This is a genomic window from Paenibacillus sp. PSB04, assembly GCF_025809195.1.
GTDB classification, from domain to species: domain Bacteria; phylum Bacillota; class Bacilli; order Paenibacillales; family Paenibacillaceae; genus Paenibacillus_AQ; species Paenibacillus_AQ favisporus.
This window is the reverse complement of the sequence record NZ_CP081301.1, coordinates 4514882-4745567: the sequence shown is the minus strand read 5'-3', so window position 1 is coordinate 4745567 and position 230686 is coordinate 4514882. Positions and strand designations below refer to the sequence as shown.

The 230686-nt window shown below is 48.9% G+C and carries 226 protein-coding genes and 3 pseudogenes (2 of these 229 cut by a window edge); 59 read left to right on the top strand and 170 right to left on the bottom strand.

All coding sequences use genetic code 11. The annotated features are described in order from the left end of the window. Both K2F33_RS22030 and K2F33_RS22025 read left to right on the top strand, forming a co-directional pair. Positions 1-140, top strand: partial view of a DUF2268 domain-containing putative Zn-dependent protease gene (locus K2F33_RS22030; RefSeq protein ID WP_263878599.1) — the 3' end only. It extends 787 nt beyond the left edge of the window; only the last 140 of its 927 coding nucleotides appear in the window; the start codon falls outside the window, past its left edge; the stop codon is at positions 138-140. Continuing rightward, positions 115-885, top strand: coding sequence for a MerR family transcriptional regulator (locus tag K2F33_RS22025; RefSeq protein WP_263878598.1), 771 nt, complete (start codon positions 115-117; stop codon positions 883-885). The genes K2F33_RS22030 and K2F33_RS22025 overlap by 26 nt, the downstream gene beginning before the upstream one ends. A gap of 120 nt (positions 886-1005) precedes the next feature. Here K2F33_RS22025 and K2F33_RS22020 read toward each other — a convergent pair whose 3' ends face one another. After that, the gene (locus tag K2F33_RS22020; RefSeq protein WP_263878597.1) at positions 1006-1857 is read right to left on the bottom strand and encodes an AraC family transcriptional regulator; all 852 of its coding nucleotides are present in this window, start codon (positions 1855-1857) and stop codon (positions 1006-1008) included. A gap of 223 nt (positions 1858-2080) precedes the next feature. Between K2F33_RS22020 and K2F33_RS22015 the strand changes: the two genes are divergently transcribed. After that, entirely contained in the window at positions 2081-4366 is a 2286-nt protein-coding gene (locus K2F33_RS22015; protein WP_263878596.1) for a glycoside hydrolase family 127 protein, read from the top strand. Positions 4367-4509: 143 nt separating this feature from the next. After that, positions 4510-6069, top strand: coding sequence for a multicopper oxidase family protein (locus K2F33_RS22010; RefSeq protein WP_263878595.1), 1560 nt, complete (start codon positions 4510-4512; stop codon positions 6067-6069). A gap of 80 nt (positions 6070-6149) precedes the next feature. On the opposite strand, the gene K2F33_RS22005 is transcribed toward K2F33_RS22010, so the two are convergent. From K2F33_RS22005 to K2F33_RS21990, 5 genes are all read right to left on the bottom strand, one after another. After that, on the bottom strand, positions 6150-6539 hold the full coding sequence (locus K2F33_RS22005) for a P1 family peptidase (RefSeq protein ID WP_263878594.1): 390 nt from the start codon (positions 6537-6539) through the stop codon (positions 6150-6152). After that, entirely contained in the window at positions 6508-6921 is a 414-nt protein-coding gene (locus tag K2F33_RS33725) for a P1 family peptidase (RefSeq protein WP_412974009.1), read from the bottom strand. Before K2F33_RS33725 ends, K2F33_RS22005 begins: the two co-directional genes overlap by 32 nt. 69 nt (positions 6922-6990) lie before the next feature. Further along, positions 6991-7380 (bottom strand): hypothetical protein, encoded by a 390-nt coding sequence (locus K2F33_RS22000; protein ID WP_263878593.1) that lies wholly within the window; start codon positions 7378-7380, stop codon positions 6991-6993. Positions 7381-7616: 236 nt separating this feature from the next. Then, positions 7617-8708 (bottom strand): copper amine oxidase N-terminal domain-containing protein, encoded by a 1092-nt coding sequence (locus K2F33_RS21995; RefSeq protein ID WP_263878592.1) that lies wholly within the window; start codon positions 8706-8708, stop codon positions 7617-7619. Positions 8709-8885: 177 nt separating this feature from the next. After that, positions 8886-9437, bottom strand: coding sequence for a dihydrofolate reductase family protein (locus K2F33_RS21990; RefSeq protein ID WP_263878591.1), 552 nt, complete (start codon positions 9435-9437; stop codon positions 8886-8888). Positions 9438-9634: 197 nt separating this feature from the next. Here K2F33_RS21990 and K2F33_RS21985 point away from each other — a divergent pair, with 197 nt between their 5' ends. Then, entirely contained in the window at positions 9635-9994 is a 360-nt protein-coding gene (locus K2F33_RS21985; RefSeq protein WP_143811866.1) for a DUF6220 domain-containing protein, read from the top strand. A 35-nt stretch (positions 9995-10029) separates the two neighbouring features. On the opposite strand, the gene K2F33_RS21980 is transcribed toward K2F33_RS21985, so the two are convergent. Genes K2F33_RS21980 through K2F33_RS21970 form a run of 3 tightly spaced genes read right to left on the bottom strand, consistent with a single transcriptional unit; the run spans position 10030 to position 12631 of the window. Then, a complete protein-coding gene (locus K2F33_RS21980; RefSeq protein ID WP_263878590.1) occupies positions 10030-10653 on the bottom strand; it encodes a hypothetical protein in 624 nt (207 codons plus the stop codon). A 53-nt stretch (positions 10654-10706) separates the two neighbouring features. Continuing rightward, on the bottom strand, positions 10707-11876 hold the full coding sequence (locus tag K2F33_RS21975) for a hypothetical protein (protein WP_263878589.1): 1170 nt from the start codon (positions 11874-11876) through the stop codon (positions 10707-10709). After that, positions 11873-12631 (bottom strand): cyclase family protein, encoded by a 759-nt coding sequence (locus K2F33_RS21970; RefSeq protein ID WP_263878588.1) that lies wholly within the window; start codon positions 12629-12631, stop codon positions 11873-11875. The genes K2F33_RS21975 and K2F33_RS21970 overlap by 4 nt, the downstream gene beginning before the upstream one ends. Positions 12632-12899: 268 nt before the next feature. Between K2F33_RS21970 and K2F33_RS21965 the strand changes: the two genes are divergently transcribed. Continuing rightward, positions 12900-13388, top strand: a complete 489-nt coding sequence (locus tag K2F33_RS21965; RefSeq protein WP_212983984.1) for a DinB family protein — start codon at positions 12900-12902, stop codon at positions 13386-13388. An 87-nt stretch (positions 13389-13475) separates the two neighbouring features. Here K2F33_RS21965 and K2F33_RS21960 read toward each other — a convergent pair whose 3' ends face one another. From K2F33_RS21960 to K2F33_RS21945, 4 genes are read right to left on the bottom strand one after another with little or no spacing between them, the layout of a single operon-like run. Beyond that, positions 13476-13883: a cupin domain-containing protein gene (locus tag K2F33_RS21960; RefSeq protein ID WP_263878587.1), complete on the bottom strand. Its 408-nt coding sequence runs from the start codon at positions 13881-13883 to the stop codon at positions 13476-13478. Between the two features lie 47 nt (positions 13884-13930). Then, complete coding sequence (locus K2F33_RS21955) at positions 13931-14257, bottom strand: aldo/keto reductase (RefSeq protein ID WP_263878586.1); 327 nt, start codon at positions 14255-14257, stop codon at positions 13931-13933. Further along, positions 14244-14882, bottom strand: a complete 639-nt coding sequence (locus K2F33_RS21950) for a carboxymuconolactone decarboxylase family protein (protein ID WP_263878585.1) — start codon at positions 14880-14882, stop codon at positions 14244-14246. The genes K2F33_RS21955 and K2F33_RS21950 overlap by 14 nt, the downstream gene beginning before the upstream one ends. 43 nt (positions 14883-14925) lie before the next feature. Next, entirely contained in the window at positions 14926-15306 is a 381-nt protein-coding gene (locus K2F33_RS21945) for a DUF2255 family protein (RefSeq protein ID WP_200633521.1), read from the bottom strand. A 208-nt stretch (positions 15307-15514) separates the two neighbouring features. Between K2F33_RS21945 and K2F33_RS21940 the strand changes: the two genes are divergently transcribed. Continuing rightward, positions 15515-16060 (top strand): TetR/AcrR family transcriptional regulator, encoded by a 546-nt coding sequence (locus K2F33_RS21940; RefSeq protein WP_263878584.1) that lies wholly within the window; start codon positions 15515-15517, stop codon positions 16058-16060. Positions 16061-16123: 63 nt separating this feature from the next. Here the strand turns inward: K2F33_RS21940 and K2F33_RS21935 are convergent, their stop codons facing one another. Further along, positions 16124-16546 carry a MerR family transcriptional regulator gene (locus tag K2F33_RS21935; RefSeq protein ID WP_145018560.1) on the bottom strand — a complete coding sequence of 141 codons (423 nt, stop codon included), beginning with the start codon at positions 16544-16546 and terminating at the stop codon, positions 16124-16126. Positions 16547-16693: 147 nt separating this feature from the next. Between K2F33_RS21935 and K2F33_RS21930 the strand changes: the two genes are divergently transcribed. After that, positions 16694-17734 (top strand): NAD(P)-dependent alcohol dehydrogenase, encoded by a 1041-nt coding sequence (locus K2F33_RS21930; protein WP_089547567.1) that lies wholly within the window; start codon positions 16694-16696, stop codon positions 17732-17734. A 103-nt stretch (positions 17735-17837) separates the two neighbouring features. On the opposite strand, the gene K2F33_RS21925 is transcribed toward K2F33_RS21930, so the two are convergent. The 14 genes from K2F33_RS21925 to K2F33_RS21860 all read right to left on the bottom strand — a co-directional run bounded on the left by K2F33_RS21925 (position 17838) and on the right by K2F33_RS21860 (position 34180). Further along, entirely contained in the window at positions 17838-18920 is a 1083-nt protein-coding gene (locus K2F33_RS21925) for a Gfo/Idh/MocA family protein (RefSeq protein ID WP_263878583.1), read from the bottom strand. A 19-nt stretch (positions 18921-18939) separates the two neighbouring features. Continuing rightward, entirely contained in the window at positions 18940-19923 is a 984-nt protein-coding gene (locus tag K2F33_RS21920) for a Gfo/Idh/MocA family protein (RefSeq protein ID WP_263878582.1), read from the bottom strand. A 117-nt stretch (positions 19924-20040) separates the two neighbouring features. Then, positions 20041-21699, bottom strand: coding sequence for an extracellular solute-binding protein (locus K2F33_RS21915; RefSeq protein ID WP_076164830.1), 1659 nt, complete (start codon positions 21697-21699; stop codon positions 20041-20043). 90 nt (positions 21700-21789) lie between these two features. Then, positions 21790-22707 carry a carbohydrate ABC transporter permease gene (locus K2F33_RS21910; RefSeq protein ID WP_076164828.1) on the bottom strand — a complete coding sequence of 306 codons (918 nt, stop codon included), beginning with the start codon at positions 22705-22707 and terminating at the stop codon, positions 21790-21792. A 33-nt stretch (positions 22708-22740) separates the two neighbouring features. Next, a complete protein-coding gene (locus tag K2F33_RS21905) occupies positions 22741-23550 on the bottom strand; it encodes an ABC transporter permease (protein WP_256992854.1) in 810 nt (269 codons plus the stop codon). Positions 23551-23895: 345 nt separating this feature from the next. Further along, the gene (locus tag K2F33_RS21900; protein ID WP_263878581.1) at positions 23896-25050 is read right to left on the bottom strand and encodes a GntR family transcriptional regulator; all 1155 of its coding nucleotides are present in this window, start codon (positions 25048-25050) and stop codon (positions 23896-23898) included. 173 nt (positions 25051-25223) lie between these two features. Beyond that, positions 25224-25949: a copper amine oxidase N-terminal domain-containing protein gene (locus K2F33_RS21895; protein ID WP_263878580.1), complete on the bottom strand. Its 726-nt coding sequence runs from the start codon at positions 25947-25949 to the stop codon at positions 25224-25226. Between the two features lie 264 nt (positions 25950-26213). Beyond that, on the bottom strand, positions 26214-26918 hold the full coding sequence (locus K2F33_RS21890; RefSeq protein WP_263882417.1) for an enolase C-terminal domain-like protein: 705 nt from the start codon (positions 26916-26918) through the stop codon (positions 26214-26216). After that, the gene (locus tag K2F33_RS21885) at positions 26918-27364 is read right to left on the bottom strand and encodes a hypothetical protein (protein WP_263878579.1); all 447 of its coding nucleotides are present in this window, start codon (positions 27362-27364) and stop codon (positions 26918-26920) included. Before K2F33_RS21885 ends, K2F33_RS21890 begins: the two co-directional genes overlap by 1 nt. A gap of 89 nt (positions 27365-27453) precedes the next feature. Next, positions 27454-29820, bottom strand: coding sequence for an AraC family transcriptional regulator (locus K2F33_RS21880; protein WP_263878578.1), 2367 nt, complete (start codon positions 29818-29820; stop codon positions 27454-27456). Between the two features lie 94 nt (positions 29821-29914). After that, a complete protein-coding gene (locus K2F33_RS21875) occupies positions 29915-30796 on the bottom strand; it encodes a carbohydrate ABC transporter permease (protein ID WP_089547575.1) in 882 nt (293 codons plus the stop codon). A 13-nt stretch (positions 30797-30809) separates the two neighbouring features. Continuing rightward, on the bottom strand, positions 30810-31772 hold the full coding sequence (locus tag K2F33_RS21870; protein ID WP_263878577.1) for an ABC transporter permease: 963 nt from the start codon (positions 31770-31772) through the stop codon (positions 30810-30812). A 70-nt stretch (positions 31773-31842) separates the two neighbouring features. Next, positions 31843-33435: an extracellular solute-binding protein gene (locus K2F33_RS21865; RefSeq protein WP_412973938.1), complete on the bottom strand. Its 1593-nt coding sequence runs from the start codon at positions 33433-33435 to the stop codon at positions 31843-31845. A gap of 283 nt (positions 33436-33718) precedes the next feature. Beyond that, positions 33719-34180, bottom strand: a complete 462-nt coding sequence (locus K2F33_RS21860) for a DUF6843 domain-containing protein (RefSeq protein WP_263878575.1) — start codon at positions 34178-34180, stop codon at positions 33719-33721. A gap of 246 nt (positions 34181-34426) precedes the next feature. Here K2F33_RS21860 and K2F33_RS21855 point away from each other — a divergent pair, with 246 nt between their 5' ends. Beyond that, on the top strand, positions 34427-35359 hold the full coding sequence (locus K2F33_RS21855; protein WP_263878574.1) for a DMT family transporter: 933 nt from the start codon (positions 34427-34429) through the stop codon (positions 35357-35359). On the opposite strand, the gene K2F33_RS21850 is transcribed toward K2F33_RS21855, so the two are convergent. Then, entirely contained in the window at positions 35356-36237 is an 882-nt protein-coding gene (locus K2F33_RS21850; protein ID WP_263878573.1) for a helix-turn-helix transcriptional regulator, read from the bottom strand. The two genes, K2F33_RS21855 and K2F33_RS21850, sit on opposite strands and share 4 nt — an antisense overlap. A 197-nt stretch (positions 36238-36434) precedes the next feature. On the opposite strand from K2F33_RS21850, the gene K2F33_RS21845 reads away from it, so the two are divergent. Together K2F33_RS21845 and K2F33_RS21840 are read left to right on the top strand one after the other, a co-directional pair. Then, positions 36435-37004: an NADPH-dependent FMN reductase gene (locus tag K2F33_RS21845; RefSeq protein WP_163876780.1), complete on the top strand. Its 570-nt coding sequence runs from the start codon at positions 36435-36437 to the stop codon at positions 37002-37004. 21 nt (positions 37005-37025) lie between these two features. Further along, positions 37026-37337: a Dabb family protein gene (locus K2F33_RS21840; RefSeq protein ID WP_263878572.1), complete on the top strand. Its 312-nt coding sequence runs from the start codon at positions 37026-37028 to the stop codon at positions 37335-37337. 48 nt (positions 37338-37385) lie between these two features. Here the strand turns inward: K2F33_RS21840 and K2F33_RS21835 are convergent, their stop codons facing one another. The 3 genes from K2F33_RS21835 to K2F33_RS21825 form a co-directional block, all read right to left on the bottom strand. Then, positions 37386-37844: a DUF2269 family protein gene (locus tag K2F33_RS21835; protein WP_145132910.1), complete on the bottom strand. Its 459-nt coding sequence runs from the start codon at positions 37842-37844 to the stop codon at positions 37386-37388. Between the two features lie 13 nt (positions 37845-37857). Next, positions 37858-38586 (bottom strand): NAD(P)-dependent oxidoreductase, encoded by a 729-nt coding sequence (locus K2F33_RS21830; protein WP_145132908.1) that lies wholly within the window; start codon positions 38584-38586, stop codon positions 37858-37860. Positions 38587-38825: 239 nt separating this feature from the next. After that, positions 38826-39158, bottom strand: a complete 333-nt coding sequence (locus tag K2F33_RS21825) for a winged helix-turn-helix transcriptional regulator (protein ID WP_089547588.1) — start codon at positions 39156-39158, stop codon at positions 38826-38828. Positions 39159-39363: 205 nt separating this feature from the next. On the opposite strand from K2F33_RS21825, the gene K2F33_RS21820 reads away from it, so the two are divergent. Then, positions 39364-39573, top strand: a complete 210-nt coding sequence (locus K2F33_RS21820; RefSeq protein WP_076164794.1) for a hypothetical protein — start codon at positions 39364-39366, stop codon at positions 39571-39573. Between the two features lie 299 nt (positions 39574-39872). Here the strand turns inward: K2F33_RS21820 and K2F33_RS21815 are convergent, their stop codons facing one another. The 5 genes from K2F33_RS21815 to K2F33_RS21795 are packed head-to-tail and all read right to left on the bottom strand — an operon-like array spanning position 39873 to position 42430. After that, a complete protein-coding gene (locus K2F33_RS21815) occupies positions 39873-40640 on the bottom strand; it encodes an ABC transporter permease (RefSeq protein ID WP_263878571.1) in 768 nt (255 codons plus the stop codon). Beyond that, entirely contained in the window at positions 40641-41399 is a 759-nt protein-coding gene (locus K2F33_RS21810) for an ABC transporter ATP-binding protein (RefSeq protein WP_076164790.1), read from the bottom strand. Between the two features lie 15 nt (positions 41400-41414). After that, positions 41415-41765 carry a DUF1048 domain-containing protein gene (locus K2F33_RS21805; RefSeq protein ID WP_263878570.1) on the bottom strand — a complete coding sequence of 117 codons (351 nt, stop codon included), beginning with the start codon at positions 41763-41765 and terminating at the stop codon, positions 41415-41417. 12 nt (positions 41766-41777) lie between these two features. After that, the gene (locus K2F33_RS21800) at positions 41778-42125 is read right to left on the bottom strand and encodes a DUF1048 domain-containing protein (protein WP_263878569.1); all 348 of its coding nucleotides are present in this window, start codon (positions 42123-42125) and stop codon (positions 41778-41780) included. Next, the gene (locus K2F33_RS21795) at positions 42122-42430 is read right to left on the bottom strand and encodes a PadR family transcriptional regulator (RefSeq protein WP_313958198.1); all 309 of its coding nucleotides are present in this window, start codon (positions 42428-42430) and stop codon (positions 42122-42124) included. The genes K2F33_RS21800 and K2F33_RS21795 overlap by 4 nt, the downstream gene beginning before the upstream one ends. 473 nt (positions 42431-42903) lie before the next feature. On the opposite strand from K2F33_RS21795, the gene K2F33_RS21790 reads away from it, so the two are divergent. After that, the gene (locus K2F33_RS21790; protein WP_263878568.1) at positions 42904-43506 is read left to right on the top strand and encodes a TetR/AcrR family transcriptional regulator; all 603 of its coding nucleotides are present in this window, start codon (positions 42904-42906) and stop codon (positions 43504-43506) included. A 5-nt stretch (positions 43507-43511) separates the two neighbouring features. Beyond that, complete coding sequence (gene map / locus K2F33_RS21785) at positions 43512-44264, top strand: type I methionyl aminopeptidase (RefSeq protein WP_263878567.1); 753 nt, start codon at positions 43512-43514, stop codon at positions 44262-44264. Positions 44265-44373: 109 nt separating this feature from the next. Here the strand turns inward: map and K2F33_RS21780 are convergent, their stop codons facing one another. Next, on the bottom strand, positions 44374-45249 hold the full coding sequence (locus K2F33_RS21780) for an SDR family NAD(P)-dependent oxidoreductase (protein ID WP_412974008.1): 876 nt from the start codon (positions 45247-45249) through the stop codon (positions 44374-44376). A gap of 134 nt (positions 45250-45383) precedes the next feature. On the opposite strand from K2F33_RS21780, the gene K2F33_RS21775 reads away from it, so the two are divergent. Further along, a complete protein-coding gene (locus K2F33_RS21775) occupies positions 45384-45833 on the top strand; it encodes a MarR family winged helix-turn-helix transcriptional regulator (protein WP_263878565.1) in 450 nt (149 codons plus the stop codon). A gap of 78 nt (positions 45834-45911) precedes the next feature. On the opposite strand, the gene K2F33_RS21770 is transcribed toward K2F33_RS21775, so the two are convergent. The 4 genes from K2F33_RS21770 to K2F33_RS21755 all read right to left on the bottom strand — a co-directional run bounded on the left by K2F33_RS21770 (position 45912) and on the right by K2F33_RS21755 (position 50039). After that, the gene (locus K2F33_RS21770) at positions 45912-47135 is read right to left on the bottom strand and encodes an RNA polymerase sigma factor (RefSeq protein WP_263878564.1); all 1224 of its coding nucleotides are present in this window, start codon (positions 47133-47135) and stop codon (positions 45912-45914) included. Between the two features lie 236 nt (positions 47136-47371). Continuing rightward, the gene (locus tag K2F33_RS21765) at positions 47372-49111 is read right to left on the bottom strand and encodes a Rieske (2Fe-2S) protein (RefSeq protein WP_263878563.1); all 1740 of its coding nucleotides are present in this window, start codon (positions 49109-49111) and stop codon (positions 47372-47374) included. 307 nt (positions 49112-49418) lie between these two features. After that, the gene (locus tag K2F33_RS21760) at positions 49419-49565 is read right to left on the bottom strand and encodes a hypothetical protein (protein WP_263878562.1); all 147 of its coding nucleotides are present in this window, start codon (positions 49563-49565) and stop codon (positions 49419-49421) included. A gap of 33 nt (positions 49566-49598) precedes the next feature. Further along, complete coding sequence (locus K2F33_RS21755) at positions 49599-50039, bottom strand: DUF5946 family protein (RefSeq protein ID WP_163875431.1); 441 nt, start codon at positions 50037-50039, stop codon at positions 49599-49601. Positions 50040-50407: 368 nt separating this feature from the next. On the opposite strand from K2F33_RS21755, the gene K2F33_RS21750 reads away from it, so the two are divergent. Beyond that, positions 50408-51880, top strand: a complete 1473-nt coding sequence (locus K2F33_RS21750) for an MFS transporter (protein WP_263878559.1) — start codon at positions 50408-50410, stop codon at positions 51878-51880. A 115-nt stretch (positions 51881-51995) separates the two neighbouring features. Here the strand turns inward: K2F33_RS21750 and K2F33_RS21745 are convergent. Beyond that, positions 51996-52154: pseudogene (locus K2F33_RS21745) on the bottom strand (SAM-dependent methyltransferase); the annotation flags it as partial. Between the two features lie 100 nt (positions 52155-52254). Here K2F33_RS21745 and K2F33_RS21740 point away from each other — a divergent pair. Then, entirely contained in the window at positions 52255-52650 is a 396-nt protein-coding gene (locus K2F33_RS21740; protein WP_263878557.1) for a hypothetical protein, read from the top strand. A 94-nt stretch (positions 52651-52744) separates the two neighbouring features. Here K2F33_RS21740 and K2F33_RS21735 read toward each other — a convergent pair whose 3' ends face one another. Continuing rightward, complete coding sequence (locus K2F33_RS21735; RefSeq protein ID WP_263878555.1) at positions 52745-53338, bottom strand: TetR/AcrR family transcriptional regulator; 594 nt, start codon at positions 53336-53338, stop codon at positions 52745-52747. Positions 53339-53536: 198 nt separating this feature from the next. Here K2F33_RS21735 and K2F33_RS21730 point away from each other — a divergent pair, with 198 nt between their 5' ends. After that, positions 53537-54391 (top strand): SDR family oxidoreductase, encoded by an 855-nt coding sequence (locus K2F33_RS21730; protein WP_263878554.1) that lies wholly within the window; start codon positions 53537-53539, stop codon positions 54389-54391. Positions 54392-54607: 216 nt separating this feature from the next. Further along, on the top strand, positions 54608-55519 hold the full coding sequence (locus tag K2F33_RS21725; RefSeq protein ID WP_263882416.1) for a helix-turn-helix transcriptional regulator: 912 nt from the start codon (positions 54608-54610) through the stop codon (positions 55517-55519). Positions 55520-55554: 35 nt separating this feature from the next. Here K2F33_RS21725 and K2F33_RS21720 read toward each other — a convergent pair whose 3' ends face one another. Then, positions 55555-55968 (bottom strand): MerR family transcriptional regulator, encoded by a 414-nt coding sequence (locus tag K2F33_RS21720; protein ID WP_263878553.1) that lies wholly within the window; start codon positions 55966-55968, stop codon positions 55555-55557. Positions 55969-56062: 94 nt separating this feature from the next. On the opposite strand from K2F33_RS21720, the gene K2F33_RS21715 reads away from it, so the two are divergent. Both K2F33_RS21715 and K2F33_RS21710 read left to right on the top strand, forming a co-directional pair. After that, positions 56063-56908 carry an SDR family oxidoreductase gene (locus K2F33_RS21715; RefSeq protein WP_263878552.1) on the top strand — a complete coding sequence of 282 codons (846 nt, stop codon included), beginning with the start codon at positions 56063-56065 and terminating at the stop codon, positions 56906-56908. Between the two features lie 243 nt (positions 56909-57151). After that, positions 57152-58366 (top strand): MFS transporter, encoded by a 1215-nt coding sequence (locus K2F33_RS21710; protein ID WP_263878551.1) that lies wholly within the window; start codon positions 57152-57154, stop codon positions 58364-58366. A gap of 8 nt (positions 58367-58374) precedes the next feature. On the opposite strand, the gene K2F33_RS21705 is transcribed toward K2F33_RS21710, so the two are convergent. The 18 genes and pseudogenes from K2F33_RS21705 to K2F33_RS21620 all read right to left on the bottom strand — a co-directional run bounded on the left by K2F33_RS21705 (position 58375) and on the right by K2F33_RS21620 (position 78289). After that, positions 58375-60363: a Na+/H+ antiporter gene (locus tag K2F33_RS21705; RefSeq protein WP_263878550.1), complete on the bottom strand. Its 1989-nt coding sequence runs from the start codon at positions 60361-60363 to the stop codon at positions 58375-58377. A 315-nt stretch (positions 60364-60678) separates the two neighbouring features. Further along, positions 60679-61215: a DinB family protein gene (locus K2F33_RS21700; protein ID WP_263878548.1), complete on the bottom strand. Its 537-nt coding sequence runs from the start codon at positions 61213-61215 to the stop codon at positions 60679-60681. Positions 61216-61293: 78 nt separating this feature from the next. Continuing rightward, the gene (locus tag K2F33_RS21695) at positions 61294-61836 is read right to left on the bottom strand and encodes a hypothetical protein (RefSeq protein ID WP_263878546.1); all 543 of its coding nucleotides are present in this window, start codon (positions 61834-61836) and stop codon (positions 61294-61296) included. A 171-nt stretch (positions 61837-62007) separates the two neighbouring features. Then, a complete protein-coding gene (locus tag K2F33_RS21690) occupies positions 62008-62646 on the bottom strand; it encodes an HD domain-containing protein (protein WP_076164746.1) in 639 nt (212 codons plus the stop codon). A gap of 169 nt (positions 62647-62815) precedes the next feature. Next, positions 62816-63670, bottom strand: a complete 855-nt coding sequence (locus K2F33_RS21685) for a GNAT family N-acetyltransferase (protein WP_263878545.1) — start codon at positions 63668-63670, stop codon at positions 62816-62818. Positions 63671-63802: 132 nt separating this feature from the next. Beyond that, positions 63803-64069, bottom strand: coding sequence for a CD3324 family protein (locus K2F33_RS21680; RefSeq protein WP_076164741.1), 267 nt, complete (start codon positions 64067-64069; stop codon positions 63803-63805). 305 nt (positions 64070-64374) lie between these two features. Continuing rightward, a complete protein-coding gene (locus tag K2F33_RS21675; protein ID WP_263878544.1) occupies positions 64375-64953 on the bottom strand; it encodes an MBL fold metallo-hydrolase in 579 nt (192 codons plus the stop codon). Positions 64954-64970: 17 nt separating this feature from the next. Beyond that, positions 64971-65495, bottom strand: coding sequence for a DUF5946 family protein (locus K2F33_RS21670; RefSeq protein ID WP_263878543.1), 525 nt, complete (start codon positions 65493-65495; stop codon positions 64971-64973). A gap of 134 nt (positions 65496-65629) precedes the next feature. Then, the gene (locus K2F33_RS21665) at positions 65630-66814 is read right to left on the bottom strand and encodes an NAD(P)/FAD-dependent oxidoreductase (RefSeq protein WP_263878542.1); all 1185 of its coding nucleotides are present in this window, start codon (positions 66812-66814) and stop codon (positions 65630-65632) included. 67 nt (positions 66815-66881) lie between these two features. Next, a pseudogene (locus K2F33_RS21660) lies at positions 66882-67463 on the bottom strand (phage infection protein); the annotation flags it as partial. 55 nt (positions 67464-67518) lie between these two features. Beyond that, positions 67519-68709 carry an NAD(P)/FAD-dependent oxidoreductase gene (locus K2F33_RS21655; protein ID WP_076164730.1) on the bottom strand — a complete coding sequence of 397 codons (1191 nt, stop codon included), beginning with the start codon at positions 68707-68709 and terminating at the stop codon, positions 67519-67521. Between the two features lie 402 nt (positions 68710-69111). Then, the gene (locus tag K2F33_RS21650; RefSeq protein WP_263878541.1) at positions 69112-69966 is read right to left on the bottom strand and encodes an alpha/beta fold hydrolase; all 855 of its coding nucleotides are present in this window, start codon (positions 69964-69966) and stop codon (positions 69112-69114) included. 126 nt (positions 69967-70092) lie between these two features. After that, a complete protein-coding gene (locus K2F33_RS21645) occupies positions 70093-71313 on the bottom strand; it encodes an MFS transporter (protein WP_263878540.1) in 1221 nt (406 codons plus the stop codon). A 497-nt stretch (positions 71314-71810) separates the two neighbouring features. Continuing rightward, a complete protein-coding gene (locus K2F33_RS21640) occupies positions 71811-72248 on the bottom strand; it encodes an Rrf2 family transcriptional regulator (RefSeq protein ID WP_076164724.1) in 438 nt (145 codons plus the stop codon). A 112-nt stretch (positions 72249-72360) separates the two neighbouring features. Then, complete coding sequence (locus tag K2F33_RS21635; protein WP_263882415.1) at positions 72361-73587, bottom strand: copper amine oxidase N-terminal domain-containing protein; 1227 nt, start codon at positions 73585-73587, stop codon at positions 72361-72363. A gap of 345 nt (positions 73588-73932) precedes the next feature. Further along, complete coding sequence (locus K2F33_RS21630) at positions 73933-75909, bottom strand: YjhG/YagF family D-xylonate dehydratase (protein ID WP_263878539.1); 1977 nt, start codon at positions 75907-75909, stop codon at positions 73933-73935. 16 nt (positions 75910-75925) lie between these two features. Continuing rightward, the gene (gene gucD, locus K2F33_RS21625; RefSeq protein WP_263878538.1) at positions 75926-77392 is read right to left on the bottom strand and encodes an alpha-ketoglutaric semialdehyde dehydrogenase GucD; all 1467 of its coding nucleotides are present in this window, start codon (positions 77390-77392) and stop codon (positions 75926-75928) included. Positions 77393-77413: 21 nt separating this feature from the next. Further along, positions 77414-78289 carry a fumarylacetoacetate hydrolase family protein gene (locus K2F33_RS21620; protein WP_263878536.1) on the bottom strand — a complete coding sequence of 292 codons (876 nt, stop codon included), beginning with the start codon at positions 78287-78289 and terminating at the stop codon, positions 77414-77416. A 230-nt stretch (positions 78290-78519) separates the two neighbouring features. Between K2F33_RS21620 and K2F33_RS21615 the strand changes: the two genes are divergently transcribed. Beyond that, entirely contained in the window at positions 78520-79383 is an 864-nt protein-coding gene (locus K2F33_RS21615; protein ID WP_145137456.1) for an AraC family transcriptional regulator, read from the top strand. A gap of 71 nt (positions 79384-79454) precedes the next feature. On the opposite strand, the gene K2F33_RS21610 is transcribed toward K2F33_RS21615, so the two are convergent. The 8 genes from K2F33_RS21610 to K2F33_RS21575 form a co-directional block, all read right to left on the bottom strand. Beyond that, a complete protein-coding gene (locus tag K2F33_RS21610; protein WP_263878535.1) occupies positions 79455-81740 on the bottom strand; it encodes a glycoside hydrolase family 95 protein in 2286 nt (761 codons plus the stop codon). Between the two features lie 90 nt (positions 81741-81830). Next, a complete protein-coding gene (locus tag K2F33_RS21605) occupies positions 81831-82577 on the bottom strand; it encodes a response regulator transcription factor (protein ID WP_212984029.1) in 747 nt (248 codons plus the stop codon). Further along, on the bottom strand, positions 82555-84318 hold the full coding sequence (locus K2F33_RS21600) for a sensor histidine kinase (RefSeq protein WP_263878534.1): 1764 nt from the start codon (positions 84316-84318) through the stop codon (positions 82555-82557). Before K2F33_RS21600 ends, K2F33_RS21605 begins: the two co-directional genes overlap by 23 nt. A 102-nt stretch (positions 84319-84420) precedes the next feature. Next, positions 84421-85986, bottom strand: coding sequence for an extracellular solute-binding protein (locus tag K2F33_RS21595; RefSeq protein WP_263878533.1), 1566 nt, complete (start codon positions 85984-85986; stop codon positions 84421-84423). A gap of 63 nt (positions 85987-86049) precedes the next feature. Continuing rightward, positions 86050-86937: a carbohydrate ABC transporter permease gene (locus tag K2F33_RS21590; protein WP_263878532.1), complete on the bottom strand. Its 888-nt coding sequence runs from the start codon at positions 86935-86937 to the stop codon at positions 86050-86052. Positions 86938-86952: 15 nt separating this feature from the next. Then, a complete protein-coding gene (locus K2F33_RS21585; RefSeq protein ID WP_076164706.1) occupies positions 86953-87936 on the bottom strand; it encodes an ABC transporter permease in 984 nt (327 codons plus the stop codon). Positions 87937-88133: 197 nt separating this feature from the next. Continuing rightward, positions 88134-89555, bottom strand: a complete 1422-nt coding sequence (locus K2F33_RS21580; RefSeq protein WP_263882414.1) for a family 43 glycosylhydrolase — start codon at positions 89553-89555, stop codon at positions 88134-88136. 29 nt (positions 89556-89584) lie between these two features. Continuing rightward, positions 89585-91408, bottom strand: a complete 1824-nt coding sequence (locus K2F33_RS21575; RefSeq protein WP_263882413.1) for a glycoside hydrolase family 127 protein — start codon at positions 91406-91408, stop codon at positions 89585-89587. Between the two features lie 179 nt (positions 91409-91587). Between K2F33_RS21575 and K2F33_RS21570 the strand changes: the two genes are divergently transcribed. Continuing rightward, a complete protein-coding gene (locus K2F33_RS21570; protein WP_076164702.1) occupies positions 91588-92478 on the top strand; it encodes an AraC family transcriptional regulator in 891 nt (296 codons plus the stop codon). A gap of 128 nt (positions 92479-92606) precedes the next feature. On the opposite strand, the gene K2F33_RS21565 is transcribed toward K2F33_RS21570, so the two are convergent. From K2F33_RS21565 to K2F33_RS21520, 10 genes and pseudogenes are all read right to left on the bottom strand, one after another. Further along, positions 92607-93146 carry an NUDIX hydrolase gene (locus tag K2F33_RS21565; protein WP_412973937.1) on the bottom strand — a complete coding sequence of 180 codons (540 nt, stop codon included), beginning with the start codon at positions 93144-93146 and terminating at the stop codon, positions 92607-92609. A 174-nt stretch (positions 93147-93320) separates the two neighbouring features. After that, a pseudogene (locus K2F33_RS21560) lies at positions 93321-93437 on the bottom strand (SRPBCC family protein); the annotation flags it as partial. A 12-nt stretch (positions 93438-93449) separates the two neighbouring features. Continuing rightward, positions 93450-94472 (bottom strand): aldo/keto reductase, encoded by a 1023-nt coding sequence (locus K2F33_RS21555; RefSeq protein WP_263878531.1) that lies wholly within the window; start codon positions 94470-94472, stop codon positions 93450-93452. A 444-nt stretch (positions 94473-94916) separates the two neighbouring features. Further along, positions 94917-96161, bottom strand: a complete 1245-nt coding sequence (locus K2F33_RS21550) for a serine hydrolase domain-containing protein (protein ID WP_412973936.1) — start codon at positions 96159-96161, stop codon at positions 94917-94919. A 165-nt stretch (positions 96162-96326) separates the two neighbouring features. Continuing rightward, positions 96327-97190: a pentapeptide repeat-containing protein gene (locus K2F33_RS21545; RefSeq protein WP_263878530.1), complete on the bottom strand. Its 864-nt coding sequence runs from the start codon at positions 97188-97190 to the stop codon at positions 96327-96329. 14 nt (positions 97191-97204) lie between these two features. Beyond that, positions 97205-97534 (bottom strand): PadR family transcriptional regulator, encoded by a 330-nt coding sequence (locus K2F33_RS21540; RefSeq protein ID WP_076164694.1) that lies wholly within the window; start codon positions 97532-97534, stop codon positions 97205-97207. A gap of 330 nt (positions 97535-97864) precedes the next feature. Continuing rightward, positions 97865-98209 (bottom strand): hypothetical protein, encoded by a 345-nt coding sequence (locus K2F33_RS21535; protein WP_089547630.1) that lies wholly within the window; start codon positions 98207-98209, stop codon positions 97865-97867. Positions 98210-98215: 6 nt separating this feature from the next. Next, a complete protein-coding gene (locus tag K2F33_RS21530; protein ID WP_089547631.1) occupies positions 98216-98647 on the bottom strand; it encodes an SHOCT-like domain-containing protein in 432 nt (143 codons plus the stop codon). A gap of 13 nt (positions 98648-98660) precedes the next feature. Next, positions 98661-99026 carry a DUF2089 domain-containing protein gene (locus K2F33_RS21525; RefSeq protein WP_089547632.1) on the bottom strand — a complete coding sequence of 122 codons (366 nt, stop codon included), beginning with the start codon at positions 99024-99026 and terminating at the stop codon, positions 98661-98663. 175 nt (positions 99027-99201) lie between these two features. Further along, positions 99202-100032, bottom strand: a complete 831-nt coding sequence (locus tag K2F33_RS21520; RefSeq protein ID WP_263878529.1) for a helix-turn-helix transcriptional regulator — start codon at positions 100030-100032, stop codon at positions 99202-99204. 151 nt (positions 100033-100183) lie between these two features. On the opposite strand from K2F33_RS21520, the gene K2F33_RS21515 reads away from it, so the two are divergent. Then, positions 100184-101695 carry an MFS transporter gene (locus tag K2F33_RS21515; RefSeq protein WP_263878528.1) on the top strand — a complete coding sequence of 504 codons (1512 nt, stop codon included), beginning with the start codon at positions 100184-100186 and terminating at the stop codon, positions 101693-101695. Further along, positions 101661-102038, top strand: coding sequence for a VOC family protein (locus K2F33_RS21510; protein ID WP_263878527.1), 378 nt, complete (start codon positions 101661-101663; stop codon positions 102036-102038). The genes K2F33_RS21515 and K2F33_RS21510 overlap by 35 nt, the downstream gene beginning before the upstream one ends. Before the next feature lie 23 nt (positions 102039-102061). On the opposite strand, the gene K2F33_RS21505 is transcribed toward K2F33_RS21510, so the two are convergent. Then, positions 102062-102394, bottom strand: coding sequence for a winged helix-turn-helix transcriptional regulator (locus K2F33_RS21505; protein WP_263878526.1), 333 nt, complete (start codon positions 102392-102394; stop codon positions 102062-102064). 126 nt (positions 102395-102520) lie between these two features. Here K2F33_RS21505 and K2F33_RS21500 point away from each other — a divergent pair, with 126 nt between their 5' ends. After that, on the top strand, positions 102521-103417 hold the full coding sequence (locus K2F33_RS21500; protein ID WP_212984041.1) for an NmrA/HSCARG family protein: 897 nt from the start codon (positions 102521-102523) through the stop codon (positions 103415-103417). 31 nt (positions 103418-103448) lie between these two features. Here the strand turns inward: K2F33_RS21500 and K2F33_RS21495 are convergent, their stop codons facing one another. Then, entirely contained in the window at positions 103449-104342 is an 894-nt protein-coding gene (locus K2F33_RS21495; protein ID WP_263878525.1) for a phosphotransferase enzyme family protein, read from the bottom strand. Positions 104343-104467: 125 nt separating this feature from the next. Here K2F33_RS21495 and K2F33_RS21490 point away from each other — a divergent pair, with 125 nt between their 5' ends. Both K2F33_RS21490 and K2F33_RS21485 read left to right on the top strand, forming a co-directional pair. Further along, positions 104468-105931 carry an alkaline phosphatase family protein gene (locus K2F33_RS21490; protein ID WP_263878524.1) on the top strand — a complete coding sequence of 488 codons (1464 nt, stop codon included), beginning with the start codon at positions 104468-104470 and terminating at the stop codon, positions 105929-105931. 190 nt (positions 105932-106121) lie between these two features. Further along, positions 106122-106997 (top strand): aminoglycoside phosphotransferase family protein, encoded by an 876-nt coding sequence (locus K2F33_RS21485; RefSeq protein ID WP_263878523.1) that lies wholly within the window; start codon positions 106122-106124, stop codon positions 106995-106997. Positions 106998-107135: 138 nt separating this feature from the next. Here the strand turns inward: K2F33_RS21485 and K2F33_RS21480 are convergent, their stop codons facing one another. Next, positions 107136-108041, bottom strand: coding sequence for a LysR family transcriptional regulator (locus tag K2F33_RS21480; protein ID WP_263878522.1), 906 nt, complete (start codon positions 108039-108041; stop codon positions 107136-107138). Between the two features lie 138 nt (positions 108042-108179). Here K2F33_RS21480 and K2F33_RS21475 point away from each other — a divergent pair, with 138 nt between their 5' ends. Beyond that, positions 108180-109199, top strand: a complete 1020-nt coding sequence (locus tag K2F33_RS21475) for an alpha/beta fold hydrolase (RefSeq protein WP_263882411.1) — start codon at positions 108180-108182, stop codon at positions 109197-109199. Between the two features lie 95 nt (positions 109200-109294). Here K2F33_RS21475 and K2F33_RS21470 read toward each other — a convergent pair whose 3' ends face one another. Beyond that, positions 109295-110110 carry a nucleotidyltransferase family protein gene (locus K2F33_RS21470; RefSeq protein ID WP_263878521.1) on the bottom strand — a complete coding sequence of 272 codons (816 nt, stop codon included), beginning with the start codon at positions 110108-110110 and terminating at the stop codon, positions 109295-109297. 402 nt (positions 110111-110512) lie between these two features. Here K2F33_RS21470 and K2F33_RS21465 point away from each other — a divergent pair, with 402 nt between their 5' ends. Further along, positions 110513-111733: an MFS transporter gene (locus K2F33_RS21465; RefSeq protein ID WP_089550256.1), complete on the top strand. Its 1221-nt coding sequence runs from the start codon at positions 110513-110515 to the stop codon at positions 111731-111733. A 102-nt stretch (positions 111734-111835) separates the two neighbouring features. On the opposite strand, the gene K2F33_RS21460 is transcribed toward K2F33_RS21465, so the two are convergent. Continuing rightward, on the bottom strand, positions 111836-112243 hold the full coding sequence (locus K2F33_RS21460; RefSeq protein WP_263878520.1) for a hypothetical protein: 408 nt from the start codon (positions 112241-112243) through the stop codon (positions 111836-111838). A gap of 209 nt (positions 112244-112452) precedes the next feature. Between K2F33_RS21460 and K2F33_RS33720 the strand changes: the two genes are divergently transcribed. The 3 genes from K2F33_RS33720 to K2F33_RS21450 are packed head-to-tail and all read left to right on the top strand — an operon-like array spanning position 112453 to position 114240. After that, a complete protein-coding gene (locus tag K2F33_RS33720; protein WP_412973935.1) occupies positions 112453-112959 on the top strand; it encodes a CBO0543 family protein in 507 nt (168 codons plus the stop codon). A 22-nt stretch (positions 112960-112981) separates the two neighbouring features. Next, positions 112982-113773: a hypothetical protein gene (locus tag K2F33_RS21455; RefSeq protein WP_263878519.1), complete on the top strand. Its 792-nt coding sequence runs from the start codon at positions 112982-112984 to the stop codon at positions 113771-113773. A gap of 5 nt (positions 113774-113778) precedes the next feature. Then, complete coding sequence (locus K2F33_RS21450; RefSeq protein ID WP_263878518.1) at positions 113779-114240, top strand: hypothetical protein; 462 nt, start codon at positions 113779-113781, stop codon at positions 114238-114240. 50 nt (positions 114241-114290) lie between these two features. Here the strand turns inward: K2F33_RS21450 and K2F33_RS21445 are convergent, their stop codons facing one another. Continuing rightward, positions 114291-115478: a serine hydrolase domain-containing protein gene (locus tag K2F33_RS21445; RefSeq protein ID WP_263878517.1), complete on the bottom strand. Its 1188-nt coding sequence runs from the start codon at positions 115476-115478 to the stop codon at positions 114291-114293. Between the two features lie 330 nt (positions 115479-115808). Further along, positions 115809-117179: a family 4 glycosyl hydrolase gene (locus K2F33_RS21440; protein ID WP_412974007.1), complete on the bottom strand. Its 1371-nt coding sequence runs from the start codon at positions 117177-117179 to the stop codon at positions 115809-115811. 188 nt (positions 117180-117367) lie between these two features. Between K2F33_RS21440 and K2F33_RS21435 the strand changes: the two genes are divergently transcribed. Next, entirely contained in the window at positions 117368-118210 is an 843-nt protein-coding gene (locus tag K2F33_RS21435; protein ID WP_263878515.1) for an AraC family transcriptional regulator, read from the top strand. 47 nt (positions 118211-118257) lie between these two features. On the opposite strand, the gene K2F33_RS21430 is transcribed toward K2F33_RS21435, so the two are convergent. The 4 genes from K2F33_RS21430 to K2F33_RS21415 form a co-directional block, all read right to left on the bottom strand. Further along, positions 118258-118695 carry a VOC family protein gene (locus K2F33_RS21430; protein WP_163875551.1) on the bottom strand — a complete coding sequence of 146 codons (438 nt, stop codon included), beginning with the start codon at positions 118693-118695 and terminating at the stop codon, positions 118258-118260. 146 nt (positions 118696-118841) lie between these two features. Next, the gene (locus tag K2F33_RS21425) at positions 118842-119447 is read right to left on the bottom strand and encodes a TetR/AcrR family transcriptional regulator (RefSeq protein WP_263878514.1); all 606 of its coding nucleotides are present in this window, start codon (positions 119445-119447) and stop codon (positions 118842-118844) included. Positions 119448-119844: 397 nt separating this feature from the next. Then, the gene (locus K2F33_RS21420) at positions 119845-120285 is read right to left on the bottom strand and encodes an AAA family ATPase (protein WP_263878513.1); all 441 of its coding nucleotides are present in this window, start codon (positions 120283-120285) and stop codon (positions 119845-119847) included. Between the two features lie 93 nt (positions 120286-120378). Next, positions 120379-121038, bottom strand: coding sequence for an FMN-dependent NADH-azoreductase (locus K2F33_RS21415; protein WP_263878512.1), 660 nt, complete (start codon positions 121036-121038; stop codon positions 120379-120381). A 171-nt stretch (positions 121039-121209) separates the two neighbouring features. Here K2F33_RS21415 and K2F33_RS21410 point away from each other — a divergent pair, with 171 nt between their 5' ends. Next, entirely contained in the window at positions 121210-121725 is a 516-nt protein-coding gene (locus tag K2F33_RS21410) for an RrF2 family transcriptional regulator (RefSeq protein ID WP_263878511.1), read from the top strand. Positions 121726-121832: 107 nt separating this feature from the next. Here K2F33_RS21410 and K2F33_RS21405 read toward each other — a convergent pair whose 3' ends face one another. The 3 genes from K2F33_RS21405 to K2F33_RS21395 all read right to left on the bottom strand — a co-directional run bounded on the left by K2F33_RS21405 (position 121833) and on the right by K2F33_RS21395 (position 123487). After that, complete coding sequence (locus K2F33_RS21405; protein WP_263878510.1) at positions 121833-122204, bottom strand: iron chaperone; 372 nt, start codon at positions 122202-122204, stop codon at positions 121833-121835. Between the two features lie 20 nt (positions 122205-122224). Next, complete coding sequence (locus tag K2F33_RS21400; protein WP_145132786.1) at positions 122225-122533, bottom strand: hypothetical protein; 309 nt, start codon at positions 122531-122533, stop codon at positions 122225-122227. A gap of 99 nt (positions 122534-122632) precedes the next feature. Further along, positions 122633-123487, bottom strand: a complete 855-nt coding sequence (locus tag K2F33_RS21395; RefSeq protein ID WP_263878508.1) for a helix-turn-helix domain-containing protein — start codon at positions 123485-123487, stop codon at positions 122633-122635. A gap of 107 nt (positions 123488-123594) precedes the next feature. Between K2F33_RS21395 and K2F33_RS21390 the strand changes: the two genes are divergently transcribed. Beyond that, the gene (locus K2F33_RS21390) at positions 123595-124755 is read left to right on the top strand and encodes an epoxide hydrolase family protein (RefSeq protein WP_263878507.1); all 1161 of its coding nucleotides are present in this window, start codon (positions 123595-123597) and stop codon (positions 124753-124755) included. 154 nt (positions 124756-124909) lie between these two features. Here the strand turns inward: K2F33_RS21390 and K2F33_RS21385 are convergent, their stop codons facing one another. Beyond that, positions 124910-125881, bottom strand: a complete 972-nt coding sequence (locus K2F33_RS21385; RefSeq protein ID WP_263878505.1) for an alpha/beta hydrolase — start codon at positions 125879-125881, stop codon at positions 124910-124912. Positions 125882-126432: 551 nt separating this feature from the next. Continuing rightward, the gene (locus K2F33_RS21380) at positions 126433-126714 is read right to left on the bottom strand and encodes a CD3324 family protein (protein WP_163875579.1); all 282 of its coding nucleotides are present in this window, start codon (positions 126712-126714) and stop codon (positions 126433-126435) included. Positions 126715-127182: 468 nt separating this feature from the next. On the opposite strand from K2F33_RS21380, the gene K2F33_RS21375 reads away from it, so the two are divergent. Further along, the gene (locus K2F33_RS21375; protein ID WP_263878504.1) at positions 127183-127656 is read left to right on the top strand and encodes a DinB family protein; all 474 of its coding nucleotides are present in this window, start codon (positions 127183-127185) and stop codon (positions 127654-127656) included. A 39-nt stretch (positions 127657-127695) separates the two neighbouring features. Continuing rightward, positions 127696-127914: a hypothetical protein gene (locus K2F33_RS21370; RefSeq protein WP_145132770.1), complete on the top strand. Its 219-nt coding sequence runs from the start codon at positions 127696-127698 to the stop codon at positions 127912-127914. 156 nt (positions 127915-128070) lie between these two features. Here the strand turns inward: K2F33_RS21370 and K2F33_RS21365 are convergent, their stop codons facing one another. Next, positions 128071-128532: a phage tail protein gene (locus tag K2F33_RS21365; RefSeq protein WP_263878503.1), complete on the bottom strand. Its 462-nt coding sequence runs from the start codon at positions 128530-128532 to the stop codon at positions 128071-128073. Positions 128533-128619: 87 nt separating this feature from the next. After that, positions 128620-129099, bottom strand: a complete 480-nt coding sequence (locus tag K2F33_RS21360; RefSeq protein ID WP_076164616.1) for a GyrI-like domain-containing protein — start codon at positions 129097-129099, stop codon at positions 128620-128622. A 112-nt stretch (positions 129100-129211) separates the two neighbouring features. Here K2F33_RS21360 and K2F33_RS21355 point away from each other — a divergent pair, with 112 nt between their 5' ends. Next, complete coding sequence (locus K2F33_RS21355) at positions 129212-130174, top strand: helix-turn-helix transcriptional regulator (RefSeq protein ID WP_076164614.1); 963 nt, start codon at positions 129212-129214, stop codon at positions 130172-130174. A 47-nt stretch (positions 130175-130221) separates the two neighbouring features. Here K2F33_RS21355 and K2F33_RS21350 read toward each other — a convergent pair whose 3' ends face one another. Further along, positions 130222-130671 carry a MarR family winged helix-turn-helix transcriptional regulator gene (locus tag K2F33_RS21350; protein WP_263878502.1) on the bottom strand — a complete coding sequence of 150 codons (450 nt, stop codon included), beginning with the start codon at positions 130669-130671 and terminating at the stop codon, positions 130222-130224. A 108-nt stretch (positions 130672-130779) separates the two neighbouring features. Between K2F33_RS21350 and K2F33_RS21345 the strand changes: the two genes are divergently transcribed. Next, on the top strand, positions 130780-132048 hold the full coding sequence (locus tag K2F33_RS21345; RefSeq protein WP_263878501.1) for an FAD-dependent oxidoreductase: 1269 nt from the start codon (positions 130780-130782) through the stop codon (positions 132046-132048). Positions 132049-132062: 14 nt separating this feature from the next. Here K2F33_RS21345 and ppsA read toward each other — a convergent pair whose 3' ends face one another. Both ppsA and K2F33_RS21335 read right to left on the bottom strand, forming a co-directional pair. Further along, complete coding sequence (gene ppsA / locus K2F33_RS21340; protein ID WP_263878500.1) at positions 132063-134660, bottom strand: phosphoenolpyruvate synthase; 2598 nt, start codon at positions 134658-134660, stop codon at positions 132063-132065. A 286-nt stretch (positions 134661-134946) separates the two neighbouring features. Next, the gene (locus K2F33_RS21335) at positions 134947-135429 is read right to left on the bottom strand and encodes a DinB family protein (protein ID WP_263878499.1); all 483 of its coding nucleotides are present in this window, start codon (positions 135427-135429) and stop codon (positions 134947-134949) included. 234 nt (positions 135430-135663) lie between these two features. Here K2F33_RS21335 and K2F33_RS21330 point away from each other — a divergent pair, with 234 nt between their 5' ends. After that, positions 135664-136410, top strand: coding sequence for an EcsC family protein (locus K2F33_RS21330; RefSeq protein ID WP_212984065.1), 747 nt, complete (start codon positions 135664-135666; stop codon positions 136408-136410). Positions 136411-136441: 31 nt separating this feature from the next. Here K2F33_RS21330 and K2F33_RS21325 read toward each other — a convergent pair whose 3' ends face one another. The 6 genes from K2F33_RS21325 to K2F33_RS21300 form a co-directional block, all read right to left on the bottom strand. Then, positions 136442-137962 carry an ABC transporter substrate-binding protein gene (locus tag K2F33_RS21325; RefSeq protein WP_263878498.1) on the bottom strand — a complete coding sequence of 507 codons (1521 nt, stop codon included), beginning with the start codon at positions 137960-137962 and terminating at the stop codon, positions 136442-136444. Between the two features lie 112 nt (positions 137963-138074). Further along, positions 138075-139292 carry an MFS transporter gene (locus K2F33_RS21320; protein WP_263878497.1) on the bottom strand — a complete coding sequence of 406 codons (1218 nt, stop codon included), beginning with the start codon at positions 139290-139292 and terminating at the stop codon, positions 138075-138077. Further along, positions 139292-140422 (bottom strand): Gfo/Idh/MocA family protein, encoded by a 1131-nt coding sequence (locus K2F33_RS21315; protein WP_263878496.1) that lies wholly within the window; start codon positions 140420-140422, stop codon positions 139292-139294. Before K2F33_RS21315 ends, K2F33_RS21320 begins: the two co-directional genes overlap by 1 nt. 26 nt (positions 140423-140448) lie before the next feature. Further along, positions 140449-141234, bottom strand: coding sequence for a sugar phosphate isomerase/epimerase family protein (locus K2F33_RS21310; RefSeq protein ID WP_263878495.1), 786 nt, complete (start codon positions 141232-141234; stop codon positions 140449-140451). Between the two features lie 94 nt (positions 141235-141328). Continuing rightward, positions 141329-142210: a carbohydrate ABC transporter permease gene (locus K2F33_RS21305; protein WP_089547672.1), complete on the bottom strand. Its 882-nt coding sequence runs from the start codon at positions 142208-142210 to the stop codon at positions 141329-141331. Between the two features lie 16 nt (positions 142211-142226). Further along, positions 142227-143159 carry an ABC transporter permease gene (locus K2F33_RS21300; protein ID WP_256992865.1) on the bottom strand — a complete coding sequence of 311 codons (933 nt, stop codon included), beginning with the start codon at positions 143157-143159 and terminating at the stop codon, positions 142227-142229. 393 nt (positions 143160-143552) lie between these two features. On the opposite strand from K2F33_RS21300, the gene K2F33_RS21295 reads away from it, so the two are divergent. Then, positions 143553-144680 carry an ROK family transcriptional regulator gene (locus K2F33_RS21295; RefSeq protein ID WP_212984070.1) on the top strand — a complete coding sequence of 376 codons (1128 nt, stop codon included), beginning with the start codon at positions 143553-143555 and terminating at the stop codon, positions 144678-144680. A gap of 149 nt (positions 144681-144829) precedes the next feature. On the opposite strand, the gene K2F33_RS21290 is transcribed toward K2F33_RS21295, so the two are convergent. From K2F33_RS21290 to K2F33_RS21275, 4 genes are all read right to left on the bottom strand, one after another. Further along, positions 144830-146011, bottom strand: coding sequence for a Gfo/Idh/MocA family protein (locus K2F33_RS21290; RefSeq protein WP_263878494.1), 1182 nt, complete (start codon positions 146009-146011; stop codon positions 144830-144832). Positions 146012-146046: 35 nt separating this feature from the next. Further along, positions 146047-146868, bottom strand: coding sequence for a sugar phosphate isomerase/epimerase family protein (locus K2F33_RS21285; RefSeq protein WP_263878493.1), 822 nt, complete (start codon positions 146866-146868; stop codon positions 146047-146049). Between the two features lie 121 nt (positions 146869-146989). Then, positions 146990-147829 carry a helix-turn-helix transcriptional regulator gene (locus K2F33_RS21280; protein WP_263878492.1) on the bottom strand — a complete coding sequence of 280 codons (840 nt, stop codon included), beginning with the start codon at positions 147827-147829 and terminating at the stop codon, positions 146990-146992. 27 nt (positions 147830-147856) lie between these two features. Further along, a complete protein-coding gene (locus K2F33_RS21275) occupies positions 147857-148078 on the bottom strand; it encodes a DNA-directed RNA polymerase subunit alpha C-terminal domain-containing protein (protein WP_412973934.1) in 222 nt (73 codons plus the stop codon). Positions 148079-148742: 664 nt separating this feature from the next. On the opposite strand from K2F33_RS21275, the gene K2F33_RS21270 reads away from it, so the two are divergent. After that, the gene (locus K2F33_RS21270; RefSeq protein ID WP_076164580.1) at positions 148743-149981 is read left to right on the top strand and encodes a saccharopine dehydrogenase family protein; all 1239 of its coding nucleotides are present in this window, start codon (positions 148743-148745) and stop codon (positions 149979-149981) included. Position 149982: 1 nt separating this feature from the next. Beyond that, positions 149983-151110: a carboxynorspermidine decarboxylase gene (gene nspC / locus K2F33_RS21265; protein ID WP_263882410.1), complete on the top strand. Its 1128-nt coding sequence runs from the start codon at positions 149983-149985 to the stop codon at positions 151108-151110. Between the two features lie 196 nt (positions 151111-151306). On the opposite strand, the gene K2F33_RS21260 is transcribed toward nspC, so the two are convergent. Then, positions 151307-153904 carry a glycoside hydrolase family 38 N-terminal domain-containing protein gene (locus K2F33_RS21260; protein ID WP_263878491.1) on the bottom strand — a complete coding sequence of 866 codons (2598 nt, stop codon included), beginning with the start codon at positions 153902-153904 and terminating at the stop codon, positions 151307-151309. 167 nt (positions 153905-154071) lie between these two features. Here K2F33_RS21260 and K2F33_RS21255 point away from each other — a divergent pair, with 167 nt between their 5' ends. Then, a complete protein-coding gene (locus tag K2F33_RS21255) occupies positions 154072-154971 on the top strand; it encodes a helix-turn-helix transcriptional regulator (RefSeq protein WP_263878490.1) in 900 nt (299 codons plus the stop codon). 231 nt (positions 154972-155202) lie between these two features. Then, positions 155203-156351, top strand: coding sequence for a galactonate dehydratase (gene dgoD / locus K2F33_RS21250; RefSeq protein WP_076164573.1), 1149 nt, complete (start codon positions 155203-155205; stop codon positions 156349-156351). Positions 156352-156439: 88 nt separating this feature from the next. Here dgoD and K2F33_RS21245 read toward each other — a convergent pair whose 3' ends face one another. Continuing rightward, the gene (locus K2F33_RS21245; RefSeq protein WP_263878489.1) at positions 156440-157837 is read right to left on the bottom strand and encodes an FAD-binding oxidoreductase; all 1398 of its coding nucleotides are present in this window, start codon (positions 157835-157837) and stop codon (positions 156440-156442) included. A gap of 228 nt (positions 157838-158065) precedes the next feature. Next, positions 158066-158206 carry a hypothetical protein gene (locus K2F33_RS21240; RefSeq protein WP_163875666.1) on the bottom strand — a complete coding sequence of 47 codons (141 nt, stop codon included), beginning with the start codon at positions 158204-158206 and terminating at the stop codon, positions 158066-158068. 208 nt (positions 158207-158414) lie between these two features. Between K2F33_RS21240 and K2F33_RS21235 the strand changes: the two genes are divergently transcribed. After that, positions 158415-159590, top strand: coding sequence for a serine hydrolase domain-containing protein (locus K2F33_RS21235; RefSeq protein ID WP_263878488.1), 1176 nt, complete (start codon positions 158415-158417; stop codon positions 159588-159590). A gap of 88 nt (positions 159591-159678) precedes the next feature. Here K2F33_RS21235 and K2F33_RS21230 read toward each other — a convergent pair whose 3' ends face one another. Continuing rightward, a complete protein-coding gene (locus K2F33_RS21230; RefSeq protein ID WP_263878487.1) occupies positions 159679-160641 on the bottom strand; it encodes a hypothetical protein in 963 nt (320 codons plus the stop codon). 467 nt (positions 160642-161108) lie between these two features. On the opposite strand from K2F33_RS21230, the gene K2F33_RS21225 reads away from it, so the two are divergent. Further along, positions 161109-162689 carry an MFS transporter gene (locus K2F33_RS21225; protein WP_263878486.1) on the top strand — a complete coding sequence of 527 codons (1581 nt, stop codon included), beginning with the start codon at positions 161109-161111 and terminating at the stop codon, positions 162687-162689. Positions 162690-162717: 28 nt separating this feature from the next. Here K2F33_RS21225 and K2F33_RS21220 read toward each other — a convergent pair whose 3' ends face one another. The 3 genes from K2F33_RS21220 to K2F33_RS21210 form a co-directional block, all read right to left on the bottom strand. Continuing rightward, positions 162718-163236 carry a spermidine/spermine N(1)-acetyltransferase gene (locus K2F33_RS21220; protein WP_263878485.1) on the bottom strand — a complete coding sequence of 173 codons (519 nt, stop codon included), beginning with the start codon at positions 163234-163236 and terminating at the stop codon, positions 162718-162720. Between the two features lie 27 nt (positions 163237-163263). Continuing rightward, entirely contained in the window at positions 163264-163716 is a 453-nt protein-coding gene (locus K2F33_RS21215) for a MarR family winged helix-turn-helix transcriptional regulator (protein WP_263878484.1), read from the bottom strand. A gap of 144 nt (positions 163717-163860) precedes the next feature. Then, positions 163861-164439, bottom strand: coding sequence for a TetR/AcrR family transcriptional regulator (locus K2F33_RS21210; RefSeq protein WP_263878483.1), 579 nt, complete (start codon positions 164437-164439; stop codon positions 163861-163863). Between the two features lie 160 nt (positions 164440-164599). Between K2F33_RS21210 and K2F33_RS21205 the strand changes: the two genes are divergently transcribed. Then, a complete protein-coding gene (locus K2F33_RS21205) occupies positions 164600-165493 on the top strand; it encodes a ketopantoate reductase family protein (RefSeq protein WP_263878482.1) in 894 nt (297 codons plus the stop codon). A 148-nt stretch (positions 165494-165641) separates the two neighbouring features. Here the strand turns inward: K2F33_RS21205 and K2F33_RS21200 are convergent, their stop codons facing one another. The 13 genes from K2F33_RS21200 to K2F33_RS21140 all read right to left on the bottom strand — a co-directional run bounded on the left by K2F33_RS21200 (position 165642) and on the right by K2F33_RS21140 (position 180830). Continuing rightward, on the bottom strand, positions 165642-166367 hold the full coding sequence (locus K2F33_RS21200; RefSeq protein ID WP_263878481.1) for a YwiC-like family protein: 726 nt from the start codon (positions 166365-166367) through the stop codon (positions 165642-165644). Positions 166368-166422: 55 nt separating this feature from the next. Further along, positions 166423-167439: a GTP 3',8-cyclase MoaA gene (moaA, locus tag K2F33_RS21195; protein WP_263878480.1), complete on the bottom strand. Its 1017-nt coding sequence runs from the start codon at positions 167437-167439 to the stop codon at positions 166423-166425. A gap of 43 nt (positions 167440-167482) precedes the next feature. Then, the gene (locus K2F33_RS21190; protein WP_263878479.1) at positions 167483-169036 is read right to left on the bottom strand and encodes a nitrate/nitrite transporter; all 1554 of its coding nucleotides are present in this window, start codon (positions 169034-169036) and stop codon (positions 167483-167485) included. Between the two features lie 160 nt (positions 169037-169196). Further along, on the bottom strand, positions 169197-169844 hold the full coding sequence (locus tag K2F33_RS21185) for a response regulator transcription factor (protein WP_076164548.1): 648 nt from the start codon (positions 169842-169844) through the stop codon (positions 169197-169199). Next, positions 169841-170926, bottom strand: coding sequence for a sensor histidine kinase (locus K2F33_RS21180; protein WP_263878478.1), 1086 nt, complete (start codon positions 170924-170926; stop codon positions 169841-169843). Before K2F33_RS21180 ends, K2F33_RS21185 begins: the two co-directional genes overlap by 4 nt. Further along, positions 170923-171387: a GAF domain-containing protein gene (locus K2F33_RS21175; RefSeq protein WP_076164546.1), complete on the bottom strand. Its 465-nt coding sequence runs from the start codon at positions 171385-171387 to the stop codon at positions 170923-170925. Before K2F33_RS21175 ends, K2F33_RS21180 begins: the two co-directional genes overlap by 4 nt. A 50-nt stretch (positions 171388-171437) precedes the next feature. Then, complete coding sequence (narI, locus tag K2F33_RS21170) at positions 171438-172130, bottom strand: respiratory nitrate reductase subunit gamma (protein WP_263878477.1); 693 nt, start codon at positions 172128-172130, stop codon at positions 171438-171440. Further along, on the bottom strand, positions 172117-172695 hold the full coding sequence (gene narJ, locus K2F33_RS21165; protein ID WP_263878476.1) for a nitrate reductase molybdenum cofactor assembly chaperone: 579 nt from the start codon (positions 172693-172695) through the stop codon (positions 172117-172119). Before narJ ends, narI begins: the two co-directional genes overlap by 14 nt. Beyond that, entirely contained in the window at positions 172688-174223 is a 1536-nt protein-coding gene (gene narH / locus K2F33_RS21160; protein ID WP_263878475.1) for a nitrate reductase subunit beta, read from the bottom strand. Before narH ends, narJ begins: the two co-directional genes overlap by 8 nt. Further along, entirely contained in the window at positions 174213-177887 is a 3675-nt protein-coding gene (locus tag K2F33_RS21155) for a nitrate reductase subunit alpha (RefSeq protein ID WP_263878474.1), read from the bottom strand. Before K2F33_RS21155 ends, narH begins: the two co-directional genes overlap by 11 nt. A 457-nt stretch (positions 177888-178344) precedes the next feature. Then, positions 178345-179046: an iron-sulfur cluster repair di-iron protein gene (ric, locus tag K2F33_RS21150; RefSeq protein ID WP_263878473.1), complete on the bottom strand. Its 702-nt coding sequence runs from the start codon at positions 179044-179046 to the stop codon at positions 178345-178347. 217 nt (positions 179047-179263) lie between these two features. After that, positions 179264-179917 (bottom strand): glycosyltransferase, encoded by a 654-nt coding sequence (locus K2F33_RS21145; RefSeq protein ID WP_212984090.1) that lies wholly within the window; start codon positions 179915-179917, stop codon positions 179264-179266. Positions 179918-180035: 118 nt separating this feature from the next. Further along, positions 180036-180830, bottom strand: a complete 795-nt coding sequence (locus tag K2F33_RS21140; RefSeq protein ID WP_263878471.1) for an SDR family oxidoreductase — start codon at positions 180828-180830, stop codon at positions 180036-180038. Positions 180831-180999: 169 nt separating this feature from the next. Here K2F33_RS21140 and K2F33_RS21135 point away from each other — a divergent pair, with 169 nt between their 5' ends. Next, entirely contained in the window at positions 181000-181875 is an 876-nt protein-coding gene (locus K2F33_RS21135) for a LysR family transcriptional regulator (protein WP_263878470.1), read from the top strand. Between the two features lie 64 nt (positions 181876-181939). Here the strand turns inward: K2F33_RS21135 and K2F33_RS21130 are convergent, their stop codons facing one another. From K2F33_RS21130 to K2F33_RS20990, 29 genes are all read right to left on the bottom strand, one after another. After that, entirely contained in the window at positions 181940-182269 is a 330-nt protein-coding gene (locus K2F33_RS21130; RefSeq protein WP_076164529.1) for a putative quinol monooxygenase, read from the bottom strand. Positions 182270-182308: 39 nt separating this feature from the next. Continuing rightward, the gene (locus tag K2F33_RS21125; RefSeq protein ID WP_263878469.1) at positions 182309-183190 is read right to left on the bottom strand and encodes an oxidoreductase; all 882 of its coding nucleotides are present in this window, start codon (positions 183188-183190) and stop codon (positions 182309-182311) included. 505 nt (positions 183191-183695) lie between these two features. Then, positions 183696-184259 carry a TetR/AcrR family transcriptional regulator gene (locus K2F33_RS21120; protein ID WP_076169224.1) on the bottom strand — a complete coding sequence of 188 codons (564 nt, stop codon included), beginning with the start codon at positions 184257-184259 and terminating at the stop codon, positions 183696-183698. Positions 184260-184472: 213 nt separating this feature from the next. Further along, positions 184473-185384, bottom strand: coding sequence for an SDR family oxidoreductase (locus tag K2F33_RS21115; protein WP_212984095.1), 912 nt, complete (start codon positions 185382-185384; stop codon positions 184473-184475). 210 nt (positions 185385-185594) lie between these two features. Then, complete coding sequence (locus K2F33_RS21110) at positions 185595-186092, bottom strand: DinB family protein (protein ID WP_263878467.1); 498 nt, start codon at positions 186090-186092, stop codon at positions 185595-185597. Between the two features lie 109 nt (positions 186093-186201). Continuing rightward, positions 186202-187182: a DUF6528 family protein gene (locus K2F33_RS21105; RefSeq protein WP_263878466.1), complete on the bottom strand. Its 981-nt coding sequence runs from the start codon at positions 187180-187182 to the stop codon at positions 186202-186204. A gap of 13 nt (positions 187183-187195) precedes the next feature. Continuing rightward, the gene (locus K2F33_RS21100) at positions 187196-187996 is read right to left on the bottom strand and encodes a sugar phosphate isomerase/epimerase family protein (RefSeq protein ID WP_263878465.1); all 801 of its coding nucleotides are present in this window, start codon (positions 187994-187996) and stop codon (positions 187196-187198) included. Beyond that, on the bottom strand, positions 187993-190422 hold the full coding sequence (locus K2F33_RS21095; RefSeq protein ID WP_263878464.1) for a glycoside hydrolase family 78 protein: 2430 nt from the start codon (positions 190420-190422) through the stop codon (positions 187993-187995). Before K2F33_RS21095 ends, K2F33_RS21100 begins: the two co-directional genes overlap by 4 nt. Before the next feature lie 5 nt (positions 190423-190427). Further along, complete coding sequence (locus tag K2F33_RS21090; RefSeq protein WP_263878463.1) at positions 190428-193091, bottom strand: glycosyl hydrolase; 2664 nt, start codon at positions 193089-193091, stop codon at positions 190428-190430. 7 nt (positions 193092-193098) lie between these two features. Next, positions 193099-193983 (bottom strand): carbohydrate ABC transporter permease, encoded by an 885-nt coding sequence (locus tag K2F33_RS21085; protein ID WP_263878462.1) that lies wholly within the window; start codon positions 193981-193983, stop codon positions 193099-193101. 16 nt (positions 193984-193999) lie between these two features. Continuing rightward, positions 194000-194896 (bottom strand): ABC transporter permease, encoded by an 897-nt coding sequence (locus K2F33_RS21080; RefSeq protein ID WP_076164511.1) that lies wholly within the window; start codon positions 194894-194896, stop codon positions 194000-194002. Between the two features lie 23 nt (positions 194897-194919). After that, entirely contained in the window at positions 194920-196584 is a 1665-nt protein-coding gene (locus K2F33_RS21075) for an extracellular solute-binding protein (protein WP_263878461.1), read from the bottom strand. Positions 196585-196796: 212 nt separating this feature from the next. Beyond that, on the bottom strand, positions 196797-198482 hold the full coding sequence (locus K2F33_RS21070) for a response regulator (RefSeq protein WP_263878460.1): 1686 nt from the start codon (positions 198480-198482) through the stop codon (positions 196797-196799). After that, entirely contained in the window at positions 198479-200233 is a 1755-nt protein-coding gene (locus K2F33_RS21065; RefSeq protein WP_263878459.1) for a sensor histidine kinase, read from the bottom strand. Before K2F33_RS21065 ends, K2F33_RS21070 begins: the two co-directional genes overlap by 4 nt. A 334-nt stretch (positions 200234-200567) precedes the next feature. Continuing rightward, positions 200568-200894 (bottom strand): AzlD domain-containing protein, encoded by a 327-nt coding sequence (locus K2F33_RS21060; protein ID WP_076164501.1) that lies wholly within the window; start codon positions 200892-200894, stop codon positions 200568-200570. Then, entirely contained in the window at positions 200885-201616 is a 732-nt protein-coding gene (locus K2F33_RS21055; protein ID WP_089547708.1) for an AzlC family ABC transporter permease, read from the bottom strand. The genes K2F33_RS21060 and K2F33_RS21055 overlap by 10 nt, the downstream gene beginning before the upstream one ends. A gap of 304 nt (positions 201617-201920) precedes the next feature. Continuing rightward, the gene (locus K2F33_RS21050; RefSeq protein ID WP_089547709.1) at positions 201921-202337 is read right to left on the bottom strand and encodes a RidA family protein; all 417 of its coding nucleotides are present in this window, start codon (positions 202335-202337) and stop codon (positions 201921-201923) included. Positions 202338-202411: 74 nt separating this feature from the next. Continuing rightward, positions 202412-203383 carry a helix-turn-helix transcriptional regulator gene (locus tag K2F33_RS21045; RefSeq protein WP_089547710.1) on the bottom strand — a complete coding sequence of 324 codons (972 nt, stop codon included), beginning with the start codon at positions 203381-203383 and terminating at the stop codon, positions 202412-202414. A gap of 166 nt (positions 203384-203549) precedes the next feature. Then, entirely contained in the window at positions 203550-203846 is a 297-nt protein-coding gene (locus tag K2F33_RS21040) for a putative quinol monooxygenase (protein WP_089547711.1), read from the bottom strand. 204 nt (positions 203847-204050) lie between these two features. Further along, the gene (locus K2F33_RS21035) at positions 204051-204935 is read right to left on the bottom strand and encodes a YwqG family protein (RefSeq protein WP_256992866.1); all 885 of its coding nucleotides are present in this window, start codon (positions 204933-204935) and stop codon (positions 204051-204053) included. Positions 204936-205009: 74 nt separating this feature from the next. Beyond that, a complete protein-coding gene (locus K2F33_RS21030) occupies positions 205010-207265 on the bottom strand; it encodes an ATP-binding cassette domain-containing protein (protein ID WP_163875707.1) in 2256 nt (751 codons plus the stop codon). Positions 207266-207388: 123 nt separating this feature from the next. After that, the gene (locus tag K2F33_RS21025; RefSeq protein ID WP_263878457.1) at positions 207389-208573 is read right to left on the bottom strand and encodes a copper amine oxidase N-terminal domain-containing protein; all 1185 of its coding nucleotides are present in this window, start codon (positions 208571-208573) and stop codon (positions 207389-207391) included. A 137-nt stretch (positions 208574-208710) separates the two neighbouring features. Then, positions 208711-209691: an aldo/keto reductase gene (locus K2F33_RS21020; RefSeq protein WP_263878456.1), complete on the bottom strand. Its 981-nt coding sequence runs from the start codon at positions 209689-209691 to the stop codon at positions 208711-208713. Between the two features lie 210 nt (positions 209692-209901). Further along, on the bottom strand, positions 209902-210768 hold the full coding sequence (locus K2F33_RS21015; RefSeq protein WP_263878455.1) for a phosphosulfolactate synthase: 867 nt from the start codon (positions 210766-210768) through the stop codon (positions 209902-209904). Positions 210769-210935: 167 nt separating this feature from the next. Continuing rightward, complete coding sequence (locus tag K2F33_RS21010) at positions 210936-211778, bottom strand: formylglycine-generating enzyme family protein (RefSeq protein ID WP_263878454.1); 843 nt, start codon at positions 211776-211778, stop codon at positions 210936-210938. 158 nt (positions 211779-211936) lie between these two features. After that, complete coding sequence (locus K2F33_RS21005; protein ID WP_076164478.1) at positions 211937-212575, bottom strand: glycoside hydrolase family 11 protein; 639 nt, start codon at positions 212573-212575, stop codon at positions 211937-211939. Positions 212576-212920: 345 nt separating this feature from the next. Next, complete coding sequence (locus K2F33_RS21000; RefSeq protein WP_263878453.1) at positions 212921-213469, bottom strand: cysteine hydrolase family protein; 549 nt, start codon at positions 213467-213469, stop codon at positions 212921-212923. Between the two features lie 72 nt (positions 213470-213541). Beyond that, the gene (locus K2F33_RS20995; RefSeq protein WP_263878452.1) at positions 213542-213916 is read right to left on the bottom strand and encodes a winged helix-turn-helix transcriptional regulator; all 375 of its coding nucleotides are present in this window, start codon (positions 213914-213916) and stop codon (positions 213542-213544) included. A gap of 122 nt (positions 213917-214038) precedes the next feature. Next, positions 214039-214677 carry a nitroreductase family protein gene (locus K2F33_RS20990; protein WP_263878451.1) on the bottom strand — a complete coding sequence of 213 codons (639 nt, stop codon included), beginning with the start codon at positions 214675-214677 and terminating at the stop codon, positions 214039-214041. Positions 214678-214811: 134 nt separating this feature from the next. Here K2F33_RS20990 and K2F33_RS20985 point away from each other — a divergent pair, with 134 nt between their 5' ends. From K2F33_RS20985 to K2F33_RS20945, 9 genes are all read left to right on the top strand, one after another. Further along, positions 214812-215162 carry a helix-turn-helix domain-containing protein gene (locus tag K2F33_RS20985; RefSeq protein ID WP_263878450.1) on the top strand — a complete coding sequence of 117 codons (351 nt, stop codon included), beginning with the start codon at positions 214812-214814 and terminating at the stop codon, positions 215160-215162. A gap of 635 nt (positions 215163-215797) precedes the next feature. After that, positions 215798-216802 (top strand): LacI family DNA-binding transcriptional regulator, encoded by a 1005-nt coding sequence (locus K2F33_RS20980; RefSeq protein ID WP_145132628.1) that lies wholly within the window; start codon positions 215798-215800, stop codon positions 216800-216802. 34 nt (positions 216803-216836) lie between these two features. Next, on the top strand, positions 216837-217661 hold the full coding sequence (locus tag K2F33_RS20975) for an ABC transporter permease (RefSeq protein ID WP_076164462.1): 825 nt from the start codon (positions 216837-216839) through the stop codon (positions 217659-217661). 33 nt (positions 217662-217694) lie between these two features. Further along, the gene (locus K2F33_RS20970; protein WP_263878449.1) at positions 217695-218720 is read left to right on the top strand and encodes an ABC transporter ATP-binding protein; all 1026 of its coding nucleotides are present in this window, start codon (positions 217695-217697) and stop codon (positions 218718-218720) included. Positions 218721-218771: 51 nt separating this feature from the next. Next, entirely contained in the window at positions 218772-219935 is a 1164-nt protein-coding gene (locus K2F33_RS20965) for an extracellular solute-binding protein (protein ID WP_089547722.1), read from the top strand. After that, complete coding sequence (locus K2F33_RS20960; protein WP_076164456.1) at positions 219932-220777, top strand: ABC transporter permease; 846 nt, start codon at positions 219932-219934, stop codon at positions 220775-220777. The genes K2F33_RS20965 and K2F33_RS20960 overlap by 4 nt, the downstream gene beginning before the upstream one ends. Further along, positions 220774-221244, top strand: a complete 471-nt coding sequence (locus tag K2F33_RS20955; protein ID WP_263878448.1) for a hypothetical protein — start codon at positions 220774-220776, stop codon at positions 221242-221244. Before K2F33_RS20960 ends, K2F33_RS20955 begins: the two co-directional genes overlap by 4 nt. After that, entirely contained in the window at positions 221241-222314 is a 1074-nt protein-coding gene (locus K2F33_RS20950) for a CehA/McbA family metallohydrolase (protein ID WP_263878447.1), read from the top strand. The genes K2F33_RS20955 and K2F33_RS20950 overlap by 4 nt, the downstream gene beginning before the upstream one ends. Next, positions 222256-223032, top strand: a complete 777-nt coding sequence (locus K2F33_RS20945; protein WP_263878446.1) for a glycerophosphodiester phosphodiesterase — start codon at positions 222256-222258, stop codon at positions 223030-223032. Before K2F33_RS20950 ends, K2F33_RS20945 begins: the two co-directional genes overlap by 59 nt. 71 nt (positions 223033-223103) lie before the next feature. Here K2F33_RS20945 and K2F33_RS20940 read toward each other — a convergent pair whose 3' ends face one another. The 9 genes from K2F33_RS20940 to K2F33_RS20900 all read right to left on the bottom strand — a co-directional run. After that, positions 223104-224306, bottom strand: a complete 1203-nt coding sequence (locus K2F33_RS20940) for a macrolide family glycosyltransferase (protein ID WP_263878445.1) — start codon at positions 224304-224306, stop codon at positions 223104-223106. A 102-nt stretch (positions 224307-224408) separates the two neighbouring features. After that, positions 224409-225599 (bottom strand): cation:proton antiporter, encoded by a 1191-nt coding sequence (locus tag K2F33_RS20935; protein ID WP_263882409.1) that lies wholly within the window; start codon positions 225597-225599, stop codon positions 224409-224411. Positions 225600-225867: 268 nt separating this feature from the next. Beyond that, entirely contained in the window at positions 225868-226350 is a 483-nt protein-coding gene (locus K2F33_RS20930; protein WP_263878444.1) for an anthrone oxygenase family protein, read from the bottom strand. Positions 226351-226398: 48 nt separating this feature from the next. Next, positions 226399-227217 carry an SDR family oxidoreductase gene (locus tag K2F33_RS20925; protein ID WP_263878443.1) on the bottom strand — a complete coding sequence of 273 codons (819 nt, stop codon included), beginning with the start codon at positions 227215-227217 and terminating at the stop codon, positions 226399-226401. Positions 227218-227287: 70 nt separating this feature from the next. Beyond that, positions 227288-227644 (bottom strand): MarR family winged helix-turn-helix transcriptional regulator, encoded by a 357-nt coding sequence (locus tag K2F33_RS20920; RefSeq protein WP_263878442.1) that lies wholly within the window; start codon positions 227642-227644, stop codon positions 227288-227290. Between the two features lie 256 nt (positions 227645-227900). Further along, the gene (locus K2F33_RS20915) at positions 227901-228029 is read right to left on the bottom strand and encodes a DUF6254 family protein (RefSeq protein WP_219845392.1); all 129 of its coding nucleotides are present in this window, start codon (positions 228027-228029) and stop codon (positions 227901-227903) included. Between the two features lie 132 nt (positions 228030-228161). After that, positions 228162-228512 carry an MmcQ/YjbR family DNA-binding protein gene (locus K2F33_RS20910; RefSeq protein ID WP_089547734.1) on the bottom strand — a complete coding sequence of 117 codons (351 nt, stop codon included), beginning with the start codon at positions 228510-228512 and terminating at the stop codon, positions 228162-228164. A 579-nt stretch (positions 228513-229091) separates the two neighbouring features. After that, positions 229092-229274, bottom strand: coding sequence for a DUF2524 domain-containing protein (locus K2F33_RS20905; RefSeq protein ID WP_076164415.1), 183 nt, complete (start codon positions 229272-229274; stop codon positions 229092-229094). A 114-nt stretch (positions 229275-229388) separates the two neighbouring features. Then, on the bottom strand, positions 229389-230686 hold the 3' portion of the coding sequence (locus tag K2F33_RS20900; RefSeq protein WP_263878440.1) for a beta-galactosidase. Its footprint extends 721 nt past the window's final position; the window shows 1298 of its 2019 coding nt (coding positions 722-2019); its start codon lies off the right edge, out of view; it ends in the stop codon at positions 229389-229391.

The following is a 230686-nucleotide window of genomic DNA, read 5'->3' as shown; positions in this document are numbered from 1 at the left end:
ACGCTTGCGGATATTATTTAATCCAATATTATTTAAGCAAAACAGGAAAAACGATCTTTGAGGCAACGATAACGCCCGCTGCTCAAATACTAGATGAAGTCGAAGGATTTTGGGATGAAGAAACCATTATTAACGGTTAATGATATTGTTCAGATTACAGGCATTACAGCACGGACCCTGCATTATTACGATAGAATTCATTTATTTAAACCGACACATCTGACAGAAAAAGGGTATCGACTATACGATCGAAGCAGTTTGGAAAAACTACAAACGATTTTGTTCTTAAAGGAATTGGATTTTTCCTTGAAAGAAATTGCCGACATTTTAAAGCTGACTAAGCAAGAACAGAAACAAATATTAAAGAAGCAAGGACAAACCCTATTATCGAAAAAGCAAAGACTGGAAAACATCATGGCGGCTCTCGAAGAATATGTGTCGGGGAATGATATTAGCCATTTGGAAATCTTCAACAGTACTTCCGCTCTGCCATTGAGAGAACAATATGCAAATGAGGCAAGATTCATTTATGGTGAAACAGAGGCGTATCAAGTGTACAATGAAACGTTGGAAGCATGTTCACCCGAAGAAAAAGAGGAACGTTTTTCAGCCATGGAGGAAATATTCAAACAAATGGCGGCTTGTATCCATCAGGATCCTTCCTCCGATGAAGTGCAGCAATTAATCGAGGAGTGGAAAACAATTTTAATGCAATTCATGCCTTGTGATGCGGAGTTACTGGCTTGCATTGCCAATACTTATAAATTCGATACACGATTCGCAAGCTACTTTAATCAATATAGTACTGAGGATTTAGCAGATTTTCTTTACCGTGCAATCATGTACCATGTCAATCGGTTGAGCGATGCTGAAACAGACAAGTAATAAGTCCACTACGGAAACCGCAGGATGCATGACATCAATGTCATATCTTGCGGTTTCATTTATAAAATTCGCCTCTACTGCTGATATAGTAAGCCATCAGGGCTCTGGAGCGGATTTTTTTTACTTATAATAAAGCAAGCGGGTAGCGTAAGCATTGCGGTATTCCGATGGGGTCAGACTTGTTTTTTTCTTGAATGCTTTCATGAACGAATGGCTGTTTGAAAATCCCAATTGGTTGGCGATTTCGGTAATCTTCCGATTCGTATCCGTTAGCAGAAACTTGGCCGCCTCCATCTTTTCCTGCATGATGTACTGCTTCAAGGAAATGCCTGCTATGGAAGAAAACAAGCCCGTCAAGTATTTGGCGTTATACCCGAAATGCTTGGCCAAATGTTCAACCTTCAAATTTTCTTCCTTATACCACTTGATGTAATCCACAATGTCATTGTACAGCTGCTGCTTCTCCGGTTTGGCGGGTTGATTCTGAACGAAAAACATCTGATTGTAAATCTCACACAAGACACCTGTTGTCAAATAATTGTTCAAGTTTGGTTCTCGGTAGCTCCTGACGGAATCCTGCAATTGCTTGAGCATGACGGTCAGTTTGTTGGGGCTGCGCAGGGTGCCGTACTCTGGAATCGCGATGACCTCAGGATCACAGGCTTGCTCAAGTTCATCGGCAGTGATGCTTTCCGTTTCCCCGCGCGCCGAGAAATGCAGCCAGTAAAAACTGCAGTCCGACGCCTGATAGCCGTATTGATGCGATCGAGGCGGCATCAGCAGGAATTCCCCTTCTCTCAAGGCAAATTTCTTCGCATTGCATGAAATGTACAACGTTCCGCGAGTCTGGATAAACAACTCATACTCCATTAAGATCCGGTTCATATGCTGCCACTCCGGAGACGGAGACATAAATTTCCCGGTCATCACCATTTTCACCGGGCCATCCACCCGGAAGCGAAAACAATTCATCGTTGGTCTCTCCCTTGCGATCAAACCTTTATACACTAAGCGTATGAATAAGATACCAAACTTGGATAGGTTTATCCATGATATTTTCAAGTAAATTTAAAAATCATGCTGAAGCAGATGTAAGTATAAACTGCTGACATTTTGACACAAAAACCGACCTTCGATTATTTAACGAAAAGTGAGGAAAAGGTACACTTGATGTACTCTCCACTGAAGGAGAAACTTGGTACAGAAAGGACCGATCGGGGAAATGAGATTACACGATTTTGGTTTGAATCAGGTCGTGCTGACTGGAGATTATTTTGTGAATGCCTTTACAAAAGAGGTCGCTTATTTATTAAGCTACGATCCAAATCGCCTGCTGGCCGGATTCCGGGAAGTTGCGGGACTCCCGTCCACAGCCGAGACTTACCCTGGTTGGGAAAAAACGGAGATTCGCGGCCATACCATGGGCCACTATCTGTCGGCATGCGCGCAGGCCTATGCCCAGAGCCGGAACGACAGGATCCTCGCTAATTTAGAGTATCTTGTATCCGAATTGGCCGGTTGCCAGTTGGATAACGGGTATTTGTCAGCATTTCCCGAAACGCTGTTCGATAACGTGGAAAATCGGATACCCGCTTGGGTGCCGTGGTACACGATGCACAAAATCATCGCCGGACTCATCGACGTTTATCAATCGACCCAAATACAAGCCGCTTATGACCTCGTCAATAAACTGGGCGATTGGGCAGCGGATCGGACTTCCCGTTGGTCCAAAGAATTGCAATCAACCGTGCTCGCAGTGGAATACGGCGGGATGAACGATTGCCTGTACAACTTGTATCAATTGACCGGAAATCCCCGCCATGCGGAAGCCGCCCATCAATTTGACGAAATCAGCCTGTTTCATGCCATTTGGGAAGGCAAAGATATATTGAAAGGCAAGCACGCCAATACAATGATCCCCAAATTTGTAGGAGCCCTGAACCGATATTTAGCATTGGGAGAAAGCGAAGTTTTTTATCGGGAGGCTGCAGAAAGATTCTGGGACATGGTCGTATACCACCACAGCTACATAACAGGAGGCAACAGCGAATCTGAGCATTTCGGAGAGCCTGATCTGCTCGATGCCAGACGGTCCGATATCACATGCGAAACCTGCAATAGCTACAATATGTTGAAGCTGACGCGGGAGCTATTCAAGCTTACCCAGGATGTGAAATACGCTGATTTTTACGAGACAACATATATCAACGCTATCCTTTCCTCCCAAAACCCGGACACAGGAATGACGATGTATTTTCAGCCGATGGCGACTGGTTATTTCAAGGTGTACAGCTCTCCGTTTGAGCATTTCTGGTGCTGCACCGGGACCGGCATGGAGAGCTTCACCAAATTGAACGACAGCCTTTATTTTCACTCGGGTGACCGGTTGTATGTCAATCAATTTATAAGCAGTACACTGGATTGGGCGGAGCAGCAGGTGAAGATCACACAAAACCCTGACGTTCCATTCAGCGATACGGTTCAACTGTCTTTTGAGCTGACCGATACCTGCAAGAAGGAACGACATTTGTCCGTTCGTATTCGCATCCCTTATTGGACCGCAGGCGAACCAACCATATCCCTGAACGGAGCGAACATTCAACCGGAAGTCAGGGATGGTTATGCAATCATTGATCGGTTATGGAAAGATGGCGACTCGTTACATATCCGCATCCCGATGAAAGCCGATTACTCCAGTTTGCCTGATGCACCAAATGTGGTGGGATTTCGTTATGGTCCGGTCGTTCTAAGTGCCGGATTGGGCAATGATGATTGGGTTGAATCGAAAACAGGGGTTAACGTCAGTATCCCTACCCGGCGAATGCTCATGAAAGATTTCGTCATCCCGCAAGGCATGAGTGTTCAGGAATGGTTTGCAGGCTTCGACCGGCATTTCATCCAAAAAGACGGCGAGCTTTCCTTTGTGCTCCGAAATACGGATGAAGACAATCGATTGATCTTTACCCCACACTTCAAGCAGCATAGCGAGAGATACGGCATCTATTGGAGGTTCGTTGAAGCCGATTCGAACAGCCTGCACGAACACCTGGAGAAATCTCAGCAAGAACAGCTGATCAGAGAAGCCACGATCGACGGTATCCAGATCGGAAACGACCAATATGAGCTGCAGCATCAAGTTAAGGGTGAACGGACTCATGCCGGAACTTGGGAAGGCCTGAATGGGAGAAGAGCGGAACCAGACGGTTGGTTCAGCTATGAATTAAAGATAGACCCTGAAGTAAAAAACGGTCTCTCTGTTACTTTCAGCCACGGGTCCAGAGCCGGGGGCGTCGAGATTTGGGTGGACGGAAAACTGCTTGCTACCGAATCGGTTCCGTTGGAAAGAAAACGGGCTTTTTATGACAAAATGTTTGAAATCCCTGCTGAAATGACCGCAGGCAAAGCAGCGGTTGAAGTAAAGTTTTCCCCGATCCAGAATTTAAACGGCATCTATGGCATGTTACGGTCTGTGAAGCTGTGACATAGGCCGAGATAAACGGAAAGAATACTAAAAATTGTTGGGCTCTTGTACGGTTCACGACCTCCTCGACCGGCATTAAATTATATCAGCGACAAGGCTGATGCCTTGGAACAAATGCCAAGTCTTAGTCAGGAGGATCATACGTGCCGTTGAAAAAGTTTGTTACTCCACTCGCCATTCCGCAGATTTTAAAACCTAAAATCCGAGAGGGAAAAAGCACTTATTACGAAGTACGAATGAAGCAGGTTAAGCAAAAGCTGCATAGGGATCTTCCGCCTACGACCGTATGGGGATATAACGGAAGTTATCCGGGACCGACCATCATCGCCCACAAAAACAACAAGGTCCGCGTCAAATGGATCAATGAGCTGCCGCTCAAGCATCTATTGCCTGTAGACAAAACGATTCCAGGGGCCGGACCTAACGAACCTGAAGTTCGCACTGTCGTTCATCTTCACGGTACTGTAGCCCGTCAAGGAAGCGACGGAAATCCGTTAGCCTGGTTTAGCCGCAATTTTCGGCAGGTCGGACCGTTGTTCAAACAGAAGGTATATGAGTATCCGAACCAGCAATCTGCAACCACCTTGTTTTATCATGACCATGCGCTCGGGATTACCCGTTTGAATCTGTATGCCGGTTTGGCCGGCGCTTATCTGCTGCGCGATGCTCTCGAAGAGTCTCTCCATTTGCCCGCAGGAAAGTTCGAAATTCCTTTGCTCATTCAGGACAGATCTTTCAAGAAAAATGGGCAGCTCTTTTATCCGAGCAACACGACCCCGCCGGTTAAGGGGGTAAACCCTTCGATCGTGCCGCTATTCTTCGGAAATACGAATCTGGTTAACGGGACCGTATGGCCATATCTTAACGTGGAGCCGAGAAAATACAGATTCCGTATAATAAACGGTGCTAATGGGCGTTTTTATCAAATGCGGTTGAGCTCCGGTCAATCGTTTATTCAAATCGGAAACGATCAAGGCTTCCTGAGAAAACCGGTGCAGGTTAAAGAACTGACACTTGGGCCTGCCGAGCGCGCGGATGTGATCATAGACTTTTCACAACACAAAGGCCAAAAAATTGTACTTACTAACAGTGCCAGGGCACCGTTTCCGGGAGGAGCAAAGCCTGATCCGAATACAACGGGAAAAATCATGCAATTCCGGGTAGCGCATCGTCTTACTTCTCCGGACAACAGCAAGATCCCCGACAAATTGAGACTCATCCCTCAGCTATCACCTGGCAAGGCACGCCGGGTACGGTATATTGAGCTAAACTCGTCTCCTGATCAATACGGAAGGCAGGTTCAGCTGTTAAACGGCAAAGGTTTCGAGGCGCCGGCCACGCAGCGACCGAAGCTAGGATCGATCGAGGTGTGGAACTTCGTTAACCCGGGTACTAACACGCATCCCATGCATACGCATTTGGTTCATTTCCAGATTCTCAGCCGACGACCTTTCGATGTGAATTACTATAACAAGACGAAAAAGATACGCTACACAGGTCCGGCCGTTCCTCCAGATCCAAACGAACGCGGGAATAAGGACGTTGTTCGGGTTCCCCCGGGATTTGTAACCAAAATTATTGCCAAATTCGTACCGTATACGGGAAATTACGTTTGGCACTGCCATATTCTAGAGCACGAAGACTACGATATGATGCGTCCGCTTAAGGTTGTTCGCGGGAAGAGAACCCGCCGCAACAATTGATTATACTGAAAAGTCCAGGCCCAGACAGGACGATCCCTGTCTGGGCCATCTGGTTTAACGACAAACCGCCATAAGTGAAATTATTGAGCGGCTTTGACTTCCCGGATAATAGCCTGTTCCAGAACGACCGCGGCAACGGTGCCCACGGCTGTCACCGCATCATTCCCTGTCAGGCCGCTGGTATCGGTGCCTGTGGCCAGACAGAAAATGGTATCTCCGTCACCCTGTGTGTGGACTGGGGAAATCGCCCTAGCCATACCGTCATGGGCAAGCGTTGCGACCCGGCTTGCCTCGGCTTTCGTCAACTTCGCTGTAGTGGCCACCACGGCAATCGTGGTATTTCGGCTTTGGGCCGACAGCAGTGGTTCTCCCTCGAGAATAGCCCGGGTTTGGTTTACAAAAGTGCCATCTGGCGTAAGTGCCCCGGCGATGATGCGGTCATGGTCCCATATGTCGCCTAAGGCATTCACGACGACAATGGCTGCTACCCATGGGGCCGCCGGGAATTTGCCATGAAGCCGTTCCTACGCCGCCCTTCATCGGTCTGCCGTAGATTTTTCCTACCGTTGCTCCGGCACCCGCTCCCACACTTCCTTCGGCTACAGGGCCTGAATTCACCGCTTGACTGGCGGCGTAGCCCAATGCCGCATCGGGTCTGAGGGAACCTTTTGCAAAAATGAGGTCAAAAATAACTGCTGAAGACACCGTAGGTAGCGGTCCGGCATCCGTAGGAGCTCCTATTCCATGATCGGCGAGCCAGTTCATCACCCCCGCTGTTGCCGCAAGTCCGAAATTGCTTCCGCCTGTGAGCAGAATACCCTGTATGACATCAGTCGCAGTTTCAGGATGCAGGGCATCGGTTTGTTCCGTTCCTAGGAAGCCGCCTCTGACATCGACACTGGGTACTGCGCCACCAGGACACTAGATCACGGTGCAGCCCGTGCGGTGGCTTTCGTCCTCTGCATGACCTACAAGAATGCCTGGAATATCGGTAATTCCTCCACTAATTTCAGCCGTTCCACCAATCAGACGATCAAAACTAGGACCGATCGGGTTAGTATGAATGCGGCTGTCATGCTTAAGCAGAATTTTGTCACGGTTCCTTCTGATGAAATTGCGCTTGGTTCGATTCTTACCATAGCGCTGCCTGCTAACGATAAGGGACTGTTTTCTGCCGGTGTGAAGCTGCGATTTTCTAATTTTTCGAACAGCACGCCTGTTCTTTCGATATCGCACAGTAAGCCTGGCACTGCTAAGATTTCGAATAGCCGAATTTATATCAATTACATCCCCTTTCCTACGATTGCTCATAAGCATAGCCTACTAAATAAAAGGTCTATTTAATGGTATGTTAGCCTTTATCCGAAGGAATAGGCATAAGGAAGCGGTCATTCACACGTTTATCAAGTTCATCAGCCCTTTTTCGTGCTCAATCGTCCGGGAGAGTTCCAGTGTGCCCCCTTATTCTCATTTAACAACTTCATCCGGTAAATAAAAAAACCATGAAATTCAAGGCGATTGAATTTCATGGCAGCTTAGAAATGATTTTATCTTCTAGCATTGAATCCGATAAAAGCTTTTGTGTTGAAATCGAACACGGCGGTCAGCGGCCCAAGCAGCTCGTCTTGGTCGGTGTTGTAAGTCACCGTCACAACGCTTCCGTTCGTAGCCTGGACGTCATCAAGCAATTTCTTCTGCTCGGCCGTAGCAGCTAGTACACCAACCTCTTTAGAGGAGACAATTTGAACAGGTGCATCGTTTTGCTTAGTCGTAATATGGGAAACTTGCGCACTCACTTGCGCCCATGCCAAGTTGCGGTATTCCTGCGCTGTCTCCGGCGACATTTTCAGTCCGCCTGCAACAGGTGCTTGAGCCTGTACCACTAGGAGGAAAAGCGGACTTTGTGGAGGAAGGCTTTGCATCATGAGTGGGCCGTAGTACGCTGTTACTTTCGTACCTGTCTTCAGGTCCTCCCAATTCAAGGACTCCCCTTGAGATGTCATGACACGCGTTTCCTTACCTGCGTTTAATACCAAATTGTCGCCTAATTGAACCTGCCAGCCGTCATCCGTGTGTTTCACGGCTTTGATGGTATCTTCTTTGACCGTGCGATCTGCGTGAATTTGAACACTCACAGCTTGCGCTTGGCCCGGGAAGCTCGTCGCCATCGCAGGTCCGAACGCTGCATCGATTTGTGTGCCGGCTTTCAAATCGGCTGGGGTTAGCATTTTGCCGTCCAGGCTTTTAATAGCCGTCGATTTGTCTACCGTCAATATAACCCATGTGCTGCCGAGCAGCTCGATCCGGTACTTCCCGTCTACATTGGCCTGTACGCTTACAATTACACCAGACGCACGCATCAGGTCAACCGCTTCGCCGAGCTCAATTTCTTTGCTCGCTTCGTCGTAATTTAATGAATACCCAAGCTTGGCCGCAGCATCACGGACTGGAATATACAGTTTACCATCAATAGAAACAGGCGTAAGCATGCTGTCTTGTCCATTAATAAGAACCTTTGTATCTTTTTGAAGGTAACCTGTAACCTTTTCAACTAAAGCGCCAGCTTCGACTGCGGCCGTTGTGCCGAGTACCCCCGCCAAAGTGAATAATACCGTTAGTTTAGTTCGTTTCTTGTTCATAAAAAAGCTCCTTCCGATCCTGAGATGGATGACGTCTACCTGCTAACAATCCATCAGACGGAAGCGGCTTCAAATAGGTTGCAGCCATTTGTAAGCTTCACTTTTTCCTCTGTATATATTGAGAAATGAAAAACAGCCGGCTAAACTAGCTTAACAAAGAGGTTCTCCAGAATCATCCTATGTATAAATAATGTTGTACGTCGGTTTGGTAACTCCATTAGAGTACTGTTTCATGTTCACTAATTTCAAGTTAAGACGTGGCTTTACGCTTCCAAAGAGAGGAACACCTTCACCCACAATAATTGGATTAACCTTCAGCACTAATTGATCAATGAGTTTATGTTTAATCAACGACCCCGCTAATTCCCCGCCTCCACATAGCCAAATTTTACCGTTCCCTTGTTGTTTGAGATTCTTAATAAATTCTATTGCATCATCATGGATAAGTTCGACCTCTTCGTTTGACTCAAATTGCATGGATTTTGAAAATATGTAATGTTTAATGCCCTTATAACCCGGTTCACCTGGTTTAGCACCGAATTGAAATCCAAACTCATATGTTTTTCCACCCATCAATACGGCATCGTATTGTTGAATATCTGTTAAAAAGTCTGGAACATGATCCCCTTCAAATAAAAAGCTTGACTCATGAATATCTCCATCCATCATACCTTGATCCGCAATAAAGTTATCTAATGAAACGGCAACATGATAAATCAGTTCAGCCATTCAGTCATCCCTCCCCAAAAATATATGTTCCATATTTATTCTACTTGCCGGTTTCATTTCCTTGTTCGTTTCCGCTGTCACAATCCAGAGCCCTTCAGCGTCTTATGTGTAGTTCAAAAATTGACGTATGACCATTACATCTGATGAAAGGAGCTGGAACATTGAACGTTGAAGCGATTAAAAAGGAGTCTTCCCGAGTGAAATATTACCGCTCGGCGTATGCCATCCTTGCGTTCGTATTTTTGATCTGTATCGTTGTGCAAGTATATCTGGCCGGAATGGCTTTGTTCGGGGATTCGGAACTTTGGAAATATCATCGGTCGTTCGTTCCCCTGTTTGGATCGATCTCGCTCATCCTGTTCATCCTCGGCATCGTCGGGAAACTCAACCGGAGCATGATCTGGGGAAGTCTTGGGCTGTTCGTCCTGATCAGTCTTCAATATATTACGGCTCTCCATATTGCAGGCGCGCTGCATCCCGTTCTGGCGCTCGCCTTGTTTTGGGGCTCTCTTGCCTTGGTTCGAAGTTCTTATCCGTTTTTAATGAAGAAAAAATAAAATTAAGCCACTTCACGACACCGCGGATAAGCTGATTAGCGACCGTTCTGTGCCGCAAAAAAACGTTCAATCATCTGTTTCGTTTCGTGGGGACTCCTCAACTGGACTGCCTTTCCATTTTCATCAATAGTAAAATGCCCCTTAAATGCTTCCGGCATAGCATCATATTGTTTCTCGACTTGTTGAAGTGCTTTCTCAAAACAGCGATACCCGTATTTTTTAATGAGGAGAGGCAGCCCGAAGGCGGATCTTAAAAACTCATATTCCTGGTAGTTGTAGGGTGTAGTCTCCGGCCGCTTCATCAAAATCTTAAGGAAATGATCGATGACCTTGTCGATCTCTTCTTCTGTGGCATAATGCGCTAATCCATGGATGGTAAGCAGTCTCATGTCCAAATATCGTTCCTTCTTATAGGCTTTCTGAAAAAAATCCTTCAGCTCCAATTCCTTGCACCGAATTAAACCATGCAGAATTTTATTGCGCAGGGCGATATTTTTCAACTTAAAATACAGCTGCTCTATGAAATCTGCCTCATTTGCTGTTAACAACTCATAGTCTACTTCATTTATTGCGCCGATAAACTTCGGATCATTTTCGCGAAAGGGGGCAGTCGCTAAGTACCTCATCGATTCCTGACAATGCTGTTGATTTAAAGTCATGGCGCCATCACTCCTTTTATAAACTTGGCACAGCAAAATACGGAGTTGATGCTTCAGTAATTTCGCGCAGCATCGAACCAGCGTTGAGCCATTTCTTCCGTGATAGGCTGGCCGATCAGGTGATCGGACTGGCTGAGCTGCCATACTGCTTCGCCGAGGTCCTCTCTCTCAGTCGTTTCTATACCTTTGAGGGTATTGAAGCGTACGGTGAAGGCGGTAATGGCTGCCTCGGCATCGGCGAAGCTGCGGGCCTGCGATAAGCTTGCCTGTGCAACGTTGTAAGCCTCGTTAGCCACCTTGGCCAGACGTTTAGGCCAGGATGAGAATGGGCGCCCGAACTCGGTCGACCACCACTCGGGCTTGCGCAATTGGCTCACTGAAGCATGACCGTTCCACGGCCGGATTTTCGCGCGGGCTTTCATTTGCTGCTTCAGACGTTTTCCCGTCATCTCTTCCACGTTGTATGCGATAAACCTATCAAGCATCGGCCACGTGTCTAACCGGGGCAAATCTTCCAGATCCGGCATGAAACGCAGCTCCAGATTCGTTAACCGGGCCTGACGGGCCAACACGTCCATATCGCAGAAATTCCCCCATAAACTCAGTGAATGTAGGTTCGGAAAGCGGTTCAGACACTCCAGCGAGACCGGCTGTCCCATCGGCGTATTCTGTAACGCCAGGCTCGTCACCTGGTGCAGCTCACCTAGGTCAGGCATCAAGAAGGGGGGATCATTCTTGCGTCTACTTGTGTGAGGCGCTAGTGTCAGAGAAGACGGCATGTTACCAGTGGCCAAGAGGCGTGATAGATTTCCGGACACATTCAAGCGGCAAGGCGTTATCGGAAGTTTTAGGTTCAGACACCCTCCGGACGGTCCCAACTCGATGTGCAAGCCATGCAAAATGGATTGGCTGGCATCCGCCACCGTGTCTGCCGACAGGATGGGGGCCCACGTCATTTCTTCAATGGGACGCTTCTGTGCCCAATCCAAGAAGCCTGCGTCACTGCCTGTATAGCGAAGATAACGCGGCCAAGGTGAGCCGGCTGGCGTAGCAAAGGCATCAAATACGGTCCAATCGATACGCGCGTCGGGCTCGACGTGAAGATCCGCCTTTTTCCCTAAGTACGACGGGCCAATGGATAAGCTCCCCACCCCGGGTCGAATCACAAGCGTGTGGCTGCGAAGACCTGTCAGGTCGATGGGATAGCGGCCAGCTTGTTTCATTCTTCCACGATGGCGACCGGTCGGGACCAGCCGCCACTGGCCTTTTCCACTTTAATCGGAAAACAGCATACTTTGAAGCCAAACGGCTTCGGTATTTTGTCCAAATTAGCCAGCTTCTCAATCTGGCAATATTCCTTGTCCTTACCGACGTAATGCGCCGCCCACAGTACGCCTTCCCGCGGCTGCTTTTTATACGCTTCAGCCTGCAGGTTGAGCGGAATATCCCAGCCCCAGCCGTCAGTGCCGACTACCTTGATGCCTTGGTCCAGAAGCCACAGCGTAGCTTCAGCCGATACCCCGGCATGAAGAAATGCATAATGCTCGTGATACAGCCGTTTGTCCGCATCGCTCCGAATGAGAACGATATCAAAAGGTTTCAGCGTATACTCGATCCGTTTCAGCTCAGCGATCAAGTCATCCGTTGTAATCTCATAACCCGGCGGCTTCGCGCTGAAATCGAGCACCACACCGTCAGAATAAAACCATTCGAGCGGCAGTTCGTCGATCGTCCTTGCTTGCTTCCCTTCCGAGACCGGCCAGTAATGCCATGGCGCGTCGATATGGGTACCCGAATGCGTATTCAGGGTCACCATTTCCGTTGCCCACGCCTTGCTCTCTGGAAAATCCTCCTGCTTCAGTCCCAGTATCTCGGCTGCTTGCCGCGCACCATCTTCATGGGTCGCATATTCGATTTTCGCCGGCAACGGCTCGCGGATACGCGGGCTGATCGGCACGCTCAAGTCAATAAGCTTCATGATGATTATTTCTCCCCTCTCACTTCGAATCATCCACATTATACTAAATTGTACATATAACTGATAGGCCAACGTGGCCGGTGTGTGACACCCCTATACGACTCTAGATAGTTGCTATTTCTTGGTAAACACAACTTGTGATAATCTATTGGTAACAGAGTTTTTCAAAATAATGTGTCGTTCATTGTTCCGTAATAAGGCTCATTTCATAACCATCAGCAACACTTCGCAATTGAATTGTGACCATAAAATGTAATGGAGGGTAAAAATGGATGTAAAAACGCTTTTGCTGCAGCAATGGGCAAGCTGCTTAGATCAAGAAGACTGGTTTCCACCACTTGAAAAAGTGCTAGAGGATGTTACGTTTGAACAGGCAATTTGGAAACCCGTTGATTCAATGAATTCCATTTGGGAATTAGTTTGTCATTTACTGTTCTATGAAAAGAGACTTCTGATGCGATTTCTTGGTGAGACAGGCAATGAACCACAGGCCGAAGATAATAAATCTACATTTAGATTACCAGCTGAAACGCTTCAAAATTGGAAGGAAACAAAACAAGAATACGTATACGTTCATCGCGAACTTGAAAAAATACTAGCAAAATCAGAAGAAGAAGATTTGTATAGACCGATCCCTGGAGAAAGATCATTGGTGCTCGAACTAAAGAGTTTAGCAATGCACGACGCATATCATATTGGGCAAATTGTATTCTTAACTAAAATGCAGGGAGCTTTGGCAGGTAAACGCAGCTTTTAAAAAACTTCATGAATAAAAACGGGAGCGTCCAAATTCGGACGATCCCGTTTTTTATACCTGAACAAGTGGTCCTAGCCTTCACCTGTATTACAATTTGTCGTAATGCTCATCCGTGACGGGTTCCAGCCATTCCGGCTTACCAGCGGTGATAGCAATATGTTCAAACCAGCTGTCTTTTGCTGCACCATGCCAGTGTTTTACACCATCATGCGTAACAACAACATCACCAGCTCTCAGGAACTGGGCGGCCTTTCCTTCTTCCTGGTACCAGCCTTCGCCGCCGGTTACCAATAGAATCTGATACCCATCACGATGGATATGCCAGTTATTCCGGCATCCCGGTTCAAAGGTTACGTTGCCAACGCCAACAGGAACGCTGGGATCGGCAACCAACGTCTGCAGGCAACTTTGTCCGACAAAATATTTGGCAAATCCTTCGTTCTTCTCTCCCACAGGGAAAATTATGCCGTTTTTTACTTCTTCATGTTTGGCCATTTGGGTTCCTCCATTAAACATTATTTATTCGTATCCTCTGGCTCTGTTTACTTCAATTTCCCGCCAAATACCGGAAAGAAGCTATGCTCACCATAATCTTGGATCTGCTCTGCGTTCTTCAATGTCTCCATATCTGCATCGCCGATAACAAAATCAAGCTCTGCATTGTTTCTCATGTGATCTGGATTTGCCGTCTTCGGAAGTACGACAAGACCAAGCTGGATATCATAACGCAGGCAAAGCTGGGCAACGGATACCCCATACTTATCTGCTATTGACTTAACCTCAGTATTACCAAGGATTGCACCGTGTGCAATGGGTGAATATGCCTCCACCAAGATGTCATTCTTTTGGCAGAATTCAATGAGCTCCAAGGGCTGCCTTGACCTGATGATCCGCACCCCCGAGTGCGCTGATGATGCTGAGCGTCAACAGCTCCCGCGTTTTCAAATCCAGGCCTCCTCTGGTATAAAAGTCGCCAAAACAAAAGGCAGAAAGATAATCCTGAATATGCTTTTGATTGATCGGGGCATTTTCCCGGTTTTTGGATATGACATCCCCGAAAATGTCCATCTGCACGGCAAGTCCCTTGTCAAACCGAGTCTCTTCTTCAACCTGTTGTTGGCTCTCCAGCGGCAATGCGATATTTCTTGCTTTGAAAACGTCGTTGACCTCCGTCATGGCATTCAGCGTTTTTGGAAAACCGACGTAAGGCGCGCATTGGTACACGGCTTCCTTGATTTCGATCGGCGTAAGTCCGACGTTCAGGGCGGCATGGACATGTGCCCTGAGCTGAGGCAAGGTTTGGTTTGTGGTTAGCACCACCAAGGTGATGAGCTCCCTCATTCTGTCATCCAGGCTGCCTTGATGAAAGACCTCCCCGAAAATAAACCGCCTCAAAATATCCTGAAAATCAGGATCCGTGGCATATGCAGCAGGCACTCCATCGCGGAATAGCTGCTTGTACGTTTCTTGGCTCTTCTCAATTCGATTCATCATGCAGCCTCCTGTTCATGGGACAAATTCAAACAAGCCGTTATGATTAATGTACGGTAAGCGGCACAACCTTCACTGTGGCTGAACGGGCCCGCGTACTGATCATCGAGTTCAGATAAGGACTTCCCTTGTATTTCGCACGATATGCATGGTCGATGAGGTCGCCGATCTCCCCTTCAACTAGTTCAAAAGCGACCTCCTTTGTCATACCCGCCACCGTGATCCGCCCCGCCTTCTGCTGTACTGCTGCCTGATACCAACGGGAGTTCTGCCCATAATAGGCGCGTACATAGAGTGAGCCGTCAACCACAACAGACCAAATCCAGGTCGGGGTACCATAGGTAACACCGTCTTCCCGGAAAGGTGAGATGTGAAGATCATCGGACTCAGCGATCCTGTTCAATTCTTCTTTCGACCACGTACTCATGAATGGGATCCTCCTTAAAACTTGATATTAAGCATACACATAGAATGAACTACAGCAGTAAAAATGAACATTGATTGTTTAATCAACTCGTGTTTATAATTTTATACAGAAACCCCATGCCTACAATGGTCATTTCCTCACAATGTGTGCGTTACTCAACAAATGATCCAAAATTGCCGATTATCTTAAGATGGAGGACGTAATAAAAATGACTAAAGTGGATCGAAGGGTAGTCAAATCCCAAGAAGCAATCAAGAAGGCCATTCTTGAACTGATGGCAGAAAAAAACTTTGATGATATTACCATCCGTGATATTTCCGACCGGGCCAATGTGAATCGAGGTACGGTATATCTGCACTATTTGGATAAATACGACCTGCTGGACAAAATTATCGAAGAACACATCAGTAATCTCAGCGAACTTTGCCGATCTGCATCGGAAATGAGCTTCCAAGAAGGAAATTATGTCTGGTTCGAATATTTTGCAGAGCATCATTTGTTTTTTTCAATCATGTTAAACACCAAAAGCGCGGCTCATTTCCGCAGCCGTTTCCTTGATTTAGTCGTTCAAGAGTATAAAGTTGAAGTCGATGTAAGCGAAGGGAAAAATCAAGGCTTAAATCAAGAAGTTATCCTGCAATTTTTCGGGGCAGCCGTTGTGGGGGCTGTGGAATGGTGGTTCAGGAATGGAATGACTGTTCCTCCTCGTGTCATGGCAGAACAGACAGGGATCTTGCTGGATCGAAATTTATAACCTCTGAATAACAAAACCACCTGTAATTCATATAGAAATATATGGATTACAGGTGGTTTTCTATTAATAAGTCGAGGCGAAGTTACTCCCAATTTTGTTGTGCTTATGAACATCTTCCGTTCCGGCATCGAGCGCAGTCTTGTAATAAAAGCATTTATGTTCGATGACTTCCATCGTTCTTTTAAGTTCTTCCATCTGCGCCTCTACAGCAGCTTTCCGTTCCAGAAACATATCATATCTTTGTTTCAGAGTCGTATCCCCTTCTGAACACCAACTAATAAAATTTTTAATTTCCTTAATCGGCATCCCCGTGGTTTTCAAACATTCGATTACTTTCAATGACTCGATATCGGATTCTTTAAACAAGCGTGTTCCGCTGGCTGTCCGTTCTACAAAAGGCAAAAGTCCCTCTTTGTCGTAGTAACGCAACGTATATATAGTAAGGTTCAATTGCTTGGCAGCTTCGCTGATTGAAAATGTCTTCAACAGGGATCTTCCTTTCTTTGCGATATAGCTCTGTCGTTTATACCTATTTTGATATTATCATAAAATCAGTGCTTGACCTAGAGTTAACTCTAGGGAATAAAATTGATTTTGCAACATTTGAACAATCATTGATAGGAGGATTTCGAGATGATTACTGCTAAAGCAAGAGCTGTCGACGGTCCTGACAAACCGTTTCGAGCAGCTGAAATTAAACGGCGCGATTTGGATTCGCAGGATATTTTAATTGAAATTAAATTTGCGGGAATATGCCATTCCGATATCCATACGGCTCACGGCGAATGGGGACCTGTCAACTATCCGCTTGTGCCTGGACATGAGATTGCAGGAATTGTTACGGCTGTTGGCCCTCATGTCACAAAATACAAAGTCGGTGACCGTGTAGGGGTTGGCTGTATGGTTGATTCCTGTGGCGAATGCGAGAACTGCCTTAAAGGGGAAGAACAATACTGCCTCAAAGGAAACGTACCGACCTACGCGGGTGTTGACAAATACGGCGAGCCAACTCAAGGCGGCTATTCCACCCACATTGTCGTCACTGAGGATTTCGTAGTCAGAATTCCTGACAGCATCGAGCTTGATGCCGCGGCGCCATTGCTTTGCGCGGGTATTACAACCTATTCCCCGCTTAATCATTGGGGGGCCGGCCCAGGCAAAAAAGTAGCTGTAGTCGGTATGGGCGGCCTCGGCCATATGGCTGTTCAAATTGCGCATGCGATGGGTGCCGAGGTCACGGTTTTGTCCCAAACCTTAAGTAAAAAAGAAGATGGCCTGCAATTGGGTGCAGACCACTACTACGCCACTAGCGATCCGGAAACCTTCGAAAAACTCGCCGGCCGCTTTGATCTGATTATTAATACGGTGAGTGCCAGCATCAATATGGATGCTTATTTCTCACTGCTTACGCTTGACGGAACTTTGGTAAACGTCGGTGCCCCTGGGGAGCCGTTGTCGCTAAATGTCATGTCCCTCATCGGACATCGGCGTTCATTTGCTGGCTCCATGATTGGAGGCATCCGCGAGACACAGGAAATGTTGGACTTCTGTGCACAGCACAGCATCGTTCCTAAGATCGAAGTGATCTCGGCCGACCAGATTGACGAAGCCTACAAACGTGTATTAGCCTCGGATGTGAAATACAGATTCGTCATTGATATTAGCACGATGTAAGCTGCGTACAACATTTGTTCCATAAGTGATTACATGTTGAAGGTGCCTCAAAAGCAAGCTTTTGGGCACCTTCGCTTTATTTTATAATCTTCATTCCACGTCCTTATTCCTCATCAAAATAAACGGTTTTTCCCGTTTCTGCGGATATATACACCGCCTCTAATATTTGCGATACAACCATCGCTTCCCTCGGTTTAACCAAAGGTTCGGTATCGTGTACGATAGTGTCAATCCATTGCTTGGCTTCATACTCGAAATCGGTCATTGCTTCTCCGCTGAATCGTTCTCTTGCATTCGGATTCACATCGATTTTATTCAGGAACAGGCTCCCATCCCTCTCGCCATTAATCCGCAGCTCATTTTTAGCAAAATCCGCTCCTCCCTTCGTTCCGCACAGCAGGTTGCCGCCACCTTCCGCAATGTTAAGGGCCCAGCTGGTTTCAATGATGACCGTCGCTCCATTTTTAAATTTCACATACCCGAACGCCGAATCTTCTACCTCGAATTCGTTTGGATCCCAGGATCCCCATTCGTTTGCGGCATTTTCGGTATACTTCAGTTTATGGAAGACGCTGCCGACGACACTAACCGGTTCATAGTTATCCATCAACCACAGGATCAGATCAAGGGAATGGGTTCCAATATCAATCATAGGACCGCCTCCCTGTTTCTCTTTATCCAGGAACACGCCCCATGTAGGTACGCCTCTTCTCCGTGTCGCAACCGCTTTGGCAAAATAGATATCTCCAAGCTCCCCATTGGTAATCATCTTTTTTAACAGCTGGCTTCTGGCGTTGGAGCGATTCTGGTACCCGACGGTTAGCTTCTTGCCTGTTCGCAAGTGGGCTTCGTACATCGCTTTGGCCTCTGCGCCTGTGACTGCCATCGGTTTTTCACACATGACATGTTTGCCGCTTTCGAGAGCATCAATGGATATCGAAGCGTGAGCGCTGTTTGGTGTCAATACATGTACGACCTCAATATCCTCTATCGCAAGCAGATCTTTGTAATTGGTAAACACCTTTGCATCTGGCGTGCCGTATTTTTGCGCTGCTTCCTCGGCCCTTTCCGGCTTCAAGTCGCAGAAGGCCACCATCTGCACATGATCTAACCTGGACAGACACGGCATATGCTTACCGCCCGCGATCATGCCGCAGCCGATGATCCCTACTTTTACAGTTCTCATCTGAATTCCCTCCCCCACACTATTTGAACTCTACCGTTCGGTTTTCCTTATGAGCGGTATATGCCGCCTCCAATAGCTCCGTCAATTTTGTCCCCTGTTCCAGTCCGAAGGGCATCGGCTTGTCATGAAGCAATGCATCTGCCCATTGGATGATCGGAAGCGGCTGCTCTTTAGGGAGTTGGTTCGGTGAAATCCATCCGGAGAAAGGCAAATCGAGCTTCTTCGAGATGACTCTAACGGAATCATCTGAGATCATCAAGGTGCCCTCCGTGCCGTAAATCTCAAGGGCGGAAGGAGTTTTGTACGTCACAAGGCTTGTTTCGACAAGGGCGACCGCGTTGTTTACGAACTCAATCGAGCACTGCGCATTATCTTCCACTGCTCGATGGGTAAAGTAATGAAACATGGAGGTGATTCTTTTAGGCTTACCGAGCAGCATACTTGCGATGTACATCGGATGACAGCCCAAATCCATCATGGCTCCGCCTCCTGTTTGTTTCTCATCATACCAGTATTCCGGCAGCCAATTGTTTAAAGCACCATCGTGGCCGTTACGAATGCGTAAAAGCGTAATTCCCCCTAATATATGGTCGTCGATCAATTGTTTAGCGAACAATTGGTGTGGTCTTGTAAGAGCAGGAAATGAAATGCAAAACTTGACGTCTGCTTTGCGTACCGCTGCAGAGATCCGATCGCATTCCTGGGTGGTAAGAGCCATGGCTTTTTCGGTAAAAATGTGTTTGCCGGCCTGAGCGGCTGCTACCATGACGTCTGCGTGCATGCTTGTAGGGGCGTCCACGACGACGCCATCGACGTCTTCCCGTTTCAGCAAAGTATCCAAATCCGCTTCAAAATCCGCTCCCAATTGGGCAGCCCATTCGCTTCCACGTTCAGGCTGTTCGTCCCAGACGGCTGTAATCTTTACATTTCCATGATTTTGCAGCCTTCTGGCGTAATCAGCTGCATGCACATGCCACTTGCTTAACATCGCAACGTTCAACATCTTTTTCCCCTCCGTAATCGGTTAATCTTCGTCGTATGCGCTTGAGCATTCGTTAGAAAGTGAATTGGGATGGCAGTAACGCCACCCCAAAATGGTTCACGATATAGATTGAACGATCTAGAACCCTACATCATCTCTTTCCGCAGCTTTTTGTGCTACGAACTCCGCCATTTCATCCACGCCTGCGGCTTTATATTTTTCTTGAACACTATGAAGAAGATTTAGAGCTTCTTCATCTGACGAAGCAAACAGCGCTTTCTTAAATTCGTCATCGAAATTCAAGCTGCTGGTTTTACTGATAAAATCCTGGTATTTGGGCCATTCTCTTGCAAGGTAGCTGGCGCTTACTTTATCTATGATTTTGATAGGCATTTTTGCCGAGAAGCTCTCCTCCAACTTTTGCCACTGCGTTTTTTGATCTTCGGGCGTTGGCCAAGTGACTTCATTGGAGAATGCCCCGATGAATCTTCCTGGAAGAAAATTGAGCCCTGCGTCTCTCTTCAGATCCGGGTTTTCATCGAATTGTTTTTTCACATCCGGAATCCATTGAGGTATCCCGTTTTCCATAGTATAGTGCGTTCCTTCAATCCCGAAATACGCAAGCAATCGCCCTTCTTCGCTGTTGACATAATCAATGTACCGCAATGCCGCATCGGGATCTTTGATGTTCGCGCTCAAGAAAAGGACAGGGAAACCGGAACGGCCGGGTTTTTCAACTTGCGTTCGAATGTCTCCGTTCTTATTCTTCATCGGGCCGAGTAGTTCATATTGCATTTCCGGATTCGTCTTATACAGCGTTTTTTGTAAATCAGCTAACATCGGTTGGGCACCGAATACAGCCATCTTGCCCGTCGTGAGCTTTTCATTCGCTGTTGTACTCGTATTGCTGAAGGCTTCAAGATCAAACAATCCTTCTTTTAGCAGCTTTCTCATGTATAACAACTTGGCTTCATAATCCTTGGATTGCGTCCAGTGAATCAGTTTTCCGTCCACTTCACGGAAGTCCGAAATCGAATAATCCGACCATCCGGCAAGGAACTGCCCGTAATCCCATCCATTCCACATCGTTCCGGCCGGGATGACCGGCTTCCCGCCAATATCTTTGAAACCGCCATCTCTGATTTTGACCAATAGATCATACAGTTCATCCTGCGTATCAATATCCTCCGCTTTTACATTTAGAGCTTTCAGGATATCTCCCCTGGCAAAAAGGCCGTAATTCCAATTATGAATGCTCTCTGGGGTTCCGTCCGGGGTCTCCGTTGGAATGAGATACGTCTTGCCTTCAAAATCGGGACTATTGAGATCGAACTCGGCAAAATCCTTCGCAATCCCGGTCGTCACCAGTCTTTTAATATTCGGGTATTTATCGAGATAAGGGGTTAAATCCAGAAGCTGTCCTTCCATGGCTGCCTTCTTGATGACTTGCCCTTCTCCTCCTGTAGTAGACCAGAACGGTGCGTTAACAATATCCGGGACCGTACCGGAAGCGAAGATCGTATTCAGTTTCTCTACTTCGCTTGTCGTGATGGATTCCAGGTTTAACGTCACCCCGGTTTTTTCCCTGATTTTTTGGGCCACCGGATTATTTTTCTGGTCCTGCGGGAAACCGGCTCCGCCGCCGTTCCAAGCACTGAGGAAAGTCAAGGTTACCGGCTTTATTTCTTCAGTACCTGACTTATTCGGACCCGGGTCAACCGTGCCTGCGTCCTCTTCTTTGCCTGTTCCCGTACATGCCGTCATGGTCACTAACAGCAGTAAAGCGATTAGTGTCATCGCAAGAACACTCCTACGCCTGTTCTTCCTCATCCTACAATCCCCTTCCATTGGAAGTTTATATATAAAAGGCTTAGCCTTTTATACCAACTACTCCTTAAGCGAACCTACCAATACGCCTTTGACGAAATATTTCTGAAGGAATGGATACACACAGATGATCGGGGTGGTGATAATAATGACGAAGGTCATCCTCAAGGCTTCCGGCGTTACACCCCGCAGCTCCATCTGAGACTGGGTCATGTTTTGGATCGCTGATCCGCTATTTCCCGACGACGTCATCGACTGGAAAGACGCTTCGCTGATCATCTTGTTCAGGAACGTAGCCGCAGGCTGCAGTTTTTCGTTCTGTATGAAAAACTGACCGGTAAACCAGTCATTCCACACGCCAACCCCGACAAACAAGGCAATAGTAGCAAGCACCGGCATCGAAAGAGGCAGGATGATTCTTGCGAATACCGCCAACTCACTTGCTCCGTCGATTCGGGCCGATTCCGACAGACCTTCCGGGATTCCGTCGAAGAAGGTTTTCATAATAATCGCATTGAAAAAGTTATACAGGGACGGCAGTACCAACACCCAAAACGTATTCAGGATGTGCAATTCCCGGTACAGGATAAAGGTCGGAATGAGGCCTCCGCTGAACAACGTGGTGAAGAAAAAGAAGAATACGATATATTTTCTTCCGGGCAGCCCTTTCCGCGACAGGGCGTAGGCTAATAACGCCGTCAAAAATACGGAGCCAACCGTTACGATCAGGGTTCGGGAAATGGAAATATAAAACGAATTTAAGATTAAGGGATTGCTAAAAGCTTTCGCATAGTTTTCTAATGTAAACACTCTAGGAAAAAGATAGATTCCGCCCTTCATCGCGTCGTAGCCGTCATTGAAAGAAAGGGCCAGAAAATAGATAAATGGATAGAGTGCCGTAGCGCAGAATAAAAGCAGCACCGAATAGTTCAGCGTCGCATACATTTTATCTGCCGGCGTCAGCCTTCTCTCCCCCATACACACACCTCCTCAATCTTCAGCGCCAGCTGTTTACCACAACGATACATCGCTCACGCGTTTGGATACTTTGTTGACAACCACGATGAGAAGCAGCGAGATCGCAGATTTGAATAAACCAATGGCCGTGGAATAGGCTAATTGCCCTTGCTGCAGGCCAGTTTTTAAGACATACGTATCCAAGATCTCCGAGACGCTTAATGTTGCGGGAGACTGCATCAGCCAGATTTGGTCAAAGCCCGCATTCAGTATTCCGCTGAGGGAGAAAATGAGCAATATGCCGATCGTTGGCGTAAGGGATGGAAGCGTGATCTTAAACAGTTTGCTCCACCGGCCTGCCCCGTCGATTTCGGCTGCCTCATACAGGTGCGGATCGATATTCGTTAACGCGGCTAAATAAATGATCGAACCCCAGCCTACACCTTTCCAGATATCGGAAATGATGACCAATGGATAGAACAATTCCGGCTTCCCCATAAAAAAGATCGGATCCAAACCCATCTGGTACCGAATATCATTGATGAGACCTACGTTCGGAGACAGGATTTTTTGAAGTAAAGTAACGACGACGACCCACGACACGAAGTGCGGCAGATAGGAAATCGTTTGAAAAACCCTTTTGATTTTTTTGTGCATGATTCCATTAAGCATCAAGGCCAGGACCAATGGAGCTGGAAATCCGAAAATAAGCTTAAGGGCACTAATGGACAACGTATTTCGGAGAACATCGTAAAAGCTGGAATCGTTTAAAAACTGCTCGAAATATTTAAAGCCTGCCCACGGACTCCCTAAGATCCCCAGATTGAATTTGTAATCTTTGAACGCGATCAGAATGCCGTACATCGGATAGTAGGCAAAAATCAGAAACCATAGGATCGCAGGAAGAATAAATAAGTATATATATCTAAATTGCCATATTTTAACTAATTTTCTGTTCTTTTTTAGTCGTTCATATCTAGGGATAACAGCACCTTTGGGTACCATTCTCCGAACACCTCCTACATCTTCGTCGTATCAGGCTTTATATCGCATGGATTTCACATATTCCGGTCTCACATTTGCGTAAGGCATATCGCACGGTTTCCCCTCCTTTATTGCAAGCGGTTTCATTTGTATGATTCAAATATATTCAATATGGTGTAGGATTCATTCCATAATTTCTTCATTCGCATAAAAGTTATCTTCAAGTCAGAAAAAAGGAGATGTTCCCGTCGTCTCGCCAATTACCAATTCCGGCTCCACGAGGGTTTTAATGTATTTTCCGGGTTGGCCGTCATCACTGTTTATGACCTCAAGCAGCGTGATTGCCGCCCGGTAACCCATATCTCGTTCAAACTGTTTAACATGTGTGAATGTGCTGTATCCTTCGATGATGGAAGTCGGATCGTCAAAACTGATGATGGATATGTCCTCAGGCACCTTCAATCCGGCTTGACGTGCCATCTGATGGATTTTCACGCCAAGACTTCCGTTTAGGGTAATATAGGCCGTTGCCATTCGATTTTGGATATATCGGTACAGAGGATGTGTTTCTGCTTGCTCAAGACTTCCGATTTCAAAACCGGTTACGATGTGGGCCGGGTTAATGAGGGATCCCTTTTCCTTTAAGGCATTCATATATCCGTCGATCCGCTCTTGAACGGTAACGGTTTGTATGGGCGAATCAGAGCATATGGCGATTTCACGATGCCCCAGCTCCCATAAGTAATTGACGGCCAGGTTAGCGCCAAGCCTACCGTCGGATGCGATATAATGAGTTTCCACCCCTGGAAGGTAACGGTCGATGAGAACAAACGGAAATCCCGCAAATTTCATGCTTAAAATTTCTTCATTGAATAATTCCTCGTCCACCGGGAAAATCAACAGCCCTTCCACACCAATTTTACTGCAGGTCTGGATCGCCTCTTTTTCCTTCTCAATGCTGCCCTCCGATAAATAGATCACGAAACGGTAATCGTTTTCATTTAGTGCTTGCTGAATCCCTTGGACAAGTCTAATGGTAAAATAATCATAAATGCTGGGCATAATCAGACCGATCAGCCTCGTCTGCATTTCTCCGCTAGTTATAATGGTTTGCTTTTCTGCACTTTTAGAAGATGTCGTCGGAATTTCATATTCCGGATCACTTACAAAGGACCCCTTACCGGGAACTCTTGTAATGATTCGTTCATTAACCAAACCGGACAAGGCATGCACGACAGTAATCTTGCTTACTCCGAAACGCTCCATAAGTTCCTTTTCCGTAGGGATACGGTCTCCAACCTTCAATACCTGGGACGTGATCAAATCACGTATATACTCTTGAACCATCTGATACAAAGGTATTCTGTCCGCTGAGTTCATCCGAATCACCACATTTCATATCAATATATTCAATATATAAAATACGAATGACGAGATCGTTTTATTCCATGTCTGTTCTTTGTTTGATACACAAATAGCAGGCTCCCGATATTTCGGAAGCCTGCTGCTTAATCAATCTGCTTTTTAAGTTAAACAAAATCGTCAGCAATGATTTATTTCAATTTAGCGACGGATACGGCGACCTTCTCCAATTGCGCGTTCGAGAGGGAATGATCCTGCGAGTAGAGCGTAACAAATCGGTCATCGAGTTTAAAAGTCAGCATCGCGGTATCGCTTGGTGTATACCATTTAGCCTGCACTCCATTGGAGAGCGTGACGTTTTTGCCATCATATTCGAAAGCGTAGTCCCGCGGCGATACCTCTACGTTCATGTGATTAAACGTAAACTTGACCGAATCCCCACCAGCAGCTACTTTCTGGAAACTATCATTTTTCACCGCCTGCATTGGCGCATAAGCCGTAGTAAAGCCGTCGAATTTCGCGAATTCTTTCTTAATCGCCTGAATTTGAGAAGTCGAATACGTAACAGCCACAAGATCGGTACCTGTATGGTTTCCTGTATTCCCATTGTTAGGCGCAGAAGGTGTACCAATGGTGATGACACCGGTACGGCTATTATAAGCAACCGATGCCTTCAATGCCTCAGACAGGGCACGGACCGGAAGATAAGTCGAGTCGTTGTATACGATTGGAGCCAATTTGTTCCCTTTTCCATCCGTCGGTACAAACGTTTTTCCATCGATTTTGAAACTGATGTTGTGATTGAGGTAGGCGGAAATTTTCTGCAAGTTGGCACCGGCATAAACGCCTGCCGCTCCGGAAACGGTCATACCTACGACAAGTGCAGCCATAATGGTTCCTTTTACACGATTTTTCATAATTATTCTCTCCCTTGTTGTTTTATTGCCGAAGCAAACGCGATGTCTTACCTTGGTAGAACTCAAACCTTCTTCATATCCCCGTTTATCTTGTTTAAGGCTGGGGTTCCTTATGTACCTAACTATAGAGCGACTTTATCTCCAAACTATCTCCGAATTGTATCCGACTTGTAAACATTTTAGTCGAAATCAAGAGAACTTAAAAAGGCCGCCATGCGGCAGCCTCCTTACAACTTGAATATATACTCGGCTTATTCTTAAGCTTTAAAGGGACCATCCGGATTCCTTGATCAGGTTGGTGACAAGCTCATCGTCGAAGACGATTCCGAAACCGGGGGTCGCCGGAATATGAATCTCTCCGTTTTCGATTCGATAGCCTGATACATCCATGCCTTCAATGGTAATGTCGTCATATTCCACAAATTCGAAGTTTTGCACCGCAGCTGACAAATGTCCCGACGCGTAAATCCCGTAAGCATTGCCGTAACAATGAGGCGCGGACCGCAAACCATGGGCATCCAGCTTTTCGCCTAATTCCATCCAATGCGTGAAACCAGGCGAGATGATATCGTACTGCAGCACATCGACACATCCGCGAATCGCCCACTCCACGAGATGCGGTGAGGCAAGCCCTTCCCCGTCTGCGATTAGAACATTCTGCCCGCGTTGCCGGAGCCATTCCTTCAGGTCCTCGTACAAGGCTTCATCCTCATGAAACGCTTCTTCCAGCCAATACAGGTTCACATCCGTCAAAGCCGCCAATACCTCTTTGGTTAGGTTCAAATTATACGCATTATTTGCATCGATCATAATTTTGCCTGTGGGACCCGCCACTTCTGCAATCCCGCGTACGATCGCAATATCCCGTTTCGTCCCTTCCCAAAGCGGCATATGGCGTCCGCCTCGGCCAACCTTAATCTTAAAATGACGCTGGCCCTTCGCAAAGCCTTGTATCGCTTCTTCTTGCATCAATACGACGGCTGCCTGCTCATCGGAAAGATGTAAATCGTCGAAATATAGAGAGGTGTCATAACATGGGACAACGTATGGGCCCCCCTTTCCAAGTTGGCACCCGATACCAAGTCATATACTGGTTTGCCTTGTCTCTGTCCTAACCAATCTAACACCGGATATTCCAATGGTAAGCGATACGCTTCGCGCAGTCTGCCCCTGTCATCAAATAAGTCAAGCAATCTGCGGCCAATGATGCCTTCGGCCCACTCCGGCGTCATATGTATCGAGCTGCCGTAACCCGTTTGTCCATCGATCGTAATTCTGGCGATATCGACTGTACAGCTTTGGCCATGAATGCCGATTCTGCCATTGGCCCCGGCGCTTCTGGCACGTTCTCCCCTTAACTTGGCGAATTCGATTTTTTCCACGATCCAATCCGATTGTATACCCGTGATATTCATAGGATCCCCCTCCTTCATCAACTCGGCGGTTTCATTTCCCAATGATTCAAATCGTTGACCACATTAAAGAACTATACGCGGTTAGCAGTCTAGGGTATTCGTCTATCACATTTCGTCATACTCTCTCTATATTTACCAGGAGTAATCCCTTCGACTTTCTTAAAAACTCTAATGAAAACGCTGTCACTTGTATAGCCGACCATCTTGGCGATTTGTGCGTTGGTCAGACCAGGATCCGACATCAGTTTTTTTGCGTGATCCATCCGTACGACTGTCAGGTAGTCGTTTAAGTTCTGCCCGCTTACCCTTTTAAAAAATTGTGAGATATATTGCGGTGTGATTTGCAAATGCTCAGACAATAAATTGAGGCTCATGTTGGGATCGGCGTAATTCGCTTGAATGCAAGCCTGTATTTGCAAAAGGAGCTGTTCACTGTGGTCACTCCGTTCCAATTTGAATGATTCGGCAGCCGATAAATACAGGTCCTTCGCTTTTTCAAACATTTCATCGGTTGTTTTACAGGAGAGCAGGAAACGTACAGGATGGATGTCGCCCTCTGTAAGCCTGCGGTACGCCGGAGTATCCGAAGTCATAATACGCAGCAGGGTACTGGCGAGACTGAATAATAGGCATCTCCCCAGCTCAGGAGTGATAGATTCGTCGCTAAAATTCATATCGAACAGCTGTTTAAGCAGAAGGACAACCTGCTCTTTGTCACCGCTTCGAACACAATTGATTAACTGCAGCTCGGTTTCGACGGGGTAATAATATTGCAGCTTTTGCTGGCGGATATCATGATAATAAAAGATCGACAGCTGCCCATTTACCATCCTGTACTCCAAGGCAGCAGCTGCCTCCAAATAGGCTTCTCCAATCTGATGCTGCCCCTCATGAACTCCGCTTATGGCTATACTGATCTCCAGCTTGAATCGGGTCTCCAAAATGCGGTGCAATTCGGTGACGATGTCCTTAACACGGCAAGTCGGATGCTCCAACTGATCCGGCAACAGATTGACGAGCAGGGCCAGCCGGTTTTTCTCCAGGTCTATGGTATGTATCGTATGCAAGTCGTAGATCGAATCTTCAGCCAAATTGGAGATAATAAATCGGACCAGTGCCCATTGTTTTTCACTTTGGTTCGGTGCGAACCGGGTCAAGTCGTCCACTTGAACGAGAATGACGGCAAAATGAGGAAACGGAAACTGGATACCCATAAATTCCAGCGATTGTTTCATTTGCTCTGGAGGCTCATAATAGCCTTGAAGCACACGATGCAAATAATTGGAACGAAGCAAGGGCAGCTGCTGGGTAAGCTTGTTCTTAATACTTCTCTCCTCGTCCCAGGATACCTTCATCATTTCCATGATGTAGTCAAATTCATCACCAGCCGCTTTCTGGGGATGGAACTTTCCGGCCTGTATCGCTTCTACAATTCTTTTGATCGGAAAATAATTTCTATATGTGATTCCATACGCTGCTGCGCTCCCTACAAGAATGCATAACAAGAGAAGCCACAGCGCAAGATGCTCCATTTGTTTTAATTTATGCAAATATAAATTCAATGGCATCACATCAATATAGTACCATCCGACTTGTTCCGAGGTGGTGAAGGATACCATCACATCTTGACCGTTCAGATTGGTATTGAGTAGACCGGTATTCGACTTAAGTTCGTTCAATATGGATTTTGATAAAGGGCTGGCACCGGGTGTACTGCTGATAAGTTCATGATTTTGGTCCACGATATAAACGGAGCTCCCGTTTGCGGACTCGATTTTTCGTGTCATTTCGTGAATTTTGGCTTCATCGATCAGAACGACAAGACTCCCTTTAATCGTGGAGGTGTCTTCGACAGGCAGCGATTGCATAAAGGTAATGACTTTCATAGGGTCATTCTTCAGGCTGCTGTTTCGCTGTAAGGTTGCGGCCGGCAAGTAAGTTTGACTATGGTAGCTGGTCATCTGTTTACGCCATTCTTCATAGGTAAGATGATCAAAGCTATAATATTTATCGTAAAAGCTGTGCGAATCGGTCACGAGGTTCGGTTTGATCACAGAATCACTTCGGTCCAAAAAAATATAGAAATCGTAAACAAAATTGTTGGTCATGTGGGAGTACATTTTTAAATAGTCTCTTGAAAACTGTACCAGATGATATCGTTCGGATAAGTTTTTGCTCTGTGTATCCAATAAATAACGCAGCTTAGGATTAAGTATCATTTGATTGGATAAATGTTCAATATCTTTAAGATTGCTGTCTATATTGAGACGCATTTGCTCCAGCATGCCAAGATTGGAACGTTCCGCATTTGCTTTCATGATATGTTCAAACTGGGTATAGAAAACAAACCAGATGATGATGGGAAGCAGGAGCAGCAGACAATTGGATACGAGCATCCTGATGAATAGGCTTCTTCTTTTGCTTCCGGCATTCTTTTTTCGGATGAATGAAAACATTGCGATCCTCCTAGTATAGAAAAGCTTGCTCACTCCCTATAATTCGGGAAGAGCAAGCTTACTCCCTTCGTTGGATGACCGATTCGTGTGACGATCATTCTTTTAACGCACCGATCAGGACACCGTGCACAAAATACTTTTGCAGAAACGGATACAGACATAATATCGGAAGTGTGGAAATGATAATTGTCGCATACTTGATCGTGATTCCGATATCTAACCGATCTGAGGCCGCTGCATCGGTCGTCATGCTGTCCGTACTGTTCGAGATCAGAATTTCACGGAGAACCAGCTGTAGGGGAAATAACTCCCGGTCACGCAAATAAATCAATGCGCTAAAGTAGGAATTCCAATGTCCGACGGCATACCACAAAATCATGACGGCTATCACGGGCATCGAGAGAGGAACAATGATCCGGCTCATAATGGTCCAGTCGTTCGCTCCGTCGATCCGTGCGGATTCCTCCAGACTCACAGGTACCGCTTGAAATGCGGTTCGCATAATGATCAAGTTAAATGAACTGACAGCTCCAGGCAAAAGAAGTGCCCAAGGCGTATCCAGCATGCCGAGACTGTTCACCAGCAGAAACGTTGGAATGAGCCCCCCATTGAATACCATCGTGATCACGATCATGAACATGATGGAATTGCTGAAATAGACGTTGCGGCGGGAAAGGGCATAGGCTCCAAGCGTCGTCATGAATAAGTTGATGGCAGTACCGCCAGCGACATAAAAAATCGTGTTTCGGTAACCGGTCAGGATCATCGGATTATCCATTACGGCTTTATATGCCTCCAAGTTAAATCCTTTAGGGTAAAACAGCATACCGCGAAATCGGGCCATTTCTGTAGGATCGCTCAAAGAGGCGAACAATACGTATAGGAACGGGTAAAGCGTGACGAAGCAAAGCAGAATCATGAAGCATGAGTTGACGCCGGAAAATATCCATTCACCCAGGCTGCGTTTGTGAAGCATACCGTTTCTCCTTTTACCATAATTTATGTTCACTCACTCGTTTGCTAATGGAATTGGCGAGTACGATCAGAATGAAGCTGATGACCGAATTGAACAGCCCCACGGCAGCGGTATAACCGAAATCGGCTCCAAGAATACCTTTTCTGTATACATAGGTGGAGATGACATCGGCCGTCTCATAGGTTATCGGATTGTACATGAGGATAATTTTCTCGCTCCCGACGGAAAGCATGGACCCAATATTGAGGATGAACATGATCACAATGGTTGGCATAATTCCGGTTAAGGTAATATGCAAGGTCTGTTTCCATCGCCCTGCTCCGTCGATCCGGGCCGCATCATAAAGCGTCGGATCGATATTGGCAATCGATGCGAGATAGATGATAGAGCCCCATCCGATTCCCTGCCAGATGCCCGAGGAAATGTACATGAACCGAAACCATTCCGGCTCCTGCATGAAAGCAATCGGTTGAAGTCCAATCATGAGGAGAAGGTTATTCACCAGACCGTCTCGGGCAAAAAAATCGATCATCATCCCTACCACTACGACGATGGAGATAAAGTGCGGGAGGTAACTTATCGTCTGTACGATCCGTTTAAAAAAGCCCTTCCGAATTTCATTAAGCAATAACGCAAGGATAATCGAAGCGGGAAATGCGAACATCAATTCATAAATATTGATCAACAAGGTGTTCCGAATCAGTCTCCAAAAATAGTAATTTCCAAAAAAGCTTTTAAAATGGTCGAAACCAACCCACGGACTTCCCCAAATGCCGTCTGCAAGCCCGTAATCTTTAAAAGCAATTTGCAGACCATACATCGGTCCGTAATGAAAAACGATATAGTAGGCAATGACAGGCAGCAGTATAAGATAAATGTAGCGATTTCGGATCATGTCCCTTTTAATGATGCTCCATTTCGTGTCTGCCCGTTTCCCCGTTGCCGTCGTCACCATATTTCCCTGCACATTAGGCATGGCTTACTCCTTCTTTGAACACGGGAGAACGGCAAGCCGCGAGCTTTCCGCCTCCAGTTTAGTAGGCTTTTCAGCGGTTGTTGTAGCGTTCCAATCCGGCTTGCTGCATTTTGATCGCATCGTCGAGCCCCATGCTTTTCAGGGTTGCGACATACTCATCGAACTTATTTAGCGATTCTGCGCCCATAATAAATTTAACGATCATTTCATTTTTGTAGGTGTCAACATCGTTCATGATCGAGGCATATCGGCTGTTGTCTTCCCTGGCGATCGTGATCGGGGGCATTCTCTTTTCATTCGAAGGTTCTGCCCATACGGTTAAAGCCTCTTGCTGCTCCGGTCTGGCCGCATATTGCTCCATGTAGCGTACATCCTGCAAGAACGGACCGGCATCAGCGGACAAGACATGCTGTTTAAGGGATTGCGCAAGCGGCAATCCATCCGGATTGTTCATGACCGAGTCCGTATACTTCGGATAACCGTTCTCCATCGTATAGGATACGCCTTCTTTACCGAAGTTCATGATCATTCGTCCTTCTTCACTATAGAAGTAATCGAGGAATTTTACAGTTTCTTTTACGTGCTTGTTGCTTCCGGTAATAGCCGTGAATATGCCTACAATTTGATTGTCCATTTGACCGAATATCGGTTTATCGCCGGACTTTAATGTCGGATAAGGTGTGGCAGCAAGCTTGAATTGCGGTTCCTTGGACTCCATTAAGTCCATAAATCTGCCCAAGCCGCCGCCTACTGCCATAACAGCCGCACCGACCTGATTGCCGGTCATTTTGGCATCGTACATTTTGCTGTCATTGGCTGCAAAGTCTTTGTCCAGCAAGCCCTCATTGTACCAACGGTTCATGGTGGTAAGGTATTCCTTATATTCGGGTTGAACGGGGCCATATTTAACCGTATTTCCTTCGTGATAGAAGCCGTTCGGGATTCCAAAAACACCAGTAAAAGCAAGCTCGCCTGCTCCGATCATGATCGGAATTTCATCCGCCTTTCCGTTGCCGTTGGGATCTTGCTCCTTAAACGCTTTCAAAACGGTGTACCATTCGTCGATCGTTTTAGGAATAGGCAAACCCAACTTGTCCAGCCAATCTTTACGTATAACCGGACCGTCGTGGGTTTGCAGTTTTCTAACGGGGCGGATGAACGGGAAGCCGATAATATCACCATTATCTGTCGACGCCTGCCTTCTCCATTCCGGGTTCTCGTCCAGCAGCTTTTTGAAGTTAGGCGCATCATCCAAATAGTCGTTTAATGGAATGATTTTACCATCCTGAATCGCTTTTTGAGCACCTCCCGGGTAATTATTCCACGAATACTCCACGACATCCGGCAGCGATTTCGAGGCCATCATCAAGTTGAATTGTTCCCCAGCTTGACCTTGGGCCGGGTGTTGGTAATCGATGGTGACACCGGTGTTCTTTTCGATTTCTTTAATAGCGGTAATCTCTCCATAGCTTTTCATAATGGCTGCTGCGTCCTTATGCATTTCTTTCCAATACGATAGGTGGCTCAATGGTTCGGTTGTCTCTGCGGATTTCGTACTCCCCTTTGCGTTCTCCTCACTGCTGCAGCCAGCCATCGCTATGGCGGCTAGCCCCAAACATAAAACGGGTGCAAGCTTATTGATTATTTTCCTGCTCATCTGCATAAATCGTAGCTCCTCCTCAATTTTAGATGTGCTTTTGCCATATTCAGCATAAAGGATGGTGGTTTCTCCCGAAATCGTACAAAATCAGAAAAGGTTTGCCGTTATTAAGATCGACTACTTGCGAAAATAAAACTGAATCGACCATATTAATGAATATAGACGAAAACGCGTTGGTTTCCTTGTCTTTTTTCGGCTGCGTAACCTGTTGTTGTCGTCGGATTTGACAGGAACATCTATCGTTAAAAAATAAAAAGCCGCAGGTGTGCGGCTTTTATCGTTTATCTTAATCGTTTATGGGTTTTATATCTGGAGGATAAACCACTTTCGGGTTTTTGCTTAGCTGAGCTTCAGTTCCAACAAAAAAAGATTCGACTGCCGGATACTGGAGTCCCCCTTGAGCATTTGCCTTTGTAACTGTATGCGAATGAATGAGCTCATCTGGATCTAAAGCTGTCCTGTTGTTTTCTTCGTCAATATAGAAATAATCATCTGTAGTAATGCCATACCTTACATCTTCAGTAGCTGTTTTAAGAACTCCGTTTGATCCAATCTTGTATTGGTATGTACCGTCTTGCGCAATAATTTCGGACACACTTTTTTGGTGATAGATAATAAAAACCCACCCGGTATAGCCTTTAGGAATCAAATAAACATTATGGTTTTTAGGTGAGAAAGTACAAGCTGATAATAAAACAAAAGCTATACTGGCTAATAGTGCCATGCTTAATAAATATCGACTTTTCATCAGTGTTCCCCACCCTTGCATAATAAGTGAAATTCGTCACATTTATCTACGTTTTTAATTATATCCGTGATCTTGATCCATTTCATCCCCCTTTTCGATTGCTTCCGCATTTGCAGGCAGGTCCATCTCAATTTCAACTGTGGTTCTTTTGTACAAAATAAAGAGCACATTGTTCAAGTTCGTTCTACAGCAATGCCTTACACTAATGCTAACGAGGTTCTATTCCAAATCGATGGAGGATGTTCAATGAATCATGCATGGACCTATGTCCGACTTGCCGCCGTATCCGTGTTTTGGGGAGCCAGTTTTAATGCCGGTGAGCTGGCCATTCAAGCGATGCCCCCTTTGACGGTCACTGCTTGGAGATTCCTCATAGCCGCGGCACTCATGCTGTTGCTTCTATTTGTAAAGGAAAAACCATCGTGGAGCACTCTTCGTTCCTCGATCTGGGTCTATATTTTATTAGGGGTAGTCGGCGTTTTCGTAACGAATGCTCTGCAGTTCACAGCTTTGAAGTATACACCGCCGCTTCATCCTGCCTTGATTATGGCTACAAACCCAATCGTAACGGCACTTTTGGCGGTGCCTTTGCTGAAAGAAAACATCCGTAAGGGCCAAATGATCGGGATGTTGTGCTCGATTGCCGGTGTTCTTATGGTCATTACTAACGGGGCTTTTTGGCAACTCACTAACATATCACTTGGAGATTGTATAGCACTGGGAGCGAATATCACCTGGGCACTCTATGGTGTACTGGGACGAAAGTTTCTGACCAACAGCACCCCGCTCGCCACCTCAGCCATCACCATGGCAATGGCTACCATTTGCTTTCTGCCTTTTCTGGATTTTCCCTCATCGGGTATATCGCAAACGACACTCACAACAGCATGGATTTGCATTTTCTTTATGGGGACATTTGGCGCTGTCTTGACTTTTCTTTGGTGGAATCAAGGCATACAGAAAGTAGGTGCAAACCGTACCTCCGTATTCTTCAACCTGGTTCCTGTTGTAACGCTGATGATTTCGGTACTAATGGGGCAGCCGGTAGGTTGGGTTCAAGTCGTCGGTACCTTCATGGTCATATTGGGTGTCGTCACCGCAGTACGGACAAAAAGAACGGGGCCGAGTGGAAATCATGGGCAAAAGCCAACCATCACCGCTCCCGGCCCTCACAACTAAACTCTTCGTGAAGTTTCAAGTGCTTCAGCATGCCTGCTGCTCTGATAATCACTTAGTAAACGCTGCATTTTTTCTATCGTACCATCTTGATGAGGAACATGAATGGAGACGGTCAAATTCGGATCATGTAAATACTGAAACGAAACAAGATCAAAATTCAACTTCCCGAGATTCGGGCAGTGCAGCGTCTTTGGAGCATCTATGGCATCGAGTACTTCATGATCGTCCCAAAACTCCCGAAACTCCCTGCTAACTTGAGACAAGGCATCGAACTGTTCGGACCACCAGGGGTCGTCACCGTGACGCGCATAACCGGCATGAAAATTAGCGACAATCCGTCGCGCATGCAGTTCCCATTGTTCTCCCTTAGCGTAACGGAAGCGGGGTGAAGTAAACGTCATCCATACAAAATTCCGCTCCCGGTCTGACATAGCGGCCAACTCCCCATTCAACGCGCAATAAGCTTCATTCCAGGCAATGATGTTCATACGTGCATCCATGACATTTGCCGCGGACAGGTTTTGGCTATCTAGAAAGCGTTGCAGTTCCGGTGTAACCTTAGATGTTTTCTTTGTTTCAACCAAGGGATATTGCTTACGGGCCAGGTGATACAGATGTCTGCGTTCCGATTCATCTAACCGGAGCACTTCTGCTATCCGATCAAGGACTTCTACGGATACGTTAATATGACGCCCCTGTTCCAAGTAGGTATACCAATCCAATCCTACACCTGCCAACAGAGCCACCTCTCCTCGGCGAAGTCCAGGTGTACGTCTGCGTCCGGAATCCTGTAATCCTGCTTGCTTAGGTGTTATCCTTTCTCGCCGTGAGCGTAAAAATCGAGATAATTCCTCGTATCGGTCCAATCTCTTTGACATAATCCCCATGCCCCCTACTATATTCATGAACGTAGGATTCCCAATCCTACGATAACCAGATCTCTTCCTAGCCTCTTCAGGTTTCATTAAACTCAGTTTATGTCCTCCATAGGAGGAAAAGCAAGAATGGATAAGACAGTGATGAACGCCCCAACCTGTTCTTTTCCATTCGAACCAATCTGATTGAGGTGATGACAATGAAAGTAGCCGCCATTGTCGGCAGCATCCGCAAGGAATCTTTTAATTTAAAGCTAGCTTACTATATTCAACATCGTTATAAGCATCTTTTCCAATTGGATGTGTTGAATATTCGGGATCTTCCCTTTTACGATCAGGATACGGAGTCCGCTCCGCCGCAGACGGTTATCGATTTCAAGGGCAAAGTCGCTGAAGCCGACGCGGTGTTATGGGTCACTCCTGAGTATAATTCAACCATTCCAGGTGTCATGGTAAATGCGATTGACTGGTTATCCCGCGTTGACCAAGTGATGGTCGGTAAGCCCTCTTGGATCGTAGGCTCTTCCATGGGTCTGCTGGGATCGGTGAAAGCTCAGGGCCATCTACGTGATATATTGTTTTCTTCCGGCATTTCATCGCCGCTGTTACCGGGAAATGAAGTATACATCGGCCTTGTGCATGAGAAAATGAACGAGAAGGGTGAGTTGACCGATGAACCTACGATTAAGTACCTGGATCTCGTATCCGGGAATTTCGTGAAATGGGCAAAAGAACAATCCCGATTAAAGCAGCTGCAAAGTCAAGTATAAACGAGAATATGGAGGAAAAAGATGTTTGAGCATATTGTACTATTGAAATTTAAGCCCGATGTTTCGACTGCAAAAAAAGAAGAAGCCGTCATGCAAGTTTATGACTTTAAGGGAAACATTCCGGGTATTACAGAAATTACCGCTGGAATGAACGTTACGGAGGAGAAGGAGCATATGCAGGGGTATACGCTGGGAATCCGCGTCTCTTTTGAGAATCAACAGGCTTGCCAGAACTATATTCAGCATCCCCTGCATCAAGAGTTTTTGCAGACGATTGGCCCAAATGTTGAAGGGATCATCGTTATGGACTACCCCTGGAAAGGTCAGGATTAGAAGAATACACATATTTTGTTATTAAAAAAAGCCGCAGTTATGCGGCTTTTAAAATGGCTTAACGACCATAAGCACCAATACGGCAATCATCAGCAGCATGGCTGTCATCTCGATGGGTACGATCTTTTTTAACTGCAGTCCGAATTCGGCGGGTATGTCATTACCTTGGTCTTGACGCTCAGATATGGTTTTTCTGATCTTTTTCATACGTGGCTCGATCCATCCGTCGATCAGGCCAACCATGAGCAGCGCTAAGAGAATGGATACATTCAGCCACATTTGGGATAACCCCATCTTGGTGATGATCATAAGCCCAACCCCGGTCAGAATAAGTCCGGTTCCGCCAATTTTAGGCATGATGGCCAGTTTGGCCGTTATACCTAATACAAAGTGCAGCTGGCCGACCGTTCTGGCGGATCTCCGAATGATGGGCGTTACGAAAGCGGGGCCGATAAAAGCGATCGAAGACAATATATGCAAAACGAGCAGGAATCCAAATAAACCCATCATCCCCTCCTCCTCAGCTCACTGCGATATTGCTTTGATAGGCTAGACCGACCCTTTTTCTTTTAAACGATCCTTCGAGTTCAAGATGGTCTAACATACACATGACGACATCGTCATAAGCCACATTCAGCTCTTGAAATCTACTGAACAAGTGACCGGCTACCTCTGCTTCGGAAAAGTCCTTGATCGTCTCCTGCATCGGAACGGGCAAGATCTCCGTTGTGACATGCAGATGAGTAGAATCTGAATGCTCTCTCGAATCTGTCATGGTTCCCGGACACATCATGGTCCAATCCAGGTCCGTCCGCTGCAGCCTTTCGAAATTCCGGTTGTGGTTTTTATACTCAGGCGGAAAACCGGGTAAATTGTTGCCGATCCAATCAGTATATGGAATATCCAGCAGGCCGGCTCCTCCCATAACCCATACCCGCCCGGAGAAACTAGGCTCCATTTCACACTGGCTTACAATGTTATCGACGATACGGACAAACTCTTCTCCCTGCCCCGCATGGCCGGCTGCAATAATAGCGGCGTCTTGATTCACAAGTGCCTCACGAACGCTCACCGGGTCCATCATATCGTCCACGATCACTTTCACATGCTTTTCGGAATGCTCACCCAGCTGATCGTAAAGCTTCTCAGCATTTCGCACAAATGCGGTCATTTCATGCCCCATTTGTATCCCTTGTGCCAACACTCTTTTCCCTGTATTCCCCGTCGCTCCAAAAATAATGATTTTCATCGTTATGTCCTCCTCTTCATGGGTCCCAATATTTGGTTAGCTCAAGCTTAGCATCGCTTCAATAGGATGTTAAGAACCCACTTTAAAGTAGGGGACTTACTTAAAAGTAAGTATGACGGGAAGGGATACAATGCTTTTTCAGGAGTGTGACTGCTGGGAAGCAAAAAGCTGCCCGGAAATCCCGTGGCAGCTTTAATTTGGAGTGGATTGAATTCGTGTAGAAGTTCATTAATTCCGCTTTATGACGCCGGCTCTTCATACTTCCGCTTATTATGATTCTCTCCCCAAGCACACATGACTTCCGCAACAGGAATCAAGGTTTGGCCGTATTCGCTAAGGGAATATTCAACTCTTGGAGGGACTGTCGGGTAAACCGTTCGATCGACTACGCCTTCTCGTTCCAAATCCCGGAGATGTTGTGCAAGCATTTTTTGCGAAACATCAGGGATAAGCTTTTCCAGATCGCTGAACCGCTTTGTAGAATCAATCAAAAGCCATAAAATCATCGGCTTCCATTTGCCACTTAATACATGAATGATGGTCTCAATCGGACATTCACGCTGATGAATCATTGATGAATCATCCCCTTACCTGTAAGTAAGTACATTAACTACAATGAGCATAACAAAATTTTACATTAGCCCCTATAATCAAGTCAATCCATAACCGTCTGAAACGTATTGGCAACCCCCCATCCCGAGTACTTCACGGTGTCCAAGCATTCCTGCATGAAGCGGAATACCTTATGATATCCACTTCAAGTTAGGAGCTGATATCATGAGCCGTTTTCCGGATGTGGTCATTATCGTCAGAAGCAAAAAGAATTTTGCCAACATCGGCAAAGTACGTATTATAGGTAGCGCGTCCCCTTGCCTCAGTACTTTAAAAGTAGGGGCACCCGTAAAAGATGCTGTACTCTGTCTGCTTAAAAACGGGTTTGTCATTACGGAACAGAAAAATATTGGTGTTTTCTTCCGTATTCGATAAGTGGGGTCTAGCGGTGTTGCCTGGCGCAAGCAAAAATCTCCCTATTGTCACTAATAAATAAGCAGCAGCCAAGGACGAGAAAACAATAGTCCAGACTGCTGCTGTTTTATTAAAAGCCCGCGTCAGTCTATTGAATGATCGGTGCTAACCTTCGATTGCCTGGTAGACCGCAGCCCAGAAGTCGTGGATAAGATGCTCAGAACCCCGGGTTGACATCCCAACTTGGGTGGTTTGCTATGTTCTATCTCACTGAAAGGTCTGCTGAATTCGAGATGGCAGGAAGGATGGAGAAGACCATGTTACGCCCGCTTTTTATACGCCCTCATCGCAAAGATATAAGCGACGAGCATAATGCCGACGCACCACGTCAGAGCAATCCAGATATCATTGCCTACCGGTTGATTGGACAATAGTGCACGGATGGTTTCTACGATAGAGGTGACCGGCTGGTTTTCGGCAAAAGCGCGAACGACCTTCGGCATCGAATCGGTCGGCACAAAGGCCGAGCTGATAAATGGCAGGAAGATCAGCGGATAGGAAAATGCGCTGGCCCCTTCGACCGATTTTCCGGACAATCCGGCAATTGCTGCGACCCATGTCAAAGCCAGTGTAAACAGCACGAGTATACCGGTTACAGCGAGCCATGGCAGAACCCCTGCCGAGGAACGAAAGCCCATGATGAGCGCTACGAGTATGATGACGACAAGAGAAATCATGTTGGATACCAGCGAGGTCAGCACATGCCCCCACAGCACGGCGGAACGCGAAATCGGCATGGAATGGAACCGCTCAATGATGCCCCGCTGCTTATCCATAAACAGGCGGTAAGCCGTATAGGAAATCCCGCTCGCAATCGCAATCAGCAGGATGCCGGGCAGCAGGTAGTTCACATAGTTATCCGTACCAGTATGGATTGCGCCGCCAAACACATAGACAAACAGCAGCATCATCGCTATCGGTGTGATGCAGACCGTAATGATGGTGTCCATGCTGCGGAAAATATGACGCATGGAACGTCCAAGCATAACGCCCATATCGCTAAAAAAGTGATTTTTGACTGTCTCCATTTACATAGCCTCCTTCTTGCCGACGATTGCGAGGAATATCTCTTCTAATGTCGGCTGTTTTTCTACATACTCCACCTTTGCGGATGGGAACAGCTTTTTCAGCTCAGAGAGCGTGCCACTCGCAATAATCCGGCCTTCATGCAGAATGGCTATACGATCGGCGAGCTGCTCGGCTTCCTCCAAATACTGCGTGGTCAGGAAGATCGTCGTGCCGCCGCCGGCAAGTTCCTTGACGGTCTTCCAAACTTCGATACGGGCCTCGGGGTCAAGTCCGGTAGTCGGCTCGTCGAGGAAAATGATCTGCGGATTGCCCACAAGGCTCAAGGCGATGTCGAGCCTGCGGCGCATCCCTCCCGAATAAGTAGATGCCTTGCGGTCAGCGGCGTCTGTCAAGCCGAAGCGTTGCAGCATACTATCCGCGACCTGGCGCGGATTTTTGAGGTGCCGCAGCTTGGCGATCATAATCAGATTTTCCCGTCCCGTCAATATTTCGTCCACGGCGGCAAACTGCCCGGTCAGGCTGATCGATTGTCGTACCCGGTCGGGCTTTGATGCGACGTCACAGCCGTTTACGGTGGCGGTCCCTCCGTCCGGTTTGAGGAGCGTGGTGAGGATTCTGACCATCGTCGTCTTGCCCGCCCCGTTAGAGCCAAGCAGGGCGAAAATCTCACCTCGCCCCACTTCAAGATCGACGCCTTTTAGAACTTCTGTGTCCTTAAAAGATTTTCGCAGACCTTTCACTTCAATTGGTTTTTCCATCCGGGTACCCCTCTTTTACTTTGTTTTATCCGTTGCCTTTTTTATGGCTTTGTTACTTTCTCGGGCAACTGATTCCTGATAGATGTCAGCGTAAGTTTTTGAATCTTTGATGAGATCGTCGCAGAAAGCCGCTACGTCTCTTCCCGTTACTTCGAGCACGCCTTTCCCCAGGGCAGCACCCTCTTCAAAAAGATCGACAATTCCCGAGAGTAAGCCGGTCCCTTCGGTTAGCTCAACAGGGCCTACTTTAAAGAGATATTTTTGAATCTCCTTATACACAATCTGATAATCCCGCGGGAGCGCTTTGACTCGCGCCACGTGCGCCCGCCACTCTTTTTTGCCTTCGATGATATCTCGTATACTCATGTGATCCTCCTTCTATTTGCCTAATTTCTTGGCGATATTATGGTTGAGCTGCTCGCGCCACTTGTCACGAAAAGACTTTGCCCCTTCTTCGCCGGCCAGCGCTGAACAGAAGCCTTGGATGTCGTCACCCAAAACCTCTTGAACACTCTGGCCATCCGCCGCAGTTTCTTCAAGCAGGCCTAGCACACCGTCAAGAATCGGCATGAGGTTGCGACCGGTAAAATCGGAATGCACCCATAGGTTGGCATTAAGTTTTTTCCACGCCGCTTGATAATCGGCAGGCAGCTTTTGGGCTCGCGATTCAAAAGCTTTCATTTCTTTGGTCATGTCGCTGCCGGTGATTTTTTCCCAAAAATTCATTTTTCCTTCTCCTTTAACTCGTTTATTTTGGATGATACAAACTCCCATTTTTCCCAGAACCTCCGCAGCTCCTCACGCCCCGCGTCGTTGATCGCGAAAAACTTACGCGGCGGTCCCATGTCGGAAGGTTTCTTGGTGATCTCCACCAACTTGTTTTTTTCAAGCCGGATCAGAATGGTGTATACCGTTCCTTCCACAACATCTGTGAAGCCGAGGGCGTTCAGCTGCCGCGTAATTTCGTAGCCGTAGGTTTCTTGGCGGCTTATGATTTCAAGGACGCAGCCCTCAAGCACGCCTTTAAGCATTTCCGTTAAATTTTCCAACACAATCGCTCCTTGCTATTCTGTGAGACTGGTATGAAGTAATACTTACTACCGCTATAAAGTATCACGTAGTAGTTAGTATTGTCAACGCGTTTCCCGACGCATTATCAAAAATAGGCTTACATTTGATTTTCCATCACAAGCTGCCTCTTATTGTCGGGTATTCTGAATGCTGAAACAACGTCCTGCAACCCAGGCATTGTTAAAAACAAAAAAAAGTCGCAGTTATGCGACTATTCTCTGTGTATGTTCTTGTCGTCTTACATTTTTTGAATCCAGACTACAAAAAGCGGCTGCTCCAGAATCTCGATGGCCCGCACCCCGTTACACCCGCAGTTCTCGGTATCCCAAAATGACCATTTCATTTCTGCATTTCTTTCTGATTGCGCAAATCCGTCACATGATGTATATTGTTTTTACATTGACATTACTGCAGGTCTAAAAAAGGAGGAGCCATGTCACCTCGTACCAAAGAACAGAATGACGCAATCCGGGAAATGCGGATGAACCAAATTATGCAGGCAGCGGCGGAAGTATATTTGGAGAAGGGTATCCAATTGGAAATACGCGATGTTGCGGTTAAGGCTGAGCTCGGCTACGGAACCGTGTATCATTACTACAAAAATAAGCACATGCTTTTGGAAGATTTATTGTGGGATGCCCTATATCGAACGGAGTCGGCAGTACAGCCCGTTTTGACCGGAGACGGCAACAGTTTGCATAAAGCGGAATCGTTCTCGAGGCTGCTTCTGAAGGAATGCATTCAAGATCCCTCCGTATTTATATTGCTTAAGACGGTTGCGGATAATTTTCATCACTTCCCTGGTAACCGGTTTATCAAGCTGTCTGACCATTTTCAGGAGCGGATCTATATGCCGTTTGCGGAAATGATCCGTGAAGGAGTCGGTTCCAAGTCATCGGAGAAGACAGCTAATCTGATATTTGGCTCGCTGGTTGGCTGTGCAGCATTGAACATCCACCACAATATGCGCAACGAGATGGATGTCGAAGGAATCATTGACGTGATTTTTTCAGGCATACAGGCAAAGGAGAGATAAACGGAATGATCACCCTGAAATCGAAAGCGGAAATTGAACAAATGAGAAAAGCCGGCCGAATTGTCGCTGCTTTTCATCAAGCCATTGCGGGAATGATCCGGCCGGGAGTCTCAACGCTCGACATTGAGTTGTTCGCTGTGCGGTTCCTGAAGGAGAATAACGCCAGGGCTTATACGGTCGGCTACAACGGATATCCGTATGCGACTTGTGCGTCTGTCAACGACGTCATTGCGCACGGTTTTCCGAGCCCTAAGCCACTCAAGGAAGGCGACATCGTCACCATCGATATCGTCGCGGAGGCGGATGGCTGGATCGGCGATTCAGCTTGGAGCTATACAGTTGGCGAGGTATCGAAAGAAGCCCGTAATTTAATGCGGGTAACAAAGGAATGCTTATACCTTGGTATCGAAAAGGCCGTCGTCGGAAACCGGATCGGCGATGTGATGCACGCGGTTCAAAACCATGCGGAGCGCAACGGCTACTCGGTCGTGCGGGATCTGCTCGGTCACGGAGTGGGACGGGAGATGCACGAGGAACCTAATTATCCCCATGTCGGGAAGCCGGGCAAAGGGTTCCGCTTGAAGGAAGGAATGGTTATGACGATTGAGCCGATGATCAATGCCGGAAAAGCATTCATGACGGTTGATGCCGACGGATGGACTGCCAGAACTGCCGACGGCTCACTTTCTGCGCAGTACGAGCATACGATCGCCATCACTGCGGATGGACCGATCATATTGACCGAGCAAAAGAATTAGATTCAACCAAACCCTGCCAGCACATAGCCGGCAGGGTTTTCGTCTTTCTTAATATCGCCCTTCCCCTTTTCATCGTAATTGTAACACGCACCATCTCAGCAAGATGATCTCAAAGTTTTTTTAAATAGGGCTTTAACAATGATTCAGTGGCATTCCATAACAGCCTTTGCGTGTTGGAATCCCCGCCGGGATGCACTGGAGTGATCGCTTTCCCGGAACCGACATTAAAATATCCGCCAGTGACGCCCCGATACCTTGAATCCGTGACCAATTGAACGATGATCCCCGCACCTCTCCGCGGATCCCCAATTTTTAAAAATCGCAATGCTTTCTCGAGAACCGACGAAAACGCTAGCTCACGACCCAGGCCCGTTACGTTGAAACCGGGATTCAGCGCATTCACCGTGATGCTTGTTCCGTCCAACCGCCGCGACATTTCACCCGTAAACATGATATTCAACAGCTTCGTCTTTCCATAGATCTTGGAGGAACCCCATCGCGAAAACTCCGCGGTGTCCGTAAGGTCTTGGGGCAGCTTAAGTTCCCCGTGATGGCGGGAGGCTTCGGAAGCTACATTAATAATTCTTGCTTGCTCAGCATTCTTCAGCGAAGGAAGCAGCAGATGCGTCAGCAGCCACGGCGCTAAATAGTTGACCGCTACCATCTCCGGGTATCCATCCTTGGTAATACGTTGCTCGAAACCATGCAAGCCTGCATTGTTTACCAATACATCAATTTTAGGATAAGCCGAGCGTATTTCATCCCCTACCTGTCTGACTTGGTCCATGAGTGAAAGATCACCGAAAAAAAAGTCCACCTTTGCGTTGGGGGCATGCTGGCTAAGTATATCTCTCGTTATTTCCGCTGCCCTTTCGCTCCTCGCCGTTAATATGAGATGGGCGCCTTGCTTAGCCAGGCTAATGGCTGCCAGTTGTCCTAAGCCTCTCGTCGCCCCTGTTATCGCAATAATTGGCTCTGACATGATTCATTCCTCCCCGATTCCTTACTTGGATGCATTGAACTTGATGAGTGCTTATATCTTTCATATAATTGATATATCTCAACTATATTTATTTATTTGATATATGTCAACTATTTTGGAATCGATGGGAGTTTATTATGGACAACAACAATCACGAAACCGGGAGAGCGCAGCTGGAACTTCATCTTGGTCAGCAGTTAAATGCCCTGTTAAGCGCATCCCATGCCCTTCATGTAAAAACGGCGGCTGTATTTGATCCGAATTTGCAGCCCGCTGCGTTTCTGCTGGTTCGATGGCTTCTAGCCTACGGTCCGTCCAGCGCTACCTCATTGGCTGATTCCTTGGCTATGGACCGCAGCTCCGTAAGCAGACTCGTCGCCCAGCTCAAAAAAACAGGTTATGTTCATAGTGAACCCGACCCCCATGATCGCCGCGGCGTCGTGCTGTCTGTAACTGATTTGGGACGCGACAAAACCGTTCTGGCCATGAATGAAAAAGGAGCTGAATTTTATCACCGCATTTCGGACTGGGACGACTCCAGCCTGGAGGCTTTTATTCAGATGCTTAAGCGCTTTAATGGTTTGTAAAATAGAACGTTCAACAAAAAAATCACCGGCATACGTGCCGGTGATTTTCAACCTCAGATGGTGCCCTTATACAGGCAATCATCCACTGATATACTCAACCATTTTCTTATGCAGTTCCAATTCCGAACATTGAAAGATTCCGTTAAAATCATGCGGATTACGGATCACTTTGTTTAATGTATCCATTCCATATTGCCCAACAACAAATTCGACGAACATATAGGAGAACTGGAATCCTTTCATCGTTTCAAAATCCCAAGTATCGTTATTTAACTCATCAAATGACGGGATCGCCAAATTGCGGATGGCATCTTCTGTCGAGCCTTTAATAAAGTCTTGAGTCATTTGTTTCGCTTCGTATCCGCCTATCCCCTGCCTAATCCATTTCGGAGCCGCTGGATTAATTTCATTGATTAACCACATGGTGAACAGATGGACCGTGCTTTTCAGGATGGATTGATACGTATGCTCAGGTCCTGGATTCAACGGTGATACGATTTTAAGAATATGTCCTTCATATGTGCCCATAAACCAATTGGGTGCATCAGCTTCACCTACAGCTCGATGAAACGTTGGAAGATCCGGGTATATTTCAATCACTATCTTTTGTGATGGATGGTGGTTGTATTTTGTCGAGATACGCTCTACATTATTGCTGAGTTCAGCAAACAAATCTTGTTGAACCTTTTTCAAACGTTTGCCCGTGCTCTCACTGCCACCCTTATCTACAATTGAAATCAAATCTTGAATAGACATGATGGTAATTTCCCCCCATTCTTTCAATTCCTTTTTCAGTCTTTCCAGTGATCTGTACAATCTGTTCTTTACGGCACTCTCACGCATTCCAACGATTTTGGAGATTTCAGATAAGGTGCAATCCACAAAAAAACGTAGTGAAATTATTTCTTGGTCAACCTCATCTAATTCTTTTAGCGCTGCTCCAATATCAATCCGAAAATCAACAAATTTTGTAAACTCAAGGGAGATCGACTGAGACTCATAATCTGTAAAATCAAAAGGAGATTCTTTTTTTCGTGACAACCTCCGGTATTCGTTTTTGACCGTATTCTGAGCAATCTTAAATATCCACGTGAACAAATTAGAGCTGCCTTTAAAGCTCTGAATGTTTTCGACAGCTTTCAAAAATACCTGTTGAGTCAAGTCATCCGCAACCATCGGGTTTAATTTCAGCGAAAAATAGTTGCGGATTCTTTGACGATACTGCTCATACGCCCTTTCAAAGCTTGTGATGACCGCCTGTTCATCCGGATAAACAGGTTTTGTGTCGTGAGCTCCTGACATGATGTGAACCTCCTCTTGATTTACAATGAATTAGACACCAGAGGGAGCCAAAAAGCCACGTACATTACAAAAAAATATTATGTAATTACATCGCTATATCTTCTACAGCTTAAATCAGCTCTCAATAGACATGATCTCTTTTCTATACAAAAGAAAATAGGCCACCGATCATATCGAAAGCCTATTTTCAGCACAATTCATTCTATATCACAGGAATGACATAGTCACCGAATCCCCTATTCTTCCTCGAACAATTTCTCTCCGCGATGGAGCCGCCATGCAATTTTCGCCGTATGAGGCAGCTCACGGGAAGTCGGAGCATGCGCTGCCAAATAACGGGTAACTGCAAGGATCAGCGTTTCGCACGCCTTCTCAGCAAACGGCCCAGACTCGGATGCCCAGCGGTCATATTCCGCCACGGCTGCCTCGTACATCTGGAAGGAGTGGAATTCCGCATCCTCTCGCAGCAGTGCATGACCCAGGACGTTGAATAATGGCTCCGGCTTACCGCCGCTGCGCAGGTAACGCATCACCCATGCCGCCGCCGGAGCCACTTGCTGCTGCTTATCGAGAATCTCCAGCAGTTCCGAGGGCTGCGGTACTTCTTCGCTCGCGCTAACTGCACTTGGTCTCGGGGCAGCCGGGATATTCAAAAACCGGTCGAGGTAAATGGTAACCGCCGTATGAAAAATCCCCCGAACCAGCCCTGGATCGGCGGAACGAATCAAGCCTTCATGAACCGCGTGAGCATGGGTGAACGTGTGCAGTACCGAAATCCAGTCTCCGAAATCGTTATGGATATGGAAGCGGACGATCCGTTCAGCCGCAGCCAATGCGGCAATTTGTGATATACGCACCGGAGAGGCGCCGCCGAGCAAAGCCTCCTTTAACAAGCGAACCGTCCGAAGCGGATCGTCTCCGAGCAGCGCTTGAAGCAGTTCCTCCTCGTCAATGCCGAGGCCCCCTTTTCCAGATGAAATTCCCTTCCCGGACAACTCCTCGAACGCTTCCTTCAACGGCTGAACCAAATTGACCGGAGATTGCCAGCTGTGAAGCTCCTCGCTGCGCGATGCGTTCCCAAACATCGGAACGAGCGAAGCGAGGACATCTGCGCGCTGATCGTGTCCGACATACTTCAAGCTCTCAAAAGCTTTATTGTGGAAATCCAGCGTGTGGCCTCCATTTATATAAAAATGGTCCGTCGCCGCCATGCTCATCATGGAGAATAACCGGCTCTCATCCGCCCCCGCCTGAACGGCGGTCAGAAGCACCCGTTCCGCGCCGCGCGTATCCCGAACCTCGATGCACTCGCGGTACCACTCCGTTAACCGTTCTATGGAGACGTCTGTATTCGGAAGCGGATCGAGCAAGAAGCGCGTTCCGCTTCCGGCTGAATCGCGCGCCGTGTGCAGCAATCCTTGAAACAACGCAAGGATCTGGCCCTGCTTATCCAGCTTAGGCAGAATGTTGGTCATCGCAGTCAGAATCGTTAATCCGGAGCCCCATCCTTCCCTGCGCTGTTTGACTCCAAATTCGATCCCGACCACCGCGATTTCCTTCCCTGGAACGCCCGCCTCCATTAATCCGACGATGGCCTTCGCGATGACAAGACCGATATTTTGCTCAAGTCCGCTTAGAAGCCGATCCTTATACAGTTGTACTTGATTGCCATTTCGGGAACTTGGGTTGACCCAAATCAATCCGTCATGAACGGTAAGATCATGTACAGGAACATCGTCCGCCCAAGGATCGAGCGTTCCCCCGCTGCATACATCAAACCTTGCATGATGCCAATGGCATGTTAAAATTCCATTGCACAAACTGCCCATGTGGAGAGGAAAACCGAGGTGAGGACATCGGTTATCAAGCGCATGCACTTGATCCTCGTGATAAAAAACGACGATGCCCCCTTTGATCAACTTCGGCCCTTGATTTCGAAGCTCTTCTACCGACCCCGCCTGAATCCAACCATTCATGAAAACGCCTCCATTTTTGAATTCATTTGCTTTCCATGTATACAGATTATATGATTTCAAACACTTATTAAACATTTTTATTTAAAAAGTTGATAAATTTTTAATATGTTGATTTCAGATAACCAGCAACATGCTCTTGTCCTCTGATACTGCTCTCTTAAGCCTGCAATCACAGAACAAAAAAACCAGTTTCACAGCGTGAACTGTGAACTGGTCTTTCTTCATACCCTGATCTTAACAAGCAATTTATCGTTCTCTGACTCACTTAAAACTTTGCAGTACAGGGGATGTTCTTTTCGGTCTATTCCTACCCTTTCAAGACGGCAGATGTTTGCTTCAACGACTGATCCGCCAAAATGGCCAGACGCTCCACCGAGCCGTCCTTCAAGTCAGGTGTAAATACGCTCAGGAACTGACAGGAGCTGTCATGGACAGAGAAAAGATGCGTCGACAATTAGATGCTTTCCTTAGCTCATGATTAAAAGTTTTAAATCTTTTTCAAAACAAGGGGTCCCATCTCTTTCAGCGTAGTACGCCCCCACTGCTCGATGAGCTTGCAATAGCTTTCGGCGTCATACATCTGCGCCGCCACGTCAGCGATCGTCATGGTCCAAGATATTTTGGGGAGAGGCTGCGCATCCAATGGCCTTCGAATCCCCTTCGTGCTTCCGGGTCCTTTGGCCATATCTTGGCGAATCAACTCCGTAGCGCAGCCTTCCTCCAAATGCTTCTGTAATGCGGATTGGACCCAAGCATACATCTCATCGCTATAACCTTGGTGTTGGACCATGTAGGAGGCAACGGTGAGAAAGTGAACCCGTCCATAGCTGGGATCGTTGAATTCAAGTGCCAAAAATTCGTTGAAAATCGATTCGCAGGTGATCCCCTGAGGCAGAACGGCGTTGCATAAAACACAAGTATTCGGCATGTATTTTTCTCCTCATCCACTCGCATTAATAACCCCTTAATGTTAAGCGTCTTTCTAATCCATATTTTTTCAAATCATATTATTAGATGCCGCTGACTTCTTCCTTCTCCGTAATCATAAACCTTCACCTTGCGAGAGAGTCAATAGCTAATGCGTGTAGACAGCTCAAAAATAGATGCTCCATTTTCGGCGGCATTCATTTTCTGAAGTGTTAAAATTGTGCAAAGCCTCAAGCAAGATGAAAAAAGCGTTTAGGAGGAGTAGCATGATATCGGCTGACTTGAAACATACGTATGATCAGGTGCTAATCGAAAAAAATCCTGGCTGTTGGACCATGGGAGAAACAATTCCAACGAGGAGGTGCCTTTATGATCACACGTAGGAAATCGGGTAAATGGTCCGTATTGTTTGTCGTCACGCTGGTTTCCTTTATCACGAATCTGGATGCGACGATTGTGGTCAATGGTCTCCCTCCGCTCATGGAGGATTTGCATCTTTCGCTGGAACTTGGAATGTGGACGCTTACCTCGTTCTACATCACAAGTACTGTATTTTTGCTTCCTGCCGGCCGTTGGTCAGACATGTTTGGAACGAAACGGATTTTTCTATGGGGATTTGCTTTATTCACTGTAGCTACCGCTCTTTGTGGTATGGCGGGTTCCGGTACGATGTTGATCCTCGCTCGTCTGCTGCAAGGAGCAGGGGCCGCTATGGCGATGGCAGCATCCACCCCGATTCTGATGCGGACCTTTCCTCCCCAAGAACTTGGAAGAGCCCTTGGCATCAACAACATCGCATGGGTGACCGGTTCTCTTCTCGGCCCTGTTGTTGGAGGGGCACTCATCGGCGGGTTCGGCTGGCGCTCCATGTTCTACGTTATCGTTCCGCTCGGAATCTTGGGCTTGATCGCCGGATTTTTTATTTTAAGAGAATCTGCGGAATTGCAAAAAGCCAGGACGGACTGGCCAGGCTTACTTACCTATGGGACAGGATTAACCGCTTTTCTCATTGTCTTGTCCGAAGCGCAATCCTGGGGTTGGGCAACGATGATAACGCTTGGGCTGCTCGCGCTTGGAATTCTCCTTTGGACCGCATTCGTTTTCATTGAGAAAAAAGTCCGACACCCTTTGTTTGATCTAGGTCTCCTCGGCTATCGGGATTATACAATTGGGCTTGGAATCACGGCAAGCTATTGCATCGGTTATTTTGCTGTTTCCATTCTATTGACACTGTATTTGCAAGGTGTTCAACACCTCAGTCCCTTGGAAGCAGGGCTCATGTTGATCACTTTATCCGTACCCCAACTGTTCACGGCTCCATTAGGAGGCAAACTTGCGGACCGTTTCGGCCCGGCAAGAATCATATTGCTCGGTTCGTTTCTAATCGGTCTTTCCATCCTATTACTCGGACAGCTCGGTCCCGAGATGTCGAGGGCAGCTGTCATCATTCCGCTTATGATTATATCTGCAGCAACCGGGCTCTCCTGGCCATCGCTTGCGAAAGCTGTGCTGTCAGCGGCTCCACCAAATCAAGCCGGACCTGCATCAGGAGTGTTCTGGACCGTTTACAATATGTGCCGTGCGATCAGCCAAGCGCTTGTTCTCGTCATCATTCAATGGGTGGCGAAGTCTGATGTTGCTTCTCATTTGTTGTCGGGGGCCCAGAATCATGACATGAGTTCATCAAGGGATGCCCTTATTCATGCGACGAATGTTGGTTTTCGGTTGTTCGCAGCCTTTCTTGCACTCGCCATCCTGCTTGGACTGTTTTTACTGGGCACGCAAAGAAAACGGCAAGGGACTCGCCCGATTAAAAATTCGGAAAAGATAGAGTTTGAATGATAGCAAATACAAGGAAATACAAAAAGAAAAGAACCGGATCCCTAGGAGAATCCGGTTCTTGTAATCGTAAACAAAGCCCAACGATTGGCCCTATAACAACATATAGAAACACCCATTATGCTTTAGGTTTTACGGCTCGTGTTGCAATAAAGCTGTTTGTATAGCGGTCCAAGAGCTTTTCCCCTCCGAAGGTATCTTCGTAAAACCCGGCAATGACAAAACCGGCATCGATTTGACCCTGCAATTGCTGCTCCAACGTGTGACCGAATTCAAGGGGTATTCCATTCTTTGCAATCTCTTCTCTAGTTTTATACAAGTTATGCAAGAAATTATGTATAATCACATGGGGCGATATCACTGAAACGGAGGTGGTTGTGACAACGAAAAGAGTCATGGGAGTCATCATTGTTATTGCAATCGCGTTTATATTCTTTGATTATATTCATAAGTCTGATCCAGAAAAGACCCTAGATTTCTACCTTAGAAGTCTAAAACAATTACATATCGAAGAAGCTTATCAATGTATTGTTTTTGAAAATGGATTTGCTGAGCCATTCGAAAGTTATAAACGAAATGCGATTTCAAACCAAATCGTGAGCTACTCCATTAAAAAGTTCTTTGTTTTAGGAAAAGACAGTTACGTTGCCTTAGTTGCATTAACCGAGCAAAATAAACCAAGACCCAGAGATATTACTTTCACGCTGAAAAAGTTTAATGGCAAATGGAAAATACTCTTCCCCTCCTATAAAAGTCCAAATATTCTCTACTAAGCCGTCTCCATTTTGAAGATAGGATCATTTCAATCCCCCCTATACGCTAAAAAGTCATAAACACAATGATGTGATTATGACTTTTTGGTTCTCTTCAGCTGGCTGTTTGCTCCCAAAATGGAGCCAAATTGACGGATAAAACCTCAACAACCTCTTCAAACATCGTTTCCACTGAGTGATCTTGAGGGTTCCGGCTCCACAGTAAAACCGTTCCGAACATGCCCCAACTGATAACGAGTGCTGCAGCTTCTAATTTTTCTGGCGAAAAGCCCTGTATATCCATTTCATTGACCCGTTTAAGCAGGAGTCGATGAAGATCCTGATGTATCACATTTTCAAGCATCGCTTCAAACGGTTTGTCTCCCGGCGTACTACATTGTTGAAACCGCAAAAGAAACTCGAATAGGGTTTGAAGAAGGGTTCGCAAATTGTTCGCATTGCATCTTGTTTCTTCCGGCAGTCTATCCATTATTGCCATTTGGAATTTTTCCTTCATCCAATATTCAAGAAAGTCATATTTGTCATGAAAATGAGCATAAAATGTTGTTCGATTTACAGCTGCTTGTTTCGTGATATCTTGCACAGATATGGAGTAGAGGCTTCTCTTTTTCTCTACCAAATCGTTAAATGCCTGAACGAACAATTGACGGGTTCTTATAACACGCGGATCTTCGGGATTTACAGACATGTGTACCCCCTCTTTCTCTTGAACTTAAATAACAGACAAAAGGACAACAATGTTGGGAACAGGACAAAAACAGCGATTTGCAGGTTGTTCGCGCGGGCTCATTCCTTTTAACTAAACTTATACGATTATGATTGCACATGCAAAATCGTATGGCAAGAAACGCTTAATCTGATTTGCAGACGAAAGGATGAGTTAGAAATGATTGTCGTTACTGGAGCGAATGGAAAATTGGGCCGTAAGGTCGTAGAGGAACTTCTGAAGCGTCTTCCTGCCGGGGATGTTGGTGTCAGTGTACGGGATGTGGACAAGGTTCGTGATCTACAAGAACGCGGAGTCCGTGTTCGGCAAGGAAATTTCGAAGATTCCGAAAGTCTTCTTTACGCTTTTGAGGAAGCATCTCAAGTTCTCATGATCTCGTCCCACTCCCTGGGAGAAGCTGCTGTTCGTCAGCATCAAACCGCAATCGACGCGGCAAAGAAGGCTGGAGTTGGTCGACTGCTGTATACAAGCCAAATGTTTTCATCGGCAACATCACACTTTTCTCCCATGAACGTTCATGCTGCTACAGAAGAGATGCTACAATCTTCAGGAATGGCATTTACATCGCTCCGAAACGGATTTTATGCCGCATCAGCGATCATGTGGATGGGTGATGCCTTGGAAACAGGCGAATTGATTGCTCCCGAAGATGGTCCAGTCGCCTGGACCACCCATTCCGACTTGGCTGAAGCCGCAGCGGTCATCCTGACAGAGCAGAGATATGACGGTATCACTCCTCCTCTTACGGCTTCTGAAGCGTTGGACATGAGTAGAATCGCATCGATAGCTTCCAAGGCTTTGGATCGACCCATTCGGCGAATTGTCGTGTCGGATGATGAATATCGGATCCACTTGGTGTCCCGGGGACTGCCGAAAGCGATGGTCGACATGCTTACGGTGATGTTTCAGGCAAGTCGACTCGGAGATTTTTCGCAAACCAATCCCGCATTGGAACATCTGATTGGCAGATCCCCAGTAAATTTTTCGGATTTTTTAAAAAGACAGTTTAATTAACGCTTAAATGATAAACCTCGGATAAGGGCTGTCCACTTTGGATGGCCTGATCCGTGCTTGATCTTTTAATTTTCTTTTGCTCCATTTTTTTGTCTATAATAGACAATCGCCGACATGCAGTAAAACCTCCTTCTTGTTCTAAATATAGTATAATGACGAAGAGGTGACAGCATGATGTCACCATTTATAAATCAAGGATATAAAGAAGGAGTACATATGGAAAAGGTTGAGAGATTAATATCGATCATCATGATCCTGCTAAAAAAGGATGTCGTTTCAACCACAGAATTCGCACAATTGTTCAACGTTACCAAAAGAACGATTCTGCGTGATATGGAAACGTTGAGTGTATCCAACATCCCCATCTATTCCGTCAACGGAGTTCATGGCGGTTACGGTATTATGGACGAATACAAGGTTGATAAACGCCTTTTAAGCAGCTCCGATTTGGAGAATATATTAACGGCACTCAGTGGATTGGAACAAATTCTAATCAGCGAAGAAGTGGATGTGACTATAAAAAAAATAGAGGCCATGGTTAGCCCGTTGGCTCCCAAAAGTTCAGTTCAACTGTCTTTTTATGATTGGGAGGGCAGGTCTGAAATTCGTCAAACCTTGAAGAAGTGTCAGGAAGCAATATTAGCAAGACGGTTGATTTCATTTGAGTATATTGATAAAAACGGCATGATCACGGACAGAATGGTCGAGCCGTATCAGCTTCATTTTAGCGAAACGAGTTGGTATTTGAAAGGATTCTGTCTGCATCGCATGAGGTATAGAACGTTTAAATTATCCCGGATCGACCATCTTCAAGTGGATGAAAAAACGTTTAACCCTAGAGATTATTCCTTCGATCAAGAATATGAGCCAAGTTACCAACCGGAACTGGTCGCTGTAAAAGCGTTGATTTCGCCCAGCGTAAAGGATCAATTCATTGAAAGGTATGGCCGTAAGAGTATTGAAAACTATAGTTGTGACTTATTCTTGGCAACCATCCACGTTCCTCAAAGCCACATCGGATTTCAATTTTTAGCAAGCTTCGGCACAAACCTAAAAGTCGTGGAGCCCCCATCGTATGCTGAACAATTTCGAAATTATTTACTTGAAATGGTGAATCAATATTCCTAAATGGCCGCCAAAAGGAGACGAGACGCGTCAGCAGCTCAATCGGATGAGCCGGCATGCCAAGCCTTTAGCATCTCTTGTGCTTTTTGCGGATCGTCCCTGAGTAGAGTCCGATACTCCAGCATCCAGTTAAGAGTGACCAGCATTTGGTCATATTCTTCCTTCTTGCCTTCGATCTCCTTTTTCTTGCCGCGAATCCAATCGATAATCTGCTGGTTCGTGTTCGCGTTGGCGTCGTGGTCCCGCAGCACTTCCTTCAGTTCAGCCAGTGAACAGCCGATGGACTGGAACTTCTTGATGAGCTTCAACCGCTCGACGGCCTCATCCGAATAGTTGCGGTAATTGTTGCTTTCTCGGCGGACATGCCGATCATCCAGCAAGCCTTCCTTTTCATAATAGCGGATCGTATGAATCGTTAATTCCATCTTATCCGCCAGTTCCTGAATTTTCATCGTCTTTTCTCCTTTGGACCGCTTGCCCTAGAGTTCACTTCATAGTTTATGCTTAACATGATCAAGCAGTCAACTCATGAAGGAGGATATCAAAATGCATGTTTTTGTTACAGGAGCAACAGGGTATGTCGGTTCCGCGGTTGTCAAGGAACTGATTGGTGCAGGACACACCGTTTCGGGTCTTTGCCGCTCAGAAGAGAAAGCCGCGGGATTAAAGGCAGCGGGAGCCGAACCGCTGTACGGCACGCTGGACGATCTCGATACGCTCAGCAGCGCCGCCGCGGCTGCGGACGGCGTGATTCATCTGGCGTTTACCAATGATTTTTCCGACTTTGAAGGTGCGCTGGCTCTTGATTTGCGGGCCGTAGAAGTCATGGGAGCGGCGCTCGAAGGCTCCGGGAAGCCGTTCATTACTACGGCACACGCCAATGGACATACCGTGGATGAAGCCGTGCTCGCGATGGCGAAGCGAGGTATTCGGGCATCGATCGTCTCGCTTGCACCGTCCGTACACGGCGAAGGCGATAAGGGCTTTGTCCCGATGATGATCAGCATCGCCCGGTCGAAGGGATTCGCCGCCTACATCGGTGATGGAACGAACCGCTGGCCGGCGGTTCACCGCCTGGACGCGGCGGTTCTGTACCGTCTGGCGCTGGAATCCGCCCCGGCGGGCTCACGGCTGCTTGGCGCCGGCGATGAAGGTATTCCGCTCCGCGAGATCGCCGAGGTCATCGGACGGCAATTGAACGTGCCGGCGGTCAGCATCACATCTGAAGAAGCTGCCGCCCATTTCGGCTTTCTAGGAGCCATTGCGGCCCTCGACATTACAAGCTTGTATAACACTGCGCAAGCGAGTCAGGCAACACGGGAGCTTCTTGGCTGGAAACCGATGCAGCCTGGACTCATCGCCGATCTCGAAGAAGGGCATTATTTCGCATAAAATAGGAGGGTGTCTCAAGCCTTATTTGGCTAGGGACACCCTTTTTATTTTCAGTAAAGGTTATCGTTATTCGCTTGTTATGCCCCTTTTGTTCATCAGATACGGATAGCCATCTATATAAAAATGATTCCTGTCGTAAATATTATTCATATTATTCAAGCGGACTGACGCATGCTAACATAAATGAAAGGATCCGTTTATCCTGTTTCCATCGTTATATATTGACAACAGAGGAGATCATTGATGTTACCAAGGTCCGCATTTCCATTACTTCTATTGAATATGTTTCTCGCCAATCTGAGCATGGGCCTCGTCATACCGATCGTGCCGGAACTGCTCGAGATGTTTTCAGCAAGCGGCCAAGCCGCCGGCTATCTCGTCTCGTGCTTCGGTTTGACGCAGTTTCTATTCTCACCCTTCGCAGGAAATTTGTCCGACCGGTACGGTCGTAAACCGATGATCATTACAGGGTTGATTTTGTTTGCCATTTCTAATTTACTGGCGGCGTTTGCAGGCGATTTAACCTTATTATTCGTGTCGAGACTGATCGGCGGAATCGGGTCAGCCGCCCTGGTCCCTGCGATTATTGCTTACGTTGCGGATATTACAGCAGATGCTCAGCGCAGCAAGGCCATGTCATGGTTAGGCGCATCGATGACTTCAGGGTTTATTATCGGGCCGGGTGTAGGAGGATTGCTTGCCGAATGGGGCATCAAAATGCCTTTCTTCGCTTCCGCTTCCGTTGGACTGCTGGCTATGATATGCAGTATGTGGATGCTCCCCGAGCCGCTGTCACCTGAGATCCGCCGGCTTCGCCAATCTGTGCAGGACAAGAAAGACAATATCTTTCGTCAAATTGGTCTTTCCGTAAAATCCCGTTATTTTATCCTGCTGCTTATTGTTTTCGCCATGACGTTTGGTCTGACGCATTTTGAAGCCATTTTTCCGCTTTTTGTCGTTCAGGGTTATGGCTTCACCACGCAGCAAATCGCCATTTTACTTACTGTGTGCTCTTTAATCGGCACGCTGAATCAAGTGCTCCTGACCGATCGGATCACCCGCCGGTTCGGGGAAAAGCGGGTTATCGTCGCCATGCTTTTGCTATCCGCTTTCACGCTCGCATCGTTGCTTTTCTCAGGCAATTACTATTATGTCATGATCATCACCATGCTATTTTTTTCATTCAATAATATTTTGCGTCCAACCATCAACACCCTCCTATCCAAAGAAGCTGGAGAGGACCAAGGATTCGTCGCAGGGATGAATAATGCCTATACGAGCCTTGGTACGATCTTTGGACCGTTACTCGCAGGGATCTTATATGAAATCCATATCGACTTGCCTTATCTTTTTGGCGCATTTGTTCTGCTTGCAAGCAGTCTAGTCTCGGTAAGAAAATTGAATAAAAAATCGTCATCGGCGTCTACAAACCCGTTAACAGGCAGCATAAATCAATAGGATGATTCTCAACCCATCTCTTCTCTCAAATCATGCTCCATGAAGAGAATATCACGTTTCATTTCCTTCATGCCCTGTCTGGATATCCGTCCGGTCTCGAACATGGTTTGGATGTTGTCTCTCTCCAGCTGAATCCCGACCCGTGCGAGCTCCTGCATCATATTGTCGAACTCTTCCCGGTTGTAGGTGTCCGATTCGTTTCGGGTCAGAAGAAGCAGCGTACGTTCATATTGCAAAATCAGCGAGCTGACCGACTCCATATCCGTCTCCCCTTTTGCAAGCAGCGCGTTCAGCTCCTTTATGACGTAAGCCGTATTTTGAATTCTGAGCTTGGCCAATTCGGCGCGTCTCTCTCGGATACTCAGGCGGGCCGGATGCAGCATTCCGAACACTTCAATCCATTGCTTCACAGGGAAAAGCTCTCTTTTATAACGGACATCTCCTGTGTGCATAAATAACAGCTGGTTTATTCTTTTAAGGTAACGGTACGCTGTGACCGGATTCACTTCTTTCTTCTGAACCGCGTGCAGCGTGTTCTCTCTTTCCCATTTCAGGATAGACAGGCCCAAGGCCCGCTGCACTTTATCGTTCTTTTCCTCTTTTCTGAGCGATTTGATTCGGGAAGTATACGTATTGATGATCTGGGCAATCGCCAGCCGGTTCTGATCCGTGGTCAGTTCGTTTAATCCGTTCACCACATTCCTCAGAATTTCAATTTTTGCCTGAACCTCCTCCTCTTCCTGCTCCGTTTGCGTTTCTTTCCCCAATAAAAGCGGCAGCAGATAGTTGGACGCAAGAAGGGTCCACACGATAACACCAGCCGCAAGGAAAATGATCAGATCCCTCGCCGGAAACGCGGTGCCATCACTAAGAAATAATGGCAGTGACATCGTACTCGCCAGTGTGATCGTTCCCCGGACGCCGGATAGGCTGAGGATCAGCGCCTTCTTGACTCTGAGCCGCCAAGGGTCGCGCGGTTTGGTCCCTTCGACCCTATCCATCAGAATCGCCCAGATGAAGCGCAGCCCAAGCACAGCTGCGGTCAATAACAGGGTGTACATGATGACTTTCAGATTTCCGATTTCCGCGCTGTTCCAAATCGTCTGAATAATATCTGGAAGCTGTGTGCCAAGCAGCAGGAAAACCAGCCCGTTCAGTACAAAAACAATGACCGACCAGGTGCTTTTGGATACAACCCGCAGCTTGGCTACCTCGGGATTCATTTTCTTGTAACCGAAAGAATGGGCGATTCCTGCGGCGACGACGGCCAGGATGCCGTTAACCCCTAACTCCTCGGCCGCCATGAAAATCACAAAAGGGGTCAGGATTTCAATCAGCATGTGGAGCGTGACATTCTCCATCCCTAGTCTCCGCAGCCATTTCACCACCCCATATTTAACAAGCGTGAGCAGCAGGCCCAGCACCACACCGCCAAGTGATATGGAAATAAAGCTGATGCTGGCCGTTTTGAAAGAGAACACACCGGTAATCATTGCGGCTACGGCAAACTGAAATGACACCAGCCCCGATGCGTCATTGATTAAGGATTCTCCCTCCAGAATTTGCATCGTCTGATGAGGGATTTTTACTTTCTGCTCCAATGCACCCACGGCCACAGCATCGGTAGGCGCTAATGCAGCCGCCAGTGCAAAAGATGCCGCCAGCGGAATCACCGGAAGGAGCCAATTCAGGAAATAACCAACCACGGCTACCGTGACGAACACCAGACCCAGTGCCAGCAAAAGGATTGGTTTCTTCAGCTTCCAGAGCGCTTCCTTATCCGCATGCCTTCCATCATTGAACAACAGCGGGGCAATGAACAGGAGCAAAAACAGCTCTGGATTTAATTTCAGCTCAAAGTGTAACGGCAGCCAAGTGATCAACATCCCCAGCACGATTTGAATAATAGGCACGGAGACCGAGGGGATAAACCGGTTCACTAAATTGGATAAAGACACCGCTGCCAGCATTAGCAAAATAAACTCAAACAATTCCAAACGAATCTTGCCTCCATTATCAATCTGTATTCATCAACTTGTCGTAAACTCAGGGTCCTCACAAACGATTCAGCTTATTGTAAAGTAAATTTATGAACTGTATGTGAATCGCTTTGCACTTAAGCCCAGAGCAATATTCTATAGTACTCATAGGTATTATCATCGGAATTACCGACAGCTTCTTTAATACACCCTACTTTCCGTTTGTTCTTCACCGGATATGGCTATTAAGCGTGAAAAAGCCTAATTCCCCGTTATTCGGTGAGAAATTAGGCTTTGTTACTTCATTATAGGGCCCATAAGCGAATATACAAATTATTCCCGTTCCTTTGGCCAAGAACCTTGCTGTTTGCGAATGAATACGATTTGTCCGATGTGGTAAACATTGTGCAGCATTTGACGGGCCAGCCTCCCAACACGCTCCTCATCCAGCTGACTGTCGTTCATTTGTGCCAGCGATTGACGCAAATCTTCACAAATTCGGCGGGTTTCTGCCACGGTTGCCGCCCATTTGTCAGAATCCTCCGGGTCCCCAGGCCCTCCAAATGTATCTTCCGCCAAAACGGCCTCCCATTTAGAATCAGGGGGTTCTCCGATATCTCCATATGTAGGCTTGCGTTCAGATGCCTCTGTTCCAGGCGTTGTGTCATTAAGTTGTCTGACAAGCAGGGCGTTGTAATAATTTAGATGGTTTACCGTTTGCCAAATGGTATTCCCTCCTCCAGGGGGCTGCCAGCTTGCATCGGTCGAATTTAAACCCGCAAGAGCTGATTCTAAAGGTAAAAACCAGGTCTCCGTATCCCAAACAAAGTCAAATTGCATACGAAAAATATCTATCTGTTTCATATTCATTTGCTCTCTCTCCTCAATGATTCATATTTGGGAGTCTTAACACAGATTACGATCGTCTCCTGATTCTTTAAATGACTTTTAAGACAAAACAATAAAAAGCGTCACCATTCGATTGATTTTTGATAAAACTCGTCCATCCACCATACGCCGTAAGCGTAATAATAAGTCCCTTTTTGTGCGGGGGCATGAAAAACTATTCTCTTTCACCGCAACGTCTATAGAAATTCCCTCCGCCGTCATTTGCGTGACGTGATATTTGTTGGGCTTGGGCTCAACATTCATTGCAAACTTCACGACTTCACCGGGCTGTACGGAAACAGGAACTTCATCTTTTAAAAGTTCAACCGGTCCAGCGGTATCCACACATATACTTTGATTGGTTGAGGTCCAGCAATAGGTGCCGAGTTTAGTAGGATATACCCTTTCCCCAATCACAATGTCAGCCTCAGGAGGTTTCTTTAAATCTGATTTTCTCTCTGGTTGCTTTTCTGGTACTTGTTCTGGTTCCCCCGTTAATTGTTTTTCAACGACTACGTCCTTACCGCTTGTTAATGTGCTCGAACAGCCAACTAAAGTCATATACGAAAAAGCCAAAATGATCAGCATGGCTATCCTCTTCATGTCCAGCCCCTCCTATCCTAGCGTCACTGCTTAGACGTTAAAAATTTCCAATTTGTTTCATCATACTTCAGCATACATTCTTCTTAAAACACAAAAAGCCGCAGTTACGCGGCTATGAATTGTGTATGCTCTTGTCCAGGTCCATGACTTAGGCTGATTGAACGTGCGTTGTTATTCATCCCATCTGGAATGAAGCACGTGATGGCAAAAATTAGGCCGTTTATAGCCCGGCAGAAACAGCTCGCATATATCGGCGTTAATCGTGCCGTAGGTCGTTTCCGGTTTATGCTTAAAGCCTTCAAAGAAGGCGCGCAGAATGTTGTGCTTAAACCGGTTTCGCGGGAACGCATCAACGATTTGCCGGCGAATTTCTTCCGAGATCAGTTCGAAGTTTTTCCCCACGACGTCGTAACCGACGCCAAAATTCATCAGGGCCGCTTCGGTTTCTTTATATTCGACGATTCCGATCGTAGTATGCAGGGCGACGGCATCCCACACCAATCGGATGGATTCTTCCGGCACGCCACGGCTTTGCAGGAAATCTCGAGCGGCATTCGCGCCGTCGACTTCAAAGCGCTTATCAGGACTGCGGAATGCAGGCGTAAGGCCTAAATCGTGGAAAAGAGAACTGATATAGAGCAATTCCGGATCATACTTCAATTGATTCAGGTTGCCTTTGAATGCTGCGAAAAGAAATACCCGGTTTGAATGGTTCCACAGCAAATCATCGCCATGTTCCCGGAGTAATTCGGCCGCTTCCTTGGCCAGTTTGCTATCAGGTATTTGGATATCTGCGATTGACATGGACATCGCTAAGCGCCCCCTATTTATGTCGTTAAGCTTATACTAGGGTTTCATGGAATGGAGATCAATGCGGGTGTTTCTATGATCATTATCGACCAAATGAATGATCTCCTACCTATTTCCAGTATCCCCTTAAGACATTCGAATATTCCCGGGGGCGCTGCAAATTCTTTTTCTAAATATCCATTGACATAAGTACTAATTTTACATGAAAGGTATACCCCATTGACTCTAACAACGACATAGCTTCCTTGTTCTGTTCATGAACCAGCGTCTCCACTTCGTTTCGGCCGTTCTTCAGGTGATACTCAAATCCCTTCGTGATGAGAACCCTACCCAGCCCTTTATTACGCCAACGTGGAATGACGAATAACCTCTCGACTGCCCCGGTTTGCCAACACATTACGCTGCCAACCAGCTCATCACCTTCAAAGGCTGAAATGGTATGTAACTCCGGACCACCCATCATCCATTCCAACATATTTACACTTCGATATACTACACCTTGATAAAATTGATTTTCCAGCTCGGTATATTGGATTCTTTCTTCTCTGGATTCCATCGGGTGGTATTGGACATTCACTCCAACAGGCGTTCTGACTTCAGGTATGGATTCTTCAAGGGAACGCCGTGCTATGTAATAGGTTTGAAAAGGGCTAAAACCCTTCTCTTCGTAAAACGCTCTGTCACCATAAAAGTCCTTCCACGCAACCAGCTTCGTTTTCTTGTTAGGATTACGCAGCTTTTGACAAGTTTCCATAAAAGTAGGGAAAAGAGCTGCCCTCACTTCATCCATGCGGTTTAAAGCTAATTCATTCGTGGGCATTTCGACTTCGAATACATCATGATTATCCGCAATTCCGTGTCGTAAATATCCCACACATATTAAATTCCCGTCCTCGTTAAATACGCAGCTCATCCTCTGATGATCATAATCTTGATTATATTTAAAAAGGATCCATGCCTTGTGACTTAAGTTTTTTACCGTTTCCTCAAATTCAGAACGATATGGACGAACTTGTAATGACATCCAAATGCCCCTCTCTGAATGGTGTTTCTTCAATCGTAGCAAAGGATCCCGTTTAGAAATATATAAAAGATCTTTCAGAATCATTTGTTACACAAAAAATCACATCATAACATATGATGTGATTTCTACGGCCTATATTTTGGAATAAATGATTTTTTTAATACTATCGATGGAAAGGCAGAATTGATCAGAAAGTTCATCGATCGTTGCACCATCGATATATTGCTGACGTATCGTTTCGTTTCTGAGGCTCAAATGTTTTCGGCTTCCTGAATTTTCGCCCCATTTCTTCCGTTGTCCTTCAGGAGTTGGGATGTAAACCATGCTTCCGTGGATATATTTCTGTATTTCCTTTAAAAGCTCTTCCGGAAAAACGATATCTGCGTTTACATATTTCATGATAGCTCTGCTCCTTAAAATTTATTAAAATTTAAGGTTGCAAAGCCTATCCTATAAACAATTATCATGAACGCTGATATTCAGGCGGTAAAAATGAATTCTGAGCTCCATACAAACAACCGCCGTTGTTTATAGTACAAGACTTTGCATGGAGCTGATCGTCAATTTTCTCATCATTCGAGACCTCACTTTCAAAAATATGATCGGTGTCTAATCAGTACCAAAGATTACAATCGATAATATGTTTATTTTACCGATTTCTCCACTTCATGTAAATGTCTGGAACTACGCCTAACTGTCATATTTCAAAGCATGAGGGGCTGGCCATGCCCAGGGAATACCTTGTGTTCGTTTGTATTTCTTAACCGTGACCAGCTTTGATCAACCTTTTCATTCGTTTCCATACTCATATGGTGGTTATAGGGTAAATCCCCTGTAAAAATACCCAGCCCCTCGATAACAATACTAATGGAATCATCCGAGTGACCGGGTGTATGAAGAATATATCCTGGAATGCCCATTTTTTTAGTGAGGACGGCCTGATCATGTTCATTGATAATATTATGGGCTTCCACCTTTATTTCTTTAAAACTGGAGAACTTTTTCATGGTCTCGTTTGCACTTTCAAGAAAATCCGACTGCGTTCGGCTGATAATAAGCTCAACACCCATGGATTGTATCTCTTGTGCGATTCCGCAATGATCAGGGTGAAAATGCGTAACCATCAAATAGTGAATGTCACTCCATGGGATGTTATATTTTCGCAATTGACTGCCCATCTTCCCCAACGTACCGGGTAACCCCACATCGATGAGAAGGTACTTTTCCTGGAAGCCGATCGCATAATAATTGGTCGAATCGTAGCCGATATTTATAACATTCATCTCGCCTTCCCCCATTGTTATCGTTCATATTTGTTGATATATAGATCTCCCACAACTTTTGCATTGGTATGGTACCGATCATATGAATGGTAGACATCATTTGCCCACTTGAATACCATGGATTCGAGTTCTTTCTGCTTTAGCCCGAGTAAGTCTGTAACCGTTAAATGTCCTCTTTGCTGCGGCGGCAATACAGGAATCAAAATATCCGGGTGTGTCCGTTTGTATTGATCCAGAATATTGCTCAGCTGGCTTGTCTTTGCATACTCCCATGCTATAGCTTGTTCAAGGATTAAATATTGTCTGGTGAGATGCAAATTGTTGTTCCATCCCCCATGAACCTCCGAATGCTGCAAACAATGTGCATCGGCATATATAAATGTGAATAGATGATTCCCTTCCATAAAGTTCATTGCCAGATCGTTGAAAACATCAAAGCATTCAAATACTCCACCCCTGGTATTCGACCCGCAAAATTGGCATCTGCCGTAATCCTTCAACTCGATCCCCTTTTTCCGGGCTTGTCGCTCTATATTTTGCATAGAACTCACCTTCCCTTCGTGAACACAGACCCCTGAAAATCTGAATCGCCCTTATGTGATCATTTTAAGGGTTGACGTAACGTTAAGGTCAATAAGCTATTATCCGGGTTTCATACAACTTGATCCCTTTGTTTCTATCGGAGCCAGCTCGCAAAATCCCATCCCACCTTTTTCACTTTCCACGCAAGCTTCCCCGTAATGATGATATCAAGTCCCCATTTACGTACCCAGATCAACCCGCGATTTTGCCCTAGGCCGAAGCCGAAGGTATCCACAAACGATTTGTGAACCGGTGCCGAACGGCCCTCCAGATCGGCCGTTACAATTTTCCCCAGCCTTAAAGCCTGTGGTCCAGCTTCTTTGCATGTCATCTGATCCGCCTTGCCGGTACCTGGATCGACGATTCTCGTACAATCGCCAATGCTGTATACGCCCGACATCCCTTGGACGCGATAACATTCATCCACCAGTACTTGACTTCCAGAAGATAGTGGCAAGCCCATGCTATGAAGCGCCGGATTCGGTATCAGACCAATCGTCCATACACATAGGCCAACCGGCAGATGATCACCATTGCTTAGCGTCAACACTCCTGCTTGCTCCCGCATTGCCTTACTATTGTGAAGCACTGTCACCCCACATTCGCTGAGCAACCGCTCCAACTTCCGTCTAACCTTCTCCGGCCCTTCCGGGAACAGCCGTTCCTGCGCATTGAGCAAATAAACGGAGGCATCGGACGAATTCAGACTCAGCGCCGCTGCTTCCTTTCGCATGGCAAGCATCAGCTCGGCGGACGTTTCGATACCGCTGATGCCCGCTCCCGCAACCGCGATTGTCATTAGTCGCTTTCGTTTATCCGGGTTCGTCTCGACGGCAGCCTTCCGCAGATTGGCACGCCAGCGCTCCCGGATGTCTGCCGCCGCTTGCGGGTCCGTCAAGGCGATCCCTCCCTTATCGGGATCAGGTCGACGAACAATGCTTCCGACGCCAACTACTAAAAGGTCATAATGAATTCGGGCATCATTTCCTTGTGAATCCGTATATTGAACCCGTTTGGCCTCATCATCTACGCAAGTAACTGTACCTTGCAAGAATTCGACTCCTTCTGAACAATAATGACTCCAGGGAATCATAATCTCTTCCCCGTCTGCGGCTTGCCGGAACAACATCACTTTGCGTACATGACCGGGCTGCTTGTCGATTAGAAGAAACCGAATGCGCCGTCCGTTCGCCATCCCCCGGGTCTCTTTCTTTATAGCTTTGAGCGCACCAAGCCCTGCATGGCCGCCTCCAATGATAATACATGTCAAGTCGTTCATCTCTCTGCATCTCCTTAACAAGTCGTTATCTTCAAAGAAATTTGGTTTCGATATGATTTACTGGCTACTATGGCCTTGAAGCCGTTGCTGTTCTATCGATTTTCTGTACACGAACCTTTACTGCGGTGCCCAGAATGACGATGCCGCTTACCAATGAGATCCATGTAAGAGCGGCTACGGGAGCATTCCAACCAAATCCTTTGCCAAAGAAGAACAATTGTCGAAGACCATCGACCATAAAGCGCATGGGGAGCCAAGGATGAATCCACCCGCGATAGAAAGAAGACATCATTTCTGGTGCCAAAGCCAGCAAAGGTGCACCGAAGAAAAGCAATAAGGCAAATATTGCAACACCACTGATCCCCAATATAGACAATACAGCTGTTATCATAAGGAAAAAACTGAAAAACGTAACGGATAAGAACAGCGCGGTATCCGTAAATTTAGGAATATCTAGATCCAGCATTCCATGCGCAAGGAAGGTTAGTCCGAATCCAACCAAAAGAGCTGTGACGGCGCCCATCAGGATATGCAGCAACTTCGATACCAGGCTCTCTCTTCGGGTCTTAATCGATAATTTACTGACGGTTATAAAAAGGATTGCCGAGCAGGCGATACATGCGAGCCATAAGGGCTGAAATAAGGAAACGCCGTTCCTCCAATCCCCGTCTCGCCATTTCTAGCTGTTGGTTGGTATCTAGTTCCTATCGAAGCTTACTGCCTGCATCCCATGCAACTTTCCTGAATTTCCACGCAAGCTTTCCCGTTACAATCATGCTAAGTCCCCATTTGCGTCCCCATACCAATCCGCGATTTTTTCCCAGACCGATGCAGTAGAGATCTATTGGCGCTGATTTGTGGACTGGCGCAGGGCGGCCCTCCAGATCTGCCAACATGATTTTGCCCAGTCGATCATCTTGTAGAGCAAGTTCTGCGCACCTCATCAGAGCTGCCTTGCCGGTTTTTGGGTCAACGATTCTCGCACAGTCGCCAATGCTATATACACCCGGCGCCCCTTGAACGCGATAGGATTCATCCACCAGCACTTGGCCATCAGGAGTAAGCGGCAAACCCATCGTGCGAAGGGCTGGATTTGGAATCAGACCTATTGTCCAAATGCATAGGCCGACCGACAGACGATCCCCATTGTTGAGCGTCACCACTCCGGCTTCCTCCCGCATCACCTTACGGTTGTAAACCACCGTCACTCCACATTCGCTGAGCATCTGATCCAATTTTCGTCCAACTTTCTTGGGTCCTTCCATGAACAATCGTTCCTGTCCACTCACTAAATAAACAGAAATATCGGACGGGCTCAGTCCTAGTGACGAGGCTTCCTTCTGCATTTCAAGTGCCAGTTCAGATGACGTCTCGATGCCGCTTATGCCCGCACCCGTAACTGCAACTGTCATCAGTCGCTTTCGTTCTTTCGGATTTTTCTCATGGGCAGCTTGCCGCAAATTGGCACGCCAGCGCTCCCGGATGACTGCTGCGGTTTGCAGATCGGTTAAAGAAATACCACCCTGCTCAGGACCCGGTTGCCGAACGACGCTCCCAACCGCCACGACTAAAAGGTCATACTGCATGCGAGCATCCTTTCCTTGCACATCCTCATATCGGATCTGTTTTTCCCTACGATCCACAGAAATAACTGTACTGTGCACGAATTCGACTCCTTCAGAAAACTCATAATGCGTCCAGGGAATTACAATCTCTTCCCCGCCCGCGGCCGGTCGGAATAACAATATTTTGCGCACATGACCGGGCTGCTTGTCGAATAGAACAAACCGAATCCGCCGCCCGTTAGCCATGCCTCGGGTCGTTTCCTTTATTGCTTTTAGCGCTGCAAGCCCTGCATGGCCGCCTCCGATGATGATACAAGTCAAGTCGCTCATTTTCCTCAGCTCCTTCTCGTTTTGCACATATAACGATCTAAGGCAATGATATGTGACTTCGGAAACGATTCCCCCTATTGAGCCCGATTAATCAATGAGTAAATTTACCTGTTAACTTTTACCGTATTTATGTGCAGTCCCCAGAAGAAGTGCTTTGGAACATTAGATGAGAGTATTCGGCTTTTGGATGCATTGAGATTACTTGGGGGTCGTTTCTAAAGAATCTAGACGAAGTAATGGCAAACTTATGATTTAAGAGGCGGCAAAATTATAGGTAAAGTCACATCATAGGCCGAGATATGATAAAAAGCCGCAACTATGCGGCTCTTAAGTGATTTTTTTGTTCTGGTTGTCTTACAACTTTGCCATGTACCATCGTACTGTTAGCCAAGCCATTTAACGTTACAAAGAACTAAGGATAAATTCCTTTATGGCCAGTGCAACTCGTTCTGGCTGTTCTTCTGCTGAAAAATGACCGCAATTTTCGATGGTTGTGGCTTGGATATGTTGCAGGCCATTTTCCCTAAATCCGGCAAGGTATTTTTCAATATCTGCGGTTTCATCCGATCCTCGTAAGTACAGAACTGGCGTTGACACCATGACATTTTTTAACGCGGCATTATCCTGTTCATCTTCTTGGAAGCATCTGTATAAATCAAATCCTGCTTTCAATGCGTCTAAACGGGAATAGGCTTCGGCATATAATGTTCTGCGGGCATCACTCATTCGCTTGCCCTTTCCGGCCAGCACGTCATAGAAAAAGGAGAAGTAAGGAAGTTCTTTGCCTGAAACCAGTATTTCGGGCAATTCAGGCACGTTATGAAAACCAAAATGCCAGATGTAAGGATTACTTTTCACCTCGTTCCACGGATCAACTCCAGGAATGGCGACATTCATAATTACCGCGCGCGATAACCTGTCAGGAAAGCTCTTCAGAAAAGCATACGTCACCTGGCCCCCAGCATCACACCCTACCAACGTCACATCTTGTAAATTCATATGATCCATAATTCCCCGAACATACTCGGCTATATTGCGTTTGCTGTATGACTGCAGAGGAATGACTGAATTCCCGATCCCGGGGATGTCGATGGCGATAACATGGTACTCTTCGGCAAGCCTATGCATCACGCCTTCAAATTCCAGCCAACAGGTCGGCCAACCATGAATCAAAAACACAGTTGGCTTTGATATGGGACCGGCTTCGACTACATGGATCGGGACTTCTTTGACACGTACTTCCCGGTGTGTGAACAAACCTTCTCACTCCTATCGAAATTTTCTGATCACCTCTTCATCGTAGCATTCAAAATATGACAACATCTCGTCACCATTGACACATCGTATTTACAAAATGCGGAATGATGTAAAAGCCAGCTGAGCTTAGCCGGCGGCACCCGACTCGTCTGCAGCGTGCGCATGCCCCGATACGACTGCCCGCCGCTTCATACGACGCTCCAGACGCAGGCTAACCGCAAACAAGACGAGCGACAGCGCCGTCATAGCCCCTGCGAAATAGCCAATTTCACCGACGGTAGCGAAGCGCACAACAGCTCCTCCGGCCGATGCGCCCAAGGCACTGCCGACGTACAGGACGGAAGACTGCAACGACAGGACGATGCCGGACGAAGGCCCCGACAGCCCGATCAGACGGTGCTGCTGCGCAGGATTGAACATGTAGCCGCTGAAGCCGAACAGTGCCATAGCAGCCACCGCCATGGCGAGAATACCAGGCCGGCCGGCGAAACCGTATAACGCCGACATCAAGATAAGCGCGGCTGTGAGCAGAGTCAGCGCCAGCGGAATCGCCCGGTTCGGTCCGATCCGGTCTGCGGCCAAGCCGCCTGTCCGCACCCCGATGAAGCTGGCGATACCGGAGAGGCACAGCACCATGCTGATCGTCCGGCCGCCGGCACCATAGCCGGAAAAAAGTTCGGAAACATACGTAAAGAGCGCAAAAATACCGGTGGCCCAAGCGAGAGTAATCAGCAAGGCGGATAGCAGCTCCGGCTTCTTCAGATACGAAAGGCGTTCCCGTATGCCGATCGCCGCGCCCGGCGCCACCTGCGGGAACAGCAGCCGGATGGCAAGTGCGGCGAGCAGCGCCACCCCGCCGACGATCCAAAACGTAGTACGCCAATCGAACGTCAGGGCGACCCACATCCCGAAGGGGACGCCCAGGATCAGGGAGACGGTCTGGCCGGCAACGACGATCGACACCGCACGCCCTCTTTTCTCAGCCGGGGCCAGCGTGGAGGCGACGGCGACGGCCCCCGGCGAGAACAGGCCTGCCCCCAGCGCGGCGACAATCCGCCCGGTCATCATCAGGCCATAAGAAGAGGCGAATCCGCACAGCACGTTTCCGACAGTGAGCAGCAGCAGCGAACCGAATAGCAGTTTCCTGCGCTCCATCCTCGCTGTCAGAGTCGTCAACAGCGGCGACGATACAGCGTACACGAGCGCAAACGCCGTCACCAGCTGTCCGGCAAGCGCCGTCGACACGTGCATTGCCGCCGCCAGTGTTGGCAGCAGCCCGCCGATCATATACCCTTCCGTGCCGACCGCAAACGACCCAAGCGCCAGCCAAAAAATCCGTTTGTCCATGAAAACCCTCTCCTTTTTTTAGATTCGTCTTGTCAATAGAACCGAATCAGTTACATTGAAAAGCAAAAAAAGCTCAATTTCGGTACATCTTAAATTTTTCTCATCAGCAATACAACCGAATCGGTTACATTAAACACCGTAATGAGCCCACATCCAGCCGATTCGATACATACCTCGGACAAACCACCAGCTGAAGGACAGTCCAATATCATACCTGCTTCTCCCTCGCGCCCGCGATCAGGCAGGTGTTATTTCACTATACGACCTTCCCACACTTCCATTCTCACATGAAAGTGAGCAGTCGCCTGCCACCCCCTCTCATTGAAACTGAATCAGTTACATTGAGGAGCAAAAAAAACACGGGTCTGTCAGACGGCGGGACAGCTTTCTCACCCGGGGTTTCCGGAGGCCGGAATCTCGGACCCAGCAGCTGCTGGCCGTTAATCTGGCCCACTCCGGCAAGCGATTCTCGAAGAATGCCTGCCGTTGCGGCGGCATCACCGCTTCCCTTGCTCCAGCGACGAGGTGACCAGATCACGGATCGATTCCTGTGCCAGCCGGCGCTTCAACGCTTCCTCGCTGTCCTCGTAAACCGATTGCAGAGCCGGCTGAATGCCATGGCCGATAATACAGCTCGGGTTCGGCTGGCTGTGATGCAGTTCGAATAGTGGCGTCTGCACAACGGCTTCGTACACGTCCAGCAGGCTGATCTCCTCCGGAAGGCGCGCAAGCTTCCATCCAGCCCCTGTCCCTCCGTGCTGCACCAGAACCAGGCCTGCTTTCGCGAGCTGGCCGAGAATCCGTCTCAGAAAAACCGGGCTCGTTCCCACGCTGTTCGCAATCCGGTCGGAAGGGAAAAATTCGTCCTTCTCCGACCAATAAGCCAGCCAAGTCAATATATGAAGCGCAACGGTGTAGCGGCTTACGATAGCCATTTTCGGCATCCCCTTTCAATAAAACCATTATAGTTTCATTGAACGCCCCCCGTCAACGGCTCCCTTTCTCTTTTCAGCAGCTATAAGGTGTACTTTGTAATGGATTGGCTTTTTACTTCATGTCCTGCCAGCTTTTGAAATCGTGAATGGCGAAGCCGGCATAGCTTGCATAATGAGCCAATTGATTATGGGCGGACTGCAGCTCTTTATCCATCATATCGCTGCTCATGGAATAGAAGGAGACCCGCGGACCCTCATTGCTTTTGACCGTTTCGACAGCAATAACAATCTTCTTGTTCAGCGTGGAAGCTTCCCCCAGCATGGCCTGTGCATTTTCCACAATGCCATTACCGCCCAACGCATGATTCCGATAATTCATGATGACAAGGGAATCGAACTTCTCCAGCATCCATGCGCTCATGCTGTAATCCTTTCCCGGTAATTTAATCGTATTCAGCCAATACGGAACGTCGATCGCGATGTTCAAGCCGCTTCCTTTGCTTTCTTTCTCAATCAGTCGCAAATTGTCCATCCAGCTTTCAAGAATGGTCTTATTGTCCGTGGTCCATTCGCTAAGACCATAAGGCTCAATATCGAAATGCAATCCCGTGAAGCCTGCTTCCGGGCCAACAGAAGAATTATAGGCTTTCACCCACGCTATAAATTTTTGAATATCCCCCTGAGCAGACTTTTTCGCCCATTCGGGACGGCCCTCAAGTGCCTCCACTTGAATTCCTTCCTTCTTCGCTTTCCGGATGAACCCTTCATAAATTGCCGGATCTAGATCTCTGTCGATTTGAAGGTAAATGGATGTTACACTTTTTACTTTTGCGAAATTTAGTATTTGATCTTGATCCTGTTTGAGAATGTGACTGTCCCATATCCATGTTCCTTTCGGAACCCGGGCCACCGAAGACATGATGCTCACCAGATTGCTCGAAGGCTGCCAATCCACGTTGGAGTGCAGAGCTTCACTAATAAAGCGCAGCGGAACCATCGTGCGGCCATTTTTAAGCACCGCCGACCCTGCAAAGTCCACCCTTTTCCCATTCACCAGTGCATAACTATGGCCAATCACCAAAATAATGATGTCACGGTTAAGCGAGATCGTGATTTGTTTTAAACTTCCGTTCCATTTCGTTGTCGCTCCGAGCTTGTCGGATACAAAAGCAAGCGGAACCATCGTAAGGCTGGATTTTTGATCGACATAGGGGTGTCCGTCCGGAAATTGTACTTCACGCCCATCCACGGATACACGGATTTCAGAAGCGTAGATCGCGGGGGAAAATGCACCTAAGCTCAGCATGATCGCCAACGTGCATACTAACCATTTTCTCATGAGTGACTTCCTTATCTTATTAAATTTGTTCTTTACCGCATTGTGCACACTTGGCCGCACATTGAAATTATACGGTATGTAATAATTGGTAACAAGCTCAACGGGCAAATTACGCTGAACCCACAAGAGCCGCTCTACCAGAAGCTATCTCGGCCAGCTCTTATTCCCCTATGCATATCTCTGTTGTTCCTTACCTCCGTTAGGCTTGATGTCCCTGTCTTGAATAACAGCCCTTTACTTCAATAACAAAAGGACCACCGAAATAATCAGCAGTCCTTCTATTGATATGAAAGCAATGATCATCCCATAATTTCCTTACAGAATTTTGATCAGGTTTACTAGGTTTTAGTTCCAACCAAGCGCCTTTTTTCCGGCTTCGATAGCTGTGACGATTCGCTCCACATCATAAACATTGCCTTTCCAAGTGCCTCCGCTGACGGCTTGCAGAGCAGCCCATAGCTTTGTGTCGTCCGGGAGGTCATCATCGGGACGCATTCCTGGGTGGAATGGCCTCTGGGCCAACAATCGGGCCCCTTCATCCGGCGTTATCTCCTGGTCCCCTTCTCCGATAAAATCAACCCGCCCTTCCAGCCGGTTCCGGTCAACGACAATTTCAATCCAATCGCCGTCCTTGAGCTTGCCGATCGGTCCGCCTGCCAGCGCTTCAGGGCCGACATGACCGATGCACGCGCCGGTTGAAACGCCGGAAAAACGGGCATCGGTGATAAGCGACACATATTTACCGAAGGACAGGTGCTTAAGCGCGGACGTGAGCTGATACGTTTCCTCCATGCCCGTTCCGGACGGTCCCCTGCCAATGAGAACCATGATATCCCCTGCCTGAATACCCCCGTTCTTAATCGCACGGATCGCGTCGCGTTCGGTTGTAAACACCTTGGCCCTGCCTTTATGATGATATATGCCTTCCTCATTCAGGACGGAAGGGTCTATCGATGTGGATTTGATCACAGAGCCTTCCGGAGCGATATTCCCGGTTGGAAACGTGACGGTGGAAGTGATGCCAAGGAGCCTCGATTGTTCCGGGCTCATAATGACACTGTCCGGATCGATTCCGTCCTTTTCCTTAAGCTGCTTGCGCAGCCGATGACGACGCTCCGACGATTCCCACCAATCAAGAACTTCTCCCAGTGAGGAGCCTGTTACTGTAAGCACCGATTCATCCAGTACGCCGAGACGTCTGAGGTGCAGCATCACTTCCGGCACGCCTCCGGCCAGAAATACCCGAACGGTTGGGTGAAAAACCGGGCCGTTCGGCAGTACGCTGACGATGCGCGGTACATCCCGGTTGACTTGGATCCAATCCTGGACCGCCGGCACCTGTAATCCGGCTGCGTGGGCGATCGCGGGGATGTGGAGCAGCAGATTGGTCGAGCCTCCGAACGCAGCATGAACGACCATGGCATTTCGTACCGCCGCATCTGTGAGGATGTCACCCATCCGCAGTCCTTGAGACCCCATCGCCATCAGTGCTCGGGAGGATTGACGAGCCATTTCCTCCCAGATCGGCTGGCCCGAAGGCGCAAGAGCGGCATGAGGAACCGTCATGCCAAGCGCCTCGGCGACAACTTGGGCCGTTGCCGCCGTACCGAGAAACTGGCATCCTCCTCCAGGCGTCGCACAGGCCCGGCAGCCAAGCTCCGCCGCGGCTTCCAGCGTGAGTTCGCCGCTTGAGTACCTGGCGCCGATGGTTTGAATTTTGCCGGCATCCTCCCCTTCGGTCGGCGGAAGCGTTACCCCTCCGGGAACGATAATTCCCGGAAGCTGTGGCATACCCGCAAGCGCAAGCATCATGGCAGGCAGCCCCTTATCACAGGTGGCAACGCCAATAACACCTTTTCGCGTAGGCAACGAGCGGATAAGCCGGCGAAACACGAGGGCTGCGTCGTTCCGGTAGGGGAGCGAATCGAACATACCCGACGTTCCCTGTGACCTGCCGTCACAGGGATCGCTCACGTAGCCGGCGAACGGGATACCACCGCGGCCGGAAATTTCCTCCGCCGCAGCCTTCATCAGCAAGCCAACCTCCCAGTGTCCTGTGTGATATCCCAGGGCCACGGGACTGCCGTCCTCTTGGCGAATCCCTCCCTGCGTGCTCAGAATCAGAAACTGCTTTCCGTTCAGTTCTCCCGGCTTCCAGCCCATCCCGACGTTTTGGGACATGCCAAACAGGTCTCCGCTTGGGGCATTTCTCAGCAGATCATCTGTTAATGGCAGCCTTCCCTGCATCCCGGGGGCATGCGTTGTAATGTCGCCGCTTGCCAGGTCATCCTTCCCCATGATCGACTTGATCGAATTGTGCATGGCACCCTCCCCAAGATTATGGCTTCACGAAAACCGTTTTGATGGAAGTGAAAAATTCGATGGCCGCCTGCCCCTGTTCCCTGGAGTGCGAGCTCGACATTTTCATCCCGCCGAACGGGGCCTGCAGCTCAACACCAGCTGTTTCCGCATTCACCCGGACCAGCCCGGCATCCATGTCCTGAATAAAGGACAGCATGGCGCCTATATTTTGCGTATAGATAGAGGCACTCAAGCCATAATCGCTATCGTTGGCCGTCGCTATCGCTTCTTCAAGGCTGTCCACGGCAATCAGGGCAAGCACTGGACCAAAAATCTCCTCCCGGGCAATGGACATCTGAGGAGTCACCCCGTCAAATACGGTCGGCTGGACATAGAACCCGTCCTCAAGTGCCGGGCCGCTCGCCCTTGCCCCTCCGGTCAGCAATACGGCTCCTTCATCCAGCCCTTTTTGGATGTAGTGCAGCACAGTTTCCAGCTGCCTTTCATTAGCGCAGGGCCCCATCCAGGTCTCGGCTAACATGCCGTCACCAAGCCGAATGCCCTCGATTTGGGACAGCAGCTTCGCTTTAAATGCTTCATACACTTCGCGTACAACGATCACCCGGCTGGTCGCCGTGCACTTTTGACCGGTAGATTTCAAGCCGCCGCTGATCGTCGCTTCCACCGCCAAATCCAGGTTTGCATCCCCGGCGACAATAATCGGGTTTTTGCCGCCCATCTCGAGCTGGTACTTGGCTCCTCGGGCCAGTGCGGCCGCGCCGACGCGCTTCCCAACTTCGTTGGAGCCCGTGAAAGTGATTCCGCCCACGTCCGGATGCTCCACAAGCGCCGAACCGACCACCGAACCGCTGCCGCATACAAGATTGAAGACACCCGCCGGAATTCCCGCCTCCTCGAAGCATTCGGCCAATTTGGCTGCGGTCACAGCCGTTTCCTGGGCCGGTTTCAACACAACGGTGTTGCCGTATATCAGAGCCGGCGCAGTCTTCCAGAGGGGGATGGCTACGGGGAAATTCCACGGGGCGATCACACCGACAACCCCCAGCGGCACCCGGGTCGTGAACATCAGCGCCTCGCTGTCCGTCGAAGGTATCACGTCACCGGACTTGCGCATCCCCTCACCGGCGTAGTACCGCAAGATAGCGACTCCGCGCATCGTCTCCCCCTTGGCTTCCGCCAGCGTCTTGCCCATTTCTCTTGTCATTGCCTCGGCAACCTCATCAGCCCGCCGTTCCAATACGCTGGCCGCACGAAACAGGATATTGCCGCGTTCCGATCCGGGCAGGCTGCGCCAAGCCCGCCGGGCTGCTGAAGCTGCTGCGACGGCACGGTTCACATCCTCTTCTGTGGAAACCGGTACATAACCGACCACTTCATGGCGATTGGCGGGGTTGATGCTGGGCTCCGTTTGTCCGGTGGAAGCCGCCGTCCATTCTCCATTGATGAAATTGCGATAAATCTGTTCTCCCTGGAATGCTGTCATTACAATCTCCTCCCCAAATACCTAGTTTGATATAACGTGGTTCACCAACGTCCCGATCCCGCTAATCGAAATCTCGATGCGGTCGCCGGGAGCTAGCGTGAAGTCGGCCGGCGGAACAATAGCTGTGCCCGTCAATAGAACGGTACCGTCAAACAAATCGTTGTCCGCCGCCAGGAAGCGGACCAGCTCATCCAGCTTGCGGTTTAACTGACTTGTGCTTGCCTCACTTTCCACCACAACGAGGCCTTCGCGGTAAATCTGACAAACGATGCTGAAATCGTAGGGGTCTTCCACGGTATCCGCGAGCCGGATCGCGGGCCCGATCGAACAGGACTTCCGCCATATTTTTGCCTGCGGCAGATAAAGCGGGTTCTCCCCCTCGATATCGCGGCAGCTCATGTCATTGCCAGCCGTGTATCCCACGATGGTCCCGTCGCCGGCAAGCACCAAGCCAAGCTCAGGCTCGGGAATTTGCCATACCGAATCGCTGCGCAGCGTTACATCCTGATTCGGTCCGACCGTGCGTGCTGCCGTGGATTTCAAAAATAATTCAGGTCTCACGGCGTCGTAGACTTTGTCGTAGAACGTCTCCGCATCCATTCTTCCGCCAGTGGCTTCATAATTCCTCGCCTCCCGGCTGCGCTGATAGGTGACGCCGGCTGCCCATATCTCCGGCGCATCTACTGGAGTAAGCAGCTGCAATGAAGGCCATGCGGCAGTCAGCTCATTTTGCGGCGTAATAGCGCTTTCAACAATTCGGACAGGTGAAACGCCCTTCTCCCTGGCCTCATCGATCAACGATATCAAATCAGAGTGAGGCAATGGATAAGCCCTCTCATCATCCGTAACCGCCGCAAGTCTCGTCTGCCGTCCGTCCAAATATCGAATAATTCGCATTCAATATTGCCCCCAATTTCTCCCTATAAGGGTTGATAATACTACCATATCATCGCCTATGACCCTTGACGATACGCTAATCTTCACTTCGATTTACCCTTTTCAAGCATTTCTTTTCCGGAAGGATCAAGCTATAATCGTAACAAATTGATAACTTGTACCATACAGAGGAGGGTATCGCCGTGACCGAGCTTCCCGGAGTCTATGTTGGCCGTCTTCCCGATGTCCGCATGTCATTTCAGCTGTTGGGCCTGCATGCGCGACAAGTGGATTCCAACTGGACCTATCCTTCCCACGAGCATCCCATGTACGAGATCCACTGGGTCGTGGAGGGAGAAATGGACATGGTGATTAATGGGCGAAAATACCGGCAGTCCCGGGGGGACCTGCTGTTCATCCATCCGGGCATGACGCATTCCTGCACCCGTGCCGGATCCCAGGGTTTCACCTACTTTTCCGTTCACTTCAGCGTGGACGATACATCCTTTTGCAAGGAGCTCAACCGCTGCAAGGAATTTTATTATCCGTCAGACTCGCCGTTGGTCCAAGGGTTGTCTCCGTCTCTATCGACGCTGTATCGTCTTGCGGCAGAGCACCTGCGCAGCCCGCTCCCAACATCCAAACAGATGAAGGTCCATGCGGCTGTCTTCGAGCTTCTTGGATCCCTGGTTGGCCAACTGTCAGAGACTGCAACCGTCGCCCGATCCAAAAAGGAATCACTTGCCCAGCAGATCGCCGAGCAAATTGAAGATTCCGTAAAATACATTCTCCTTCACGGAGAGATTCGGGAAAACGAACGAACCTGGATTCAGGATATTGCCAAGTCGGTCCATATGAGTCCTTCGCAAGTGAACCGCATCTTTAAGCAGATCTACGGGAAAGCCCCGCGTAAGTTTATGTCCGAAACGCTGCTGAACGAAGCACAGCGCTTGCTGCTGCAAACCGATTTGGGGATCGACCACATCGCCATGATTCTCGGATATAAAACCAATTCGCATTTCAGCCGCCAGTTCAAGCGCTGGACGGGGATGGCTCCCAGCGAGTACCGAAACCAAGTCCAGCAGCAGCCTCTAGCTTATGAGCCGGATCAGTAACTCATTTAACGATATCCTATAATCGGCTTCCTCTATGATCCGGTCATAAGTTTTTAAACAGTCACAAACAATTAATGTGTTACTTCATTACTCAATCGTTTGGTGAACGTGTAGGAACGGCCGGCTTCTCCCTCAAACGATACGGGATCAAGACCAGGTGCTTCCAGACGGCATGGACCGGAAACCGCGCAGGTTACGACCGCTTCGGTAACCTGGCCCTTCGTCCAGGTGAAATCCACGGTGAAGCCGCCTCGGGCCCTCAGCCCTCTGACTTCCCCGTCGCTCCAGCCGGCAGGCAAAGCGGGCAGCAGCCGGATCAAACTGGCGTGGCTTTGCAGCAGCATCTCGGCTATACCTGCCGTGCCGCCGAAATTGCCGTCGATTTGGAACGGCGGATGATTGTCGAACAGGTTAGGCAGCGTGGAATGTTGGAGCATCGCTCTTACGTTGTCGTAAGCCTTGTCGGCATCCAACAGCCGGGCCCAGAAGTTGATGATCCACGCCCGGCTCCAGCCGGTGTGTCCGCCGCCATTAGCCAGCCTGCGCTCCAATGTCGTACGAGCCGCTGCGGCCAGCTCCGGTGTGGAATCCACGTTAATGCCTTCGCCTGGATAAAGCCCGAATAGATGAGAGATGTGGCGGTGTCCCGGCTCCGCCTCCTCGTAATCCTCCATCCACTCCTGAATTTGTCCATGTCTGCCGATTTGCGGTTTGGGCAGCCGCTTCAAGGCGGCAGCGAGCTCCTCTCGGAACGCCTCATCTCTTTCAATGATTTCCCCGCTGCGGATACAAGCGTCAAACAGCGCTTCGATGATCTGAAAATCCATGGTGGCCCCGGCGCAGAGAACTCCTGTTTCGCCATTGGGCAGCCTGTAACTATTCTCAGGGGAGACCGATGGACAAGTCATCAGGCGTCCCTCGTTGTCCTCGATTAAATAATCGAGCAGGAACAACGCTGCCTCTTTCATCGTCTCATAGGCACGCGCAAGAAAATAACGATCCTGGCTGAAGCGATAATGCTCCCATAAATGCAGGCACAGCCAGGCAGCGCCCATCGGCCAGAATGATGCCGGAAGATATGTATCCTGCGGCGCCGTATCCGCCCAAATATCCGTATTGTGATGCGCCGTGAATCCCCGGCAGCCATACATGACGCTCGCCGTGACCCGTCCGGGCTCACGCATCCTTTCGATCAAATCGAACAATGGCTCATGGCACTCGGCCAGATTGCAGTTCTCCGCCGGCCAGTAGTTCATCTGCGTGTTAATATTAATCGTGAATTTACTGTCCCAAGGCGGAGTAAAACTATCGTTCCAGATCCCTTGAAGGTTCGCAGGCAGGGAACCCGGCCGGCTGGAGGAAATAAGCAAGTATCGGCCAAATTGGAAATACTTTTCGATTAGTCCGTTATCCTCTTCACCCTCCCGGAACCGTTTCAGTCTTTCATCGGTCGGCAGCGCGTTTTTGCCTGGACTTTCCGGCAGCCTCAGGGTAACCCGCCCGAACAATTCAAAGTAATCCTTCACATGCCGGGCAAGCAGCTCGGCATAGGAAACCCGGCTCAATTCCTCTAACTGTCGTTTACCGTAAATCACCGGATCGGGATGCCGGAAGGTGGTACCCGCGGTAAGCATCAGCGTAACCGCATCCGCATTTTCAACCAATAAATATTCGCCTATGGTCTTGCACTCTCCGCCTTCTGGAAGCGCCTTCACAATAGCGCAGAACGAGCTGCCTCCTTTACCGCCGCATTCCCCTTGCATCACAAGCCCCTGCTGGCCCCATTTTTCCGTCTTCTCCATGTATCTCCAGTTTCGGCGGTTAAACCTTGCCTTTAAGGAAAGCGCCCCCTTCTTGTCAGCGGAAATCCGCATCACGATCGCCTGATCCGGGTAACTGGCAAACAACTCACGGATATACCGGACATCTCCGATCCGGTAGCTGACCCGGGAAACGCCGCGTTCCAAATCCAGCTCCCTTTCGTAATCCCCGGCCTTCTCATGACGATCGAACGAAATCAGAAGATCGCCGAGCGGCAAGTAATGTCTCTGCGATTCGGGCAGCCCCGCCATCGTCATCCCCGCAAGTGACTCCGCCTCCTTCAGGCGTCCCTCCATAATCAGTTTGCGGATTTCCGGCAGATGCGCCAGGGCGTCATCGTTATTGCGATCACGCGGACCGCCATACCATACAGAATCTTCGTTCAGCTGCAGCTTCTCCTCGGTTATTCCGCCAAAGATCATGGCGCCGAGCCGGCCGTTCCCAATCGGCAGTGCCTCGTTCCACTCTGCGGCAGGCTTGAGGTACCATAATCGCTGTTTCTGTTCCACGGTCTCCGTGGGATTCGTATTCGTCATGCTTTTCCTCCAATCCGCCTCACAGGCGAAAAAATGGTGTGTTCAATCCAGTTCAATCAACGTTTTAATGACCATGAGTCATCTCCCAGTTTAGCAGCTTTCCTTAGAATCCACCTCTAAATTATCCATAACATCTGTTTCACGGTAGGCACCCGGTGTGATTCCTGTATACTTTTTGAAGACTTTGGTGAAATAATGTTTATTTTCAAACCCCGCCCGCCGACCGACCTCGCTTACGGAAAGATGCCGATGCGTCCTCAGCAATTTCTGCGCTTCCTTGATCCGAAATGCGTTCAAATAATTTATAAACGTGTCTCCTGTCACCTTCTTGAACAGGCTGCTGATGTAATTCGGATGAAGGTTCATCAAATCGGCAAGGTGATCCAAGGAAAGATCGTTCATAAAATTCGTTTGCGTGTAAGCAAGAATGCGTTTCGTGTGCCGTTCACAGTCGGAATCGGCTTCGGAGGGCAGCTCTTCATCGATAAGTGCTAGCAGGTTAGCAATTTCGTCTTTGTCCAGCGGTTTAAGTAAATAATCCACGACGCCGCTGCGCAGTGCTCTTCTTACGTATTCAAATTCGTCATAGCCAGTCAGAATAATAAACCGCTTACACAGCCCGTTCCCTTTCGCCTCCTCCATCAACTCGAAACCGTTTCTTTCCGGCATATGAAGATCCGTTACCGTGACATCCGGCATAAAACCCTTCATGACTTCAAGAGCCTCAAAAGCGTTGCCTGCCTCTCGCACCTCCGTACCGAGCGGAGCCGCGTCCTTGATGACCTTGACTAATCCCTCAAGAATAATCGGCTCATCATCTACAATCAATAGTTTCATCGTTAACCGCCGCCCCTTTCGTTATGATGATTGTGAGACATGTTCCCACTCCTTGCTCACTATCAATAACCAGCCGTGAATCACCGCCGAAAAAGGATTTCACCCGTTCGCTGACGTTAATCAGGCCCACACCACCGCCCTCGGTCTCTCTGCTGGAATAGTTGTCACTATCCCCCATGAGCAGTGTACGGAGCCTGGACAGCTTGTCCTCCGGCATGCCTGCCCCACTGTCAGATATGGAGATCCGAACTTCGTCAGCCGTTTCATACGCACGCAGCCTGATATGGACGGGCCGAAGTGTTGCTGCAGCTCCGTGGACGATGCTGTTCTCGATCAAGGGCTGGAGCATAAACCGGGGACAATCGATCCGATCTGCATCCACATCGATGTCCAGATCGTAGCTCAGTCTGTTTCGGAGCCGCATCTTGTGAATCTTCAGATAGAAGATGACCGTCTCGATTTCCTGGGCGAGAACCGTATGATCCTCCTTGGAGGACAAGCTGTAACGCATCAGCTTCCCGAACCAAAAGGAAATGTCGGCTACCTCCTTATCGTTATTGGACTCGGCCAGCATTCTGATCGTTTCGAGCGTATTATAAAGAAAATGCGGTTTGATTTGAGCCTGAAGCACTTTATAGGCCGCTTCTTTATTTCGCAGCTCAGCCCGGTGGACATTGTTAATCAATTCGTCCATCCGCTGAATCATCGAATTGTAAGTCATGATCAGAAAGCCAATCTCATCCAGACGGTTCGGACTGTCGTGCTTGCTGATATACGGTCTCATATTGTTGTCGTCCAGGTTACGCATGTGTCTGGCCAGGCGAAGAATGCGCTTGGTGATTGTGGAAGCGAGTACATAATACGCTAGCGACAATGCAGCCAAAAAAACGATGACGGTTGAGATCAGAATCATCTCTTTGCGCTTGATCGCGTGAAACACGACGTCTACTTTTCCAATCACAACAACTCTGACCCCAAGCTCCTCAAAGGAGAGCTGATTCACGATCGTTTTCCGGTTAATGAAATAGGGCTTATTGTCACTTCCGCCGAGCAGTTTGAGCGTCTCCTCATCCATTCCGGAAGCCGTGTCCTCCGCTGCCTCCTCACCAAACGGTAACAGGATCGCCTCCCAGTCACCTTCTATGCCGATAGCCTTGTAAAATTTCTGCATAAGACTGCCGCCAATGCGCAGCTCCAGAAGCCCGACAATTTCGGTAAACTCCGGGTTATAAATGTTCTGATAAAAAGCAAGCCGCGGTTCTTGAGCCTCCGGATTTTGGACAATCCATCCTCCTTGACCGGGTTTTAATGAACTTGCTATCTTCTTGCCCTGTGCATCAAGAGATGACATATCGAGAAAACGGTCGGTAATTCGAAGCGCTTGTTTCTTGGTTTTATAGATTCGAAGCGACTCGATTTCCGGATTGGCAAATAGCGATTGTGTCATGATCGGACTGATATAACGGTTGTAGGCATATATGCTTTCGGCGTCGGATCCATAAACTCCGCCCAGGTAGTCCGTGACATACGGGTTATATTGCAGCAAGCGATGGACGGATTCGATGCGGGTCAAATCCGCTTTCATATTTGCCTTGGCCTGCTCCAGGATCTTTTGCCGGCTTTCTACGAATTGCTGGGTCAGATTGCCGTAGATTTGTACGTAGTAGTAATATCCAAACGTAACGACCGGGATAAAGACAAAGAAAATATATCCGATAATAATTTTGCGCACGATACTCACGGTCTTGAATCCCCCCGCTGCCGGTTTATTTCTACTAAACGTACCATGAGCAAGCAAAATCCGGTAGAGATTTTACGTCCCTACCGGTTTAATGGCATCGTGTTACTCAAACAAACTTTTCTTCTTCTGGTATGTCTCATTTGCCCAATCGACAAGCTGCTGCAAGCCCATATTCTCGGCGGTCTTCACCATGTTCTCGTAATTGGCAACCGCCTCTTCTTCGGATTTCGCCAGGTAAATCTTGACCTTCTCATTCTTGATCATCTCGTCGATTTTTGTTTTGAGCGTCTTTTCTTTGGAATCCGGCTGCGTTTGGATAAGACCGATCGCCGGTTTATAGGTCGTGATGGCCTTCGTCTCCATTAACGCTTGTGTTTTCTGCGCTCCGGGAACATAGGACAACATGCCTTCGGTGACCCCGTCATTGTACAAGTACCACCATTTGATTCCGTTGCCGTTAACGAAATCGGCATCCGATGGGTCGTATTTCAGATTTGGATAACCCGCTTCATTCCAGGTCCAATGTTCGCCTTCGACACCGAACATGGTCAATTTTTTGCCTTCGTCGCTTGCCAGGTATTGAATAAACTTGATGGATGCTTCCGGATCCTTATTTTTCTTCGTGATGAAGGTACCCGCAAATCCCAGGCCCGTACTCACGGCTTTGGCATCCTTCGACAATGCGCTCGGAAGCATTTTCAACGTAAAGGCGCCCCCGTTACTCTTGATTTTATTGTTGTCCGCTTCCGCAGCGGAAACGGTGTAGCCGTGAGCAAAGGCTTTGCCGCTTGTCACGTATTGATCGTCAATCTGATCATTCGCAAAAGCAAAATTTTCCGCGAGAATGTATCCGTTGCGATATAAGCTGTTCATAAACTTGAAATACTCCAGCATCTTCGGTTGTCTGATCGCATAATCGATTTTGCCGTCTCGTTCATACCAGCCATCAATGAGCGCTTCTGTGCCGAACTGCTGCATAAAATACTGCTCAACCCATTCCTTATCCAGAACCAGCGGAACCATCTCCGGGTGCTTCTGCTTGACCATGCCTAAAACTTTTACAAAATCGTCCAGCGATTGGATCGGCGGATTGCCGAGCTCCTTCAGAATATCTTCCCGAACGGCAATACCAGGATGGCCGTCGCTGCCAATCGAATATTTGTTTTGAGCCATTTCCTCCTGCGTAGCGAAGGAATTCCGCACCGTATAGAAATTGCCGTCGTCCATCGTATGGATCGCGATTCTCGTTTTGTCGATTTTGAAATCGGGCGCATATTTTTCGATCAACTCATTCCAGGGATAGGACAGCTTCGAGTCCGACAGCCGATCGATGTTAGCATACGTGAAGACGAGGTCGGGCAAATCTCCTGAAGCGATCATCAGCGGCAGCTGCTTATCGTCGGTTGCTACCGTGACATTCAGCTTGACTCCTGTCTTTTCGGTAATTTTCTCGGCTACCGGGCCTTTCCATTCCTTAACGGGATACCACGGCGCATCGATAAACAGCGATAATTCCTTCACGCCGCCTGATGATGCCGAAGAATCACCGTCCTGCTTCGCGGCCGAGTTCCCGCCGTTACCGTTGCCGCCGCAGGCGGACAGCATTGTAAAGACAAGCACCGCAGACAGTGCCGCAGCGAGCAGCTTATAGCTCTTGATTGTTTTCAAGTGTACCCCTCCAATGGATTTACTGGTATTTTAATGTAAGCGGTTAAATATAGAAACAACGATTTACCCTTTCACAGATCCTAACATAATTCCATGCACAAAATATTTTTGCAAAAACGGGTATACGCATATGATCGGCACGATGGAGATGACCATCGCCGTCACCTGCAGCGAGAAGCTTGTCACTCCGGCCGAAGCCGAGGCGCTGTTTGCTACGGCAATGGAATCCAGAGGCGTGTTGCTCTTGTTGATCACTTCCATCATCCGAAAGGTAAGCGTCCTCAAGTTTTCCGATTGCACGAAATAGGCGGAGTCCAGCCATGAATTCCATTGGCCGACGCCCATAAATAACGCCATCGTGGCGAGTACCGGCGTCGAGACCGGCAGGATGATCCGAAAAAAGATCTTGAGTTCGCCAGCGCCGTCGATATGCGCAGATTCTTTCAGTTCGCCCGGGATTTCGCGGAAGAACGAGATGGCAATAAGCAGGAAAAACGTGTTGAGCAAGGACGGCACGATGTACACTGCAAATGAATTAAGCAATCCGATCGAGCGCAGCACAACATAATAAGGAATCAATCCGCCGGAAAAGTACATCGCGAAAATGATGACCGTAAAATACGTTTTGCTGAACAACAAATCACGGTGCGAAAGGGCGTAAGCGACCAGGCTTGTCAGCAGCAGTCCCAATGCCGTACCCGATATCGTCCGGGCAACCGTGACCAAAAAGGCTCGATACCACTTCGGATCTTCCAGAAAAATTTTGTAATTTTCCAGAGTTACGTTTCGGGGCCACAAATAAATGCCTCCCAGGAGCGTATCGGAGCCTTTGTTAAACGAGGCGATGAATACATAATAGAATGGATACAGCATGATGAGCATCAATATAAACAACATGATGTAAATAAAGCTGTCAAAAATAACATCCTTCTGTCTTTGGCTCTTCAGCACCACCAGCCCTCCTTTTTAGAATAAGCTTGACCCTGACACCCGCTTGGCAATGAAGTTACTGGAAAATATCAAAATGACCGAGATGACGGACTGAATGAGATCGATTGCTGCCGCGTAGGAGAATCGCCCGTCACTCAGACCAACCTTGAATGCGTACGTCTGAACAATTTCCGATGTCGGATTGTTGATACTGTTGCCGTATAAGTAGGCTTGTTCGAAGTTGGAGCCAACCAGACCGCCTCCGAGAATACTGCCAATGGTCAACACCAGCACGACGACGATCGTTCCTCTGATTCCCGGAAGTGTGATATATCGGATCCGTGCCAGCCTTCCGGCACCATCCATCTCGGCAGCTTCGTAAAGCGAAGGATTAATCCCGGTGATGGCGGCCAGGAAGATGATCGTCCACCAGCCCATTTCCTTCCAAATCGCACTGCCGACGGCAAGCCCCCAGAAATAGTTCGGACTCGTCAAAATGTTGAGCGGTTTGTCAATCAGCCCGGTTTCGACCAGGGCCCGGTTTACCATGCCAACATCCGCAGACAGGAAGGCGTAGGATACTCCGACGACAACAACCCAGGAAATAAAATGCGGCAGGTAGCTGATCGTCTGAACGAATCGCTTGAACGCCATATTTTTCACTTCATTCAACAGGATCGCAAGCAAAATCGGTGCGGGAAAAGCGAAGATGACCTTCAGTAAGCTCAGGACAAGCGTGTTGCGTACAATCGTGGCAAACTGATAATCATGGATGAATTCATCGAAATATTTCAAACCGACCCACTCGCTGGTAAAGATCCCCTTGATACCATTTGAAATACTGTAGTCTTTAAACGCCATAAGAATACCGAACATCGGCGTGTACGAGAAAATCAGCAGAAAGATCATACCCAGCCCTACAAATACATGCAGTACTTTTTGCTTTTTGAACCGCTTCCATAATTGGTGCTGCTGGCCGCCGTGATCCGCAGTTCTCGTAAACTGTGCATCCAAATCCATATGCGCTCCTCCTTTATTGCTAGTCTATCCTCTTGACCCACCTGCTCGTAAGCCAACATTCTTAAGAAAGCGTTGTCATTTTTTAATACTCGGCCCCCATGGCTTTATCATTAAAAGATCACACAAACCAAAAAGCAGTTCCGGAAAATGCTCGGAACTGCTTGCGTATTTTTTTGGGAAGCTGGTTCCCGGGCGGCTTACTCTAAAATAAACGAAGCCAGATCCGCGCTTCCGCTGCCTGTGTACGTAAAATATAGAGCCTGTATGCCATCCGGAATGACGAGATCCGTTGAATATTCCGTCCATATATTCGTAAAGTTAACGGGTATTTTACCGAGAGCCGGGCCGTCCCAAGCCGTTTTAATTTCAAAGTTGCCCTGGCAATAACCACGCACCTTGATTGTCACCTTCCGGATTCCTTGGCAGTCGAAATACTTGAAACCGGCAGTAGCGGAGTCTGTCATGTTAGCGATGTATCCGATCTCTTCGTCTCCGTCTCTTCCCTCCTGCGTGATCTTCGGAAAACGGCTGTCCATCCATGCCCCTGAGCCAAAACCGCCTGTATACAATTCTTCGTCTTTACAGAACAGATTACATGCCAAGTAGGCGTGGTATTCACCGCGACCCACAAGCGGGCCGTCATTAGGACCGCAAGAGGTCATTTCCACTTGAGGAATCGTTCCATCCTCCCGAATGACGATCGGTTCGATGCAGCCCTGCCGGCTAAAAGCCGTACCGTTGGTATGGCGATGATAAAATATGAACCATCTATCGTTCATTTCCACAATGCTTCCATGGTTATTACCGCCGTAATACATCGGCTTGTCCGCCGGTTTGTAGGAATCGATATGAAGATCATTGTTGCTTATGATGACGCCCTGATAAATGAAGCCTTTTGTCGGAAATTTACTGGTGGCATAACATAATTCATGCATGACAATCGATGAATAGACAAGATAATAGGTATCACCCTTCTTTCGGATGGAGGGAGCCTCAAAAAATTCATGCCCTTCAAACCCGCTTCCCGTACTGTAAGGTTCACTTGGGGCGACAAATACAGGTTCCTCCACAATGGTAAGCATATCTTCACCAAGCACCGTGGCCATTGCGCCATGTCTGGATTTATCCTTGGGTGCACAGAAGCCGGTATATAAGTACGTCTTCTTCCCTTCTGTCAATACACCCGGATCAAACTGGGGCTCGTCTCCTTCTCTTTCGCCCAAGCGTGTACCCTCCGCGTACCTTACGTATCCGTAAAATTCATACTTTCCAGCAGGTGTATCGCAGACGGCAACCGAAACAACCGGAACCTTATCCAGGACATAATAAAGATAATAACGACCATCCGGTCCGACTGTGACGTCAGGCGCATAAAGACACATTCTGCCATCAGGATTTAGCGGGTCATCCGTTTTGGTGTAGATCACGCCTTCGTACCGCCAGTCGCCTAGATCATTCACGGGTGCCGACCAGCAAGCGTAGTCGTTTAAACAAAACACATGTCCGTTAAAGCGGTCATGCGAGCCATATACATAAACTCTGTCGTTAAAAACGTACGGTTCCCCGTCAGGTATGTATTCCCACGATGGGAGATAGGGGTTTAGCCCTTGTTTTTTCATCATAAACGTTCACTCCTTTAAATATGACTTCACGCTTCTTCATACGCCGAGCTGCCATCTTTAGCAAAGGAAAAACGGCGGTTGAGGCTGGAATCCTCTTCTAAGTCCAAATATACGGAATACGCTTCTTCCTCAACTCTGAATAGCGGTATGAATTTCGCTTGTTTGACTTGGTCATCGTCAAGGGCAAACTCCAGTTGCTTCTTTTCCGCCCTGACGAATCTTTCGTTGATATTTGCATTTGACATCCCTTGCAAAAGCGAACCTTGCCCGATTTGAGCCAGTAACACGGTGCTAAACATCACCGCTGCCAAACGGTCTGAACCTTGGAGCGGAACCAAATGCAGGGAAGCCTCTATTTCAATTTCAATCGTATCCTGATCCTGAAAAACACGTTGAATCCCGACGTACCCGTTTTCCCTGATAAGTTCGATCGGAGCGGAATTGATTTTTACAGCTTTAACTGCTTTTTCCTTGAGCATTAATTTGAAAGCTGACGGTCCGGCTGCATCAACCACGAGCTTGGACGTAAGCCCATCGGGGAATTCCGTATGCTGTGTGATTGTGACATGCTTTTCTTTCCAAACCACAGCAGATGGAATAAAGGCATTCATCAGCAGAGCATCCCCGCTTTTAAACCAGATGTTCTTCTGCAGTTCGCTCATTGCCTCAATGCCTGAGGCGGTACAACACCAGAAGGAATCGTACGGATCGCTGAATTTTTTGATCGCGCAGCTGCCCATCGGCTGGTGGTATTGCGAAAGGCCCGTTTCATCGCTGGCGCTATTCAACACCGCATTGTATTTCAGCGATTCCATATGATCCAGATACTCAACCGCCCCGTACCATTCAAACAACCGCTCCAGAATCCTTTCCGTATTATGCGCGCAGCAACTCTCGCATTCGCCGCCGGTCAATGCATCTGCCAGCTGTCCGTAGCCTCCCCAGTGCTCCGATTTTTCGGAAACTCCGCCTTTGATAAAATGGGTGGCCTTTGAGCTGTTGTTTCCGTTGGCAAAAGTTCTTCCCTTTAAGTAAGCATAAAAATTCAAGGCCGCCGTTCGATATTTTTCCTCGCCCGTAAGGTCAAACCGGTGCATTGCCGCTATAATCATCGGCAGGTGAGTGTTTGCGTGCAGATTTTCAAGCACATCCTTGCCGTCCGCAAGATGATCCAGGAAATAATCCCTGTCGAAGAGTTGGGCCAGCTCAAGTATTTTGGCATCGCCGGTGATGTCATACAAGGTGTACAGGGCGTCGCCGATCCCACCGTACTCATTTACAGGGTTCACCTTCGTACAACGCAGAATCCCATCGATTTTCCAGAAGGAAAGCTTTTCAAAACGTCCGTGAATGTAGTGGGCCAGATTTACGGAAAGAGCCAGAGCTTTTTCACTGCCGAGATACGCATAGCAATCGACTAACCCCTGGATATTCTTGTGCAGGGTGTAGTACGGCGCCCATACATTTCGATTTTCCTCGAATTCGAGCGTATCGAGCTTCTCCTCTTCGAAAGCGCTCAAATATCCGTTAGGCTTAGCGCATAACTCCATCATATCGACGATTTCATTTGCTTTTGATTTCAACCCCTCGTCCTGATCGGCAAAGGCAAATTTGGAACAGGCAGACAGATAATGCCCGACGAAATGTCCTCGGAGACCGCCATCTTCGCTTTCCCACCCGCCCAAGGGCACCGCGTTGGACGGAAGCCCGGCGTTCATTTTGAACGTATGCATAAGCCGGTTCAGATCAAATTCAACAATATACTTTTTTACAAGTTGTCTGCGAAATGCAAAGGAACTGTCTGTCAACCTTACTTCATCAAGGCGAAAGTTGGTAAACAAACCGTTCACCTCTTTTCCATCGGTTATGATCCATACCATAAAAATGTATGAAACCCGGATTTTATGAATATCACTACTCCTTTCCCTAAGGATGTGATTTAATATAATGATATTATTGTTGTTTTTGAATGATCTAGCATTTAATCGCGTACTATCGTCACTATATTACGATTTTTAGGAGAGCCCAAATGTACGAGCACCGGTACCGAGAAAACAAGCTGCACGGAGTTCCCGGCTTCCCCCTGTATATATACAAAGTGGAGCATCAAGCCGGGGTTCATTCCATTCTCCCCGTCCATTGGCATAATGAGATGGAAATCATTTATTTGTCCAAGGGAACGGCCACATTCCGAATCGAAAGCCGGGAGTTTGCTATCCGTGAAGGAGAAGCGCTGGTCGTTCACCCAGGCGAACTCCATTCGGGAATTAACGATCAAGATATGGGGATATGCTATTACTCGATCGTATTTAAGTTATCCTGGTTGTCTTCGCTCCAAGCGGATCGAATCCAGGAGCTGTTCCTTGGGCCAATCCTGCTTGGGGAACTCCGACTTCCCGACTTATTATCGGTTTCAGGCGGCACGCCTCCCGAATTGTTGGGCTATATAAAACAGATCCTTGTTCGTTACGAGAACCGTTCACCCGCTTACGAGCTGAGCTTGAAGGGCCTTCTCCTGCAACTGATTGCAGATATGTGCCAGTTCGGAATGATGGAACAAAGAGCAGAGCCGCGAAACAGCCCCGGAAACGAATATAACCAGCAAATCAAAAAAGTGCTGGCTTTTATGGAAGAGCATTCTCACGAAAAGCTAGCATTGGATCAGTTGGCTGGCGTAGTTTCTCTCAGCCGCTCCCATTTTTGCAAATTTTTCAAAACGCAGACCGGGATGCGGCCGATGGAATTTCTGAATTTTATCCGCATCAACAAAGCTGCTAATTTGCTGAGCACAGGATCGTACAATGTGCTTGAGGCTGCTCTGGAGTCTGGCTATCAGCATGTCAGTTATTTTTCCAAATGGTTCAGGTTCTATATGAATATGACGCCTTCACAGTTTAAATCCTATTATTCCGGAATGTAGAACAGTAGGATGCTTTCTTCAACATTAGCCTTGAGTTCTTAGCCGCCGCGCCGGCACAATAGGAGGAGAACTTCAAAAAGCCGCAATCATGCGGCTATTCAAATGAAAGGATTTAATGGCACGTACAACTAAATGTTTCTTTGAAGTTTAACCTGACATTCAGAAGTTGTTGCAGTGACGTACTCCATATAATTCACAGAGCCGTTAAAGTTCAAATAAGCTTCGTACCGCATGCGGATTGCGGGTAAGGTGATCAAATCCAAAACATTTTCTTTGGGAACCCACCTGCATTCGCTCGTCTCCTCAGACGTCGCTAACTCTCCCCCCACAGCTGTACACACGAAATCAAACATGACCTTCGTAGGAACATCTGTTACACCGTCATACCACTTATGGATCGCTGTATTTGAAACCACACTGATTAAATGGCTAACCGTGGCGTCTATTCCACTTTCCTCTTTGATTTCACGGATCACGCCATCCATCAGGTTTTCGCCAACTTCAGTGATTCCCCCAGGATATACCCAACCGTCGTCATGCGCTTTTACTAATAGGATATTTCCCTTTCCATCTTCTACAATACCGCCTGCAGATACGATATGTGTCGGAAACGCCACTTCATAACCTCCTTCGCTTGATGATTTGTCTATGTATTCCTCTTGCTTCATGCACTTTCCTGCTTTTATGGAAAGGATGGTATGACCCACAAGTTCGAACCTTGAGCACAGCAAATCATACTTGGGCATATTTTATGAACGCTTCTGTATTTGAGCGAACAAAAAAAGAGTGTATCCAAGTTCAAATTTCACCTCGGATACACGCCTCTTTTACTTATTAAATCTTCAATCTAAAAATGCTTGTCGTAATGCCTCTAAGCCGTCTTGATAGATCCCATGGAACAGATCAATAGCCTCTTGATCACTGACCCCTGCCGGGGTGAAACTGCCAGACAGCCGTATGTGCCATGTTCATTACTCCCCTATTGATTTCATGTCGATAGGCAGCGGTGCATGGGGTGCTACCAGTTTTTGTTCGCGCATTTCTTCCCAGAAAGCTGCCGGAATGACTGTATTCAATGCAGCTTTGTCTTCTGCAATCCGCTCAGGACGACTTGCACCCGGAATGACGGCTGCAACCGCCGGATTAGCCAGCGAAAATTGTAAAGCAGCCGCCTTGATGCTGATTTGATGACGATCTGCAATATTTTTGATGTTCTCAACTTTTGCCACAATTTCCGGTGTCGCTTTTTGATACTCGAAGTGGGTACCTCCAGCAAGAACACCTGAGCTATAGGGTCCGCCGACAACAATGTCCATCTGATGTTTTACTGCCGCAGGCATAACTCGTTGCAGCGCACGCTCATGGTCCAATAAGGTGTACCGACCAGCCAGCAAAGATACATCCGGCTTGGCTTCTTCCAATTCCAGCATGAGTTCGATCGACTCTACCCGGTTTACTCCGAGTCCCCAGCCCTTAATGACTCCTTCTTCACGTAAACGTGTGAGCGCACGGAATGCCCCGGTTCGGGCCGCTTCAAATTGCGAAATCCACTCATCACCATAAAAGTCTTGCGCCACATCATGGATATAAACAAAGTCCAGACGATCTGTTTTTAAACGTTTCAAACTATCCTCGATCGAGCGAAGAGTCGCATCCGCACTGTAGTCGTTGATGATTTTATTCTTACGGCCGAATTCGAAAAGTCCCCCTTTTTCCCCTAAATCACGTGCAGATGGATCTTCCAATTCATCCGAAATAATTCGGCCTACTTTTGTACTTAAAACGTACTCATCCCGGTTTCTTTTCGACAGTGCTTCACCCAGACGAATCTCCGCCAAGCCAGATCCATACAGCGGAGCTGTGTCAAAGTAACGGATGCCGCTCTCCCAAGCTGCATCTACAGTGGCTATAGCTTCTTCCTCCGGGATATTGCGATACATATTGCCTAGCGGCGCCGTACCAAATCCAATTTTTCCTTGCAGTAAATTTCTCATCTAAGATGTCCTCCTAGGATATATAATTCAATTTGATAGTGCATCGATATGGAAACTAATGCCTAATCAAATCAACAAATGTCATTTTATCGTCTAACAAAAATAGATTATGAAGCATTTAAACAGAGAAGGAAAGTACGCACTTTGAAGTACTATAGGCACCAAAAAGTACTCTACTCCCTACATCCGTCTATTTGTTCTAGTCCTCGGTTTTGTCCGGTAACGTTTATCGTAAAAAAACAAATAACCGCAATGATGCGGCTTCTAAGTGTGATACGTACGAGCAAATAAAAAGACAGCCGATAATAATGACGGCCGCCTTCTAACCTGCTTCATGATTAAATATGCTGATCGATTCCCGAAATCTCAAATGGATGGAGAATTTTCTGAAAGGCTCTGTGCCCTTTCTTGAGGTGGTACATCGAGGCTAATGTTACCCAGTTGTCAATCTTCGATGGCCTGATAGACCGTAGTCCAGAAGTCGTGGATAAGCCGTGCTGAATCCGGGGTAGACATCCCGACTTGGGTGAGAAGAATACCCGTGAGCTGGTTGTGCGGGTCGGCGTAGGTCGAGGTGCCGCTTCCGCCGTCCCAGCCGATTTGGCCGATGGGCGCGTAGTCACCACGGTAGGTGCGCACCGCCATCCCGAAGCCCCAGCCGCCGTGCTGCCCTTGACCGAATGACACGTGGACATTGTTGGTGGCCATGGCGTGTCGGGCGGCTTGCTGCTCGGGCGTAAGGCGGTTAGTGGTCATCAGCTCAACGGCGGGCCGGGACAGGATCCGTTCGTTCCCGTGCATCCCCTGATTCAACAGCATTTGAAAGTACGCGTGGTAGTCATCAACAGTGGAGCAAAGTCCGCCTCCGCCGCCCTGGAACGCCGGAGGCTGGCTGTAGCGTCCCCCTTCGGCTTCGTCCCACACGGTGAACTCACCGGTCTGCGGGTTGGGGGCATAAAGGGGCGGCAGGCGGTCGCTCTTGTCGGCGGGCACATGGAAACCGGTGTCTTTCATGCCGAGGGGATCGAAGATGCGTTCGCGCAGAAATGTCTCAAATGATTGACCCGTGACCCTGGCCACGAGTACGCCGAGCAGATCGTTGCTGATGTGGTACTGCCAGCGCTCTCCGGGCTGGTGCATCAGTGGAAGCGCACCAAGACGGCGCATCCACTCATCCGGCTCGGGCATCGGTTCCGGCAGATCAGGCGTGAGCCCCTGCTCGAAAATCGCGTTCATGATCGGCGTGCCCAGCGACGTCATATCCATACCAAGCCCGAATGTGGAGGTCAAAATGTCCCTTACGGTGATCGGACGCCGCGCCGGCACGGTATCGTCCAGCGGGCCGTCGACTCTCTTCAGCACCCGCCGGTCGGCGAGTTCGGGCAGCCACGGATCTACCACATCGTCCAGCCGCAGCCTGCACTCGTCAAGCAAGACCATCGCCGCAGCCATCGTGACCGGCTTGGAAGTGGACGCCATCCGGAAGATCGTATCCCGGCGCATCGGTACGCCACCGTCATGGCGCATCGTGCCGATCGCTTCGACATGCGTTTCACCGTTCCGGCTGACCAGGGCGACGAGCCCGGGAATTTTCCCCGATTCAACATGCCGCGCCAGCACGTCGCGCATTTTTTGCAGCCCGGTTTCGGAGAAGCCGCTGCTGCTTTTTCCCGATATCATCTTTTCCATTTGGATGACCTCTCTTTTCTTGTTATCAGCCCTATGATTCTCTCTTGTCATTCATGCTTTGAAGCCCTTTGTCAAAAAGGTATATTAGCTGCATCAACGAGACGAAATATCGGCAAGTAAAAGATGGCTCACCCCCTGTTCCGGGTATCCAAATCGAGATATGTACTAGATCACCGTAACCTTGGACAAATTGGCATCCATGCCCTTGAGCGCGGCAAAGGTCAGCTTATCCATCGTCGCCCCGTCAAAGCAAACGGTTTTGATGGCACGATAATACTTCTTGGTCAAAAGAGACCCTTGGAAAGATACATTCTTGAGCGTCGCGCCCTTGAATGAAACTTCTTTCAATCCAGCTTTATCGAACTTGACGCCGACGAAGATTTGACCATCGAAGCGCTGCCCTGTCAGATCGGAGGACGTGAAGTCCACCCCGTCGAATACACAGTTTTCAAAAACGGTTTTGGTAAGAGCGGTCATCGTCAGGTTGACGTCAGTCAGATGAACGCCTGTGAATTTTGCTCCGGCCAGCCATGATTTGCTGAAGTTCGTACGCACGAGGATAGATTTATTGAAGCTTGCATTCGCAAGGTCCAGGGTGGATAAATTGCAGTCGGTCAGATTGGCACCGTCGAAACGGGCTTCTCTCACGTCGCTGTTTTTAAAAGAACTGCCGGTCAAGTCCGCGTTCGTAAAGTCGGAGCCCCGGAGCGCACTTGCTGTAAAATTACCCTGATGGGCGGTAACACCCGCAAAGTCGCTATCCTTCAAGTTGCTCGCACTGAGGTTCGTCAGCACCTTCCGCTCGAGCGACCGGGAGAGGTTTGCCACCTCCAGTACGGTTTGTTCAATGTCGCCGATGCTGTCGATGGTCATTTCCAATGCCGTTTCATCGTCCTTCCCCTCGGCTTTCAATTCACGGAACCGCTCCTGTAAATCGGAGTGCAGGTCCGCCTTTAATTCGCTGACGCTCTTCACCCCGTCGTACGGTGCAAAAACCCCATTCAGATAGTTCGTCAATTTCTCGTTCATCCCATCGACTCCCCTTATAACAAGTTCTCAAGCACACGCTTGGCGTACTCCCAGTTGCTTTTGTTGCGCTCGTACGTTTCCTTGCCCTTCTCGGTAATTCGAAAATATTTGCGCCGTCCGCCCTGCGATTCATCGCCCCAATACCACTCGATATCTCCGTCCCCTTCAAGCCTCCGGACGCTGGAATACATCGTGGCTTCCTTTAGTTCGTACTCACCTCCCGAACGTTCGGCAATCAGCTTGACAATTTCATAACCGTAGCGGTCCGCTTCGGATAATAATCGTAAAATCATCGTGTCGGTATGGCCTCGCAGCAGGTCGGATGTGATTTTGTTGTCACTCATACAATCACCTCCATATCTGCATAATACAATTCACTACTGTGACTGTCAAGGTAATTAATTTATTAAAACACTTTGCTAAAATTCCTTTTTCGCTAATTGTGATTAGTTAACATAACTTAATTATGGTTAACCAAATAAGCTCCATGTTTTTTTTCTCGTCAACGTGATATTTGTTCTTTGCTTTCGGTTTTGAAAAATCATATCTTGTTAAAACACAAAAAGCCGCAGCGCCGCGGCTATTACGCGTATATGCTCATGTCGTCTTACGTGCTTTGATTCAGCATAGGCCACTTCTCTCTAGCACGATGATGCTGTAATTAAAAGCTTTGCCTACAATTTAATCAACACTTTCGTTCCGTCCTGAGCCTGGACATCGACCAGAACCGTACCTTTGCACCGCTGCAGTTCCTTGATGAGCTGCCTGATCGCTTGCTGCGTGCTTGCGTTCTCAAGAATTGACAGCAGCAATTCAGTCCCGAATCGTCTGCCGTCCGAATCGAAATCCTGATTCCGGCTCGGGTCCCCACCCACATGGCCGCCAGACTTGTTCATCCAATCCTTCATTTTGCGCTGAACTAAACCGGAAGTCAGAATACCGCTTCCCATGCGCAATACGGCATAAGGGACCGGAATCACAAAAGCATACCCTTTGCTCTTAACCTTAACAGTTATCATGGCCAATTACTCAATCACTACGGCGACGGTATTCCCGTCACCCATACGGACATCAACGATTTGCCCGTCAAGCTCGTTTTCGATTGCATCGATCAGCAGATCGATATCGATATTCTTCACATATTCCGCGGATTGCGGAATATTAGATGCGATGCTGTGCCCCGCTCCGAGAACCGCCTTCACCAGTTTAATCGGTAAATTAATGCTGACATTATCGTTTTCTTCAGTTGTTACTCGAATTTTCAACGTTTTGTCTAAATAACGGCCGGAACCCGATGACAATTTCTTCGAATAGTCTGGTTTCCCAAGTACCTGCACGGCTTGCGATGGATGTGCCATTTGCTTCTCCTGCAGTGCATTAATCAACTCCGTTGCCTTTTCAGAATCAATTTTGCCTTCCTGCATCATGGAGAGCACTTTGCTGATTTCTTCTCTCATCGTTTCTTCCTCCTTATTCATCCTTCAACATTCTGACCGCTTCGTCCGCGGTAATTTCGCCATTCTCCAGCATGGAAATGACCTTCTTCTCATCGACTTCCTGCTTCTTACGCGTATCGTAACCGAGGGCCGTGATGATATCATTGAGCTTGCCGCGAACCGTCGGGTAAGATATGCCGAGCTCTTTCTCTACTTCCTTGATGTTGCCCCTGTTCACAAGAAAGGTGATTACAAAATGGAGCTGTTCAGGTGAGAGTAGAGCCAGCTTTGATAATTCAAACGTGTTCTCAATCGTCGTCCTGCAATGTCCACATTCCAGCTTGACTGCGTGCAGCGGATGGTCGCATACAGGACACTGTGTGATGATGGGATACTTCATACTCTACTCCTTTCTTTTTTTGAATTATAAAACAACATATTCAATTTGTAAAACCAAAAAATCAATAATTTTAATATCTAAGTTAAAATTATTGATTTTTTTGTGCCTATAAAAAATATTTTAAATTTTAATTTTAATAAAATTGAAAATCACCACGGATCCATAGGCATGATATTTAGCTTTCCCTTGGTCCTTTCTCAACCCGAGAAGTATCCACTTGAACCGGGATATATACAGTCATTTTCAAGTCGGGGTAATCGGCAACCGTAAGCGACTGGTGCTCGAAAGCGAGCTCACCGAGCCTTGGGTGATTGAACCTTTTAAGTCCCAGCGGGATACCGAGCACTTCATGATGATCCCACCATTGATTGAACATTTCGCTCGTCTTCTTGAGCAGATCAACCAACTCTTCGAACGAAGGATCGCCAATATGCTGTCCGTAGCTGGTCCGAAATTGGGCTAAGAGGCTCTGGGCTACATACGGCCAGTCCGGAAGCAAATCGGGGTAATCGGGACGGGCAAACATTCGCCACAAACTGTTTCTTTCCAGAACGTTCATTTGGTTAAAGTCGCCAAACAGCTCGCAAGCCGCATGATTCCAAGCAAGCGTGTCCCATCGGGGTCCTCTTATGTAAGCGGGAAAAGGCTCTAGTTTATCCAGCATACGCTGCAGGGACGGATCCATGTGAATGTCGGACATCCAATCCTTGGCGGGTGGACGGTGTTCCGCAAGCGTATACAAATGCAGCAGCTCATACCGGTTCAATTGGAGAGCTTTGCCCAAACTATCAAGAACCTGTGCAGAAGGCCGGACGTCCCGTCCCTGTTCCAGCCACGTATACCATATGTTGCTGACCCCGGCGATGTCCGCCACTTCTTCACGGCGAAGACCCTTGGCCCTCCGATGCGGTGCGCTTTGGATACCAAGGTCGGCCGGGGATATGCGCGTTCGGCGCGATTTCAAGAATGCGCCTAACTCTTTGCGGCGTTTCAAATCTTCTTCCATCCTCTTCCCTCCGCTCTATCTGCATATGAAATCATTTTTCACGTGCATTCTTGCTAGGTATTATTTTTTATAATCGTATAAACGGTATTCTTACGAAAAGACCTTTTTCATCTAGGATAAGGATATAACTTGATGGAGAAAGGTGATTGAAATGACCATGACTAGTGGAGAGCGCGTCGATTCTCGCAGATGGTGGGCTTTGGCGGTGGTGTTGGCAGCGACATTTATGGCTTTGCTTGATTCTTTTATCGTTAACGTTGCGATTCCGTCCATCCAAGCCGATTTACGGGCAAGCGCCTCGGACATTCAGTTTATTCTTGCGGGCTATACGCTGGCTTATGCCGTGCTGCTCATTACCGGGAGCCGGCTCGGCGATATGTTTGGGCGAAAACGTCTGTTTCTCATAGGGATGTTAGGATTCGTAGTCGCTTCGGCGCTATGCGGTGCGGCTCCCTCCTCGCTGTACCTGATCCTGTTTCGCGTGCTTCAGGGCATAACGGCGGCGGCCATGATGCCGCAAGTGCTCGCTATGATCCAAGTGAGTTTTCCCGAGCGTGAAAAAGCGAAAGCCATCGGTTTGTATGGTGCGACCATCGGCATCGCCACCGTATCCGGGCAGCTGCTCGGGGGTTACCTTATCAGCCAAAATCTGTTCGGCTTGGGATGGCGTTCCGTGTTTCTCGTGAACGTCCCCATTGGTGTGGCTGCATTACTGGCCGGAATCCCGCTGCTTCAAGAGTCGCGCAACCCTTCAGCCAAACGGCTTGATCTGGCCGGCGCAATCATTTTAACAGCAAGCCTGTTGGCGCTGGCATTTCCACTTGTTCAAGGCCGTGAGGCTGGATGGCCCGCATGGTCGTTCATCTTGCTTGCCTGCTTCCCGGCAGGTTTGACACTGTTTATTATATATGAGCGCAAAATGCTTGAAAATGGAAAATCGCCACTGCTCTCTCCTTCACTTTTCCGGGATCGTTCCTTTAGCCTCGGCATATCGCTCATACTCGTCTTTTATGCGATCGCTTCGGCATTGTTCTTCACGTTGGCGGTTATGCTCCAGCAGGGCTTCGGCTATTCTGCTTTAACGTCGGGGTTAACCTATTTGCCCTTGGGAATCGGCTTCTTCCTCGCTTCACTGGCATCACCTAAGCTCGTGAGCAGGTTCGGACCGGCTGTTCTGTTAGTAGGAGCTATAATTACGGCAGGCGGCATCGGTTACACTTTGGAAATTGTCCATCATCACGGCGGCCATCTGGTTTGGATGGCGCTTTGGCCGAGCTTGTTTATCATTGGCATTGGGCAAGGCGCCTGCGCGGCGCCGCTCATTGGAACCATTCTGTCCAAGGTCCGCCAGGTGAATATCGGCGCGGCTTCCGGTGTTTTAACGACTGCAACCCAGCTTAGCACCGCGCTAGGCGTATGTTTCGTCGGAATCTTCTTCTATCGTGCTTTGGATATTTCAGCTTTGCTTGACTCGCATACCCGTTATGCACACGCCTTTACCATCGCGCTGGAATTTGTTCTGATCTTGTCCGTCATCTATGCATTCCTGCTGATATTCTTACTGAAAGCGGGACAGCAACGGCACCCTGAAAAGCTGTCAGTGCTTCGGGGCAGAGGGGTTGATTCGTATGGCCAGCTACCTGAATCAAATCCGTTTCAATGATATCCCGGTATCAGATCTGGAGTATTCGCTTGAATGGTATCAGTCCGTTCTCGGATTTGATGTTCAATATAAAAATGACGATATCGGAATATTACGTTTGGAGCGCGGTCCAGGATTAATTCTTACCCGATCTGATAACAGGTCATCCCATGGAAAAATAAGCACGGAAGGAAAAGCTGTTCCTATGATCGGACTTGAGACTCATCAAATTGATAGGCTCTATCGCTTTCTTTGTGAAAAAGGCGTTCCGGTTACACCCATCCGCAATGAAGACATTGGCCGCTTCTTTGGGTTTATTGACCCTGATGGACACAGATACTCTGTCCTGAGAGTTAATCATTAAAGCATCGATGGTTGACAACCTTTTTATTCATTTGGGGTGGAGCTCCATTTTTCTCCCCATTGGCGCATTTGAAAAAGTACTTCCCTATACTCTCTCCCTTTTTCCGTTAAAGAGTACTCGACGCTAATAGGATTTGTTGGGTAAACCTGACGATTTACGATTTTATAATGTTCTAAATGCCGCAAAATATCGGTTAAAGATTTGATGCTGATGGTGCTCAAATTCCGGCGCAGCTGATTAAAGCGCTGAGGACTATAATACAATTGAGAGATTACCAGGAAAGCCCATTTGCTGCCTATCACTTGTAACGCTTCGTTAACTGCGGATAGGCATTTTTGTTCATCACTTGGGTTCAAGCAATCACTTCCTCACAAATTACTTACTATTCGTAAGTATAACTCAACAAAGTGTCTCCTTACAAAGAAATCATATATGATTTACACTTTCAATTAGTTATTCCATTACCTTGAAGGAGGAAGCATATGACTACGCTTCAGAAGACGATTTTGGTTTTAGGAGCCACAGGCCAGCAAGGGGGTGCGGCAGCGTCACATCTGCTTGCTGATGGCTGGCAGGTGCGTGCTTTCACACGTGATCTTTCAAGTACGGCAGCCCAAACCCTTGCTCAAGCGGGTGCTCAATTGTTCCGTGGGGATTTGGGAGATCGCGCATCGCTGGATGCTGCCATGCAAGGAGTGCACGGGGTCTTCAGCGTTCAACCACCTACGTGGGAGCCTAGCGATGCAAGAACGGCCGAAGAAATTCGTTGGGGTAAAAATGCAGCCGATGCGGCGAAAGATGCCGGGGTTCAGCATTTCGTTTATTCATCGAATAGCGGTGCTGACGTACAGTCTCACTTTCGTTATTTTGCCAAGTGGGAAATTGAACAATACATTACGACGCTTGGCCTTCCTGCAACGATCTTGCGCCCGTCGGGATTTATGGAAAGTTACGCCAGTCCGTTTTATGGTATTCAGCATGGGACATTGGCTGAAGCCACCAACCCGGACGTACCTGTACATTGCATAGCTGTGGAAGACATCGGTGCGTTCGTCAAGCTGGCCTTCAAACATCCCGACAAATTTCTGGGCAAAACGATCGAAATCGCCGGTGACGCACGGACTCCGCCTAGCATTGCCTCAGCCATCACTCGTGCGACAGGCCGCCCGATAAGCTATGTACAAATCCCTATAGAAACGATACGTCAGCACAACGAAACCTTGGCGCGGATCTATGAATGGTTAAACGGAGACGGCTACGAAGTCGATTTTCCAACATTGCGCAGCCTACACCCTGGTCTTATGGATTTTGACACTTGGCTGGAGAAGAAAGGGAAAGCGATGTTCGAAGTGCTTTTTCAAACGAACCAAACCAATTAAAGTTTATCATCCTGAAGTCTAACAGCCGCATTTAACGGAACGGGACGGCGTCCTGTCCCATCAACGGTGAACGCTCTAACAATTTCCTGACAATCCAGCCGTCGTCCCAAGTTCCTTCCTTTAGGTGCCTGCATGCATTCTCAATCAACCCCGCCCACCACATGGGCGTAATCAGTTCCCACTCCTCCAGCTCAAGAGGTGATACTTCATTATACCCATAAATCACCTCGTCGTACTTTCCCCGCCAAGAAAGAGCAAAGTCGCCTACTCGATGGTCCCAGTGCGCAAGCTCAAAATCGAGTATGCCGGAGAGCTTCCCATCCTGGAATCGCAGGTTCCAGGGTGTAAAATCCCCGTGGATCACGATCCCGGGTCTGGAATGAAGTTTCAGCTCCTCCACCCGCCTGCGGGCACGCTCCAAATGCCACCACAGAATCCGTATTTCCTCAGGGCGCTGCTTTTCATTTCGTGACAGCAATCGATCTAGCTCGGAGTCAAATAGAATCTCTTCGCACCGCCGCCAATCCTTGCGCTGACCGATTCCACTGAGTTTCCCAAGGTCTGAATGAAACTGAGCCATAAGCCGCCCCCTTGCACGCTGTTCGGCCGCCCGGTTGTCGACAGATGGCGGTTCACCGTAAAGATAAGGGAATAACCCCCAGATTTGCCCCTCCATCTCGAACGGCCCTTCAATAACGGAAGCCACAGGCCATCCAAGCTCAGCTATGCTTTTAAGCAATTTCACTTCATAATCAATCTCATCCAAATGAGTTTCTTTGTACCAGCGCCGTAATACAAGGTGGTCGTTCTTGAAATTTACCAGCCAATGCTGGTTGAGTCTCCCACCCAATGAACAGGCCACTTTGATATGAAACTGTTCAAAAAGCTTATCCAATGGCAGCGCCAAATCCGCACGATCGCTCACTTCTACTCCCCCTTCGATACAAATGTCATCCTACATGACATTCCGCTTGCCGAATATTTTGAATACTGAAAGCAAATAATGTGGCTTAAGAATAGGCTTGCAGAAAAAATTGGCAGGTGAACAGGTTGCAGCACATTATCTTCATTTGTGTCGATACGTTAATGAGCCAGGCGATTGATAAGGGAATCGAGCAAAACAAACTTCCAACTTTTCAGTTCTTGATGGAACACGGTCAATACTATAAGAATGTCGTCACCTCATTTCCCACCATGTCCGTGTCGATTGACTGCACACTGCTGACGGGAACGTATCCGGATGAACATCGTGTACCGGGACTGGTCTGGTACTCAGCACAAGACAAAAAAGTCATTAATTATGGCAGCGGATTTTGGGAAATCTACAGGAACGGAATCAACCAATATTTGAATGATGCCTTAATCCGTATGAACGGCGACCACCTGAATCCGCAAATACCGACCATTTTTGAAGAATTGGACCGTATGGGGTTACAATCGGGGTCCGTTAATGGTTTGATCTATCGGGGAAGCGCGGATCACCAGCTGAATTTTCCTTTTTGGATTCATATGCCGACAGCATTACCTAAAAATATCACGGTTAAAGGTCCGGATTTGTTTGCCTATGGAGCATTTTCAAATCCGCTGAAAAGCGTGAAAAGCTTGCCGGTGAGCCCCATCGGTAAGTTCGGCTTTAACAATGAATATTCGCTCGGAATGGTGACGCATCTTATTCAAAACGAGCAATTGCCTGATTTTCTGTATGTCTATTTCCCCGATCTGGACCAAAAAATACATAAACAAGGGCCGTCGGATTTGGATGGCGTGATCCGCACCGATCACCAATTGAAGACCTTGCTGCAGGCATTTGGTTCACCGGAAGAGGCTTTGGAAAAAGCCGTAATCATCATCATGGGGGATAACGGAATGGCTCATGTCCACCCGAAAAATCGCCAACCGGTCATTGATTTAGGGCAAATCTTGAACGAATACCGCATTTTACGGCAGGGAGGCGCCGTCACGGACCAGACCGAGCTTATTCTTGCCATCAATGATAGAATGGCTTATCTGTATAAGCTAACCTCACAATATTCTTTTGAGCAAATATCAGAGGTATTGAAGGCTGACGAAAGAATCGATATATTGGCTTGGAAAGACGATGATTGGATTCGCGTTGTTCGATCTGGATCATCCAAGAAATTCGCCTATCGGTCACAAGGAGACTTGGTTGATCCCTATCATCAATCATGGACATTGGCCGAAGATCACGAAGTGCTTGATTTACAAATCAATACCCAAAAGCATACGGTGGAATATGGACATTACCCCGATGTCCTCCGGCGATTGTCCGCTGCCTTACATTCCCATCATGGGGAATACATGGTCGTAACCGCAAAGCCGGGATATGAATTGAAGTACGGCAGTTCACCCACCCATATAGGAGGCGCAGGGCACGGGGGCATAAGTCAAGCGGAGTCGCTCGTTCCTCTAATAATTGCCGGTACAGACCATAAACCGGAATCACTGCGGGTCGTCGATTTAAAATCTTATTTTCTTCAACTTTTAAAGGTTTGAGCTGATTATAACATTGCTCTGCCCCAAGGTGATTGGTCTGATTTCATAAAGACATGATCAAAAATAACGCTAGCCGGGCTATACATATCCCGGTTTTTTTACGTTCTTATTTCTCGGTCTCTCCAACCCTTGAGGAGATGCAGGTGAAAGGTTATAATTTGATTACCATTTTTTAGAAAGCGGTGAGAAGATGGAGATTACCTGCGAGCTTGTACGCCGATTAATCGATAGTCAATTTCCGGAATGGGCGAATTTAGAGATAATGCCTGTAGAAAAAAGCGGCCACGATAACCGTACCTACCGACTGGGCAGTGAAATGACCGTCCGTTTACCAAGCCATGAACGCTACGCCTCGGCTGTTGAAAAAGAACTGACCTGGCTTCCCGTTTTCAAGCCGCTTCTTTCCGTCCCCATTCCGGTTCCGGTTGCCAAAGGAGCGCCCACGGACGAATATCCTCTTCCCTGGTCCGTGAACCTTTGGATTGACGGCGACACGGTCACGCACAGCAACATATCCGATCACAACCAATTTGCCGAAGATCTCGCCAGTTTTTTACAAGAGTTGGAGGCGATCGATGCAAGCCGCGGCGTCCCGGCAGGGGTCCAGAACTTTCATCGAGGGGGAAATCTTGCGGTATATGATGATGAGACAAGAACGATCATCGAAAAGCTATCCGGGCAATACGATCACAAGCTGCTAACGGAAATATGGGAGCTTGCCCTTGCGACAACATACCAATCAGAGCCGCTGTGGCTGCATGGTGATGTTGCCGTAGGCAATTTGCTCGTGAGGGATGGACGACTGTGCGGCGTTATTGATTTTGGAACGATGGGCGTAGGCGATCCTTCGAGCGACCTTGTGATGGCCTGGAACTTTTTTGATGAAGCCAGCCGCGGCCACTTCCTGAAGCGGATGGATTTTGATGAGGACACCATTCATCGCGCTCGCGGCTGGGCCCTATGGAAAGGGCTCATCACCTATGATTGGAATGAAAAGGGCTCGGAAGCTGCGGATTGGGGAAAGCATGTGGTGGACACCATTGTCCAGGATTACAAGCGGTTGTAAGGAAAGAACCTTAGTGCCTCTAGCCAATCCCTTCTATCCATATGATACGTTCCCCCACAATTCATCTTAACCAAACAAGTTCTTGTCTTTCGAAAAAGACGAGAACTTGTTTTTTTGTTTAATAAATGGTTCTGCGAACTACACGGCATGAATAGGGGAATTTGCAAGCACTTCTCCTGCCGTCTCTATAAAAGATTCTATGATTGGTGAAAGCCACTTGTCTTTATGCCAAGACATCTGGGTATACACGTGCAGATCCGGAATTTCCCATGGAAGAGCAACAAGGTCGCCCCGATCAACTTCAGCTTCTGTTACGATTTCAGGAAGGAAGGCAATACCGATTCCCGAAACGGCACATTGTTTAATCGCTTCAGCACTTTGAAACTCTAAATACGTAATACTATCTACTCCCTCTTTCTCAAATGACCGGTCGAACATGGTTCGGTAAGGACAGCCCTTTTCATTCGTCAGGAACACTTCTCCGTGAAAATCTTCCAGCTGCAGCAGGTTTCTTTTGGCGAGAGGATGGTCGGGAGCAGCAAAGAGGCGGAACCTCTCTTCCACCAACGGCTCCACGGCAAGTCCGCTCGAGCGAATGGGCTCATCCAGCATAAAGACGACATCGGCAGTTCCCTCAAATAGTGCTTGCTTGAGCTCCAGATTTGGAACGGAGCGGAAGATCAGACGAACCCCCGGATGCTGCGAGCGAAATCGTTGAAAGACAGCTGGGAGCCGATAGGCGCACACGACCTCATTGGCACTGATCGTCAGGGTGCCGGTTAAATCTTCATTGTCATGAACGGCGCTGCGAGCTTCGTCCAGTTTGTCCAGAACACCTTGAATGTGAGTTAAAAAGCGTATCCCTGCCGTCGTGAGAACAAGCTGCTTGCCCAAGCGGTCAAAGAGACGAACCCCAAGCTCATCTTCCAATGCTTTTATTTGCATCGTAACGTTGGAGGGGACGTAGTTTAGCACTTCCGCAGCCCGACTGAAATTTAATGTGGATGCAACCGTACGGAACGTATTCAGCTGGCGCAATTCCATCACACGCTCCCCTTTCATTTTCAATAATATTGAACACTGCTTTGAATTCTATTCACTTTTATTGAGAGTAACACAGAACTATACTGACAACAAGAAATACAATCTATTGGTTTCAACTTGAAAGGAGCAAACGATATGATGGATTATGAAATTTTTGATTTGGGTGACGTAACCTTGCAATCGGGAGTGACGTTACCGAGCGCTTTTCTTGCTTATAAGACTTATGGAAAATTGAATGAAAATAAAGATAATGTCATCGTCTATCCAACGGCATTTGGCGACCAGCATGTTCAAAATGAATGGTTGATCGGAGACGGCATGGCACTGGATCCGCGAGAATATTTCATCATCGTCCCCAATCTGCTGGGCAACGGATTATCCTCCTCTCCCAGCAACACGCCTCCTCCATTCGACCGGGCGAATTTTCCGCAGGTAACGATCTATGACAACGTTACATTCCAGCATCGGCTGGTGACCGAAAAATTCGGCATTGAGAAGATTGCTCTCGTTGTCGGTTGGTCCATGGGAGGCATTCAAGCCTACCAATGGGGGGCAAGCTATCCCGACATGGTGGAACGAATCGCTCCTTTCGCCGGAGTAGCAAAGACTTGGCCCCAAACGTATGTAGTCCTGGGCGGAATGAAAGCCGCGCTCATGGCTTCAGTCCGGTTCGATTCCAGCAAACTTGACGGGTTGACCTCTGCTGACATGCGCGCCGTTGGCCATGTCTATGCAGGATGGGGCGTATCTCAAGCCTTTTACAGAGAGGAAATGTATCGTGAGATGGGATTCAGCTCTTTGGCAGATTTTATGGCTGGCGTCTGGGAAGACAGCTTTATGAAGATGGATCCGCACAACGTGCTGGCCATGTTATGGACCGGCCAACATGCGGATATTAGTGCAAACCCCGCTTATAACGGGGATTTCGATAAGGCGCTGGGAAGCATTAAGGCGCATGCCTGCATCATGCCGGGAAGTACGGATCTCTTCTGTCCCGCGGACGATAGTGAATATGAGGCTAAGCACATACCACATGCGGTTTTTAAACCGATCGAATCGATCTGGGGCCATTTTGCCGGCCGTGGAATCAACCCTGCCGATAATCAATTTATTGATGACAATCTCAAACGCTTGTTGGCGATGAGTATAAATGAATAGTTCATTAAAATCATGACGCCTCATCGAACAAACCCTTGTCAGAGTAACAACAGCAGCCGATCCGTTGGATCGGCTGCTGTTGTGTTTATGCTGAGCTATAGTTTCCGTTCGTTGAACGAGCTTCCATTGGAATTTTCTGAATAGATACCGTCAAGAAACTCGATGGAAACGCGTTCTGCTTCGTTCCTTGGCACAATATCCGAACCTTGGCGTAGTCGCTGATACATCTGGATCGTATTTTTTAACGCATGATAGCAGCTTTCAAAGCTATGGATAGGGACCGTTCCTTGTAATTCCTCCATTTCCTTGAGGACATATTTCTCGAGCTTTCGGACTCCTCTCGGGGAATGACCGTTGTGGATGAGTACCAATGGTCCTAACACTGTATTCCGCATAAATGTTATCGTATCAATCACTTCGAATAATTCGCCTCTCCCTAATTTTGCAGCACAGTAATGAACCCATACCCAGAAGCGATCTTCGATCCATTGAGGCTGAGGGGAGGGGAACGATGCACTTGTATTATGGAGTATTGTTGAAATTCCACTACCTCTCTCCCAAAGAATCAGTGGGTTCTCGACCCGGGATTCGAGCTCTTCCAAATGAACATATTTTAAATCGACATGGAGAGGGGCTGGTCCATATAAACAAATAAGCAATCGGGGTTCCCCAACATGCTCGCCTGTGAATGCAGAAAGTAAATGACCAAGCCTTTCGGCGAATTGGATGCGTTGTTCCATGATCTCTTTTTGAAAAGCATCGTCGTAGACGATTATTAAATCCAGATCGCTATACTCATCCATTTCTTCATACATCATAGATCCGCCTGCGAGCAGGCCCATAAAACGCTGATCTTTGCTTACATGTTCAATCGCTTGTTTAATGAATCGATCGTGTAAAGGTAACTTCATGCCAAGCACTCCTTCATTTGTGACCCATAAAATGGGTATTATTACAAAATAACATTTACAAAGATGGATCGTCAACTGTATGCCGTTTCGTGGGATCTGTTTCGCATTCTTATATGAACTAGATTTCAACAGCGTTCGTAAAATAAGACTTTATCTTCCAACAACAAAAGGCTGCAAAAATGCAGGGCTGAGTTAAAGGGGATTACTCTACCATCCCCGTTAATTTTGACTCTTTCAGGTAACCTCCAATTTCCGACCATGTTTTTCTCCCCCTCCCTTCCTTCTTTTTTTCATTTCATATAAAATGAATGAGCACTATGTAAGCAAATACATAGTTTCGTTATACCGAAACAATACGTTCGGCATTTTTTCCACAACAAGAAAGGATGACTTGCATTGAATGTGAACACTTCGTCCGTGCTCCATAACCGCTCATTTTTGCACTTATGGATTGCGCGGATTTTCTCGGCCAGCGCGTTTCAAATTCTGTCCGTCGTCATTGGTTGGCAGATGTACGCACTGACGGACAGCGCCTTTCAGCTCGGCTTTGTCGGCCTGGCCCAGTTCCTGCCTATGCTGCTGCTGACGCTGCCGGCCGGGCAGACGGCGGACCGTTATGATCGCCGTACCATCGTCTATATTTGCCAACTCATGGAGTGCGCTGTCGTCGTCTTTCTCGTCATCAGCAGTATTGAGGGCTGGATCACCTCTGTTCATTTGTTGATCGCCGCTGCCATACTTGGAGCTTGCCGTACCTTTGAGGGCCCGGCTTCTGCCGCCCTCGTGCCGGATATCGTCGACCGCGAGCAGCTGCCGCAGGCAGCCGCCTGGTCCGCCTCGGGGATGCAAACGGCGATGATCGTCGGCCCGTCGCTCGGAGGCGTACTCGTGATCTGGGGCATCTCTACGGCCTACATCACAACGCTGGTCGCGCTCCTTATATCCGTCGTATTGATTTTCTTCGTGAAGACCGTTCATTTCGTTAAAAAGCTGGATGCCGTCGGGATCGACACCTTTTTCAGCGGTCTGCGGTTCGTATTCGCCCGTAAAATCATCCTGGGCACCATCTCGCTCGATCTGTTCGCCGTTCTGCTCGGCGGCGCGACGGCATTGCTGCCCATCTTTGCCGACGAAATCCTGAAGACCGGTCCGACCGGTCTCGGTCTGCTTCGCGCCGCGCCAGCAGTCGGCGCGATCGTTGTTTCGCTGATTCTCACGCGAATTTCGATTGAGAAAGCCATTGGCAAAACGCTGTTTGCCTCGCTCGTGATGTTCGCCTTGGCGACCATCCTGTTTGGCATCTCCCGCAGCATCTGGCTTTCGCTCTTCGCGTTGTTTCTCACCGGCGCAGCCGACGTCGTCAGCGTCGTGATCCGTTCGACGCTTGTACAGGTGAACACGCCCCAAGAGATGCAGGGCCGGGTCAATGCCGTTAACTCGCTCTTCATCGGCACTTCCAATCAGCTCGGCGAATTCGAATCCGGCACGATGGCCGGGTTGGTCGGTGCCGTGCCGGCAACCATCATCGGCGGCGTTGGCACCCTAGCTGTTGCCGTAATCTGGATGTATTGGCTTTTCCCGGTTCTTCGGAACCTGAAGACCTACTCGACGGAAGAAGGGTAAAAAACTGCATTTCATCTTACAATTTAATAGAAACATCTAAACTCAAAAAAACCTTCAATCCATGCCACCACGGATTGAAGGTTTTTCGCTTTGGTGCGGTTCTTACTCCTCTTCGCTTTCGCAAATCACTTCAGTAAATATATTCAATGGGAAAATGGTAGGCACTCTTCGGCCCGGGGTCTGGACAAACTCGACAAATCCCCGGCCCACGCGGATTAAAATCCCGCTCAGTTCGCCGATATCTTCTGCGGTGGCCGTCAAGTCAAAGGGTTTCGTCCGTACAACCCTTTCGTTCGTGACGATATAGAAGGAGGTTTGGATTTCAACTACAGTCTTGCCAACTGTAAACGAGGACTTGGTCACATTGGAGAGCTTGCCTGTCGTTTTGGTTAATCTCGGAAACCCGGGCTGGAACACCGTAACCGTTCGTCCCACAAGCGCCTGCAAGCGCTGCACCAATGTAATATTCTGTGGAGCGGGACAGCCATGAATATTGTTGTTCCCCATCATATCTCCTCCTTAATCATCATAAGTTGACTCTATTAATGTATGCTGTCCCTATGGTAATGCTTGGGTAGAAACACGCCCCGGCCAAAAGTATGATTTTTTTGGGAGACTAGTAATGTTCAACAAAAATCCGATAAGTCCTTGCCACCATCGCCGAAGGCTTTTTACTGTCTTCAGTGAAGGGGGTTTATAATCATCTGAATCATCCCATAATGCTAATCAGGCACAGAACTGCGCCGGATCAAAATGGGAAGTGGTCAATAAGCATGGTCTATATATTTGTATTTTTTTTATTTCTGAACATTGTGTCTTTATTTGTCCCCAAAAATTTAAGCAGGATTGAGGTTTATGCGACTTCTTTTTTTGCCTACGCATTCGGTCTTACCACGGATGTGGTGTTTGACCTGCATTATGATCTCTATGGCTATCTATCCCCTGGATTCCAGTGGTTATCTATGTTGGCAATTATCATGTATTTCCCGTCCGTCAGCTTTCTGTTCTTGAATTTTTTCCCTTTCCATAAGAGAAACTGGTCCAAAATCATATATATTTTAGCGTGGTCCGCATTTTCGATCAGCTTTGAATGGCTGACCTTGCAGACTGACTTTTTTTATTACAACGGTTGGAAGCTGTGGTATTCAGCTGTATTGTATCCCTTTATATTCTTAATTCTGGTGTGTAATCTGAAACTCGTGAGAAGGCAAACAGCCAATCGTTAAGTGTATTTATGGAGGAAAGTTCGTGGATAATTACAGGAATGTCGAAAACAAATTCCGCCGCTACAAGGCCCATATTTCCATAGCCGGCACCACCCAGTTTCATATCCGCAATCCGTATGTCATTGCTTGGTGGTCTGCGGCATTTCCGGGTTTTGGGCACCTCCTGTTAAGCAAATATTTGCGTGGGCTCACCTTGTTTATATGGGAAGTGATTGTCAATTACAACGCAAAGATTAATCTGGCGATGGTGCATTCGTTTTGCGGGAATATTGAGGTAGCGAAAGAGGTGCTGGATTCAAGGTGGATGCTCATGTATATTCCGGTTTATCTGTTTGGCATTTGGGACAGTTACCGGACATCGGTCGATATGAACAAAGTTTATTTGCTCGCTGAAAAAGAAAATGCGCCATTTAACTCTTTTACCATCGGAGCGATGGAAATTAATTATTTGGATAAACGGCAACCCGTCATGTCGGTCATCTGGTCCTTATTTATGCCAGGGCTTGGACAGCTGCACATTCACCGCATCGTCACCGCGTTTTTCTCACTTGCTTGGACGATCGCATTTTTATATTTCTCCAAGCTGCTTCTTTCCGTCCATTACCTGTTCCTTGGTCAATTAACGGAGTCAACGGCCGTGCTTGATAAACAATGGCTGCTGTTTATGCCCTCCATGTGGGGATTCGCAGCGTACGATTCGTATGCAAACACCGTGGAAAACAACAAGCTGTTTAACAACGAGCAGAAGAGCTTCCTGATCAAGCATTACCAAAGCCCTTCGTTTCAAGTAAAAAAGGGAAAGGTAGTGAAATAAACCGGATGGTACAAATATTTTCAACGTTTGAGCATTCCACCAATTTGGAATTAGCGATCACGGTTCTGGAGAAAAACGGAATCAACAAAGAGAACATTTTCGCTGTACCTTTAACGAACCGCAAAACAGAGCGGCGATTGTTTGACAGCATTCACAACGCAGACGGCATTTCATTGGTCAGCACAGGAGCTGCGCTTGGAACGGCGTTTGCCGTCATTGGTGCCAGTGTCGGTTTTAAGCTGGCTTGGGGGCCGATCTACTGCGGCTTGATTGGCACGTCAGCTGGTTTTATCCTTGGGATTTGCATCGACTTGTTCTACTACAAAGTCATTAAAAAGCAGCGGCGTCTGTTACGGGGCAAAAATTCGGAAGTGATCCTCTTGATTGAATGCGAGGAGGAGCAGGCGGACACGGTGGAAGATATTTTATGGCATCATTATGCATTTGGAACAGCAAGAGTCGTTTAAGAAAACATAAAAAGCCGCAACCATGCGGCTTTTTTCGCCTCACAAATCCTCTAAACGGCGGCTTTGTTATTGGGTTGGCGGCATCCTGCATCCCAAATGCTCGCATAGGCATAGTTCCGTATCGTACCGTGCCAGCGATACCACTCCGAACCATGTTCCTGCTGCGCATAGAACAGGGTGACTTCCGATTCAGGGTCCATGACAACGTAACAGCCTCTAGCGCCATCCCAGCCAAATTCCCCATGTTGGCTAAGTGCATTGTTATCCTCAGGATTCACTAAGGTTCTTACGCCTAAGCCATAGCTATAGCCCAGTTTGCTTCCCCCGCCGAATTTGGCAAAATCCTGCTGCGCAGTAGGCGACAGGCGGTTGCTTCGCATAGCATCCACTGTGTCCGGTTTAAGGATGCGCACGCCATTCGGTGCCAATCCGTAGTTGCATAATGCCTCTGCAAATATAATATAGTCTGACACTGTCGAATATAATCCGCCGCCGCCGCTTTCATAAGCTGGACCTGGCTTAAGCTTAAAGGTTTCTCCAACGCTTTCTGCCGTGTGCGTCTTACCATTAAATCGATTGTACAGCTTGCAAAAGCGGCTCTCATCCTTTAGCTGGAATGAGGTATCTTTCATCCCTAGCGGATCGAAAATATTCTCCTGTACATATTGTCCAAAGCTTCGCCCTGTTATGACCTCGAGCAATGCACCCAGCACATCGTGGCACGCCGTATATTTAAAATGCGAGCCCGGTTCAAAGGCTAACGGCTCCTGCGCCACTGTCTTGATCACAGCAAGTGTCCGGCCCTCACTGCTGCTCTCGGCTACAGCCTTATGAACTGCATCCGTATGAATCGTTTCGATTCCTGCTGTCATTGTAAACAAATGCTCGATGGTAATTGGATTTTGTGAAGGAAGCAGGTCGACTGTTCCATCTGGCAGCGAATGACGAACAAGCATGTGCTTAAACTCTGGGATGTACTCATACAAAGGATCCGTGAGCTTATATTTTCCTCGCTCTAGCAGCTGCAGCAGTGCTGTACAGGTCACGACCTTTGTTGCAGAATACAATTTGAAAATGCTGTCCCTTCTAAATGGAACCTGATTCTCTACATCTGAAAATCCGGTATAATGTTCGTAAACAGGCTGGTGTTTGTGATACATAGCGACACCTAAACCAGGAATGTTTTTTTCATTATAAAAAGTATCCAGATACGCAGTGAGCTTCGTAAAATTCATCATTTACCACCATCCCTTCTTCTTTATGTACCCCTCAATCATATTTTATCTGAATACATATCTTCTATATAATAAGGTGTTATTAAAGATTCATGTGTATAATTGGCGTGATGGTGATATACCCCAGACCGAAACGATAAATCCAGAACGATCGGAGGCTTGATTATCCAAAAACAACAAACGAGCTGCGCATAATGCGCCAGCTCGCTTGGTTGTTGTTGTATGGGCACCAAGGTTCAATCATGGAACTTTCTCAGCCTTATGCGCCCGGCTTTCTCCTACATATACTGACGCTCATGACGCCGAACCTGGTTTGGGTTTGGATTGTCAAGCTTAATACCAGGCATCAGGGACCATCTCCCGCTCAAGTGTCAGCAGTTCTTTGATGATCTGGTCTGCGTCGCTGATCGAGTTCACAAGCGGATCCGTCAGCATCGCTCTCCTCAACTTCTCGTAGCTCTGCTCCACGACGGCCTCTGCCGTAAGCTCATGCGTATCCAGCACAAGCTCCTGCATGCCCCGGATTCCCCGCGGCATCTCGCCTACGTGAACGGGCTTCGCCCCGTCCATGCTCACGTCGCACAGCAGTTCCAGGAACGAGTCGTCGCTCATATTTGTGACCGCGCCGCGATTCAGCGTATTGATGAAGAAACGTTTCCCCAAGTTGCCTACCATATTTTCGATAATGTCCGTTGCGTGATCCGGGCCGAAGGTGCTCATATAATCGGCAATCGGAACATTCCCCGTGAGGAAGTCATCGACCTGCCGCCACATCTCGTCGTGCCGCTGATACCGGTCCTCCGTCTCCCATATCGATAACGGCGGAATGGTGTCCTGCGTCTTGCCGTGACCTTGCCAATAACGGACGTATTCCTTGGTATGGGCCGTACACGTAGGGATATACCCGAAAATATCGTACAGCTCATATGTAATGGCGTCGTTATGAAGCGCCTTTGCCCCGCGGTCTCCCCCGTTGTTCTCCTCGCCAGCCGCTTTGCGCATCGCCTCCGCGATCGTGGGCATGACATCCTTGCCTTCGAACTCCGCTTTCAAAAGCCACGTGAAATGGTTGACGCCGGCGACGCGGAAGTCGAACTTCCTGTCGATCTCCTCGTTGAACCCGCTTCTGTCCCCGATAATTCCCCCCCGTACGGCATAATAGGCTTTTTTATGCGGCATATGGTGGCTGTCGCACAGCGCGAACGATTTCAGCTTCGGCGCATACCGGTGTAAAGCGATCCCGTTTACGGTAGACGGGTTAATATAGTTGATCACCCAGGCGTCGGGGCACAGCTCTTCAACATCTCTAGCACATTCCATAATGACCGGCAGCTCCCGCATCGCCCGAAATATACCGCCTGGACCGATCGTATCCCCGGAGCACATGCGAATGCCGTATTTTAATGACACTTGGCAGTCGATGCCCCGATATTTGACCGATTGCTCCGCAAAGCTGAGTACGACAAAGTCAGCCCCCGGAAGCACCTGTCTTCGGTCCGTCGAGCCCTCCACTTTCAAAGATACGTTGTTCTCCCGGGCCACCATCTCCGCCAGTTTGACCATTTTCGATAATCGTTCCTCGTCCGTATCCACCAAAGCAAGCGTTCCCTGATTCAAGTATGGTGAATGGACCATCTGCCAAATGGACTGACGACCGAAAAACAGGCTGCCTGCTCCAATGACGACGACCTTCGGCTGCTGCATGTTCACACCGTTCACAAATAACCCTCCTCGTATGATATAAATCCATTATAGGAGGATGGCCGGAAAACGGAATGTGAGATCGTTTCAAGTACATGTCAAAAAGTAATATCATTAACAACTCGCAAACCCTTTGTTATACTAAGTTTAAAATCTTAGATGTCATTCGGTAGAGGAGGCTATGCAACCCGATGAATGCCAACATGAGTATTCTCAACGAACTCTCGGAGTATGTCACGCTCGGCATAAGCTCTTATTTAGAACAAACTCACGATAAGAATTGGATCGAACACAAGTCTCATCCCGATTACGATCTATGGTTCATTCAATCGGGCTCCGTGAGGGTGACGATCGGCGGGTCCGAGCATACGGCGGGTCCGGGAGATGCGGTGTTTTTTTATCCCGATATGCCTTATATCGCTACGACGACCGAGGACGGCTGCCGATTCATTTACATTCATTTCAATTTCGGTATCGGCGAACAACAGCGAATACTAGGTGAGTTCGAACTCCCTGGAATCGTGCCCAGCGGCCTGATCCAGGAGGAAGCGGTATTGTTCACACAGGCCTATCGCCGGTTGAAACAGGTCAGCGGCACACCGGGGAACCAGCTTTACTTGAAAGCATGCCTCCTAGCGGTCATTGCAAAGATCCTTGAGCTTCACGGGCATGGCACCTACACCGGCACATTCCTCAAAGGAAAGAAACCGGGTAAAACCGAAGGAAGCCTAAGTGTGCTGCAGGACGTATTTCAATACGTGGATGCAAACCTGCACCGTTCCGTTCGGATGAATGAGCTCGCTGCGCTTGTCGGCGTATCCGAGAAGTATTTTATCTCCTATTTCAAGAAAAGCGTAGGCATTACGCCGGGACAATACATTTCCCAAATCAAAATGAACCGGGCACGAGACTATCTCTACGCCAAAAAATACACGATCCAACAGATCGCAGGCTTTCTCGGGTATCCTGATCCGTTTACCTTTTCAAAAGCCTTCAAAAAATATTACAACGTGCCGCCTTCGAAATTCGAATAACCCTGGTTGTCTGCGCATCCAACGTACGTCAGAGACGTGATCTCCCGTCATTTGACCTTCTCTGCCAATTCCAAAATGATTCCTTCCGGCCCACGAACATAACATAATTTGTAACTTTGTTCATATTGCTGGATCTCACTAAAGGTTTCCGTGCCCTTCTGTTTCAATGTGGATACGATGCCTTCAATGTCTTCAACCTCAATGGCCATATGCCGGATACCGAGCGTATAGGGATAAGACTGCTGAATTTCGGTATCATCTGACGGTTGATAATATTTGACCAGCTCGATCCATGCCTGGCTCCCTGGTGCCCCCAATGCTACGCAGGCTGTTTTTGCATCGCGGAGCCCTAGGACCCGATCCAACAGCTCGCCTTCCATCTCCCATTCCGCTCGCACCTCAAAGCCTATATCGAGAAAAAACGCTTTGGCGGCAGCGAGATCATTTACGTTTATACTTACATGATCTATTTTATTAACCTTCATCACGCACATCTCCTTCATCCGAGAAATAATGATGCAGATCGCTTTTGAATGACGCAATAAGCTCAAACCAATATTAACGTATATCAACTAAAGCGATTTCTTTTCAATTGCTAAGTTGAGTTTGGTGAAACCGTTCCTCTTCTTGTTTACTCATTCACCGCGTGCCCGCACAGCTCCTGAAGGTGGCGGGCGATGATCCGTTCAATGGTCTCCGGCGTGTAGATTTCCGGCCGAAGCAATGCGAGGACCGTCAAGCCTTCAATTACCGCGGCCAATCTCAAGGTTTCGAGTTCCATGTCGATGGATGAGGGAAGTAGCTCTGCCTTAGCCAGAAGATCAAGGACGGTTCTGCTCAGGTCATGAAGCCCGTCCGTGAGCTCATTCTTTTTATCTTGCAATGCCGGGCTCGTGAGGGAACGAATGGCAAATACCCACCAGACGCCGGCTGCCGTTCGTTTGTCCGAATCCATGGGAAGGAGTTCTAAAACCACTTCCAGTGCGGCTTTCATTGGAATACGGCTTATCTCTATTCCTTTTGCTCTGTCGGCTCCTCTCGTTAAATAATAATCCACGATAAATAGCAGCAGCTCGTCCTGCGTTGAAAAATAATGCCGTAAGGCACCAGGCGACACCCCTGCCGCAGCGGCAACGGCACGGATAGACGCATGCTCGATCCCCTTTGTTTCGATAATTTTCCATGCCGATTCGGCGATCAGTTTTCTTTTTTGGTCATGGTCCACAATTTTTGGCATGGTGAAAACGCCCCTTGATTTTATTTTAACACACTGTATTATTATAAATAGCACAGTGTGTTATTTCATTATTTTTCAGTTATACCGTGCCGTGATTACCAAGTCAAGGGAGCTGGACTTTTTATCAATGACAGAAGGGGGAATTCTGTGCAGGAGCAATCGAATGGATTTCGTGTGCAACTGATCTGTTATGGGTGCAAAAGGGCATTTATCGCCTTCGAGGGCACTTCAGCTTACGACCGCGCGAAACGAAACAGAAATGGAATGTATTACTGCGAGGATTGCAAAAACAGGATCGAGCTTGAAGCAAGGCTGCAGCTGGGAAGACGACTGTTGACCGGAAGGGATTAGCAAAAAAACGTGCGCCTGACGGCGCACGGTAAGATTGCGTTATCCTTCATAAAGGTAATTTTTGAATCTCAAACGCATCGTTTAGTGACTTGACTATATACAGCTCATTAAAACCCTCACTATAAGACGGCCGTTGCAGTTTCTTCAAAGTGCTAATCATTCCAATCTCAGGAACCTTTTCTTTCCCTTCCCTCTTGTTGTTACGCTCTTGGGATAATTCATAGTCAGGTTCGAAATAATAACCTATTACCTTATAATGATGCCTTTTTACTATATCGATATATTTTTTTCGATCCTCCACGGTAGGATTCGTATTGTCTACCACAAAGGATTGCATCGTTCGGACGGATGCTTCCAGAAAAACATTCTCCCGGTGTCTTGTTCTCAACATATCAAGATTAATCCTCATATGAGTTGCAAAGAACCTTTCCTTGTAAAATGTTGATTTTCCGGAAGCTTGTATCCCAGTGAAAATGACGCATTCCATGACGGTTTTCCTTCCTGGCCTAAAGATGGCGGGGCGTTTCAGATCCGCTTTGATCTTTATCGTATCCCCCAGCACGATCTTTAATACGAGCCCTTATCTCGTCATGCTGCCAGACATGCGATGTGCGAAACGTTCGGCCGCCTGAAGGGCCTCCTGCTTAGCCCGCTCCAATACGTTCTCTTTCGGTAAAACAGCGTTTCCCTGGGCGCGAATGATCTCGTAGCTGTCAAATCCCATAAAGGTAAACATCGATCGCAGATATTGATGGGAATACTCCACTTCTGTGTACCAGTCGTTATTGGTGTATATCGATCCGCTTCCCTGAATAACGAGTACGCTCCGTCCGTCTTTGAGCAAGCCTACGGATCCCGAATGGGTAAACGCGTACGTTTCCCGCGGAATGAGAATGGCGTCCATGTAGTCTTTAAGTTTGGACGGGATATTGAAATTATGCATCGGCATCGCAATGACGATGTTCTTCGCATCTTTGAACTGCCGCAGCAGTTCGTTCGTCCGGTCCGTAACTGCCTGCTCCTCCGGTGTGAGCAATTGTCCTGCAGCGGACTTGCTGCGGGCCGCTAGAGCAACGTGATCCAGCAGAGGTATCTCGTCACGATAAAGATTGAGTTGTTCGACCTCACCATCCGGGACAAGCTCTCTGTAACGCTGTAAAAAAGACTCGAGCACGTTTAAAGTCACCGAGGTGGTGGATTCTACGTCCGGATGTGCATTTAGAACCAGCATTTTATTCATGATGCATCCTCTCCTACTCATCTATAATTGTCGATAACATTAATCGTCGATTGGATCTGTCGACATTATAACTTGCAATCATTCCGTTTGTCAATCGCGTTACGTTTGACATCAAAAATGTTTGCTTTTAACATTATGGTTAGTGAATTTGTCGGGAGGCAGGTGGCTTGCATGCAGTATAGTATCGGGGTCGAATATGCTTTGCATTGCCTCGTATATTTGATTGATCTCCCGGTGGACAGTCCGATCGGGATCAAAGAACTTTCCGCCTACCAAGGTTTGTCGGAGACGTATCTGTCCAAAATTTTCGGGAAGCTGTCCAAAGCGGGTATTGTGGATTCGGTACCAGGGGTCAAGGGCGGCTACAAGCTGGCCAAATCCCCGGATGCGATAACTTTCTGGGACGTCGTCACGGCCGTCGAAGGAGATCAGCCCATTTTTCAATGCCAGAACATTAAAGATAAAAATTATTTCTACCGGAGCAAGGAGAACAACGATGCGTGCGCTTCCTGTACGCCTTCGGATTGCCTGATCAACATGGTCATGCTGGATGCGGAGGAGAAAATGCGGGATTCTTTGCGAAGCCGGACACTGCAATGGATGAACGAGGAACTGGAGCGCACCTTGCCCAAGGAAACCCGGGAAGATGCGCGTGCCTATTTTAAGAAGAACATCAAGGCTAAGTAGGACAGGTTTTTGCAATTGGATATAAAATACAAAAAAAGCCGCGCAGCTGCGGCTTTTTTATCTAATGTGTATTCTCGAAATCTAGTGATTTGCACTTTATGAATAAGCTATGCCCGCCAAAACGTTGTGCAGTCTGCTTTATCCATAATGTTAAATTTGATCATTTTCTCAAGTAAGGAGTAATCAACAGGACGATCCCAGCGGATCCGCACCAACTCCTTGGTGTGATCATAGCCAGATTGTACTATTTCATCGGAAAAACGAATAATTCCCGCCCTTTCAGGAGCAACAGCAAGATGATGCTTGGCAACGCTGAAACCGATGATAAATGTACCATGATCGGTAAACATAGGCTGATTCCATGCAATCTTTGGCGTTAAATTCGGGAATGTTTTCGTGATCCAGCCCAGTATTTCTTCCAATCGGGCACGATGCTCGAGGTTATCGATCCGTGTTAAGTATTCTTCAAAAACTTCCATGGTCTCCCCTCCTATGTCCATTACCCTTCCACGATGTCCGCCCGCAAATCTCCAGCAATTTCGATCATAAGGGGTACGACGTCTTGATGTGAGACAGCTGCATACAACTCCCCCATATAGTGCCTAAAAGGAATGAGGGCGTCTCCATGCCGCCACATAAAGAAATCCCCTTCGATCGACATGGTACTTTCTTCCCCTTGTACAGTCAGCACCGTTTGGTAAGTAAAATCAGCCTTGGTTGAAAAATAAGCTTTGCATTCTTCCAATGAAATGTCTTGATCACCGGAGTCCGGCTGCATCGATCTCGTAATTCGAAAGCGTTGATTCATAAATATCCTCCACAATAAATGACTTTCTACTTCATATCCTCCACTACCTTAATCGTTAAGCGGATCACTGTCAATGGAGGCTCAAAGGCTCTCCGTCTTTTATTGAACCGTGGAGAACTGGCGGGAGATGTTCCTGTATTTTGTAGGTGAAATGCCTTTTTTAGCCGTAAATTGCTTGATCAAGTGAGTGTCATACTCAAATCCGGCAGCGTGAGCAATTTCATCAAGCTTCATCCCGGTGTGCGTTAAAAGTTCACTTGCAACTTTTAAACGGTATGACAGCAAGTAACCCATGGCTGTAAGACCGCATCTTTCCTGAAACAGCTTATTCAGCGTCACTCGGTTTAAATGAGCGCAGCTCGTCAGATCTTCCAAAGAAATTTTTCTGGAATAGTTCGTGTGAATATACTCTAGCACCAAATCGACAGGGGAATGTTCGCCATTCCGGTTTAAATCCTCGAGCAAACCTAAAATCTGGATGAGGTATTTCTTTATTCTGCACACCCAGCGGGCATCACTTTGCGCCTGCACTTCCATGCCGAGTATAAAAAACCATTCAAATAATAGCGGAAATGCTTTCTCGGTGATACGGGGTACAGCTGTATATGGATCCTCCCTGTGAAAAAGGGAACGGCCTGCTTGTATTCTCGGACTCGTCGGGAAATAGCCCCGCGTTTCGGAGAGAGTGATCGTGTTAAGAAATTCGGGATGAAAACGAAAGGATTGTGCAGCAACGTTTTGTTTTTCTATCACTTCCATCTCATCATCCTCGGCCAAGCAAAGGATACCAGGAGCTGCGATCGATATCGGCCGTTCATTTAACGTCCCGCTCATCCTTCCTGATGTGAAGAGAATGAGCGTATAACGCTCAGGATAAGGAAGCATGCTGAGATCCTCCACGGCGGCAAACTCAATATTCACGGTACGGTGTTTGTGTCGGTCTATTTGCGGCATAGCCATCACCTATCAAATTTTATAGTTAGATGCTTCGTTTATGCCAGTGTACCATACCAGCACAAAGGATATAATGGCGATGCAACGACAAAAGGAGGGAAAGCAAGATGACGATTGAGCGTTTTCACATTCATGTCGCAGACGAAATTTTGGACGATCTAAAATACAGACTGGATCATATTCGCTGGCCGGAACAAGTAGATAACGATGGATGGGAACGAGGCACGGAATTAAGTTACTTAAAGTCTCTCGTGTCGTACTGGAAGGACCATTATGATTGGCGAGCCAAGGAATCCGAGTTGAACCGCTTTTCCCAGTATTGCTGCCATATTGACGGGATCGATGTGCACTTTGTACATGAGCGTGGTAAAGGATCTAACCCTCTGCCCATCATTCTTACCCACGGTTGGCCCGACAGTTACCTTCGTTATGAAAAAATCATTCCTCTGCTTACGGATCCAGCCAGCTACGGCGGAAACCCTGAAGACTCATTTGATGTGATTGTCCCGTCATTACCTGGTTTTGGGTTCTCAAGCCGCCCTGCACATTCCGGTGTCAACAATTTTCGTGTCTCGGAAATGTGGGCTAAGCTGATGACGCAGCACTTAGGCTACAGTAAATTTGCTGCCGCCGGCGGAGATATCGGCTCCGGTGTTACAAGGTACCTGGCAGCCAACCATCCGGAACTGTTATTCGGAATCCACTTGACCGATATCGGCATTATTAGAGATCTGATGACGGCAACGGATCAGGCAAAGCTGTCGGAAGAAGAACTGCGATATAAGAAAAACGCATCGGCATGGATTGCTGAAGAAGGTGGCTATATGTCCCTTCAATCGACCCGCCCCCAAACACTGGCGTATGGACTATCCGATTCACCGGTCGGCTTGGCAGGCTGGATCATTGAAAAATTCCGGGCATGGAGCGATTGTAACGGTAATCTTGAGCAAAAATTCAGTAAAGATGAACTGATCACGCATATGATGATTTATTGGGTGACAAACACGGCCATGTCGGCAGCGAACATCTATTATGAGAATTCTCATTCCTTGCCGCCATTGGGCTACATTGAGGTGCCGACAGGCATCGCGTTGTTCCCAGCAGATATATTGCTGCCGCCCAGAGAATGGGCTGTACGCAACCTAAATGTAACCCGCTGGACTACGCTGCCCCGTGGCGGACATTTTACCGCATTGGAAGAACCCGTGCTTTTGGCACAAGACATTCGTGCCTTCTACAAGCCGTTAAGAGGGAAAATAAATCATTGATATTCATGATGCCATGTCTTGATAACGGTGGCTGAAATTTGTACGGTACCTGCAGTTAGAATTGAGCATCCGATGTGTAAGCAACAAAAAAAGCAGCGGTTCAAAGTTTTGAACTGCTGCTTTTACTTTTAAGATCATACTCAAGAAAATAAAATCAAACCAGCTCCAGTGCTTTCAGCAAGGCGTATTCACTGGATTTGGCGCCTTCTTGCGAATAATGCGCATTCGGAAACGCTGGAGCCAAATGATGATATCCAGGATATACATGCAGCTCCACCAAAACACCGTCAAAGGCAAGCTGTTTGGCAAATAATATCGCTTCATCTATGAACAAATCAATGCTGCCTATGCTGATATACGTGGGCGGTAAACCAGCCAGCGATTTCGCACGCGCAGGCACGTAATACTCGCTGGTCCCCTCTTGACCGGGTTCGTGCCCTAGTACCGATTTCCATCCAAAATAATTGCTGCGATTTGTCCACACAAACTCGCCGGCATAGGGATGATCCGGCGAAATACTCGTACGGTCATCGAGCATCGGGCTGCGCAGCCTTAGATGATGAATATCGAATTCCTTCTGATCGCGAATGTATAGGGCTAGCCCTGCCGCAAGTCCGGCACCTGCGCTGCTCCCTCCAACCGCGACTTTCTGAATATCGATCCCTAATTCTTCGGCATGTTCAATGCACCATTTCAGGCCTGAATAACAGTCCTGCAACTGGCTTGGCTGAATATGTTCCGGCGCGAGACGGTAATCCACAGATACGCAGCAAAAACCATGCTGCGCAGCTAAGGCTGCATTCGCTGAGCGCTCGCCGACCGGACTGCCCATAACCATTCCGCCACCGTGAATCGAATAATATAACGGCATTTTATCGTATTTGGGTTCACGAGGTTTAATGATTTCTATGCTTATATCGGGTCCGCCAAAATAACTTGGCACCGCTCTTTCTTCCCATGTGACAGGAAACAACTGCGTTACATCCGTTTGCGGAATCATTTTTGATTGATTTTCCCGTGATTCTATTAGGGTTGCACCCGTCAGATCGCTTGTCGGAAATAAATCAAGTGCACTTATAATCTCCGGATCGACCAGATGCCTGCTTCTGCTTTTTTGTTCGTTCATCGTTACGTTTCCCCGCTTTCTTATAGAATCCTTCGAAGGATAATGTGGTCCAGCATTCCCCGTTGGGATCGATTTCATAAGTTGTGTATCTATCTTCCGCACCAGCGGATTGTTCCTCCGCCTATTCAAATTCTAAAAGAGCGCATTAAGCAATTCATATGTAAACAATGACTTAGAATCGTTTTCGACTTAAGAAAAACGTCTATCGACGTACCTTCAAAGAAGACAGACCGCGTCTAAAGGAAGTTTTTCTTGCGAGATCAGGAAACAGAAGCTCCGAAACTTATACTTTCTGATCTCTTAAAAAAACCGTCTATCGACGTACCTTCAAAGAAAACAGACCGCGTCTAAAGGAAGTTTTTCTTTCGAGATCAGGAAACAGAAGCTCCGAAACTTATACTTTCTGATCTCTTAAAAAAAACGTCTATCGACGTACCTTCAAAGAAAACAGACCGCGTCTAAAGGAAGTTTTTCTTGCGAGATCAGGAAACAGAAGCTCCGAAACTTATACTTTCTGATCTCTTAAAAAAAACTGATGAAGATTATCTTCATCAGTGCCGTTCGCTGTTGTTTCCCGAATATACAATTTTCTTAATCGTTTCAATGGAAAGAAAATAGTCCTCAGCTAGCTGCTCGATACTGCTATTATTCTTATATGCTTGTCTTATCTCGGCATTTCGCTGATCCAGCCACTGCCTTCCGCCGCTCAAGCTCCCCCAATGCTGATATTCCCTCTGCTGCTTCGGAATGTAAATCGTCTCTCCCTGGACATACTGTTGAATCTCTAAAATTAGCTTTTCAGGTAGTATATTTTTAGCATTCGTATATTTCAATTCGCTTCACTCCTTATTTTGTAAATAAGGTGCAAAGCCAAAATATTAGAAAAGCTTATTCAGCGTTAGCTAAAATTCCGCCCCATGCAAAGTAACGCTTCTCCAATACTGGCTTTGCATGAGTGAAAGAAGTCACAGACAATCTTGATCGATTCTCCATCAGTAAAGCACCCCCTTAACGCTCACAGTATACCATATTTCAGATGGGCAGTTCCTGTCATTATGAATTCTAGTAAACCATTCTGCTCTAATGGCGCTTATTCTGCCACGGTCTGGTCCGTTGAAGAAAAAAAGGATATTTGCCTAAAACCAAGAACTTCTTAACATGTTAGATAGAATGAACTAAAGAATTTAATTGTTATAGAGCCGTAAGGGACCGTTATAACAGGAAGTTCAAAGCTAAACTTTAGTTCAATCTATATAGTTGTTTTATTATATGAAATTTATTTAAGGATTGGAGGAGTTCAAATGGAAGACATCATTCAGGAATATGCCTCAGGATACGCAATGCTGCGTGAGGCCATCGAAGGGTTAACGGAGGAGGAGCTTCGTTACAAGCCTGCACCGGACCAATGGAGCATTCATCAAATTATCATACATGTGGCGGATTCAGAGATGTCTTCTACATCTCGACTTAAAACAGTCTTGGCGGAGGATGAGCCGGCACTCATTTCATTTGACCAGGACGCATGGGCGAACAACTTAGGTTATGATTTATTGGACCGCGAACAATATCTGCAGCTGTTCAAATTGCTGCGCCTCAGTATGCAGACCATCCTAGACAATCTTACCAACGAACAAATCGAGCGAGTCGGAGTGTATATTGACCAGGCGCGATTCAGCTTTAAGCAATTATTGGTATTTCGTGTTGAACATGTCCGTGGTCACCTTGCCCAAATTGAAAGAGTAAAGAAGGCCTACCGCGAAAGCCAATCATTTTGATATAACCAAGCAGCAATTCGTGAAAAGGAGAAAAATCAAATGGGGATGATTGTACTCGGTATATTCATGATTGTATTAGGCTTGTACGATTATAAAAATCCAGATTCCAAACTTCTTAAATTTTTGCGACGTGCTCCCAAGAATGATACCGAAGTCCAACAAGTACGCTCAAATGGTTCCACTGAAATGTTTGGCGGGATCATATTTATTTTGATTGGAGTAGTCGTTCTTCTGTTACGAAAATATGGGCACTTCTAGCGATCAACCAAGAACGAGACAACAACTCACACCGAACTCATTCAAAGGAGTCAGTGAAATGCCTCCACCTAACTAATCTAGTATTTGTTTTACCCAATGTTTATGTAAAATAAAATGCAAAAAAAGCCGCAAGGATGCGGCTTTTTCATAAGTAGTTTAATACTCTTTCTTGATGACAAAAAACGAGCCCCGGATCGTTCCAGCTAATTTAGACTTCTGCCGGGCAAACTTAAACTTTTCCAGCTCCTTCGGTTCCTTCATCCCATCCGAAAGCTTAAAACCAACGGCCCGCTTCTTCGGGTCATCCACCGTATACATCACATTGAGCCCCAGACCATCTTCATAAAAGACATAGGTGAATTGAATATTTTCGACTTGGAATTGCGACGTTTCCAAAGGCTTGGCTGCAAACTCGATCTCTCGTTCTTCTTTCAAAATCCGGTTCACATAATCCAGAGTCTCCTGGCTTTCGCTGGCGGGTACGACCGTAAATTTGTGCTTATACTTGTTCATGAAGTAACGGGCCTCATTCGCCCGAAGCCCAGCGAGCGCTTCTGCTACTGGAGAAGACTCAACCCCAACGGTAGACACATCTTTAAAATCAACGATATACGACATTTCTATCCCTCCTAAAAGTTTGGTAAGGCGTTATACCTTAGAATCTCACTTCGGGCAAAATCCGCCCCGATTACTTCATCAATTTGCTTACTTCTTCACAACAGGAATCCACATTTCGCCAAATACGACGCCGTCTCGCTGCCCCATCTCAACGGTCGCATTCGGTCCTCCAACATAAGCATAATCTTTCGCTTCCGGCAGCACTTGACCAAACGCAAAGCCAGCAAGCTGATTGCTCAGATCATTGGATGTCGGCGCTTCCCCTTTAACAACGAGGTATTCACCCTGAGGGAATTGGATCATTCTCGTTGCCTCCGGCAGTGAAGCATCCGTCATGACGCCGGCATAGTACATCATCTTGTTGTTCACCGCTTCGTTCACGGCAAAAATGAAATCATTAGCGGCGATGGATTTTAACGTATCCAGCCTTCCGTCTTCTTCGACGGCCGACCAGAATTCTGCTTTTTCTTTGTTGATGCCGGCGTAGTCTGTGTAATCGCTCTTCAGTTCCGTTCCAATCCCCAAAACGATAAAGCTGTCCTTTTCTTCCAACGTAAATTGTGCCATATTTGATTACCTTCCTTTTTTAAAATTTTGTTCAAATGATTTGTGTTTTCACTTGATAGGTTTATAATAACCTTGAATCATGTCAAAAAGTGATACTGTTTAGGAGACTCCTATGAAAAAAGTTGAACGGATTAATACCATCATGCGGTATATCAACAATCGTGCCCACTTTACGATTTCCGAAATTATGCGGGAATTTAACATCTCCCGATCGACGGCGATCCGGGATATTCGGGAAATCGAGGCGATGGGGATGCCGCTTGTTGCAGAAGTCGGCAGGGATGGCGGGTATTTCGTCATGAACAACTCGATCCTGCCCACGGTCCGCTTTACCGATAACGAAATTAAAGCCTTGTTCATTGGCTTTATGGCCACAAGAAATCAGCAGCTCCCCTATTTGAAGAGCCGCCAATCGCTGGCCGAGAAATTGCTTGGCCTGATTTCAAAAAACCAGCAGGATGACCTTGTCCTGTTGAATCAAATTTTGCTGTTTGAAGGAACCAACCCCAATAATCCCGACCTGCTCGACCTGTCGGACCTTCCCCATCCGATGCTGGAAAAGCTCATCCAAGTCCTTCTCAAGGACGAATATTTATGGATCACCATCCAAGAAGAGATGGAAATCAAGTCCTATCCCATTTATCTCCTGCACCTCTATCGTGAGAAAAGCGTGTGGCTGATCGAGGGATTTGATTTGAAGGAAGAAAAGAGGAGGATTATTCCTGTTGATGACCTTACCAATGTAGAGCCGTACCCTTTGAAAAAAAGAATAAGTAAGAAAAAGATCCAAGAACAACTGCGTAAGCAGGATGAAATCATCAACCTGGTCATTGAACTAGGTCCAAAAGCGATTGCGCAGTTCAGAAAATACCATCCCATAAAAGTATCCCTTTCCTATACGAATCCTTACCAAACGACAGCCATTTTAAGGACATATATTCATGTCGATAAAGCCGAAGAAATAACCGAACTAACCAATTGGCTGCTTTTTCTGGGTGGAGATATCAAGGTCAGGGAGATGCCGAAAGAAGTCTTGGAGGTGATCCAGGAAAGAATGGGCTTGTACCTTCCATAAACTGAAACTGAATCGGTAAAGCCCCCTCTTTTCAGTCTGGCATCGAATTAGTGTTTTTCAGTAAATTTCATTAACACCTGATTGCACTGTCTAATAAAATCAATGATGAACTCAAGTTCCTTATCATCATAATTAGATAGCAGTTGATTCATTTCCGCTGCAAATGAACTGAAAAGCGGGACAATGTTTTTTTCTGCATTTTCTTGGTTCATGTAAATGTTGACCCTTCTCTTGTCTTCCGGATCTTGTTCACGAAAAATATATCCTACCTTTTCCAGCCTGTCCAAAACGCCCGTGACCGCCCCCGTTGTCAATCCAGTCAATGCAGCAAGCTGACCGGCTGTAAGCGGTTGGTTCTTCATAATGACATCCAAGCATTTGTGATCCGTGGAATTGATTCCCAACTTTGCAGCAATGGCTTGGTGAAACAGGATCGTGGCCGTACTGTTATTTCGTAATTCATCAGTAAGAATATTGATGTTTTTGCTTGTTGACATACAAATCATCCTCTTTTATATTTATCTTATCTCGTGAGATAAAATGTTTTGCCGCTTTCATTGTATCAATAATATTGCCGATGAGCAAATGAAAAGAGGCTGATAAATATGTCCCAAATTTCAGTGGCCATTGCTGGAGCCGGGTTAAGCGGATTATGTTTGGCCCATTCTTTACTTCGCGCCGGGTTCGATGTGCAAGTGTACGAAAGTGATCCGGAACCGTTTGCACGCCGCCAAGGATATCGGGTCACGTTAGACGAGTATGGGATGGCAGGACTTCAAAAGTGCCTTCCGCCGCGTTTATTCGAGTTGTTTTTGGCGACCACATCGCCCACTGACGAAGATTCTTACTTTCGAGTTACAAATCAGGACCTTGGAGAGGTCTTCAAGCTCACATTCAAAGGGGATCGGAGTGGTACCGATTTACGAACGCCGCGTCAAACCGATCGCCAAACCCTGCGTACGATTATGCTCGAAGGGCTGCAGGATCGGATTCATTATGGAAAAAAGGCGGTTCGGGCCGATACAGCAGCGGATGGCGCCACCCTTCACTTTTCTGACGGAAGTTATACACATGCTTCACTCGTCATCGGTGCCGATGGTGTAAACTCGGCATTACGCAAGCAGCTGTTGCCCGACTGTGACCCGGAGGATGCGAACAGCTGGGGAATTTATGGTCGCACGCCTCTTCTGCATAATGGGCAGTCCATCGTTCCTGCTCCACTGAAAACGAGCGGCGTATACGCCATCGGAAAAGCGGGTAAAGGCTTTTTCTTTACGACGATGAACTTTCGCGAAGCTCCGCAAGCGGCTTTTTCTCGATTTGGAGCAGAGCAATTACCTCCCATTTCTGACGATTATGTCATGTGGGCTCTTCTCTTGCCCAAAGAATTGTTTCCCGTATCTCAAGAGAAACTTGATTCCGAAATACTGCATCGCTTTGCACTAGAGACTGCCCTGGACTTTCATCCCGTGCTGCGGCGGTTCGTGAATCAAGCCGATGCCGATTACACCATGCTGGTAAAATTAAAAGCGGCCAGGAAGCCGTCTTCCTGGCCGGTGTCGCGAATCACTTTAATGGGCGATGCAGTACATGTTATGCCACCCACTGGATCTCATGGAGGCAACACAGCTCTACGAGATGCAGCTCTTCTCGCTGAAAAACTTAAAGCAGTAGTATCCCAAGGCGAACCTTTAGAGAAAGCCATTGCATCTTATCAAGCGGAGATGAGCCAGTATGCATTTCGTGAGGTGGAGGCTGCCAAGGCGATGCTGAAGCGCTTCTCCATTCATAACCCATTCATGAGCTGGGTCATGTTACGTGCAATGCCTTGGATTCGTTCCTTAAAAAACAAGCCGTTAACAACAACAGAATAACTTGACGACGCAAGCTATTCCAATATTTCAATGTACCCTTCTGTTCCATTCACACGAATTCGCTGCCCGTCTTTGATGAGCTTGGTCGCATGATCCACTCCGACTACGGCCGGCAGGCCATATTCACGCGCGATCACGGCTCCATGGGTCATCAGGCCGCCTACTTCCGTGATTAAACCTTTGATGGATACAAACAATGGGGTCCAGCTTGGATCCGTAAATGCGGTAACCAAGATATCTCCTTCTTCCAAAGCAGCATCTTCCATGCTTAAAATGACACGAGCTCTTCCTTCTATCACTCCAGAAGAAACAGGCAGACCTAAAATCGCATCGGCCGGGAGATCTCCCCGTTTGTACGAACCTCTAAACATTTCGCCATCAGACGTGATGACACGCGGTGGGGTCAGTTTTTCATATACTTTATACTCGTCTTTGCGTTTGCTGATGATCCGATCATCCAGCATATTGGTGCGAACGGCTTCGTGAAGCTCTTCAAAAGTTAGATAGTATATATCTTCGATATCATGAATGACACCGGCTTGCACGAGTCGTTCGGCTTCTTTCAGTAAAGCCTGCTTATAAACAAAGTAGCGGCTCACCCAGCCATATTTAGGGTATTCCCGATACCCGATGAAATTTCGGACGAGATCGATCATCCGTTTCGTTTCGTCGGCTTTTTGATCGCCATCCGGCAGCTGTCTCAGCCGATTTAACAATTCTTGTTCTTTGGCCAAAGCTTCCTGGCGACCCTGCTCGAATTTCCGGCGGCTCTCATGAGGCTCAAAGTTTTTGATGTTGCTCAGGATCATCGGGACCAGCGTAAGCGGTTTTTCGCTCCAACGGGTACGGCTGATATCGATTTCTCCAGTACACCGCATGCCGTATTTGCTCAGATAATCATAGATCGCTTCCCGGGCTTCCCTTCCTCCATCAAACTTCACCAGTTCGTCCAGAAAGTGATCTTCTGTTGTATGCTGCAAATAATCAATGACTTCCGGATAAGGGCGAATCACATCCGCGACATCCAGCAGCGCCAAGCCCATTTCCGAAGTAATATTGTTGGGCACGGATTGAGAAAGCGTATCGGCTGCGTTTTTTTCGCCTAACCATTTGTTCATATGTTCATTGATCCAGAATGTAGCATTAATTGCAGACATAAACACTGCCGTACTTTGCGGATCAAATAAAATCCTCTTTAATTCCTGGATGTCTTCGAGGATGAAATCGAACAATTCTGCCCCGGATTTCATTTGGATCTTTTGTTTTAAAGCTGCAATCGAGGCTTGATTCCGCTGGATCAAGTCAGTAACGATAGATGGATCGTTCTCAAAGGCTGCCGGCTTATCTGTATTACTTTTAGCGGGAATGGGTGCGGTTTGATCATTCGGTACCAATTTGACAAAGTCTCGCTCGATTACGTTCTCGATTGCGCCTATGAAAAGCGGATCGGATTCCAAGTTTTTTAATAAAGCTTCCCGGCCGGCAGTGGTAGTCAGCCTAGGCGCAATATCAATGAACAGCCTTCCGCCCGCTGTACGCATCGGTGCAGGAGTAATTAACAGGTAAAAAGACAATCCCAACGGTTTGATCGGATCTGTCATCATTTGTTGATGGCCAACAGACAGATAGACGTGATTATCCTGATCATTTGCTTCAGGGATCGGGAATAGCGTTGTAATCGGCCGGCTCTGAACAATATAAAATGCATCATCAGCCAAACACCATTCGATGTCCTGCGGCTGGCCGAAATAAGCTTCGACCTGTCTTCCGATCCGTTCCAGCTGCACAATGTGTTCGTCAGTAAGGGTTTGAGCCTTTTGCTGTGCCGGACCGATTTGGCATGTTTCGGTTCCGCCTTCTTTTCGTCCATAGATCGCCAATGTTTTGGCTGCTATCCTCTTATCGACGATTTCCCCTCCTTGTACTTTATAATTATCAGCGGATACCAAGCCGGAGACCAGTGCTTCCCCAAGTCCAAAACTGGCATCGATAGACAGCTGCTTCCGGTTTCCGCTCATTGGATCAGCGGTGAACAATATTCCCGAAGCCTGCGGGAATACCATCTTTTGAATGATCACGGATAAGTAAATGTGACGGTGATCAAATCCATTTTGTATACGGTAGATGACTGCGCGATCCGTAAATAAGGAGGCCCAGCATTTGCTGATATGCTGCAGAATGGCATCAACACCGATGATATTTAAATAAGTATCCTGCTGCCCTGCAAAAGAAGCGTGCGGCAAATCTTCGGCGGTTGCACTAGAACGCACAGCGTAAGCATGTTCCTCGCCGAACCGGGAGAGATAGTGAATTACTGACTCCACAACATCGGAAGGAATTTCTGCTTCAGTAATGGTCTGCCGGATCTTCCCGCTGATCTCACCAATTTGGTCCCGATCATCTGCGTTTAGCATGGTTAGTTGTTGGAGTAATGCATGATACGTTTCGTTTTGTCCGATGGCTTTTTGATACCCCGCGGTTGTAATACAGAATCCTTCGGGGACCTGGATTCCGTCAATTTTAGATAATTCTCCTAAATTCAACCCTTTTCCGCCAACGAGATAAAGCTGCGATTTTTCGATTTCATGAAACCCAAGAACCATTGAACTCATTCGACCATCTCCCTAACCATTTGATTGAGAAAAAAACATTTGACAAGAGTTTAACCGGCATGTTACACTTAAAATGTAAGATAAGATATTTATGACTTTATAACATGAACAGTCGTGATCTGATTATATCATCACGTCTTTTTTTGCGCAATAAGAAAGAACCTGGGATTTTATCCAGGTTCTTTTTTTGGTTTACAGCATCCCACTCCGAGGGTCGATATCGTCATCCAAGCCGTTCCATCGGGTTCCATCGCCTTGCTCTCAATAGGACGTCTCTAAACTTTTGTTATTGATCGTCCGCGCTGGGTCCGTACATCCCAGGAACGGATATCCCGAGCAGTCGCATATAAACTGTCAACTGTCCCCGATGATGGTACACGTGATTGAACATCAGCGTACGGGCCATATCGATTCGGGGTGCTTCCAAGATGGTCTCTCCTTTGCTGACGAGCTTCCAGGAATTCCTTAGCCCATCTTCTCCCCATTCCCGAAGCTTGCTCCCGGCAAGAGACACGCTCCATTCCAGTGCCTCAAGCAATTCTTGCCGGGTGGTCGGCTCCGGCAGAGGAACAACCGGAGCCTCGCTGACCGCTTCGTCCAGCAATAGAGCCAGCCCCCCGGGTACTCCCGCAGCATGCAGGGCGAGCTGTCCCAGAGACATCGACCTCGGGTGCGGCCGCCAAGAAAGTTTGTCCTCAGGCAGCCTTTCAAGAAGCAAGCGTGTCGATTCGGCTTCCCTTGTTAATTCACGAATCCAATCTTCAATCATGTTTATGGTGATCTCCTCCTCTGGCTAACGCCATTCATACCTTCATCCTATAGCGCCATGCGCGGGAAGATTTCTTCAGAATTGCGGAATCGTGAATGTCAGGGTCAGGTCATGACTAACCTCTTTGCGGTGCTGGACTTTAGTCGAGGTCAGAAACCTGCTGCAGTCTGGTTCAAATCACGGCGTTATTCGTTACAATAGAATAAAGCAAGCACATTGGAGGAGCGATGGATCATGAATTACGAACATAAAGTCCAGAGGGAAGTTGCCGAATGGGAACAAAAGATGTTCAAGCCGCCGGGATGGATGGAAAAAGCATCGAAATCCGTCGGCGGCCGGATCAACCATTTGATTCCCCCAAAGGTGCAAAACGTCATCACGACCACCATCCGGTCGATCGTGCGCACGGCACTGTTCGGCGCGGAATACACCCCTAGACGCCCGGTGCAAAGTACGATGGATCTGGAAGCTGCCGATCAAGAAGCCAAAGACCTGTTTGCCCTGTACCAAAAAATTGCGGTTGCTGAAGGTGCTGGAACGGGAGCCGGCGGCATCATCCTTGGCATGGTAGACTTTCCGGCTCTCATCGCAATCAAGATGAAATTTTTGTTCGAGCTGGCGCATGTTTACGGTTATGACACGAAACATTTCTCCGAGCGGGTGTTTATTCTCAAGGTGTTTCAAATGACATTTTCGGGGCCGGATAACCGTGCCAGGCTGCTCGATTCCATCAAATATTGGCATATAGAAAAGGAACAATGGCTGTCTGATACCGAATATTCCAGGACGATGGACTGGGAGACTTTTCAGATCGAGTATCGCGATGCGATCGATTTCCGGAAAATGCTGCAGATGCTGCCAGGGATCGGCGCGATCGCAGGGGCATGGGCGAATTACACCATTCTTGAGGAGCTTCGCGAATCCGCCATGAACGCTTACCGCCTGCGCAGATTGCACGATGATTTCGAGGTTAGATCGTAATGAATATTTTTTCTTCGTACTGAGAGGTCCTTCACTTATTGTTTGCAGCCCACACATCCAGCTGCCTTTGTTTTTCGGCGATCACTTTATCGATTCCGGCCGATTTTAATGCTGCGTTAAATTTCGGCAGATAGACATCCGGATCCAGAGTTCCTGTCTCCAGCGCTTTTGAATATTGCTGAACGACATTCTGGATCGCGGCCAATTCGGTTTTGACCGGCTCCGAGTTATAGGTGAATCCGAGCGCTGCAGACTTCTCCGCACTTTGGTTAAAGGCCTCCATTTGCTTCCATATATCCGGACTGTCCGTCGACCACGGATAAGACAGCAGCTGATTCCCGAACATCCAACCTTGTCTCATGTTGTAGCCGCTGTTCGTCGCATCCACACCACTAGGAAAGTCAATCGTCCCGTCTTCCTTCACTTGATAGTGCTTTCCTTCAATCCCCCAATCCAGCAAATTGATGATTTGTTTGTCCGAGTAGAGCAAATTCAGAAACATCATCGCGCGCTCGGGATTTTTGGACTTGGCCGCAATGGCAAGCATTGCGTTCATAATCGTCAGCGTATTCATTTTGGACGGCGCGAGTGCGACTTCCGTCAGCTCCTTGCCGGCCCATGCTCCCGTCTGCGTCGTGATCCCCGGCTTGCCTTTATTCGGTGTCGCGAACCCGATGTTTGCCTTGATATAATCCCGGCCGGTTTGCGAGGTCGTTGCAATGTCCTTGGGGATGTATCCTGCCAGGAACCATTGACGTATCACCCCGATGAACTTCGCATATTCCTCGCTCTCATACAAATTAACGACCTTCAGCTGATTCGGATCGGTAAGTACACCGATCATGTCGCCAAGCGGATCAATCGTCGTCTGCAGCAGTGGATAGGCAATGGAACCTCCCCCTGACGCTTTACCCAGCATGTTGGCTTCCGGATGCTTCTTTTTAACGCTTTCAAAAATCGGCTCTAAATCCTCGATTGTTTTCACCTGGCTGACGTCCATATTGCTTTCTTTTAACCAATCCGTTCGCATCAGAATAGTCGGATAAGCGGCAAAGTCCCGGATCGTTGGAACGCCGTATATTTTGCCGTCAATTTTTGCCGCAGCCAATACGTCGGGATCGAAGGCGGCTAGGATATCCTGGCCATGGGACTGAAGCAGGTCATCGATGGGCAGCAGTTTTTTTTGCGCGACTTCCGAAATATATTGGTCTTCCCCTGTGAACACCAGGTCGAGTTTCTCATTGCCGGAGAACATCAGCACTTTTTGCTGTGTCCACGCAGCCGCTTCAATGCGTTTCAGTTTGACGGTTGCATTGATTTTTTCTTTCGTAATCTTGCTGATTTCCTGCTCCACAAGACCAAGATCACGCTGATCCGGTCCCCAGAAAGCGATTGTAATTTCATAAGGGGCAAGCTTACCGTCACCAGATGCTTTTTGCGTTGATGACGACGGCTTCTTCTCACCGTTCGAAGAGGAGCTTGAACATCCGCTCAAAACGACGGTAACAGCCAGCACAAAGAACAACAAGGAATGAACCGACTTTTTCCACATAGGCTTTTGACCTCCCAGGATCTTCAATATGGAATCTCCACGCTTGGAGCTGAAGTGCAGCAGAAAGGGTGACGAATGCCGCGTCACAGCGGCATTCGTCCGATCCCGATCTTCATGATGCCGCCAACTCGGACTGCTTGCGGTATTTCATCCACATGAACGTAAAACCTGCCACCCCTGCTACAGATATGATTGCGCAAATCGAATACATCGTTTGGGGACCCAAATAATCGAACATCCAACCGCCGAACAGACCCGCGATGATGCCGGAAATTCCACCCCACGTCAGGGCATAAATGGCCTGCCCGGTCGCTCTGTACTCGGCTGGTATTAATAATGCGGTCAGACTGGTTCCGATATAATAGTAGCCACCGAACGTAATACAATGCAGCACTTGGATAAAGATGACCTGGAGCGGTCCGCCGGCAACCGACATCAATAACCAGCGGATCACGAACAGGATACTTACGATGACCAGCCCTCCCAGCATCATCCTTGCCGACTTTTTCAGGAATCGGTCAAACAGCAGAAACACCGGAATTTCAAAGATCGCCGACAGGAACACCGACCAGCCAATCAATTCGTTGGAGCCTCCCAGGTTGGAAATGTACAGTGTGACGAACGTTTGGTTGATCGAGTTGGGAACCGAAATGAGGATGCCAAGGATAACGAACACAAAGAACAACCTGCTCGACAGCATCACTTTCCAATAGCTTTGTCTCTCGGTCTTCGGCTTGGAAGTCACTCTGCCCTGAGGGAGTCCGATGGTAAATGCCAGTGAGATCAGCATCATGATCCCGTACAACATCCAAAGATTCACCAGCCCCATCCAGCTGAGAACCGGTCCGGCCAACGCGGCGATGATCGCCCATCCCAGCGAACCCCATAGGCGAAATGCGCCAAACTTGTAGTTCGTGTTCTCGATGGCATTCAGAATCAGACTGTTGCTCTGCGAGAACGTGGGACTGTTAAAGAAAAAAAAGATCAGCATGAAAGCGAAAATGACGGCATATTCACGGAGTTGAAATACCACGATCGTCGCTAACAAATTCCCGGTCAGAAGAAAAATGAGAATACGTTTCACATTCTGCAGCCGGTCGCTCCAATAACCCCAGAACGGATTGGCGAAGATGGAAATGAAGGGCCCACCGGCCATAATCATGCCAATTTCCACTTTACTGAGTCCGATGTTTTGAAAATATAAAGGAAAGAATGAAGTCAAAATCGCAATCGTGCCATACAGGAAAAAGTTGAAACGTTTCAGTGCCGACAACGATTCGGAGGAACGGCCGGCCGCCGGTTGGACCTCCCTCTTCCTTAAAGGCAGCATTAGAGCTGGATCGCTTTCGACAGGGATTGTTCGATGATCTCGTCGCTGCTTACTTCCCGCCCAAGCCGGTCGGATAAATAAATGCCTTCGCTGATCAGCATCGTCTGCGAGGCGATGTGGGCCGTGGGAAGCAGCTCCACTCTTCCCTGCAGCGCGGCGACCCAGTGATGCTGCGAGGACTGGTATGCGTCATAATTCGGCTTCAAATGATTCCAGCGGCCGTCCATCTCATCCAGGTTGACGCTGCCGTTGATATCCATATCGCAAATCGTCGTATGAAAACTAAACGGGGCCAAAATTTGCTGATCCGAATAGGCCGGCAGCTTGATGCCCCCTTTATCCCCCACCACAGAGCAGCCTTCGATGCTTCCAAGGTGAATGCTCCACGCTTCAATAATATCGAGCGTCGCGCCGCCTTCGAATTTTATGAACCCCAGCCCCAGCTCTTCCACGTCAAAGACCGCCTGCCCGGCACGTCCGGCATCCACATCCATCTCCCGGTAGCCTTTACCCGAAATCCGCTCCACCTTCGGTGTGCCAAGCAGGTACAGCATTTGCGCGATATGATAAACCCCCATGTCGATCAGCGCCCCGCCGCCGGCGATTTGTTTGTTTAGAAAAGCCGGGGTGCCGTATCCGTCAATATAAGGGCGTCCTCTCCGGCGATGGCCGGTAGCCCTGGCATGATACAGCTTGCCGAGCATGCCCCCGTCGATCAGCGCTTTTGCCGCCTTGGTCTCTTTTCGATACAAGGTGCCAAGCTGAATATGCAGTTTCTTGCCGTAATCTTCTGCCGCTTCAAGCATGGTCAGCCCGTCCCGGTAAGTCCCGGCGATCGGTTTCTCGCAGTATACGTCCTTGCCTGCCTCGAAAGCGGCAATCGTCACGGGGGCATGCAAATTGTTATGCAGGCAGACATCAACGGCTTCAATGTCATCGCGCTTCAGCATTTCTCTGAAATCGGTATAGACGTGGGGAATATGAAACTCATGCGCGACCTTGAGGGCTTCCTGTTCATTGATGTCGCAGATGGACACGATCTGAACATCCTCCATATTCGCGTAATTTCTCAGGTGAGCTTTGCCGATCAACCCTGCCCCAATCATGCCAATGCGAACGGTTCTTCCCATTTCGATCATCCCTTCTTTTTTTAATTTTAACGGCTCAACATCCGCTTCACGGAAGCGATTGCCCATTCCATCTCTGCGTATTGATTGTCCGGCGCGTTGTACTCGATGCCCCAGTATCCGTCATAGCCGGCATCCAGCAGTGTCTTCACCATGTGTTCGCCCTTTGGTGATCCTACCGTCTTGCCGTCAAAATGCGTATGATAGACCCACGGCGCGACCAACGTGTCGCCAATGTCTTCATCCGTATCCCACCGGCCCATATGGAGCAGTATGCCAAAGTTCGGGTGATTGACCGCTTCGGCCACTTTTTTTAAGTATTTTGGATCTTTGGAAGTTCCCATATGATTTTCAGGCCCGACGATGAGACCAAGGTCAGCCGCTCTCCGGCTCAACGCTTCGAACTTGTTCACAACATATTCGAACTGCTCTTCCGTCCCGGGCGCCGAGCTTTGATCTCCCGCATCGATGCGGATGGTTCGCGCTCCAAGCTTCTCAGCAATGGATAGGTAGGCGACAGCGTTTTCATAAAGCCTGCTGCGCTTGTCTGGATCTGCATCCCATAAATGCGCCCCGTCCACCGCGATGTTGATAATCGTCATTTCTTTTTCCCGTATCGCTTCGGCCAGACGTTGAATATAAGCTTCATCAGGCAGTGAAAAAATGTCGTCCTTAACCCCTTCAAAGGTCCCGTTCCACAAATCAACGGTATCGAGATGGTATCTGTACTTGGACGATTCCAGGTACCCGAACGTATCCATCTTCCCTTCCCGGATCATATTGAAAAAAGAAAAACCGCCAATGCTGATTTTCATGGATTTGCCTCCCTGATTTGGTTTCTATTTTTTGTAACCACGTCCTGCAACCTCTGGCAGCTCTTCATCACCTCCTTAACATGCTGCAGGGAAATCATCCTTTAACCGCCCCGACGGTCAGCCCTTTAACGAAAAATCTCTGAAAGAACGGATACGTTAACACAATCGGCAGCGCGCCGATGACGGCAATAGCCAGGCGGACGCCCTGGGTCGGGATGGAACTGCCGTCCACCCTTGAAGAATAGTCTACATTATCCAGCAAATATTGTACGTTCAGCAAAATGGTATTCAAAAGCACCTGAATGCTGTACAGCCTGGAGTCTGAAATGTAAATGAGTCCGTTAAACCAGTCGTTCCAATAATTAATGACCTGAAATAGTCCGACCGTTGCCAGCACGGGAAGAGACAGCGGCAGCGCCATTTGCACGAATATCCGAAATTCCCCTGCTCCATCCATGTTCGCCGACTCGAGTACCGCTTCCGGAACCGATACGGTAAAAAACGTCCGCAGCAAAATAACATAGAAGGCACTGACCAGAAGACCCGGGACGATCAGCGCAAGCAAGGTATTGGTAATATGAAAAACATTCGAGTAGATTAAATAGGTCGGAACAAGTCCTCCGTTGAAGAGCATCGTGAAGAAGACGATAAATGAAAAGAAATTGCGCAGCGGTAAATCCTTCTTTGACAGCGGATAAGCGAGCAAAGTCATCAGGACCAGACTGGCCAGTGTACCTAAAATAGTCACAACGACGGAGATGCCGTAAGAATTCAAGATCTCCCCCGATTTTTGAAAAATGAATACATAACTATCCAGGCTCCATTCACTGGGAAAAAACGAGTAGCCTTCCCGGATGATCGCATCCTCATCGGTGAACGAGGCCGTAATCAGCAGCAGAAACGGCACCAGGCAAAACGCAACAATCAACCAGAAAATAAAATGGATAACGACTTGTTCAATCCGTGTTCTTCTCAAGGACTTCGCCTCCTTATTAGAACAATGAGTTGTCGGGGTTTATCTTCTTCACAACAAAGTTGGAAATGAGGATCAGCGCGAAGCCAATCACGGATTGGTAGAAGCCTGCGGCGGAAGCCATTCCGATGTCCCCGCTCTTGAGCAGCGCCCGATATACGTATGTATCCAGCACATTGGTTGTTGGCAGCAGCGGCCCGGAGTCAAGCGTCACTTGGTAGAACAGACCGAAGTCCGCATAGAAAATCCGCCCGATCTGCATTAAAGTCATGATGGTGATGACGGGGGTAAGGGACGGCAGGGTGATGTGAAAAATTTGCTTGAACTTCCCTGCCCCATCCAAGGTGGCGGCCTCATAATACTCTTGGTCGATGCCGACGATGGCGGCAAAGTAAATGATGCACAAATAGCCGACGCTGTGCCACAGCTTGACGATGGTGAGGATGACAGGCCAGTATTTCGGTTCCGTATACCACATGACGGGATCCAGTCCGAGAAAAGGAAGGACCGATTTGTTCATGAAGCCTGTTTCCATGCTTAATAACGAAAAAACCAGGTAACCGACAATGACCGTTGAGATAAGATAGGGCAGCAAAATGGCACTTTGGTAAAATCGCTTTAAAAACCGCTGTTTCACTTCGGCCAGCAATATGGCCAGCGCAACGGCGAAGACAAGATTGAGTATGATGAATACAACGTTGTAGAGGATGGTGTTCCGGGTGATGATGTAGGCTTCGGACGTCTTGAAGAGATACTCGAAGTTTCGAAAACCTATCCAATCCCCGCCGAAGACCCCTTTGGAGAAGTCGATTTCCTTAAAAGCGATGATGATGCCAAACATGGGAATATAGTTATTGATGAGCAAGTAGACAATACCGGGGAGAATCATCAGGTACAGGATTTTGTATTTTTTGGCCTTTTTGAGAACTGTGCGGTCCAACCGGGATGTCATAGTAATACCCCTCCTCGGAATAAATGACTGCTGCACGCCTAGCGGGATTCTCAAAGATTGAACTCGGCATCCTCCTCCACTTCGATTAATTTTTCCACCGGACGAATTAATTAACGAAAAAAATACGCCTCCTTGGGGCACGTTTGTGATCATTATAGGGACGCCTTTACAGCCCTGTCAATGTGTTTTTTTATTTTATTTACCATTCCTTCCACCGCCCCGCCTTGACTGGGACTCGTTGACAGCATAATGGACATTTTTCTATAATCGCATTGACACAAGAATAGGCTACACTCCCGTTCCTATGCCCTCTTTCAGCCTAGCCGCCAGGGTCAGCACTCCTGTCCTGACGGGGACTCGGCCAATCATAACTTCCGAAAGTAGGAGAATGCGATGACGAATAAAGTAGGAAATCAGCAGATGCTGCGGGAGATCAACGTATCGACACTGCTGCATATGATTTTTGAGCATGGACCGATATCCCGTGTCGAATTATCGCGAAAAACCAAGCTGAGCCCAACGACCGTTTCCGTGCTGATCGAGGAGCTCATCCGCGAACAGCTTGTGCACGAGACCGGTATGGCCGGTAAAGGCGTCGGTCGAAAAATGACACTGCTGAATATTCGCGCTGACGGCGGATATGTCATTGGCGTGGATATTTCAAGCTCGCCGGCGCATTGCGTGCTGCTCGACTTAAACGGTCAGCTGGTAGCAAGCCAAAGCCTGGAATCGGTGCGCGGCCAGGACCAAATTCGAACTTCACTGGTGAAACAGCTGCAGCAATTCATCCATAAGCAGCGGATTCCCCATGAGCTCATCAGACGCATCGGCATTTCTCTGCCGGGGAGACTCGATGAGACGCAAAGCATCGTCATCTCTTCTAAATATTTGCAGCTGGAACAGTTCCCTATGCGTCAAGCGTTGGAGCAAGAACTCTCGATTCCAGTACTGCTGACTAACGATTTGGACGCTGCCGGCTTTGCCGAACGATTCAGCGGAGCCGCCAAAAATGAACATACCATTATTTTTCTGCTGATCGGCCAAGGCACAGGAGCTGGACTTGTCCTGAACGGGGAGATTTATCACGGCTCCAGCGGAGCGGCAGGACGAACCACTCACCTCTCTCCGTATTGCACGCCCATCCTTGCGGAAAGACTTCGCGCGAACCATCCGGAGGAGTTCGGATCCATGTCGCCGGAAGCAACGGTTCATGCCTTTATGGACCTGGTTCTCGCCGGCGTCCAGCCCTTCAGTGACCAAGGAGAGCTCATTATCCGTGATATTGCCGATTATTGCGGAAAAATGCTGGAAATGCTCAACCCGCAAAAAATGATTCTGGGCGGCTGGATTACTGACAATGCGGCGTTTTTCAACCGTCTCGTACATGCGATTCACGAAGCTGATCACTCCCCCTATGGGGACACCCCGATCGTCGTATTCCACTGGAAAGAGTACGGGTCTGCTTTGGGGGCGGCGATGCTTGGACTGCATGAAATTTTCAAGAAGAAAACGGTACAATAGCTTTATGCTGTCGGTCCTTTACAGCAATATATGTTCATGCCCAGCGCTGCCGGACATGAACATATCGTTGTCGAGGAAATACCATCAAAACACTGCGCCGACTGCTGCTGGTTTTAACGCGCACTAGTCTCGTCCTGCAAAAAGTTCGCTTATTTGGAAAATGACTGCGTCATATCCGTTTTCAGCTCTTTGGAGGCAGACTTTTGAAACTTAGAAGTCGAAATCAACTCCCGAAGCAGCTCCTCGTATTGATCCGCGTCAAATGGCACGGCTACCATTTGCTTGGTGAACGATGAGAGCATGATTCCGTTGGCGATGGTGACCGACCGGATCCCCTCCGTTCCTTCTGCAATCAGCTCGCCTTTCCCTGTGCTTATTTTTCGAATGAACTTTTCTGTGACCACCTTATGCCCTGCTTCCACGCTTGTATCCACTTCGATCTCCTCTTCTTCATACTCCACGTTCCCGAACCCGTCCTGCGTTTCGCGCAGATGCTTCAGCATGGAAATATGATTGCGGTAGATGCGAAGCTTATTGTTTTCGTACAGAAGTCTTCCGTTCTCCCCAACGATCTCCAGACGGTTCACACCCGGTGACTCGGCAGTCGTCACGATAAAATGCCCGATCATGCCGTTATCATGCTCGAAATAAGCGGTGACTTCGTCTTCCACTTCAATATGGTGATACTTGCCGATATGGGCATGTCCGCTGATTCTTGCCGGGACCCCGAAGACCCATTGATAGAAATCGAGATTGTGCGGGCATTGATTGGTCAGGATGCCGCCTCCCTCCCCCGCCCAGGTCGCACGCCAATCACCGCTGTCGTAATAGGACTGTGATCGGAACCAAGCGGTATTGATCCAAGTGGCTCTCGTCAGCTGCCCCAGTTCACCGCTGCCAACCACTTCCTTGATTTTTTTATAATAGGGAAGCGTCCGTTCCTGGAACATCATGCCGAACACCAAGTCCGGAAACTTCTCCTTGGCCTCGGCATAAGCATCGATGGTGAGCTTGGCGTCATTGACATGAACGGCCAATGGCTTCTCGCAGAGCACATGGATTCCGCGTTCGAACGCATCACTTGCAATGGCCGGGTGGCTGTAATGCGGCACCGCTATAATGACCGCCTCGAGCCCGGATTGCTCAAACAGCTCCAGATGGCTGTAATAGGCCTTTGTGCTGCATTCGGCAGCAAACCTGTCCGCCCGCTCTTGAACCGTATCACACACGCCTACAAGCTCAATTTGCTCCATCGACTTTATATTATGGATATGCGTTCTTCCGATGTTTCCTAAACCGACCAATCCGAGCTTCACTTTCTGCACGCTCATGCTTATAGCCCCTCTCCTTTGAGTATTCGATACGATTACGACCAAGCCAAGCCTTCATTTAACAGCAGCCTTTTTAAGGCTTGTGCCGCTATTCTAAATCGCTCGGGTCCTTCTTGTTCCGGGAATGCACGGTGCAGATGAGGCTCGATGGATAAAAATCCGGAAAAGCTTCTCTCCTTCAGTGCTTTAACAAACGCTGAAAACTCGCCGTCTCCTTCGCCTGCCGGGACAAACATGCGCGACTGTTGGTCCGCATCCTTGATATGTACATATTCGAGGTAAGTTGACAGCTGCGGGTACGCCTCACTCATCGGCATCACCCGGTTCATGACAAAATTGCCGGGATCAAAGGCAAGTCTCAGACAAGGAGAGTCACAATGCTGCAGAATGCTCAAGCAGCGCTCATCGGTATCTCCGTAAACGCCGCTATCATTTTCCATCAGCAGCGTAATATGTTCCTCCTCAGCTATTGTGGTCAGCATCTTCATACGGGAGAGCACTTCGCCGCGGTAGTTCTCCGGCTCTTCATTGTCGGGGATGTAATAAGAAAATACGCGGATATAGCGGGCATCCAATTGTTTGGCGATATCCGATGCGCGCTTCAATTTCTCAAGTTCGGGGGCAAAGGGGTCTTGAATCGGGTATTTACCGATTGGCGAGCCAATGGAGGACACGCGAATACTTGTTTTGCTTAATGCAGATTTCAATCGGACCAATTCTTCATCGGTCAATTCCAGTACATTTTTACCATACACGCTCCGGAGCTCCAAATAGGAAATGCCTTCGGACACGAGCACGTCGAGCTGTTCCTCCAAACGATCGGAAATTTCATCGGCAAAACCGGTTAGTACCAGCACTCTTGCATCACCTCTCCTTAAATTCGCAGCGACTAAGCTTAACTGTCGATATGGATTAGTGTAGCAGGCGGCGAGAAGCTGAAGGTACTTCCCGGTTGACCAGGTTGATATCCTAAATGTTCTAAAATTGACTTTTTACCAAGCGTCTGTACTGCGTCGGTGTTTTACCCTCCCATTGCTTGAATACCTTGCTGAAATGGGAATGATTTTTAAAGCCCGTTTCATAACAAATATCCGTCACCGATTTCTCCGGGTCGAGCAGAAACAGGATTTTGGCCTGATTGATCCGTCTTCTGTAAACGTAATGAAATATCGTCATCCCCGTCACTTCTTGAAAAATGCGCACCAAATAATACTTGTTGATATGCAGGTTCTCTTGCAATTGGTCGAGACGAATATCGGTCATATAATGTTTTTCGATATAGGACAACGCGTTCTGAACGTGCTGCTCTTTTTCGGACGGGAAACCGGCTTCTTCTGTCACCGGCTTCATCAGCACTTGGCAAATGAAAAAAAGCGCATCCAGACACAAGACCCGAAACCGCTCATGGGAGACGGCATCCGGTGCGGTATATAAGCGGTTCAATTTACGCAGCATTTCTTCGAATTCACCCTGCTCCTCCATGCTGAGCTGAACTTTGTAGTTTCGAAGTCTTTCGAAAGGCTGCAGTGGATTGATCGAGAATACATGCTCGGATGCAGCGCGAAAGTAACCGGGATCAAAATTCAGAAGCGTCCGCACATAGGGATGTCCTTCAAAGCTCTTAGGCATATGCAGAGTCAAACCATGCATCACGATGAGTGTACCTGGTTTGAGAACATGAATTTTGTCGCCGATCAAATACTGCCCTTTGCCCTCATGGAAATAAAAGATTTCATAGTGATCGTGGGATTGAAAATTCCCTGCCGTTACCGGGACGCGTTTTAAATATTCATATTTCAGCAGATAAGCAGGTTCCACACCGTTGCCTCCGATCCAGGGACTTTCTCAACTTTTGAATGACAGTCCATTTTCTTCTAAGGCGCTTCTAAGGATGGGTAAAGATTTCGGCCCCATTCCGTGAATTTTTAAAATCTCTTTTTCCGTATATTTGGAGAGTTCTTCCAATGAAGTGATCCCGTGATGCTGCAGTGCGTTTCTTGCCGGTGAAGCGAGCAGTGACAGAAATCCTTGGTCAGGGTTACGTTCTTCCTCATGTTTTTTCGCCATGTTTTCATCCCCTTCGAAAAGTTTGTGTCACCACAATATTAACACTTATTAGGAGTAACAATTTCTTCTGATTTGCTCATTCTCAACGCTCATACACATCGTTCAGAGCTTGTCCAGTGTAAAACGATCTCATTTGTTTTAAATTTCCTCTTGCTCAATATTGCCTATCCTGCTATTATGGAGAAGCGTAAATTTTGGAAAGCGAAATATTCGGATATATTAGGATCTTTCCAAGCAGATAAACTTTGACCACTTCCCCTCGGGAAGTTAAGGCCATACGGACAGCCGGGTCAAATGCCGACTGGCAACTTTCGTTGCCTTATTGATTGAGTTAAAAGCTCAAATTTTATAAGTTGGTAACTTTATAACCAGTGCTGACGCACACAACTTGTGAAACGGTCAATAAGAGTGGTAAAAGTAATTATTTGCTATATAGACTCTGATCCTAACAAAGTATATTTGAATATTAAGAGCCCTTCCATGAAACGTAACGTTTTATGGCTGACTGATAAGCACACTAGGGGTTTGTCCGGTCATGCTTATTGGAATTTCTTATTATTTGACTATATCAAGCAAGTGTGATGCGCATGGTGCGTGTTTCGCTTGCTTTTTTGTTGCCGTTTTTACAGAAAAAATTGAATTGGATGAGGAGATTGATTGAAAAATGGGAAAAGCACTAATCATCGGCGCCGGTGGCGTAGCATCTGTAGCAGTTCATAAATGCGTTCAAAACAGCGATGTCTTCGAAGAAATCTGCATTGCCAGCCGTACCAAGTCCAAATGCGATGAACTGAAAGCAAAACTTGACGGTGGAAAAACCAAAATTACGACCGCACAGGTCGATGCCAACAACGTGGATGAGCTGATCGCTCTGATTAACGAAGTGAAGCCGGATATCGTAATGAACCTGGCCCTTCCTTACCAAGATCTGACGATCATGGATGCTTGCCTGGCAACCAAAACACACTACATGGATACGGCTAACTATGAGCCGGAAGATACGGCGAAATTTGAATATAAATGGCAGTGGGAATACCGCGAGCGCTTCGAACAAGCAGGTATTACAGCTCTGCTCGGCAGCGGATTCGACCCAGGTGTTACCGGCGTATTCTCGGCTTACGCGCTCAAGCACTATTTTGACGAAATTGAATACATCGACATTCTGGATTGCAACGGCGGAGATCACGGCTATCCTTTCGCCACCAACTTCAACCCGGAGATCAACATCCGTGAAGTGTCCGCTAACGGCCGCTACTGGGAAAACGGGGAATGGATCGAAACGAAACCGATGGAAATCAAACGCGAGTATAACTTCGCTGAAGTCGGCCAAAAGGATATGTACCTGCTGTACCATGAGGAGCTGGAATCCCTTGCGCAAAACATCCCTGGACTGAAGCGCATCCGCTTCTTCATGACATTCGGCCAAAGCTACCTGATGCACCTCAAGGCGCTTGAAAACGTAGGAATGACCTCCATCGAACCGATCGAATTCGAAGGAAAACAAATCATTCCGCTGCAATTCCTGAAGGCAGTGCTTCCGGACCCGGCTTCCCTCGGACCTCGTACCGTGGGTAAAACCAACATCGGCTGTATTTTCAAAGGAAAAAAAGACGGCCAAGATAAAACTTACTATGTCTACAATGTTTGCGACCACCAAGAGTGCTACAAAGAAGTCGGCTCCCAAGCGATTTCTTATACAACTGGCGTTCCTGCCATGATCGGCGCTGCGATGGTCCTCACCGGCAAATGGAACAAACCGGGCGTATACAACGTCGAAGAGTTCGATCCGGATCCATTCATGGAAGAGCTGAACAAATGGGGACTGCCATGGGTAGAAGACTTTAACCCGGTGCTGGTTGACGCCTTGCCTGAAGAAGCAAGAGAGCCGGAGCTTGTTCGTTAAGATGCGGTTCGAGGAGTTACCTACACCCTGTTTTGTAGTCAGTGAAGAACTCATTGAGAAAAACCTGAACATTTTGAACGGTGTCATGCAGCGTACGGGAGCCAAGATCGTGCTTGCGCAAAAGGCTTTTTCCATGACCGAGATGTACCCGCTTATCGGAAAATACTTAAGCGGTACGACCGCCAGCGGATTATTCGAGGCACGGCTGGGCCATGAGGAAATGGGCAAAGAGAATCATGTCTTTGCCCCCGCTTACCGTGAAGATGAGATCGACGAAATTGTTTCCATTTGCGACCATATCATTTTCAACTCCTTCTCCCAGTTGGCAAAGTATAAGGATAAAGCTCTTGCAGCCGGCAGAAAAGTTGGCATTCGCATCAATCCGGAATGCTCGACGCAAGTGGGACATGAAATCTACGATCCCTGTTCTCCGGGGTCAAGATTCGGCGTGAAGCAGGAGGATTTCCAGCCGGAACTGCTTGAAGGTGTTACGGGACTGCACTTCCATACCCTGTGCCAGCAGAACTCCGACGATTTGGAAACCACGCTGAATGCGGTTGAAGATAAGTTCGGACAATGGCTGCCGCAAATGGAATGGATCAATTTCGGCGGCGGCCACCACATCACGAGAGACGACTACGATATTCCGAGACTCGAGGCTTGTATTACTCGAATGCAATCCAAATACGGCTTGGAAGTCTACCTCGAACCCGGAGAAGCCATCGCGCTGAATGCGGGCTATATGGTCACTTCCGTGCTGGATATCCATCGCAACGGCATCGAGATCGCCATCGTGGACACCTCAGCCACCTGCCATATGCCGGATGTGCTGGAAATGCCGTACCGTCCGCCGCTGATCGGTTCAGGCGAAGCCGGTGAGAAGCCGTACACCTACCGGCTCGGCGGTCCGACCTGCCTTACGGGCGACGTCATCGGAGACTACTCCTTCGATCAGCCGCTTCAGAGCGGCGACCGATTGGTATTCGAGGACATGGCGATCTACTCCATGGTCAAAACGAATACCTTCAACGGCATGCCGCTGCCGGCCATCGCCGTGCAGGAGAAAGACGGCAGCTGCCGTGTCGTGCGCGAGTTCGGCTATCAGGATTTCAAGATGAGACTTGCTTGATGAATAAGAAAAACGTCTATCGACGTACCTTCAAAGAAGACAGACCGCGTCTAGAGGAAGTTTTTCTTGCGAGATCAGGAAGCAGAAGCTCCGAAACTTATACTTTCTGATCTCTTAAACAAAGCCTTAACCCTCTCACAAGGGTTAAGGCTTTTTGGTTTAACGTTTTCTTTTTAAGATAAAGCCTCGTATAGACTTACTTAAGAATAACCTTCAAATAGGCTAATTCCCCTGGCTGCATGATCATTTGTGCATCTTTACCGCTGCTTGGAATCTGGCGAACCACTTCCTCCAGGGGATCAACCAAGCAGGCAGCCTCGACTTCTCTATCCATTACGCTAAAGGTATACTCGGACGGCTCGGTTCCGGCATTTCGCAGGGTCAGAATAAACCCATTCCCATCCACAGCCGGTTTCACGTATAGCAGGACGACCGTACCGCTTGACTGGCTAAACCACTGCCCTTCTTCCTCCCGATCACACATCACCGCCGCATTCATGGCTATAGGATCCGCTGCAGCTATGCCCGCACGATAAGCCTCAACGGGATCAAATTGCCCGAACGGACTTAGCTCATAATGTAAAACGATCTCTCCAGGTTGACTGGCCCAGAAATTGGTATCCCAATAATTGTTCATGGCCCATGCAAGCAGCAGCGGATTTTCCTGGCGGCCGATCTGCTTACTCTCCTTGCCGAAATGAAAATCGCCGATTTGAACGAGCGGTGCATCGGGACAGGCTAAGGTGATCCCCTTCTGCTGATCATAGATGGATACCGTCTGGTCAACGGTCACCCAGTCCCGGCAAGCGGTGCCAAGCTGCTCCCTGTCTAGTTCGACTAACAAGCCGGCTGTATCATAATGGGCGCGCCAGCCTTGATCCATCTGCAGCGGGAAGGCGAAATAGATCGACTCAGGCGTCCTTATATCCGATTTATTCATGGACGCGGAAAGACAGATCCGGGGATGGATGGCAGAAAAGGTAATCCGCTGTTCCAGCCGGGAAACCCCCGGCGCTTCAAGCTCCAAGACATACGTCACCGAATCACTGGTTTGTTCGACCGAATAAGCTTGCAGCCGGTTGGCACCGGCACGCTTTGCTTTCCATTCATGATTCCAGACGGATATACTGCGATTCCCTTTGTCGACATCCCGCGGGAACAAGGTGCTTCGATGCTCAGGATTGTGGCGCCTGTCGATCGTCTCCTGAACAAACTCAAATAACGTCCATGGGCTCTTTTCGTCGAGCATAGGCCAATGATGTATCTTATCGAATAACTGCACAATTCTTCCGCTGACAGGGTTGAATGTCATCCGGTAAAATGGCGTTTCGATCTTCCCTTCTGTGACCGAAATACGGTTGGACGAGGCGGCCAGCCGGGCTTCTAACCGGGCAAACGGGATCTTTTTCCACGAAAATGGCGCCATCTCTACCGTTCCATACGATTTATAGCTCTGTACCTCCTGCATGTACGGCAAGAAATCCATGACGCGCGAAGCGGTTAAATGACGACCGCTGCCGAGGTAATATTCAGGGACCTTGACCTCCGCATACTGCGTTTCACTTGAGGTGTTGACCAGCATAACGCCGCCAGGCTCATCGGACTGCAGGGGGTTCCCTGCAACCGTTTCCATTTGTTTGGCATACACGTAAGCAGACAGGTCTGCCGATTTGTACGCCGTCACCCTCTTGTGCAGCTGCATCGAAATCGAAAGCGGATGGTCAGGGAGGTTAACCGAGCCCCAAGAACCCCAGGTATGCTCATCATACAGCAGCGCCTGCTCCCATGCCTCGGTTTTCGCTTTCGTGTATTGCAGGTTTGGCGCCCCTTGGATCGCTTCAAGAAAATCAGCCTTCTTCAGATTTTGCTTCGTTTGGCGAACGATCTTAGTTTCTTTCGCGGAACTTCCCGCACCGAAATTCCAGTAGTCTGTCCAATCGCCCGAATGAGTCTCGATTTGTTCTTTCGGCATCCGGCGAACCCGTTCCAGAAGCATCTCCGGGGTCGCGAAAATCACCTTCTGGTCATGTCCTTCTGCATTGTATCGGCGGATCAGCGACAGCAGGTTCGGGTCCGGGCAGTTATTGTCATACAGCGGCGGATTGGTTGCCGTTAAGTATACGAAGTCATATGGATAACCCTCCCCTTCCAGACGATCAATATAGTCTCTAATCCCTTGCGCCATGAGCTGGGTATCATCCTGACTCGTGTGGAAAAACTGGCTGAACAGCGAATAATGCTCGCCCAGGAACGTCAGCAGCTGGCGGTTGTCGGGGGTTGTCCAGTTAAACACGGCAGGACGTGGCAGCGGTATGCCCCCGAAATGGACGTTAATCCCTGTAATATAAAACTCGATCCCCGCATCGAGCAATACCTGGCTGAGCGGCCATGGCTGCCCGTTGACATCATGATTTATTGCCGTTTTGATGGAGACGCCAAATCGCTCCCGCAGCTCGCGAACCGGCTGAAGCATTCGTGCAAGCTGATCCGTATGTACAAGGGGCGTCGTATGCATCGGAAGTGCAGCTATACTGATCTGTCCATTGTGCAGCAATCTGCGGAAATCGGAAATTTGCTCAGAGGCGGCTGTCTCCAGCCACTGCATCACGGGATACGTGGCTTCGCAGGTCCAGCGGAATTTTGAGTCCTCGGGCTCATGCTCCGATTGAAGACACAGCCGGATTGCTTCATCAATATAGTCTTTCTGCAGCTCCAGCAGTAACGGCTGGGGATGCGTGTAGCCGATATCCAGGTGACTATGGTGCAAACACAATATTTCTTTGATTTTCGCCATTCCTGTCACGCTCCTAAAACTTTATGCATTCGTCATCCTTCATCTTCAGGGTTAAATGATAAATCTCTTAAAAATTGTATCAAGTTCTGTGAGCTGCGTATTTACAGAAACGTATATCTTTTATACAATCGTCATGCCTATTTTCGGAGAAAAGGAGATGGTCTGTAATGGATTTTGCCAATCTTCATCCTTACGTCTACCATGCCTGCCTATATCCATTTTCCAGAGGCCAGAACAGCCTGTCGCGTACTTGCTACGCTTCATCGCTCTATCTGATCAGCGAGGGTAAGGGCATCATTCGCTTTCGGGGAGAAGACCACCCGGTCGTTCCCGGTTCTCTTGTTTATATGCCTCCCGGGTTGATTCACGACTGGTATGCAGATTTGGAAGAGCCAATGGTTCACTATTGCTGCTATTTTGATTGGACGTATATCGATCGCAGAGAAGCCTTCTCGACGCCCAACATGATCTGTTTCGACCTTTCTCAACTGCAGCCTTCGCTCATTGGGCCTGCGTTTCCTGTGCCGATTCCCGAATTGATGACGGTAAGCAAGCTGCGAATATGGATGGATGGATTTGAAACTTTTTTTAATAACAATGAATACATAAACGAGCGAACCTATTATCGGGGCCTGAAGATTCAATCTAATTTCCAGCAGTTCATGGAGTACTTCCTCACCTTCGCTCTAAAGGAGAACAATATCCCCGATCCCCGAATGCTTCATCTTTTAGAACGGCTGGATCAGGATTTGATGACCGGCAGCGTGAAGCCGCTGGAAGTATATTTCCGGGAGCTTCACATCAGCCGCGGCTATTTTTTCGAAAAATTCCATCAGGCCACCGGCTTATCACCCACGCAATATATGAACCATTTCCGGATTAACCGTGCCAAAGATGATCTGCGGTTCTCCCATTTGAGCATCACGGAAATTTCCGAGAAATACGGCTTCTCGTCGGTTCATTATTTCTCAAAGCTGTTCAAGCAGTTAACGGGAACGCCGCCAAAAGAGTACCGCGCAGCTTATATCAGCGAGGGCTTAAAGCAGGTAGAAGTTTTTGCACCATAATCAGGGGCGTGAGTCTGCCAGCGCGCTCCCTCTTGTTCGAAATGCTAATTAAAAAAAGACCGCTTTGGGCGGACTTTTTAGTATACTCTTGGTATACAGCCAAGTTCATCGCAGCGTAATTTGCAAATTTCGACTCTAACAGGAATGACATGATGCGAGGTGAGATGATCTGATAACGTAAAGCAAATCTTTTCTGCGGCTCATTAAAAATATGAATAAGGTGGGTTACGAATGAAAATTACAGGTTACGAATTATTCCTTGTACCACCACGCTGGTTATTTTTAAAAGTCGAAACGGATGAGGGCATTGCGGGTTGGGGAGAGCCTGTTATTGAAGGGAAAGCCGCAACGGTAAAAACGGCGGTCGAGGAGCTGATGACTTATTTAATCGGCAAGGACCCTTTGCGCATTGAAGATCACTGGAATGTGATGTACCGTGCCGGATTCTACCGCGGCGGCCCGATCCTGATGAGTGCGATTGCCGGCATAGACCAGGCACTGTGGGATATTAAAGGAAAGTTCTATCATGCACCTGTCTATCAGTTGATCGGCGGCGCTTGCCGGGACTCGATGAAAGTGTATTCCTGGATCGGCGGGGATCGCCCAAGCGAAACGGCACAAATGGCGCTGGAGTGTGTGAAAAAAGGGTTTCAAGCCGTCAAAATGAATGCAACTGAAGAGTTACAATACATCGATTCCTTTGACAAGGTTGAGAAAGTGTTGGAAAACGTAGCGGCGATTCGGACCGCTGTCGGGAACCACATCGGAATCGGAATCGATTTTCACGGCCGCGTACATAAGCCCATGGCAAAAGTACTGGCTAAAGAGCTCGAAGTGTTCCGACCCATGTTTTTAGAGGAACCTGTGTTACCTGAACATAATGAAGCATTAAAAGAGATCGCATCGTTAACCTCCACTCCGATTGCGACGGGAGAGCGGATGTTCTCAAGATGGGATTTTAAGCATCTGCTGTCCGGCGGATACGTGGATATCATTCAGCCTGATTTATCCCACGCCGGCGGCATCACGGAATGCAAGAAAATCATCAGCATGGCGGAAGCCTACGATATCGCGGCTGCCCCGCATTGTCCGTTAGGTCCGATTGCATTGGCCGCCTGCTTACAGGTCGATGCCACCGCCCACAATGCCTTCATCCAGGAGCAGAGCTTAGGCATCCACTACAATCAAGGAAATGATCTGCTTGATTATTTGATCGATCCCGCTGTTTTCCATTATGAAAACGGTTACGTTAAAATCCCGGACGGCCCAGGCTTAGGGATCGAGATTAACGAAGAAAAGGTGCGCGAAATGGCGAAAATAGGCCATCAATGGCAAAATCCGCTGTGGCGCCACAAGGACGGAAGCGTAGCCGAGTGGTAGAACCGCTATTGCATATCCCATCAAAAGATAAACAAATCAAAAAGATCGTTCCTCTCATGATGGGGAGCGATCTTTATTTGTTTCAACATTATCGAGTGTGTTCAGTTTGACCGCGGGACTTCTTCCCTACCGGGATACTTTGGGCAAAACGGAATACGTTATGGGGGTCATATTTCCGCTTGACCCGCTTCAGTCTGTTAACATTCACTCCATAATACGCCTTGGGCCAGTTTTTGATTTGCAGATCGGGGAAGTTTACGTAATCCCCTTTGACAAAGGGACGCAACGCTTTGCGGAATCTTGTCACCCACTGGATATTCCGCTGCTGCTCGCCGTCGTTCCTCCATCTTGCCGACAGCTCATAGACCGTCTCTGCCTTCCGATGTGGATAGGCCGTCGCAGTTGGGGATATCCGGCTTACCGCACTTCCTGCCCCCCCTAAGCTTTGACACCACACAGTAGCGTGCTGATTAGGCGCATTGGACAGAAAATCACGAATCACTCGCACGCCTTCGCGAGGCAGCGGCTTAAACCCGAATGCTCCGGTAATTTTAAACTTCGGCTCCAGGTTGAGATCCCCTTGGGCAAAAAATTGGGTCGCTTCGATAAAAGGGACTGTCCTTACCATCACCTTTACTGGGGTTCCTGTTTGCAGCAAAGGTTGGATTAATCGCCGCAGTTCTTCCTCGCTTCCCAGCAGCTGTCCGGTAGACACGATGGTCCCCACCTGTTTCGCAGCGACCTCGATGGTTGAAGTTAAGCGGTTCGTAACCGCAGGAGCCCAGCGCTGCCAAGACGGAAATACCTTCTCCAGATCGCGCCATTTCCAGGTGATGCTGTAGATGGAGACGTTCTCGATGGGCCTTACCCGAAACGTATATTCGGTAGCAATCCCAAAGTTCCCTCCCCCGCCCCCTCGTGATGCCCAGAGCAGATCGGAATGTTTCTTCTCGTTGGCGATGATCGGCTTCGCCCCGCGCCGTCCTGAAGCCACAACCATCTTCACCTGTTTCAGGTTATCGCAGGTAAGTCCGTACTTTCGCGAGAGCAGCCCGATTCCGCCTCCCAGGGTAAGCCCGGCAATGCCCACGTCTGGCGCCGTTCCCCCCGGCAGGGTTACGCGCTTGTTCCACAGTTTTCTGTATACACGGGCAAGCGGATTGCCTGTTTGTATGCGGGCCACCATGTTTTTGCGATCCACCTTCACGCTATTCATTTCGCTTACATCGATAATTAACCCGCCATTAACAGACGAAAATCCTTCATAGCTGTGCCTCCCGCTGCGGACTCTAAACCGTACGCCTCGCTCACGAGCCCATTTGACTGCGTTGATAACGTCCTGCGTTCGTTGGCAAAACACGATGATCCGTGGAAACTTGGAAAAGCGCCTGTTGTATTCCATTCTGGCCGCATTGTAAGACGGATTGCCAGGCACCACGATTCTTCCGGTCAATGGGGTACCGGCTGTATTCCGCTTTTGTGTCATTATATGTCCACCATCCTCGATCATGGAGTAAGCTGTACTCATCTGCTTATTCCTATGTCGGGGCAATTGACCTGGCAACGGCATCCGCCTTATAGGCGCTTTGGATAGTAACCTTAGCTTTTTCCGAAAATCATGTCACCTCTGATGTCGTGTATTTAGCGAATCAACATGCAGGAAAGAAAAACGGCTCCGCTTTACGGAAGCCGTTTTTTTGCGGTACTGCTTCACTCAGCAGTTCTTGCCACTCTTCTTGCCTGGATTCATCGGTTGATTTCCCCCGGTTTCAGCCAGCTTCTCTCCAAATTGATCCAGCCGTTCTGGCGAAGATGCAGGGCCATCGTTTTTTGGCTTGTTGTTTCTTCCAGTCATGACGCTCACCTCCATCCATAACATGAGCGCCTGACCTTGTTTTCATACCCTGTTACTTCATCCGAACTTAAAATCGGGTCCTTTTTGCAGATTGCTTTGAACCCGGCACTATACAACCGCTCCAAAAGCGCTTAATATTTTCAATAGCGAGTTGTTTCAAATCCGCAATCGTTGCAGTGAACTTATTCGAGAAGGAGTCATCAGAGGCATGCTGGAACCAAACATCACCAACTTATTGAAAAATACGCTGAAAGCAAGTATTGATAACAAGGAGATCGCCGGCGCGAACTTCATGGTGCTCAAGGACGGAAACGAAGTTTTTTACCATGAAGACGGATTAGCTGACCTTGAGTCGGGGCGCCCGATAACAAGGGATTCGATTTTCCGGTTATATTCGATGACGAAGCCGGTGACTTCCACCTCCATCATGATGCTGCTGGAGCGTGGGGCTATCGATTTGTTCGATCCTGTAAGCCGTTACATTCCGGGTTTCAAAAACCAGCAGGTTGAGAAAAACGGCGAACTGGTTCCGGCCGGCCGGGAAGTCAACATTCACGATTTATTGAATATGACATCAGGATTAGTATATGGCGGAACCAACCAAGGCGGACAGCAAACGGATGCATTGTTCCAGGAGCTGGGCAGCCGGTTGAACGGTGATAACCCGATGAGCACGCTGGAGTTCGCGAACCGCCTGGGCCAGATCCCGCTTTCGTTCGAGCCGGGCTCGTACTGGCAGTACGGAACGTCGGCCGATGTGCTTGGTGCGGTTGTAGAAGCGGTGAGCGGTATGCGGTACGGACAATTTTTGAAAAAGGAAATATTCGAGCCGCTGGGCATGAAGGATACCGGATTCTGGCTGCCTGAAGAAAAAAGGCAGCGCCTTGTGAAAACCTATCAGGATGATGGCGAAGGCGGCTTAAAGCTGTACTCGCACAGCCACCTAGGCATCGCCCATCAGCTGGACCGTGATCCGGCATTCGAGTCCGGCGGAGCCGGCCTGGCATCCACGATTGACGACGCTGCCAAGTTCACGACGATGCTGATGAATCAAGGCAGCTTCAACGGTGTTCAACTGTTAAAGCCAAGAACGGTTCAATATATGACGTCGGCGGCATTAACCGAGTGGCAGCAAAAAGGCTTCGATACGTGGCACACCTTGCGCGGCCACAGCTATGGCAACCAGATGCGCATCATGACCGATCCCGGAAAAGCCGGATTTATCGGCAGCCCGGGCGAATACGGCTGGGACGGCTGGCTGGGGGCTTACTTCAGCAACAGCCCACGGGACGGACTGACGATCTTGTTTATGATCCAGAAAAAAGATGGCGGCACGATGCCAATTACGCGCAAGCTGCGTAATATCGTGTTCAGCACCTTGTAAGGGCAAACGAAAGAACCGCACGGGAGCAGAGCTCCATGTGCGGTTCTATTTTTTCACGAAGAATGGTCTAAAGGTGGACAGCTCTCCATCAGGAAGCGCTGAAATCTTTAAAATAGTGCACGCCGTCATGCGCCGTATCGCCGGGTGCGGTTCTTCGGTTGGTGCTGAACCATAGCTTATCTCCGTTCGCCACTCCGACGCCCTCAATTTCAAACAGATCAGGAAATGCCGAAGACGTCACGCGGAACGATAGATTGGGATCCGCCTGGATAGTACCCGAAGCCGTAGAAATATTACGATAAACGAGCACAATACTGACGTTTTTATAAGTCATCGGAACATAGATCGTGTTGTTATAATAACCGAAGCCTTGGAAAGCATACGAAGTGATATTGGATATCGTGCTGCCGTTAACCTTGGCATCTTCAATATTCAGAGAGAAGCTATTCGTGACATTGATCGTTCCACTGGTTGCGGTTAGCGGCAGCGAACCTCTGTACAAGGCTCGTCCGGATTTGAATAAAAAGTTTATGTTGCTCGCGTCTTTGCTCGTAATTTTCACACCCGACATCGCCTTGTCTGCACCATCGTATTTAATAGTGTAATTGCCTACTTTGTAGTAAGTCGTTCCTACATATTTCAATTTCACGAGACTCATACTGCCAGCGTTCATGGTGACGACGAACATATAATAATTGCCGTCGTTGGAGCTGAGAACGACATCATTGGCATGGCCGAGATAGGTTGCGTAAGTAGATCCGTTATCCCCGTTGGTCATGAGCGTTGTGGTACCGTCACTCATTTTGGTGCGATAAATGACCGCTTTATTGTTGTCGCCATTGACTTTTACAGAATAGACGTAGGTTGATCCCACGGCAAATCCCTGAGCGGCATAGCAATCATTGGCATTGCCCAGCGTGGCGACGGTGGAATACGTGTTGTAATATGCTGCACTGGCTGCAACAGGCACCAGCATGGATGCGCAGAGAAGAATAGCGATAAATAAAGTCAGACGTTTGCTGCTCCTCCAAATCTGGGTTATCGCTGCCATCCTTTCTGTAAACCTCCACTTCATACACGGACACCTCCATAAAATTGATGTTATGTTGTCTGTATGAATGAAATCAGTTTCCTACCTGCCAACCTCCATAATACAGAGCAGCTGTTTAATGGAATTCCGGCAAGGATCGTTCTATTGTAGTTTAACCTGAATCCCTGCTCATTCAAGTCATTATAGTCCTAAATCAGAGTAGTTCTGGGCCTAATCCTTTCGTCCCCCCGTTTATTGTGATACAAGCAATATACTTGTAACGTTACCTCAGACGTATTGTCATCATCGGACCCGTTTCATAGCTGGTACTCAGATGTAAAATTTCTCCTTGAACCTTACGCAGCGTCATGTCCTAAGATTCAATTGCCGGCAAAAAAATAAAAAGGGAGATCGATGATGATGACGAAACGGCAACTTCAACACAGCACACCGTTTTTTAAGGATGCAAGACGAGGAGTGGGTTCAAAATGAGCAGCACATCATACAGCAATGAGCTGAACGCCGGCCTAAAGGAATGGATCGGACTTGCCGTACTGGCTCTGCCCGCCCTTCTGGTCTCGATTGATCTCTCCGTGATGATCCTCGCGCTGCCGCATATCAGCGCCGACCTGGGCGCAGATAGCGCTCAGCAATTATGGATCATCGACATCTACGGATTTATGCTCTCCGGATTTCTAATCACGATGGGCTCGCTGGGAGACCGGATCGGCCGCAGGAAGCTGCTGATGATCGGCGGAATCTCTTTTGCGGCAGCGTCCTTATTAGCCGCTTTTGCTCCAAACGCCTGGACTCTGATTGGAGCACGTGCGCTGCTGGGAATCGCCGGGTCAACGGTCGCGCCTTCGACTTTAGCTTTAATCAGCAGCATGTTCCGCAATCCCAAGCAGCGCTCTCTCGCCATTGGCATATGGATGATGTGCTCCATGGGCGGCATGGCGCTTGGTCCGGTTTTCGGCGGCATGCTGTTAAATCACTTTTGGTGGGGCTCGGTATTCCTGCTTTCCTTGCCCATCATGTTGATTTTGGTCCTTACCGGACCCGTTCTGCTGCCGGAATATCGTCATCCCCAAACCGGCCCTCTGGATGTAACAAGTGTTTTGTTGTCGTTGCTTACTATTTTGCCGGTCATCTATGGACTTAAACAAATTGCCAAATACGGCCTGCAAATTGTACCATTACTGCTTGTATTCGCCGGCTTAATCTTTGGCGCATTTTTTATTGCGAGGCAGAAAAGGTTGACCAGTCCATTGCTGGATCTGCATCTATTTGCGAACCGGGGATTCAGTTCCGCGCTTGGAGGCATGTTCGGCATCACATTTACGGGAGCAACGATGCTCTATATCGGGCAGTATTTGCAATTCGTAAAGGGGCTGTCTCCGCTTGAAGCAGGGTTATTTATGCTCCCCGGAGCCATCGCCTCCATGGCCGGGATGTTACTCTCACCGCTTGCCGCACGCCTGGTGCGCCCGGCTCGCCTGATCGGAGCAGGCCTTTTGATCTCCGCGGCAGGCTGTCTGTTCCTCACTCAGGTGGGCAGTGATTCCGGCCTCACCTATCTTGTCATCGGGTATGTGCTGTTCAACTTGGGTGCTGCTCCATTACCGAGCCTGTCCAGCGATCTGGTGATCGGCTCGGTCTCGCCGGCAAAGGCAGGATCGGCCGCAGCCATGCTGCAAACAAGCGGAGAATTTGCGTTTGCGCTGGGCATTGCCGTTTTGGGCAGCATCGGAACCGTCGTATACCGCAGCCAGGTGACGAGCTCGATCCCTGCCAACCTCCCGGAATCCTCTGCACAACTCTCTCGCGACAGTTTGACCGGGGCGATCGAGACAGCAAAAAGTCTCACAGTAGAAGCCGGTACTTCGCTCGTCGAGGGGGCAAGCAAAGCTTTTATGGGCGGGTTTCACGCGATTGCAGCGGTTAGTGGAGTCATCATGCTTGGTATCATCGTTTTGGTCGCGATCCAGTTCCGTCACTTACGGCCGATTGGAGAGAACCAACCTGTCCAAGCCGAACGTATTCCCGAAACAGAGCATTCCCTGCTCTAATGAATAATGATCTAGAATAGCCTTGGCATTAGGCCAAGGCTATTTGCATAATAAAATCCGTTTGTTCTTCATCACCCATATAAAAAGAGTGAGCACCGGTTTGAACAAAACCTATCTTTTTGTAAAAGTGAATGGCGTTCTCGTTCTTTTCCCAAACTCCGAGCCACAATCTCTTTTTGTTATGAGTTTTAGCGATATCCATCGCTTGGTTGATTAAATATTGGCCAAGCCCTTTTCTTTGAAACTGGCTTCGAATATAAATCCGTTCAATTTCAAGCGAATCATCGCCCATGGGTTCGGTCTGGGCTTCATTCATATTGACCTTTAACAATCCGGCAAGTTCATCTTGGAAATAGACGAAATAGAACTCCGAAGAGCTATGAGCCAATTCTTTTTCCAACTGTTCCTCATTAAATGCCTTCTCCAAATAGGCTTTCAAATTCTCCGGTGAATTCTGGTCTTTAAATGTGTCCGTAAATGTTTCGATGCTGATTTCCCGGAGCCGCGGTAAATCTTCACGGCTGCACTTGGTTATGCTTACTGTCATGTTAGTCGAAGGCTCCTTTGTCGAAAATCAATAACCCCTCTTGTTCCCCTTTTTGACGTATTCCCAATCCACTTCGATATTCTTTCTAACCCTTTGCAGAAGTTGAAAAATGGTATCTGTTTCTTCTTCCGAAAATCCCGCTAACGCGACCCGATTCGAATGATCATGTTCTCTTTGGATAAAAGGATACACCGATTGCCCTTTTTCCGTCGGAAAAAGTTTTTTGATCTTTCGGTTATGCTCGTCCGCCTTTTTCTCAATAAAGCCATTCGTTTCAAGCTTTTGTATGGCACGGGCTGCAGTAGTCCGGTCTACCTTAATCATTTCGGCTAACTTTTCTTGAATGATCCCCGGGCTCTCGCAAATCCGGACAAGATACAAATACTGCCCTTTCGTCAGTTCATATTCCTTAAATTCGATGTTGCTAATTGAATCCAACGCCCTGGCAATCATTCCGATTTCACGCAGAATTTCTTTCATTGGGCAGCTCCTCATCCTTTTCAACTGATCAATCGTTCTTGATCCATATTATATTATTTTTATTGCATTTGCAACAAAATGAAAAGTGCGAATGATTTAAGTAGTTATTAGTAAATACAACATCAGATTGTTTAGAGCGTAACCTTAAGGCGCTTTCGGCAGATCCAGGCCGTTCATGACATAGGGGCGAACAATGCCCACAAGTAAATCGGTTCGGTCATTCTCTCCCACCGTTAACCAAGCATGCGCAGCGCCATAAATCGCAGAGGCAGTCATCGCCGAGATGATTTTCGTTTGTCTGTCTTCCATAAAATGAAGATTCCCTCTCCGTAAAATGTTCTCAATGGATTGCTGCAGCAGCTGCTTGATTTTCTCATCGACGAGCGATGCAATCGGTTTGGAATCCATTCTGCATATCTGATAAAAATCCATTATGTAGTGGTAAGTCATCATGATCAGCCCGTCACAGATTTCGTCCGTAAAGTCGCGTGCATTCAGCACTTGATCAGGAATTCGATCGCGAAAAGCCTGCTCCGTGATTTCTTCCAGCAAAGCGTATTTATCTTCATAATGCGCATAGAAGGTAGCGCGGTTAATCGTTGCTCTTTGTGCGATATCGTTAATGGTTATGGAATCAAAATCTTTCTTTCGGAGCAGCTCCCTGAACGCTTCCCTGATTAACTGGCGTGTGCGCAATACCCTCGGATCCTGCTGATTTACCATATCCAGCCTCCTGTTAAAACATCAAATTTCAAAATGTGTTGTCTATGCAACGTTCCGCTTCATCTGCCGATTGAAATCAGAAGCTTGCCATACTATCATCTTACCCAACAGATGTTGCTTAAGCAATCTCTGACTAATTCATGGAAAGGGTAGATCATTGTTGAATACGATAAAAAAGAGACTTTTAATATTTGGCGCAGGTATCGTTGGCAGCATATACGCGCTCCGGTTTGCCCAATCGGGTCTGGATGTCACACTGTTAGCTCGGGGAAAACGGCTCGAAGCCCTTCAAAAGAACGGGCTGCGTTACAACGATCACGGCACGATAAAACAAATGTCGATCAAGACGATCGGGAAGCTTGAGGACGACGATATTTACGATTTTATCTTTGTTCCGGTACGGTTTGATCAAGCCGAATCCGCCCTGTCTGCGATCAAAAATAACCAGAGCCAAACGATTGTCACTTTGACCAACACCGTCAGTTATGAATCCTGGCTTGATATCGTGGGTGACCGGCTGCTCCCCGGATTTCCCGGGGCAGGTGGAGACATGAAAGAGGATGTACTATACGCCCAATTCGGCTCGGAAAAACATCAAGGGACCATTTTTGGTGAAATCAATGGACAGACGAGCGAAAGGGTCAAAGAATTGGCCGAAATACTTGAAACGGCAGGTTTGCATTATGAAATTCAACACGATATGTATGCATTCCATGTTTCGCATACTGCGGTTGCCGTGGGCAACAAGCATTTCTATACGGACGAGGGTGTGGTCGATCTGGAGACTGCAAGAAGCGAACGCACGCTCAGCAAGATCGCGGCTGATATTAAACAAAATCTTCGCTTGGTCGGGCTGGCCGGAATCCCGGTCATACCGACCGAAACGAAGGCCATGGGGGAAATGCCGGAACAAGATCTTACTGCGATGTACCGCCAGATGCTGAGCAATGATTTTATCATTGATGTCATGCTCGGGGATCATGCTATCAGTCAAAGAGCAGAAATTATGCTGTTAGATGAGAAATTTCATGAAAAGTTTTCTGTGGGGCAATAACACCAGATCGGCTAGCCAGGTTACGGTTAATCCCATGCAACAAGAAGCGGCAGTCTAGGACTTACGAGCCCTGGTCTGCCGCTCTTCATAACAAATAGGCATTTTAGATGAATTTGGTACTGCTGCGTTTTCGGACGGCTTTTTTCGCTTACAGCAGGATCAGCGTTAGAATTACAAATTGCACGGAACCGACAATTTCCATGATGCCTACGCTCATCGGCTTTAACGGTTTGCCGGAGTACATCCATGTCTTGATCAGCGGATAAACAAATGGCAAGCACATCCAAGGGCTGAGCAAAAGCAGCGGCAGTATCAGCGCGATGAGATGATATACCTTCGCATAGATGGTCCACCGTTTATTTTTCCGCTCACGAAATACGGATTTAACGAAAAAAACGGTTCCCATAAAGTACAGGAAGTTGTACAGCAGAACCTCCGCCAGTTCCCTGCCCCATGTTCCGCCACCCAGCAGATAAGCCGCCGCGCCGGCGGTGCAGAACAGCAGAATGGCGCAAATATCGTTCAGCAGCGCCCGCTCGGACTTTCGCCGCACATGCCAGATATTTACGGCGAGAAGCAGGATAAGTACCGGAGCGAGCCAGAACAGCCATAACTCCTGAAGCAGCACCGGAATGAGGCACAGAAGGGCCACCGCCGCATAACCTGCCCCCCATTTAAGCCACCAGGTCCGCTTGGTCGTCTTTTTTAAAGCCTGCAGCAGCGGATAGGATGACAAATACAGGAACAGCCAGGCAAGGAACAAGGGGAGATGCAGAAGAACGGGGTTCGCCGCCATCATGCCGATGATAAAGGGAATGCTGACCATCGCCCAGCCCCCGTGCTCCCGTGGAATGACCATGCTTATTTTTTTCATACGCCTTCTGCTCCTTTTCCATGGCTGGCTGTTCACGACTTTGGGTTCAGGCCGCTCAGCCGCCGATATAGGACATACCAATCTTTTTCCGGCTCATCGCCGTTTGTTCCGTTCGCTCTTCCGAATACCGGTCTTCCCGCTTCTCCCACACGCCGCGGATGGCCGCAAGCAGCTGTTCATCCGATGCGCCGGATCGCAGCAGGCTTCGGAGATCGAACCCTTTGGAGGCAAACAGACAGGAATACATTTTACCGTCCGAAGACAAACGGACCCGTGTGCAGGAAGAGCAGAATGCCTCCGATACGGACGAGATAAAGCAAACCTCGCTCTCCCCGTCTCTGTAGCGGTACCGTTTGGACACTTCCCCGGGATAACGCGGAGAGACCGGCGTCAGCTCGGCATCGCCACCCAGGCGTTCGAAGATGTCCCGCTTCGTCATCACCTGCTGCATACGCCAGCCGTTGTCGTTTCCCACGTCCATAAATTCGATGAAGCAGAGCGTGATGCCGAGTTTTTTGAAAAAAGCCGCCATTGGGACGATCTCCTGATCGTTGAGACCTATCTGCACGACCATATTTACTCTAACCTCGATTCCAATACTACGGGCGCGTTCCATGTTGGCGATAATGACAGACGGCTGTATGCCCCTTCCGTTGATAAGGCCGAAGCGTTCCAGATCGAGCGCATCCAGGCTTACATTCACCCGGCGAAGCCCGGCATGATAGAGGCTCTCTGCCTGCCCCCCAAGCAGTAGGCCGTTCGTCGTCAGCCCGATATCATCAATCCCCGGAATAGCAGCAAGCATACGAATGAGCTCGGTAAGTCCACGGCGCAGCAGGGGCTCACCGCCGGTCAGGCGAATCTTTCGGACGCCAAGCAAAGCGTATAACTTAGCTGCCCGTGTAATTTCCTCAAATGACAGCAGCTGCTCCTTGGGCATGAAGGCATAATCATCCCCGAAGATCTCCTTCGGCATGCAGTATGTGCAGCGGAAATTGCATCGGTCCGTCACGGAAATCCGCAGGTCGCGCATCGGTCTAGCCAGCTGATCCAAATGGGGGTTCGCCGCCATGTTTCCTTCCTCCTTCGTATAGCCGTACATGCTTCAGCCCGCTTTATCCTTGCAGCTGCGGACTGCTTTTCAGCTTTGAGCTTCCGCCTCCATAGCGGTCGTTTGTAGGCTTGTTCGTAATATCGCTGAACGTTCCGACATATTGGATAACGTCTCCGGCATCATCTTTAACTGCATTAATGATTAATAACTCTAAATACTCCTCGCCATTTTTTCGACGGTTCCAGATCTCCCCCTGCCAGCTTCCCCGCTCCTTGATTTCCGCCCACATGGTGCTGTAGAAATCACCGGATTGACGGCCGGACTTCAGGATGCTCGGATTTTTGCCGATCACTTCCTCCTCCGTGTAGCCCGTCAGCTTCGTGAATGCCGGGTTCACGGCATGGATCTTTCCGCTCAGGTCCGTCACGAGAATGCCTTGCCCTGTGGAATTGAACACCTCCGAGGAAACGGCCAGTTTATCTTGATAAAACATCCAGACAACGATGACGAGGCTGGCGAGCGCTACCTGGGATAGCGCCATGAACCCGATGGAATACTGCCCGGTCACCGAATGAATGAAGGAAAGCATCAGCGGCGGGAAGAAGCCGCCAAGGCCGCCCATCATGGACACGATCCCGTTCACGATCCCCGCCTGCTTGTTGAAATACAGCGGCACCAGTTTAAAAATGATCCCGTTGCCAAGTCCGGCGCCTACCGCGATGGTTAAGCAACCCACGGTATAGAGGCCGATCGACGGAGAGAACGCCAAGATGATGGCTGCAATCGTAAGTCCGACGAATACACCCATTAACAGGAACAGCGGCTTAAAGCGGTCCGCCAGCCACCCGCCCACCGGCCGCAGGAAGGTCGCCACCACGATGAAACCGGCCGTGCGCATCCCCGCATCCACCTTCGCCAGCTCAAAATTCGTAACCAGGAAGTTGGGAAGGTAAACCGTAAACGCAACGAACGAACCGAAGGTGATGAAATAGAACAATGAAAAATACCACAGCTTATCGTTTTTATAGACGCCTTTGATCTGCTCCATGAGCGGCGTTTTGACCTTCGTTTCTTTGCGGTCACCCAAGAATACGTTCAGCACCGCAAACGCGAGCAGCAGAATTAAATACAGCTGGACGGTACGCTCCCACCCGATTTGCGTAGCAACGACAGGTGCGGCAAAGGTGGTAATGGCTGTACCGACATTGCCCATTCCATAAATTCCATTGACCAAGCCCAGCTTTTCTTTCGAATAATATTTAGGGAGCGAGGTGACACCGACCGAGAAGACGGCTCCTCCGATACCCAAGAACAGGCCGCCGATCACAAGATGCGTAAAGGATGTGGCCGTGCTGATAAAATAAACCGGGAACAGCAGCAGAATAAAGCTTGCGATAAACACGATCCGTGCGCCCAGGACGTTGGCGTAGTATCCCAGCGGCAAACGGAGCACCGAGCCCAGCACCACCGGGATCGCGGTCAGGATCGCCAGCCGGTCCGCCGGGATGGATATGTCCTCCCGAATGAACGGCAGCAATGCGGAAATGATGACCCATACCATAAATCCAAGCACCAAATTCATCGTCTGCAGCGGCAGCTGCGCTTTTTTGATCATTTCAACCACCTTTTCTGAACATGATAAATGGCTGACTTCATTGATCCCCATGCCTTATTGTACGTGACGATATTCACAAAGATAATAGGGAAGTTCCCTGAATTCGTCAGGGGAACTTCCCTATATTCTGTGGCTGGAACACCCGGTATCCTTAAAAATGCTAGAAATCCAGCAGTTTTTTCTTTAGTGCATACTCCACCAGCTCCGGCCGGCTTTTCAGGTTCAGCTTCTCCATAATTTTGGCCTTATGGGCCTCCACCGTTTTGACGGAGACATACAGCTTCTCCGCAATCTCTTTGTTGCCGTAGCCTTTGGCGATGAGCGGCAAAATCTCGATTTCCCGGGGGGAGAGGCTGTTAAACGGATCGTTGTCCGCGCTCTCGCTGTCCTTTTTAATATACTCCCGAACCAGTGACGTGGCCATTTGCGGATGGATGTAGGTTCCTCCCTTGTGCACCATCCGGATGGCCGAGACCAGTTCTTCATCCGGCGCGTTTTTGAGCACGTAACCGGAGGCGCCGTTTTTCAGCACATGGAACAAATAGTCGTCGTCATCATACATGGTGAGGATCAGTATTTTCGTATTCGGAAAATCATTGCTGATCTTGCCCGTGGCAATCAGACCGCTCTCGCCCGGAGGCATGCTGAGGTCCATCAGCAGCACGTCCGGTTGATGCTTGGCTACCATGGCGTAAGCCTCCATGCCGTCAGCGGCCGTCGCGACGACTTCCATATCCTCCTGGTAGTTCAGAATCATGGAAAAGCCGCTCCGGACCACCGCATGATCATCCGCTATGACAATTTTCATCGTGTATCGGTCTCCCTCTCCCTCTCGTTATCCTCTGAACACGGAATGCGCAGCTCCACCTTCGTCCCTCCGCCGATGGCCGAATACAGCATGAACTGGCCGCCGACAAGCTCGGCGCGCTCACGCATCCCGTATAGGCCAAGGCCGGTGCCCTTGGCTTCATTCTCATTCATATTGAATCCTGTTCCGTCATCCTTGACGGTCAGCTGAAGGACCCCGTCCTCTTCGCATAACCGGACATGCACCTCGTCGGTACCGGCGTATTTCAGCGCGTTCAGGACGGCTTCCTGGCATACGCGGTAGACCACGGTCTCGATCTCGCTGCCGTATCGGGCTGCGGACAGCTCCGCCGAGAAATCGACGAGCAGGCCGTAGTTTTTCTCGATCCATTTGAAATGCGAGCGGAATGCCGCTTCCAGTCCCAGGTCATCGAGCGAGGCCGGCCGCAGCTCCACGGATAAATGGCGGATGTCGTCCAGCAGCCGCGTCAGCGACACTTCGGTCTGCTGCAGCTTCTTCAGTACATCTTCGCCAACCTCCATATATTTGACCACGCGCAGGTCCACAAGCGAGCTGAGCAGCTCCTGGGCGACACTGTCATGCAGTTCCCGGGAAATCCGCTTTCGCTCGTCCTCCTGCGCTTTAATGACGTATTTCAGCAGATTCGAGCGCTGGAGCATCTCCTGCGTCTTCTGCTGTTTAGTCAGGTCCAACAGCATGAGCACGCGGATTCCCCGCTCCTCGTCAATGGTATGATAGCTGGCTGCATAAGGGACGACGCCTTCGCCCCGGGTTTGGAGATAGACCTGGAACGAGGAAAAATCCCCTTTCGGATAGTCCAAATAGCATTTGGAGCACGAAATCTGGTCTTTTTCATCCGTGTAGCCCTTGCAGGCCTGGCAGAAGGAATCGTCGACGCCGGACTGCATCCGTTCGATCACGTCGATATCCAAAATGTTCTCCGCGGCCGGGTTCATGGCGACGACGCTGCCTTTTTCATCGATAAAAAAGATCGCCTCCATGCTGTTCGCATACATCTTCTTCAGCAGGTCATTTAAATGTTCATCTGTCATCCGAATCAAGGCTGTCCCACCTCCCCCGCATGAAAAGCGCCAAATTCCCTGCCAAGTCCCTCCTGGAACTGGTCGAAGGCTGCTTGGGTCAGGCGGTTCTCCGCGCGGTAGCCCACCAGCAAGACGCCTTGAACCCGCGCTGCTTCCCACAGCGGGATGGCCCCGAGGCTCTTCAGCTGCTCCGCCACGATGATCGGATAATTGAACAAATCCCGGGATTCGATATCGGTGTTCACATTTTGGATCAGCATCGGCTTGCCGGTTTTGAACACGATGCCCGCAATGCCTTTCCCTGAATGCAGGACAATCCGCTTATAGCGATCGTTCATGTTGCCGGAGGCATATTGCCAGGTCAATACGAATCGGTCCTCAGCCGGCTGAACCAGAGCCAGGGACACGAAATCGAATTGAAACCGGTCCCGGAGCTTTTCGATTTCCGCTTGGTATTGATAGTTCGGCTGATTCTTCATGGCCATAGCTCCCCTTGATGTAGAAAAGAAGGCTGTTCGCCTTCTTTGGTCTACGATTCATAATTGCGGTGCTTCCTATAAAGGATATATCTTCTGCCTACATAATTCAACGGAACGCTCCATACGTGCACGAGCCGGGTAAAAGGCCACAGCGCGAAAATCCCGAATCCGGCCAGAATGTGAATCTTGAACGACAGCGGCACATTCACCATCAGCGCCGCATCCGGGCGCAGCATAAACAAATCCCGGAACCAGACAGAAATGCTCTCCCGGTAGTTGAACTCCGGCTGGACAGCGTTCGTCACCAGCGTGCTGTACATGCCCATGAACACGATGAACAGCAGCAGTACATTGACGATCATGTCCGACGCGGAGCTGAGCCGGCGGACATTACGGATCGTGAACCGGCGCGAGGTCAGCAGAATCATGCCGCCCAAGGTCAGCAGGCCAAAGGCGCTGCCGATATATACCGCGCCGATATGGTACATATGGTCGCTGACTCCCGCCGCTTCCATCCACGATTGGGGAATGACCAGGCCGGCGACATGGCCTCCGATCACGGGGATGATGCCCAGATGGAACATCAGGCTGCCCAGCCTCAGCTGCTTTTTCTCGATAAACTCACTGGACTTGGCCGTCCAGTTGAACTGGTCGGTACGGTACCGGTAAATATGTCCGACGACAAACACCGCGAGGCACACATAGGGGAATATGACCCATAGAAACTGGTTAATCATGCTCATGCGCCTCCGTTTCCTGCTGGATACATGCTTTAAATGTTTCGCGCAGGCCGCGGATCAGATGAGCGTAAGGACTGCCGGACTTCTCCAGCGCCTTCAGCAGATGGTAGGTGCCGTCCTCCATGACCGCCAGCATGAGATCCAGGCTCTCTGCCGCTTGCTTTTCATGCCCCTGCCAGTTGGCCGCATAGACGAATTCGCACATGAGGGGCAGGTAATCGGACAGCTCGGAGCCGGCGATATCGAGGCCGTACAGCTGATACGTCTCCTTGAGCTTGGCCAGCATTTGTCCCCTGTCCCGGCTGTCCTCAAATTTATGGAAGGTCATGTACAAAGTCGTTTTTTTCTGAAAATCGAACGTCTGAACGTACATCTCCTCGATCTGCTCCATGCTGTATTCATGCATCAGGTCCCAGAATGTACGGACCGAAGGATAGGCCGGATGTTTGGAGTCCAGCGACTCCGCCAGCACAGACGGGTGGAAATCCAGCTTCTCCGGGTAAGTCAGCATCTGGGCGAAAAATCCGAATACGGTTTGATCGTTCTGCAGCTTTTCGAGATTAATCACGCCAGATCCCCCCATAGAAATTTTCTTCGTACAGTTCCTTGCCGGTTTTGCCCTGCGGGCTTGCCGGTCCGCAGCCGCTGCAGCCCATGCTGAAGCCTTCGAGGCCTTGGGAGCGGTACACATCCATATGGCTTTCTTTGTGCGATGTCGGTACAACAAACCGGTCATCGTATTTGGCAATGGCAAGCAGCCGGTACATCTGCTTCATTTGACCTGCCGTCAGGCCGACCCGCGCCAGCCGCGCTTCGTCAAATTCGGCACCGGACGACTGGGCTCGCATGTAGGAGCGCATCATTGCCATCTTCTGCAGAGCATCCTTCACCGTTGTCGTATCCCCTGCCGTCAGCAGGTTGGCGAGGTACTGAATCGGCGTGCGCATCTCCTCGATCGCCGGGAAGATCATGTCCGGATTTCCGATCGAATCCCTGCCTTCAAAGTAGTTCATGATCGGGCTGAGCGGCGGCACGTACCATACCATCGGCAGCGTACGGTACTCCGGATGAAGCGGGAAGGCCAGCTTGTATTCGATGGCTAGTTTATAGACCGGCGAGTTTTGGGCCGCCTCGATCCATTCCTCGGACAGTCCGTCTTTGCGCGCCTGCTCGATCACCGCCGGATCATGCGGATCAAGGAACAGGCTGCATTGCGCCTGGTACAGATCCTTTTCATCCGGCATGGAGGCCGCTTCCTTCACCCGGTCGGCGTCATACAGCATCACACCCAAATACCGGATGCGGCCGGTGCAGGTCTCCGAGCATACCGTCGGCAGCCCTGCTTCGATTCTTGGAAAACAGAAGGTGCACTTCTCGGCCTTGTTCGTTTTCCAGTTAAAGTACACCTTTTTGTATGGGCAGCCGGTCATGCAGTAGCGCCAGCCGCGGCAAGCTTCCTGGTCCACGAGCACGATGCCGTCCTCGTCCCGCTTGTACATTGCGCCCGAGGGGCAGGACGCCACACAGCTGGGGTTCAGGCAGTGCTCGCACAGGCGGGGCAAATACATCATGAACGTCTGCTCGAAGTTGAACTTGATCTCTTCCTCGATCTTTTCGATATTCGGATCCTTCGGACCCGTTACATGAGCGCCTGCCAGATCATCCTCCCAGTTCGGGCCCCATTCCAGGTTCATCGTTTCGCCGGTCACCGCCGATTTCGGGCGGGCCACAGGCTGATGCTTCTTCTCACCGGAGTTGGTCAGATGCTCATAGTTATAGGTCCATGGCTCGTAGTAATCCTTCATTTCCGGCATATCGGGATTGTAGAAAATTTTGCCGAGTGCGATTTTGGACAGCTTGCTGCCGGATTTCAGCTGCAGCTTACCCTTTTTCAGCGTCCAGCCTCCCTTGTATTTCTCCTGGTCCTCCCAGCGTACCGGGTAACCGACGCCCGGCTTCGTTTCCACATTGTTGAACCACATATATTCCGCGCCCGGGCGGTTCGTCCAGGTGCTCTTGCAGGTGACGCTGCACGTATGGCAGCCGATGCATTTATCCAAATTCATGACCATGGCGACTTGCGCTTTAATCTTCAAGCCAATCCACCTCTTTCATTTTGCGGACAGCCACGTACACATCCCGCTGATTGCCGATCGGTCCGTAGTAATTGAATCCATAGCTGAGCTGGGCGTAACCTCCGACCATCTGGGTCGGCTTCACGTGAATTCGCGTCGGTGCGTTGTGACTGCCGCCGCGGTCCTTCGTGATTTCCGAGCCTGGCACGTTGATGTGCTTATCCTGCGCATGATACATGTACATCGTGCCTTTCGGCATCCGGTGGCTGACGACGGCACGGGCGGTGACGACGCCGTTGCGGTTGTAGACTTCCAGCCAATCGTTGTCCTGGATGTCGTTTGCCGCCGCATCGTCATTGTTGATCCATACTGTCGGCCCGCCACGGAACAGCGTCAGCATGTGCAGGTTATCCTGGTATGTGCTGTGGATGTTCCATTTGCCGTGCGGCGTCAGATAGCGGAGCACGAGTGTGTCTTTACCGCCAGTAATCTGTTTGTCGCGCGGACCGAATACCATCGGCGGCAGCGTCGGCTTATAGACCGGCAGCGCTTCGCCGAATTGCAGGAAAATTTCGTGATCGATATAGAAATGCTGTCTGCCCGTCAGCGTCCGGAAGGGCACATGCCGCTCGATGTTCGTCGTGAACGGCGAATATCTTCTCCCCATTTTGTTCGAGCCGCTGAACACCGGTGTCGGGATGACTTCCCGCGGCTGGGCCGTGATGCTCTGAAACGTGATGCGCTCCGCCGCGCGGTCCGCGGAGATGTCTTTCAGGCTCACGCCGGTGTCATTCTCCGCCGACTCCCAGGCACGCTGTGATACTTTGCCGTTCGTCGCCGAAGAGATATGAAGAATGGCGTCCGCCGCATTTCTGGCGGTATGCAGCTTTGGCAGGCCGTTTTTGATCGTGTCGTCGTCATAGCTTCCGTTCATGCGCTTCAGCTCTTCGTACTCCTCGGCCACCGAGAAGCTGACGCCGTGCGCCCCGATTTTGCCTGCCGCCAGGCTCGGGCCGAGCGTCACGAATTTATCGTAAATTTTCGTAAAGTCGCGTTCGACAACGGTCAGGTTCGGCATCGTTTTACCCGGAACCGCTTCGATCTCGCCTTTGCGCCAATCGAGCACCCTGCCGTATGGCTGGGCGATTTCGCTGATCGAATCATGCGCCAGCGGGCTGGCCACGAGGTCCTTGTATACGCCGGGAAGATGCGTTTTGGCCATCTCCGAGAAGGTTTGTGCAATCGTCCGGTAAATGTCCCAGTCCGAGCGCGATTCCCACAGCGGATCCACCGCCGGATTGAACGGATGGACGAATGGATGCATGTCGGTGGAGGATAAGTCGGTTTTCTCGTACCAGGTCGCTGCCGGCAGCACCACGTCGGCATACATCGGCGTCGAGGTCATCCGGAAGTCGAGCGCGACCAGCAGGTCCAGCTTGCCTTCCACGTCTTCGCGCCACACCATTTCTTCCGGCTTCTCGTCTTCGTTCGGCGTCGAGAGCAGGCTGTCCGAAGCGCCAAGCAAATGCTTCATGAAATACTCCTGCCCTTTGGCGGAGCTGGATATGAGGTTCGAGCGCCATACGAACAGCGATCTCGGGAAGTTTTCCGGCGCATCGGGATCTTCGGCGGCGAACTTGGTATCTCCAGAGACGATTTGCGTTAACGCATGCTTCACGATCTCCTCGTTGGTCGTCTTCCCATGGCTGGCCGCTTCCTCAGCGAACGCCAGGCTGTTCTTGTTGAACTGCGGATAGGACGGCAGCCAGCCGAGTCTCGCGGCAAGGACGTTATAATCCGCCGGATGCTGGTAACGGATGTCCCCGCCCGTAGGCGATTTCAAGGAATCGGCACCCATTTCTTCGTACTTCCACTGGTCGGTCGCAAAATAAAAGAACGACGTCGCATTTTGCTGCCGCGGCGGCCCCTGCCAGTCTTTGGCGAAGGCGATTGTGGACCAACCCTCGATCGGGCGGCATTTTTCCTGGCCGACGTAATGTGCCCAGCCGCCGCCGTTCACGCCTTGGGAAGCCGTCAAAATGACCAGGTTCAGAATCGAGCGGTAGATCGTGTCGCTGTTGAACCAGTGGTTGATGCCCGCGCCCATGATGATCATGGAACGGCCGCCGGTATCCAGCGCGTTTTGCGCGAATTCCCTGGCAATCTGCACGACGATTGAAGCCTTCACGCCGGTAATCTTTTCCTGCCAGGCCGGTGTGTAGAAGGAATCCGCATCGTCATATCCGCCCCCATGTGACTCGCTGTCGGTTGAGACAATACCGTATTGGCTTAACATCAGGTCGAATACCGTCGCCACGAAGCGTTCGGTCCCGTCGGCGAGGTGAATCTTCTTTGCCGGGATTTGGCGTTCGAACGTGCCGTTGGCGTTATTATCGAAGAACGGGAAGCAAATCGTCTGCCGCTCTGCTCCCAGGGATTCCACGGAAAGCGCCGGCGCAATGACCGATCCGTCCTCGCGTTCCAGCATCAGGTTCCACTTCTTGCCTGGCTCCCAGCGCTGTCCCATCGTACCGTTCGGGACTGTGATTTCATTTTTGTTTTCGTCGTAAATCACCGGCTTCCACTCCGCATGCGGGGTCGTATCACCCAGATCGCTTGCGCGCAGGAATCGACCGGCCTTATATCTGCCCACATGCTCATCCAGCAGAAGAAGGAACGGCATGTCTGTATACTGCTTGGCGTAATTCAGGAACATCGGTTCCTGACGATCTTGATAAAACTCTTTCAAAATGACATGCGTCATCGCCTGAGCGACCGCCGCATCCGTTCCCGGATTCGGGGCAAGCCAGTTATCGGCGAACTTGACATTCTCCGCATAATCCGGCGCTATCGATACGACCTTCGTGCCTTTGTAGCGCACTTCCGTCATAAAGTGTGCGTCCGGCGTCCGCGTTAAAGGCACGTTCGAGCCCCACATGATCAAGTAGCCGGCATTGTACCAATCGCTGGATTCCGGCACGTCGGTTTGCTCGCCCCAAATTTGCGGGGAAGCCGGCGGCAGGTCGGCATACCAGTCGTAAAAGCTCAGCATTTCGCCTCCGAGCAGGGAAATGAATCTCGCCCCCGATGCGTAGCTGATCATCGACATGGCCGGAATCGGGGTAAAGCCGGCAATGCGGTCCGGTCCGTATTTGCGGATCGTATAGATCAGCTGCGCGGAGATCAGCTTGGTCGCATCCGCCCAGGAGACGCGTACATGACCGCCTTTGCCGCGCGCTTTTTTGTAGGTTCTTGCTTTTTCGGGGTCTTCCACGATGCTGGCCCAGGCTGCGACCGGGTCGCCATGCTGGTTCAGCGCTTCATTCCACATGTGCCACAGCTTGCCGCGCATATACGGATATTTCACGCGGAGCGGGCTGTATTCGTACCAGGAGAACGAGGCTCCGCGCGGACAGCCGCGCGGCTCGAATTCCGGCATATCGGGTCCGCAGGACGGATAATCGATCTGCTGATTTTCCCAGGTGATGATGCCGTTTTTTACAAACACCTTCCAGCTGCAGGAGCCTGTACAGTTCACGCCGTGCGTCGTGCGCACGACTTTGTCATGGGACCAGCGCTTGCGGTACATGTCCTCCCAGTCCCGGCTTTTCTCTTCAAGTACGGACCAGTTGTCCGAATAGCTTTCCAATCGTTTGAAGAACTTCAGTCCCTTCTTCCGTTTCATAGGACGGTTCAACTCCTTTACGTGAATGACCATGATCGGGGAATCAATGTGTCGTCCATTCGTATGACTTAATTATGAGAGCCTACTGCTGAGTTTGGTATCAGGGAAACTCCTATATCGGAGCGAGAAATCCCTTGGTTGGTTGGGGAAGGGAGCTGGAGCTTGCCTTTTGTGGAGTACAAAGGCTATTTTAAAACTCGGGAGGTACCTTCTACACTTGTCCATGGTGTGGGGATGGATTCCGGGTTCCAGCCGCTGCCTAAATCCGCGTTCCCTAGATTTGATAGGGATGTAGGAACACGGATTCAAAGGCGGCATGTAAACTTTCCACCCCGAATCCATTCCCTGTTTGGAGATACAGTTACGAAAGCGAAAACCTTAAAGATCCTCCCCCCCACAAAAAAAGCCCCCTCTTCACCTTGTGAAGAAAGGGGCTTCTAAACCACCGTTATCCGGATCAGCTGCACCGCTCGCGAATCCGCTCGAACAGCACGTTATTTTCCAAATGGATGTGCTCGTAGGTGTCCTTTTCCAGCAGTCCAAGCCGCTGGTAGACAAGCCGATACGTGCCGCAGGCATCTGCCGGGAGGGCGAAATCGCCGGTCACTTCCCGCAGCTCTTTCAGCAGATTTCCGGCCTGCTCATGCTCCTCCTTCAGCCCGGACAGCAGCGGCCGAAGTTCCGCCAAATGCTGCGGATTCGGATTCGCCATAGATTTCAGGATGTGCGGAAATACGTTGTGATCTTCGTCCTCCGTATGCTCCTGCAGTTCACTTTTCAAATCCGCGAATAATTTCTGCACCCGCAGCAGCTCCGGATGACGTTCTCCATGGACGCGGGCCAGCTTTGTCACATAAGGCGTTAACGCGGGAAGTTCTTCGCGCAAAAAAGCGTGATGCTTGTTCTGAATGTATTCGATCAGCTCCGGTTCCGCCAGATCTCCCGGCCGGCTGTCCTGATACTCCGCTATTTTCGTCTCCAGAGTCCGGATTTGATCCAGAACCGCGCTGGAATCGAGCTTCCGTTTGGTCGCTGCTTCATCCAGAGGGATTTTGCCTCCGCAGCAAAAATCGATGCGCAATGCGCGGAACAGATCGGCTGACTGCGGTACGGCTGTGACGATGTCGGCAACGTGCGTTTGAAGCGTTAATTGACTCATTGAAAGGACCTCCTGTAGTGGATTCATTCCGATATCTTGATGCAGAACTCATTTACAGCCCCAGTATAAGGAATCTTCGAAGCCTGCCTTGTGATTCCAGTCATACCAAAAGCAAACGAAATGTGAAAACATCCACGGCAGAAAAAAAAGCTTCCCACACCCTCCCGAACGGAGGATATGAAAAGCTAAATTGATTTGCATCGCCTGTTTAGGTTGTTTAAAATTTCTCGGGAAACTGTTTAACAATGCCTTCTGTCAGGATGTCCGCCAAATGAATCATATGGATCTCGTTTTTGTCGGTTGCCGCGATATCCGCTTTCCAGTCTCCCTTGAGGCAGTCAAGGACGATTTCCGTGATCAGCTGAAGGTGCGTGTACAGCATATCCTGCAGCTCTTTAAACGACCAATTCGGATTCGCAGCGCTTAAAAATTTGGCGATATCGTCGGCGTTACGATGCCAATCCGCTTCTAGCTTTTGCACATCCGCCTGGTTACCCGCTTTGGCGGCGGCGACAATTTTCCCTGCAATGAGAATATGTTCTCTTAGAATCTCAGCCAGCTTATTACCGGCAGCTTCCCCGTAATAGGGTTTGATCACATTTCCGATGTCCTGCTGGTTCCGCAGGAGCCGGTCCAATACGTCCTGCTGATCCGGACGGTTCGATATGGCGCTGACAATATAACTTCTCGTCCAGATGGTATGGTCGATCCAAGCTTTCTGCATATCGGTTTTCAGCTGCACCATTTTAGGGCTGATACAAACCGGATTCTTCTTCCCATCCCCCATGGCTTGTGCAGGTGCTGCGATCTGAATCACGCTGAAAATAAGCGTCAAGGTTATAAGTAAAGCCTTAAGCCGTTTGTTTTTCACTGTTATCTGCTCCTCTATACGTTTGGAATATATCAGGCTGTCTTAATATGGATAAAAAATACCCGATTTTATACAGAGGAGCAGCTTCATTTCTGATTGCTTCGTTGATTCCTTCTAATTAGACGGTAGGGACAGTTCCTCCATCAATGACATATTCAGCGCCCGTAATTGAGGCGGCACGTTCTGACGCCAGAAAAGCGACAAGTTCGCCAACCTCTTCCGGAAATCCAGGTCGTCCAACGGGAATTCCTCCCAATGCATCAATGACCGATTGGAGTGCGCTTTCGAAGCTGCCTGTTACTTGTGCGATATTCTCCATCATCGCGTCTGCTGCAGTCGTTTGAATAAAGCCGGGAGCAACGCGGTTTACACGAATGCCTTGCGGAGAGAATTCTTTTGAAAGGCTTTTGCTGTAGTTGCTTAGTGCCGCCTTTGCAGCTGCATAAGGAATTGTAGATTCAACCAGGGGCAATACCCGCTGGATGGATGAGATATGGATGATGACTCCCTTCCTTTTTTCGAGCATCAACGGGAGCAGTCCCCGATCCAAGCGTACAGCAGCCAAAAGATTCAAGTTTAGTGCTTCGAGCCAATGTTCGTCACTTGCCGCAAGAAAACCTCCCGGAGGTGTGCTGCTCCCCCCGACGTTATTGACGACGATATCGATCGTGCCGAACCGCTCTTTAACGGCTTTGACGACCTTTGCCGTTCCTTCCATTGAGGATAAATCAGCTTCCACGAACCGTTCCGGATCAGCAAGGTCCGCTGGCACAGAACGCGCTGTTGTCATTACCTCAGCACCAGCCGATGCAAATCTTTTTGCGATAGCTTCCCCCATCCCTTTTGTACCGCCGGTTACCAGCACTTTTTTGCCTTGATATTCCGTCATTGGATTTGCATAAGTTACAGCCATGTTGTTTCCTCCTGAGCATAAATGATTGGGTTGGTTAGAAATCAAGAACGCCGCTTGGTACAGTGAACGTCCCCTGAGAACAACCTTATTGTAAGCTTGACGGACCCCAGCGTCTAATTTATAGTTTTCATTAAATTTATGAATTAAATTTATATAAGTGGGTGCCAAGATGGAGCTGACACAACTCGAATACTTTTTAACCGTTGCCCGGCTGCAGCATATGACGATGGCTTCGAAGGCATTGAATATTACTCAACCAGCCTTAAGCCACGCGATTGCCAAGCTGGAGACCGAACTGGGAGTTCCCCTTTTCGAGCGAAACGGCCGGAATGTCGAATTAAATCGCTATGGAAAAATGTTCGGCAGATGGGTTGAGACGGCCTTGAACAACATCCAAAACGGCATACAGGAAATTGAGGAGTGGTCCAACCCCGAAACGGGTGTGATTCACATCTCCTATTTGAATATTTTAGGCGTGGATTTGGTCCCTTCTATGGTTCGGGATTACCAGGTTCATCATCCCCAGGTCCGTTTTGAACTGTACCAAGGAGATCACGGGGATATCGATGAGTATTTGGATAAGGGTACGGCGGACATGATGATCACTTCGAGGGAAACGACGCTGGACAATCATGAGTGGATTGTAATTCGCAAATTACCGCTGTTTATCGTTGTTTCCGCAGATCACCCCTTTGCAAGCCGCTCCAGCCTAAGCTTGTTTGAATTATCCGGTGAGCCTTTTGTGGGACTCAAGAGAAATTGCGGCCTTAAGGCGACCATCACCTCCCGTTTTCAGCATACGAATTTTGAACTGGCCTCCACTTATGACGCCGAAGATTTGATTACCGTGGCTGGTTTTATTAAAGCGGGTCTGGGCGTGTCGGTGCTGCCGCAAACATTAGGGCTTATGTTAGACGGTCTGGTATGGATCCCTATTCAGGAGGAAGGCTGGGATTGGGAAGTCGGGCTGAAGTGGCGAGAAGACCGCTATTTATCGCCATCTGCCAAGAGGTTTATTGAGTATATGGATACAGCATCCAAGTGAAGGACGTTATTGATGGATCAGAAAAAAGATACCGCGATGTGCACGGTATCTTTTTTATCGTCTTTTATTCGCCGGCTGCTTCAAATGTCGTGACAATTTCGTACATCCCCGGCTCAAACTTCGCTATTTTCAAAGCTTCCTGCAGATACGGAAGCGGCCTAGGGTCATTTCGCATGGCTTGATAATCCTCTGCGCTTCTCCATTGGGAATACATCGTAACCTTCGTTCCATCCGTACCTCGATGGAGAATACATGTTATAAATCCTGGGGCGTGTCGGACGGAAACATTCGTTGCGTCGGTCAGCAGTTTGATCAGCCGTTCCTGATTTGCCGGATCAACGGTAAATACATTGATCAGTGTCAGAACCTGGTTATTCCATGATATTTGAGTCAAGATGTCAACTCCCTGTTGTTATAAGTGGATTCGCTTATATCATGACTCCGGAAGCGCTTGAATCATGCGCGAAACCTCCGGATCCAATTCTTTTGCCCGGTAGACCGTGGACAGGCTAAGTTTCTCCCAACGCTTGGTTTCTTCCAATTTGCCCTTATCCACCGCGTTCGCAATCGCAACGGCATCGCTTCCGAGCAGTAAGCGGAGCGGCGGGTTATCTTCATTAACAATAGAAATGATCGCTTGCGCAGCTTTATCCGGATCACCGTTCTCCCTGCCGGTAGTCTCCCGGGCATGCTTCAAATGGTTGCCGACCGTGTCCTTATAATCGTCAATAGGCTCAATATGCTTCATTGATGAACCTGCCCAATCGGTACGAAAACCGCCCGGTTCGATCAGCGTAACCTTTACACCAAGGGGTCCAACTTCTTTGGAAAGCACCTCAGAGAAGCCCTCTACCGCCCATTTTGCCGTTTGGTATGGTCCTAGACCGGGCGCGCCGATGCGGCCGCCGATCGAGGAGAACTGGACAATATGTCCGTGACCCTGCTCTCTCAGGTGCGGCAGCGCTGCTTTCGTTACGTTAATAACACCCCACAGGTTCGTTTCCAATTGAGCCCGGAAGTCATCCATCGGGGTTTGTTCAATCGAAGAGATATTGCCGTATCCCGCATTATTCACAAGTACATCCAAACGCCCAAACGTTTCGAAGGCGGCTTGCACGGCAGCCTCAGCCTGCTCGAACCGGGTTACATCCAGCTCAACGATGTGGACTTGGCTGCCATATCGTGCTGCAAGATCGGCGATTTGTTCTGTATTGCGGGCTGTTGCCACCAACTGATCTCCTTTTGCCAGTACCGCTTCTGCAAGACTGCGTCCAAATCCCCGGGAACTGCCTGTAATCAGCCAAACTTTACTCATATCAAAAATGCCTCCTCAACATAGGTTTGGAATGTTTGTTCCAAAGCAAATATAACTCAGACATTTTCGTAAGTCAAGAGTTTTTGGAATATACATTCCATTCGAACAAGTTTGACTCTATTTACAATCCGAAGGTTAGATCACTGAAATTGTTCTGTAAACATGATGAACGGTAAGTTCTTAAAGTGTGGAAGGCTGGATCATTCCCCTGTTTTATTGTATTACAATCCACATAGTAGATAAGGAAAATAAGAAATATGGAATATCAATTCCAATCAAGTGTTTTGGTTTCAAAGTACTGATATTGCCCAGATTGGAATATACATTCCGATTCTCAGCACTTTGTGTTCGCCGGAAACGACACGGTAAAGTCCCCAAAAAGAGCCGATGTGGATAACAGATGAGGGCAGCTGAAGTTATATTTGATAAGAAATTCATGAATCGGAGGAGTCAAGACAACATAAAAACAGCCTTTTAAGGACCGCAGCGTCCAAAAAGGCTGTTTCTACACGAGTATAGCTTTCCATGAGGCTTCCAGCACTTGCTGAACCTGGACCTCGTCTAATGGATATTTCTGAATATAGTACCCTTTCACGATGGAAGAAATGATCCCATGGATGAGCTGATGGCATAAATGGGGGTCCATCTCTTTCATGATTCCCTGCTTCTGACCCTCAACGATCAAAGAAATGACCACGTCACTCGAATGGAGGGCATCGCCCATGTTCCGCAGCTCCGGCGAAATATACGGGGAGAAGGAAAAGCTGTCGATAAACAGAAACTCTTTGGGTGAATCGATACCGAACTTCAACCTGTTCAGCTGCAAGCATTTAAATCGTTCATACAGACTGGCATCCGGGTTATAACCGCGAAGGAGGTACTCCCCCATATGTGTCCGCGCTTCTTTGTAAACCGCATTCACCAACTCTTCTTTATTGGCAAAATAGTTATATACCGTGCCGGAACCTACGTTGGCTTTCTTAAATATTTTGGAAAAGGTTACCGACTGCAGCCCCTCTTCATGGATCAAATCCAGCGTGGCCGCCATTATGTCCTGCTTCTTGCTCATGTATTCCACCTCTTGAAACAACATTAGTACGGGCTTGAGGGAGATGTCAAGTTCACACCACCTAATAACGATGTTGTGCAGCATGACATGATTGCCGAGAAGAGTCAAGATGTATGTCGCATATCCGAGATTCCTCATATTGTTAAACGCACAAAAAGCCGCAGTTTATGCGGCTCTTAAAGTGTGCTTTTCTTGACATCAAACTAGCAGCGACTAACGATATCCAGAGGCATCTGCTGGTTTGCCTGCCTCCTGAACTTCTACAAGGTACCGCCAGCAGTCTGGCTGCGAACCGTCGAGGTCCGTGAAACCATAGACTTTTGCGAGCTGACCGCTTGACAAGGACTTCCCATTCCACCGGGCAGCTTCCGGATCGCCAGCTAATGCTGCAACCGCACGGCCTACATAACGCGGAGATTCCGATATGATGAAATGGGGTTCCTTTTCGGCAGCATCACGCCAGTTTTCTTCCTTCACACCGAAATGATCCAGCATGATTTCAGAACGCATCCAACCCGGCGTCATGGCCACCGCGGAACACTGATAGGGTGCGAGTTCATGCGCAAGTGATTGTGCCATACGAATGACTGAGTTCTTGACTAAATCATAGAACATCGATATGCGGTAATTTTTATAATTGTACTCAGCGGTACCATCCGTCATTTCGACCACCAGTCCGTTCTTATTTCTGATCAACAACGGCAGTGCAAAATGGCTTGTAATCAAATGCGTGTCGATGCCAAGGCGAAGCATACGAAATCCACGTTCAAGGGAGTGGTCCCATACAGGCACATTCCAGTCTGCCAAATTTTCAGCGCCCCATACGTCATTGACCAGAACATCCAATCTTCCCTGTTCTTTTTCAATACGGGCGATAAGGGCCTGGACCTGTTCAGGCTGGAGATGATCGACTTGAACGGCTATTCCTTGTCCTCCCGCAGCAGTTACCAGTTCTGCCGTTTCCTCAATCGTTTCAGGACGGTTGTATTCGGATCGTTGTTGGCGCGTCGTTCTTCCTGTGACGTATACGGTTGCCCCCGCTGCCCCTAATTCGACAGCAATGCCTCTGCCGGCGCCTCGTGTTGCTCCAGCGACCAAAGCAACTTTTCCACGTAGTGGTTTCATATGACGAATCACTCTCCTATCGTTGATCTAACGTTCAATGTCCATGATATATCCCAATTACGTCAAACCTTGTCGTATATAAAAGCAGAATTTCGCATGAGACGAACTACATTGTCGCCAGGAAGACATCATAACATTCGGCCAAAAAAACAGCCGCAGCGTACGGCGATTCACGCCGAAGCTCTGCGACTGCAATCTTAGTCTTCTATATTAATTGCCATTTTCGTCGGCCGAAGGACCATAGAGGCCCGGTACCGGAATATCGAGAAGCCGCAAATATACGCCGAGCTGCGCCCGGTGATGGATCATATGGCTTAATCCGAAAGTACGGATAGCGTTGGCACGAGGTTGGCGAAGGATGATATGGTCGCCGTTACGCAAGGTCCACTCCTCGCCAAGTGCTTGTTCGTCACATTCGTCTAACAGCTGTTCCAGCTTGACGACGTTTGCATCAAATTCATCCAGGATGTCCTGACGGCTTGTCAGAGCTTCCCGCCGAAGCGGCACGGTCGATAAATCCAATTCCGGGCTAAGAAAAATCGCGACCTGCCAGTTCAGCAGGTTGATCAGGTGCGTGGTCAGTCCGCCAAGCGTCATCGATTTCTCATGCGGCTTCCATGTCATATGCTCCTCGGGCAGGCGCTCCAGGATGCGGCGCGTAATGGCCAACTCATGCTTTGCATCACCGATAATCAATTGTTTTACCATGAATTCCCTCTCCTTTCTTATAAGACAAGCATACTATAACACCCAGTAAGAGGAAAGGTGAGAGTAAAAAGCGGGAAAGAGCTCTTGGCTCCTCCCCGCAAATTCGTTTTTATTGATAATCCGAATTCCAAATCCGGGCTTTATAGAAGGCTCCGCCTGTAACGAGACGCTGATCCGCCGGCTGGTACAAGTCAACCGCATCCGTGGTCCAAGTATACTTAGTTCCTTCCTTCTGGTTGGTCATCACCACTTGCCCGGAAGGCTGGTTGCCTACACTTTTCACCCAATGGTGATTAATCTCAGCGGCCCCCGGATAATCTTCAGACCAGGAATCCGTGGATTTACTATACTGATACACCTGCGTATTAGAGGTCACCCACAACTTGTCGGTATCTCCATAGACCGCAAAGAGGTCGTGGCCCCAATTGGTGGGCAGCCGCTTTCTGTGAACTTCCTCCAGAATAGGCGCTGCCGGTGTTCCTTTCACTTTCAAGGCAATTAAGTCGTAGTCGCCGACGGCCCACAGTACGTCTTGAGCCGGATCCCACAGCACGCCGTGCGCACCAGGCAGTGAAAATTCGGTATACGTTGAAGAATCGGCTCCCTGCGAAGCCGTATAGACCCGCACCCAACCGCCGGCACTCGCTGCAACCGCTACGTTGCCGTCCGGCAGCAGCTCGGCTGCATGCGGGTTGCCGCCTACGATGACGCCCCATGCTCTGCTGTTGCCGGAAGGATACGGAACAAGCGCTGCAAGCCCTCTGGAGTCGGTCACAACCATAAATTTGCCCCCCGTTGTACCTTCCCGCAGCTTCACGTCGGATGGCAGACCCCAGCCTTGCAGCAGTCCGCCAAAACCGTTTTTATCCGTGGGCGCCCAAGACCATTTCAGTGCGTTGGACTGGTTCCAGTCTTCCTTCTCGGGATCGTAAACACGAATTTCCTCCGAACCCTGATCCGTCACGGCAATCCAATAATCCTTGTGCAGACCGGGATCGGCTGAAGCATGGTGATTCACCATCGTGAACGTTACCGCGGTCATCATCAGAAGCAGCAGGCGGGACCTAATGCTGAATTTTCGAATACTCATGTTTATAACCTCCTCATGGGTTAGAACTTGCACCAAGGATATGGTGCCAATTGACCGTGATGGCCTCCGGATCCGGGTTTCTGACTTCATGCATCATGGGTCCCCGGTAGCCTGCTGCAGCAAAAGCATTAAGGATTTCATTCCATTCCAGGTTACCTGTTCCCGGCATCCAATGCTTTTCGTCCGTTCCGTCATTATCCGAAATATGCGTCGTCACAATCCGGTCGCCCAGCTTCTCAATGAACTGCTGCGGTTTTTCCTTAAACAAATGATTGACGTCACAGCATACGCCGAGCTCCGGATTCTCTTCGGTCAAATACTCCATTTCATCCGCCGAATGCCCGAGACAAGTGCGCGGGAGGCACTCCGCCGCCAGACGAAGCCCGCTAGCGGCCGCTTCTTGAGCAAGCAGAGCGAGCGTTTGTTTGGAAGTTTTTAAACGGAGCGCTCTTTCTTCCGGTGGAACCGGCTCCCAGCTAGGGTGGTATACCAGCGTTCCGATCCCCCAGTCCGCAGCATAACGGAACAGATGCCGGACTTTGGCGACGACTTGTTCCAGGGTGTCCTGATCCAGACTGGACGGGTCCCACGCCGTGCCGAAAGGAATGTGCAACGACCAGACGTCGATTCCAAGACGCCGGGCAGCAGCTACCACCTCATCACACTTCATTTTGACTTCCGGATCGAAAATATCCAGCGGCTGCCACGTCAGTTCGATGCACTGGATCCCAGATTCGGCCGCTTGTTTCAAATCGATCGGGTTGGCCAGGCTGAACGAGGTGCCAAGCTTCCAATTTCCCGGTTTGCGGTTCATGCATTTCCCTCCCGATCCAAACTCGTTTCAGAATTTCCAGCAGCGGGGCATGACAGACGGAAAGCTCCACCCTGCGGCATACTGCAGTTGCTGCCATCTGGCATAGCAACGAGAAGCGGCGTACCTTCCGGCGATTCGCCGGAAATATGAATGGCGCCGTCATCGATGAACCAATTCACTCGAACCATTCCTTTTGGGGTTATCGCTTGCCCTCGCATATCCTGCAGCGACAAGCAATGGGGTTCGATCCGGATCGTTTCCCAGCCGGGTGCTCCGGGCTTCACCCCCAGCAAACAGCGGGTGAATTCATACAGAGGCAGGGCGCCCCAGCCATGACAGTCACTGCGCTGCATGAAGGGGTCCTCGGGCCAGGTGGTCAGGTTCAGTTCCAACAGGTCCCGCCACGGCTTCCACATCTGCTCCGTCTCTTCGTATAGTCCTACCTTCTCTATCGCCCTGAATAAATAAAAAGACATCGCATACGAGCACTGCAGCAGATCATCCCGATCCATCATCCGCCGAATTAACTGCCGTCCCTGCTCTCCGGAAGCGAGGCCGGTCAGGACGGCCCAGATTTGGGCGTGTTGGCTGTACTGTTCGCATTCGGGACCTTCACGGTACAATCCTGAAGATTCCGACCAACATAACTGCTGCAAAGCCTGGAGCACATGCCCGGCCCGCGCCTCATATTCGTCTGCAACCTCAAAGCGATTCCCGAGTCGGCTTAATCTTGCCGCGGACTGAAGCGCATAGACATACAGGAGATTATGGATCGTAGAAGGACCGGTAAGCGTCGCCGTCGGCGCGCCGTGCAGTTCATCCCATGCTTCGACCCAATCGATAAATTCCCAGTAGCCTAACCGGTGTACGAGTCCCTGCGGCCCGAGCTTACGGTCGTACCAGTCCAGAACCGAGTCGATCGTAGCCCGGTAACGCACGGCAACCGACGGATCACCGGTTTGCCAGTAATAATCTTCAACCATGAAAATCCAATGGAGCGAAAAGGCAGGAATGACCTGCGACTCCATGCATGGATACCGCGCTTGGAGAATCCCCTCCGGCAGAAGTGAAGCGTGGTAATCGTCGATCGCCCGCAGGGCTAAGCGGGTGTCCCCGCTGACGGCATAGGTGAAAAGAATTTGCAGCCGGGTATCCATGGCATACTGTAATTGCTCGTAATAAGGGCAATCTTCATAGGTTTCATGCATGCATCGCTGCAGTGTTCTGACGCTTACGTCCCATAATGGACGAATCCAGGCGGTGGAGGACACAGCCGATGATTGGACATTCAACGGATATCCCGTTTCCCGGATCTCCGGGGAGTCAATGACCAATGGCTCGTCACAGGTCTCCACCTCAATTTGCATGAAGCGGAAGGTCCGGAACCAGAACGGCTCGTAAGTCTCCCTCTCCCCAGACGGAAGATATACGTCCTGCTGCCCGATCAGATCATACCGCTTTGCATCGTCCCGCTTGCCCTTTAGCGGGAAGCCGCCTTCCCGGTGCTTGGAAAAGCTTTCAGCATACAACAGTGTAACCCGGCTGCCCTGCCCGCCTGATAAGGGAAGGATGATATAACCTGTCATAAGCTCGCCTGCATCAAGAACCACCTTCCGCTTCGAATGCGGGGGGATGACAGCCGGTTGCGGCTCCGCTGCGCCTTCAATGAACGAAAACTGCTCACGGTTTCCTTTCTTTACATCAACTTCACTCCTGAACCGGCGACTCGTCTCATAGAGGAGCGGGATGGGACGCTCCATCAGCGGAAACGGCGGAATGATGCCGTAAGGTCTGCCGTCCGCCTTCCATCTTCGGATCGGAATATGCCATTTCCCGTTCTCCGTACTCCCCGGAAGGTTCCAGTGATGAGGCAGCCGCGCGCCAGCGACCCGCTCCATCCCCCCCATAAAATGGGTGGGCCCATACGCTTCCCAGGAAACCGCGTCATCCAAACAGACCAGCCATTCGTCCCCAGGCTTACCTGTTGCAAAATCCGCCAATATTTCCCCGTCTTCCGCAACGCAGCGTCCGCTGGCGATCAGGCAAGGGCCTGCTGCGTTGGACGTTACGCTGAAGGGTCCTCCCCAGCCTGGCGGCTGTGCTTCATACGGGCTGTATGCCACCACTTTTACGGCAAGGACGTTGTCGCCTGCAGTCAGGTATGGACTTACGTCAATCGTTTCGTAGTAATGACGCCAGCGATCCCCCTTGCAAGGACCTGAAAGAACGGCTTGCCCGTTGATCCATAAGCGGTAGCGGCTGTGGGCGCTGATTGACAGCACAAGCGTGGCCGGTTTGACCAGTGAAAACGAACGGCGGAAATAGGCCACCTCATTGCGTGCAGCGTTATGTTCATTTACGTGATCTGCATCCGAGCCCCAGGCAGATAACCACCAAGCGTCCGTAAGTTTACTGACGATATCCATTGCGTTCACTTCCAATCGATATGATGGAATTCCAGCCGAACCGGCCCGAGAAGCCCGCCATCCTCCGGGATCGAGAACTGTTCACGGCGCTCTTTCCAATCCGGGCCCGCGTCCTCGAGTACTTCCGCCTTGCTCATGCGGTTCGATACGACATTGGTTACACATACCTTAAACCGATTCAAGCCGGGGGCCAGCCATTGCATCACATCAAAGCGGTATGGCGGAACAAAGCTGAATCCGGCTGATGTGCCGTTCACCTCCACCTCCGCAATTTCCTCCACCTGACCGAGATCCAGAATAACCCGGTTCAAAGCCTCCAGCTCGGACGGCGGTATATCCATGGTCCAGGTATATGCAAGTGTACCGGAATAAGAAAGATCCAAGCGGAGCCACGGCGGTAACCCGCTCCTCGCTTCTCCCTGCCAGTCAAAGTGAATCTGCGCGCTGTCTATATCGATGACGCCGTGTTGCTGCCCGCTGCGGATATAGGCCGCCGGAACGGGACCCTGCACTTCTTCCTGGACATCGAGCACAGACGGAATCAGAATCAGCGAACGGTAAGGCGGAATCCGCAGGTGAAATTCCCGCTCATTAGCTGTGTCTGGTGAAATCCGTGACCGCAGATGCCATCGTTCGCCAGTCAATGGCTCCCAGGCATGCAGGGCGTTTACATCCGGTTCCCCTGGCAGGCGGATCCATCCGTCAACAACGGTTTCTACATCTTCATTGCTGACCATCCATAGAGATTGGTCCTCCCTTATCCGGTGAAGGATGCGCAGGTTCTCCCGGCCGCTTCCTTCAAAAGAGAGCTGCGCTGATATACCGCTGTGGCGAAGCAATTCCGGCAAATCGGACGGGTCGCCTGCCAGATGCATGCCCGGCCCTGACAGAAACGGTGACAGCGGCATTGCTTCCTGCTTACGTTTCAACACCCCCGTCGGTTGACGGTTTACAAACACCACGGTGACGCCCGACTGAACCATCTCATGAAGCTTATGAAGCAGCATTTCCGTTACGACCTCCGTCCCGGGAACAACGACCGCTGCGTAGCTCTCGCTACGTATCTCCAGCCGGCCCCCGGCGATTCGGAACAGCAGCAGCTCATCCTGTGGAACGAGATCGTAGTCGTATTGATTCTCCTGGAGCACCTGCTGGACATCCTCGATCGGGGTCGATTCGCCGGCATGGCCGAGAGCCCCTGGATATAGAAGCAGCAGCGATGCGACATGCTTGCCTTCGCGAAAAAAATAAGAGAGCCGGTTCACATACTGGATATAGGCCGGAAAATAAGGCCATTGCGGATTTAGCCCCCCGTCATAGAAATAAGGCGGGCAATCCAGATCGGGCCATTTCGGGTTAAAAGCATGCAGTATAAAATGATTGATCCCCCGCACGGCCTGCCAATCGGTCAGCCACTTCATCATTCTGAGGCCCAGATGCCAGCCGTAGGCCCCAAATGTCTCCGACATGGCCAAATCGTCTTTCAATCCATAGATATGGGCGGCGGAGCTGGCCAGCTTAGGCAGCCCCCAGTAATCCCGATTCCGGTGGCCCGGAATAATCTGGTTGCAAACGACGTCAATCCCGCCTTCATCTGCAAACCGGGAAACTTCAAAAAAGTCGCCCGGTCCCTCCGTGGTCCGCTCATGGAACATGTACCTTTCCCCATGATTCGGGCTCGCTTCGTGTTCGTACCAATGCCCGATATATTTCAGCCCATGATTGCGGCACCATTCGTGAATCGGTCGGCAGTACGTATCCGCGTATGCTTTATTCAGAAAATCATAGTAATCGTAAATGAAATATTCGCTGCCCTTGCTCTCCCCTTTCAACCATAATGCCGGCAAAAATCGTATCGGATCGTATCCTTTCGCTTCAATAAACCGTCGACGCAGCTCATAGCCCCAAGGTATTTCCTGTTCATGATTGAAATAAGCCGGTTCGTCAAAGAAAAAACCTCGGACCGGATTGCCGAAATACGCCCCGACTTCTCTTTTCGACGATTCATACACACGGTCAATGAAAGCTTGCACGGCTCCCGGGTGAAGGGGATCGATGTAGTTATCGGCCTTATCTTCGATGACAAAGCAGACGATCCACTCTCCCGAAGGGACGTCCCAGTGGATGCCGTGCACGATCCCGTGCATGTGCGGTGAATCGGGGCGGTGCAGGCGTTCGGTCAAATCAACACCCTGCTCGTAACCGATCACCCCCTCCGACATCGGGTAGGCAAAGACGCTCATCACAACGGACCGGCTCCGGTGCGTCCATGGAGGCATCAGGCTTACCCGGTTCAGCGGCCCGCGGTAGCGTATATATTGGAGGCGGATCGACGAGCGCCGAAACGCCGGGTCGAGCTTCTGGAGCGTATTACCGGCCACCCCGCTCGGATACCATTTTTCATCGAACAGGTAGGCACTTACCCCGGCTTCCCGGCACCATCCCAGAATCAGCTTCAAGTCCGACCACCACTTCGGCCCAAGATAGTCCCAATGGGGTCTCGACTCCAGCGTCAGCTCTCCGATTCCCGACCCGACGGCCAAGTCGAATGTCTTCCGGAGCTCTTCAGGACTTTCCGTGCCATGCAGCCAAAATAAGGTTCCCGTCAACTTCGGAGGCTCCAGAAAGTGATGGCTCCATGAATCAGGTACACGCATGTTCGTTGTCATTGTTTCGTCATCCTTTCACGCTGCCCATAACTATCCCTTTAATAAAGAAGCGCTGCAGGAACGGGTACACCAGAATGATCGGCAGTGCCCCGAGAAAAATCTGGGCCGTTTTCACCGTTTGCTCCGATAAATCCTGAAGCAGCGACAAATCGGTTGAAGTCAGCATCGTGAGGTCCTGGCCAACAATAATAGTTCTCAAATAGCTCTGGAGCGGGTAATTTTCCGGTGAATTCATCAAGATGAGACCGTCAAACCAGCTGTTCCAATGGCTGACAATTGTGAACAGCCCGATCGTCGCCAGCGCCGGCAATGACAGCGGCGCATAAATGCGCCAAAGCGTCGTCCAATGGCCGGCTCCGTCCATAAAGGCGGACTCCTCCAGTTCCTTGGGCAGCCCCCGGTAAAAATTCAGCAGCAGGATCACATTAAAAACCGGAACCGCCCCCGGTAATACGAGCGCCCAAATCGAATCGAGCATCCCCAGGGACTTTATCGTCATATACCAGGGGATGAGGCCGCCGTTGAACAGCATCGTCAGGACGAGCAGCCACGCGTACATCGTTCTCCATTTGAATTTCGATTTCTCTTTTGCCAGCGGATATGCGGTCAGAATGGTGAGAAACATGCTGATGGAAACGCCAAACACGACACGTTTCAACGTAATCCATAACGCAGTTAGAAATTCGGGCTTTTTCAATACGTATTCGTAAGCGTTCGGCGTAAATTGAACCGGCCATAATTTGACCAATCCGCCCATCGCCGCTGCACTGGAGCTAAATGATACTGAAAGCACGTGAACAAGCGGCAGCAGGCACAGGACGGAGATAGCGAGAAGAAACGTGTAATTGAAAGCCACAAACAAGGTGCGGCCGATCCCCCGTTTTTGAACCATGAAGTCCCCTCCTCCGTCAAAAGATCCGGTATCCGGCAAACCGGTAAGCCAACAGGTATGATGAAGAGATCAGCACAAGGGACACCACGGATTTGAATAAGCCTACGGCCGTCGCCACGCTGTATTGTGCATCGATCAATCCGATCCGGTATACGAACGTGTCGATGATATCCCCGCTTTCATACACCTGCGGACTGTACAGATTGAACACCTGGTCGAATCCGGCATTCAGCACATTTCCCAGACTTAGCGTCGTCATCAGGACGACGACCGGCAAAATACCGGGGATCGTTATGTTCAGTGTCTGCCGCCAACGGCTTGCACCGTCGATCTCTGCCGCTTCGTACAGCGACTGATCAATTCCGGTAAGCGCTGCCAAATATACAATCGTACCGAAGCCAAAATCCTTCCACGTATCCGTGGCAACCAGCACATACGGAAACCAGTGATTGTCGCCCAGAAAATAAACCGGGTCCATTCCAAACCATCCGAGAAACTGATTGAGAATCCCCTTCAGCGACAACACATCGATCAAAACGCCTCCCAAGATGACCCATGACAAAAAGTGGGGCAAATAGATCAGTGTCTGGATCATCCGTTTGATCCTCTCTCTCGCCATCTCATTCAGAAGGAGCGCCACCGTGATCGGAACCACAAGGCCTGCGATAATTTTCATGACGGCAATAAAGATCGTGTTGAATACGATTTGGGAGATGCCGGGAAGATGATACACGTAGAGAAAATTGTCTAAGCCGACCCAATCCGAGCCGAAAAAGCCCTTATTCGGGTAAAATTTCTGAAAAGCGATGACGATGCCTACCATCGGCCAATAGCTGAACACGGCAAGGAGGACAAGCGCCGGCAGAAGCATAAAGTGAAGCGGCAGTTCATGCCTCCATTTCTTGAATGTCATTTCATCGCCTGCCCTTCTCTGATTTACTTGACCGATTTGGCCCACTCGTTAACCTCATTTGTCATATCGGTTCCGCCAAGCTTTTTCCAATCCTCGACAAATTTATCGAACGTACTGATCGGTTCGCCCATAATAATCTTGGTAAATGTCTCCAGTTCCATTTTATCCAGCGTCGCTTTCTTGTCCCCCATGCTCTTGGTCGGTGCTCCGAAAAACTCGTTCATGAGCGGCAGGTTTTCCTTTTGATATTGGTTGATGACCGCGAATGAGCTGGACTCGCCGAACACCCTCGCCTGATTCCATTGCTTGTTGTCACCGTTATTAAATTGCTTGATCTTCTCATAAGTCGTCAGTTGTTCTCCGTTCAGCTTGGATGTGTCCCCGGTTTTTAAGCTCTCGATGACAGACAGGTGTACATCCAGGTTTTTCGTTGGAGACCAGGCATTGAACGGCGCATGCTTAAACAGCTCGATGCCATCCGGGGAACTGAAGAAGTGGCTGAAATCCGCCTTCTCGCCCCAACCCTTCTCGATAAACAAGTTGACCATCTGCATGACCGCTTCGGGATTTTTGGCGCCTTTTTTGACTGCATAATACGCGAATACCGGATTTCCGACTTGCGGCCTTGCCGGATCGGAATCAACCGAGACGATTTTGTAGGCCTCCCACTCCATCTGCGGATCCAGGTCTTTACCTTTCTGGAGCGGATTGATCGGGTTCCACATCGCTCCGTAATACAGCCCGATTTTTCCTGCAACCGCATCCTCGCCCGTCTTGTTTCCGTCCTTCACGCCAAACTCCTTATCCAGCAGCCCCGCTTTGTACATTTCCTGCAGCTTCAGCAGCGTCTCCCTTGTCTCAGGAAGGATGGAACCATAGACTAAGCTGCCGGAACTATCCTTAATCCACGCTCCGGGATAAGCATGGAAACCGTTAAAGAAGCCACCCAGACCCATGATGCCGCCGCCGACGATTCCCTTGTTGATCCCCAGTCCGAAGGTGTCGTTTTTTCCGTTTCCATCAGGATCCTGCTTGGCAAAGGCCTCTGCGATTGTATAGACGTCATCCATCGTTTTCGGCTCCGGCAGCTTCAGCTTCTTGAGCCAGTCGGTCCGTACCCAAAGGACGTTCGCTCCATCAATGGACGAGTTCGTATTCGGAATGGCCATCAGCTTACCATCAAATTTAGCGGAATCGAGCTGTGCACCATCCATAAATTGTTTGGCCAGCGGAGTTGCATACTTTTCATAAACACTCGACAAATCTTCGATCATATCGGCGTCTACCAATTGTTTGAGCTGATTTGCGTTAACCGGAATAATGTCGGGAAGATCTCCTGATGCAATCATGACGTTCATTTTCTGGGTCGCATCATCACCGCTGGTAGCGATCCATTTAAATTTCAGATTGATGCCAAGTTCGTCCTTATAGGCACGGGTCCACTCGTTATTCTCAAGGGTATCGCTGCCGGCAAACTTTACCGAAGCATCCGCGGTTCTCACCGTAGTCACTTCGATTGGCGACGTGTACTTGCTGAGCGGCCCTGCAGTAGCTGCTGTGGAAGCAGCCTTATCCGAGCCGGCATCTGGCTTGGTATCCGAAGATTCGTTTGTGGAAGAACCGCAGGCCGATACGACAATCATCGAGCTGACCGCGAGAAGCGCTAGCATAGCTTTGACTGACTTCATGAGTACCCTCCCATTTCTGTTATCGCTTTTCAGCCCTCGTGATCCACGGGTAACCACTTGCCGAGCTCTGGACAAGCGGCCTGTCGACCGGTGATTCTAGGCCTTACCCATATTATAAAGTGACGTATTTAGCCATCCCATAATAAGAATTGCACATTACTTGCTCGAATTGCACGACATGGAGCACTGCTGCGAAACACCAGCTGCATCATTTATTTAAATCTGGTCGGCTGGTGCTTTTCTCTGAACTCCTGGGGCGTACTGCCCGTCTTCTTTTTAAAAATCCGCGTAAAATAGGCAGGGGATTCAAACCCTACTTTTTTGCAGATTTCATGCATCTTCAGATGGGATTCGACGACCAGTTCTTTTGCTTTTTTGATCCGTTCGTCGGTGATATAATCAGGCAAATTCACGCCGGTCATTTGTTTGTACAATCTCGACATATAATAGGGATTCAGATGTACAAGATCCGAGAGCGTCGTCAGGGACAAGTCGGAGTCCAGATGTTCTTCCACATAGCGGTTCAACCTGGATACCACTTGATTTGTATGCTCCTTTTTCTCATCATCACGCGCTTCGATCAGCCGCAGCGCCGCATGAATCAAATAATGGAATGCGTCTTTTCTGGTCGCGTGCAGCTGATAATGAGACAGCCGGTCCATCTCTACTTCCTCTAGCGCCGCATGATCCACAGACCACCGGTTTAATTGAGTCAACAGATGCGAAGCGATGGCGTAGTAAATTTCGAGAAAAAAACCAACATCCTCGTAAAACGGGTCCATCATATCGGACAGTAAGGAAAGCAGCTTATACATTTCCTGCTTCTCCTCTTCGGAGACGTAGTCGTTCCCCGACCATTTTCGAATCAATTGACGTATCGTTTGCTTCTGAATTTCGCTTTCATCCACCGAAAAATCTCCCGATTGCTGGCCTTCGATCAGGATGGTCTCCTGGCCGATTCCCAGCCCGCGGCTTAGGCCTGCGCGCAGCTTCTGATATCGGGCCGGGATTTCTCTCCATTCCACCCCTTCTTTTGCAGCCGCAAGCGAAAGAGGAATTTTCAACAGCTCCAGGCTCGTCGACTGGATCATTTCCAGGGTGCCATGAACAAACCTGATCGTTCGGGACCACTCATCCTCAGGGGCTGCTGCATGAGTTGAACCCCATTCCAACAGCACTTTAGGCTGGATCAGCCAGAAAAAGCGGTTATGCTCTACATCGACGGATTGAAGCGCACAGGAAGACAGGTATTCCTTCGCAATATTATGGATGGCAAACATCATATGCGCTTTATCCGCAGCCTTTGTCATTTGAATAGGCCAGCGGTCGACCCTCCCCATCACCAGCATGACCTTCCCGTCAAGCGTAAGCGGAATGGATAGACTCTTCAGCAGCTCGGGCTTCAGCGATTTCAGCGGCTGGGTTCCTTCGCAAAATCCTTGAAGAATTTCTCTCTGCAGCGCCGGTACGGCTAGCTGAAACTGCTCCGAAGCTTTATCGAGAAATCCGGCATTCATTCGTTCGGTTTGCAGCAGCTCGATCGCCTTTCGGACGCTGCGCAGCAGCGTTTCGTCGCTTTCGGTCTTGAGAATGTAATCCATACACTGATTGCGAATGGCCGTCTGCGCGTAATTGAAATCCGGGTGCCCGGTCAAAAAAATGATTTTGCAGGCCGGCCATCTCTCGTTGATATGCTCCTGCAGCTCAAGGCCGGTCATCCCGGGCATCCATATATCCGACAGCACGATGTCAAACCGGATCGTATTCAGCTTCTCCAAGGCTTCATCTCCGCCATAAGCGCGGTGCAGATCCAATTGCAGTTCTTCTTCCTCCTGCAGAAGACGATAGATTCCGTCAACGATAATGGGTTCGTCATCAACGATCAGCAAACGATTCATATTCTGTCCTCACCCTCCGAAGGAATTGTCATTTCGACCCTTAACCCGCCCAGCTTGCCTCTTGACATCCGGAGACCATAGCGGTCACCGAATTTGATTTGAATTCTTCGATGGACATTGACCAGTCCTGTCGTCTCAAGCGGGTGTTGTTCCGACCCAAGCTTGGACTGCAGCTCTCTTAAACGTTCATCCGTCAATTCGTCCCCATTATCCTCCACAGCGATCACAATGCAATTGGCGGCGTCTTCAAAGGTGATTTCGATCATGCCGTCCTTCTTTTTGTTCACTAGCCCATGGTTATACACATTTTCGACGATCGGCTGAAGAATCAGTCTTGGAACTTCCCGCTTCTTGTAAGCAGACGGCAGCTCACCCAGCTGTACGGAAATACGGTTCGAAAACCGGAACGATTGAATATCGACATACGTCTTGACAAACATCCATTCCGCCTCGAGCGTCACTTCCCCGTCGCCGTCGCGCGTGACGAATTGGAAGTATTGCCCCAAGTATTGAGCGAACGTAGTCACACCTTCGTAATCTTCGTTTTTGGCAATGCGTGAGAGCGTAAAGAAACTGTTGTATAAAAAGTGGGGGTTAATCTGCGACTGCAGCTGCCGGAACTCCGACACCTTTGCCCGGTATTTCTGCTCGTACACTTCGTGAATCAACACGCGAATATGTTCCAGCATCGCATTGAATTGAATGTAAAGGTATGAAAATTCATCCTTGAAACGGTAGGAAACCACATGGTTGAAATTCCCGTGTTCGACTGAGCGAAACGCCTTCACCAATGTCCGCAATGGCTGATGTATCAATCGGTAAATGATGTAGGAAAAATAGGCAATGATAAAAATCGAGATGATGGAAAAAAGGCGAAACCAGGACCGGTAGGTATTCAAAGGTCCCAGTACGCTGTCCTGAGGCAAGTAGGTCAAAAGGACAGCATTCATGGTCGAGGAGTGCTCATAACTGATAAAATAGACTTTCGATCCGATTTCAATCGACTCTACCCCTTTCTTGGACCCGGAGCTGATTTTACCCGTAACCCAATCACGCAAGCCCGTTTCCGTCTCAGGACGATGCAGGCTCGAGAGGCTCCATTGGTTGCGGTCGTCGATCAGCAGGGCGCCGCCTTGAGCGTTGTCAATCATGTCACCCAGCGCCTTGACGATCTCCTTTTGATCAATTTCTATATCGACGAGATAAGAGGGGTCTTCTTCGGACAGAATGTTTTCGGGGTAAGGCATACTGATAAACAAGCGGTTTTTCCAGGCGATAAACGGCGAATACCCGCGTTGTTCCGATGTGCTCAGCACGTTGAATTCATCCTTGGGGATGATATCCACACCACTGTTGGATGAGATGGTCCGATCCAGCATCGAAATATGAATGCTTGCATTGGTGATGTAACTGCTGGATGCCTTCAGGAGCAGCATCTGCTTCTGCAGGCGCAGCATCGCCTTCGTGCGCTCGTAATCCGGCATGATCGAGGCAGCCACGCTGAGCTTACCGATATCATCGTCCGTAATATACTCTCTGCCGAGCTTGATCGTTTTACTGAAGTCCTGGTCCAGCGAAGCCAAGTAAAAATGTACTTTAGCCAGCATGGAGCTGGAGATTTCCTCCTTGACGGAGTTCTGCCCGACCCGGTTCATCTGGGCGCTGACTGCATAGAGAGGAGCCACGATAAACAGAAAAGTAAGCACCAGCCTCAAATAAATGCTCAGTTTGGGACGTTTGATCAACGACATGGGCACCCCCGCTTTTCAGCTTGTCCGCCATGGACAATGATGGTAAGGATCTCAACATTCATTCTATCGCCGCAGGAATATTTAGAAAAGATAAAGAAACATCCGCCGGCTGTATACCAGCTGATGGATGTCGGAGGTTGTTTTATTGCAATCCGAGACTTGCGCCTTCATTGTAGATTGTGTTCCAGAAAATCACCATAATAATAATTCGTGTTCTGTTGTCCGATTTGGAGTTCTTTCCGGATATACGCCAAATGACCATGAAAAAGACTGCCGGTAAATGAAAATCACCGACAGTCTTATTCTTTGAGCAGTTTCGTTCCCCGTCATCCGCTTACAGCACAAACCGGAGTACCATTAAGGAAAGAATGCCCACCACTACCGTTCCTAATAAGCTTCGCGTCAGGATCGCCGTCGCAAAGGTAGGGATGGCAGCCAAAATTTCAACGTAATGTTGTAAAATATGGACCTTTCCGTCTGTCGTGAACAGCTCCTGCGCGATTAATGCCGCCATAACGGCAACAGGTACGTAATTGAGCCAGCGCATGGTCCACTCAGGCAACTGCATACGGCTCAGCAACACGAGCGGAAGAACGCGCGGAAGAAGTGTGACGACCGAGGCGCCCATGATCGCCAGCAGGATGTGCCATCTTATTTCCATTTTTCCACCACCATTCCAATGGCAGCCGCCACGATGGTTGCTATAATAACGGCCACACTCCCGGATACAAAGGAGCCCGCTCCGAGCACGATCAGAACCGCGCAGACGGCTACGATGAGATCTTTCCGGATGATCTTTCTGCTGATCATCTGGAGGACAAGCAGTCCGATAAACATGGCGGTCAGTGCAAAATCAAGTCCGTATTTCTCAGGATCGGTAATCCACTTCCCGAAAAACGCTCCCGCAATGGTGGCGATGATCCAATTCAAATATGCGGTAATATTGAGGCCGTGCATCCATTTTTCACTGAGTGAGCTGCGATTCATCGCCTTATTCATGGCGACCCCGAAGGTTTCGTCTGTAAGCAGCGCGCCGACGAACATCGTCTTGAATGCGGACAGGTGGCGGAAATAAGGCGACATCGCTGCGCTGAGCAGCAGGTGGCGCAAATTGACGATGAATACCGTTAGAATGATGGCTGCCGCCGACCCATGCGCCGCTATCATGCCCGCCATAATAAATTGTGCCGAGCCGGCATAAATCAGGGTGGACATCAAGGTAATTTCGAGGACGGATAAACCGGAGGTTTTGCCTACAACACCTGCGGCGAATCCAATGCTTAAGTAACCCAGCAGCGTGGGGATGCAGTCTCTGATCCCCTGCAGCAAGCTGTCTTCTTTCACTTCGATTTCTTGTTGATGATGTTGAACATTCTCTGACACGTCTTTTATCCTCTCAATTCTTTACTGTGATGTTCGTTGTTGAGCCGGAAAATAAAATAACGATACGTCTCTAAGTGTGGTCACAGCCCGGTCAATTCGTGCGTTATACCATCCTTTTTGTACATTATAACACACAATATATCGGGTGCGGTGTATTAAACTTGGATGGAGTTGAGATAATTTCAGATTCCATTCGGGCTTTCCTGCCCCTCTTCTGTTGATCCTGCAACCCAAGTAAAATCAAAAAAACCGGCCCCCCTTCGTACCCAGTACGAAATGGAGCCGAGTCTGATTGATCCGCTGCTTAATCGTTATCTTCAATGACGGCAATCCCATCGATTTCAAGGAGAACGGATGGGCGGGCAAATTCCGAAACAAATAGAACCGTGACCAGTGGAGGATGTTCTAATTCACCTGCTACCTCCAGAAAAGCTTTGTAGCCAACTCGGGGATCGCTGCCGCTGACTAAATAAATATTGAGTTTAACCAAATTGGCGAAACTTGCATGTTCAGATGCTAGAATCGTTGCGATATTATGCAGCGCCTGCTTGGTCTGTACTTCCAAATCACCGGGGCCGACGAGTTCGCCTGACGCATTAACGGCATTTTGCCCACCGATATAAATCGTCTTTGCCTTTCCGCTTACTGTAATCGCCTGACTGAATGCTTTGGATTGGAATAACCCCTCCGGGTTTTTATGCTCCATTCTGAATGTAGACATTCATCTTCCTCCTTTAAGATTCATGTTTTACATTCATTATAGGCATCTTCACTGACAGCCCCCGTCAGTGAAGCTCAATTTTCATCATCCGCATACAGTTCGGCGATTTGCCTGGCCATTGCTTTGATTTGATTTTTCAACGCGATCGGCTCCAACACCCGGATGCTTGTTCCAAAGGTAAGCAGATATCTCGGAAGATATTTGTCAATCGTTGGGGTGTCGATGAGGAACCGCGCTTCGGCGTCGGTACGTTCCGTCAAATAGTGATGCATATGCCAGTGGCTGCATATCGCATCCAGACTCCTCGTATCTCCTTCAATTCGGATTAACACCATCGGTCCTTCCGCTTCTCGCTCCTTGTGCGATTGTTCGCGGAAATAGTCCTCTGTGGAGAAGTTCTCCGGCATGGTGAAAAAGGATTCCGTCCGGAACACACTCTCGACCCGGTCCACACGGAAAGTCCGAATTTCGGAAGATTGGTGGCAGAATGCGATAAGATACCATTCGTTTCTGCGTAAGGTCAACCCATAGGGATCGATACTCCGCTCTTTGGCCGAATCGGAGTTTTCTTTACGGTAAGCGATGAGAAGCGTCTGTCCATCCAAAATGGCCTGTTCCAACTGTCGGAGCATAGGAACAATACCCGGATGGGACGCGGAAGAGATTACACTGAAGCCGCTCGTCAGACGCTGTAGATCCAGCATTTGTTCTTCATTCAAACTGTGTTCGATTTTTTCCAGGGCGTGCTCGAGTTCATCCGTATACGGATACCCGACCCCCTTCGCAAACTTCGATGCGTCTACGATCGCCTTGAGTTCTACCGACCGAAAAAATAAAGGCGTTTCCCTGAAGGTCTCCAATATATAGAACCCTCCGTCATGCCCTGAATCAGCAACAATCGGAACGCCACTGGCGCTTAATGCATCGATATAGCGGTAAACCGTCCGAACGCTGATCTCCAATTGATCCGCTATTTGCGCGGCGGTCAGCTTTTTTCTGGATTTAAGCATCCAAAGGATGGACAGCATATTATCCCATTTTGCCAAGATGAGGTACTCCTTCCAAACCGTATTCTCCCAAAAGTATACCGTTGAAATGAGTGCGGAGGAAGTCTCTTTGTAAGGGATTGCCGCTGAATGACATTTTAACAGATAACAAAAAATCCCCAACCTCCACATTGGGGAGGTTAGGGATTGATTCACTTCGCTTTCGTTAAGCCTGCACAGGCTCGCCCTGAAAAACTTTCAACTCCATTGGAGAAGCCAGTAGCGTTTTGGCCGTCTGTACGAATGCCTGGAAATGGTCGCTGCTGTTGTGCGCCTGAACGGCTCCAAAATCCTTCCAAATCTCCACCATTGTATAATAGTGCTCGTGCTCCACGGATTTGAATAATTCATAGCTGATATTCCCCTCTTCCGCTCTGGTAGCAGCAAGCAGGCTTTCGGCTTCCTTCAAAAAGCGTTCCTCTTGCTCCGGCAAGATCTCAAGTTTGGCATGAACGATGATCATGATGTGTACTTCCTTCCTTGATGTTTTATAGTGCCTATTCAGTATTGGCTTATATTATTACTGCAATCGGGTAAGCATATCCTCTAAATTTGCTATTTCCCAATCGTTAAAATCTTTAGGCATCGACTTGCGCAGCCTTCTGCAGGCAGGATTTGGTCATTTCTTTCGAATTTCTATGCTTTATTCTACTCGAACCGCTGCCCCCTAACTCGAATAAAGGGAACAGTATGTACGATCAAAATTGCCGGCCAGCAAATCTTCCTTCCGGATGAAAAACTGCAGTTCGCCGGCATCCCACCAGCAAAAACCTACATCATCGTCCGAATCTAGTGCCAACAGCAACAGGGTATCCCTGATTTCCTGCTGCGCCCGATCCGGGTCACCGTTCAGGTGCCGGGTGATCTGCTTCAGCGCCTCCGTTTCGGAATAGTTGTATTTTTCGCCGGTCAACAGCTTCAGTGCCGCTTCGTATTCGCAATCGCCATGCTGGGTTCCGGGATAGCCGAACATCGTCGCCAGGTCAATAGAGCTGTATCCGGTCAGCTCGAAGCAAAGCTCCTCGTAATGCTCGTAATCATGCTCATCGTCTTCCACCTGTTCGTAATCCACATAACCGTAATTAGGCGGCTCCAGAGTGGACCTTGCCGACACCTGATAACCCGTAAATGCATCTTCGAGTGCCGTCACTTCCGGTGCATGCCGCCGCTGCGCTGCTTGAAGCTGCTCCTCCTGCAAATAGAGCACTTTATGCTCAATGTCATAGGCCGGTTCATCGATTCCAATGAAAAAATAAAGCGCGCCGTTTGCCGGAAGTCGGGAAGCTTCGTCATAACCCATCAGCTCACGCAGCCTAAGCTGGGCAAGGAACGTCATGGGAGTTCCCTTTGAATCCACAGGCCATTCCACATCAGCCGGGAGATCCGGATCACCACCGATCCTGGAACATCCGGCTGCCTTGTAATCTTCTACCCTACTTTTGCTCAAACGAATGCCTTGGCGAACGGTCTCCATTAGATAATCCAATGCATGCCCGAATTGCTGTTCATGGATGACCCGCTTTAGTTTATTTTCGTTGTTCTCACTTAACACCGATTGCCACCTCCCCATTGCTGTGATGTGATTTGAATACCTTATAATCAAGCCGTCGTTTGTTTATTGGATGGTTACCTCAAGTATTTTCCCGTGATCGACTGCTCCGCATGGATAATCTCTTGCGGCGTGCCTTCGAACACCACCTGTCCGCCCTTGCTGCCTCCGTCCGGTCCCATATCGATGATCCAGTCCGCTTGGCTGATCACTTCCAGGTTATGCTCAATGACGATCACCGTATTTCCGGTATCCACCAGGCGGTTCATGATCCCAAGCAGGTGGCCGATATCCGACATATGCAGGCCGGTCGTCGGCTCGTCCATCACGTAGATGCTGCCTTTCTTGTGCAGCTCGCTAGCCAGCTTGATACGCTGGCATTCCCCGCCAGAGAGCGTGCTGAGCGGCTGGCCGAGGGTGATGTAGTTCAGTCCCACGTCACTCATGGCCTGGAGCTTGCGGACGACCTCTTTGATCTGGAAAAATTCCAAAGCCTGCTCGACCGTCATCTCCAGCACTTCGGCTATGGACTTGCCATTCAGCTTGTATTCGAGCACTTCTTCCTTAAACCGTTTCCCTCCGCAGACTTCGCATGGCAGCTTCACGCTTTCGAAGAATGATAGATCCAAGTACACCACGCCCAGCCCTTGGCAATTCTCGCAGGCCCCCTTGGAGTTAAAGCTGAATAAACTTGGACTCACCTTGTTCGCGGAAGCAAATGCCTTGCGAACATCGTCCAGTATGCCCGTATAGGTCGCAGGGTTTGAGCGTGTCGACACGCCGATTGCCGATTGGTCGATGACGATGGCGTCCGGATGCTGACTGAGGAATACGTCGTTAATAAGGGTACTTTTCCCAGAGCCGGCGACGCCGGTTATAACGTTCAGAACCCCGGTTGGTATATCGACATTTACGTTCTTCAAGTTATGCAGATTGGCATTCCGGATGGACAGCTTGCCGGATGGCTGCCTGCAATCTTGCTTGAGCTGGAGCTGACGCTTCATATGAGTTCCCGTCAATGTGCCGGATTCCAACAGACCGGGGTAGCTTCCTTCATAGACGATGGTTCCTCCGCGGCTGCCGGCATGGGGTCCGACGTCGACGATATGATCCGCTACTTTGATGACATCGGGATCATGCTCAACCACCAGCACCGTGTTGCCTTTGTCGCGCAGCTTCTGAAGCAGCTCATTTAACCGGTGCACATCGCGAGGATGGAGTCCGACACTGGGCTCATCGAAAATATAAGTGACATCTACCAAGCTCCCGCTCAAGTGCTTCACCATTTTGACGCGCTGCGACTCTCCGCCGGATAAGGTATCTGTCTCACGGTCCAGCGTCAAATAATCAAGGCCGATATCCACCAGATGCTGCAGCCGTTCCGTCAGCGACTTGACCATCGGTGCCGCCGCGGCATCGTCAATCTCGCGAATTACGCGAATGAGATGCCCGACTTCCATGGAAGACAGCTCCGCAATGTTGTGTCCATTAATTTTGCAGCCCAGCGCCGCTTGACTAAGCCTTGCGCCGTGACAGCTGGAGCAGGGCCCCTCGGTCATGAACGGAGCAACGGTCTGCTGCGTGCGCTCGGACTTCGTTTTCACGTCCTGTTTGATGTATTTGTTGGTGAACTTCTCAATGACGCCTTCGACTGTGATATTGGTTGCCTTACCGGCGAAATCCATTTTCACTTTCCTTGCCTTGCCATACAGCAGCAGATCCAAGTCTTCATCCGAATAGTCGCTGAGCTTCTTATCCGGATCAAAGGAACCCGACTGGATGAGCATGTTCCATTCCCATCCGTCCACCGTATATCCCGGCAGCATAATGGCCCCTTCCCGGAGCGACTTGGACATATCCACCGCTTTGCTCATGTCGACGCCGAGGCTGCGGCCAATTCCGTTACATTCGGGACACATGCCTTGCGGATCGTTAAACGAGAACATGTTCGCCCCTCCGACATAAGGCTGACCCACTCTGGAGAAAAGCAGCCGGAGTATGGGTGAAATATCGGTAATGGTTCCCATTGTGGAGTGGGAACCTCCGCCCAGCCGCTTCTGATCGACTATGACAGCCATGCTCAGGTTTTCGATCGCATCCGCATCCGGCTGCGGATATTTGGGCAGGAACGTCCGTACAAACATGCTGAAATTCTCATTCAACAATCGCGTAGATTCTGCGGCAATCGTATCGAAAACGATCGATGACTTGCCTGATCCGGATACCCCGGTGAATATCGAAATTTTCCGTTTGGGTATTTGCAGGGAAACGTTTTTGAGATTGTTTTCCCTCGCAGCCGAGATGACGATATATTCCTGATTCGATTCGCTCATGGCTAACATCCTTCCGTTCGTGATCATTTCTATTTATTCCATTCGTATTGTACCATTCATTGCCCGAAGAACGTCTATGAATCGTGCAAAAGGATGCCGCGTCCCTTGGTATATGTCGGCTCACTATTCCACATCGACCACGAACTCAGCCCATTGTGTCATCATTTGCCTGGATTCTACGGAAGAAATATAGGCAGGACTGAGTACTCTGATCAGGTAGCTGCCCTTCTTGCTTAAAGTAAACGAACCTGCGAATGCTTGGTCCTTAATGGGCAGCTCAATACTTTTCACCTTTTCATATTGCAGATACGCATCCTCGCTTGATTGTTGATACTGTTCGACACTCACGGTCAGCTTATCAAACAAGTCGTTATGCTGCAGGATATTTCCCGAGATATCTATCCTTTGATTCGGTTCTACAAGAATATAGCCTTGAGTCGGACTAGTGAAGGCAATGTTTTCTTTCCCTTCTCCTATGATCGCGACTGGCAGCGAGGCAAGATTTGTTACATTCCTCCTCACTGTAACTACCTTGCTGCCTGCCGAATTTGCTGTGAGCATTACGGGGTTAGGACCGGGGCGCAAATTTACTATAAACTGAATACGGTTATACAACCGTCCATCCATGGATATATCCTTTTGCGTGAGCTTGCCTGTGCCTCCGAGCCAACCCGCTTCACCGATAGAGAACATATACTGCGGAGTGTACATATCCTTCTGATACAGCATGGTAAATGTGGTGCTGGCTTCATCCGTTTCCCATTCCGGATTTAGCACCTCGATAACTTTATCGCTCCAGTTCCACCTCACTGTGTCATTCACGGTTGAGACCGCCAATCCAAGCCAGGATAACGCCCGAATCGGTACATAAGCTTTTCCCGAAGATAGAAACGGTGCCGGAATTTTTTCACCGATCGGCTTTCCGTCCGGACGGTATACGTCCTCCGAGCCGATTCGGAAGGTTAGCCGGCTGAATGTAGTCAGCAGCTCAGGATGGACTACAACTTGTACCTCCCGTTTATCGGCATTCCAGGTCACGGTGTCCGCCGCACCAGACTGCCGAAGGGTACGGAGTGGAACATATACCCGCCCCCCTTTCAGGATCGGCTTATCCGCAGATATAACCTTCCCGTCAAGCGTCGCCTTTTTCCCTTGAAGATCAAATTTCATTTCGTGCTTGACTCTGTACATTTTCGCTACATCGCCCTTCGGCTCCACAGAAGTTGTGGGTGCGGAATCTGCAAGGGCACTTGCTCCGATACTCCATGCTGCGACTCCTGTTATGATCAGGCACAACCATTTCTTCATGTCCTACCATCCCTTCATGAGAAAATATAATCTTATACTTATTTAATGGGCCGAATAGCAACTAGTTGGATGTCCGCCGAAATCCGCTGACCCATACAAAAAAAGTCAGCTCAGCAAGTGAGCTGACTTTTCGTTTTTTACTGCGCTCCAACGACCGGATGCGGAACATACGGTTCTTCCAGAAATGCAATCTCTTCCGGAGATAATTTAACGGATAGTGCACCTACAGCATCTTCAACCTGGCCGATTTTCGTCGCCCCTATGATTGGAGCAGCTACCGATTCTTTTTGCAGCAGCCAGGCTAGCGCGATATAAATACGGGGTACACCGCGTTTCTCTGCAATCGAGGCCACTCGCTCTACGACCAGCCGGTCTACATCCGCCGTCGCATCGTACTTGGATTTTTGGACTTGATCGGTCTCCGATCTATGCGTCGTTTCCGACCAATCGCGGATCAGCCTTCCCGATGCTAATGGACTGTAAGGGGTCACCGCTATTTTTTGATCCTTGCACAGCGGCATCATCTCCCGTTCCTCTTCGCGATAAATGAGGTTCAGGTGATTTTGCATAGAGACAAAACGCGTCCAGCCATGCTTCTCTGCCGTATACAGCGCTTTTTGAAACTGCCACGCATACATGGCGGAAGCACCGATATATCTTGCCTTTCCTGCCTTCACTACATCATGCAGTGCTTCCATCGTTTCTTCAATCGGCGTGTTGTAATCCCAGCGGTGGATAATGTAAAGATCTACATAGTCGGTGCCTAGTCTTTTCAGGCTTTTATCGATTTCGCTCATAATCGCCTTCCGGGAGAGCCCCCCACCGTTGGGGCCTGGATGCATTCGTCCCCAGACCTTGGTAGCGAGGACAATCTCGTCCCGATTCGCATAATCCTTTAATGCGCGTCCAGTGATCTCTTCGCTGGTTCCCCCGGAATAGACATTCGCTGTATCAAAAAAGTTGATCCCGAGCTCCAGCGCCCTTTTAATGATCAGGCGGCTTTGCTCCTCATCAAGCACCCATTGATGCCCTCCCGGCTGCACTTCGCCGAAGCTCATACAACCAAGGCATATCCGCGAGACATCCATCCCCGTATTACCGAGCTTCATGTAATCCATAAATCAGGCCTCCGTTTCGGATTGTTATGTAAGCGCTAATCGTCGACTCCCATTATAATCCCCATGAACGAACATGCAATTGTTAAATATACGGGATTTGTTTTATACTGAACGGATTTGTCGAGATTGTTCATTATTTTTATGGTTTTTATGGATTTAGGGATGTCCTCACAAAAAAACAAGCCGCGATTTACGCGGCCGCAGCACTTTTTAAATCATATAACAAAATTCATCCGGCGTTTTCTCCTTGAGGCCGAATTCAAACGTGTCTTGGCGAAGTCCGCGCCGGAGTGTCTCGAGAGCCATGACTTCGGTCGGAGCGATATTTCCCAAGTGAACATTGGAGCCGAATTTGCGCAGGAGCATGGCCTGTTGGTTTTTAAGGGGCGCCTCCCAAATCAGTGTCCGGTGATCCGGAACGAATTTGAGGATGTCGTCCACCACATCTTCCCTGCATTCCCCGTGTTTATCGAAAATGCCGACACTGACCCCCGACTCGCGGGCTTCGACCGTAACATATTCGGCGCCTGCAGCCAGATCCAATTCCACAGTATCTGCAAGAATAGCGGCATCAATCAAGGAACCGGACAGCTTCTTTCCAAATTCGGAAAAGACCCGCAGTCCGCGCTTCTTTCCTTCCTGGATCAGCTCCGTGCGTTTTTGGCGGGACAGTTCAATCGTACCGTCGGATACTTCGAGCGCATTAAAACCAAGATTGCACACCGTATCAAAGAACTCAGGCACGATATCCTGCTGAACGGCAATTTCCAGCAAAGTGCCGCCTGTCATTACGGATATGCCGTGCTGTTTGGCAAGGTCGATTTTATACAGAAGCATATCCGTTCTATACAGCGGTGCCGTTCCAAATCCAAATTTGATGCAGTCGATGTAAGGTGAGGCGGTTTCGATCACATCTGCGAACGTATTTCTGCCGAGGCCTTTATCGATGACCATCGTCAATCCCCGGTCCGGATCCCGAGAGACGGCTGCATCTTTCTTTTCCTTGTCGGAATCGAAGCGGGTCCCGCTCGGGTCACGTAACTCCCTGGGCCACACCGCACGCATGGAGTTGTTCATGTTGGATCTCCCTCAATTCTTTTTGGTTTGTCGTTTGAATCCCATGACATGCATATCATATGCGGGGGACGCAAGACACGTGCCCAGGTCCGAGTGATCTATTCCATGACGAATGCTTCGGAGAATGAGGTGGTTGGCTCCTCAACAAAAAAAGAGGGCTTTCCCTCCTATTTCCCGCGGACGACACGAAAACCCTGATCGGGTCCGTACCCGTTGGGATCGAATTTGCCTCGAAATGAAACTTCAGTGTTGCTGATATCCCCGATCCAGCCGCCCCCCTTCACAACCCGGAAGGAACCGCCTTGACGAACCGTGCCGTCGCCATACCAGTCCCAGCACCATTCCCTTACATTGCCGGACATATCGTAAAGACCCAGCTCGTTGGATTTCCGGGTGCCGACCGGTTTTGTCCGGTTATGATTGCTCTCAATGACCGGCCAGTTCCAATCCCCTGATAAATATTTATCCCCGGCGTTTCTCCAATACCATGCGACATCCTCGGCTTTATTGCTTCCGCTGTATTTGAAACCTTTGCCCTCCAGACCCCCGCTTGCGGCATATTCCCACTCTGCTTCTGTAGGCAGCCGGTAACCGTTCGCGCCTTGATTGACCGTTACGGTCCATTTTATTTGATCGTTTTCGTTTATGTTGTTCGGATCTTTATGATCCTTGTCTATGTTGTAAAACGGTTTTAAGCCCTCCTGGATACTTCTTTTGTTGCAATATTCCACGGCGTCATACCAGCTTACCATCTCTACCGGCAGCTGATCGCTTTTGAATGCTGAGGGGTTGCCGCCCATGACGTTGGCCCACTCCGCTTGTGTAACCTCGTATTTGCCGATATAAAAGTCTGAAAGGGTCATGCTTGTTTCAGTATAGTTGGAGCCACTGCTCTTAAAAGTCCCGCCTTTAACGTACACCATATCTTCCTGCTTGCCCGTTTCTTCTTGTGAACAAGCGCTGGCCAAAAACATAGCTGCTAGTAAAATACAAACCCATAGCTTTCTCATAGGGATTTCTCCTTTAGGACGAATAGGAAAAAGACAGACCGCGGCGGACCGATGCCGGTATCCGTCAACGTCGAAGACCGTTCGTCTGATGGCAAACGGCCTTCAACATGTCTGGATTGATTAAAGTGTATAACTTATGAAAAGCAGCTTCATGCTGATTACCACACGGTTACGTTAGAGCTACCGCTGCTCTGGTATCCCTCCGTTGCCAATACCTGATAAGCCCAGCTGCTGCCTAAATTCATGCCTGCGTTCTTCCATGCGTTGACGTGATTGCTGAACGTGATGGAAGAATTGACCCCGGTCGCTCTTTTCGATTGCCGGACACTCCAGAACTGCTGGAAGGTTTGTGTGCCGTCAATGGATGGCGCGTTATACCGCATGGTCGTATAAATATCATAGGTGCCCCCGTCACTCGTCACCGTTCCTTTGTAGGTTCCGGTTGGCCGGTAAGTTCCCCAGCTGTCCACGACGTAATATTCAATGAGGGAATTTCTCGTCCATCCATAGAGCGTCAAATATCCATTTCCGGACGGCGCCCAGACGCCGGCATTATAGTTAATCGTCCGGTTAGGCGATCCGGTATTCCAGCCCTTGCCGACAACGAAGTTCCCGGAATTTTGCCAGGTCACGCTGTAATTTCCGCCGGATCCGTTGACGGCATTCACCGTGCCCCCGCCATCGGTCCAATTTTGCCAATAGTCCGTCGTGGCTGCATTTGAGGTAGCTGCAAATAACCCAAGACTCATGGAAGCTGCAAGAACGACCGTTAACCATTTTTTACTCCGTTTCAACATAAACTGCCTCCTCATGTTTTTTTGCACCTTACAACCGTCTGCCATTGGATTCTCTTGGCTCTGCTGTGCTCAACACGGCTAGTCCTTCTCTTTTTCCTTTCCTCCTTTCTGTGAAAATTATAAAATGACAGCGGTTACATAACACTTCGCAAATTAAACATGATATATAGATTTTCTTACAATTTTTAGAAACCAACGGACCATCCGGGAAAAATGGGCACAAAAAAATACCCATGGACCACGCTTTTTCAAGCTTTTGGGCCATGGGCAGGTTAATAGAGGATATTTTTGGTAACCCCTTGAATCTATTGTACGTGTCGACTAATTAAAGTCTATGTATGAAGCTTAGATCCGCTCGTAGAGACTGCTGGTTGGGATCACTTGAGCAAAAGTGCCATCCAAGGATGCCATAAACGTATTATGAACGGTTTGTGCAGGAATCACGGTACCATCCCAGAGTAAATCTCTGGTTGTGCAGGCATCATCAAGCACGAGAACTTCATATCCCAGACGGTTTGCGGTTCTTACCGTAGAATCGATACAAATGTGGCTCATCATGCCGCAAATGACTAACCGGGTTACATTCAGCGATTCAAGATGCTGCTGTAATTCCGTTTGGAAAAAGCTGTCCGGCGTATGCTTTACAATCACTTTTTCGCCAGGCTCGGGTAAAATGCCTTCATGCGGTTGAATCCCTTCCGTACCGGGAAGAAAAAATGTGGCGTTGTCATCGAGAAGAATACACTGAATATGAACGATCGGTAACTTCTTGTCCCGGAACAGAGTTAAAGCTTCCTGCGCATGGGTTAGTGCCTTGTCGGGACGGAATAACTCGTTTCGGCCTCCTTTAAAATAATCCTTCTGAATGTCTACCATTATGAATGCGGTATTCATGGGTCATGGTCTCCTTTAATTTGTAAGAGTAGTTTCTTACCGCATTATAATATCGGTATCATGAATGGTGAATTACCCACTTTTTTGTGGGTATGGAATGCCTTTGCGGTCCAGAAGCTCCGTCTGTCCCCGTTCCACCATATAATCAATTCCGATCTCCTGCATAATAAGTACCGCATCCAACAGCCTTCTTCCCCGCTCGGTCAGAAAATATTCTACATGCAGCGGGTACCCTTCCGTTTTGATTTTATCAACGATCCCGCTGGAAATTAGTTCTTTAAGATGCTGCAGCAGCATCTTTTGGGTAATCTGGTCAATATCCCGTTCCAGTTGGGCCAGGGACGTATTTCCGTCTTTCAATTGATAAATGATCATCGTTTTCCATTTCCCTTTGATGATGTCATGAATAACCTCCAGCGGGCAGGTGCACTGCTCCCGAATCATCATGAAATTCACCTCCATCCATGTTCTCTGGGTCAGACTTCCATCCATTCTCATACATATTAACAAACAAAGACCTGGATTCGTAACCCAGGCCTTTGTTTATTTTACGGCAAAACATAAACTGCTTATTTCCAAAAGGTGATCTTATCAGCGCTCAAACGAACGGACTCATACCCTTCTTCTTCCGCTTTACCGATGGCAAGAATGAGTACCGGAGTATATCTCTCCGGATCTAATCCGAAAGCAGCTGCGATTTGATCCGTCTCAAATCCGCCGATGGGATTGGTATCATAACCATGAGCTCTGGCGGTGAGCATGAGCTGCATGGCCAGCAATCCACTATCCACTTTTACAATATCATTAACAACTTCTTTAGGGAGCGTAGGATAGATCGTAAGAATGCTTTCCAATTGCCGGTCCCGGACTTCCGGCGGCATTTCCCCCTGTTCCACCGCCGCATTGAAAATCTCTTCCGCATACTCATAAGATTTCATGTCCCCAAAGATCAGCAGCATGGCAGAAGATGTGTCATTTTGCTGGGTATTGAAGCGGATCAAAGGCCGCAGCGTATTTTTCCCTTCTTCGCTTTCAACGACAACGATGCGCCAAGGCTGCAAATTTGCTGAAGATGGAGCTGTGGCAGCTTCTTCAATGATCTCTTTAAGCTCTTCTCTGGATATTTTAAATGCGGGGTCATAGGCACGAATCGAACGTCTCCCTTTCATAATATGGGTAAAATCGTTGTTTTTCATCGTAGTGGTCATATGGATACCTCTCCTCTTTTTTTGATGTCTATTCTGATAACTTATTTGACCCTTTGAAATTCATTAAGTTATCATGAGGAAAGCATAAACTATGAACTATAGTTCATAGCAAGAAAGGATTAGGCGTGATTTCGATGAAGATTAGCGACGTTTCCAAAATGGTGGATTTGCCGATTTCAACCCTCCGATACTATGAAAAAAAGGGGATTATCCCGGAGACCTACTTGGTAAGAGATGAAAATAATTACCGGGCCTATGACGAAAAAATAATCCCATTCGTGTTAAGTCTAAAATCATTACTCTCAGCCGGCTTTTCGATTCATGAGATTAAGGATATCCTTTCCCGAAAAGAACTTGCGCGAGAGCAACAGTTGGACATCATCAAAGAGAAAATGAATGAAATTGAACAATTACAGAAAAAATTGGACGACGCAAAACACTTTCTTCAAGACTCCCTGCAGTCGGCTCAGGACTGCACCTGGTAACAAACCATTAAGTCGCCTCCTACCGCAACGAGTTCCGATAGATTTAGATGCTTCCCCTTTCTCTTTTCGCAGCATTATACAACCCGTCTTCATCTACCCTTACCTGCTGCAGTTCCTTCATTCTCCCTCTTACCCAGCATGCTTATTTTCAAAGAGTAAACTCCCCCTTTCATATCACTTTCATATCACTTTTATTTCACCATCTCAAATGCGAACCTGGTCTAAACATTCATAGAAGGGAAGCCCCTGGCTTCTCTTTGAATGGTCCGATTTCGACGGTTTGGGTTCGATCGAATGGGTTCTACGACAGCAGAAATCCATTTTACGAATGTTTTACAATTCGACATTTTACAAAATCTACGTTTAGCCAACTCCTCTCGTTCCGGATCGGACCGAAATGAGCTTAAGCATTCATGTATTGGGCCTTGAAGTGTTCCGGGCACGATGCTGCTCCTTCCGGATGTAAAGCTTAACGAAGCGGTTCTAATGTCATTTTCCCTAAATATGGATTATTAAAAGGCTTTCATCGAGATTGGCTTTTATAATGATCGCCAATTCGTTTCATACGCGGCTTACATTCACGAGTTAATCTTGGGATGTGGGAACGGTCTCACATTCAGAAAGCGGGGTTAGACATGAGTCATACGATCCGGGAAATTGCCCAGCTAGCCGGGGTGTCCAAGTCAACCGTATCCAGAGTCATTTCGGGAAAAGGTTATATCCACCCAGAAACAAGGGACGCGGTGCTTAAAGTCATTGAAGAACTGCAATATAAGCCGAACGCGGTAGCCAGGGCCATGGTATCCCAGCGGACGCACAACATCGGAGTCCTGATTTACCGCAGGGAATACCCGATTGCCTCCCACCCGTTTTACGGCAAAATTGTGGATGCCATTCTGGCGACCGCGGCCCGCATGAACTATTCCGTCTTTGTGACGACAGATCATGAGATGTCACTTCGATCCGCCGATTTTATGCTGGAGAAACGCGTGGACGGACTCATTCTGATCAGCCGGCTGCAGCAAAATGTGATCGATTATATTCACAACTTCGGCATTCCTTACGTCATGGTGAACGGATCTACCGATGTCGACAATGTGGTACATGTCGTTAACCGGGATCAGGACGGAGGCATGATGGCAGCCGAATATTTGACTGGTCTAGGGCACAGGCGAATCTTCGTGTTGGCCGGACCGCAGACCCACCGGAGCCATTATTTAAGGTTGCACGGCTTTCGCGATTATTTGAATGGAATTGGATCTCCTCTCGATCCGTCATCGCTCGCCTACCCGCAGGCATCCACCTTTGAGCAAGGATACGAAATGATGCAGCAGCATTGGCCTGATTTCAAGTCAGGAGGCTATACGGCCCTCTTTGCGACGAATGACATGATTGCGCTCGGTGCGATGAAATTTCTGATTGAGCAATCGGTCCGCATTCCCGACCAAGTGGCTGTTATCGGTTTTGATGGCATCGACGTCGCCTCCATTTATACCCCTTCCCTAACGACCATCAAGGTGGACACGGAAGCGATGGGCAGAACCGCCTGCACCCTTCTGGACAAGCTGATTGACCAGCAGCCGGTTAACGAGCTGGATATTGAGCTGGTGCCCGAACTGATTATTCGTCAATCTACTTAAATCCATATAAGTAAAATCGAAAGGAGATTGATCCATGCGCTGGTATTTCAAAGCCATCGGACCAAAGAAAATCTTTGAATTTGTCGCACTTGTCGTGTTTGTCATCTTTTTTATGGGGCCGCTGCTCAATTTGGCGATTCTGGCCTTCACAGGCAAATGGAATTATCCCGATCTGCTTCCCTCCGTTTGGTCGCTCAAATGGTGGACCTTCGTCTTTCAGCAGCAGGACATCGCCAAATCCATCGGGCTATCCTTTGTGATCGCAGCACTGGTGACGGGCATATCGATCGTGCTCTGCATCCCGGCGGCGTACGCATTTGCCCGGATCCGATTTCCGTTAAGCCGATTTTTCCTGTTCTCCTTCCTCCTCACCCATGCTTTCCCCAAAATGGGCCTGTACGTGTCGATCGCCGTGCTGTTCTATAAGTTTGGTCTAATGAACACGCTGGCGGGAGTCATCCTGATCCACATTATTAATGTGCTGATGTTCATGACCTGGATCCCGACTTCCGCGTTCCGTAACGTTCATACGGCGCAGGAAGAATCTGCGAGAGACGTCGGCGCCAGCCCGTTCCGCGTGTTCCGCAGCATTACGCTGCCAATGGCCCTGCCCGGGATTCTGGTGGCTTCGATCTTCACCTTTTTGAATTCCCTCGATGAAGCTCAGGGTACCTTTCTGGTCGGTATTCCCGATTTCAAAACGATGCCGATCGTCATGTATTCGATCATCAGCGATTATCCGGCGTATGCCGGCGCGGTGTTCTCCATCATTTTAACAGCGCCTTCCATTATTCTGCTGGTGGCTGCCCAGCGTTTCGTCAGTGCGGACGTGCTGGCGAGCGGTTTCCAGATCAAATAAATAGATAGCGATAGATGTATTAAGGAGGTCCCTATGAACATTCAGTTATCGATTCAAAACCTGTCCAAACGCTATAAAACCGGCGATGGCGTATCGGATATCTCGCTGGACGTGCAGAAAGGAGAGTTGATCACCCTGCTCGGGCCTTCCGGATGCGGAAAGACCACGGTGCTGCGCAGCATCGGCGGTTTTCTGGAGCCGGACTCGGGAGACATCTTGATCGAAGGTAAGAGCGTGGTCAAGGTTCCCCCAGAGAAACGGCCAACCTCCATGGTATTTCAAGGCTACAATTTGTGGCCGCATATGTCGGTCCATGATAACCTCGCGTTTGGCCTGAAAATCCGCAAAATCAAAAAGAAGGACAGGGAAAAAGCGATTCAGGACGTGCTGGAGCTGGTTCGTCTTCCGGGAGCCGGCAGCAAATTCCCAGCACAGCTGTCCGGAGGCCAACAGCAGCGGATTGCCGTTGCCAGGTCGCTCCTGCTGAATCCCGCCGTCCTGCTGCTCGATGAACCTTTCTCAGCACTGGATGCGAAGCTTCGGCACGAAATGCGCGAGGAACTGCGGGAAATCCAGGCCAATACCGGCCTGACCATGGTTTTTGTCACCCACGATCAGGAAGAGGCATTATCGATTTCGGACCGGATTGTCGTTATGAATCACGGCAACATTGAACAAATCGCCTCCCCCCTGGAGATCTACGATGCGCCGAAGTCGCTCTATGTGGCCCAGTTCATCGGGAAAATGAACTTCGTAAAGGGGGTGATTGACGCAGATCAAATTACGGTTGGTTCTATCCGCTTCCCGAACCCCTCCCGTCTTTCGGGCAATGTCACGGTTGCTGTAAGGCCGGAAGATATAATTCTGGATCAGGCCGGCGGCAGCGGTCTGCCGGGCACAGTCAAGCAAATCATGATCCTCGGGCATTATGCCGAAGTTTCCGTCGATGTACAAGGTTATGGCACCATCCGCGCCTTCCAGGCGCGCGATCAAATCAATGAACTGTCTAACGGGCAGTCCGTTTCCGTTCAGTTTGCGAAGGTTATCGCGTATCCGTAAGGCGTAATTGGAATCAACCAACTTTACAAACTTATAGGAGGGTTTACTTCCATGTTGAATAAGAAATCGGCATTTGCATTTGTTACTTCCTTTGTCCTTGCGGCCTCCCTGCTGTCCGGCTGCGGTAGCAGTAAGGACAGCGGCGCGAGTTCGGCTGCTGAAGGTACAGGTACGTCAAGCAAACAGGTCGAATTTTCGTTTTATTATTCCGGATCGCAGAACGTGGACGATTTGTGGAAAAATTTGATTCCGATGTTCGAAGAGAAGAATCCCGACATCAAGGTTAAAGCCGTCTACGTGCCGTCGGGTACCGGAGCGCAGCCGACTTATGACCGCATCCTTGCCGCGAAGCAATCTGGCAAAGGCTCGGGTGATATTGACCTCTTTGAAGATGGCCTCGGGGTAGTGACCAAAGGGCAAAAGGACGATTTATGGGACAATTTAAGCACGGACCATATTCCGAATTTGAACAACGTGGACCAAAACACGCTGAACGATGTGTCTAACCTCGCGATCCCTTATCGCTCCTCGGCGGTTGTCCTTGCCTATAACAGCGAAACCGTCAAAGATGTGCCGAAAACGCTGGACGAAGTATATGAGTGGATCCGCAGCCATCCGGAGCGGTTTGCATACAACGATCCGTCGACAGGCGGTGCAGGAAGCTCCTTCGTCACGACCAGCATCTATAAATTTTTGCCCGAAGACGCGATTCACAACACGGATCCCAGCATTGAAAGCCAATGGGATCAAGGGTTCTCTCTCTTGAAGGATCTGGGCAAATACATGTACGGCAAGGGCATCTATCCGAAGAAAAACCAAGGCACGCTTGATCTGCTGACGAGCGGCGAAGTCGACATGATTCCGGCCTGGTCTGACATGGTGCTGGATCAGCTGGACAAAGGACAGCTTCCGGAAACGACAAAAATTACGCAAATCACACCTGGATTTAACGGCGGTCCGACTTACTTGATGGTACCGAAGTTATCCGAGAAGAAAGACGCTGTGTACAAATTCCTTGATTTTGTGCTGTCGCCTGAAGCCCAGAATGTCGTCGTCGATAAAATGCACGGCTTCCCGGGCATCAAGCTGACGAACATGTCTCAGGAGGTTCAGGATTCCTTTAAAGGTGCTTCCGAAGGATTCCGTTCGTTCAATATTGGCGATCTGGACAAAGACATTAACAAACGCTGGCAAAGTGAAGTGGCTGCACAATGAGTAAATCATTCAAAAGAGGGATCCTGGGCATTTCCATGGTCCTTCCTTCCTTTCTCGTGCTGGTGCTGATTGTCGTCATCCCGATCATTAGTTCACTCCGCGAAAGCTTGAAGAATGATAACGGCGGGTATGATTTATCCAATTACACCTATTTGTTCACGGACAAATTGATGCGCTCCAACATTATTTTCACCTTGGAAATTACCATTGTTTCCTCCATCCTGGTTTTGCTTATCAGCTATTCGCTGGCTGTGTATATGCGGTTCAATAACGGCTTTGCGGTACGGTGGATCCGGCGCACCTACATGATACCGATCTTTATCCCATCGGTCATTGCGACGTACGGCCTGATTCAGCTTCTCGGCAACCATGGCTGGATGGCAAGGATCCTGTACCATCTGGGTACGGACAGCTTTCCAAGGATTATATTTGACATGAAGGGCATCATTCTCGCGAATCTTTGGTTTAATATTCCGTTTACGACGATGCTGCTCGGATCAGCCCTGTCGGGGGTACCCGATGCAGTCATTGAAAGCGCAAAGGATGTGGGGGCCGGACGGATGAGAATCTTTTTCCGGCTCATTCTGCCGCTGACGTTCAAGACGCTGCTCGTCGCCCTTACCTTTGTATTTATGGGTGTAATCGGTTCCTTCACCGCTCCCTTTCTGATCGGACCCAATGCGCCGCAAATGCTGGGCGTGTCCATGGAGCAAATTTTCAGTGTGTTTCAGGACCGCCAGCTGGCGGCGGCCACAGCTTTCTTTACCTTCCTGCTTTGTTCTTTTGTCGGATATTTCTATATCCGCTCCATGATCAAAGAAGAAAGCGTGCGTTCATCATGAATACTTTACTCGTTAACGTACAGGGAGCTGTAACGCCGGAGTGCTCCAAGACGCATATCGCTTACCGTTTTTTTCTGGCCAAAACCGGAGGGCGGATGAAAATCGACTTTTCCTATAGTCCGAAAAATCTAGAGGATGGCGCCAAGGCGAAAATGCTGATTGAGCAGGGCCTTGATCGATATGTTGAGGATGAACTCCGTGAACAGGCCAAGTCCAAATGGCAGTCCCACCTTCCGCTCAAAAATTTGATCACGCTGTCCGTTGACGATCCTTCCGGCCACCGCGGGGCCGCCCACCGCCATGATCCGGAGCAGCATCTGTTGATTTCCAGGCTTGAATCGTCTCCAGGTCTGAGCAAAGGGGCGCTGCAGGCCGGCATGTGGACGGTTACCCTGAGCCTGCATGCCGTCGTGACGGACGACTGCCGCTACTCGCTGCAAATTTGGCATGAGGAGGACCATGGATGAACTGGATGGCATGTGAGCTTCATACCCATACCTTCCACAGTGACGGAAGTCAGAGCCTGGAAGAATTGGCTGCGGGCGCAAAAGCTCTTGGATTTGACTGCATCGCCCTGACGGACCACAACACGATGTCCGGCTTATGGAATAAAGAGACGGTTGAGCAGCAGACGGACATGAACATCATTCAAGGCATGGAATGGACCACCTTCTTCGGACATATGGTGACGCTTGGCGTGAAGGACTATATCGATTGGCGTCCGGTAGGTCCTGGTGACATTCACGCTGGACTCGCCCGAGTGCACGAGCAAGGCGGGATCGCCGGCATGGCCCACCCTTTTCGCCCCGGCAGTCCCATGTGCACCGGCTGCTATTGGGAATTCGAGCTCCGTGACTGGAATGACCTTGATTATATCGAAGTGTGGTCCACGACCTTTGCCCCGCTGAAAAATAACAACGCCCGCGCATTTCGCCTCTGGACCGACAAGCTGAACGAAGGCTTCCGGATCGCGGCGACTTCCGGCCGGGATTGGCACCGCCAGGAACAGACGGATGAACCGCTGTCCGTCACGTATCTGCTTATGGAAGAGCATGGAGGCTCGATCACCGATAAGGCGGTCGCTGCCCTTTCCGCTGGAAGGGCCTCCGTCACCCTTGGTCCGCGGCTCGATCTTGGCGTCCATGTCGGCGGCCAACTTTACGGCATAGGGAATGCCGTCCCAGAAGGAACTTCGCCGGATCACACGATCGAACTGCAGGCAGCTGCCGATTTCGAGGCACGGAAAGAGCATTGGGAGCTGCCGGAACAAATCTATACCTTGCGCTTTCACAGCAATCTTGGTATGGTATCGGAACTCCCCTATGCTGCAGATAGCAAGGGCTGCAATGTGACGCTTTCACGCGAAGGATTGCGGTGGGTGCGTGCGGAGCTGTGGGGAACAATCCGCGGGGTCCGCACGATGATTGCCTTTACCAACCCCATTTATTTTGATGAACCGGGAGGTGCAATAACGCGCAATGACAGCACCATTTCCACTGATCACGGCACACAGCGGCTGTATGGATACGCTCGATAATACGCTATCCTCGATCGAGACCGGCATCCGGCTTGGTGCGGACATTATTGAAGAAGACATCCGGGTCACCAAGGACGGGATCGCCGTGCTTGCCCATGACGATGAATGGCGGACGGAGGACGGCAGGCTCATTCATATTTCGAAAATGAGTATGGTTGAACTGCAGGAGCTGGTTCTCAGCGTAGACTACGCCGGTAAATCCGGGACGATGACGATCGCAAGGCTGGATGAGATGCTGGCCAGGGTCCAGGCTGCCGGTATCACCGCGAATCTGGATCTCAAAACCGATGACAGCGTCGAAGCGGCTGCGGCGCTCATTCATCACTACAAGATGGCGGACCAAGTCTTGCTGACAGGCTGCGGACCCGACCGGGCCATGCTTGTACAGCAAACGCATCCGGAACTTAGAAAGCTGCTCAATGTCGACACGGAGCTTTTTCTAACCCAAGAGTATACGGATGCAATCCGTCGTACCTGTGAGGATGCAGCTGCCGCAGCTTGCATCGGCCTCAATGTTCCGTACCAGCTGGTCAGGGAGGAACTGTTGGAACAGGCTGCAGCCCGCTCGCTCCCGGTTTTCGTCTGGACCGTCAATGAGGAGACATTGATGGAGCGGTTCGCAAGTATGGGAATCACCTCCATTACAACGCGGAACGTCGATGCTTTGGTCCGGCTCAAGAGAAGTCTGACTACGGAAACAACAAAGGTCCCGGAATAATTCCGGGACCTTTTGCTGTACGATCTCATTTTGCCGCTCCATCCGCAGCAGATAAACGGAGATTTTCCGCCTTAGTCCGAATGCCGATCTCTAAATTCGAAAATATCATCGACCGCTTGCCGGTAACCACCTGATTTGCGAAAGGATTCGCCCATCCTTGCGGCTGCTTCCTTGAAAGAACCTCGGCTTAATACCAGGTCTGCCGCTTCCCGCAGCTGATGGGCCGTCAAGCTCTGCATGTCTAAGGTCATGCCCGCACCGGTCCGGGCGACTTGCCCCGCGATGACCGGCTGATCCGCGCTGAGCGGGAGCACAATGAGCGGTACCCCGAAGTAAAGGCCTTCATGGGCACTGTTCATCCCGCCGTGTGTAATAAATAGCTGGGCGTGCTGCAGCACTTCCGTTTGCGGAACATAACTTTTGACGATGAAATGATCCGGGATGTCTCCTAAATCGGATATCGGGGTCTTACTCCCGATCGACATGACAATCGTATGATGGGAATTTCCAAATGCTTCAAAACAAAGCTTATAGAAATCCAGCGCCTGGTTCATGACGGTGCCCAGTGAAATGTAGATCGGGCTTTTCCCCTGGATTTCAGAAAGGTCAAGGTCATCTTCCATGGACCGCGAAGTGATGGATGGACCCACAAATTTATACGACGGATCGAATGTTTCCCCTCCCGGCTGGAACTCCCTTGCTGTATAGACAATCGTAAGTGATGCAGGATTACAAAACGCCTCGTAAGGAGAATGGATCTCGACGCCGTATTTTTGCTGGATCATGGCCGTCAGGCTTTGATACTTATCGTTGATCGGTTTAGTGATCTCTTCAGGGACATCGTTGAAAAATTGTTCCATCGTATGGTCGAAAGAGGGTTTGGACTCTGCAAAAGTACTGCAAGAGCTGATGGCGGGAAGTTTAAGAATCTCCGCCAGCAAACGTCCGCAGCCGAACATGGAGTCATGGATGATATAGTCAAAATGCTCTCCCTGGATCTGTTCAAGAACGCTGGGGATCACGACATCAGCCGTCAGCAAGAGACCGTTGACCCTTTCCAGCAAATAGTTTCTTCCGCCGGAGATAAAGGCTTTGATAAATTTCTGGTCGTCAATTGTCCGTACGACCGCTCCCGCTTTCTCCAACCTCTCCCTATAAGCTTCGATGCAAAAGTACACAACCTCTTCCCCGCGTGAGGTCAGCTCCTGGACAACGCCAATCGTCGGATTGATATGCCCTTCGGACCCGGCATTAATAAATAGAACGCGTGCCATATTCAATACTCCTTTCCTGTATTCGCTGTCCACTAGTTGCGATATATTCTCGTCTCCCTATTTTAACACTTACAATAGTTTTCCAGTCTCTTCTGTTTTTGCTTATTTGTCGTCATAGCTAGAGCCCATATTCGATTTAGTATAGCGATGCGTAGCACTTTCGCCCGAAAAAAACATCTTCAACAAAGGCGGCGTAATAAGCGTCGTCAAAATCACAACAATGACAACGGAGGTAAAATATTTCTGCTGCAGCAGTCCGGACTCCAGACCTGTTGCCGCTATAATGAGAGCTACCTCTCCGCGAGAAATCATTCCCGACCCAATCGCAAGCGATGAGCGGCCGTTAAACCCGGTGAGCTTGGCGCCCAGCCCGCCTCCGAGCAGTTTGGTCAGAACGGCCACGACTGTGATGACGCCCATGAACAGCAGTTGATTAGCAGCACCTTCAAACGTAATGTTGAGACCGATGCTGACAAAAAATACGGGGACGAAGATGGAATAAGCCACCGGCTCCAGACGGTCCTCCACATCATGCTTGAAAGGAGTCTGGGAAACGGCGATGCCCGCCGCAAAAGCGCCAATAATGGCGGCTACCCCCATGAAATCGGCAAAATACGATAAGGCAAAGCACACGATAAGCGCTCCGCTGATGACGGCTTCTGTTACGCGCAGAGGTGCAAATAACTTCAAGAACCAAGGGACGGCCAGCCAACCGACAACGATGGCAACGACAAAAAACAGCAGCTTTTTGCCGATGAGCAGGCCAAGGGAGATGTCGTGACCGGTGCCAAGCAAGCTCATCATCACAGCCAGCAGGACGACGACAATGACATCATCCACAACCGCTGCACCCAGGATCGTCGTGCCTTCCTTTGTGTTCAGCCGGTCCATTTCTTTCAGCGTCTGAACCGATATGCTAACCGAAGTGGCACAAAGCAGCAAGCCCAGGAAAAGTCCCTGGTTATTGCTCAGGCCAAAAACAGATGCGGCTCCATAGCCGCCGATAAACGGCAGTATAATGCCTCCAACCGCTACGGCGAACGCCGACTTCCAATTTTTTCGCAGCTGTTCCAAATCGGTTTCCAGACCCGCCATAAACATCAACAGCAGTACGCCGATTTCAGAGAAAATGGATAACAATTCATTCGGATGAATCCAGCCAAGCACAGCGGGACCGACAAGAATGCCAGCAAGCAGCTTTCCCAGAACAGCAGGCTGACCGAGCCTGGCGAACAAGTCCCCAAGCAGTTTAGTAGCGAGCAAAATAATAGCCAGGTATAGCAAAATTTCCAACATTTAAGCGCCTCCTTCGAGTATGAATATTGTGACCAGCCTTGAATTCAGCCATCCATATCCGGAAAAAAGCACAAAAAGAGCCCGTCAACGACAGGGCTCTCCTATAAAAACGCAGAAAAAGCCTGTCGTGACAGGCTCCTCCAGTGTTCCGATGTATGAATTTCTTATATTATACATGATTTGAGGCATTTATGCAATCTGCCATCAAAATGAATAAACTGTTGTTTAACCACATCATCCCGGAATTGCATTGATGTGAACAGGATTACCATTTACGGATAGCGATCATAAAGGAAATCAGCGAAGCGATGGAGGAAATCGTTCTTACATGATTCCAGGGTACCCAGCCGGCAATATAATCACTCCATACTTGCGCTCCCTCGGCAGCCCCCGGACTTATAGCTGCTAGAGAATTATTAAGCGGGACATTGAAGATGGCCGTTACCAGAAACACTCCGACAAAAATAAACAAGCTGCCAATGATGACATAGACCGCGCTCTGGGTGCCCGCTTTGAAGAACGAAGCAACGCCCAAAACGACGCTTAGGATGGTGGTCCCCATAAAAACGAGCATAAACAACGATTGCAGTATCGTTGAATTGATCGACTGCATGGCAGATATGCTCTGCTCTGCAGGAAGCCGGGAGAGCGACGTCATCACGAATGCCGAAAAGGTGAAAAATACGCCGGCCAGCAATCCGGATCCTAACGAAGACGCGAAGGTCAGATAGTATAAAAAATTCACCACAGTTATTTCCTCCTACGATTTGATGGACCACTTTGATAAACTACTGTTTTAACCCCAAGCTCCGTCTGCAGCCGCTTGCCGTGCAAAGTCGAAGAAATCCCTTGGCTTTCTTCCTAGTATTTGCTCCACGCCATCCGCCGGAATCTCGTTTCGGCCATCCAGTACGGTGGAGAACAAATAAGACAGCAGTGTTATATACTCATCAGGTACTTGTTGTTGTGTAAGCATGGCTAGGAATTGTTCGGAAGTAAGCTCGACATACCGAATATTCCGCTGACAGGCTTGAGCGATCAAGGACGCAGCTTCCGCAAAAGTAATCGCCTGCGGCCCCGTCAATTCATACCGCTGCCCGATATGCCGGTCATCGGTCAAAGCCGAGACGACTGCATCTGCAATATCGTCTGCATCAATGAACGGTTCTCTCACGCTTCCTGCAGGCAGTGCTACCACTCCCGCTTTTACCATGTCATACAGGAAGCTCTCGCTGAAATTCTGGCAGAACCAGCTGCAGCGGAGGATCGTCCAGTCGGCGCCGGAATTCCGCAGCGCAAGTTCGCTCCGCTGAGCTTCCTCCTCACCACGGCCGGACAAAAGAATTAATCGGCGCACGCCGGTTTCTACGGCCAATCTCGCGAACGAACCGATCGCTTGAGCAGCACCCGGAACGGCCAAGTCCGGATAATAGGTAATATACGCTGCCCTTGTCCCTTGCAGTACAGGCTCCCATGTGGACGGATCGCTCCAATCAAAGGGGTGCTCAGCGGAACGTGATCCGGAACGGACCGGTATTCCCTTTTGCAGCAGCTTCTCTGATACCCGACGCCCTGTTTTCCCCGTACCACTTACGATAAGAACCGGCTGATTCATTCAATCTCCTCCAATATTTTATTTAGTTGCACAAGCAAACGTTGTGCGATTGAAAAACCGAATGCTCATGTCATTCGGCACTTTCCAAGCGGTTGCTTACCTCGTTCAGCTGAAGCGAGAGTTCATCGTCCTGACTGTCTAATATCGTGTTATAACGCTGCCGCAGCTTTTGCCAACATTCATGGATTTGACTCTCCATCTCTCTTCCCCGGTCTGTTGCGTAAATCAAGGACATTCTGCCGTCCTGGCGGCTGTTTAGAAGTCCTTTGGCTTGAAGGCTCTCGATAAGCCGCGTAATGGTGGAAGGCTTAAGATGGAGACTTTGGCCGATTTCCTTCTGGGAAATGCCGTCCTTCTCCAGCACCGTCAGCATCAGAAATGCAGAAGTGGGGTTTAGTCCACTTGGTGCAAATTCATCTTCGGCCATCTTGGTAATAATCCTGCTGAGGCGATTGGCTGTAAAATATAAGCATTCTTTAAAATAAGTGTCCAACATGTCGCTGCCTCGATTCAATGTTCAAATTAATGTTTGCACAAACAAATATAATACACTTTTTTCAACTTGTAAAGACTGGAAATGTGAAGTGACTTGCACATTTTGAGCAATGGCACGTTATTGCCTTCTTGCCATCGTGGACAAAAAGGAAGACTGCCGGACATTGGCCCGTACAGTCTCCTCTTCCCTACTTCGCAGTATGCTCCTCGTCATATTCGCTGGACAATTCCTTCAGCGATTTGATTTTGCCATGGGGATGCTGTTCTTGCTTGCGTGACTTCCAGGCTGCTTCATTTCTTCTTTTCTGGTGAGCCATGACAGATATCCTCCTCTGGAAAAGTGAGTTGTATACCACTTCCTTATGTTGTCATTCCAGGGCCCTGTTCATTCGTGAAAAGAAACAGTCTCGATCCCGGAACAACTCATGACGGCGTTCATGCAGTGCACTTCATTGTTTAGCCTTTCTCAATCGTATCTTGGGCTTCGTCAATTCGTAGCTGTGCTTTACCATCTCATGGATATCATCATCCTGGAGGTCCCCATCCAAAATCACCGTATTCCAGTGCTCCTTATTCATGTGATACGCCGGCGTCACTTCTTGGAACACACTGCGCAAAAAATCAGCCCGGCTCGGTTCGCATTTCAAATTTACGCACAAGTGATCGTTGTGATGAAAAATCAGCGCAAAGCTCTTTTTGTTCCCTTTATGGCGGATTACGGTCCATTCTGCTCCAAACGGATGGTCTTCATAACAGGCCGGATAGGATAAACAGTATTCAATGATTTCGTCGATCGTCATTGGTTTCCCTCACTGCTTGATTTTTTTGCAATTCGACATGATTACTTATTATAATCCAGCCCTATTGGTTTTTCATATTTTTTGTGAAGAGTAGAAGTAATCCGTAGATAAAATAAAGGATGCACGCCGTGACGACGCTATACAGAAAAACAGGAATAGACGTCGGCGCCCATACTTGAATGAATGCCCAAGGTAATCCTCCAAGCAGGATCGTCGGCAGCATGCTTATAAATATTAGAACGGCAGCAACCATACAAATATGGATGAGCAGCAGCAGCTTTCTTTTTCCGGTTAAAGGGCTTCTCCTGCATTGTTTAACGGCAAGCTTTCTGATGATACGAGCTGACAGGGCAACCCATAATACACTGAATAAAACGACGATGATTTCGAGGATACTCACTAGTAAGGGAATCATTTTCTCATACGAAAAGACGATCATCCCTAATAGGAACGACCGTCTTTAATCACGGCAATACCAGGTACCGCAAACGATGTATTTTCCGCAAGCTTAATCCATGAAAAAAAGCACCCCTCGACACGGTATAGGTACATACCGGGTTTAGGAGTGCTGCTGCCAAACTAATGATTAATGTCACATTTGTTCATAATAAATGCAATCTGATTCTCGAGGCGGTTAATATCTTCCTGCGTCTTGGGGTCTTCCTTGCCCATGCCCCGGAGCGAGGCGAGCTCCTGCTTCAGCTGATGCAAATCCTCCCCGGCATTGCTGCAGTCATAGTTACTTTCCAGGTTTTCGAGCATATGCTTTTCCTCCATTTTCTCTTGGATGTACTTCCCTATTATGGAGGATTCACCCGAAATTATTCAGAATGGGGTCAGCGAAGAAATGGGTTATGTTCCTTTACGAATCACACTCTAGATCCCTTGTTCTAAAAGCACATGAACGGCGTAAGGTTCCAGGAGAATGCGGCCTTCCATGGTTTGCTTGTTCAGGGCATCTATATACGTGCTCCCCAGTTCTACTTCGACGGATTCACTGCGATGATTCAGCAGCATAAGGTAGCTTTTGCCATCCTTTTCTCTTTCTACTGCCTCGACTCCATCATATTTTTGGGGCAAGGATGGGACAGCGCCCTCCCTTTCCAGAACCAGCTTCATCAAGCTCTCCATCGCCCGGTCATCCAGGTCGCACCCGACGTAATAAACCTTCCCTTTACCATAGGTGTGCACAGTAACTGCCGGCGTTCCGCTGTAATAATGACTCTCATAATCCGCGAGGCTCTCAGCCCCTTCCAGCTTAAGCACATCGCACCACATGGAAGCGGTGCCGTCCCCGAACTGTCCGCTCACGGATACGGTCCGGCCGAAATTAACCGAGTCATACTCTTCCAGTTCAACGCCTGCCAGTCTCCGGAACAAGCCAGGCAGTGTCAAAGTCGTCATGCGGTTATTCCAGGTACGTGTTCCCGACCGGAACGTGATGAGCAGCGAACCGCCGCCTGCCACATATGCCTCACATTTGTCTGCGATCTCCTCCGTCATCAAATTGAATGCCGGCATCAGAACAAGCTTGTACGGCGTAAAGTCAGTTTCCACGCTGACCACGTCTACGCCGACGTGCTGCCCGGCAACTGCATCGTAGTAGCCTGCCAGCAGAGCTTCATAACTGAAGTTCCGGTTATGAGGCTGAGCGCGGTGGCTCCACACTTGATCATAGTTTTTAATGAGGGCTACGGTATTGTTGTTGGCGGCCCCTACAAACAGGGGTGACAGTTCTTTGAGTTCATGTCCGATCGCGGTGATCTCCCGGTACCGTCTCCGGCCGACGCCGTCATGATCAAGGATGCCGTGCCAATACTGTTCAATGCCAACCGTGCAGGCCCGCCAGCGGAAATAGACCATGGCATCCGCTCCATGCGCGATCGCCTGATAGGTCCATAAACGAAGTTGTCCCGGCTCGGGCGTATCGCCCAACGAGTGCCAGCCGCACGGACCACTCTGCTGTTCCATCATCCAGTAGTTTTGATTTTTGATGCCGCGCATCAGATCATGGGCCATGGCGACGGTCAGAGGTGAAGATTTGCCCCACATATTATTCGGATAGTTATCCCAAGAAATAAAGTCAAGATCCTTGCCTAAATCGAAGTAATCAATCTCGCTGAAATGACCCATCAAGTTATGGGTGATCGGCAGGGAGCTGCATGCACGAATTT

Bases quoted from the DNA above. Each gene is read 5' to 3' on its own strand.
- K2F33_RS21530 (WP_089547631.1), bottom strand. From the start codon at position 98,647: ATGAGAGAAGAAATCAGCAAAGTGCTCTCCATGATGCAGGAAGGCAAA.
- gucD (WP_263878538.1), bottom strand. From the start codon at position 77,392: ATGACAGCATTCCAGGGAGAACAGATTTATCGCAATTTCATCAATGGA.
- K2F33_RS21220 (WP_263878485.1), bottom strand. From the start codon at position 163,236: ATGACAGTAAGCATAACCAAGTGCAGCCGTGAAGATTTACCGCGGCTC.
- K2F33_RS21520 (WP_263878529.1), bottom strand. From the start codon at position 100,032: ATGGAAGAAGATTTGAAACGCCGCAAAGAGTTAGGCGCATTCTTGAAA.
- K2F33_RS21140 (WP_263878471.1), bottom strand. From the start codon at position 180,830: ATGGCTGTAACTTATGCAAATCCAATGACGGAATATCAAGGCAAAAAA.
- K2F33_RS21485 (WP_263878523.1), top strand. From the start codon at position 106,122: ATGGAGATTACCTGCGAGCTTGTACGCCGATTAATCGATAGTCAATTT.
- K2F33_RS21645 (WP_263878540.1), bottom strand. From the start codon at position 71,313: ATGGACAAACGGATTTTTTGGCTGGCGCTTGGGTCGTTTGCGGTCGGC.
- K2F33_RS21030 (WP_163875707.1), bottom strand. From the start codon at position 207,265: ATGAGCGAATCGAATCAGGAATATATCGTCATCTCGGCTGCGAGGGAA.
- K2F33_RS21835 (WP_145132910.1), bottom strand. From the start codon at position 37,844: ATGGGTTTATTTGGATTCCTGCTCGTTTTGCATATATTGTCTTCGATC.
- K2F33_RS20945 (WP_263878446.1), top strand. From the start codon at position 222,256: ATGACAGCACCATTTCCACTGATCACGGCACACAGCGGCTGTATGGAT.
- K2F33_RS21025 (WP_263878457.1), bottom strand. From the start codon at position 208,573: ATGAAGAAATGGTTGTGCCTGATCATAACAGGAGTCGCAGCATGGAGT.
- K2F33_RS21665 (WP_263878542.1), bottom strand. From the start codon at position 66,814: ATGAACGACTTGACATGTATTATCATTGGAGGCGGCCATGCAGGGCTT.
- K2F33_RS21085 (WP_263878462.1), bottom strand. From the start codon at position 193,983: ATGGTTCAAAAACGGGGGATCGGCCGCACCTTGTTTGTGGCTTTCAAT.
- K2F33_RS21370 (WP_145132770.1), top strand. From the start codon at position 127,696: ATGGGGATGATTGTACTCGGTATATTCATGATTGTATTAGGCTTGTAC.
- K2F33_RS20970 (WP_263878449.1), top strand. From the start codon at position 217,695: ATGAACATTCAGTTATCGATTCAAAACCTGTCCAAACGCTATAAAACC.
- K2F33_RS21400 (WP_145132786.1), bottom strand. From the start codon at position 122,533: ATGAATCAACGCTTTCGAATTACGAGATCGATGCAGCCGGACTCCGGT.
- K2F33_RS21020 (WP_263878456.1), bottom strand. From the start codon at position 209,691: ATGGATTACATGAAGCTCGGTAATACGGGGATGGATGTCTCGCGGATA.
- K2F33_RS21570 (WP_076164702.1), top strand. From the start codon at position 91,588: ATGTACGAGCACCGGTACCGAGAAAACAAGCTGCACGGAGTTCCCGGC.
- K2F33_RS21905 (WP_256992854.1), bottom strand. From the start codon at position 23,550: ATGTACGGCATTCTGATCGCGTTCAAAGATTACAAATTCAATCTGGGG.
- K2F33_RS21730 (WP_263878554.1), top strand. From the start codon at position 53,537: ATGATTGTCGTTACTGGAGCGAATGGAAAATTGGGCCGTAAGGTCGTA.
- K2F33_RS21950 (WP_263878585.1), bottom strand. From the start codon at position 14,882: ATGATGAATCGAATTGAGAAGAGCCAAGAAACGTACAAGCAGCTATTC.
- K2F33_RS22020 (WP_263878597.1), bottom strand. From the start codon at position 1,857: ATGAATTGTTTTCGCTTCCGGGTGGATGGCCCGGTGAAAATGGTGATG.
- narI (WP_263878477.1), bottom strand. From the start codon at position 172,130: ATGAGCATGATTAACCAGTTTCTATGGGTCATATTCCCCTATGTGTGC.
- K2F33_RS20920 (WP_263878442.1), bottom strand. From the start codon at position 227,644: ATGGCCGAAGATGAATTTGCACCAAGTGGACTAAACCCCACTTCTGCA.
- K2F33_RS21155 (WP_263878474.1), bottom strand. From the start codon at position 177,887: ATGAAACGGAAGAAGGGACTGAAGTTCTTCAAACGATTGGAAAGCTAT.
- K2F33_RS21710 (WP_263878551.1), top strand. From the start codon at position 57,152: ATGTTACCAAGGTCCGCATTTCCATTACTTCTATTGAATATGTTTCTC.
- K2F33_RS21695 (WP_263878546.1), bottom strand. From the start codon at position 61,836: ATGAAGAGGATAGCCATGCTGATCATTTTGGCTTTTTCGTATATGACT.
- K2F33_RS21425 (WP_263878514.1), bottom strand. From the start codon at position 119,447: ATGCCAAAAATTGTGGACCATGACCAAAAAAGAAAACTGATCGCCGAA.
- K2F33_RS21330 (WP_212984065.1), top strand. From the start codon at position 135,664: ATGAATTACGAACATAAAGTCCAGAGGGAAGTTGCCGAATGGGAACAA.
- K2F33_RS21070 (WP_263878460.1), bottom strand. From the start codon at position 198,482: ATGAATCGTTTGCTGATCGTTGATGACGAACCCATTATCGTTGACGGA.
- K2F33_RS20975 (WP_076164462.1), top strand. From the start codon at position 216,837: ATGCGCTGGTATTTCAAAGCCATCGGACCAAAGAAAATCTTTGAATTT.
- K2F33_RS21805 (WP_263878570.1), bottom strand. From the start codon at position 41,765: ATGAGTATACGAGATATCATCGAAGGCAAAAAAGAGTGGCGGGCGCAC.
- K2F33_RS20925 (WP_263878443.1), bottom strand. From the start codon at position 227,217: ATGAATCAGCCGGTTCTTATCGTAAGTGGTACGGGGAAAACAGGGCGT.
- ppsA (WP_263878500.1), bottom strand. From the start codon at position 134,660: ATGAGTTCAATGGTTCTTGGGTTTCATGAAATCGAAAAATCGCAGCTT.
- K2F33_RS21610 (WP_263878535.1), bottom strand. From the start codon at position 81,740: ATGACGAATACGAATCCCACGGAGACCGTGGAACAGAAACAGCGATTA.
- K2F33_RS21185 (WP_076164548.1), bottom strand. From the start codon at position 169,844: ATGAAAATTGTCATAGCGGATGATCATGCGGTGGTCCGGAGCGGCTTT.
- K2F33_RS21815 (WP_263878571.1), bottom strand. From the start codon at position 40,640: ATGGAGACAGTCAAAAATCACTTTTTTAGCGATATGGGCGTTATGCTT.
- K2F33_RS20990 (WP_263878451.1), bottom strand. From the start codon at position 214,677: ATGACCACTACGATGAAAAACAACGATTTTACCCATATTATGAAAGGG.
- K2F33_RS21040 (WP_089547711.1), bottom strand. From the start codon at position 203,846: ATGATCATCGTTCATGCCAAACTTGAGATCTTGCCGGAGCAAGAGGAA.
- K2F33_RS21310 (WP_263878495.1), bottom strand. From the start codon at position 141,234: ATGAAAATCAGCATTGGCGGTTTTTCTTTTTTCAATATGATCCGGGAA.
- K2F33_RS21675 (WP_263878544.1), bottom strand. From the start codon at position 64,953: ATGAATGTTATAAATATCGGCTACGATTCGACCAATTATTATGCGATC.
- K2F33_RS21015 (WP_263878455.1), bottom strand. From the start codon at position 210,768: ATGAACAACTCCATGCGTGCGGTGTGGCCCAGGGAGTTACGTGACCCG.
- K2F33_RS21405 (WP_263878510.1), bottom strand. From the start codon at position 122,204: ATGGAAGTTTTTGAAGAATACTTAACACGGATCGATAACCTCGAGCAT.
- K2F33_RS21850 (WP_263878573.1), bottom strand. From the start codon at position 36,237: ATGTCAAAGAGATTGGACCGATACGAGGAATTATCTCGATTTTTACGC.
- K2F33_RS21365 (WP_263878503.1), bottom strand. From the start codon at position 128,532: ATGTCGTATATCGTTGATTTTAAAGATGTGTCTACCGTTGGGGTTGAG.
- K2F33_RS20940 (WP_263878445.1), bottom strand. From the start codon at position 224,306: ATGGCACGCGTTCTATTTATTAATGCCGGGTCCGAAGGGCATATCAAT.
- K2F33_RS21375 (WP_263878504.1), top strand. From the start codon at position 127,183: ATGGAAGACATCATTCAGGAATATGCCTCAGGATACGCAATGCTGCGT.
- K2F33_RS21700 (WP_263878548.1), bottom strand. From the start codon at position 61,215: ATGAATATGAAACAGATAGATATTTTTCGTATGCAATTTGACTTTGTT.
- K2F33_RS21535 (WP_089547630.1), bottom strand. From the start codon at position 98,209: ATGATAACTGTTAAGGTTAAGAGCAAAGGGTATGCTTTTGTGATTCCG.
- K2F33_RS21450 (WP_263878518.1), top strand. From the start codon at position 113,779: ATGGTACAAATATTTTCAACGTTTGAGCATTCCACCAATTTGGAATTA.
- K2F33_RS21350 (WP_263878502.1), bottom strand. From the start codon at position 130,671: ATGTCAACAAGCAAAAACATCAATATTCTTACTGATGAATTACGAAAT.
- K2F33_RS21945 (WP_200633521.1), bottom strand. From the start codon at position 15,306: ATGAGTACGTGGTCGAAAGAAGAATTGAACAGGATCGCTGAGTCCGAT.
- K2F33_RS20985 (WP_263878450.1), top strand. From the start codon at position 214,812: ATGAAGATTAGCGACGTTTCCAAAATGGTGGATTTGCCGATTTCAACC.
- K2F33_RS21680 (WP_076164741.1), bottom strand. From the start codon at position 64,069: ATGAAATATGTAAACGCAGATATCGTTTTTCCGGAAGAGCTTTTAAAG.
- map (WP_263878567.1), top strand. From the start codon at position 43,512: ATGATCACCCTGAAATCGAAAGCGGAAATTGAACAAATGAGAAAAGCC.
- K2F33_RS33720 (WP_412973935.1), top strand. From the start codon at position 112,453: ATGCTAATCAGGCACAGAACTGCGCCGGATCAAAATGGGAAGTGGTCA.
- K2F33_RS21355 (WP_076164614.1), top strand. From the start codon at position 129,212: ATGAAAAAAGTTGAACGGATTAATACCATCATGCGGTATATCAACAAT.
- K2F33_RS22025 (WP_263878598.1), top strand. From the start codon at position 115: ATGAAGAAACCATTATTAACGGTTAATGATATTGTTCAGATTACAGGC.
- K2F33_RS21240 (WP_163875666.1), bottom strand. From the start codon at position 158,206: ATGACTGGAAGAAACAACAAGCCAAAAAACGATGGCCCTGCATCTTCG.
- ric (WP_263878473.1), bottom strand. From the start codon at position 179,046: ATGAGTCAATTAACGCTTCAAACGCACGTTGCCGACATCGTCACAGCC.
- K2F33_RS21235 (WP_263878488.1), top strand. From the start codon at position 158,415: ATGCTGGAACCAAACATCACCAACTTATTGAAAAATACGCTGAAAGCA.
- K2F33_RS21810 (WP_076164790.1), bottom strand. From the start codon at position 41,399: ATGGAAAAACCAATTGAAGTGAAAGGTCTGCGAAAATCTTTTAAGGAC.
- K2F33_RS20965 (WP_089547722.1), top strand. From the start codon at position 218,772: ATGTTGAATAAGAAATCGGCATTTGCATTTGTTACTTCCTTTGTCCTT.
- K2F33_RS21190 (WP_263878479.1), bottom strand. From the start codon at position 169,036: ATGATCAAAAAAGCGCAGCTGCCGCTGCAGACGATGAATTTGGTGCTT.
- K2F33_RS21545 (WP_263878530.1), bottom strand. From the start codon at position 97,190: ATGAACGAGAAATTGACGAACTATCTGAATGGGGTTTTTGCACCGTAC.
- K2F33_RS21065 (WP_263878459.1), bottom strand. From the start codon at position 200,233: ATGTCGTTGATCAAACGTCCCAAACTGAGCATTTATTTGAGGCTGGTG.
- K2F33_RS22000 (WP_263878593.1), bottom strand. From the start codon at position 7,380: ATGAGCAATCGTAGGAAAGGGGATGTAATTGATATAAATTCGGCTATT.
- K2F33_RS21750 (WP_263878559.1), top strand. From the start codon at position 50,408: ATGATCACACGTAGGAAATCGGGTAAATGGTCCGTATTGTTTGTCGTC.
- K2F33_RS21990 (WP_263878591.1), bottom strand. From the start codon at position 9,437: ATGGCTGAACTGATTTATCATGTTGCCGTTTCATTAGATAACTTTATT.
- K2F33_RS21840 (WP_263878572.1), top strand. From the start codon at position 37,026: ATGTTTGAGCATATTGTACTATTGAAATTTAAGCCCGATGTTTCGACT.
- nspC (WP_263882410.1), top strand. From the start codon at position 149,983: ATGCGGTTCGAGGAGTTACCTACACCCTGTTTTGTAGTCAGTGAAGAA.
- K2F33_RS21385 (WP_263878505.1), bottom strand. From the start codon at position 125,881: ATGAACGAACAAAAAAGCAGAAGCAGGCATCTGGTCGATCCGGAGATT.
- K2F33_RS21010 (WP_263878454.1), bottom strand. From the start codon at position 211,778: ATGAGAAAGCTATGGGTTTGTATTTTACTAGCAGCTATGTTTTTGGCC.
- K2F33_RS21435 (WP_263878515.1), top strand. From the start codon at position 117,368: ATGAATGCCAACATGAGTATTCTCAACGAACTCTCGGAGTATGTCACG.
- K2F33_RS21995 (WP_263878592.1), bottom strand. From the start codon at position 8,708: ATGAACAAGAAACGAACTAAACTAACGGTATTATTCACTTTGGCGGGG.
- K2F33_RS21895 (WP_263878580.1), bottom strand. From the start codon at position 25,949: ATGAAAAATCGTGTAAAAGGAACCATTATGGCTGCACTTGTCGTAGGT.
- K2F33_RS21005 (WP_076164478.1), bottom strand. From the start codon at position 212,575: ATGTTGAAACGGAGTAAAAAATGGTTAACGGTCGTTCTTGCAGCTTCC.
- K2F33_RS21910 (WP_076164828.1), bottom strand. From the start codon at position 22,707: ATGGGGGAGAGAAGGCTGACGCCGGCAGATAAAATGTATGCGACGCTG.
- K2F33_RS21940 (WP_263878584.1), top strand. From the start codon at position 15,515: ATGACTAAAGTGGATCGAAGGGTAGTCAAATCCCAAGAAGCAATCAAG.
- K2F33_RS21135 (WP_263878470.1), top strand. From the start codon at position 181,000: ATGGAGCTGACACAACTCGAATACTTTTTAACCGTTGCCCGGCTGCAG.
- K2F33_RS21360 (WP_076164616.1), bottom strand. From the start codon at position 129,099: ATGGCACAATTTACGTTGGAAGAAAAGGACAGCTTTATCGTTTTGGGG.
- K2F33_RS21860 (WP_263878575.1), bottom strand. From the start codon at position 34,180: ATGAAAAGTCGATATTTATTAAGCATGGCACTATTAGCCAGTATAGCT.
- K2F33_RS20980 (WP_145132628.1), top strand. From the start codon at position 215,798: ATGAGTCATACGATCCGGGAAATTGCCCAGCTAGCCGGGGTGTCCAAG.
- K2F33_RS21960 (WP_263878587.1), bottom strand. From the start codon at position 13,883: ATGGCCAAACATGAAGAAGTAAAAAACGGCATAATTTTCCCTGTGGGA.
- K2F33_RS21390 (WP_263878507.1), top strand. From the start codon at position 123,595: ATGACGATTGAGCGTTTTCACATTCATGTCGCAGACGAAATTTTGGAC.
- K2F33_RS21255 (WP_263878490.1), top strand. From the start codon at position 154,072: ATGGATTTTGCCAATCTTCATCCTTACGTCTACCATGCCTGCCTATAT.
- K2F33_RS21290 (WP_263878494.1), bottom strand. From the start codon at position 146,011: ATGAGCGTGCAGAAAGTGAAGCTCGGATTGGTCGGTTTAGGAAACATC.
- K2F33_RS21230 (WP_263878487.1), bottom strand. From the start codon at position 160,641: ATGGCAGCGATAACCCAGATTTGGAGGAGCAGCAAACGTCTGACTTTA.
- K2F33_RS21510 (WP_263878527.1), top strand. From the start codon at position 101,661: ATGGCCAGCTACCTGAATCAAATCCGTTTCAATGATATCCCGGTATCA.
- K2F33_RS20915 (WP_219845392.1), bottom strand. From the start codon at position 228,029: ATGGCTCACCAGAAAAGAAGAAATGAAGCAGCCTGGAAGTCACGCAAG.
- K2F33_RS21920 (WP_263878582.1), bottom strand. From the start codon at position 19,923: ATGTTGAACGTTGCGATGTTAAGCAAGTGGCATGTGCATGCAGCTGAT.
- K2F33_RS21410 (WP_263878511.1), top strand. From the start codon at position 121,210: ATGCAGTATAGTATCGGGGTCGAATATGCTTTGCATTGCCTCGTATAT.
- K2F33_RS21970 (WP_263878588.1), bottom strand. From the start codon at position 12,631: ATGAAGCTTATTGACTTGAGCGTGCCGATCAGCCCGCGTATCCGCGAG.
- K2F33_RS21100 (WP_263878465.1), bottom strand. From the start codon at position 187,996: ATGAACCGCAAACCGGGAAATTGGAAGCTTGGCACCTCGTTCAGCCTG.
- K2F33_RS21830 (WP_145132908.1), bottom strand. From the start codon at position 38,586: ATGAAAATCATTATTTTTGGAGCGACGGGGAATACAGGGAAAAGAGTG.
- K2F33_RS21775 (WP_263878565.1), top strand. From the start codon at position 45,384: ATGGACAACAACAATCACGAAACCGGGAGAGCGCAGCTGGAACTTCAT.
- K2F33_RS21670 (WP_263878543.1), bottom strand. From the start codon at position 65,495: ATGCAAAATATAGAGCGACAAGCCCGGAAAAAGGGGATCGAGTTGAAG.
- K2F33_RS21225 (WP_263878486.1), top strand. From the start codon at position 161,109: ATGAGCAGCACATCATACAGCAATGAGCTGAACGCCGGCCTAAAGGAA.
- K2F33_RS21720 (WP_263878553.1), bottom strand. From the start codon at position 55,968: ATGAAAATTCAGGAACTGGCGGATAAGATGGAATTAACGATTCATACG.
- K2F33_RS21480 (WP_263878522.1), bottom strand. From the start codon at position 108,041: ATGGAATTGCGCCAGCTGAATACGTTCCGTACGGTTGCATCCACATTA.
- K2F33_RS21800 (WP_263878569.1), bottom strand. From the start codon at position 42,125: ATGAATTTTTGGGAAAAAATCACCGGCAGCGACATGACCAAAGAAATG.
- K2F33_RS21125 (WP_263878469.1), bottom strand. From the start codon at position 183,190: ATGAGTAAAGTTTGGCTGATTACAGGCAGTTCCCGGGGATTTGGACGC.
- K2F33_RS21110 (WP_263878467.1), bottom strand. From the start codon at position 186,092: ATGGTAAAACAATTGATTATCGGTGATGCAAAGCATGAGTTGGCCATT.
- K2F33_RS20950 (WP_263878447.1), top strand. From the start codon at position 221,241: ATGAACTGGATGGCATGTGAGCTTCATACCCATACCTTCCACAGTGAC.
- K2F33_RS21275 (WP_412973934.1), bottom strand. From the start codon at position 148,078: ATGGCGAAAAAACATGAGGAAGAACGTAACCCTGACCAAGGATTTCTG.
- K2F33_RS21105 (WP_263878466.1), bottom strand. From the start codon at position 187,182: ATGAGTATTCGAAAATTCAGCATTAGGTCCCGCCTGCTGCTTCTGATG.
- K2F33_RS20960 (WP_076164456.1), top strand. From the start codon at position 219,932: ATGAGTAAATCATTCAAAAGAGGGATCCTGGGCATTTCCATGGTCCTT.
- K2F33_RS21210 (WP_263878483.1), bottom strand. From the start codon at position 164,439: ATGGTAAATCAGCAGGATCCGAGGGTATTGCGCACACGCCAGTTAATC.
- K2F33_RS21685 (WP_263878545.1), bottom strand. From the start codon at position 63,670: ATGTCATTACAAGTTCGTCCATATCGTTCTGAATTTGAGGAAACGGTA.
- K2F33_RS21335 (WP_263878499.1), bottom strand. From the start codon at position 135,429: ATGATTGAAGATTGGATTCGTGAATTAACAAGGGAAGCCGAATCGACA.
- K2F33_RS21870 (WP_263878577.1), bottom strand. From the start codon at position 31,772: ATGCCTAATGTGCAGGGAAATATGGTGACGACGGCAACGGGGAAACGG.
- K2F33_RS21875 (WP_089547575.1), bottom strand. From the start codon at position 30,796: ATGCTTCACAAACGCAGCCTGGGTGAATGGATATTTTCCGGCGTCAAC.
- K2F33_RS21585 (WP_076164706.1), bottom strand. From the start codon at position 87,936: ATGGATTTGGATGCACAGTTTACGAGAACTGCGGATCACGGCGGCCAG.
- K2F33_RS21345 (WP_263878501.1), top strand. From the start codon at position 130,780: ATGTCCCAAATTTCAGTGGCCATTGCTGGAGCCGGGTTAAGCGGATTA.
- K2F33_RS21690 (WP_076164746.1), bottom strand. From the start codon at position 62,646: ATGTCCATGTCAATCGCAGATATCCAAATACCTGATAGCAAACTGGCC.
- K2F33_RS21605 (WP_212984029.1), bottom strand. From the start codon at position 82,577: ATGAAACTATTGATTGTAGATGATGAGCCGATTATTCTTGAGGGATTA.
- K2F33_RS20955 (WP_263878448.1), top strand. From the start codon at position 220,774: ATGAATACTTTACTCGTTAACGTACAGGGAGCTGTAACGCCGGAGTGC.
- K2F33_RS20905 (WP_076164415.1), bottom strand. From the start codon at position 229,274: ATGCTCGAAAACCTGGAAAGTAACTATGACTGCAGCAATGCCGGGGAG.
- K2F33_RS21725 (WP_263882416.1), top strand. From the start codon at position 54,608: ATGGAAAAGGTTGAGAGATTAATATCGATCATCATGATCCTGCTAAAA.
- K2F33_RS21795 (WP_313958198.1), bottom strand. From the start codon at position 42,430: ATGCTTAAAGGCGTGCTTGAGGGCTGCGTCCTTGAAATCATAAGCCGC.
- K2F33_RS21000 (WP_263878453.1), bottom strand. From the start codon at position 213,469: ATGAATACCGCATTCATAATGGTAGACATTCAGAAGGATTATTTTAAA.
- K2F33_RS21060 (WP_076164501.1), bottom strand. From the start codon at position 200,894: ATGGAAATAAGATGGCACATCCTGCTGGCGATCATGGGCGCCTCGGTC.
- K2F33_RS21460 (WP_263878520.1), bottom strand. From the start codon at position 112,243: ATGATGGGGAACAACAATATTCATGGCTGTCCCGCTCCACAGAATATT.
- K2F33_RS21500 (WP_212984041.1), top strand. From the start codon at position 102,521: ATGACTACGCTTCAGAAGACGATTTTGGTTTTAGGAGCCACAGGCCAG.
- K2F33_RS20910 (WP_089547734.1), bottom strand. From the start codon at position 228,512: ATGACGATCGACGAAATCATTGAATACTGTTTATCCTATCCGGCCTGT.
- K2F33_RS21790 (WP_263878568.1), top strand. From the start codon at position 42,904: ATGTCACCTCGTACCAAAGAACAGAATGACGCAATCCGGGAAATGCGG.
- K2F33_RS21075 (WP_263878461.1), bottom strand. From the start codon at position 196,584: ATGAAGTCAGTCAAAGCTATGCTAGCGCTTCTCGCGGTCAGCTCGATG.
- K2F33_RS21565 (WP_412973937.1), bottom strand. From the start codon at position 93,146: ATGAAGCAAGAGGAATACATAGACAAATCATCAAGCGAAGGAGGTTAT.
- K2F33_RS21050 (WP_089547709.1), bottom strand. From the start codon at position 202,337: ATGTCTACATTCAGAATGGAGCATAAAAACCCGGAGGGGTTATTCCAA.
- K2F33_RS21525 (WP_089547632.1), bottom strand. From the start codon at position 99,026: ATGAAGTATCCCATCATCACACAGTGTCCTGTATGCGACCATCCGCTG.
- K2F33_RS21120 (WP_076169224.1), bottom strand. From the start codon at position 184,259: ATGAGCAAGAAGCAGGACATAATGGCGGCCACGCTGGATTTGATCCAT.
- K2F33_RS21475 (WP_263882411.1), top strand. From the start codon at position 108,180: ATGGATTATGAAATTTTTGATTTGGGTGACGTAACCTTGCAATCGGGA.
- K2F33_RS21470 (WP_263878521.1), bottom strand. From the start codon at position 110,110: ATGAAGTTACCTTTACACGATCGATTCATTAAACAAGCGATTGAACAT.
- K2F33_RS21115 (WP_212984095.1), bottom strand. From the start codon at position 185,384: ATGAAACCACTACGTGGAAAAGTTGCTTTGGTCGCTGGAGCAACACGA.
- K2F33_RS21295 (WP_212984070.1), top strand. From the start codon at position 143,553: ATGACGAATAAAGTAGGAAATCAGCAGATGCTGCGGGAGATCAACGTA.
- K2F33_RS20995 (WP_263878452.1), bottom strand. From the start codon at position 213,916: ATGATGATTCGGGAGCAGTGCACCTGCCCGCTGGAGGTTATTCATGAC.
- K2F33_RS21080 (WP_076164511.1), bottom strand. From the start codon at position 194,896: ATGACATTCAAGAAATGGAGGCATGAACTGCCGCTTCACTTTATGCTT.
- K2F33_RS21930 (WP_089547567.1), top strand. From the start codon at position 16,694: ATGATTACTGCTAAAGCAAGAGCTGTCGACGGTCCTGACAAACCGTTT.
- K2F33_RS21580 (WP_263882414.1), bottom strand. From the start codon at position 89,555: ATGAAAAAACAAGGGCTAAACCCCTATCTCCCATCGTGGGAATACATA.
- K2F33_RS21215 (WP_263878484.1), bottom strand. From the start codon at position 163,716: ATGAAAGAAATTCTGCGTGAAATCGGAATGATTGCCAGGGCGTTGGAT.
- K2F33_RS21980 (WP_263878590.1), bottom strand. From the start codon at position 10,653: ATGACTTTAAATCAACAGCATTGTCAGGAATCGATGAGGTACTTAGCG.
- K2F33_RS21915 (WP_076164830.1), bottom strand. From the start codon at position 21,699: ATGACACTAATCGCTTTACTGCTGTTAGTGACCATGACGGCATGTACG.
- K2F33_RS21880 (WP_263878578.1), bottom strand. From the start codon at position 29,820: ATGTTTTCATTCATCCGAAAAAAGAATGCCGGAAGCAAAAGAAGAAGC.
- K2F33_RS21655 (WP_076164730.1), bottom strand. From the start codon at position 68,709: ATGAGCGACTTGACTTGTATCATCATCGGAGGCGGCCATGCAGGGCTT.
- K2F33_RS21175 (WP_076164546.1), bottom strand. From the start codon at position 171,387: ATGAAGAATCAGCCGAACTATCAATACCAAGCGGAAATCGAAAAGCTC.
- dgoD (WP_076164573.1), top strand. From the start codon at position 155,203: ATGAAAATTACAGGTTACGAATTATTCCTTGTACCACCACGCTGGTTA.
- K2F33_RS21260 (WP_263878491.1), bottom strand. From the start codon at position 153,904: ATGGCGAAAATCAAAGAAATATTGTGTTTGCACCATAGTCACCTGGAT.
- K2F33_RS21540 (WP_076164694.1), bottom strand. From the start codon at position 97,534: ATGAGTGACAACAAAATCACATCCGACCTGCTGCGAGGCCATACCGAC.
- K2F33_RS21640 (WP_076164724.1), bottom strand. From the start codon at position 72,248: ATGGCTATCGTAAGCCGCTACACCGTTGCGCTTCATATATTGACTTGG.
- K2F33_RS21415 (WP_263878512.1), bottom strand. From the start codon at position 121,038: ATGAATAAAATGCTGGTTCTAAATGCACATCCGGACGTAGAATCCACC.
- K2F33_RS21975 (WP_263878589.1), bottom strand. From the start codon at position 11,876: ATGAAACAAGCTGGCCGCTATCCCATCGACCTGACAGGTCTTCGCAGC.
- K2F33_RS21300 (WP_256992865.1), bottom strand. From the start codon at position 143,159: ATGACATCCCGGTTGGACCGCACAGTTCTCAAAAAGGCCAAAAAATAC.
- K2F33_RS21315 (WP_263878496.1), bottom strand. From the start codon at position 140,422: ATGGGAAGAACCGTTCGCATTGGCATGATTGGGGCAGGGTTGATCGGC.
- K2F33_RS21825 (WP_089547588.1), bottom strand. From the start codon at position 39,158: ATGATTCATCAGCGTGAATGTCCGATTGAGACCATCATTCATGTATTA.
- K2F33_RS21515 (WP_263878528.1), top strand. From the start codon at position 100,184: ATGACCATGACTAGTGGAGAGCGCGTCGATTCTCGCAGATGGTGGGCT.
- K2F33_RS21765 (WP_263878563.1), bottom strand. From the start codon at position 49,111: ATGAATGGTTGGATTCAGGCGGGGTCGGTAGAAGAGCTTCGAAATCAA.
- K2F33_RS21965 (WP_212983984.1), top strand. From the start codon at position 12,900: ATGGATGTAAAAACGCTTTTGCTGCAGCAATGGGCAAGCTGCTTAGAT.
- K2F33_RS21885 (WP_263878579.1), bottom strand. From the start codon at position 27,364: ATGAATATCACGGGTATACAATCGGATTGGATCGTGGAAAAAATCGAA.
- K2F33_RS21635 (WP_263882415.1), bottom strand. From the start codon at position 73,587: ATGAGAAAATGGTTAGTATGCACGTTGGCGATCATGCTGAGCTTAGGT.
- K2F33_RS21630 (WP_263878539.1), bottom strand. From the start codon at position 75,909: ATGCACAATTCGATCAAGTCGATCATGGGGAAGGATGACCTGGCAAGC.
- K2F33_RS21095 (WP_263878464.1), bottom strand. From the start codon at position 190,422: ATGGATATCGTCAGTAAACTTACGGACGCTTGGTGGTTATCTGCCTGG.
- K2F33_RS21855 (WP_263878574.1), top strand. From the start codon at position 34,427: ATGAATCATGCATGGACCTATGTCCGACTTGCCGCCGTATCCGTGTTT.
- K2F33_RS21735 (WP_263878555.1), bottom strand. From the start codon at position 53,338: ATGTCTGTAAATCCCGAAGATCCGCGTGTTATAAGAACCCGTCAATTG.
- K2F33_RS21845 (WP_163876780.1), top strand. From the start codon at position 36,435: ATGAAAGTAGCCGCCATTGTCGGCAGCATCCGCAAGGAATCTTTTAAT.
- K2F33_RS21445 (WP_263878517.1), bottom strand. From the start codon at position 115,478: ATGATGAATTTTACGAAGCTCACTGCGTATCTGGATACTTTTTATAAT.
- K2F33_RS21440 (WP_412974007.1), bottom strand. From the start codon at position 117,179: ATGCAGCAGCCGAAGGTCGTCGTCATTGGAGCAGGCAGCCTGTTTTTC.
- K2F33_RS21615 (WP_145137456.1), top strand. From the start codon at position 78,520: ATGTCATTTCAGCTGTTGGGCCTGCATGCGCGACAAGTGGATTCCAAC.
- K2F33_RS21320 (WP_263878497.1), bottom strand. From the start codon at position 139,292: ATGCTGCCTTTAAGGAAGAGGGAGGTCCAACCGGCGGCCGGCCGTTCC.
- K2F33_RS21430 (WP_163875551.1), bottom strand. From the start codon at position 118,695: ATGAAGGTTAATAAAATAGATCATGTAAGTATAAACGTAAATGATCTC.
- K2F33_RS21395 (WP_263878508.1), bottom strand. From the start codon at position 123,487: ATGCCGCAAATAGACCGACACAAACACCGTACCGTGAATATTGAGTTT.
- K2F33_RS21620 (WP_263878536.1), bottom strand. From the start codon at position 78,289: ATGCGAATTATTCGATATTTGGACGGACGGCAGACGAGACTTGCGGCG.
- K2F33_RS21890 (WP_263882417.1), bottom strand. From the start codon at position 26,918: ATGCAAGAAGAAGCGATACAAGGCTTTGCGAAGGGCCAGCGTCATTTT.
- K2F33_RS21090 (WP_263878463.1), bottom strand. From the start codon at position 193,091: ATGACAACGAACATGCGTGTACCTGATTCATGGAGCCATCACTTTCTG.
- K2F33_RS21755 (WP_163875431.1), bottom strand. From the start codon at position 50,039: ATGCCGAATACTTGTGTTTTATGCAACGCCGTTCTGCCTCAGGGGATC.
- K2F33_RS21555 (WP_263878531.1), bottom strand. From the start codon at position 94,472: ATGAGAAATTTACTGCAAGGAAAAATTGGATTTGGTACGGCGCCGCTA.
- K2F33_RS21325 (WP_263878498.1), bottom strand. From the start codon at position 137,962: ATGTGGAAAAAGTCGGTTCATTCCTTGTTGTTCTTTGTGCTGGCTGTT.
- K2F33_RS21420 (WP_263878513.1), bottom strand. From the start codon at position 120,285: ATGGAATGCGTCATTTTCACTGGGATACAAGCTTCCGGAAAATCAACA.
- K2F33_RS21200 (WP_263878481.1), bottom strand. From the start codon at position 166,367: ATGAAAAAAATAAGCATGGTCATTCCACGGGAGCACGGGGGCTGGGCG.
- K2F33_RS21925 (WP_263878583.1), bottom strand. From the start codon at position 18,920: ATGAGAACTGTAAAAGTAGGGATCATCGGCTGCGGCATGATCGCGGGC.
- K2F33_RS21900 (WP_263878581.1), bottom strand. From the start codon at position 25,050: ATGAACTCAGCGGACAGAATACCTTTGTATCAGATGGTTCAAGAGTAT.
- K2F33_RS21820 (WP_076164794.1), top strand. From the start codon at position 39,364: ATGAGCCGTTTTCCGGATGTGGTCATTATCGTCAGAAGCAAAAAGAAT.
- K2F33_RS21245 (WP_263878489.1), bottom strand. From the start codon at position 157,837: ATGACACAAAAGCGGAATACAGCCGGTACCCCATTGACCGGAAGAATC.
- K2F33_RS21770 (WP_263878564.1), bottom strand. From the start codon at position 47,135: ATGTCAGGAGCTCACGACACAAAACCTGTTTATCCGGATGAACAGGCG.
- K2F33_RS21550 (WP_412973936.1), bottom strand. From the start codon at position 96,161: ATGGAAAAGATGATATCGGGAAAAAGCAGCAGCGGCTTCTCCGAAACC.
- K2F33_RS21865 (WP_412973938.1), bottom strand. From the start codon at position 33,435: ATGCAGATGAGCAGGAAAATAATCAATAAGCTTGCACCCGTTTTATGT.
- moaA (WP_263878480.1), bottom strand. From the start codon at position 167,439: ATGGCGGCGAACCCCCATTTGGATCAGCTGGCTAGACCGATGCGCGAC.
- K2F33_RS21270 (WP_076164580.1), top strand. From the start codon at position 148,743: ATGGGAAAAGCACTAATCATCGGCGCCGGTGGCGTAGCATCTGTAGCA.
- K2F33_RS21715 (WP_263878552.1), top strand. From the start codon at position 56,063: ATGCATGTTTTTGTTACAGGAGCAACAGGGTATGTCGGTTCCGCGGTT.